Below are 230,686 nucleotides of genomic sequence, written 5' to 3' on the forward strand. Positions count from 1 at the left end.
TGCCAGCCCGGCGGAGATATCCTGTTCCAGTGCGGTGATGCGCGCCACGATATCCTCCACGGCTTCCGGTGCCTGATACTCGTAGAAATAGCGGGTCATGGGGATCTCGTAGCCCACCTTGGTCTTGCTGTGGTCGATCCAGGCATCGGGGGCGTAGGGCAGAACTTCCCGGGCAAAGTAGGCGTCAATGTCCTGCACCAGCGGCACGTTTTCAGTGTCACGCAGGCTGGTGTCCGGCACAGGCTTGCCACGCTTCAGGATAACGTTGCCCGCTTCGTCCCGCTGGGGGCGCTCCACCACGATCTTGTTGTAGCCGAACTCCACGCTCTCGAACACCTTGCTCTCGCAATAGATGCCGTTTTTGTTGCCGTACACCTTGCCGTTGGCAAACTCGCCGTAGGCGGTGACGATCAGCTCCCGGCAGGCATCGGTGATGTCGTTGCGCTTGGTGCCGATGCTCTTGCGGCGTGGCTCGAAGCAGTGGCTGGCGTCAATAAGCTGCACCTTGCCCGCACGGTGGGCGGGCTTATCCTTGCTGAGCACCCAGATGTAGGTGGAGATGCCGGTGTTCATGAACATATCGGTGGAAAGCTGGATGATGCAGTCCAGCCAGTCGTTTTCCAGAATATACTGCCGGATGTTGCTGGGGCCGCTGCCGGCATCGCCGCTGAACAGGGGAGAGCCGTTCTGGATAATGGCCATCTTGCCCTTGTTTGCCAGCTTGGCAAGGCCGTTCAGCACAAAAAGCTGCTGACCATCGCTGATCTTGGGCAGACCGGGCGCAAAACGCCCCATCTCGCCGCGGGCGGCCTCGGCTTCCACCGCTTTCTGCTCCCGCTTCCAGTCAATGCCGAAGGGCGGGTTGGAGATGATGTATTGGAAGGTGAACCCGGGAAATTGATCTTCCGACAGGGTGTCGCCGAACCGCATATTGTTAGGGTCGCCGCCCCGGATCATCATGTCCGCCTTGGCGATGGCAAAGGTGGAGGGATTGAACTCCTGCCCGAAGCAGGTCACCTCAATGTCGCTGTTCAGCTCGTGGATGCGCTCCTCCATGCAGCTCAGCATCTGGCTGGTTCCCATGGCCATATCGTAAACGGTCATGCTGCTGGTATCGAGGTCGGCTTCGGACAGCAGCAGGTCGGTCATCAGATAGATGATATCCCGGCTGGTGAAGTGGGCTCCGGCTTCCTCGCCAAAGCTCTCGGAGAACCGCCGCACCAGGTCCTCGAAGATGTAGCCGCAATCCACGGCGCTGATCTTGTCCGGGCCAAGATAGCCCTTCTCGGAGCCGAACTCCTTGATAACGAGGTAGAGGGTGTTGCTCTCCACCATCCGCTTGATGATGTTGTCAAAGTCGAACTTTGCCAGCACATCCTGTGCGTTGGCGGAAAAGCCGGACAGGTAATCCCGGAAGTTGGACTCAATGTTGTCCGGGTCTGCCAGCAGGGTCTCGAAGGTGAACCGGCTGGTGTTATAGAACTGGTAGCCGGAGGCCTTCTGCAAAAAGCCATCGATGACCTGCAGCTTTTTCACCTTTTCGTAGGTGTCCAGTACTGCCTGATGGGTGGGCAGCAGGCAGTCGTGAAACCGCTTCACCACGGTCATGGGCAGAATGACCAGACCGTACTCGTGGGGCTTGAACGGCCCCCGCAGCATATCGGCCACGTTCCAGATCATGGCGGCTTTTTCGGCAATGTTGGCACCTACGGCGGTGATCTTATCGTTTGGCATACGTTGCTCCTTATTTTTTGTGATATGTGGACATCCTAATCTTACAACAATTGGTGTCCTATAAATCGGATAGCAGAATGCTTTTCCTGAAAAATGATTCTTGCATCTATTGTACCACGGATTTTGAGGAATGACTATATTTTGCCAAAAAGAAATGCCCGCCTGAAAACCAGACGGGCATACTGTAAATCAAATCATTTGAAAATGCTTCAATGCTTCCACAATCGCATCCTCTTTTTCCTTCGGACACTGAGGCTGCTTTGCGTTTTCGGATTTAGCCTTGTGGTGGTTCTCCCGTACCTCCAGACCGCATTTCTGCTTGACCTGCGAGATATACAGGGAAGATACCTTCAGTCCAGTCTGTTCCAACACACGGGCCTTGATTTCGGGATAGGTCGCACCTTTCTGCAATCCGGAGGTGTCCATGCCCTCCAAAGAGAACTCTACACGTACTTTTTTGGCGTCGATCTCGCCCTTGGAAAGTGCGATTACACATTCCACATGCTTCGTCCTTGGAAACAGATCCACAGGCTGCACTTTCTCTGCGTGATACCCATTTTGTTCCAACCATGCGGCGTCCCGGGCGGCGGTGGCGGGGTTGCAGCTGACGTAGACCACCCGGCGGGGGGCCATGCGTACCACGGCAGAAAGGGTGGCCTCGTCGCAGCCTTTGCGGGGCGGGTCCAGCATCACGACGTCCGGGTGCAGGCCCTCGGCGGCCAGCTGCGCGGCCGCCTGCCCGGCATCAGCGCAGAAGAAGCGGCTCTTGGCGGAAACCGCTGCACCCATGCGGGCGGCATTGGCCTTGGCACTCTCGATGGCTTCGGGTACGATCTCTACGCCCACCAGCTCACGGCAGTGGTCTGCCATGGAAAGGCCGATGGTGCCCATGCCGCAGTAGAGATCCAGCAAAAGGTCATCCGGTGTCAGCTGGGCGTATTCGGCAGCGATGCCGTAGAGCTGCTCAGCGGCAAGCGTGTTTACCTGATAAAACGAAAGCGGGCCAAGCAGTACCGGGACGCCGCAGAGGGTGTCTTCAATATACTCCTGTCCATACAGAGTGTGAGTCTCAGAACCAAGGATGACATTGGTGTTTTTTGCGTTGACATTCAACAGGATGGTGACAATGTCCGGAAACGCCTCTTTCAGCCGGGTGCACAGCTCTTCGGCTGAAGGAAGCTTGGCACGAGTGCATACCAGACACACCATGATCTGTCCGCTGTGTGCACCGCGGCGCAGGAAGATATGCCGTACGAGGCCCTTGCCGGTCTCCTCATTGTAGGGGTGGATGCCTTTTTCTGCAAAGAATGCGCACAGGGTGTTGCCGATCTCATTCAGTACGCCGGGCTGCAGGCGGCAGTCCGGACAGGGAACGATACGGTGGGTACGCCCGGCATAAAAACCAATGCAGGGGCGGCCGGCTTTGTCTGTTCCGACCGGAAACTGGACTTTATTGCGGTATCGGTCGATCTCCGGGGAGCCTACGATGGGAAGGACCGGAACATCCAGCCCGCCGATGCGTGCAAAGGCGTCTGCAACATTCTCCTGCTTGGCGCGGAGCTCGGCGGCATAGTCCAGATGCCGCAGGCTGCAGCCGCCGCAGGGACCGGCCACAGCACAGTCCACCGGGATGCGATCCGGCGAGGGCTTGAGCACCTCGTCCAGAATGCCGAAAGCATAGCGCTTGCAGTCCTTGACGATGCGTATCCGGGCTTCATCGCCGGGCGCTGCACCGGGAATGAACACGGTCTCACCCTCCGGGCTGTGGGCGACACCGCTACCATCGCTGGACAGGCGCTCCACCTGCAGAGTGAGAACTTGATTTTTCTGTAAGGGCATGAAGGGTCTCCTTTACTGGTGGTCGGTGCCGTCGGCAGGGGCATCTGCCTGTGCCGCAAAATACTTGCTGGGCGGCACGCCCTTGGCACGCTTGAATACCCGCGAAAAATAGAACTGGTCGAAGAAGCCTACCGAAACAGCGACCTCTGCAATGGACAGATTGCCTGCACGCAGCAGCTTGCAGGCTTCGTTGATACGGTACTCGGTAAGGTAATCGATGGGACTCTTGCCTACATTCAACATGAACACACGATAAAGGTGGCTGCGGGATACGCCTACACTTTTTGCCACATCGTCGATGGAGATATCGTGAGAATAATTGAATTGGATATACTTGATTGCATTGAGCACATACTGGCTGGAAGAAGAAGCCGTGTGAGGCTTGCCGACGCTGGTCTCCTTCATCAGGGAAGCAATGAACAGGTACAGATATCCCACCATGGCGGCTTCGTCCTGCGGCTGCAGCCCACGGGAGGAATAGATGTTGGCCAGTGCGGTACGCATTCCCTCCGGATCCTGTGTGTGATGCACAGGCGAGTCATCCGTAAAAGGCAGCTGTGCAGTCAGCTTATGGGCACATGCGCCATTAAAACCGACCCAGCTGTACTCCCACGGCTGCTGCTCATCGGCTGTGTAACGGATGAGCTGGCTGGGCCGTGCAAAGAACAGATCCCCCGGGCTCACTTCCCAGGTGCGGCTGCCCACCTCGAATACACCCTTGCCGGAAAGCACCAGATGGATCAGGTAATGATCCCGGATGCCGGGGCCCCAGGTCTGCCCCGGAGCACAGCGTTCGATACCGCAGTTGAAAATGGACAGCTCAATATTGTTGGTATAATTTTGCTTGAAGGATTGCTTGTATACGTCCGCCATAGCCGCGTTTCCTCCACTTTGTCATATTGCAGGCAGCTTTCTGCCCGACACTGAGATAAGTATACCACACATCTGCCTGCAAGTTCAACAAAAGTACATCTTATTCTTTGAGCTGGACGCCAAAATTCGTGCTTTTTCTGCGATGGAAATTGAAAAAAGGTGCTGGATGCATTACAATAGGCATAACAAACCCGTCTATCTCAAGACAGCATTCTGAGGGAGGGATCGTCATGGCGACCAGCACACAGCTTCGGCAGCGGATCGCGACAGGGGAGTGGGACCCAAAGCTCCGGGCATTGTACGGAAATACGGAACAGGAGCTTTGCCGCCAGCGTGCAAGGTACTGCGCTGCACTGGAGCAGTTTGAGCTGTATTTCGGCCCGGGCAGGCAGGTGCAGGTCTATTCAGCACCGGGCCGTGCAGAACTGGGCGGCAACCATACCGACCACCAGCACGGTTACGGCCTTGCGGCTGCGGTGACACTGGACCTTGTGGCGGTCGCAGCCCGCAATACGGATGGCTATGTCCGGGTAAAGTCCCGTGGGTTCAACAAATTGGATGTCATTGATCTGACTGTAGCAGGCCCGCAGGAAGGGGAAGGGACCCACTCCGCCAGTCTGATCCGCGGCATTGCGGAGGGGTTCCGGGCCGTTGGAAAAAAGGTGGGCGGCTTTGATGCCTATACTGCCAGCGATGTGCTGCGCGGGTCCGGACTTTCCAGTTCTGCGGCCTTTGAAATGGGAATGGCGGTCATCTGGAACGGGGAGTACGATTGCGGCCTTGCCCCTACGGAGCTGGCGAAGATCTGTCAGTATGCAGAAAACACCTACTTTGGCAAGCCGAGCGGACTTCTGGATCAGCTGACCAGTGCGGTGGGCGGCATCATCTTTGCGGACTTTGCAGATCCGGCATCGCCGCAGATCGAAAAGATCCATACGGACGGTCTGCTGCCGCCGGGCATGAACTTGTGCGTTACGGATACGCGCGGCAGTCACAGTGAACTGACAAGCGAGTTTGCAGCCATCCGGAAAGAGATGGAGCAGGTGGCCGGGACGTTGGGCAAAAAGGTTCTGGGACAGGTGACGGAAAGCGAATTCTGGGCGGCGCTGCCTGAGCTGCGCTGCAAATGCGGCGACAGGGCTGTGCTGCGGGCCATTCACTATTTTGAAGAAAATACCCGCACGCTTGCACAGCGGGACGCGCTGCAGGCGGGAAGGTTTGCAGCTTTTGCTGCGCTGGTTCTGGAAAGCGGCCGGGCCTCTTTTGCATTGTGTCAGAACGTCTATTGCAGCACGGATGTGCGGCATCAGGGACTCTCCGTGGCGCTGGCGCTGAGCCAGTGCATCCTGCAGGGCAGAGGTGCCTGGCGGATGCAGGGCGGCGGCTTTGCAGGAACCATTCAGGCCTATGTGCCCAGGGAACTGCTGGGACGCTATCACAGCGAGATCGAGCGGGTGTTCGGTGCAGGCAGCTGCTATGTGCTGCGCCTGCGGGAACAAGGTGCTGTGCGGGTAGGTTGAAACAGCAAAAAGAAAAGCATCTGCGGTGTGATATGTACCGCAGATGCTTTTTATGTGTAAGAATGAGAACCGGATAAAATCAGCAGCCAGGAAGGAAGCCGTTGGTCTGATTCTGTGCCTGCTGTTTCCGCTGCTGCTGATCCGAGAGATACTCCACCATTTCCTTTTCCTCACGAGAAAAATGGAACAGGTTGGAGAGCGTGTCATAAGCGCCGACCACAAAATTGAAGCCGGTCTTTACCACATTGAACAACAGAAGAGGAACAAAGGTGAAGGAGAACGAGATCAACCCGCCGCCAAAGAAGATGTCATCCAGACGCAGATTGCTGAAGAAAAGGTCCAGCGCATCGCCCAACGGCCCACCGCCGGAAATGGAATACAGCTCCTCTTCCGGGACAGATGCGTAAGAATGAGGCATCTGAAGGTTTTTCATGGATGAAACTCCTTTCCGACAAATAGATCTGCTTCCTCAGGGTCAAACGCAGGGATCAGGCGGCTGCCGTATCAGAAGCCTGTCCGTTGTTGAAAGCAGGCATGGGGTTCACAAGGTCGTTGTAGAGGTTCTTGACCGTACGGATAATGCTTACGACCTGACCGTATGCATAATAACCTGCCAGAGTACCCATACCAAACAGAGCAAGCTTGCTCCAGCCGTTCATCTTATCCCAGGTGTGGTAGAAGGTGCCAGCCGGAGACAGACCATTGTTGGCTCCGCTGACAATAGTATTTTTGAAATAACTGAGGGAATAGCTGCCGCCCAGAAGGAGTGCATTGACAAGAGCGCTTTGGCAGAAGATGACAAACTGATCGGTATTAAAGGTAATGTTATAGCCAAACACATTGCCAAGAAGAATCTCCTTGCCGCCGTCCAGATAGGTCATTTCTTCTTCAGAAATAACGGCGTAGGAAGCCGGTAAAAGCATGGTGGTCTGATAGAGATGGTCCATGATGGGAAAACTCCTTTCCATAGTGGAATCTGCATAAAGGCAGATAATATACTACCTGAATTGTAGCATAACTGTGTCAAAATAACAAGAGCAGAGCTGCGTAAAATCATGATACATTTGTGAACAAATTGTTACAAGGAAGCAGCAAAATGACGAATGCCAGTGTAAAACCGTGCGGCGTGACCCAATTCCGGTTCCGAAAAAATGTTCCGGCGCAATAATAAAAAGCATCTGCACGGATCCGTGCAGATGCTTTGAAGAGAATGCAAAATTTTACGCAACCCGCTCATACAGCACGGTCAGACCGGCAATGTGAGCAGAAAGGCCTTCCGGCAGGGGAGTGGAGAGCCGCCACTGCCAGTTGGTACCCTGTGTGCTGGGGGTATTGATGCGGGCTTCGCTGCCCAGATGCAGCCAGTCTGCCAGCGGGATGATGGCCATATCCGAAACACTGGCAAGGCAGGCGCAGATCATGGCTTCGGTCAGTTCCTCAGGCTTGCAGCGCAGATAGCGGCAGGCATAGGCAACGTCCTCTGCACTGGCGTTGATGCGCCAGCCTTCCGTTGTCACATTATCGTGCGTGCCGGTGTACACCACGCTGTTGCGGTGGTAGGTGTGGGGCAGATAGTTGCCGGACTCGCGGCTGTCGAAGGCGAACTGCATGATCTTCATACCCGGATAGCCGCTGGCAGAAAGCATGGCCTTGACCTCCGGGGTCAGGTAGCCAAGATCCTCGGCAATGATGCTGCCCTCGCCCAGCGCTTCGTGCATGGCATGGATGAAGTCCCGGTCGGGGCCCTTTTCCCAGTGGCCGTTCGCTGCCGTTTTGTCCCCGGCGGGGATGCAGTAGTAGCTCTCAAAGCCCCGGAAATGGTCGATGCGCACCACGTCGTAAATGGAGGTGGCGTACTTCATGCGCTGCTTCCACCATGCAAAGCCGGTGGCCTTGTGAACGGACCAGTCGTACAACGGGTTGCCCCACAGCTGTCCGTCTGCCGCAAAGGCGTCCGGAGGGCATCCGGCCACCTGCGTCAGGTGCATGGTGCCGTCGGTCTGGAACAGCTCCGGGTGGGTCCACAGGTCGCTGGAATCCGGGCTGACGTAGATGGGAATATCGCCCACCAGCCGGATGCCCTTCGCGTTTGCGTAGGCCTTGAGGGCGCTCCACTGGGTGTAGAAGAAGAACTGCACAGCCTTGTAGTAGTCGATACTCCCGGCAAGCTCTGCCTTGGCTGCGGCAATGGCTTCCGGCTCGCGGCAGCGCAGCGCGTTCGGCCAGTCGGCAAGGCCCGCCTGCCCCTGCGCGGCCTTCACTGCCATGAACAGGGCATAATCCTCCAGCCAGAAGCTGTGTTCGCGGCAGAAAGCTTCATAAGCGGGGGAAGGGGAGGCCAGCAGACGATCCGCTGCTTTTTTCAGGACAACGGGCCGCTCGTTGTAGAGCGCACCGTAATCGATGGGTCCGACGGGCCTTTCCGCAGGGATCTCGTCAGCGGTCAGCCAGCCGTCAGAAGCCAACAGGCGGTAATCAATGAAATAAGGGTTGCCGGCAAAGGCAGAAAAGCTCTGGTAGGGGCTGTCGCCGTAGCCGGTGGGGCCGATGGGCAGGATCTGCCAGAAGGCCTGCTTCGCCTCGGCCAAAAAATCCACGAATGCAAAGGCCTCTTTTCCCAGCGTACCGATGCCAAAGGGGCCCGGCAGGCTGAAAACAGGCATCAAAATGCCGCTTGCACGCATTATGCGCACCTCCTTAGCCCTTCACGGCACCTGCCACAACGCCTTCGATGATGTACTTCTGGCAGGTCATGTACAGGATGATGATGGGGATGATGGCAATGATGATACAGGCCATCATGGGAGCCAGCTCCACACGGCCGTAACCGCCGCGGAAATACTGGATGGCCATGGGGATGGTACGATACTTCTTGATGTCTAGCACCAGCGTGGGCAGCAGGTAGTCGTTCCACACCCACATGGTCTCGAGGATGGCGGTGGAGATCATGGTGGGCTTGAGGATGGGGAATACGACCTTGAAGAAGATCTGAATGGGGTTGCAGCCGTCGATCATGGCCGCTTCCTCGATCTCCATGGGCACGCTCTTCATGAAGCCGGTGAACATGAACACGGCCAGACCGGCGCCGAAGCCCAGATAGATGATGCAGATGTTCCAGGGGGTGTTCAGATTGAGCTGGTCAGCGGTCTTGGACAGGGTGAACATGACCATCTGGAAGGGAACGACCATGGAGAACACGATCAGCAGGTTCATGAACTTGCTCAGCTTGTTGTTCACGCGGGTGAGGTACCAACCGGTCATGGAGCAGCACAGCAGGATCAGCGCCACACTGGTAACGGTGATGACAAGGCTGTAGCCAAGGCTGGAAAGGAAACCCATTTTGGTGACGCCGTAAACGTAGTTGCTCAGGCCCGCAAAGGTCTCGGCGGTGGGCAGCTTGAACACGGTGGAGGTGGTAAAGGTACCCTCGACCTTCAAGCTGTTCAGCAGGATCAGCACGATGGGGTAGATCCACAGCAGACTCAGCAGCGTCATGATGACGGTGAGGATGTTATCCCACATTTTTTTCTGTTTAGGCATTACTGCTGCACCTCCTTGGAACGGGTAAAGTGGAGCTGGATCAGAGAAATGACCACGACGATCAGGAAGAACACCACAGCCTTTGCCTGACCGATGCCCTTCCACTGGGCACCGGAACGGCCATAGAAGGTGTTGTAGATGTTCAGGGCCAGCATTTCACTGGCGTTGGCGGGTTCGCCTGCGGTCAGGGCAACGTTCTGGTCGAACAGTTTGAAGCTGTTGGTCAGGGTCAGGAAGGTGCAGATGGTCACGCTGGGCATAACCATGGGGATCTTGATCTTGAACAGGATCTCGCGGTCATTGGCACCGTCGATCTTGGCGGCTTCGATCAGGTCGCCGGGCACGCTCTGCAGGCCGGCAACGTAAATAATCATCATGTAGCCGATCTGCTGCCAGCACATCAGGATGACCAGACCGACGAAACCGGCCTTGGCATCCAGCGCCAGCAGAGGTTTCTGCAGGTTGGCCAGCACACCGTTGAGCAGGATCTGCCAGATGTAGCCCAGCAGGATGCCGCCGATCAGGTTGGGCATGAAGTAGACGGTACGGAAGATGTTGGTGCCGCGGATGCCGCGGGTGAGCACCAGCGCAATGGCAAAGGCGCAGACGTTGATGAGCACGGTGGATACTACAGTGAACGCCGCGGTAAAGCCGAAGGCGTGCAGGAAGGTGGAATCCTGAAATACGCTGAGGTAGTTCTGAATGCCCACAAAGGTGGTCTTGCTCACAGTGGTGAACCGCTGGAACGAAAGGTAAATACCCCAGATAAAGGGCCAGATAAAGCCGATGATGAACGCGATGAGGGTAGGCAGCACGAACACCGGCCAGTATTTACTGATGGCTTTTTGCATGATGTACCTCCTATATGCGGAGTGGTTAACAAAAAAGGGGAGGCGGGGCGAACTTCTTCGCCCGCCTCCCTGTTCAGTTCTTTTTTATAGACCGATCAGGAGCTTAGCCGTTTGCCAGCTTGTATTCCTTAGCCCAGCCATCGACGAAGGCGGTCACAACGCCGTCCCAGTCGCCGGTGCCTGCTGCGTAAGCGGTCAGAGCGCTGCCCACGCCGTTCTTCCACTCCTCGGAAGGCATGGTGGAGAAGCACCAGTCCACACTGGTCTTGCCCTCGGCAACGTAATCGTTTGCAATGGCGATCAGAGGGTTGGTGGAGTCCTTAGCCTTCTTGAAGGGGATCACGAAGCCCATCTTGTCAGCCATCGCGCTGGTGCCGGCCTCAGAGGTGACACACCAGTACAGGAAGTCCAGAGTAGCCTGAATGTCGGCATCAGAAGAGTTGTTGTTCACGCACCAGAAGTTCTCGGAACCGGTGCACAGGCCCTGATTCTCCTCGCCATCCACGCCGATGTAGATGGGCAGCATACCCAGGTTGTCGTCGCCCAGATCCTTCACGTCATTGTAAGCCCAAGTGCCGTTCTGGTAGAACACAGCCTTCTTGCCCACAAACTCAGCCACAGCGTCATCGCCGGTCTTGGAAGCCAGCAGGGTGGGATCACAGGTGGAATCGGTGATGTACAGATCCCAGATCTGCTTGTAGTTGTCCAGATAAGTGCCCTTGATGGCGTCGGTGGAGCCGATGCCGTCTGCCTTGTACTCGTAATAGATGGGCAGGTTTGCCAGATGGGTCTTGAAGCGCCAGTCAGAAGAACCGTCCATGCCAGCGGAGGTGAAAGCACCGTCCACGCCCAGCTCAGCCTTGCGTGCCTGAATATCGTCAGCGACCTTCTTCAGATCAGCAAAGCCCTTGATATCGTCCTGCGTGTAGCCGGCGGCGCTCAGCAGTTCCTTGTTGTAAATGATGCCATAGGTCTCGATGACATATGCGATGCTGGTAACAGCGTCGCCATCCTTCAGTGCGAAAGAGTCGCTGGTCAGCTCGCCGTACAGCTGGCTGCCGGACAGATCATAGCAGTAATCCTTCCAGTTTGCCAGACCAACAGGGCCGTTCACCTGGAACAGGGTGGGAGCCTCGCTCTTCTCCATCTCGCTCATCAGGGTGGTCTCGTACTGGCCGGAAGCGGCGGTGACAACGGTCACAGGCACGCCGGTCTCCTTGGTGTACTCAGCGGCCAGATCCTGCCAATCCTGATCCTGCTCGGGCTTGAAGTTCAGGTAGTAGACCTTGCCGTCAGCCTTTGCAGCGGTGCTGGAAGCAGCGGCAGAACCGGCAGCAGAGGAAGCAGTGCTGTTGGAAGAGCCGCCGCAGGCAGCCAGACCCAGAGCAGCGGCGGAAACGCCAGCGGCCTTCAGGAAGTTACGACGAGTGATCATTTTCTTCATAATAAGTTCTCCTTCTTATTAAAAATAAACTATTTTAAAATCTCCGTCCCCTGACGGAGGGAGTACAAGGTTTAGATGGCCCTCACGCTCTCACCCTGCTGCAGTTCCGGCTGCAAGGTGATGGTCTGGGCCGGTGCACCGTGCTCGATCTGCCGCACCAGCAGCTCAATGCTCTGCAGCGAGATCTGTTCGCTGGGCTGCACGATGGTGGTCAGCACGGGCACGCAGTAACGGGACATCGTGATGCCGTCAAAGCCGATCACCGAGACATCCTCCGGCACCCGCAGCCCGGCGCTTACCAGCGCACGGATGGCACCTAAAGCGATCACATCGCTCATGGCGAACAGGGCGGTAAAGTCGGCCCGGTGGGCCAGCAGGCTGTTCACAGCGTGATAGGCAGACTCAAAATCGTAGTTGGACAGGCCGTACAGCTTGTCGCTGAACAGGATGCCTGCGTCCCGCATCGCCTGCTGTGCACCCTCGCGGCGCATCACGCTGGGATAGCTGGTGACCGGACCGCCCAGCACTGCGATCTTGCGGTGTCCCTGCTGGATGAGGTAGTCCACAGCAGCATAGGCTGCGGCGCGGTCATCCACGCCCACCATGGAAAGATTGGGAAAGTCCAGCTCGTCGGAGACCAGTGTGGTCAGCACCGAGGGGACTGTGATGTTGGCAAAGCCTTTTTTGAAGTTGGCTACGCTGCCGCCCAGAAAGATCATGCCTTTGGGCTTGATCTCCCGCAGGATCTTTTCGGCGGCATCGATCTCGTTGGCGTTTTCATCCAGATAGGAAACGATGCCATTGTAGCCGTACAGGGTAGCGGCCCGCTGCAGCTGGACTAAGAAGTCCGAGAAGAAGAGATTGCGGGTACCCTTGACCACGAACACCAGACTGCGGGACTGCTGGATCTTCAGCTGTCGTGCATTGGTGTTGGGCACGAACCCGGCTTCCCGCATTACCTTAAGTACATGTTCCTTGGTCTCGGGCCGGACGTCGGGCCGGTCGTTGATGACACGAGAAATGGTGCTCACCGAGCAGCCGCTGATCCGGGCAATGTCCTTGATGGTCAGATTCGGCATTTTGTCGGAGTACCTCACTTTCGGTAATATATTCGGGAACGTTGTCGGGAACGTTTTCAGTGACTATATTATGGCATAATCTGTATAAAAAATCAATAACCCTAAAGTGTTTTCGTGAAAATTGCATAGCATATGGAGCGGCTTTTGTGCAGATTGAATTGCGTGCAAATCAAAACATGCCAATAGTTCCGCAAATTCCCGGTACAAATCAGAAACAACCGGTAAAACCGTACCAATTTGTAACTTTTCGACATAGAGCAGTGGTTTTATAAAAGGGGAAAGGAAAAAACAATGCCCGGCAGATAACACAGCCTGCCGGGCATTGCATGGTTTTGAAATGACTTATCCGCTTTTTCAAAAATACGGGTGCTGATAGGGTTCGGGTTCCGGGCCGCAGTACAGGCCGAACGCATCGCAGATCCAGTAGCTGCCGTCCTCCATGGGCACGCGGCACCACTGGTGAGTGTACTGGTTCTCGTTCACATGCTCATAGGGGATGCCCAGAATGTCCAGACACAGAGCGGTAGCCCGGGCACATCCGGCACAGGATGCTGTGCGCAGTACAAAATAACCGTAGGGGTCGTTGTAGTGGTTGGCTTCCATGGAGTAAGCCATGGAACCATCATCCACCACCGCACGCAGGGCAGAGGCAATGCCGTAAAGCTGGTCTTCCCGGCTCATGAGCGCCAGCGGTGTGACCACCTTCAGCGCTTCCTGATATGCCTGCGCAAACTCCTCATCGGTGCATTTGCGCTTGAGGGACTTGTAGTGGGCCAGCTTGTTGATGGCCACCGGCGACCAGACGGAAGAAAACTGCGCTTCGGTCAAAGACAGCTCGTCATCACCGGCAATGCCGTCCGCAGAAGGCTTGCGGCCTTCGTCAATGCCGTGATCCAGATAATGACGCAGCAGTGCGCCTTCGTCATTGCCGCATACGGCCGCAACATCCGGATATTGTGCAGCGTAGTATGCTGCATCAAAGGTAGAAAGCGCAGCAGCGGAAAGACCGGTCTGTGCGGTCAGCAGCACACCGGCAGTCAGCGCCGCAAGTCTAAGATACCGTTTATTCATGACAGAAAACCTCCTCAAAAAATAATAAAACAATCCCTGAACTCAGTATAGCACGTCCGGGCCGGAAGGAAAAGAGAAAAAAGCGCTCCCACCTTGTCATCGGTGAGAGCGCTTTGCTGATTGCTGATTATTTTGATTGGGTTGATTCTTTAAAGATTAGTCGCTGACGTAGGGCATCAGAGCAACGTGACGAGCACGCTTGATGGCGATGGTCAGTGCGCGCTGATGATAAGCGCAGGTGCCGGTCACACGGCGGGGAATGATCTTTGCACGCTCAGAGACGTACTTACGCAGACGGGGCACGTCCTTGTAATCGATGGTGTCGATGCGATCGACACAGAAGCTGCAAACCTTCTTGCGGCCGCGACGCATGGGGCGTGCGGGGCGAGAGCCTTCGGTTCTTTCAAAAGCCATTGCTTATTACCTCCTATTGAATTTTTAACGGATTGACCGTTTCGTGTCAGAACGGCAGGTCATCGCTGTCATCAATCACAGCGAAATCGTCTGCATTGCCGGCAGAGTAGCTGGGAGCTGCCTCCACAGCGGCCGGACGGGCAGGCGCTGCGTTCTGGTAGACGGGAGCAGAATTATTCTGATAACTTGCTCCGCCGCCTGCATTGCTGCTCTTGGGGCCTGCGAAGTTGATGTTGTTGGCTACCACTTCCACAGCGGTGCGGTTGTTGCCGTTCTTATCCTGATACTGGCGGGTCTGAAGACTGCCTTCAATGGCAATCAAACTGCCTTTCTGGAAATACTTGCAAACAAAATCGGCCTGCTGGCGCCATGCAACGATATCAATGAAATCGGCCTGACGCTGTTCGCCCTGACGCGCAAAATTGCGGTCACAGGCAATGCGGAAACTGCACACATTGGTACCCTGCTGGGTGGTGCGCAGTTCGGGATCCGCCACAAGACGGCCCATGATGGCAACAACATTCAACATACTACGGTCTCCCTTTCTGTCACGGAAGGATTACTCCTCGTGAGCAATGATCAGGCTGCGCATAACGCCTTCAGTGATCTTATACACACGGTCCAGCTCAGCGGGGAAGCTGGGCTCGCTGGTGAAGTCGATCACGGTGTAGACGCCTTCCTCCTCGTCGTTGATGGGATAGGCCAGACGGCGCTTGCCCCACTCGTCGATGGAATCGATCGTACCGTTAGCCTCGATCAGGGACTTGAACTTACCAACCAGAGCGGCGGTAGCCTCCTCGTCGAGAGCGGCGCTGGTAATCAGCATGGTTTCGTACTTTGCCATTTTGTAGCACCTCCTTTTGGACTTAAGGGTCCTGCAATCACAGGACCAAGGGTACACACAAAACGCGGCGTCGCGCCTTGTGTGCGGCGTGTCTGTTCAGACAGCAATTCATTATAGCAAGCTGTAAAGGATCTGTCAAGTGTTTTCTGAAAAAAGATACAACAAAAAATGTTTTGATTTTTTGTTGAAAGAGGACTATAATATAGTCGCTTTCAGAGGATGAACGGAAGGGCAGCCGGGGATCGGCCGTCTCTCTGCTCTCTGTTATCCGTCTTCGAAAGGAATGTATATATGGTTCTGGGAATTTTATAGTAAAGGAAGGATTCTTTGTGTATTTGGTTTTCCGTGATCTGGCAATTATCATCCTCAGCGCAAAGTTCTTTGGCCTCGTGGCCCGCAAGTGCAAGGCACCGCAGGTGGTGGGCGAGATCATTGCCGGCCTGCTCATCGGTCCGTGCATCCTGAACCTCGTGCAGACCAGTGATGCCATCTCCACCTTTGCGGAGATCGGCGTGGTCATGCTGATGTTCACCACGGGCCTTGGTACCAATCTGAAGGAACTTATCAAGGCTGGCCCCATCGCCACCCTGGTCGCCTGTGTGGGCGTTGCCGTTCCGCTGGTGGGCGGCACCCTGCTGTACAGTGCGTTCTACGGCTTCTCTGCCGTGGGCAGCCCTGAGTTCTACCGTGCCCTGTTCATCGGCACCATCATGACCGCCACCAGCGTGTCCATTACGGTGGCGACCCTGCAGGAGCTGGGCCACCTGAAGAGCTTTCTCGGCACTACCATCGTCAGTGCCGCCGTCATTGATGATGTCATCGGCATCGTAGTCCTCACCTGCGTACTGGGCGCAAGCTCCGGCACCGGCACAGGTCTGGGCAAGGTGCTCATCAATACGGTGCTGTTCTTTGCCACTGCCGTGGGCGTGGGCGTTGTGGCTCACTTTGCTATGACATGGCTGGACAAGCGCAATCCCCACACCCAGCGCATCACCATCGTGAGCATGGCGTTCTGCTTTGCCATGGCCTACATCGCCGAGGAATACTTCGGCATTGCAGATATCACCGGTGCCTATATCGCCGGTATCGTTCTGTGCACCATGGACGATGCCCCCTACGTGGAGCGCCGCGTGGATATCAGCAATTATATCATTTTTGCACCCATCTTCTTTGCATCCATCGGATTGAAGACCGACATCAGCGGCCTGACGCCGGAAATCTTCCTGTTCTGTGTCTGCTTCGTCATTGTGGCACTTATCACCAAGATCATCGGCTGCGGTTTGGCCGCAAAGCTCTGCCGCTTTAACTGGGGCGACTCCCTCAAGATCGGCGTTGGCATGATGACCCGCGGCGAGGTGGCACTGATCGTGGCCCAGAAGGGCCTGGATGTCGGCGTGGTGGACTCGGTCTACTTTACCGCTGTGATCCTGCTGATCGTGGTGTCCAGTGTGGCAACGCCGCTGGTGCTCAAGGCTCTCTTTACCAAAATGCCGCCGCAGCTGCACCCCAGTCAGGCGGAATAAAGAATGATGTTGCTGCGCAAATGATGTGGCTTACGCCATGATGTCTGCTGCGCAGATGAAAACACCCCGGAAGCTTTCGCGTTCCGGGGTGTTTTTTTGCTGTCGTATCGTCCTTCATGCGCCGCAGCGCACATCATTTTTGCGAAGCAAAATATCATTTGAAGAACATCATTTGCGCAGCAACCTCATTTATTTACAGTGTCTTGCAGAACTCCTTCAGGTACTCACGGAAGGCTTCGCCGATCTCCGGATGCTGCAGGGCCAGCTCCACCTGAGCCTCTACCACCTTGAGCTTGTTGCCCATGTCGTAGTGCTTTCCGGTGAACTCTACGGCCGTCATTCCGCCGCAGGTGCGGGCATACTCGGCCATGGCATCGGTCAGCTGGATCTCACCGCCGGCACCGGGCTTGGTGTGGGCGAGGATCTCGTAGATCTGCGGAGTCAGCAGCACACGGCCCAGAATGGAGTAGTTGCTGAACTCCTGCCCTTTCTTGGGCTTCTCGATCATGTCATCCACAAAGAAGTAGTTGTCGTGGATGGGGGTGGTCTTCAGGCTGCAGTACCGGCTCACATCCTCCCAGGGCACAGCGGAAACACCCGCGACCGGGCGGCCGAACTCCTCGTAGGCGCGGATCAGCTGAGCGCAGACCGGGTCCTCGCCCCAGATCACATCATCGCCGTAGATGACAACGAAGGGATCGTCACCGGTGAAGGCCTTGGCGGTGTTCACGGCATGGCCCAGACCCAGCGTCTGCTTCTGGCGCACAAAGAGGATGTTTGCCATGTTGGCGATGCCCAGACATTCCTCCAGAGCCTTTTCCTTGCCGGGTTTTGCCAGTTTTTCTTCCAGCTCAGGGCTGCGGTCAAAGTGATCCTCAATGATGCTCTGGTTGCGGCCCAGAATGATGAGGATATCGGTGATACCGGAACGCACCGCCTCTTCCACCAGATACTGGATGGCGGGCTTGTCCACAATGGGCAGCATACCCTTGGGCATGGCCTTGGTAGCGGGCAGCACGCGGGTGCCAAGACCGGCGGCAGGAATGACAGCTTTTGTGACTTTCTTCATCATGATCCATATTCTCCTATTACTATTTTGAAATCCGCAATGCCAGCCTTTGCAGGCGGCATTGCAGATCAGAGCATCCCGACCAAAGCGTCCAGATTCGGGCCCATGAGCATGGTGGCACAGGCACCCAGAACCATCAGTAGCACAAAGGCACCGATCACACCGGCGATGCTCACGCCGCCCTGTGCAGACAGGACCGCACGGCGCTGAGCAGCGTCCGGGAACTCGGCACGGATGCGCCGGATGCGTTCGGCTGCACTTTTGCGATACAGCCATTTGGCGTACAGGGTGCGCAGCATCACCAGCGCAAAACTGAGCACCGTCATAATGCGGGACAGTATAACGATGACCGTGCTGCTGATGCCGGCGGTCAGTGGACTGCCGGTGGCCTGCATCATGCTCAGCAGGGTGGGCAGAGCCAGCACCAGCTCTGCGGCCAGAAAACCGAAGGCGGGCTTCCACGCTTTGCGATAGAAGAAATAGAACGGACCGAACACCAGCGCCGAGAGGCACATGGAGATCTTGGTGTGCTGCAGCTGCATCCGGCTGTAGTCGTTCAGATAGACAGGCGCGGCCTTGCCGATGTAATCGTTCCAGTCGCTGTAGGGGATCCCGTCGATCAGCTCTTCCTTGCCAAAGGCCGCCTGTACATTGCGGCGGGTGGGTTCTTCCACGGTCTGCTGGTACTGGCGGTAAAGATCATCATAGTCAAATCGGTTCTGGTCTGCGCCGGAAGCAGTCTGGGCGGAAGGACCGGGCACTGATCCTCCGGCGGCATGGCGGCACCGCAGCAGCGGCATACCGTCTCGGAACGCAGGGTGCGCTCACCGCAGCTGGGGCAGGTGCGCAGTTCTTCATCCTTGTACGGAAACCTCCATTCATAGCCTGCGCCGTGGGCGGGGGTATGGATGCAGCGGCCCAGCTTCTCGTAGCACTCGCGGTGATAGGGTGCGCCGCAGTCCGGGCAGACCACGATATCATCGGTCAGCGCCAGAGGTCTGCCGCAGCCTTCGCAGGGACAGCCATAATATTTCGGCATGATTTCCTCCTGTTATATGATTCATACTGGTATTATACTCCCCTGAGAACGAAAAGAAAAGGCAAAAATCTTCAAAATTCCAGCAGGATAATCCATTTACCTCTTTACTTTAACACAGATTCTCGGTATACTAGTGAAGTATCTGTGTATAAACTGTGTCTTTTGAAAATAAAAGACTTTACCTTATTATCATTTCGAGAGGAACTGAAAGAATGATCACGATTGACGAACTGAAGGTGCAGCTTGCCGATTACGGCAAGGCGGTCAAGGACCTGGAAGAGGCTCTGGCCATCGATGCCTCCCGCAAGCGCGTGCAGGAGCTGGAGCACACCATGTCCCGCCCCGGCTTTTACGATGATGCTGACCTGAGCAAAAAGGTGTTTGACGAGGTGGGCGACCTGAAGGGCAAGCTGAGCCGCTTTGAAAAGCTGCAGGGCCTGTACGATGACGCCGAGACCATGCTGGAAATGCTGGATGAAGAATACGACCCTGCCATGATCCCCGAAGCAGAGGAATCTGTGAACGCTGTGGGCAAGGCAGTGGATGAGCTGCAGCTCATGACGATGCTGAACGGTGAGTACGACCACAGCAACGCCATCCTCACCTTCCACGCCGGCACCGGCGGCACCGAGGCACAGGACTGGGCCGAAATGCTGTACCGCATGTACAACAAGTGGGCTTCCAACCACGGCATGACCGTGGAGGTGCTGGATTATCAGGACGGTGATGAAGCCGGCATGAAGAGTGCCTCCATGATGGTGAAGGGTGCCAACGCCTACGGTCTGCTCAAGAGTGAGAACGGCGTGCATCGTCTGGTGCGTGTGTCGCCCTTTGACGCCAATGCCCGCCGTCAGACCAGCTTTGCTTCGCTGGAAGTGATGCCCGAGCTGGACAACACCATTCAGGTGGATATCCGCCCCGAGGATATCGAGATGCAGGTGTACCGTTCCTCCGGTGCCGGCGGCCAGCACATCAACAAGACCTCTTCCGCTGTCCGTCGAATCCACAAGCCCACCGGCGTCGTGGTCAGCTGCCAGACCCAGCGCAGCCAGTTCCAGAACCGTGACTACGCAATGGAAATGCTGAAGGCAAAGCTGTATCAGATCGCAAAGCAGCAGCATATGGATAAGATCGACGACATCAAGGGCGTGCAGAACGAGATCGCATGGGGTCACCAGATCCGCAGCTATGTGTTCATGCCCTACACCATGGTCAAGGATCACCGCACCAACTACGAGACCGGCAATGTGGACGCCGTGATGGACGGTGATCTGGACGGTTTCATCTTCGCATACCTCAAGGCTGCAAGCCGCGGGGAACTGCAGGATACCTGATCTTGAACGTATAAAATGCAAAGGCCGTGCTTCCTTTTGTGGAGGCACGGCCTTTTTTGTGTTCTTATGCCAGATCGGGCAGAATGGTGTCCCAGAGGTTTTCCTCCTGCCGCAGGGCGTTGAAGCAGCAGTCCAGATACATTTTGTTTGCCGCTGCAAGGATCGTGCTGCGCAGAAGCAGCTTTTCATCTGCGGCATCCACGGCAAGGTCGCGGATCTCTCTGGTGCAGCCGAATACGAACGGCAGGCAGTTCTCCATCTCGTCGCAGAAGTAGTCGTAAGCTGCCCCGGCGGAACAGTGCGCCCGCTGCATTTTAAACAGGGCATCGATGTTTTCCATCGAAAGAACGGTCTTGGAGACTGCAATGTACATCAGGGATGCGATCTGATCGCGGGCATACTTCTTGCGCACCGGGTGGGACAAAATGCCCTTTTTGACGTAGTTGCTGACCATGGAAGAGGTGAGCTCCATGCCGCAGAAGGTGCGGAAATAGCTGTTGACGTACTGCACGGTCTGGTCAAGGTAAAGCCCCATCTGCGGGAGATCGGCGTACCGGGGCAGGGCAAACCCGGCGGCGCAGGCCGCAACGCGGCATTTGGTTTCAGTTTTCATATCGTAAGCAGTTCTCTAAGGTTGGCGCAGCTGGGCTGCGCGGGATACAGAAAATGGTTTTATGGCGGTATTATAGCGCAAATCTGTACTTTGGTCAACGGATTTTTAAAACTTTTGAAAGAATGCATAAAATCCCTTGACAGGTTTTTGAAAAACTGCTATGATGTCTGCAGTGAACCGAAAAAACCATGCAGGCAGAAGTGCGTGTAAGGCACGGAAAATACAAAAATGACCTGCTATCACAAAATAGATTTGGAGCGTGCATTTTATGAAAACCAAGATCGTTGTGGATTCTTCGTCCAGCCTGTATGCCCTGCCGGGCGTGGATTTTGCCTGTGTGCCGTTGAAGATCGTCACGGATGAACAGGAATATCTGGATGATGGCACTCTGGATGCCGTGGGTATGGCCCGGTCTCTGCGTACTTACAAGGGCAAGACCAGCACCTCCTGCCCCAATGTGGCAGACTGGCTGGCTGCTTATGAGGGTGCAGAGCAGATCTTTGTTGCCACCATCACGGGCACACTGTCTGGCAGCTACAATGCTGCACTGCTGGCAGCGGAAGAATACAAGGAAACACATCCGGAGGCCCGTATTTTTGTGCTGGACAGCCTGTCTGCCGGGCCGGAGCTGCGTCTACTGGCGGAGCGTCTGCGGGACCTCGTCCGGATCGGGATGGAGTTTGACGAGATCTGTGAGGCGATCCTGGCTTACCACAAGCACACGCATCTGGTGTTTTCGCTGGAATCGCTGGCAAATCTGGCCCGCAACGGCCGTGTGAAGCCCGCCGTTGCCGCCGTGGCACGGATGCTGGGCATCCGGGTCATTGGTCAGGCCAGCGAGAGTGGTGAGCTGGAGGTGCTGTGCAAGACCCGTGGCGAGCACGGCGCACTGGAGCGCATCGTGCTGGAATTGAAGGATCACGGCTTTACCGATGGCAAAGTGCACATTGCCCACTGTGATAACCCGGAAGCTGCCAAGCGCCTGAAACTGATGATCCATGCGGTGTTTGCAGGCGCACAGGTGGATGTCACCGAGTGCGGCGGCCTGTGCAGCTACTACGCTGAGCAGGGCGGCCTGATGGTGGGCTTTGAGGACGGCGAAGCCGAAGCATAAAGCGGCTTTCAATGGCTCCGCATTTGCGCGGGAACTGCAATAGCTGTCTCTTTGACGAAAAAATCATTTCTTTGTTTGCCGACCGGAAAAATCTGCGGATTTTTCCGGTCGGCTTTTTGCGGGGCGCATCAGGAAACAACGCAAATCTTGAAAAAGCTGCAAAACCGCGCTATACTTACACATATTATAATAAAGGAGGAGGGCAGGCCGATGTTTTTTCGTTCGCCGATCGTGCGCTTTTTCAACCGCATCCTGAACCGCGTCACCATCACGGTGGTGCTGGTAGCGCTGCAGCTGCTGTGGCTGTGCTGGGTGTTCTATTCCATTACCACCGGTACAGGCCGTGTATGGGTGAACGGTCTGCTCAACGCCCTGAGCCTGCTCATTATCCTGTACCTTGTGCGCAAGGACGAGAACAGCGCCTATAAGGTGGGCTGGATCGCATTGATCGGCATTCTGCCGCTGCTGGGCGGTGCACTGTATCTGGCCTTTGGCAACAAACGCCCGAGCAAGCGCCTGAGCCTGAAAATGCATGCTGTGGACAGCGCACATAAAAAAGACCTGCAGCAGCAGCCGGGCGTACTGGACAGTCTGGATGCCGGCGGGCAGGGCCAGAGCCGTTATGTGGCAAAGTATGGCCCCTATCCGGCATGGCAGAACACCCGTGCGCAGTATTTTGCCAGCGGCGAAGCGATGTATCCGCGGCTGCTGGCCGATCTGGAAAAGGCCCAAAAGAGCATCTTTCTGGAATTTTTCATTGTGAGCCATGGCTGCATGTGGAATGGCGTCGAGAAGATCCTGCGCCGCAAGGCGGCACAGGGCGTGGATGTGCGTCTGATCTACGATGATTTTGGCAGTCTGCTGGGTCTGCCTGCCGATTTTATCGTGCGGATGGAGCGGGCGCATATCCGCTGCATCCCGTTCAACCCGGTGGTGCCCCTGATCTCGCTGGTGATGAACCACCGCGACCACCGCAAGATCGTAGTCATTGACGGTACGGTGGCCTACACCGGCGGCGTGAATCTGGCAGATGAGTATATCAACGCAGAGCAGCGCTTCGGCTACTGGAAGGATGCAGCCCTGCGTGTGGAAGGCGACGCCGCGTGGAACTTTACGGTGATGTTCCTCAACTTCTGGAATGCCTTTCGCCCCAGCGAGACGGATTATGATGCGTTTCGCCCCATGCCGCTGGTGCCGCTGGTGCCGGACGGCGTGGTGCAGCCCTATGCAGACAGTCCGCTGGACGAGGAGCCCATGGCAGAAACCGTTTATCTGAATATCCTTGCGCAGGCAAAACAGTATGTCTACATCTATACACCCTACCTTGCGATCGGCGAGGAAATGCTGGATGCGCTGAAAAACGCTGCCAAGCGCGGGGTGGATGTCCGTCTGGTGCTGCCGGGCATCCCGGACAAGAAGCTGGTATTCCGGTTGAGCCGGTCGTACTATCTGCCGCTTTTGCGGGCGGGTGTACGCATTTACGAGTTCACCCCCGGCTTCCTGCACGCCAAGTGCTGGGTGAGCGATGACAGCACCGCTGTGGTGGGCAGCATCAACATGGATTACCGCAGCCTGTTCCTGCACTTCGAGTGCGGCGTGCTACTGCAGAACAACAGTCAGGTGACCGTCCTGCGGGATGACGTGCGGGATACACTGCTCAAATGCCGGGAGGTACAGGTATCGGACTGCCATACCGGTCTGCTGGGCACTGTGCTGGACAGCGTGCTGCGGCTGCTGAGCCCTTTAATGTAAAAGAAACGACAGACCGCGGTAGACGCGAAATAAAACCGCTGCTTTCCGGGCAAACTAGCCCAAAAGCCCCTTTACGATGGGGCAGGAAAGGGAGCGTTTCGATGATAACGAAAAAGATATCCTGCACGGTTTTGGGCTGCACGCTGGCGGCGGCGCTGACACTCACCGCCTGCGGCGGGAGCGGCTCCGGTTCTTCCGGAAGCATGAGCACAGGCATGGGCGGCAGCTCGTCCCAGACCACGCAGAACGCCGCATGGCGCACCGGCCTTGGCATCTTGACGGAAGCGGACGGAGAGGAGCGTGCCGGGAAGATCAACGCGATCGCTGCCGCCGTTTTGCTGGATGCTGAGGGGAAAGTGGCCGATGTGATGCTGGATGAGGTGGAACTTTCTGTAACGGGGGACGGCACCGGCAAGGTGACGATGCCCGGCGAAACTCTTACCAAGCGCCAGAAAGGGGAGGACTACCCGCTGGCTGCGGTGTCCTCGCTGAAAAAAGGCTGGACAGAACAGGCAGATGCCTTTGGCGATTTTCTCACAGGTAAGACGCCGGACGAGGTGAAAAAGCTTGCCACCGACGATGACGGCAAGCCCAAGGATGCCGATCTGCTTTCCGGCTGTACCATTGCAGTGGACGGCTATCGGGATGCAGTGGTGCGCGCCTGTGAGAACGCAAAGGCGGTGGGTTCGGCCCGCGGCGACCGTGCTGTGCTGGGCGTGTCGGTGCGCAATGATACCAAAGATCTGACCGCCGCCGACGACCACGATGTGACTGCGCAGGTGGATATTACGGTGACAGCTCTGACGCTGGATGCCGACGACCGCGTGACTGGTGCCATCGCTGACGTGACGGAGCCTGCCCTGACAGTGAGCGCGGACGGCACCGTGTCGGCACCGGAGTTGGTGAAAACCAAGCTGGAGCAGGGCGATCAGTATGGGATGCGCGGTGCATCCGCTCTGGACAAAGAATGGTATGAGCACAGCGAGGGCTGGTGCGACTACCTCAAGGGCCGGACCCGCGCAGAGGTGGCGTCCATCCCGGATGACGGCTCGGATGCCGACCTTGCGGCTGTATGTACTATTTCAGTGACAGAGCTGCAAAAGGCGGCACTGGCAGCGTTCGCAGAAGAATAAGCGCTCGGGAAGGGGAAAGACACTGCGTCTTTCCTCTTTTATTTGTGCAATTCAACAAGAGACGAAACGAAAAGAAAAAAATAAAGGGCAATATGCACTAACTTTTATATTTCCTCTTGCCAAATGCCCTCAAACGCGCTATTCTATAGTCACGGTTTAACACTTTAGCATGATAAAATGCTAAACTGAGAGGGAACATCTTTTGGGAAATAACGAGGGAGGAAACCTGTTATGAAACGTTTAGTCTCCGCTTTTCTGGCTGGTGCCATGGCACTGAGCCTTGCCGCCTGCGGCGGTGCCGCATCCACTTCCACCGTGGCATCTTCTGCCGCATCCGGCAGCGCAGCTGCTTCTGCTGCCGAAACCGCTGCCAGTGATCTGGATTACATCAAGGAAAAGGGCAAGATGGTCATTGGCTACACCGTCTACGAACCCATGAACTACACCGATGCAGACGGCAACTTCACCGGCTTTGACACCGAGCTGGCAACGGCTGTGTGCGAAAAGCTGGGGGTCGAGCCGGAGTTCGTGGAGATCAACTGGGACACCAAGGTGGTTGAGCTGGATGCCAAGAGCATCGACTGCATCTGGAACGGCATGACCCTGACCGATGATATTATGGCCAACACCGCCACCACCAAGGCCTACGCCAAGAACGCACAGGTCGTGGTCGTGAAGGACGGTACCGACTACAGCTCCACTGCAGATCTGGTGGGCAAGACCGTAGTGGCTGAAGCCGGCTCTGCCGGTGAGGCTGCCATCGAAGGTGACGAGAATCTGGCACAGGCCGATTACGTTTCCAAGAGCGTGCAGACCGACTGCCTGATGGAAGTTGCCGCAGGCACTGCAGATGCGGCTGTTCTGGATCTGACTCTGGCCAAAGCCATGATCGGTGAGGGCACCGACTATGCAAGCCTGAAGATCGTGGACGAGCTGAACGCTGAGGAGTACGGCGTGGCCTTCCGCAAGGGCAGCGATGCCGCCGCCGCTGTGGATGCCGTCTTTGACGAGCTGAAGGCTGACGGCACCATGCAGGCTCTGGCCGACAAGTACGATCTGGCTCTGGCCGATTAAGTATTTACATTTAAAATGATCGGAGCGCCCCCTGAGCGGGGCGTTCCCTTTGTTAAAAACGGATTGATGGGTGTGTTCTTGTGTCTGTGATTCTGGGGCGCCTTTCCGGCGCGTTTCTGCTCAACTGTGAACTGTTTGCATTGACCCTGCTGTTTGCGCTGCCGCTGGGTCTGGTGGTCGCTTTCGGCTCCATGAGCCGGTGCAAGCCGCTTTCCGGCGCGGTGAAAACTTTCGTGTGGGTCATCCGCGGTACGCCGCTGATGCTGCAGATGATCGTGATCTACCTTGGCCCCGGCCTGCTGGGCATGAATAATCCGTGGCCCTCCGGCTCCGGCGGACGCATGGTGGCAGCGGTGGTGGCCTTTGCCATCAACTATGCCTGCTACTTCTCCGAGATCTACCGCGGCGGCATCGAGGCTGTCCCCAAGGGCCAGACCGAGGCCGGTCAGGTGCTGGGCATGACCAAAACGCAGATCTTCTTCAAGGTGACGCTGCTGCAGGTGGTCAAGCGCATTCTGGCCCCCATGGGCAACGAGGTCATCACCCTTGTCAAGGATACCTCGCTGGCCAACACCATCGCCAACAAGGAGATCATCATGATGGCCAAGGAGTACAGCGCAAAGGGCCTGATCTGGCCGCTGTTCTCCACCGCCATCTTCTTCCTGGTGTTCGTGGGCGCGCTGACTTTGCTGTTCGGCTGGGCTGAAAAGAAACTGGATTATTTCCGCTGATGAAAGGAAGGAAACTGAATCATGGCACTGCTTGAAGCCTCCGGCATCGGCAAAAACTTTGGCGAGACCAAGGTGCTCAAAGATATTTCGCTGAACCTTGAACAGGGTGAGGCGCTGGCCATCATCGGCTCGTCCGGTTCCGGCAAGACCACCCTGCTGCGCTGCCTGAATTTCCTCGAGAGGCCGGATACCGGCATCATCAAGGTGAACGGCGAGACCATGTGGGACGCCGCCGACCCCGCCACCCAACGGGAAAGCGAGGTGCGCAAAAAGCGGCTGCACTTTGGTCTGGTATTCCAGAACTTCAACCTCTTTCCGCAGTACACCGCCCTGCAGAACGTGATGCTGGCCGGTGAGCTGCTGGCAAAGGAGAGCCCGGATTACAAGGCAAACAAAAAAGCTATCCATGCCCAGCTGGAACAGCAGGCACAGGAGCTTCTGGCCCAGATGGGCCTGTCTGCCCGTGCAGGCCACTATCCGCACCAGCTCTCCGGCGGTCAGCAGCAGCGCGTAGCCATTGCCCGCGCACTGGCCCTGCACCCGGACATCCTCTGCTTCGACGAGCCCACCAGCGCCCTTGACCCGGAACTGACCGGTGAAGTGCTGAAAGTTCTGCGTGACCTTGCTGACCGCAAGACCACCATGATCATCGTCACCCACGAAATGCATTTTGCCCGTGATGTGGCCGACCGCATCATGTTCATGGATGGCGGCGTTGTGGTGGAGGAAGGCCCTGCCCGGCAGCTCATCGAGCACCCGCAGGAAGAGCGCACCAAGCAGTTCCTTGCGCATTACTCGGAATAAGCAAAATCACCAATTCTTTCTGCAAAAATTCGTAAATGTTGATGCAATGCAAATCTTGTAAATCCTGCGTCACTCCGCTATAATACCATTCATGAATGTACAAAACGTCCTGCCCCTTTCCGGCAGGGCGTTTTTCACGGCAAAAATCATGCTATTAAGCCGGTTTCCAGTGTGGCAGGAGGATTTTATACTATGACAAAGGATATGACTCAGGGCAGTCCGCTGAAGCTGATCCTTGCGTTTGCGGTGCCGCTGATGCTGGGCAGTCTGTTCCAGCAGTTCTACAATCTGGCCGATACCATCATCGTTGGCCGCTTTGTGGGCGTGGAGGCGCTGGCGGCTGTGGGCAGTGTGGGCGGCCTGAATTATCTGGTGCTGGGCTTTGTGAACGGCATCGCCTGCGGTTTTTCCATCCCCATCTCGTGGACTTTCGGCGCAAAGGACTACAAGGAGATGCGCCGCTACACCGCCAACACAGTGTGGCTGTCCATCTTTTTTGCGGTGGTGCTCACCATCGTTACGGTGGCACTGACCCGCTCGGTGCTGGTGTGGACGAATACGCCGGAAAACATCATCGACCTTGCGGATATCTACATCCGCACCATTTTCTGGGGCATCCCGTTCACCCTGCTTTATAATGTGACCAGTGCGTTGATGCGTGCTTTGGGCGACAGCAAGCGTCCGCTGTACTTCCTGCTGGTAGCAAGCTTTTTGAACATCGCTCTTGACCTTGTGTGCATCATCGTATTCGACATGGGCGCATTCGGTGCGGCCTTTGCTACCGTGTTCAGTCAGGCGGTGGCGGGCCTTGGCAGTCTGCTGTACATCATGCGCCACTACCCGGAGCTGCGCTGGAGCAGGGAAGAGGGCCGTTTCAGCCTGACCCACTGCGCAAAGCTGTGCAACATGGGCATCCCCATGGGCCTGCAGTGCAGCATCACGGCCATCGGCAGCGTGGTACTGCAGGGCGCTGTGAATGGTCTCGGCAGCGACATCGTGGCTGCGCAGACTGCAGGCGGCAAGGCGGCGCAGTTCCTCAGCGTGCCGCTGGAGAGCATCGGCACTGCCATGACCACCTACACCAGCCAGAATATGGGCGCCAAAGACCTTGGCCGTGTGAATCGCGGCGTGAACACCGCCCTGGGCATTGGCTGTGTGTACAGCATTGTGTCCTTCCTCATCCTGCGCGTGACCGACAAGCTGCTCATCGGCCTGTTCCTGGATGCCAGCGAGACCGCGATCATGGCCAATGCTCAGAGCTTTATCTTCTGGAACAGTGTTTTTTATATCCCGCTGGCGGTGCTCATCATCTACCGTTACACCATTCAGGGGCTGGGCTTCTCCGGCCTTGCCATGTTCGCCGGTGTGGCCGAAATGGTGGCCCGCGCAATGGTAGGCTTCTGGTTCGTGCCGCTGTGGGGCTACTTTGCAGCCTGCATCGCAAACCCGGTGGCGTGGTTCTTTGCCTGCTTCTTCCTCATTCCGGCCTACTTTGTGGTGCGCAGAAAGCTGCAGAAGGAAAAGGACATCGAGAAAGCGCACGACGCGCAGGCGGCAAAGGCCTGACGCGGCAGCGCAAATATTTATAATAGCACAAGCCAGCTGGGCCTTCGGGTCTGGCTGGCTTTTTTGTTTTTTTCTGTTGACTCTTCTGATTTACAAATCCCGCCAAAAGCGTTATACTACATATGATTGTGTATCTGGCAGGAGGTGAGCGTATGGCAGAACTGGAACAGATCGAAGGCACCGTGGAAGATATCATTTATGAAAACGAGGATAACGGTTACACGGTGTTTGAACTATCCGGCGGCGGGGTGGTCACGGTGGTGTGCGGCATCGTGGGGGAACTGCACGCAGGCGAAAGCGTGGTATGCCGCGGTCGGTATGAGAACCACGCCACCTATGGCCGCCAGTTCCACGCACAGGAGTGCGAGACCGACATGCCGAAGGATCTGGAAGCTGTCTACGCCTTTCTGGCCAGCAAGTCGCTGCCGTATATCGGAGCCAAAACAGCGGATAAGATCATCGATCTGTTCGGGGCTGAGGCGCTGGAAGTGATCGCCAACGACCCGGCCCGGCTCACGCAGGTGCCCGGCATCTCTGCCGACAAGGCCGACCGCATCCAGCAGGAGTTCAAGCGGATGTTCGGGATGCGGGAGCTGATTGCCTATCTGGCTCAGTTCGAGATCAGCCCCCGCAGGGCTATGGAAGTGTTCCGCACCTTTGGGCCCGGGGCCATGCAGGCCATTGCGGCAAATCCCTATCTGCTCTGCGGCGAACCGCTGCAGCTGGATTTCCGCCATGCGGACAGCATCGCCCAGTATTACCATATGGAGGGCGACTGCGCCCAGCGGCTGGAAGCAGCCCTGCTGCGCACCCTGCGCCACAACGCAGGCAACGGCCACACTTGCCTGCCGCGCACCCAGCTGCTGGAAACGGCGGCGGGCTTCATCCATCAGCCGCCGGAAAAGCTGGCCGCAGCACTGGATGAATGCATCCGAACCGAAGAGCTGCGGGTGAAGCTGTTCGATGGCACACCTTATATCTATCTGCCCGACCTGCTGGAAGCCGAGGAGGACATTGCTGCCCGGCTTGCCATGCTGACAAAACGGGGCAAAAACACTGCCCATGGGCTGGATAAAAACATTCAGATCCTGGAACTGACGCAGGGCTTTGCCTATGCACCTTTGCAGAAGGAAGCCATCCGCAAGGCCATGACCGAGAACTGCCTTGTGCTCACCGGCGGTCCCGGCACCGGCAAGACCACTACGGTCAACGCCATCCTGCAATTGCTGGAAGATCAGGCAGAGAGGGTGGCTCTGTGCGCCCCCACGGGCCGCGCAGCCAAGCGCCTGAGCGAACTGACCGGGCGCAAGGCCAGCACCATCCACCGTCTGCTGGAGGTGGACTACACCGGCGGCGTGGTCAGCTTTATCCATAACGATAAGAACCTGCTCAAGTGCGATGTGGTCATTCTGGACGAAATGAGCATGGTGGATGTGAAGCTGTTTCAGGCCCTTATTGCGGCGCTGCGCTACAGCTGCCGCATCATCATGGTGGGCGATGCCGACCAGCTGCCCAGTGTGGGGCCGGGCAACATTCTGGGCGAGGTGATCCGCTCCGGGCTGGTGCCCACGGTCTGCCTGAACGAGATCTTCCGGCAGGCGGCGCGCAGCCTGATCGTGGAAAACGCCCACCACATCATCAGCAGTGAGCCGCTGCAGAAGGGCGGCAGGACCGACGACTTCTTCTTTCTGGAATCGGACGGCGACGCGGCCCGGAAGCTGGTGTGCGATCTTGTTACCACCCGCCTGCCGCGCAGCTATGGCTTTGACCCGATCCGGGATATTCAGGTGCTCTGCCCCACAAAGCTGGGGCCCACCGGCACGCAGGCGCTGAATGTGGAGCTGCAGAATCTGCTCAACCCGGAGCAGAAGGGCAAGCCTCAGCTGCAAAGCGCGTCCCGGGTGTTCCGGGTCGGCGATAAAGTGATGCAGGTGCGCAACAATTACGAGATCGTCTGGAACCGTATCGGCGGGGAACAGGGAGTGGGTGCCTACAATGGCGATATCGGCATCGTGGAGAGCATCAACCCCCGTGATCGCTCCATGGTGGTGCGCATGGATGACCGGCGGCTGATCTATCCGGCAGAGAACCTGGGCGAGCTGGAGATCGCTTACGCCATCACGGTGCACAAGAGTCAGGGCAGCGAGTTCCCGGCGGTGATCCTGCCGGTGGCGCAGGTGCCGCCGCGGCTGTGCTACCGCAACCTGTTCTACACCGGCGTTACCCGCGCACGCAAACTGTGCATCGTGGCAGGCCGGCGGGACGTTGTGAACCGCATGATGGGAAACGTCCGCCAGAATCTGCGCTACAGCGGCCTGTGCTATCTGCTGCAGGCAGAGCTGCCGCCGGAGCAGATAAAAACAGAGGAATGACCGATGCCTGCAGAGCAGAATCTGCCCGGGAAGCCGTTCAAAACCGGTATACTTTTTACGGCAACTATGCTATACTGTAAGCTGGTATGATTTCCGGCCTGCATCAACAGGCCGTTGTTTCGATAGAGGAACCAGAAAGGAACAGAGAATTTATGGCACAGAACGATATCGGTATCGACCTTGGTACCACCACCATCATCATCGCACAGGCGGGGCAGGGCGTTGTACTCAACCAGCCCAGCGTTGTGGCAATGGACACGCGCAAAAACACCGTGCTGGAAGTCGGCGATAAGGCTCTGGCCATGGTGGGCCGCACCCCAAACTATATTTCCGCCATCTTTCCGCTGAAAGACGGCGTTATCAGCGACCACACCATGACCCGTGAGCTGATCTGCCGCTTTGTCAAGCAGGTATACAACTCCCATATGGTCAAGCCCCGGGTGGCAGTCTGCGTGCCTGCTGCGATCACCGGCATCGAAAGCGATGCTGTGGTGGAAGCTGTGGTGGCTGCCGGTGCCCGTCAGGTGTATCTGATCGATGAGCCCATTGCCGCCGCTCTCGGTTCCGGCATCGACATCACCCAGCCGGAAGGCCGCATGATCATCGACATCGGCGGCGGCACCACCGATATTGCAGTGCTGAGTCTGGGCGGTAAGGTCAAAGCCACCAGTGTGCGCGTAGCCGGCAACCACTACGACGAAGAGATCCTCAAGTTCGTGCGCAACAAGTACAGCGTGGCCATCGGCCAGCGTACCGCTGAGGAACTGAAAAAGAATGTGGCCTGCTGCCCCCAGAAGACCGATTTCCACGAGACCATGGAGATCAAGGGCCGCAGCCTGCTCACCGGCCTGCCGGTGCGCGTGAATGTTTCCACCGATGATCTCTACGATCCGGTCATGATGCTCAGCGAGCAGATCGGCACCGCAGCCCATCAGGTGCTGGAAAAGACCCCGCCGGAGCTGGCCGGTGATATCTACCGCAACGGTGTCATGCTCACCGGCGGCGGTGCACAGCTGCATGGCCTGACCGAGTATCTGAGCGAGGAGCTCAAGGTGGAAGTGACGGTTTCGCCCGACCCCGTGAACTGCGTGGCGCTGGGCACGGCCATGAGTCTCGGCCTGAACGACAAGCTGGAGACCGGCTTTATGGACGCAACGCCCCGCATCGGCCGCCGGTAAGCCCGACAGGCCGCAGCAGAGAAAAAGGCGGACACGATTTATCCATGCACCCGAATGAAAGCGGCAAAAAGAAAAATTGTCGGTTTTTATTGAAATGAATTGGAAAATAAGGTATAATATTTCCAAATTGATTTTCTGCTGACGACCTCGGGGCCGGATGCGGATTCTGAAAAACAGGAGGAAAACCATGGATTTAGGTTTTGACGTGGTCGTTACCATTACCGGCATCGTACTGGTGTTCTTGATCCTTATCCTGCTGATGGCCATCATCACGCTGGAAGGCAAGATCTTCGATTCGATGGGGACCAAGAAAAAGGCCGCAAAGGAAGCCGCCAAGGCTCCCGCCGCAAAGCCCGCTGCACCCGTGCAGCAGGCCGCAGCCGCTCCCGCTCCTCAGGTGGAAGAGGGCATCCCCGGCGATGTGGTCGCTGCCATTATGGCTGCGATCCACGCAATGGGCAACGGCAAGTACACCCTCAAGGCCGTGCGCCGCAGCAAGAACGGCTGGGGCAATGCGGGCGTGAATGACACCACCGCACCGTTTTAACAGAGGAGGAAGAGCATGACACAGTTTATTGATACTCTGGTCGGTATTTTCCAAAGTTCCGGCTTTGCACGCTTCGGCGAGCCGGGCGGCTACCTGTACGCGATCATGATCTGCGTGGGCTGCTTTTTGCTGTACCTGGCCATCGTCAAAGAGTTTGAGCCGCTGATCCTGCTGCCGATGGCATTCGGCATGATCCTGGCAAACCTGCCCGGCAGCGGCGTCATCCACATGCAGTATTTCGTTGGTGACGGTCTGGAACACCCCATGTGGGTGGAGATCCTGAATAACGGCGGTCTGGCCGATATGCTCTATATGGGCGTCAAGCTGGGCATCTACCCGCCGCTGATCTTCCTGGGCATTGGCACCATGACCGACTTCGCACCCCTGATCTCCAACCCCAAGAGCCTGCTGCTGGGCGCTGCCGCTCAGTTCGGTATCTTCGGTACTTATATGGGCGCTCGCCTGCTGACCGCTACCGGTCTGGTGGACTTCACCCAGAAGCAGTCTGCTGCAATCGCCATCATCGGCGGTGCAGACGGCCCTACTGCCATCTTCGTCACTTCTCGTCTGGCTCCTGAGCTGCTGGGCTCCATCGCTGTTGCGGCGTACAGCTACATGGCTCTGGTGCCCGTCATCCAGCCGCCCATCATGAAGGCTCTGACCACCAAGAAGGAACGTACCGTCGTGATGAAGCAGCTGCGCACGGTTTCCAAGACCGAAAGGATCATCTTCCCCATCATGGTCACCATCGTGGTGTCCCTGATCGTGCCGGATGCCGCTGTTCTGGTCGGTATGCTGATGCTGGGCAACCTGATGAAGGAGTGCGGCGTTGTGGATCGTATCCAGAAGACCGCCGGCAATGAGCTGATGAACATCATCACCATCTTCCTGGCACTGTCTGTTGGCTGCACCACCTCTGCGAACACCTTCCTGAACACCCGCACCCTGTTCATCATCGTGCTGGGCCTGATCGCATTCTCCTTCGGCACTGCCGCAGGTGTGCTGTTCGGCAAGCTGATGTATGTGCTGAGCGGCGGTCAGGTGAACCCGCTGATCGGTTCTGCAGGCGTTTCCGCTGTGCCTATGGCTGCCCGTGTTTCTCAGAAGGTTGGTCAGAGCGAGAATCCCTCCAACTTCCTGCTGATGCACGCAATGGGCCCCAACGTGGCAGGTGTTATCGGCTCCGCTGTTGCAGCCGGTATCCTGATCAACATTTTCAGCTAAGCGCTTTCTGAAAAGCATTTTTTCCGCCCGTCGGTTCGCAAGAGCTGCCGGGCGGTTTTTGTTTTACGATTTGAAATGCCCGCCGCGTTTGCTTTGGGCATAAAATAAGGAAATTATATTATTTATTTCGTGTTTGTCGCAGCCTGCGGGCTGCTCCAAACACATTTTCACAAAAAGGCCGTAACGAAAAACGGCTGCTGTTTTATCAGATGCAATTTTTCTCTACGACCTCTTTCGTGAAAAAGTAACTCCGAAAAGCCCGCAGGCTTTTCGGAGTTACAAATTATAAAAATATTTTTTCCGCTGAAAATAGCCAGAGCGAACGCGGCGGCTATTCTCAATCGTTTTAAAATGTGGTATACTGTACTTTGATAGTATAAACATAAAAGGAACAGGGGAAACCATGGCAACAGATCTCACACAGGAATTCTGCGCTCTGCGCGATACCTATATCGAAAAACAGTTTGGCCGCCTGAACGATATGCAGCGGCAGGCGGTGTTCACCACTGACGGCCCGCTGCTCATTCTGGCCGGTGCGGGCAGCGGCAAGACCACTGTGCTGGTCAACCGCATTGCCAATCTCATCCGGTTCGGCTCAGCCCACGGCTCCAGACAGACGCCGCGCCCAGCCACCGAGGATGATGTGAAGGCTCTGCGCAACGCCATTATGACAGACACTGCCGCGCCCGGCTGGCTGGATGGGATGCTGCGCCAGAACGCGGTGCGCAGTTGGAACGTAATGGCAATCACCTTTACCAACAAGGCGGCAGGGGAGCTGAAAGAGCGTCTGCGCCGGATGCTGGGCGGTGAAGAAGGCGATGAGGTGTTCGCATCCACCTTCCACTCGGCCTGTGTGCGCATCCTGCGCCGCTGGGCGGAGGAAATCGGCTACCCCCGCAGCTTTACCATCTATGATACGGACGACTCCCAGCGTGTGATGAAGGCGGTCTACAAAGACCTGAATGTGGACGATAAATTTCTGCCCATCAAAGCGGCCATCAACCAGATGAGCCGCTGGAAGGATCAGCTTGTCAGCCCGGAACAGGCCCTCGCCAGCCCTGCAAAGGACACCAAGGGTGCGCTGACCGCCCGTATCTATGCCGCTTATGAAAAGCGCCTGAAGGAAGCTGGTGCCTTTGATTTCGACGACCTCATCTACCAGACCGTGCAGCTGCTGGCCGAACATCCGGATGTGAGGGAGTTCTACCAGAACAAATACCGCTACCTGCTGGTGGACGAGTATCAGGATACCAGCGTGGCGCAGTTCCGTCTGGTGAGCCTGCTCACCGGCCCGGAGCGCAACATCTGCGTGGTGGGTGACGATGACCAGAGCATCTACCGCTTCCGTGGGGCTACCATTGAGAATATCCTCAACTTTGAAAAGCGCTATCCCGGCACAAAGACCATTCGCCTGGAACAGAACTATCGCTCCACCTCCAATATCCTGAATGCCGCCAACTGCGTCATCCAGCACAACACTGAGCGCAAAGGTAAGACCTTGTGGACGGACAACGGCGAGGGTGACAAGGTGCAGGTGTACACCGCCGAAAATGAGCAGGATGAGGCCAGCCACATCGCGGATGTGATCGGCCAGCACCTGAAAGCGGGTGGGCATCTGGCAGATCATGCGATTCTGTACCGTATGAATGCCCAGTCGGCCCCCATCGAAAGCTACTTTACCCGCGCGGGCATCCCTCACAAGATCGTGGGCGGCCAGCGCTTCAATGACCGCAAAGAGGTCAAGGACATTCACTCCTATATGTCTATTGTAGCGAACCCGCGCGATGATGTGCGCCTGCGCCGCATCATCAACGAGCCTGCCCGCAAGATCGGTGCCACCACGGTGGAGGTCATTGCCGATCTGGCCGGGCAGGAGGGCGTGAGTATGCTGGATATCATCAGCCACGCCGACCAGTACGCAAAGCTCAGCCGTGCCGTAATGCCGTTGCTCAAGTTCTGGCAGATCTATCAGCGCCTGCAGGACTCTCTGGAGACCCGCACACTGGACGAGTTTGCAGCCGATGTGATCGAGCTGACCGGCTATAAGGCAATGCTGGAAGCGGACGCTGCCAAGGGCCACGAGGACGCGGCAGACCGCCTGCAGAACCTTGGTCAGCTGGTGAACAACGTCAAGAACTACTGCGACCAGCACGGCGAGGAAGCCACGCTGGAAGGCTATCTGGAAGACATCGCCCTCATCAGCGATATCGACAGCTACAACGAGAGCGCAGATCAGGTGGTGCTGATGACCATTCACTCTGCAAAAGGCCTTGAATTCCCTTACGTGTTCCTCATTGGAATGGAAGAGGGCGTGTTCCCCAGCGAAATGAGCAAGTATTCCGAAGCGGACCTTGAGGAGGAACGCCGTCTGGCTTATGTGGGCATTACCCGCGCCAAAAAGGAGCTGTACATCTCCAACAGCGTTTCCCGGATGCTCTATGGCCGCACCCAACGCAATGAGCCCAGCCGCTTTTTGCGGGAGATCGAGCCGGAGTATATCGAGGAGACCCGCAGTCCGGTGCTGGAACAGCGCTCCCGCTTTGGCGGCTGGGGCGACAGCTATAGTGATACGGTGCCCGGCGGCGCATCCGGCTATTCCGGGCCGTCCGGCTGGGGCCGCAGCGCAAGCGGCTATGGAAATGGTTACAGCGCGGGCAGCCGCAGCGGTTATCTGAACCGGGAGTACAATGCAGGCGAGAGCCGCGGTTTTGGCTCTGCCTACGCAAACCGGGGCAGCAGCGGCGGCTATGGTTCCGGCTACGGCCGCAGTGGTGGAAGCACTGGTTATGGTGCAGGCTATGGCTCTCAATATGGCTCTGGAAATTACAGCGGTGCAGCGCAGAAAAAAGCTGAAAAGCATATTTCCTTTACAGGCGCTCCTGCCCAGAAACCGGCCTCTGCCGGCCCCAAACACTACGAACCCGGCGACATTGTGGAGCACAAGGTGTTCGGCCGGGGTCAGGTGGTGGCCGTGAAGCCCGCCGCCGGAGATCAGATCGTGGAGATCAACTTTGAAAAGGTAGGCATCAAAAAGACCATGGCCAATTTTGCACCCCTCACCAAAATCACTGCGGAGGAATAACAAACTTATGATGACTGTTCGTTTGATCGCCCATACCCCGGAACCCGAAAAGGTAGTGGCCGCAGCGGCAAAGCTGTGCTATTCCGATGCCCACATCACCGATCTGCTGGACGGGTTGGACGAAGAAAAAACTGCAAAATTCCTGACGATGCTCAGCGATCTGGGCCATGCCAGCCCCATTGAGCACGCCAGCTTCACCTTTGGCATCGAGGGGGTCAGCCGCACCCTGCTTGCCCAGATCACCCGCCACCGTATCGCGTCCTTCAGCGTGCAGAGCCAGCGCTATGTGCGGCTGGATGACTTCCGCTATGTGGTGCCGCCGGAGATCGAAGCCATTCCGGAAGCAAAGGCGGCTTTCCTTGCCAGTATGGAAGAGGACGCCAGACGTTATCTTGATCTGGCTCACAAGCTGGAAGAGGGCCACACTGCCCGCCTGATGGCCGAAGGAATGCCCGAAAAGCAGGCCCGCGCCAAGGCCAGCAAGCAGGCCAACGAGGACGCCCGCTTTGTGCTGCCCAACGCCTGCGAGACCAAGATGGTGGTCACGATGAACGCCCGCAGTTTGCAGAACTTTTTTCATCTGCGCTGCTGCAGCCGTGCCCAGTGGGAGATCCGGGAGCTGGCCGAAAAGATGTTTGGGCTGGTGTATCCGGTGGCACCGCATATCTTTGCAAAGTCCGGCCCGGCCTGCGTGAGCGGCCCCTGCCCGGAGGGAAAAATGTGCTGCGGAAAAACCGCTGAGGTGCGCGCAAAATATGCATCCATCAAGGAGGCTGCAGGCGTATGAGCAAGGGAAAACTGATTGCCATTGAAGGACTGGACGGCAGCGGAAAGGCCACGCAGGCAAAGCTGCTGGCCGGGTATCTGGCTGCACAGGGCCTTGCGGTGCGCGAGGTGAGCTTCCCGAACTATAGTAGTGACTCCAGCGCCCTTGTAAAAATGTATCTGGCCGGGCAGTTTGGTCAGCATCCGGACGATGTGAACGCCTATGCGGCCTCCAGCTTTTACGCGGTGGACCGCTACGCCAGCTACAAAAAAGACTGGGGCAGCTTTTACGAGAACGGCGGCATCGTCATTGCAGACCGGTACACCACCTCCAATGCGGTGCACCAGTGCTCCAAGCTGCCGCCGGAGCAGTGGGAAAGCTTTCTCGGCTGGTTGTTTGATTTTGAATTCCATCTGCTGGGCTTGCCTGCGCCGGATGAGGTGATCTACTTACAGGTAGACCCCGCCGTGAGCCAAAAGCTTATGACCCAGCGTTACCACGGCGACGAGAGCAAGAAGGATGTGCACGAAAAGGACACAGAGTATCTTGCCCGCAGCCGCCGCGCCGCCGAGTATTGTGCCGCGCACCTTGGCTGGGCCGTCGTGCATTGTACCAGCGGGGACAACATGCGCAGCATCGAAGACATTCAGGCCGAAGTGCAAAAAATCGTTCTAAAAAACTGAAAGACGAACCAGTTTGCAGAGTCTGTGTGTTGGCAGCTTTCTCCTCAGACACGAAATACGGGTTGCGGCACCCAGCAGCTGCTTCGCATCTGCTTGCATCTCGCTGGCCGCGGCCCCAACAACAGCTCCCTGTTTCCGCCACTGGCGGCGGTCACTGTTGTTGCAAACCATTCCATCGCCCGCCCGATTGCCTACGGCAACAGGGTCCCACCCCAGCGGACGGTCTTCGGAGAAACTACCGACCCGCAGATTGATGACAGCGTTTCTGACATAAATTTCGATAAGAGGGGGTATCCTGACAGATGTATCGTTTGATGCAGCCGGAAGATAAACCGGCAGTGCTGGCCTTGTGGCAGAGCCAGCGCAATGAATCAGAAGAATTTGCCAAAAAGGCCATTGAGCAGTTTGCAGGCGAGCAGAACGTCTATGTCGCAGAAGAAAACGACGAGATCGCTGCTGTAGCGCTGGCAGTTCCTGTCACGCTGCAGGGCCGCACCGGCACCTATTTATATGGCCTGTGCGGCGAGGGAAGCTTGATCCTGGCGGGCCTTGTGGACTATCTGTGCGCTCAGCAGAAGCTGCGCGGCGCAGGCTTTACAGTGGCCGTGCCCACTGGTCCGGAACAGGCTGCGTTTTTGCAGGATAAGGGCTTTGCATGGGCATTCCCACTGCGGTGTCTGCCCCGCGAGGTGGAGCGCAACTTGTGGAGTCAGGCGGAATTTGACTCGGTCACAGCCAAAAAGCTGTGCGAGCTGCGGGAGCGTTTCTGGCCCGATACGGTGCAGTTCAGCCCGGAGCGCATGGCGGTGGTGCTGGGCGACCTCTATTCTGCCGGTGCAACCATCGTTTCTACAGAACAGGCATACGGCATCTATTTCCGCAAGGAGGACACCCTCTATTTTGTGGAGCTGCAGGCTGACAATGACCGCGCTGCCGAAGTGCTGATGGAAGCCGCCCGCGAGAAGGAAGTGATCGTGGAAAAGGCAGTCATCACCGTGGGCGCAGCGCAGCCGCTGTTCCTCGGCGAGGGCAAGCGGCAGGAATACGGGATGATCCGCTTCGATGCGGAACCCTTCGATGTGAGCGAAAGCTACATGCGTCTGATGCTGGAAAACTGATATAAAAAGGAGTGCTTATGGCACAAAAAAGCTCTCATGCCGCCCGCAAAAAGGGTGGTGTATGGAAGATCCTGCTGGTGCTGGTGGTACTGCTGGCACTGGCCGTTGGCGGGGCGCTGCTGTTTGCGCGCAATGAGATCAGCGGCAATGGCAGACCCGGTGCGGAGGTAACGGTAAGCATCCCGCAGGGCAGCGGCGTTTCCGCCATTGCGCAAAAGCTCAAGGATGCGGGAGTAATCCGCTCGACCTATCTGTTCCGCTGGTATGTGGGGCAGAAAGGAGCGGCGTCAAAGCTGCAGTATGGCGATTTCACCCTGCAAAAGAGCGCCTGTTCTTACGATGCCATCATTGCGGCCCTGTCCACCTACGCCAAAGCCGAGACGGTGCGTGTGACCATTCCGGAGGGAACGACTGCCATTGCCATCGCCCAAAAGATGGAAGCTGCGGGTCTGTGCAGCGCGGAGGACTTTTTGAAGGAAGCCAACGAGGGTGATTTCAGCAAGTACACCTTCTGGCAGTATGTGCCGGACGATGCCGACGCCCCTGACCGCTTTATGAAGTGCGAGGGTTATCTCTTCCCGGACACCTACGAATTTTTGAAGGATGATACTGTGCACAACTATGTGGCAACCTTCTATGCGCAGTTCGATGCACAGATCACAGAGGAAATGTACGCAGAGCTCGAAAAGCAGGCTATGACCTTGCCGGAGCTGATCACACTGGCATCGTTTGTTCAGGAGGAAGCAGGAAACAGTCAGGACTCCAATGTGGCGCAGGTGTTCCGCAACCGTCTGGCCGATGGCTCACCCTATCCGCGCCTGCAGAGCAACACCTCCAGCCACATCCAGAGCGACGATGACAACAATTATCTCTGGAACTGGGTGGCACCCTACTATGGCGGCTGGGATAAGATCCCGGAAAATATCGTGGCTGCGTATGATACCTACAGCTGCGCCGGCCTGCCTGCCGGGCCGATTTCAAACCCCGGCCTTGCGGCTATCAAGGCTGCGCTTACCCCTGAGCCGGATGAGGCTGCAAAGAACGCGTATTTCTTTGTCACCGACCTCAAAGGCAGCTATTACTATGCGCATACCCTGAGCGAACACAACGCCAACTGCAAGACTGCAGCGGCGGTGAACAAATCTATGAATACGGAAAAATGAGAGGAATTTGAATTATGCTGCAAATCCCGGAACTGCTGGCTCCGGCAGGCGATCTGGAACGCCTGCGCTATGCCATCAACTACGGTGCCGACGCCGTCTACTGCGGCCTGCCTGAATTTGGCATGCGGTCGGCACCGGCCAATTTTACACCGGAACAGTTGGCAGAGGGCGTCATCTATGCCCATGCCCGGGGCCGCAAGGTCTACCTGACCATGAACACCCTGCCCACCAATGAGGAAGCAGACCGTCTGCCCGAGGCCATCAAGGAAGCGGCCAAGGCCGGTGTGGACGCCTTCATCGTCGCAGATCTGGGTGTGCTGGATGCCTGCAAGACCTTTGCACCGGAGATTGATGTGCATATGTCCACCCAGACGGGCATTACCAACTGGGCTGCGGCCCGCGCTGCCTACAATATGGGCGCAAAGCGCGTGGTTCTTGCCCGTGAAATGACCCTGCAGGATATCGCCATCCTGCGCGATAAAACGCCGCCGGAGCTGGAGATCGAAGCCTTTGTGCATGGCGCAATGTGCATGAGCGTCTCGGGTCGGTGCCTGCTTTCCAACTATATGGCGGGCCGCGATGCCAACCGCGGCCAGTGCGCCCAGCCCTGCCGCTGGAAGTACTACCTGAGCGAGGAGACCCGCCCGGGGCAGCTGTACGAGATCGGCGAGAACGAGAACGGGAGCTACATCCTCAACGCAAACGATATGTGCACCGCCCCCTTCCTTGACCTGATCTGCAAGGCAGGTGTGGACAGCCTGAAGATTGAAGGCCGCGCCAAGACCTTCTATTATGTGGCCAGCGTTACCGCTGCCTACCGCAAGGCGCTGGACGCCTATCTGGCAGACCCCGCCAACGACAACTTTGAGCTGCCTGCCGAGGTGTACGAGGAGCTCACCCGTACCAGCCACCGCCACTACTCGCCCGGCTTCTACTTTGGCCGCGAGCAGGCCAGACAGGCTACCGACAGTGCCACTTACATCCGCGAGTGGGAGTTTGTGGGCACTGTGGAAGGCTGGGAGAACGGCGTTGCTTCCTGCCAGCAGCGCGGCAAATGGAGCCTTGGGGATACGCTGGAAGCCCTTTGTCCGGATGGCCGCAGCATCCCGCTGAGCCCCGAGTGGATCGAGAACGAAGCCGGGGAGCGGGTGGAAAGCACTCCCCACGCCATGGAAAAATACACCATTCCCACGCCGGAGCTGCCGCCCATGAGCCTGCTGCGCCGCAAGACGGTGTAAAAAGCTGCGTCCATTCGGCGCACTCTGCCTGCAAAAATGGATCCTGAGCCATATTTTGGGCCGAACAGAGACGCAGCGAAAGATCATTGATTTAAGAGGGAAAAGAGACTATGGAAGCAACACGCCTGTGCCCCTACTGCCTGCAGCCGCTGCCCGATGGAGCACAAAGCTGCCCGCACTGCGGCAAAAGCTTTGCCGGACGCAACCCCGGCGGCACACTGCCGGTGGGAACGGTGCTGGCCGGGCGCTACACCGTAGGGGAAATGCTCAGCATCGATGGTGAGGGCATCCTGTACCGCGGCGCAGAAAATCTGGGCCGCTTCCGGGTGACCATCAAAGAGTACCTGCCAATCACCCTCACGGCAGAACGTACCGTCGGCAGTGTGCTCCGCCCCAAGACCGGCAGCGAGGTGCTGTTCAAGACCACCCGTATGGATTTTGCAGATCTGTACCACTCCATCCAGCGCATCACACCGGCAAACGGTCTGGAAGCGGTGCTGGATGTGGTGGAAACGAACAACACCGTCTATGCCGTGCTGGAAAATCCGGGCGGGACCCCGCTGGATCAGTGGCTGGAAAACCACCCCGGCCCCATCCGTCCGGACGACGCCTGTGCGATGCTGCAGCCGGTATTTGAGGGCGTGGCTGCAATGCACAAGATCGGTCTGGTGCACCGGGGCATCTGCCCGGAGAACATCCGGGTGATGGAAAACGGCCGCTGCCGTCTGGCGGGCTACGCCACAGTGGGTCTGCGCACAGCGGGGAGCGGCCTGCACGAGCAGCTCTATGAGGGGTATTCTGCCCCGGAACAATACTCCACTGCACAGTTCGAGGGCCGCTATACCGATGAATACAGCCTTGCAGCGGTGTTTTACCGCATGGTGTGCGGGCAGGCTCCGGTGCCTGCAGCACAGCGTGTGGTCGCAGACTCCAACCCGCGGGCAAAGTCTGTTAACGGCAGCCTGCCGCTGTATGTTTCGCAGGTGCTGCAGCTTGGCCTGCGTCTGCGGCCCATGGAGCGCATCCAGACCGTGCCGCAGCTGTATCAGGCACTTTCCTCCAAGGAATACACGGCAGAACTCACCCGCACCATGAAACCGGAGACTCCTGTGCGCACGGCCCCGCCGGAACCGGAACGCAAGGAGCATCTGCTCAGCCTGAAAGCACTGCTGGCGGGTATCCTGATCCTGCTTTCCATTCTGATCCTGCTCACGCTGTGGGGCATTCTGGGCCGTAAAAATGAGTCCGCCTCCTCGGCAGTGGAGCCGGAGCCTGCCAGCAGCGAAGTGATGGTGCCGCAGAACCTTGTGCCGAATTTTATCGGCATGGACTACACGCAGGTGCAGAACAACCGAGAGTACACCAGCATGTATCTGTTCTACGTCACCGAGGAATACAGCGACACTGCCCCGGCGGGCCAGATCATCCAGCAGCAGCCGGATGCAGACACTGTGCTCAAGGCAGGGGAGACGATCCGTCTGGTGGTGAGTAAAGGCCCGCAGATGGTGGAAATACCCAACATCATCGGCTTTACGCAGGATGGCGCAGTAAAGGAGCTGGAAGCCCGGGGCCTTGTGGCCAGCTGCTTTATGGTGGTGAACGACGGCTCCTATGCATCGGGCTGTGTCGTGCGCACCAGCGAGGAGCCCGGCACTCGTGTAGAGGTGGGCACGGTCATTACGGTATATATCGCGGCAGACCCCAGCGTGCAGATCACTGTCACGCCGGAGGAACCTGCAGCGACAGAACCCACCACGGAGCCGGAAACGCCGCCTGCGGCAGGTGCTGCCGACCCGGCGGTAGATACGGATTAAACAAAAGGAAAACGGGCTCGCCCTCTCAGGCGCTGACGAGCCGTAAGGCGTGACGGAGAGGGCGAGGACGCTGACGATAACAGAATAACAAAAGCAGAAGCGGGAGCCTTTTCAGGCTCCCGCTTCTGCTTGTTTAGGATAGGAAAGAGAATGGCTTGGTTAAAAATGCAGCTGCCGCCTTACGGAGCTTACAGGTTGGTGTAGCCCATCAAATAGCGGTCAACCTCGGCGGCGCAGTCGCGGCCTTCGCGCAGGCCCCAGACCACAAGGCTCTGGCCGCGGCGCATATCGCCGCAGACGAACACCTTTTCTACATTGGTCTTGAAGGTGTGGTCTGCCACGTTGCCGCGTGCGGTCAGCTCAACGCCGAATGCATCGGCCACGTAGTTTTCGCAGCCGGTAAAGCCTGCGGCGATGAACGCCAGCTGGCAGTTGTAGGTAAATTCTTCGCCGGTGGGCACCATGTTGGTGCGGCCGGTCTCGGGATCCGCTCCGGCTTCAGGTAACTGATCACGGCACCGGTCAGATTGCCGGCATCGTCCTTCAGGAATTCCTTCACGGTGGTCTGGTACACGCGGGGATCCTTGCCGAGCTTGGCAAGGCACTCGGTCTGGCCGTAGTCCACCTTCAGCACACGAGGCCATTCCGGCCACGGGTTGGAAGCTGCACGCTCCTTGGGCGGCTGAGGCATCATTTCCAGAGCCACCAGATCGGTGCAGCCCTGACGCAGGGCCGTACCCTGACAGTCGTTGCCGGTGTCGCCGCCGCCGATGACCAGAACATTCCTGCCCTTGGCATCGATGGCTTTGCCATCTGCAAACTGGCTGTCCAGCAGGCTTTTGGTCACACTGGTCAGGTAGTCCACCGCAAAGTGCACGCCGTTGGCGTCGCGGCCCGGTACGTTCAGGTCGCGGGCCTTCTTGGCACCGCAGCACAGAACCACGGCGTCAAAACTGTTCAGCAGTTCTTCGGCGGCGACCGCACCGCCCACGTCCATATTGGTGCGGAATTCCACGCCCTCGGCCTGCATGATCTTGACCCGGCGCTCGATGACGGATTTGTCCAGCTTCATGTTGGGAATGCCGTACATCAGCAGGCCGCCCACGCGGTCGGCACGCTCGAACACAGTCACCGCGTGGCCGCGCTTGTTCAGGTATTCGGCTACCGAAAGGCCGGAGGGGCCGCTGCCCACCACGGCTACGCTCTTGCCGGTGCGGGAGGGCGGCGGTGCGGCGTGCAGCCAGCCCTTGGCGTAAGCTGTCTCAATAATGGCGTGTTCGTTCTCGCGCACGGTCACGCTGCTGCCGGTCACATCGCCGCAGGTGCAGGCCGCTTCACACAGGGCAGGGCACACCCGGCTGGTGAACTCCGGAAAACGGTTGGTAGCCATCAGCCGATGCATGGCCAGCTCCCACTTGCCATGGTAAACAAGGTCGTTCCACTCCGGGATGAGATTGTTCAGCGGACAGCCAGAGGCCATGCCGCCGATCATCATGCCGGCCTGACAGAAGGGAACACCGCAGTCCATGCAGCGTGCCGCCTGCGTCTGCTGCTCCTCGCGGGAGAGCCAGACGTGAAATTCGTTGAAGTTTTCAATGCGCTCCAGCGGCGGTACATCCGTGCTGGTTTTGCGCGTATAATCCATAAATCCTGTTGTCTTACCCATGACGCTGCCCTCCTTACTTCTTCTTCTGCACCGTATAGAATGCTTCGATCTGCGCCTGCTCACCGTCCAGACCGCGCTCCTCAACGGATGCGATCACGCGCAGCATGCGGTCGTAATCGTAAGGCAGAACTTTCTTGAACTTGGGCAAAAATTCGCTGAAATTGTCCAGGATCTCCTTGCCGCGGGGGGAGCCGGTGGCTTCCACATGTTCGCGGATGAGCTCTTTCAGGGTAGCAACATCGTACTTGTGCTCGACGGGCTCCAGGCTTACCGTCTCCTTGTTGACGCGCTGGTAGAAATCCCAGTTCTCGTCCAGCACATAGGCAATGCCGCCGGTCATACCGGCTGCAAAGTTTTTGCCAGTCTGACCCAGCACCACCACGGTGCCGCCGGTCATGTATTCGCAACCATGGTCACCCACGCCCTCCACAACGGCGGTAGCACCGCTGTTGCGCACGGCAAAGCGCTCACCGGCCACGCCGGAGATATAGGCCTTGCCGCTGGTAGCACCGTACAGGGCCACGTTGCCGGTGATAATGTTCTCCTCGGGCTTGAAGGTGATGCCCTTGGGCGGGCGCACGACGATCTTGCCGCCAGACAGGCCCTTGCCCATGTAGTCGTTGCAGTCGCCCACAAGATCCAGCGTCAGGCCGTTGGGGATGAAGGCACCAAAGCTCTGGCCGCCTGCACCCACGCAGTGGGCGGTGTATACGTCATCCGGCAGAGTGTTGCCGTATTTGCGGGTGATCTCGCTGCCAAAGATGGCACCAAAAGCACGGTCGGTGTTGGAGACATTCAGCTCCACGCTCTGTGCAGCCTTGCTGTTCAGCTTGAACTTCTTCATCAGCACCTTCATGTCGAGGGTGTTTTCCAGATGGAAGTCGTAGGTGTCCTCCTTGACAAAGTGGACGTTGCTGTTCTCAATAGCGGGGTTGTGCAGGATGCAGTCGAGGTTCATCTTGGAAGCACGGCTGCCGGATGCAGTCTCCTTCACGCGCAGCAGGTCGGTGCGGCCCACCAGCTCATCGATGGTGCGCACGCCCAGCTTTGCCATGTACTCGCGCAGCTCTTCGGCCACAAAGGTCAGATAATTGATGATGTACTCCGGCTTGCCGTGGAAGTTTTTGCGCAGCTCCGGGTTCTGGGTGCAGATGCCCATGGGGCAGGTGTCCAGATTGCACACACGCATCATCACGCAGCCTTCGGCCATCAGCAGGGTAGTACCAAAGCCGAACTCTTCAGCACCCAGCATGCAGCTGATAGCAACATCACGGCCGGAGAGCAGCTTGGAGTCGCTCTCAATGCGCACGCGGGTGCGCAGACCGTTCAGGATCAGGGTCTGGTGAGTCTCCGCAATGCCCAGCTCCCACGGCAGGCCTGCGTGCTTGATGGAGGTGCGGGGTGCTGCACCGGTGCCGCCGTCGTAGCCGGACACCAGAATGACCTGTGCGCCGCCCTTGGCAACACCGGCCGCAATGGTGCCGACGCCTGCCTCGCTCACCAGCTTGACGTTGATGTTGGCGCTGCGGTTAGCGTTCTTCAGGTCGTAGATCAGCTCAGCCAGATCCTCAATGGAGTAGATATCGTGGTGCGGCGGGGGAGAGATGAGGCCTACACCGGTGGTGCTGTGGCGGGTCTTTGCGATCCACGGATACACCTTGGCACCGGGCAGATTGCCGCCCTCACCGGGCTTTGCGCCCTGTGCCAGCTTGATCTGAATCTCTTCGGCGCTCACCAGATATTTGCTGGTGACACCAAAACGGGCAGAAGCCACCTGCTTGATCTTGGAATTGCTCTCGCTGTGGTAGCGCTCCTCGGGCTCGCCGCCCTCACCGGTATTGCTGCGGCCGCCCAGACGGTTCAGGGCAATGGCAATGGTCTCATGGGCTTCGCTGCTCAGTGCACCGTAGCTCATGGCTGCGCCCTTGAACCGCTTGACGATGCTGGACACCGGCTCCACCTCTTCCAGCGGAATGCCGCCGTCAGGAGCATAGTTGAAGTCCAGCAGGCTGCGCAGATGCACGCCGTCAGTGCCCATGCTGTCCACCGTGCTGGTGAACTGCTTGAAAGCAGAGTAATCGTTGGTCCAGCAGGCTTTCTGGAACAGATGGATGGTCTGGGGGTTGAACAGATGTTCTTCCTTGCCGCTGCGGAACTTGTGGGCACCGCTGTCGGCCAGCTCCATGTTGATGTCCAGACCCAGCGGGTCAAAGGCTGCATTGTGCAGGGCCTCCACATCGGCCTGAATGTCCTCAACGGTAATGCCGCCCACACGGCTCACGGTACCGGTGAAGTACTTATCAATGACATCCTTGGAGATGCCCACTGCCTCAAAGATCTGGCTGCTCTGGTAGCTCTGGATGGTGGAAATGCCCATCTTGGAGGCGATCTTTACGATGCCGTTCAGGATGGCGTTGTCATAGTCCTCCACGGCTGCGTAGTAATCCTTGTCCAGCAGGCCCTCGTCGATGAGCTGACCAATGGTCTCATGTGCCAGATAGGGGTTGATGGCGCAGGCACCATAGCCCAGCAGGGTAGCAAAGTGGTGCACCTCGCGGGGTTCTGCGCTTTCCAGAATGAGGGCCAGCGCGGTGCTCTTCTTGGTACGGATCAGGTACTGCGAAACTGCCGACACTGCCAGCAGACTGGGAATGGTCACATGGTATTCATCCACATCGCGGTCGGACAGGATGATGATGTTGGCACCCTCCTTGTAAGCACGATCCACCTCAAGGAAAACGCGGTCGATGGCCTTTTCCAGACTGGTGTTCTTGTAGTAATTGATGGAGACCGTGGCGACCTTGAAGCCGGGCACATTCATGTACTTGATCTTCAGCAGGTCGGTGTTGGTCAGAATGGGGTTGTGCACCTTGAGGACCTTGCAGTTCTCGGGCTTGTCCTCCAGCAGGTTGCCGTGGGCACCGATGTATACACTGGTGGAAGTGACCACCTTTTCACGGATGGCATCGATGGGCGGGTTCGTCACCTGCGCAAAGCGCTGCTTGAAATAGTTGAACAGCGGCGGATGCTGGTTGCTCAGCACGGCCAGCGGGGTGTCGGTGCCCATAGCGCCGGAAGGCTCTGCGCCTGCCCGTGCCATGGAGAGGATCATGGTGTTCACATCCTCATACTTGTAGCCAAACACCTTTTGCAGGCGGGTGAGCTGGCTGCCGGTGTAGCTTTCCACCTTCACATTGGGGATCTTCAGCTTGCTGAGCTGCACCAGATTGCGATCGATCCACTCACCGTAGGGCTCACGGCTGGCGTAGAACTCCTTGAGCTTTTCGTCATCCACCACTTCACCCTTGACGGTATCCACCAGCAGCATTTTGCCGGGGCGCAGACGATCCTTGACCAGAATGTTATCCGGCTCGCATTCCAGCACACCCACCTCGGAGGACAGGATCATGCGGCCGTCCTTGGTGATGTAATAGCGGCTGGGACGCAGGCCGTTGCGGTCCAGCACAGCGCCCATCACGTCGCCGTCCGAGAAGAGGATGGCAGCGGGGCCATCCCAAGGCTCCAGCATGGTGGCATAATACTGGTAGAAATCGCGCTTTTTCTGGCTGATGTTCTTGTTGTTCTCCCACGGCTCGGGAATGGTGATCATCACGGCCAGCGGCAGATCCATGCCGTTCATCACCATGAATTCCAGCGCGTTGTCCAGCATGGCGGAGTCGGAACCGGAAGTGTTGATGATGGGCAGGATCTTGTTCATGTCGTCCTGCATGATTGAGCTGGAAATGCTCTCTTCACGGGCCAGCATGGCATCCGTGTTGCCCTTGATGGTGTTGATCTCACCGTTGTGCAGGATAAAGCGGTTGGGGTGGGCGCGCATCCAGCTGGGGTTGGTGTTGGTGGAGAAGCGGCTGTGCACCATGCCAATGGCAGACTCGTAATCGGGGTCCTGCAGGTCGGCATAGAACAGGCGCAGATCATGCACGAGGAACATGCCCTTGTAAACGATGGTGCGGCTGGACAGGCTGGGCACATAGGTGCCGTTGCTGGCCTGCTCGAACACGCGGCGCACGATATACAGCTTGCGGTCAAAATCAATGCCCTTGCTCACCTTGGCGGGCTTTTTGATGAAGCACTGCCAGATGGCGGGCATGCAGTCGCGGGCCTTCTGGCCAACGGCGTCCGGGTTCACGGGCACCTTGCGCCATGCCAGAAACTCGAGGCCCTCTTTGCGGGTAACCACCTCGAACAGCTTCATGGCCTGCGCACGCAGATGCTCGCTCTGCGGGAAGAAGAACATGCCCACGCCATATTCACGCTCGTTGCCAAGGCTGATGTTCAGCTCTTCGGCCACTTTGGAGAAGAACTTGTGGCTGATCTGCAGCATGATGCCCACGCCGTCACCGGTCTTGCCTTCCGCATCCTTGCCGGCACGATGCTCCAGCCGCTCCACAATGGACAGCGCATCGTCCACCGTCTGATGGCTCTTGCGGCCCTTGATATCCACCACAGCGCCAATGCCGCAGGCATCGTGCTCAAACTGTGGGTCATACAGACCAAGGGTGTTTTTCTGCTCTGTAAAGTTTTCCATAGACTTTCCCATCCTTATCTAAAATCCTCACCGGATGCGGCACCCTCCGCATTCTGACAAAAAAGAAAAGCGCCCCGCAAAGGGCAAAATAGCCCCTTGCAGAACGCCTTTGTTCCGGTAACTATTATTATACAGAACGCTGAAAAAGATTCAAGTGACAGCTGCACCAAATGTGGGTACACCGGCCCTCTTTTTTCTTGTTCAAAACAGACACACCCGGTGGGCAAAAGTATGGCTTTTTGCAGGCTGCTGCCGGGCCAAAACGCCGGACGGCCCCGGCAGGGGGTCTTTGATGGTTCCCGCAAAATCGGCAGTCTATGGTTCCCGCAAAATTGGCGGCCTGTGGAAACGATACCGGTTTTCCCGGGACTCCCGAAAAAGAGGATGATTTTTGATGCTTTTCGGCGTGATGTCCATAAATCTTGGCGAATTATCGCACAAGATGCACATAAAACTGCAGAAAATTTGGTAAAAAATGCTCTTGCGCACATGGAGTGGGGGGGGGGTAGAATGAGAAAAAGCGGGCAACCCGCAAAACGATTGGGGGAAAAAATTTATGCGGTTACGAAAAAACATGAAGCGGACGGCGGCGGCCGCCCTGGCCCTGAGTATGGCAGTCTCTACAGCAGCGGTACCTGCATCGGCTGGCTATAACATTGATATGTCCGATGCAACAAAGATCACCGGCGATGTGGAGATCAAGCAGGAGGCGGACGGCAGCGGCACAAAGATCACCATCAGCGTGGACGGTAAAGATAAAACAACCGATTTCTCAGACGGTAAAGAGGACGACAAGATCACCATTACCGGCGACAACACAAAGTCTGCCGCCACCACAACGGCCGCTGCAGATGCTGCGAAGGACGATACCAAGGCCCCGGAGACCACGGTAACGGAGAACAAGGACGGCACCGTGATCAGCTATACCGGGGAGCTGGACGCTCAGCCGGATCAGGAGGTCTCCCGCCCGGACAGCCAGAATGACCAGAACGACCCGGAAGCCGACCAGAAGAATCAGGGCGACCAGGCCGACCAGAACGACCCGGAAGCCGACCAGAAGAACCAGGGCGACCAGGGCGACCAGGGCGACCCGGAAGCCGACCAGAACGACCAGAAGAACCAGAGCGACCCGGAAGCCGACCAGAGCGGCCAGAAGAACCAGAACAAGGACTCTGAGGATGCAGATGCGGGCATCATGACCTATGAGGCCCCGGCCCCAACGACCCTTACCAGTGCGGTGGCAGCTGCCTTCCGCAATGTCATCAAGATCATCAATAATGTCGCCGGAGCGGAAAATGCCCTCAATATCACGCTGGACAATGCAACGATCAAATCCGACAGCAAAGCCGCCATGAAAATTTCGGGTGAAGGCGATGTCAACATTGAGCTGAACCACAGCAATGTCCTGACCAGCGGCGAGGCTCATGCCGGCTTGGAAAAGAATGACAAGGACTCTAAAGGCAGACTGACCATCCGGGATGACCTCAAGAACGATGGCACAGCGAAGACGGGTGAGGAGAAAAAGGCCGAGGAAGATGCAGTTGCTGCCGGAGAAACCGGCGATGCTGTCAAGGACGTTGGCAGCCTGACTGCTACGGGCGGTTATAGTGTCTCAGGCTATGGCGGCGCTGGTATAGGAGGAGGATGTGAAGACTGTTACTCGGGTGGTAGTACAAGTACCAGCAGTATCGTGATCAATGGCGGAAAGATCACGGCAACGGGCGGCGAGAAGGCTGCCGGCATCGGCGGAAGCGCTGGCGGCTACGGCGGCAGGGTCAATAGGAAAGACCCGGATGACCGCAGCCAAACGATCACCATCAACGGCGGCAATATTGAGGCTGCCGGCATTGGCGGCGCCTCCATGTATAACAATGGCGGCAACGGTTCAGTGACCATCACCGGCGGTCATATCAAGTCGGAGGGTAAGTATGGCGCTGGTATAGGCGGCGGCTGGGGCGGCTATATAGGCGGCGATGGAGATGTGCTGATCACCGGAGGCGTGATCGAGGCGGAGGGCCTTCGTGGTGCCGGTATTGGCGGCGGTGGCAGTGACTATGACCGTAATAACGACCCTAACAGGGGCAGTTTAGGTGGAGATGCTAAGGTCAAGATCCGCGGCAAAAACACCATCATCAAGGCCGAGGGCCACCTTGGTGCAGGCATTGGTGGTGGAAGCGTTTACAATCCTTCAATCTCTGGCCTCCATAACGGCGGCTCCGCAGAGATAGAAATTACCGACGGAGCCACGGTGAAAGAGGCTGTTGGCGGCACCGGCGGAGCCGGCATTGGTTCTGGTGCTGGTGACGGTTTCGACCACCTCTATGTATACAAAACGAATGCGCATGTGACGATCAAAAATGCTACGGTCGAGGTTGCCAAATCAGATTCTCCTTCGAAGAGTAATACCTACGGTGCTGGTATTGGCGGCGGCGGAACCAGAGGTCACTACTGGTTTGGCGAGAACGTGATAACGATCATCAACTCGGTCATTGGTCGGATCAAACTGGATCAGAACGGCAACCGCGAAAAAGATGCGAACGGAAACTATCTTCTGGATAGTGGGACAGGGGCTTTAGGCACCCACGGATCAGAGGGCATCGGAAGAGGCGCAAATGAACTCGGAGAAATGTCTGAAATTCTGGATGGCAAAAACGACGTAATTATTGATAACTCCTGGGTTCCCGACGGAGACAAGATGAAACAGGAGTTTAATCACATTTGGCACGACACGGAAACGCTGCCTACCTGTACGGAAGATGGAGAAAAGGGCAAGGTGTGCAGCCGCTGTGGCATGAAGGAAACGGAAAAGATCCCCGCCCTGGGCCATGCTTGGGGCGCCTGGACAGTGACCACCCCCGCTACCTGCACCAATGAGGGCGTGGAGACCCGTATCTGCAACCGTGACCCCAGCCATGTGGAGACCAGAACCATCCCCGCCACCGGCCACAACTGGGTGGACAACGGCAACGGCACCCACACCTGCACCAACTGCGGTGCCACCGAAGCCTTCGGCGCCCTTGAGCTGCGGGTGGTGGATGCCGAGGGCATGAATAAGTCCTTTACCGTGAGCCAGAACGGCACCCTGCGCACCTATACCGGTGCCTACGACACGGCCACTCTTACCGGCGACCTGAACACCCTGCGCTACCTGCAGGACCACGGCGCGCAGACCATCCAGTTCGTCACCAATGGCCAGACCAGCAGCTTTGACATCAACGACCTGCTGGCACAGGGCAGCGGCAGCGAGGTGTTCTACCTCACCCACCGTGGGACCGAAGAGCCCACCCTGCTGCTGGTGGAGGCAGACCACAGCGAACTGGTGAAAGACTAACCAACCCCGGAGGCGGAGTTTACCGCAAGGCTCCGCTTTCCTCCATATTGCAAAAGCAGGCCCCCCGGCACTTCCGCATGGTGCCGGGGGGCCTGCTTTGTCTTTGTTTGGGGCGGCGGGGCAAACCAAATAAAATCCTCACCGGATGCGGCACCCTCCGCATTCTGACAAAAAAGAAAAGCGCCCCGCAAGGGTAGACTCCACCCTTGCGGAACGCCTTTGTTCCGGTACTTATTATTATAGCGGCTCGTGAAGAATCTTCAAGTGACAGCTGCACCAAATATAACAACAGCTTTCCACTGCTTCTTGTGCGAAACGCCGCGTACGGCGGTCAGTTGTAGCTATAGTGAGAACAGTGCAGGCTCAATGTCTGCCCAGAATGGCCTGCAGGTCGGCTTCCGGGGTGGCAATGGGCTTGAGGCCGTACCGTTCCTGCAGGGTGCGCACCACCCCCGGCGAGAGGAACGGGGGCAGGGTAGGCCCCAGCCGGATGTTCCGGATGCCCAGCGCCAGCAGCGCGATGAGGATGCACACGGCCTTCTGCTCAAACCAGCACAGTACCAGCGAGAGGGGCAGGTCGTTGACGCCGCAGCCAAAGGCGTCGGCCAGCGCCAATGCGATGCGGATGGCGCTGTAGGCGTCGTTGCACTGGCCCACGTCCAGGATGCGGGGCAGCTCCGTGCCCGGCACGGTGCCAAGGGGCAGGTCGTTCAGGCGGAACTTGCCGCAGGCCAGGGTCAGCAGGATGGTGTCGGGCGGGGTAAGGCGGGCAAACTCGGTGTAGTAGCGGCGGCTGGGCCGGGTGCCGTCGCAGCCGCCCACCAGAAAGAAGTGCCGCAGCTTACCGTCCCGCACCGCCTGCACGATCTCGTCCGCGTGCTGCAGCACGGCGGTGCGGGCAAAACCGGTGGTCACCGTGGAGCCGCCGTTCAGGCCGGGCAGCAGGGTGTCCTGCGCGTAGCCGCCCAGCTCCAGCGCCTTTTCGATCACCGGGGAAAAGTCGCGCCCTTCGTCGATGTGGGGCACGCCGGGGTAAGCCACCACCGAGGTGGTGAACACCCGGTCGGCGTAGCTGGCGCGCAGGGGCATGATGCAGTTGGTGGTGAACAGGATGGGCGCGGGGATGTCCTCGAACTCCCGCTGCTGGTTCTGCCATGCGGTGCCAAAGTTGCCCTTGAGGTGGGGGTAGCGGCGCTTCAGCTCCGGGTAGCCGTGGGCGGGCAGCATCTCCGAGTGGGTGTAGACGTTGACGCCCCGGCCTGCGGTCTGTTCCAGCAGCTGCTGTGCGTCGTAGAGGTCGTGGCCGGAAATCACGATGAACGGCCCCTTTTCAATGGTCAGGGGCACCTGCACCGGTTCCGGATCGCCAAACGCGCCGGTGTTGGCCGCGTCCAGCAGCTCCATGCAGCGGTAGCTGGCTTCTCCTGTGGCCTGCACCAGCTGCCACAGGGCGTCGGTGGTCTGGCCGGGGTCGCCCACGGCCTGCAGGGCGGTACAGAAGAACCGGTCCAGCTCCGGGTCGATGCGGCCCAGCACCCGGGCGTGGTAGTTGTAGGCGGCCATGCCCCGCAGGCTGAACAGCACAAAGCATTTCAGGCTGCGCCGGTCGGCGTCCGGTTCCCGCCAGAGGGCCTGCATGTCGTAGTCCGGGCCGGTGCCGGGGCTGGCGTCGTGCACCCGGCGGGTCAGCGCGTCCACGGCGGCGGGGTCAAAGTTCACGTTGGTAATGGTGGTGAACAGCCCCTGCATCAGCAGCCGGGCCTGTTCCGGGGCCGGGCCGCGCCCCGCCGCGATGAGCTGCCCGGCAAACGCGATGAGCGCCCCGGTGAGCCGGTCCTGTGCGGCGGCTGTCTCGGCCGACTTGCCGCACACCCCCGCTGCGCCGGTGCAGGCGGTGCAGCCCGCCGCCTGCTCACACTGAAAACAAAACATCTGCTCGTCCATACAAAACTCCCTTTCTGCCATAAGATACTGCCAGTGTGGGCAGAGCGGGGCGGGGTTATACCAAAAAAGAGCCGCACCCCTGCGGGCGCGGCTCTTAGACGACGCGGTATGACTTAGTAGGTGATGCCCTGTGCCATCATGGCGGTTGCAACCTTCAGGAAGCCGGCGCAGTTTGCACCGACCATCAGGTTGCCCTCGGAACCGGCAGCCACAGATGCATCGTAGGAAGCATGGAAGATGCCCTCCATGATGCCCTTCAGCTTGGCATCGACCTCTTCAAAGGTCCAGCTCAGACGCTCGGAGTTCTGGCTCATCTCCAGACCGGAGGTAGCCACGCCGCCTGCGTTGGAAGCCTTTGCAGGTCCGTACAGGATGCCGTTGGACAGGTAGACCTCGATGGCCTCCGGGGTGCTGGGCATGTTGGCACCCTCGCAGACCACGGTGCAGCCGCCCTTCACCAGAGCCTCAGCGGACTCCTTGTTGATCTCGTTCTGGGTTGCGCAGGGCAGGGCGATGTCGCAGGGGACAGTCCAGACCTTGGTGCAATCTGCAACATAAGTTGCACCCTCGTGGGTCTCGGCGTACTCCTTGATACGGCCGCGGCGGACTTCCTTCAGATCCTTGACGTAGGCCAGATCAATGCCGTTGGGATCGTAGACATAGCCGTTGGAGTCGGACATGGTCACGACCTTGGCACCCAGCTGGGTAGCCTTCTCGCAGGCGTAGATCGCCACGTTGCCGGAACCGGAGATGACCACGGTCTTGCCCTGGAAGCTGTCGTTGCGCATGCACTTCAGAGCCTCAGCGGTGAAGTAGCACAGGCCGTAGCCGGTAGCCTCGGTGCGGGCCAGAGAGCCGCCGAAGGTCAGGCCCTTGCCGGTGAGCATGCCGCCCTGGAAGCTGTTGGTCAGGCGCTTGTACTGGCCGAACATATAGCCGACCTCACGGCCGCCGACACCGATATCACCGGCGGGGCAGTCCACGAACTGGCCGATGTGGCGGTACAGCTCGGTCATGAAGCTCTGGCAGAAGCGCATCACTTCCATGTCGCTCTTGCCATGGGGGTCGAAGTCAGAGCCGCCCTTGCCGCCGCCCATGGGCAGGGTGGTCAGGCTGTTCTTGAAGGTCTGCTCAAAGCCGAGGAACTTCAGGATGCCCTGATTGACAGAGGGATGGAAGCGCAGGCCGCCCTTGTAGGGGCCGATGGCGCTGTTGAACTGCACACGGTAGCCGCGGTTCACCTGAACCTTGCCCTGATCGTCCACCCAGGGCACACGGAAGGTGATGATGCGCTCCGGCTCGACCAGACGCTCGATCAGAGCGGCCTTCTCGTACTCGGGGTGCTTCTCCACAACGGGCTGGATGCTCTCCAGAACCTCACGCACAGCCTGCAGGAACTCAGGCTCGTTGGCATTGCGCTTTTCCAGACCTTCGTAAACGCGCTTCAGGTATTCATTTGTCAGCATAGTAGAATACTCCTTTTCCCAATTACTCTATAAAATTTGAAAAAGACGAGACCGCCCGGCCCGCCGCACAGCGGACGCGCTGCTAAAACGCTTTGGGTCGATCCCGGATTTCCGTTCTTACACACCGGCCTGCTTATGGCTGCAGACCGCTTTATTATTATAAAGCTTTCCTGTGGGTTTGACAATAGCGAAAAAGCAGAAAATGTTTCAAAAAAACAGATGAAAAGTTGAAACCGCTTCACAAAACGAAAAATAAAAGAAAAAAACCGCACGATGCCTTGTTTTTTAAAGCGGAAAAAGAATGCCTTTTGCACAGATGCCGCTTCCGGCAGCAAAAAGGCTGCCGCACAGCAGTTTGTGCAGCAGCCAGAGGGTCAGATCATTTCAGCAGCTTTTCGCAGGCGTCGGCGGCACCTTCCAGATACTCGCCGCCGTAGGTCTCGATCATGCCGGCATCGGACAGCTGAGCCAGCTGGGGATCGATGGGGCACTTTGCCAGCACGGGCAGGTGATGCTTTGCGGCCACCTCGTCCACATGGCTGTTGCCGAACACATTGATGTGCTTGCCGCAGTCGGGGCAGACGATATAGCTCATGTTCTCCACGATGCCCAGCATGGGCACCTTCATCATTTCAGCCATGTTCACGGCCTTGGCCACGATCATGCTTACCAGCTCCTGCGGGCTTGCCACCACCACGATGCCGTCCACCGGCAGGCTCTGGAACACGGTCAGGGGCACATCACCGGTTCCCGGGGGCATGTCCACGAACAGGAAGTCCACGTCCTTCCAGACCACATCGGTCCAGAACTGCTTGACGGCACCGGCAATGACCGGGCCGCGCCACACAACGGGGTCTTCCTCATTTTCCACCAGCAGGTTGATGCTCATGACATCGATGCCCATGCGGCTCTGGATGGGCCAGCAGCCCTTGTCGTCGGCCATGGCGCGGCCATGGATGCCGAACAGCTTGGGGATGGAAGGGCCGGTGATGTCGGCATCCAGAATGCCGCAGTGGTAGCCGCGGCGTGCCATGGCACAGGCCAGCAGGGCGCTGGTCATGCTCTTGCCAACGCCGCCTTTGCCGGACACAACGCCGATGACCTTTTTGACGCTGCTGTTGGGGTTGGGTGCGTCATGCTTGGGCGTTGCATCGCGGGAAGAACATGCTGCTCCGCAGCTGGAGCAGTCATGGGTGCATTCTTCGCTCATTCTCTTTTTGCGCACGGCGGGCGCGGGGCGTTTGCCGTGTGCTTCCTCCTTGATCAGAATACGGCTGCAATGGCCGCCCCTTTACTATACCATAAAAGTGCGCGGGAAACAACCCGCCGCGCCGCTCGTCTTTTTCAGAGTGCAGATGCATAGGCTGAAAAGAGAGACTGTGACCGTCAGGAGGGGGTGTGCCATGCGGCAGAGCTATTTAAAAAACGCGGCGCTGCTTACCGGCTCAGACGTGGTGCTGCGGCTGGCCGGTATGGGGCTGCGCATCTGGCTGGCAAACGAGCTGGGCGGCGAGGGGATGGGCCTGTATCAACTGGTGCTGGCGGTGTATTCGCTGTTCATCACGCTGGCAACGGCGGGCGTCTCGGTGGCAGCTACCCGGCTCATGGCCGAAGAACTCAGCGGTTCGGACACTGCCCGCGGTGCGGCCCGGGGAATGCTGCGGCGTCTGCTGGCGGCAGGGCTTCTGCTGGGGCTGTTTGCCGCTTTGCTGCAGCTGGCAACAGCGGATCTTGCAGCCCGGTGGTGGCTTGGTGATGTCCGTGCCGCCGGAGCTTTGCGCGTTTCAGCGCTGGGAATGCCATGGATGGCAGTGTCTGCGGTCCTGCGGGGCTTTTTCATCGCCCGGCGGCATGTGGCCCCCAATGTGTTCAGCCAGCTTACCGAGCAGACGGTGCGCATTGCACTGGTAGCTCTGGCACTCACCCGTACCGAAGGGGCTGCCGTGGGCGTGCGCTGTATGCTGGTGCTGGGGGCAACAGCCGTCAGCGAAGCGGTGTCGGCGCTGTGTATGCTGGCTTTTTACCGGCGGGATGCCCGCAGCGCTTTTGCGGGGCAGAAAGCCGTCCGCCCGGCAGACCCGGCCCGCCGTCTGTGGGAGATCCTGTGGCCGGTGGAGGGCGGGCGGGTGCTGGCAAGCGCCCTGCACACCGCAGAGAACATGCTGGTGCCCGCCTGCCTTGCGGTATATCTGGCGAACGCAGGCGGGCGCAGCGCAGCACTGGAGCAGTACGGGGTGCTCAAGGGCATGGCTCTGCCGCTGCTCACCTTTCCCTTTGGGCTGCTGGGAAGCCTTTCGGTGCTGCTGATGCCGGAGATCACGCAGGCCCATATTCTGGGCCAGACCAAACGTCTCAATGCGCTTTTGGACCGGATGCTGCGGCTCACCGGTTATTTTTCTGCATTGGCGGGGACGCTGTTCTGGGTGTGGGGACGCCCGCTGGCACAGCTTTTATACCGCAGCGCCGAAGCCGGGTTTTATCTGGAAACGCTGGCCCCCGCCATGCCGCTGATGTATCTGGAAAGCATGGTGGACGGAGCCATGAAAGGGGTGGGGGAGCAGAAGGCGGCGTTCCGCTACAGCGTGTGGGACTCCATCCTGCGCATTGGCGGGGTGGTAGTGCTGCTGCCGCGCTTTGGCATGAAGGGCTTTCTGGCGGTGATCCTGCTTTCCAGCCTGTACACCTGCATTGCCAACACCGGGCGGCTGTTGTTTTCCAGCGGTACGCGGCACGCTTTCCGCCGCTGGCTGGGTGCGCCTGCTCTGGCGGCGCTGCTGGCAGCAGGGGCGGGTGCTTTTTTGAAAGGGCTGCTTGCGGACGGCCTGAGGTCGGAACTGCCCATGCAGCTGGCGGCTCTGGGGGCGGGCGGCTGCATGACGGTGGCAGCATTCCTGCTGGCGGCATGGCCGCTGGGGCTGGGGGAGGAAGTGAAAGCCCTCCGGACAAAAAGCAGGCAGCCTGCTGCGGGGCGCACCCGCGCCGGATGAGGGGGGATTTAGGGTAAAATACTGCTGTCCTGCGCCCTCATCAGCCGCCTGAGGCGGCAGCTTCCCGCAAGGGGACGCCTTTCCTGCAAATTTTCTGGACATTCCCCGCGCTTCTGAGTATAATATAAAGATAGGGCTGTCCGGTGCGCCGGGCAGGATGGAACGCCGGAAGCTCCTTCCGGAAAAAACAGCGGCGTTTTACGCCGTGTGCAAAAAGAGGACTTTTTTGTGAAAGATAAAAAGAACACGCCGCAGGTGCTTGCGCGCCGGGCGCTGCTTGTGCTGCTGGATGCAGCCATTGTTGCATTCAGCTTTTATTTTGCGCTTCTGCTGCGGGCAGACGGAGCAGTGGAAGCTGCATGGTGGCCGCATAACCGTGAGCTTCTGTACGAAAATCTGCCATGGATCGTGGCGGTGTACATTGCCAGCTTTCTGTTCAGCGGGCTGTACTCCGTACTGTGGAAGTACGCCGGTGAACGCGACCTGATGCGTCTGGCGGGAACGGTGGCTGTGCCTACCGTTGTCGTCTACTGTGTCAACCGCCTGTGCATCCACGGTGTGCTGTTCAACTCTGCCAACTGCATGGCAGCGGTGCTCATCTTCCTGCTGGTGGGCGGCAGCCGTCTGGCATGGCGGCTGTTCCTGAACCACCCGCTGGGCGAAAAGCTGCGCGGCTCGGCCAGCAGAGACCCCAACCGGCCCGTGATGATCGTGGGTGCAGGAGAGGCCGGTGCATGGGCCATCAACGTGTGCAAGTCCAATAAGGAATACGGGCATGCTGTGGTGGCGGTTGATGACGACCCCGCAAAGCTGAACCAGACCATCCACGGGGTGCCGGTGAAGGGCACGCTGGAGGATATCCCGGAGCTGTGCAATCGCTACGGCATCCACAGCATCATCATTGCCATCCCCACCCTGAAGGGCAGCAAACTGAACCATGTCATCGACCTGTGTGTCAGCACCCATTGTGCGGTGCAGCTGCTCAGCGATCCGCAGCTGGTGGGCAGCGGCGCACCCCAGCAGGGAGCCTTCCGCGAGCTGAACCCGGCGGATTTCCTTTCCCGCGATGAGGTGACGCTGGATACGGATCAGATCTCCGGCTACCTTACCGGCAAGACCGTTCTGGTCACGGGCGGCGGCGGCTCCATCGGCAGCGAGCTGTGCCGTCAGGTGATGCGCTTCAAGCCCGGCAAGCTGCTTATTTTTGATATCTACGAGAACTGCGCCTATGAGCTTTTGATGGAACTGCAGCAGAAGTACGGCCGGGATATCCCGGTAACGGTGCTGGTGGGCTCCATCCGGGACAAAAAACGGCTGGACGAGGTGTTTGAGACCTATCACCCCACGGTGGTGTTCCACGCGGCGGCTCACAAGCATGTGCCGCTCATGGAGGTGAGCCCTGCCGAGGCCGTGAAGAATAATGTTCTGGGAACCAAGAACCTTCTGGTGAGCGCCAGCGAGCACGACGTGGAGCGATTCGTGCAGCTTTCCACCGATAAGGCTGTGAACCCCACCAGCGTGATGGGCTGTACCAAGCGCATCTGCGAAATGCTCATCCAGACCTTTGCGGGCAACACGGATATGAAGTGTGTGGCTGTGCGTTTTGGCAATGTGCTGGGCAGCCACGGCAGCGTCATTCCGCTGTTTGAGGCCCAGATCAAAAAAGGCGGGCCCGTCACCCTGACAGACCCCAACATTGAGCGCTACTTTATGACCATTCCGGAAGCGGCCCAGCTGGTGCTGCAGGCCGGTGCGCTGGCCGAAAGCGGCAATATCTATGTGCTGGACATGGGCGAGCCGGTCAAGATCATGGATCTGGCAAAGCAGCTCATCCGCTTTTACGGCTATGAGCCGGGCGTGAATATGGAGATCAAGATCGTGGGTCTGCGCCCGGGCGAAAAGCTCTATGAAGAGCTGATGATGGACGAGGAGCAGGACAAGATGCGCCGCACCCAGCATAACAAGATCTTTGTGGCCTCGCCCCGCAGCATTGACCTTGCCGAGTTCTACGAGCAGCTGCAGGAGCTTGCCAAAGCCGCCCAGCACAACGATGAGGGTGTGGTGCAGCAGCTGGCAAAGATGATCCCCACCTTCACCCCTACCCGCCAGAATCTGAAGCTGTAAACTCCCCCAGTCTGCTGCGCAGACAGCCCCCTCAAAGAGGGAGGTGGCATCGCGTCAGCGATGCCGGAAGGAGCTTCTACCAACGTCACTGCGGCAATCGGCCGCGTGTATATAAAATGAGAGGGATGTTACTATGGAAAAGAAACCGTTTCTGACCGAGGCGATGGCACAGGAGATCATTCAGGATGTGCCCACGCCGTTCCATGTCTACGACGAGAAGGGCATCCGTGAAAATGCCCGCCGCATCAACAAGGCATTCAGCTGGAACAAAGGCTTCAAGGAGTATTTTGCAGTCAAGGCTTTGCCGAACCCTGTCATTCTGCAGATCCTCAAGGAGGAGGGCTGCGGCGTGGACTGCTCGTCCCTGACCGAGCTGATGCTCAGCGAGGTGTGCGGCTTCTCCGGCAGCGATATCATGTTCTCCTCCAACCAGACTCCCGTGGAAGATATGAAGAAGGCCTACGAGCTGGGTGCCTATATCAATCTGGACGACGCCACCATGGTGGAATTTCTGGAACGTGTCGCCGGCGTGCCGGAGAACATCTTCTGCCGCTATAACCCGGGCGGCACCTTCAGTCTGGGCGAGAGCGAAGAGGGCTTTCAGGTCATGGACAAGCCCGGCGATGCCAAGTATGGTATGACCGAGGAGCAGATGGTCGAAAGCTACAAGAAGCTGGCTGCAAAGGGTGCCAAGAACTTCGGCATCCACGCTTTCCTGGCCTCCAACACCATTTCCGATGAATACTATCCGGAGCTGGCAGGCATCCTGTTCCAGCTGGCAGTCCGGGTGCAGAAGGCCACCGGCGTGCACATCGGCTACATCAACCTGTCCGGCGGTGTGGGTATCCCGTACCGTCCGGAGCAGACCGAAAATGACATCATGGCCATCGGTGAGGGCGTGCGCAGAAAGTTTGAGGAGATCCTGGTGCCTGCCGGCATGGGTGATGTGGCGATCTTTACCGAGATGGGCCGCTTTACCACCGGCCCCTACGGTGCTCTGGTGGCAACGGCCATCCACGAAAAGCATATCTATAAGGAGTACATCGGTCTGGACGCCTGCGCTGCCAACCTGATGCGTCCCGCCATGTATGGCGCATACCATCACATCACTGTGCTGGGCAAGGAAAACGAGCCCTGCGACCACATGTATGATGTGGTGGGCGGTCTGTGTGAGAACAACGACAAGTTTGCCATCGACCGTATGCTGCCCAAGATCGACATTGGCGATATCGTCTATATCCACGACACCGGTGCACACGGTTCTGCCATGGGCTACAACTACAACGGCAAGCTGCGCAGCGCAGAGGTGCTGCTGTGCGAGGACGGCACCCACCGTCTGATCCGCCGTGCCGAGACGCCGCGTGATTATTTTGCAACGCTGGACTTCCTGCCCCTGATGAAGCCGCTGTTTGAGGACTGACCCTCTCAGCTTCGCTGCGCTCAGCAGCTCCCCCGAAGGGGGAGCTTTTCCTCTGCTGACCGAAAGGTTATCCTCCCAACGATGGGAATACTTTCCCGTTAGTGCATAAGAACTCGTCCTTCGGGAGAGCAGGCAAAGCCGACAGGCTTTGCCTGAGAGGGTTATAGATTCAATACAACGAGGTACAACAGATGTTTTTTGGTTTTCAGCTCACCCTTGGCCTGATGATGGTATTCTACGGCTATTCGGTCATGAAAAATCCCCGTGTCTGGGGCGATCAGGGCCGCCGTGCCGTCAAGGCGGAGCACTTTGAGGAATACTGCCGCCAGAATGGCCTGTTCTTCCTGAAGGCAGGCTGTGTGGTGGCGGTGATCGGTGCACTGGATGCGCTCATCACGCTGGATGCCCTGCTGTACGCTCTGCTGTACCTCTTCGGTCTGGCCTTCGCGTTCTATCCGCTGGTCAAATGGTGCCGCGAAAATGAGGGCTTCAGCTGGCCATGGCCCCATGTCCAGAGCGAGAAAAAGCGCATCAAAGAGCTGCGCCGTGAACAGGAATCGCAGGAAAAGGCGGAGCAGGACTCCGACAAAAAGTAAAGAACAAAGAGAAAAACGGCTGCTGTACGGTAAAGTACAGCAGCCGTTTTTTACAATTCATCAATGCTTTTTTGAAGCGTTTGATAAAACTGCCCCAGGTGATACCCATCGATGAACCGGTGGCTCACCTCAAGGCTCATGCCCAGCGTTTCGCGGCCGTTTTCCGGGACATATTTGCCCCATGTGATGCGGGGGATGGCGTCGTCTTTGTCAAAATCCCGCTCGTTGGTGCAGCTGGTCAGATCAAACCACGGCGTGGTGGAAATGTAGATCAGCGCGTCCGTCTCGCAGTCCTGATCCAGAAAGCTCTTCTGTGCAGCGCTCTTAGCTTTTGCGGCGCAGCAGAACTCGTCCAGCGTGCCGGTCTTGGGCAGTGTGACGATGTGGAACTGCTCACTGCCGGGCTTCAGGTCGGTCAGGCTGGGGATGCGCTTATCCAGAAGCCAGACCTCGCCGTCCCGGATGGTATAGCGGAAATTCACCACGCTGTTCACGGCATCGGTCACGAGGTAGCCGAGGGCATAATAAAAGGAAATGCCGCGGGCTTTGGTGTAGGCGTGGAGATTCGTCACGTCCACCCGGAAGGTGACGCTGTAAAATGGCTGTGACACTCCGGAAAAGAACCGGAACAGCTCTGCCCGCGGCCACATGTTCATGTCGATTTTATGCATGGCTGTTTTCTCCATCCGCCTTGCTTTTATCCAGTGCATCAAACTGCTTCACGATCTGCGGGTCCTTCAGTTTGATGACCTTGCCGGAGAGGTAATGCAGGCTGTTCTCCTCAGGAATGTCCAGAAAGCTGACGCGCACGGCGCACAGGGCCTGCGTTTTGGTGCCGGTGCGCTCGTTCATTTTGCGGTTGCCGTACTTGATGTCGCCCAGTACCGGGCGGCCAAGGTAGGCAAGGTGGGCGCGGATCTGGTGGGTGCGGCCGGTGATAAGGCCGATCCGGCACAGCGCAAAAGGCCCGGCGGTACGCAGTACGTCTACATCCGTAATGATCTGCTTGCGGCGCTCGTCCTGCGACTGGTGTGCGTGGATGCTTACCTTATTGTTCTTTTCGTCGTGCTCCCACCATGCGGTGAACCGTCCCGACTGCGGGATGCCCACCGTGATGGTGTAGTATTCCTTCTTGAGCAGATCGGTGCGGATGATCTCATTCATGTCACGCAGGGCGGTATAGCTCTTGGCTGCGATCACAAGGCCCTCGGTGCCGCGGTCCAGCCGGTTGCAGATGCCGGGCTTGAAGCGGTTCTCGCCGTGGGGGTCGTATTCGCCTTTTTCGGCCAGATACTGGGTAAAAGCGTCCACAAGGTTTGCGTCGCCGGTGCGGTCACTATGGCACAGCAGGTGGGTGGGCTTGTACAGAACAGCAATGTTTTCGTCCTCGTAGATGACAGTCACCTTGGGCTGATTGGGCTGCTTTTTGGGGGCAGCCTTCTGCACCGGCTTTGCACCCTCCGTCGGGAAAAACTCGTCGTTGATGTACAATTCGATCAGATCCCCCGTCTGGATGCGGTACTCCGGCGCGGCCTTTTTTCCGTTCACCTTCACACGCTTGTTGCGGAAGCTCTTGTACAGCAGGCTGGTGGGAAAATCGCGGGTCACGCTCTGCACAAAGCGGGAAAGACGAACGCCGTCGTCGTTGGCGGTTGCGGTATACTGTTTCATAAATGGTTCCTCAAATCTCAAAAGATACCTTTATAGTAATACAGCCACGGCTGCAAGTCAACGCGGAAACGTCCCGGATCAAAACTATTTTTCCCCAAAGCCTTGAGTTCCCGATGCAAAATGGGTACTATTATAGGGAATGAACAAGAAGGAGAGTACCGGCAATGGCAGAACACAAACGGCATCAGGGGCATCGCCAGCGGATGCGCGAACGGGTGCAGAACTACGGGCTGGACAGTCTGGCCGAGCACGAAGCACTGGAATATGTGCTGTACCTCACCAATGCGCAGAAGGACACCAACGGCATCGCACATGACCTCATCGACCGTTTTGGTGATTTTGCGGCGGTACTGGAGGCCAGTGAGGAGGAGCTGTGCACCGTGGAGGGTGTGGGCCCTGCCACTGCCCGGATGCTGCATCTACTGCCGCAGATCTGCCGTTATTACAGCCGCAGCCGAACCAGCACCACCCGCTGCATCAAGACTACCGAGCAGATGGGCAGCTACCTCATGGCAAAGTTTGCATGGTCAGACTACGAGCGCGCCATGCTGGTGAGTCTGGACAGCCGCAAACGGGTGCGGGCGGCGGTCTGGCTGCGGGAAGGCACCTCTGACCGGGTAAGTCTGGAGATCAAGAGCGTGGTGGCTGCGGCTATCAAGGGCGGCACCGACACGGTAGTGCTCTGCCACAATCACCCCAACGGTGCGGCACTGCCCTCCATGGAGGACATAGAAGCCACCGGCAGCATCGCTCAGGCACTGGGTCTTGTAAACATCTATTTGCTGGATCACTTCATCCTGACCGATACGGAATATTTCTCCATGCGGGATGCCAACCGCCTGCCGATCTATGATTTCAGGACCGGTACGTTGTTCTGGCCGTGAGCTTTATCGGAAACGGGAAGCGGCTTTCATCATGTGCCGGCCGAATTAACAGCTGTCAGGATGGTTTTCACAAAGAACTGTTTACATTATAAAACTACTGTGCTATAATCAAAACATAAAATACAACTGATTGTGGTTCTTTGCGTGAGGGCCGGAGAGGAGAGGGAAGATGGCAGACGAAAAATTTGAACTGGTATCCTCTTACCAGCCCACCGGCGACCAGCCGCAGGCCATTGAAACACTGGTGGAGGGCGTGGAGCGCGGCGACCGCTGCCAGACCCTGTTGGGAGTTACTGGCAGCGGCAAGACCTTTACCATGGCAAATGTGATTGCAAAATGCAACCGCCCCACGCTGGTGCTGGCCCACAATAAAACACTGGCGGCACAGCTGTGCACCGAGTTCCGCTCCTTTTTCCCCAACAATGCGGTGGAGTATTTCGTCAGCTACTACGATTACTACCAGCCGGAAGCCTATATCCCCAGCACTGATACCTATATTGAAAAGGACAGCGCCATCAATGACGAGATCGACCGTCTGCGCCACTCGGCCACGGCGGCACTTTCGGAGCGGAGGGACGTGATGATCGTAGCTTCGGTGTCCTGCATCTACTCGCTGGGCGATCCTATCGACTACCGCAGCATGGTCATCAGCCTGCGCCCCGGCATGCAGATGGAGCGCGATGCGCTGTGCCAGAAGCTTGTGACACTGCAATATGAACGCAATGACGTGAATTTTGTGCGCAATAAGTTCCGCGTCCACGGCGACATCGTGGACATCTACCTTGCCTATATGAGCGAGCTTGCCATCCGGGTGGAGTTTTTCGGGGACGAGATCGACCGCATCACCGAGTTCAATCCGCTCACCGGTGCCAAGCAGAATGTGGTCAAGCATGTGGCCATCTTCCCAGCCAGTCACTACATCGTCAGCGCCGAGAAGAAGGCCGCCGCGCTGGAAAAGATTCGTGCCGAGTGTGACGCGCAGGTGAAGCAGTTCACCGCAGAGGGCAAGCTCATCGAAGCCCAGCGCATCGCTCAGCGCACCAATTACGACATTGAAATGCTCAACGAGGTGGGCATGTGCAAGGGCATTGAGAACTATTCGGCAGTGCTCTCCGGCCGAAAACCGGGCAGTATGCCCACCACCCTGCTGGATTATTTCCCGGACGATTTTCTGTTGTTTGTGGATGAGAGCCATGTGACCCTGCCGCAGGTGCGCGCCATGTACGGCGGAGACTACGCCCGCAAAAAAACACTGGTGGAGTATGGCTTCCGCCTGCCGTCGGCTTTTGATAACCGACCGCTCAAGTTTGAGGAAGTGGAATCCAAGCTTAACCAGATGATCTTTGTTTCGGCTACGCCCGGCGACTACGAGCGTCAGAACAGCACGCAGGTGGCGCAGCAGGTCATCCGGCCCACCGGCCTTCTGGACCCGCTGATCTCGGTGCGCCCGGTGGAAGGGCAGGTGGTGGATCTGCTGGGCGAGATCAACACCCGCATCCAGCGGCATGAGCGTGTTCTTGTGACCACCCTGACCAAGAAAATGGCCGAGGACCTGACCGATTACCTCACCGAGCAGGGGATCAAGGTCAAGTATATGCACCACGAGGTGGACACCTTCGAGCGGATGGAGATCATCAAGGATCTGCGGCTGGGCAGCATCGATGTTGTGGTGGGCATCAATCTGCTGCGCGAGGGTCTGGACCTGCCGGAGGTGAGCCTTGTGGCCATTCTGGACGCGGATAAAGAGGGCTTCCTGCGCAGTGAGACCAGCCTGATCCAGACCATTGGCCGCGCAGCCCGCAACGCCGAGGGCCTTGTGATCATGTATGCGGATGTCGTCACCGACAGCATGGACCGCGCTATCACCGAAACCGAACGCCGCCGCGCCATCCAGATGGCCTATAATCAGGAACACGGCATCGTGCCCAAAACCATCGTCAAGGCCATCGCAGACAGCATTGAGATCAGCGATAAAGCGGAGAACGCTAAGCTGAACACCCGCCGTATGGGCAGGATGGAGCGGGAAGCCGCCATCGAGCGCCTGACCCGTGAGATGAAGGAGGCGGCGAAGCTGCTGGAATTTGAGCATGCAGCCTTCCTGCGTGACCAGATCGACCGCCTGCGCCGCGGCGAGAACCCGACGGTAGACTCTGCCGCTGAGACGGAGCGCAAACAGAACCATTCACAGACACAACGAAAAGGGAGAAAATACCTTGGCAAACGATAAGATCGTCATCAGAGGTGCCCGCGAGCACAACCTGAAAAATGTAAATCTGACCCTCCCACGGGAAAAGCTGATCGTCATGACCGGACTTTCCGGTTCGGGCAAGTCGAGCCTTGCTTTTGACACCATCTACGCCGACGGTCAGCGCCGCTATGTGGAAAGCCTTTCCAGCTACGCACGCATGTTTCTGGGCCGCATGGATAAGCCCGATGTGGACGAGATCACCGGTCTCTCGCCGGCAATTTCCATCGACCAGAAAACCACCAGCCACAACCCCCGCTCTACCGTGGGCACTGTGACCGAAATCTACGATTATCTGCGTCTTTTGTACGCCCGCGTGGGCGTGCCCCACTGCCCGGTATGCGGGCGGGTGATCAGCCAGCAGACCGTGGACGAAATGGTGGATGCGGTGCTCAAACTGGAAGAAGGCACCAAATTTCAGGTGCTGGCACCGGTGGTGCGGCAGCGAAAGGGCACCCAGCAGAAAGAGCTGGATGCCGCCCGCCGCGGTGGTTATGCCCGCGTGAAAATTGACGGAAACATGTATGATCTGGACGAAGAGATCAAGCTGGAAAAAAACATCAAGCACACAGTGGAGATCGTGGTGGACCGTCTTGCCCTGCGCAAGGGCATCCGGGGCCGTCTGGCCGATTCTCTGGAGACTGCGCTGGCGCTTACCGGCGGCATCGCCGAGGTGGATGTGATCGGCGGCGAGTGCATGACCTTCAGTCAGAACTTTGCCTGCCCGGAGCATGGTATTTCCATCAGCGACCTGTCGCCGCGGCTCTTCTCCTTTAATAACCCGCTGGGAGCCTGCGAAAAATGCACCGGCCTTGGCACCTTTATGCGGGTGGACGAGGAGCGCATCCTGCCCAACCGGAATCTTTCCATCCGGGAGGGAGCCATCAAGGCCAGCGGCTGGTACTATGCTGAAGGGTCTGTGTCCGAAATGTATTATCTGGGCCTTGGAAAAAAGTACGGCTTCACGCTGGATACGCCCATCAAAGAGATGAGCACTGAGGCCGTCAATGCTTTGCTGTACGGCACCAATGGCGAAAAAATTGAGATGCACCGCACCAACGAGTTCGGCAGCGGAGTGTATTATAATACCTTCGAGGGCATCGTGGAGAATTTGGAGCGCCGCTTCCGCGAGACCAACAGCGAGTGGATGAAGGAGGAGATCGGCAGTTTCATGTCCGGCGTGGAGTGCCCGGACTGTCACGGCAAGCGCCTGAAGCCGGTAGTTCTGGCCGTGACCATTGGGGATAAGAATATCAGTGATTTCTGCGAAATGTCCATCCGGGATGAGCTGGCCTTCATCAAAGAAAATGAGCCGCACCTGACCGAAAAACAGAAGCAGATCGGCGGGCAGATCATGAAGGAGATCCGGAACCGCCTGCAGTTTTTGCAGAGCGTGGGTCTGGATTATCTCACGCTGGCCCGTTCCGCAGGCACCCTTTCCGGCGGCGAGAGCCAGCGCATCCGCCTGACCACCCAGATCGGCAGCGCACTTTCCGGTGTGCTCTATGTGCTGGACGAGCCCAGCATCGGTCTGCATCAGCGTGATAATGACAAGCTCATTGCTACGCTGAAAAATCTGCGGGACCTCGGCAATACGGTGATCGTGGTAGAGCACGATGAGGACACCATGCGCAGCGCGGATTATATCGTGGATGTAGGCCCGGGGGCCGGTGTTCATGGCGGCGAGATCGTGGCTGCGGGCTCTGTCAAAGATATCTGTAAGGCAAAGCGCAGCATCACTGGCGATTACCTCTCCGGCCGCAAGCGCATTGCCGTGCCGCAGACCCGCCGCACCGGCAACGGCAATTTTCTCACCGTGAAGGGCGCACGGGAAAACAACCTGCGCAACATCGACGTAAAATTCCCGCTGGGCGAGTTTATCTGCGTCACCGGTATTTCCGGCTCCGGTAAGTCCAGCCTGATCAACGAGATCCTGTACAAGACCCTTGCCTGCGAGCTGAACGGTGCCCGTTCCCGCGCGGGCAAGTGTGATGGGGTAGAAGGGCTGGAATTTGTGGATAAGGTCATCGGCATCGACCAGCAGCCGATCGGCCGTACGCCCCGCTCCAATCCTGCCACTTATACCGGTGTGTTCAATGATATCCGCACGGTGTTCTCCCAGACGCAGGATGCCAAAATGCGCGGCTACGGCCCGGGGCGTTTCAGCTTCAACGTCAAGGGCGGCCGTTGTGAAGCCTGCGAGGGCAACGGCATCCTACAGATCGAAATGCACTTTCTTCCGGATGTGTATGTGCCCTGCGAAGTGTGCAAGGGTGCACGCTACAACCGTGAAACGCTGGAAGTGAAGTATAAGGAAAAGACCATCTCCGATGTGCTGAACATGACGGTGGAGGAAGCGGTGGTCTTCTTTGCCAATCAGCCCAAGATCGCCCGCAAGCTGCAGACCCTGCTGGACGTGGGTCTTGGTTATGTAACACTGGGCCAGAGCGCCACCACCCTTTCCGGCGGCGAAGCCCAGCGCGTGAAGCTGGCAAACGAGCTGGCCCGCCGCAGCACCGGCAAGACCGTGTATATCCTCGACGAGCCTACTACCGGCCTGCACATCGCAGACGTGCACCGCCTGATCGAGGTGCTGCAAAAGCTGGTGGATGCGGGCAACACGGTCATTGTCATTGAGCACAATCTGGATCTGATCAAGTGCGCCGATCATATTATCGATCTTGGCCCTGAGGGCGGCAGTGCAGGCGGTGAAATCGTGGCCGAGGGCACGCCGGAACAGGTGGCAGAGGTGCCGGGCAGCTTTACCGGCCAGTATCTGAAGCCACTTTTGGAAAAAGACAAGATCCTGCAAGAAAAAGAACAAAATAAATAAAGCGCGTACTTTCGCAAAAATCAGACTTTTTGCAAAAAAAGCAAAGAAAATTGCAAAAATCGGTTGACAAAACTGTTGCATCTGAGTATAATATTTCATGTCGCCACGCTTCGGTAGGGAAGCGGCGGTCGATATCCGGGTGTAGCGCAGTTTTGGTAGCGCGCTTGAATGGGGTTCAAGAGGCCGTGAGTTCGATTCTCGCCACTCGGACCAAACAAAAATAATCCGAACTTGTTTCCGATAGGAGATGGGTTCGGATTATTTGTTTTCTTCGGAAAATTCAATATGGGTGTCCGTGGAAGATGAAATCCGAAATCATAGATTGGGCAATATAAGCTACGACATGATTTCAGGAGGACACGAACATGAAGTATGATGAAAGCGTTTGCAAATTCAACATGGACACCGGCTGCGTGGAGCTGCTGCTCCGGGATGGGAGTAAAATTTCAATTGACTGTACCGGGGTTGAGGATGCACTGGGCAGAGGTCGGAGTTGGATTATCTCATCTACAATGACCCGCTTGGCTATAGATTCCATCGGCTTGTAGGCCATCGGGCTTTCGTCCAACGTATTCCGGTTGACAGAAGTGGTATAGATGCCTTTCATCTCTTTCTTGTACTGTGGACAAGGTAAAACTGCTCCGGGCAGCGGCGCGGCTCATTAGGCGGCCTGCACCGTGGGGAGCAGATTCGTTCCAGTCCTGATTGCCCTTTCCGATGCAGAGCAGACAGCCATCCCGCATATTCATCGGGATAATAAGCTTCTCGCCTTCTTTTGCAGACACTGCCCCTTTGCGCAGAATCATCGAATCAAGGTCGATGTAGTTGTGAATCGTGGAGATGGTTTCTTCCACATCCAGCTTTATGCCCTTGATGATGTCGTTGGCAATAGCACGGCGGTTCAGTTCAGCAAATGCCTGCGTAATACGCATATCATGCAGATAATCGTCCATTAAGCTGCCCGTGGCATACGCCAATTCAAAAGGTGTTTCCTCTGGGCACTGGTGAAATGCTTCGTTCTGGTAAAACGAAGCCACCTTTACGCCAAGCCGCCGACTGCCAGAATGGATGATTAGCCAGAAATCGCCGTTTTGGGTTTTGTCTACTTCGATAAAATGGTTTCCGCCGCCCAGCGTTCCCACAGCACAGAGTGCCTTGTCTTTTTGGACATGGTGCAGACAGTGCAGGGAGTCCAGACTTGCCCGTTCTGCAAAATGGTGTGGTGCATTTCGCGCACTTTTACCGGAAGGGATGCTGTCCCAAATCAGCTTGTCCAGCTTTTGAAGCTCCAGACGCTTTGCCCGGAACCTGACAGCCAACATCCCACAACCAATATGGAGCCTTTGGGCAGATGGTATTCCCCGATGCGTCGCTCCAGAATAAGGGAGTAGAACGTTTTCTGAACTTCCTGCGAGCATGCGTTCAACTCATCCAGAAACAGACAATAAGGCTCTTCTCGTGCGATCATCCGGGGCGGGCAAAACACACTGCGCCCGTCCACGATCTGCGGCACACCAATGATATCTTCCGGTGCAAGTTGGCTGCCCAGCAGAGAAACACAGGGCAACCCCATATCTTCGGCAAACTGCTCCACGATGGCAGATTTGCCGATGCCGGGTGCGCCCCAGATAAAGACCGGGCGCACGAGGCCGACATTCAATAAAATATCCAGAAGCTGCTTCTGGTTGACCGAAACTGTGAGATTCAAGGCGATTTATCCTCCGTGATGCGACGAATGACGATTCCTGTATAATTCAAAGATTTTATCTTCCGCGCCCCTTTCCATTTGTTTGAACACAGTATAACAAAGCAGGATGACAGATTCTGTCATCCTGCTTCGGCTTTTTGTTGAGTTTTGCGGTTTAGTAGTCCTTCAAGGCTTCGCAGATCTGAGGGCGAACTTCCACCCCGAACCGGAGGCACAGAGTCTTGACCATCCGGACATAGATTTGCTTGGCCGGTTCCCACTGACGGTTTTCCAGTGCCGTACAGCTGGGGCGGATGTAGTCTTCCCACAAGGACTGATACAGTGCGTCGGGATCCGGAGTGCGATCGATGGCCTGCACCAGCAGCGGCCCCACGCGGTAATATTCCCGGACGATGGCTTCACCCTGTGGCGTGGATTGCAGCTTGTTGTCCCGGAACCAGCGCAGCAGGTTCAGCTCGCGGCAGTCATCCCCGGCGTGCAGTGCACGACAGGTGGCCGTTGTGATAAAGCAGCCACTGTCGTGAGTCTGGTAGTTGGACGTTGTGCGTTTGTAGCTGTTTTTCTCCTGATAGGCGGTAGTCTGTTCTTCTTTTTCTTTTGCATCTGCCTGATAGCACGCACGCAGGGAAGGCTGCAGGGATGGGTTCTTGAAGCCTTTGAGGGCGGCCAGCTGATAATAGCGTATGGCCTGCTCCGTATTCTGGGCGACACCATAGCCGTGATGGTACATACATCCCTTGCAGAAATTAGAAACGCCGGTGTCAATGCCGGAAAGCAGGCACATGGCCTCGGAATAGGATTCGCCCAAGCAGAACAGCACCACACCAAGAATCTCGCTGTTGTGCAGTGACTGATGGCTGCGTTCCTCGATGAGATAGTGGCACAGAGAACAGAGAACCTTTCCGTTCTCTGCATATTTTTTTCTGGCAGCATCGGTCAGGCTGGTCGAGCCGATCCGCTTGGCGGTGGAAAAACCAGAATCATACAGCTTGTCCACGATGAACTGGATGGCGGGTAGATATCCTTTGACTGCGGCCAGCTTATAATAAGTGAATCCCGGATCGGCCAGATCGGAGTATGTTACACAGCGCGGGGTGCTCCGTTGAGCCATTGCCACGCAGGCTTCCGGCAGCAGACCGTTGACCAGCACGGAAAGATCAATGGAAGAGGAAGCGCAGTTGTAGAGCTGCAACAGCTTTTCTCCGGCGGGCAGGTATCCCCGCTGGAAGCTTTCGGTCAGGGCCGAGGTGACGTCTTCTGGGAACGTGGCAATCAGGCTTTTTGCGTAATATTCCCGGCCAGAGGAAAGCCGATTCGGCTTCAACAGGTCCACATACTGGCGCAACGTTGCGCGGGACAGACTGTCCGGGTTCTGAAGTTCCAGCAGCATCCGGGCCTTTTCCCACTCGCCGGGGCCTACCGTGACGACTGGAGCACTGACGGGTTTTCCGGCCTTCTTTTTCAGGTAGGCCTGTACCAGCGGAAGCTCCGGATATTCCAGTGTACGCAGGCTGGCTTCGATCTTCTGCCCGAAACGGGTCTTTTCTCGCTCTTCGGTAAAGAAAATCTCGAACACAGCATCCCACACACGGCGGGGCACCTCTTTCCCGCTGGAAGAGAGATCCCGCAGATCCTTTTCGTTTTCCGTCAGGCAGGTGTGAATCGTTTCCAGAACAGGCTGCAGGGCGTTCCACTCGTTGTTCAGCTGGTCTCCGGCCTCTTTGGCCGACTGTCGGAGCTGCGGCAGGGCATCGTTCTGTTTCTCGCCCAGCCGCACGATGTCATCGGTGATCTGTCGGACGACTTCCTGCATTTCATTGCTGCTGCGCAGATAATAGCATTCCATCTGCGTAAAGAGTGCCTGAAAACGGTATTGGAAGCCGTACAGAATCGGGTGGATGGTGCCCAGACAGGGAACCAGCATCGCCCAGTCCATGCGGGGATAATGGCAGAGTGCCGGGTGGGCTTTCAGTGCGGGAACCAGCTCCGGTTTACAGGTGACCGCGTCAAAATGATCCAGTCCGCGCTTGGAAGCGGTCTGGAAGCCGCGGGAATTAAGACAGGCGATCTTTCGGCTCACCGCGCCCCCGAACAGCTGCTCTGCCCGGTGGTAGACGTTATCGAAAATAAGCGAAACGTTTTTGACCGCCAGCGGGGTGCGCAGCAGAAAGACTTGGACGATCTTGTTGAGAGCTACGCGGTTCTTGCCGCTTTCGGTCAGGAGCAGTTCATATTCGGCGGGGGACAGGGCAACATGCCGGTTGGCATAGTTCAGAACTTCCAGCTGATCCTCTTCGCTGTCCACGATCAGAAATGGAATCTGCGTCTGGAGCCGGAGCAGCGGGGCAATGTCTGCCCAGTGCAGGAATGCGCGCCGGAAAGGCTCAAAGAGAGTGTTGGTGTGGTAGTCCGAGATCAGCAGGCAGCCGGTGCCGGCCAGCTCGGGGCAGAGGTACAGGGGTTCCATCTCGTCCAGCAGACCCTCAGCCTTTTTTTGCAGGGCGGGCGCATCGGGATAGCGGGAGGCTTTGAGCTGTGTGGTCAGGTCGGTATGGACCAGAGCGTACAGCTTTTCGTAGTGCTCCCACGACCCGGTAGTGGTCTCTGCGCGCTCCTCCTGCATGATCCGAGCCAGAACGGCTAGATAGGCTGTGGTATTATCCATGTTGATCCTCCGACTGAATGTAGCTTGCGATCTCATGATTTATCTGTGTCACGAGATTATCATAGCGCTTGAGCAGCTTCCTTAACTGCGTGTACTTTTGCTGTGTTCTGCCCCACAGCTCCACCAGCGAGCGGATCTGCATCACCTGCCGGGAGCGGGTGATACCCCCAAACAAGTCCCGCGCTGTGTGCCCGGTCGTGTCGATGGCACGGACAAGGTTCTGGCGCAGCTGGTCTTCCAGTTTCTGGAACGCAGTGAACAAATCATTGCTGCGCACGGAATCCTGCAGGACATACTGGAAGAACACCGGGATCAGATTACCGCAGTACTCTTGGTTCTGATTAGAGGAATAGGCCGTGACCCCGAAGCATGGGATGGCAGTCCGGACCATTGTCTGCCGGGCAAGATTCAAGATTTCATGGATTTCATGCTCCGGTTTCAGATCGGCTTTGGTGAAAACAACCAGAATTTTGGTCTGAAAATGCAGCGAGGCCAGAAAATCGAGGTCATCCTGGTTCAACCCGCCGTTGTCGATATCCACCAGCCAGATCAGATAATCGGAAGCGCGGAGCTGTTCAAAGGCGCGCTGTCGGTCAGAGAGAGTCATCTTGGAAAGGCTCTTCTCATCGTATTTCGTATAGCCCGGCGTGTCCAGCAAGGCGATTCCTTCCGGCAGGATGAACGAACTGGATTCTGCAATAATGCAGTCCAGAAAAGCCGAAAACCCGATGCCATAGGTATCGTAGAATTCGTGGGTCAACGCGCCCATGGACTGCGTGGTCAGCGGGGTGCTATAGCCGTAGATGCTGTTGGCGGAAAGCGTATCATGGTCGGCTTTGATGATGTAGGTGGGAACAGAGGTGGTGGGTTTCTGGTCAACCGGGAGCAAGTCTTGAATGCCGGAAATGGCGTTGATGAAGCGGGACTTTCCGGCACTGAATTTGCCGCCGAAGCTGACCACAGCCTTATTCTGGAGTTTCCGGATCTTCTGAATCTCGGTCAGCCGGGCACACAGGTTCAGGAATTGCTCGTACAGTTCCAGCTCGTTGTCCAGCGAAATCTCTGAAAACAAGGCAAACAGTTGCGCCACCATGGACTTGATTCGGTGGACGGGCGGCTGCTTTTCGTTGCGGATCAGCTCCGACAGCAACCGGACGGCCTGACTGCTGTCGGAAATGTACATGTTGGATTCGGGCACTTTTACACCCTGAAAAAGCGTGCTCAGGTCGGGCTCGTCTTCGTCAATAATAAATGGCACGGTGTCACACCTTTCTTATGGTTTCCGCAGGCGGGGAACAGAACCCGTCAGTGGGAGCTGTCGGTCTGTGCCAGCTGTTTTTTCATCTGCTGGATCGTTTTGTCAAACTGCTGATAGGCAGCAAGGTAGGTCTCGCGCTCCTGAATCTGCCCCTGAAGCTTTTCCAGCTCGCCGCAGAGCAGCTCCTGAATCCGGTCGGCAAAGGTTACGGCCTGCTTGTTCAGCATATTGGCGGCCATCTGCAGCGCGGCGGTCAACTGCTGGCCCATGTCTTGGTCAATTTCGTTCAGCAGTCGGGTCTGAAGAGATTTCAGCTTGTGGATGTCGTCGTTTTCCGCATAGCCGGAAGGAAACTGACTTTCGACCTTGTCGATGTAGGTTGTGTAGTCGAACCGGATCTCCGGACTGGAAAGCTCGTTCAGCACATTCTGGAGCGGCAGCCGGATGTCGTCCTCGTCAAACTCCATGTCGCTCTTTCGGAAAGCATCCAGAACCACCTCGACAATGCGGTGGGAGAGCTGCTCCCGGTTGAAGACATACTGGAATTCCTGATTGATCGTGTTCTGGCAGGTGGAGGCGTGGTGCTCAAGGTTGGTCACGACCTCCGAAACATCAACCCGGTTGTTCGTGACCGTATAGGAGTAGTGCTCTTTTATTAAACCGAAAAGGCCTGTGCCTTCGACACCGTGATGTTCCTCGGAACTGGTCTGCACGTCCAGCCGCTGGTGGTTCTGCTGTTCCAGTGTGAGCTGCGGTAGCAGCTGGTTGACTTTGTTTTTGCAGCCGATGGCAGCACCGTCAAAAATATACATCAGCTTGCCGCGGGAGGACTCCATGACCTGTTGAATCGCTTCGGTACGCTGCAGGAGCTGCTCAGAGGTAGAATTTTTCAGGGTGGTGCGGCTGGAGGACAGCTCCTGCTGGATCTTATCCAGTGCGCGCAGATGGTTTATCTGTGCGGTTTCCAGCAGGGTATTGTTTCTGCCATGGATGATTTCTGCCTTCTGCTGTCGCACGGCTTCCAGCGTCTTCAGGACCTTGTTGATGCCGCCGATGGATGACAGCAGAGTCTCGTCAAAGTCCGGGAAGTTGCTGTGCAGATTCTGCAAAACAAGGTTCTCTGCCGGACTCAGCGGCTGATGCTGCTTCTGCTTGCGGGCCATGGAAGAGCAGGTGGAGGAGACGAACAGCAAATCGCTTTCGCTGATCTTTTCCATGATGCCGGCCCGGCGGGGATTGTTACGCATAGCCTGCTGCATGGTGTTACGGAACTGACCCTTGTAACTGTTCAGTGCGTGTTGAGAGGCAACAGCAAAACTGCCTTTCGGCTCGTTCAGCAGGCCGGAATCCAGTTTGCTGCCCACCACGATCACCTTCCGCACGCCGTTGTCCGGCAGACCGTTGGCCATCAGGCCGACCGTGTTGGCGTCCATGAACTGGCTGCACGGGGACAGCAGGATCACGACGTCGCAGGCGCGCAGAAACTGCCGTGTGGCATAGCTGCGGGAGACGATAGGGTCATTCAGGCCCGGGGTATCCACGATCTCCAGATCCTCCAGCTCAGGGAGATTCACTTCCAGCTCGACATAGTTCACGATGGGTGTGAACCGGCCGCGTGCGCCAACGTAATCCTGCAGCTTGGCCATGATGTCACCGTCCAGCACGTCCGCATCCCCCAGATGTTCCAGGATGGCAGAGTTCGAGCCGACCATCTGGGTCAGCTCTTTGGCGCTTTTCAGCACCTCGGAGACATCCTGCTGGAAGAGTGTGCGCTCAAACACTTGCTTGGAGCACACGCCCTCTGTGCTGTCCGCGTGGGACCTGTCATAGATTTTGCAATAGTTGCTGTATTTAGTGTTCAGTTGCTCCTCGTATTTCTGCGCGTTGTCCTCGATTTTTTCCCAGTCCTTCCGCTCATAGAAATGCACTGTTGCCTGCGGCGTCTCGGAATAGCGGATGCGGGTCAGGGCGGCGGTCATGGGGGTGGCCGCCTTGGGCAGAACGTCCTTGCCGCCAAAGATACAGGCGTTCAGAAAGGAGGATTTTCCGGCCTTCATGGCACCCACGATACCGATGCTCAACTTGCGGGCTTCCTGCTGGGCGCGCTGGATCTCAGTTTCCAGCGTTGTGGTGACGGACTGAAAATCAAGGAACTTGCCCTCGTCGAACAACTCCTGATGTTCGCTCAGGGTCTGTTCTATCTGCCGGGCCTGCTGAAGATACGCATTTGCTTTTGCTGGATCAAATCCCATAATTCGTTACCTCAACTGCTGCAGCATCTTCTGGATTGCTGCAATGTCTTCTGTGATGTACCCCTGATAGGCGGCAAAAGTTTCGACTTTCTGCGCCTTCTGCTCCTTGATGGATGCAATGCTGTTCTGCAGCTGCTCCAGCTTCTCGTCCAGCATCGACTTGTAGGCGGCCTGCACTTCCCGGGTGCTGGTCTCGATGTTGGTGCGGATCTGCGGGTAGAGCTTGTTGCAGATCTGCGGAATCACATTGTTGATAAAATTTCGTTTGACGATGTCCTCGTCCTTCTCTGCAAACAGCCCCTCCAGCAGGTGGATGATGTCCGGCAGCAGGATGATTATGACTTCCAGCCAGGGTGCGATGGCGTCGGTGGCAGCGGCCACAACGCCGGTGATGGCGTGGTAAAGGGTATTGTTGCGGTCATCCTTTTTGTGCTTGCCCAGCCCGGATTGGGGAGCGGGGGTAAAGGTGCCGCTGTCGATCAGGCTCTTCAGGTTGGAGGCGAGGTTGGTGGTCATCGTTACAAGATCCTCCGCGTCCATATCGTTGTGGACGAGCTGGTCAAACTGCAGCTCCGCAGTGATAGCATCGATCTGGCCGGATACGATGTTTTTCATGGATGCCACGAGCACCGGCCGAATGGTTTCCAGAATGATGGCCTTCACAGCGGTCTGGTTGCCGTTCAGCAAGGCGGTGGAAATGGTGTCGGCATGGGCGGTCAGCGCTTGCCGAACCGAGGCCAGGGTGGTCTCGGTCTGGGGATCGAGCTTGTCCTGTGCCTGCTGTGTTTTCTGGTCAAACGCGTCCGCGAGCTGTTTCTTGCTGCGCTCAAAACTGCGGAGGCTTTCGTCCAAATCGTGGGTGTCCAGACTGAGTTTGCGCTGCTCGATCTGCAACAGTTTTTCTGTGTTTTCCAGATCGATGCGCAGCTGCCGGGTCATGATACGGTCGAAGGCTTTCTGTGCATGGAACTGTCCGAGAATGGATTCCAGCTGGGTACAGCAATCCTCTGCCCGGGCAGAGATGGGATAGACTTTGTACGGGAAGCCCCACATTTCCAGAGTTCCCTGTGCGGCGGATACGATCTGCTCCACGGTATCCGGGGTGATTTTGTCGCACTTGTTAAGGACAACAGCAATCTGATCGCTATAATGCGAGATCTCCCGGATGAACTGCAGGGTGGTTTCGTCCAGACCGCCCTTCTCCTGATCAACGACTACTAGATAGGCTGAGCCGACCCCGATGTAGTTCGACAGGGCCTGCGCATGGGCCTCGATGCCGGAATCGAACCCCGGGGTATCCACGATGGTATAGTCCGCAATGCGTGCCAGCGCAGGGGCATTCACATGGTATTCCAGATGGCTGTACTCCTCCGGAAGATATTCCTTGCCAGCCTGCAACTCCTCGCAGGAGCCGTCCTTCCGGTAGGCAAAGGCCTGCTCGGTGGTGTCATAGACCAGCTCGGTGGCAAGCGCAGTCTGCGGCTGCTGGGCCTCCTTGAGGAAAGCGGGCCGCTGCAGCAGTGCGTTCAGCAGGGCACTTTTGCCGGCACTGAAATGCCCCACCACAAGCAGCTTGATTTCAAAATGATCTCGCAGCTCTTCGGACAGCTGAAATGCGTCCTGAAAATTCCGGTCCGGATAATGTGCCTCCAACTGCTGGCGCATCGCAAGTGCATGGTCAAACTTTTTACGATCTACCATTGTTTTTCTCCTTCTTCTTGGATACTGTCGCTTCTGAACGGCCCGGCATCCGGCATGGCGTTGCCGAAATTCGCAAAAATCAGACGAGATTTGTGAAATTCATAGTGCAATTATAACATAAATTGCATAAAAATACCATAGGGCGAGCCGCAAATCTGTACGTAAGCGGTTTCTGCTGGATGCAGGTCCAGTATACAGAATAAAAACGACAGAATCTGTCATTCTTCAATAATATAATCGAATTGCATTTTAAACGGATTTTTCGTATACTGAACACAGGAAGTGGGGGCTGAGCAATGGGCTATTCCAAAAACGAACGAATTTTAGACCTTTATGAGCAGTTATGTGCAGGCAGGACGCTGACCAAAGTCAAAGAAGCACTCCGGTTTGGCATTGACGAGCGTTCTGTCCAGCGGGACATTGATGACATCCGGGCATTTCTTGCCGAACGTAACATAGCAAAAGGAGAGAACCGGCAGATCATTTATGACCGGCAGCAAAAGGGCTTCCGGCTGGTGGGCAGTCCCTCGCCGCTGATGACCAACAGTGAAATCCTGGCAGTCAGCAAAATTTTACTGGAAAGCAGAGCCTTTACCAAAGAAGAAATGTCGGGCATTCTAAACAAGCTGGTGGCAGGCTGCGTTCCGCTGGAAAATATCAAGCTGGTTTCTGCGCTGGTGTCCAATGAGCTGTTTCATTATGTGGAGCTGACCCATCCGGTAGGCATTCAGGATAAGCTGTGGGAGATTGGGTGCGATATCCAGCAGCATCATCTGATGCGTATCCGCTATCAGCGGCAGGGTGCAGACGCGGCATCTGCGGTGGAGCGCATTGTGGAGCCGGTGTCTATCCTGTTTTCGGAGTATTATTTCTATCTGAATGCCTACATCACGAAAGAAAACGATGGAAAGTATACCCGCAAGTACGATTACCCGGCCATTTTTCGCATCGACCGCATTGCGGACTATAAAATTATGGAGCAGACGTTTTCGCTGCCGTATGCCAGCCGGTTTCAGGAGGGCGAGTTCCGCAAACGGGTGCAGTTCATGTATCCGGGGCGGCTGCAAAGCATCCGGCTGCGCTACACGGGCAGCAGCGTGGAAGCTATCCTTGACCGCCTGCCCACGGCAAAAATCGTCTCACAGGATGCAAATGGGTATCTTGTCGAGGCCGAGATTTACGGCAACGGCATCGTGATGTGGCTGCTCAGTCAAGGAAATCGAGTCGAGGTGCTTGCACCGCAGACTCTACGGGAAGAGATGTTCCGTGTGCTGACGGCCATGCTGGAACGATACCAGCCCTGAAACAGGGCAATCCGCTTTTCACGCAACAGCAACAACACTGGTTTGCAGGTCGTAGACAAAAAGCAAAGATGACAAAATTGTCATTTCAGGTGAACAGAATAATACAAGCAAAATAGAAAGGAGAAAAAGATCATGAGAAAGACACACGCACCGGACACCGTCCGACAACCTTTGCCACCGGAGAAACCGCACCGCAGAAAGTTGGGACGCAAACTGGCAGATTCACTGGAAGTAGTGCCGCAGAAACCAGCACTGGAATCCTTTCCTGTGGAAGAACTGGACGGCAGTGGAATGATCCATGCAGAAAAGCCGATTCGTCCTACCCCACTCCCGCCACCACAGGAGCTGATTTACTGATGGTCATTTTTATGGGGAAATATAGAAAAAACGACATTTCCGTAGGACAAAAAGTATGATAGAAGGAGACATATGAGAGAGCCAAATAAATCGGAAGTTGGAGAATCGTGCTATATAAAACGAACCCGTAATAAGCATAAAATTGTGAAGCGTCTAATTTTCTCTTGACAACATACGGTCTTGCCTTTGAAATAATCTTGGAGAATACTATTATTGAAAATACGAAAGGCTGCTTTATGGGAAAGGTGATCTTAGATGACCTCCGCAAGCGTCTGGAACGTCTGGACGAAGACGCCGATCTGATGATCGACAATAACGACCGCTATCAGATGGTGATTGTAGGCGGCAGTGCGTTCATTTTGTTGGGAAAGCTGACCCGCGCTACTCATGACATTGATGCCTTGAGTGTTCCGAAAGAACTGTACAGTTTGCTTGGCAAGTACGACATCAACACCGATGTGGAAGCCTACATCGACAATTTCCCGTATAACTTCCAAGACCGGCTTCAGCCGCTACCCTTTGGTGGTACAAAGGTGCAGTTCTATACATCCAGTCTGGAAGATTTAGTGATTGCAAAGCTGTGCTCTTTCCGGGACACCGACAAGGCAGACGTAGAGAGCGAGGCTGTGCGGGATTCGTTGAATTGAGATTTGCTGGAACACCTTGCAACGGATGAGGATGAGTTGAGAGCCAGCATCTTGAACGACTGGCGATATCGGGATTTCTATATCCGCTATCAGGCGTATGTGGAGAGGTGGAGACCATGCGAAAGCTGACATTTGAGGGCTTCTTGAAGCAGTATGTGGCAGAGCTTTCCGGGGTGCAGACGGCAAGTGTCCATAAGCTGGCGGATTGTCTGAACGAAAATCCCCGCCTGAAAGAACCGCTGTTTCTCTATGCACTGGCCTTTGATAAAGTAGATTTGTTGCTCCGCTATACCGTAAACAGCGCTGTTGTTGCGGAATATGAGCGGCTTTCCGATCGCTATTCGCTGGCGCAAATGCTGCTGCTTTTGGAAAATCAGTCACCTGAACTGCCGGAAGGCTACCGGAAAGTCTGGCGCAGCTATTGTTCGGTACGGGATGCCGCCCTTGCGGACAATGACACAAAAGAGTTGATCCATCGTCGGGTATTGGAACTTCAGCAGAAAAAGAAACTGACGAATTATCGCCTTTACACGGACTTGAAGCTGAATCCGGGCAATGTGAACGCATGGCTCAGACATAACGACTCCAGTAAAATGAGCCTTGATTGTGCACGGCAGATTTACAAGTATGCAAAAAGCTACTCGTCTGTTCGATAAGGAAAAGAAAGTGAGTCTATGACCGCCGTAATTTACGCCCGCTATTCCAGCGATAACCAGCGCGAAGAATCCATCGAAGGCCAGATTCGGGAATGCACAGCCTATGCGGAAAAAAACGGTATCACGGTCATCAAACACTACATTGATCGTGCATTCTCCGCCAAAACAGACAATCGCCCGGAGTTCCAGCAGATGATTAAAGACAGCGGCAAGAAAGCTGTTTGATGTTGTTCTCGTCTGGAAATTTGACCGTTTTGCCCGGAATCGTTTTGATAGCGCAAACTATAAGATGATCCTGAAAAAGAACGGTGTCCATCTGATCTGTTATGGAGCCCATTGCCGAGGGTTCACAGGGCATTCTGGTGGAAACGTTGCTGGAAGGCATGGCAGAATACTATTCGGCAGAGCTGTCCGAAAAAGTGATTCGTGGTCAGACCGAGAACGCCCTGAAGGGTAAGTGCACTGGCGGTACGGGAACCATCGGCTATAAAATCGACGATGACAAGTTCTATCATCTTGACCCGCTGACCGCTCCGTTGGTACTGGAAGCCTTTCAGCGGTATGACAACGGCGATAAGATGGTGGAAATCGTAAACTTTCTCAACGACAAGGGTGTCCGCAATATGCTGGGTGGAAAAATGACCCACAGCAGTGTGAATACCATGCTGAAGAACCGCCGGTACATTGGAGAATTGTCTTTCCGGGATATCGTTGTGCCGGATGCAATTCCGGTTATTGTTCCGAAAGACCTGTTTGATCGGGTGCAGAAGCGTCTGGATAAGAACAAGTGTGCCCCTGCCTGTGGCAAGGCAGACGAGGAATATCGGCTGACTACCAAGCTGTTCTGCGGCAAGTGTGGTGAGCTGATGTTCGGCGAAAGCGGAACCAGTGCCACCGGACGCACCTACTATTATTATAAATGCGCCAACGTCAAGCGGCGTAAGGGCTGCAACAAAAAGACCGTGCAGAAAGAATGGCTGGAAGAGCTGGTCGTCCGGGAAACCATGAAGCTGATTCAGGACGATGCGGTGATCGACAAGAACGTTCAATTGGTCATGGATGTCCAGAATCAGGAGAACACCACGATCCCGCTGCTGGAAAAGCAACTGCGAGAGGTCAACAAAAAGCTGGACAACCTGATGAAGGCAATCGAGGACGGCCTGTACACCCGGACAACGAAAGAGCGTCTGGAAGCGCTGGAAAGCCAGAAAGATGAGCTGACTGTAAAATTGCAGATGAAAAATTGAAGAAGCCCAGCTTCAATGAGAATTTCATCCGATTCTGGTTGATGAAGTTTAGAAAGTTCGATATTTCGCAGAAAAAGCAGCGGAAGGCGCTGATTGAAATTTTTGTAAATGCCATTTTTCTGTACGATGACCGGATGCTGCTCACGTTCAACTACAAGGATGGTACCCAAACCGTCCGATTTGAGGACACTTTGACCGCCGATTGCGGAGAAAAAAGTTTGCGTTTGCGAAGCAACGAAAGCCCCAGTGGGGCTTTTGAGCAACAGAACGGTCTTGCGCAAGCAAGATGGAGGGGCCGTGCCCCGACAAGTTCGGATTTGTCCGGCTCTGCTGGATCATAAATCCAACGATTTCACGTTATAAATCGTTGGATTTTTTGTTTACAGGCTGGCCTCATTTGGTTTTGACCACAATACCAAAGATTTTATCTGGTCTAATTAGTGCCGTTCCGTCCAATTTTCAGGCCGAAAACGCCTCACTGAACAACTGGATCGCACTCTGCCGAATGGATTCCTGAACATGGAGATAATGCTCAGTCATCTCGGTGTCGGCATTCTCATTCCAGTGCCGAGCAAAAGCCGGATGCTCAAGCCCATGCGGTCATCGGGGAGAACCTTCATTAAGTGGGCGACTTCCTCTGTGGTGAAGGCTTCCTTGCGTTTTGCGGTGCCGGATGCCCGCATCTTTTCAGCAAGCCGGACTGGGTTACGGCGCACAAGGTCATTGGCTTCTGCCTTTTGAAAGATCTGGTAGAGCATCCCTCGTGCCTTGCTGATGTAAGAATCTGAGCGGCCATCGCGCCCGAATCCTTTTCAGGAAATTTTCAATGTCGATGGGGCGTATGACGGTCAAGGGGCGATGATAAAATCCCTCTTTGAGCATTTTCAGGCAGTATTTGTAGCTTTCCTGTGTCGTGGGAGCGATATTATCCTTGTGACCCTCGAACCATGTATCGGCCCAATCTTCAAAGTACAGGATCGTATCCAACTGGACACCGCTGATAAGCGCATCCTGATACTCTTTCAGTTTGAGCTTGACCTCCTCTTCTGGGTCTTGCCATAGAAGGTCTTGAAGCGCGGCGAACCATCTTTCCGGTACCTTCATGTCCTCACTCCTTTCCCTGCAAAGAATATAGCACAGAACGCCCGATTGTTCCATGATGGGTGCGGTAAGTTGTAAAAATCAGGGGGGTAAGTTGCAAAAAGGCCGCTGTGTCGCAGAGCGCTTCTCCGACACAGCGGCCTTTTCGTTTTTGGCTGCGGCTTATCGCATCCGTCCATCGCCGCCCATCAAGGCGGTCATTTCTTCAATATAGTCCAGCGGGAACGGCGGAGCGCACAACGGCTTCATGGCAATGCTCATGAGCTTCATGGGGTTGTCATCTGCCGCCACCCGGTTGGAGCTGAGTTTTCCGCAGCGTTTGCAGCGGTGGATGATGGCCCACTCGCCGCCTTTGCGTACCCAGACGGCCACCGGCTCCCTGATGCCGCCGCAGTCGGAGGCACGGTCGCCGGGTTCTTCGTCCACATGAAGGCTGGACAGGCAGTTGGGGCAATGGTTGCGGTGGTCGCTCCCGGCATTTTGCGGGGTGCAGACCCGCCCGCAGACTTTGCAGGTAAAGGTATCGTTGCAGGCGTGGGTCTTATAGTAACCTTTTTCAAAGGTCTTGCGTTTGTTTTCACGATTCATGGTATCGTCCTCCTGAAGAATTGTGTCTGTTCGTCTTCGGGAGGAGTGGCTTGTGGTATTTGCCAGACCTCCCGGTCAGCCCACAAGCTCCAGTGCAAATGTTGTATGTTTCAAAAAGTTCTCCTTATATTTTTGTACCGTAAAATTCAGATTTTTGGGTCCTATAAACGTGTGCTGAAATTATCAAGCCTCCTTCCTTCGCCTTGGTTTTGGTGACGGCAATTCATCGTACATCGCTTCAAACAGTTTTGTGAGAAATTCTTTGTTGTCAACTTCCTCCACCAACAGCATTTCTTTCGCTCCTTCATGCGGAAAATCACAAACCGCCGCAGGCATACATTCCAAAGCAGATCTTGTTTTCTTTACAAGCAATCTGTCATCATAGATCCCGCCGACGATTTTGCCATGATAATAGAGGATGTATTCTCCCATCATAGACCGATACGAGATATCCTCTAAATCAGATAACTGTTCCAAAATGAAATGAAGATACTCTTTGCTGGAAGCCATGATTCTTACACCACTTTTCGCATTGCTCTGTTGGATGGTTTCATTTTTTTCCTCGTTCGATGTTAAAGGTACGGAAGAACAGCTTTACATGGGCGTCCAGCTTTGCAAGGCTTTCGGATTCTCGTTCCGGCTGACGGTCGCAGACGCTCAGCAGGACGATGATAGGGGAAACATACATCCATGCCAGTGTATCCGGGTCCTCGTCCCGAATTTCGCCGCCTGCGATCAGGGAACGGAAGATACCTGCATAGTAAGAGATCATACGGTCTACATAGCGTTCCGAGAACAGTGCCGCAAGCTCCGGGGAGCGGAACTGCTCCAGCGTCATCATCCGGCGGAACTGACTGATCTGCTTATCGTGCAAAGAATACAGGAAGATCTGCCGAACTTTGTCCGCAAGAGCCTGCTCCGAAATATGAGAAAACGTAGGGCAGTCCTGCTTAACATTCTGCACATGAATGTCGATCCTGCCCGTATCTTTTTCGTAGTGGGCAGCCGTTGATTCTACGATGGCATCAAAAATCGCCTGCTTGCTGGGGAAATGGTTGTAAAGCGAGGGTGCCTTGATGCCCACTGCCTTTGCAATCTCGCCCACACTGACGGCATCGTATCCTTTGGTCGAAAACAGTTCCAGAGACTTTTCCAGAATGCGTTGCTTGGTATCTTCCATTTCCCTTTGCCTTTCGCTAACTAATGTTTGTTAGTTCTACTATAATCAAAAAAGTTCCCATTGTCAAGATTTTTTTAAGACAATGGAAACAAAATCGTTAGCGCAGACCAACAGCGTCCATAATTACTTCAGTGCTTTCCACAGGTTGATTTCCCCAGTCGTGCTCAGCTTAACCGTGATAGTCTCCCGTAGCAGAATCTACGCAAACCTGCTAACGAGTGTCAATGGTCTGAACAAAAAAATCAGCCTTTCCTGCGACGGTGTACTACCTGTTTTTCACTGTATCCTGCGTGAATCGCTCTGTTTTGTGCGCGAATCACTGGCCACAGAATGCGGAAGCTGTGCTATAATATAAGTATCAGGACGTGGAAGGAACAGGGGGTGCAGCAATGAAGCTGCGGACAGCGATCGTGGAAGATCAGAAACCGGATGCCGAGCGGCTGGAACAGCTGCTGAAAAAGGCATTTGGCGAGGAAGAGATCCTTTGCAGGCGGTTTGTGTGCGGAGACGATTTTTTGAAGGAATTTCCGGGCGAGGGATATCAGGTGGTGTTTCTGGATATCTGCATGGAAGGCACAAACGGCATCGAGACGGCGCGGCAGCTGCGCGCCGCAGATCCGGAGCTGCTTATCGTGTTTGTGACATCCTCGCCGGAGTATGTGTGGGATGCCTTTCCGGTGCATCCGTTCGACTACCTGCTCAAACCGTATAAAAAAGAAAAGTTTGACCATCTGGCAGGGGAGCTGCGGCGGGTGCTGGGGCGGCAGCAGCCGGAGCTGGAGGTGCGCATTGCCCGCCAGACCGTGCATCTGCCGCTGAAAAAGATCTACTATGCCATGGCCCAGAACCATTTTGTAAAGGTCGTTACCGATGACGGCGAGTGCCGCGCTGCGGCAAACTTTGCACAGGTGCAGGAACAGCTGATGACCCAGCCGGATTTTCTGGTGTGCAACCGAGGGGTCATCATCAACATGTCCAAGGTGCTGCGGTTCGACGGTGAATGCATTGAAATGCTGGATGGAGCCCGCCTGCCAGTGCGGCAGAAGGATAAAAAAAGCCTGCTGGCACAGTTTACGCAGTATCAGTTCCGCAATATGCAGCGGCAGATGTGAGTCCGGAGAGGAGGAATGCTTGTGAATTTTGCATTGTTTGGACGTTTTTTTCTGGAATTTGCAATGATGTATCCGGCAGAATACCTCTGCCTTGCCTCGCTGCAGGAGCACCTGCGTGCGCCGCGTAAAACCTATGCCATCGGTGCGTCGGCAATCACACTGATGGGTCTGGCTGGCGCAGCGGTGTGCTGCATGCTGGACATAGAAACAAATTTCCTGCTCATCCCGCTGCTCATCATCAGCTTCTGGCTGCTGCGCTGGCGCACCGACCGGGAAGTATCGATCAGCCAGACCATGTTTCTGTTCTCGGTGTCGGCAGTGATGATGTCTGTGTGCACCCTGCTTGCCGTTGTTCTGAACGCGGAAGCTGAGCTGGACAATGCACAGCCGGTGTTTCTGCCCAGCACCTCGGTCATCTGCCTGACCCTCTCGGTGATACTCAGCGCCATCTTCCGCTTTACGGCAGTGCGCTGGAGCCGGTGGCTGCTGCAGGAGTACCACGGCGAAGCCTTCTGGGAGTCGGCATGGCCGCTGCCGGCGCTGTACGCGGCGTTTCTGGTGTTCTGTATGCCGAAGGAGATCGGCATCATCCTGATGAACCGCATCCGCATCATCGCGGTGCTGGCAGTGAGCATCTCGCTGCTGGGCATCTTTCTGCTGCTGTACGAGATGTACCGCGTGGCAAAGGAGTATGCCCGCAGCTCCCAGCTGGACCGCGAAAACCAGCTGCTGGCCGTGGAGTCCCGCCGCTATATGGAGCTGCGCAGCTATCTGGAACAGACCCGCCACCTGCGGCACGATTTCCGCCAGCACCTGCATGTGATCTCCGGCCTGACCGAGGCCGGGCGGCTGGATGAACTGAAAAGCTACCTGAGCCAGTACGAGAGCGAACTCAGCGATGCCAGACCCACCCTGTGCGTCAACGCTGCGGTGGATGCGCTTGCCGGCCACTACGACTACGAGGCCCGGAAACAGGGCATCCAGATCGAATGGAAGCTGGAACTGCCCAGATTCCTGCCCCTGCCGGAAGCCGACCTGTGCACCATTCTTGGCAATCTGCTGGAAAATGCGCTCCATGCCAGCCAGAAGCTGCCGCCGGAAGAACGGCAGGTCAAGGTGCTGGCCCGGATGCTCAGTCCGGCCATGATGGGCCTGATGGTGGAAAACCGCTACGATGGCGTGCTGAAAAAGCAGGGCCGCGTTCTGCACTCCACCAAACATGACGGACAGGGCATCGGCCTTGTTTCCGTCGAAACTGCCGTGCACAGATATAACGGCAATCTGACGGTGGAAACGGGCGGCAACGTTTTCCGGGCCAATGTGCTGCTGAACCTGTAGAATATTCCTGCCCTCAGGCACCGGCTTTTTTGCACAAGCCGGTGCTTTTTGGTTGCACTTTCCCCGGGAAATCGGTATACTTAAACGAAAGACTGGGTACAGCAGGGCAGGAGGGGAGCGTATGGCACCGAACAAAACTACGCGGGGCGGGATCTCCCTGCGCCGCAGGGTCATGGCATGGCTTGCCGCGATTTTGCTGGTAACGATGCTTTCCAACGGCATCGCCACGGTGGTGGGTCAGTGGGCCGTGCGCGCCTTTGACGCGCTGCTGGCCGACAACGCCGCCTGTTACACGGTGCAGGATGCCATCAAGGACGAAACACAGGCTTTTGCACGCTATGTGCGGCAGCCCACCTCGGAAAGTGAGCAGGCCTACACCGCCGCCTGCGCTGCGGCCGAACAGAGCCTTGCGGCTCTGCCCTTCGATTATGCCCGCATCGGTGCGGAACGCTATGCCCGCACATGGAACCTTTTGCAGGGCTACGAGGGCTACCGGCAGGAACGGGACGCCTTTTTACGGCTTTCGCCCGCAGCGGATACCTACATCGAACGGATGTACCATGTGATGGCCCTGCAGGATTATCTTGCCGAGTATGCACTGCGGCTGACGCAGGCCACACTGGAACAGGAAAATACCCTTTACAGCAGCACGGCGGCCCACATCCGGCATCTGCCGTGGCTGTATCTGGGGCTGTTCCTGACGGCGGCAGCACTGATGGTGCTGCTGGTGCGGGGACTGAGCCGCGCGGTGGTGCGCCCGCTGCTGGAGCTGGCGCAGGCTTCCCGCAGCATTGCCGAGGGGGACTCTTCCGGTTGGACTCTGCCGATAAAAAGCAGTGACGAGGTGGGGCGGCTGACAGGCACCTTCAACCAGATGAAGCACGCCATGGCCCAGCAGCTGAGCACCCAGCAGGCCCTGCACCGGGAAGAGGTGCGGAACCTTGCACTGGAAAAAGATCTGGAACACACCCGGCTGGAAGTGCTCAAGAGTCAGGTGAACCCGCATTTCCTGTTCAATACCCTGAACATGATCTCCTGCATGGCCCGGCTGGAGGACGCTTCCACCACCGACCAGATGATCGTGCATCTGGGCAGCCTGTTCCGGCACAATCTGCGCACCAAGCGTCAGCAGATCACACTGGAAGAGGAACTGGACGGGCTGGAAGATTATATCTATCTGCAGCAGATGCGGTTCGATGGACGCATTACGGTGGAAAAGAGCATCCGGGTGCAGCCTGCGGCGGTGCTGGTGCCGTCCTTTATACTGCAGCCGGTGGTGGAAAATGCATATTCTCACGGGCTCAAGTCCTGCGAGGAAGGCGGGCGCATCCTGCTGCGGGCATGGATGCAGGGCAGCGTGCTGGTGCTCACGGTCGCGGACAACGGCAGGGGAATGACGGCAGAGGAACTGGATACCCTGCAGGCCAGAATCGCCCAGAGTGAGCAGACCGGCCGCAGCATTGGCCTTGGCAATATTTCCCGCCGCATCGGGATGCTGTATCCGGGCGGCAAAATGCAGGTATACAGCCGCGCAGGCCGCGGCACAGTGGTACGGTTTGAGATCCCACAGACGCAGTGGACGGAAGAAAGGGAGGGAGAACCTTCGTGAAGTGCAAATTGCTGGTGGCAGAGGATGAATTGATCGAGCGCAAGGTGCTGTGCAAGACGCTGCAGAAATATCTGGGGGATCTGATCAGCCTGTACGAGGCGAAAAACGGCAGGGAAGCCATGGAGCTCTTTGCCCGCGAAGCACCGCAGGTGGCGGTTCTGGACATTGAAATGCCCGGCTTCACCGGGCTGGAAGTGGCCCGCAAGATCCGCGAGACAGACAAAAATTGTGCGATCCTGTTCCTGACCGGATTTGACAAGTTCGACTACGCGCGGCAGGCGATCTCCGTGCGGGCCATGGAGTATCTGCTCAAGCCCTACAACGAGCAGGAACTGGTGTTTGCGGTGGAGGAAGCCATCCGGCAGGTGTCGGTGCAGCTGCCTGTCCGCCCGCTGCAAGCCCCTGTGCCGGAGGAGCCTGTCCGCCCAGAGGAGGACGGGGACATGCGCACCGCCATCATCCGGGCCGAGATCGGCAGCTTTATCGATGCCCACTATCGGGAAGACATCTCCATGCAGGATGCCGCAGCTGCCCTGCGTTACTCGGATGCTTACTTCTGCAAGCTGTTCAAACAGTGTTTCAAGGTGAACTTTTCGGCCTATCTAAATGAATACCGGGTGAACAGGGCCCGCCAGCTGATGCTGGACCCGCGCCTGAACATGAAGGACATCGGTGCGGCTGTGGGCTACAGCGATGCCAACTATTTTACAAGGGTGTTCAAGCGCCTGACGGGCCAGACCCCTTCGGAGTACCGCATGGCCGCAGCGGAAAAAGCAGTACAAGGATAAAACGGATAGAAAAGAAGCACTCGTTCTTTCCTGCCTGTCAGCAGGAAAAGGACGGGTGCTTCTTTGTTTTTGCCAGTTTCTTTCGTCTGAGGGATGCAAAAATTGTACTTGGATACAACAAAGATAAAATCGTGCTGCGTTTCGCAAAATAATCTGGTTTCGCAAAAATTCACGGTTTGTTAAAATCGAATCATAGAAAAAGAGAGAAAAGAGAGGATGCAATTCATGAAGAGAAGAACGTTTCTGTCGCTGATGGGCGCAGCGGCACTGACCAGCGGCATGATGCTCACCGGCTGCGGAGCGGGCTCCGACGGCGATGACCGCAAGATCGTGCGCATCGGCCATGTGCAGTCCCAGACCCACCCGGATCATCTGGGTCTGGAAGCCTTTGCCAACTACATCAACGAGAAACTGGGCGACAAGTACCGCGTGGAAGTGTACCCCAGCGAGCTGCTTGGCTCTCAGACCGAAATGGTGCAGCTGACCCAGACCGGTGCTATCGACTTTGTGGTGGCATCCACTGCCATCATGGAGACCTTCAGTGCCAAGTACCAGATCTTCAATCTGCCGTATCTGTTCTCCAGCGTGGAAGCCTACCACGAGGCCATGGACGACCCCGAGGTGACCGACCCCATTTTCAAGACCACCTCCAAGGCCGGTCTGGAAACGGTGGCATGGCTGGACGCAGGCACCCGCAACTTCTACACCATCAAGACCCCCATCAACCAGCCTTCCGATCTGAAGGGCCTGAAGATCCGCGTGCAGCAGTCGCCCACCAACGTGGAAATGATGCGTCTGCTGGGCGGCACCGCCACCCCCATGGGCTTCGGTGATGTGTATACCGCGCTGCAGGCCGGTATTCTGGATGGTGCCGAGAACAACGAGCTGGCCCTGACCGATAACGGCCACGGTGATATCTGCAAGTATTACTCCTACGATATGCACCAGATGGTGCCGGATCTTCTGGTGGCAAACTACGCCTTCCTGAACGGGCTCAGCGCCGAGGAGCGCGCCATCTTTGAAGAGGGCTTTCAGATCGTAAAGAGCACCGAGCAGGATGCATGGGAGGATGCTGTGGCCGAGGCCAAGGACAAGGCTGAGAATGAGCAGCATGTCAACTTCATCTATCCGGACACTGCACCGTTCCAGGAGGCCATGGCCCCCCTGCACGATTCCGTGCTGGCAGCAAATCCGGAGCTGCAGCCCATTTATGATCGGATCCAGCAGCACAACGCTGCCCATACTGCGGACTGAGGAGGAGCATCATGGAAAAACTGAGAAATACTCTGAACAAGCTGCTCAACCTGCTGGCAGGCCTGAGCATGACGGTCATGGTGGTGCTGACTGCCTATCAGGTCATCGTCCGTTACATCTTCAATTCGCCCTCCACATGGTCGGAAGAGCTGGTGGGCTATCTGTTCGGCTGGAGCACCATGCTGGGCGCTACCATCGTTTCCGGTGAGCGCGGCCACATGAACATCCCCGTGCTGGTAGACCGGTTCAACCCCACCATGCGCAAGGCATTCCACATCTTTGCCGAGGTCATCGCCTTCATCTTCTCTGCTGCCATTCTGGTCTTCGGCGGTTTTCAGGTGTCCAAGCTGGCAATGGGCCAGCAGACCTCCTCGCTGGGCGTGGCCGTGGGTGTGTTCTACTGGGTCATGCCGGTCTGCGGCGTGATCATTCTGGTGTATTCCGTGCTGAACATTATCGGCATCGCCAACGGCTCCATCTGTCTGGATGTCCCGGAGGATGCAGACTATGCAAAGGTGGAAGCCGAGATGGCTGCCGATGCTGACAAGGAAAACAAGGAGGACTAAGCTGTGGCAATTCAAGCATTACTCGTGATCCTGGCAGTGCTGCTGGTGCTGCTGTTTCTCGGCGTGCCTATCTCGTACGCCATTGCAGTCTCTTCGCTGACTGCCATCCTTTCTTCCATCGATCTGAACGTGGCAGTGCTGACGGCTGCTCAGCGCACCTTTGTGGGTATGAGCAAGTTCAGCCTTACCGCCATCCCGTTCTTCATTCTGGCGGGCAACATCATGAATCAGGGCGGCATCGCCAAGCGTCTGGTGGATTTCGTCATGGCCATTCTGGGCAAGCTGCCCGGCGCACTGCTGGTGACCAACATCGGCACCAACGCCCTGTTCGGCGCCATTTCCGGCTCCGCCTCCGCCGCGGCTGCCGCCGTCGGCTCCATCATCCGCGACGGTGCCGAGGAGCAGGGCTACGACCCCGCCGTTACTGCTGCCACCAACGCCGCCTCTTCCTGCTCCGGCCTGCTGATCCCGCCGTCCAACGCTCTGATCACCTACTCTTTGGCGTCCGGCGGTACCTCTGTGGCGGCGCTGTTCATGGCCGGTTACATCCCCGGCATCATCTGGGCACTGTGCTGCTGTGTGGTGGGCGTGCTGCTGGCTGTCAAGCTGGGCTATAAAGGCACTCCCGGCAAGTTCGACTGGAAAAATCTCGGCGTATGCACCCTGCGCGCCCTGCCTTCTCTGTCCCTGATCATCGTGGTCATCGGCGGCATCATCGGCGGTGTGTTCTCCGCCACCGAGGGCTCTGCCATCGCGGTCGTCTACGCGCTGGTGCTGGCTTTCTGCTACCGCTCCATCAACCTGAAAAGCCTGTGGAAGATCATTGTGGACTCTGCCAAGATGTCCGGCATGGTGGTGTTCCTGGTGGGCGTTTCCAACATTCTGGGCTGGGTCATGGCCTTCCTGCAGATCCCGGATGCTGTGGCGGCTGCCCTGCTCAGCCTGACCAGCAACAAGTATGTGATCCTGCTCATCATGAACGTGATCCTGCTGGTGTCCGGCACCTTCATGGACGTGACCCCGGCCATCCTTATCTTCACCCCGCTGTTCCTGCCCATCTGCCAGAGCTTTGGCATGAGCACGGTACAGTTCGGTCTGATCCTCGTGTATAACCTGTGCATCGGCAACATCACCCCACCTGTGGGCAATGCACTGTTCGTGGGCATCAAGGTGGGCCGCACCTCGCTTGCCAAGGTCATGCCGTACATGCTCATGTACTATGTGGCCATCATCGGCGGTCTGCTGCTGGTCACCTTTATCCCGGCAGTGTCTACCGCACTGCCTCAGGCAATGGGCCTGATGTAACTGAGACATCTCCTTTTTCTTCTCCTAAAAGGCGGTACCTGCTTTGCGGCGGGCACCGCCTTTTCCTGTTGCACAACCCTGTGCCGCTGCGGTATACTATCAGCAAAAGGGGAGTGAGACAAGATGCGCAGACGGACTTTTCTGGCCGGACTGGGCCTTGCTGCGCTGCAGCTGGCAGGCTGTGCCGCGCAGCCGCAGACCGTGCCGGACTTTGTGCTGACCTATGCCGACAACCAGCCTGCCGGGTATCCCACCACGCAGGGTGCGCAGTATTTTGCAGACCTTGTGCAGCAGCAGACCGGGGGCAGGGTGGTCGTTCAGGTCAAGGTGAACGGCGAGTACGGCTCAGAGCAGCAGGTGTGGGAGCAGCTTGCCATTGGCGGCGTGGATTTTGCGCGTGTGTCACTGTCGGTGGCCGCCGATGATCTGCCCCGGCTCAATGTGCTGCTGTTGCCGTACCTCTATCGGGATGCCGACCATATGTGGCGTGTGCTGGATGGCAGCATCGGGGAGGCGTTTTTGCAGGATTTTACCGCGCAGGGCATGGTGGGCCTGAGCTGGTATGACGCAGGTGCCCGCTCCTTCTATGCCCGTCAGCCGGTGCGCAGCCTGAGCGACCTGCAGGGCAAGACCATCCGCGTACAGGACTCCCAGATCGTGATCGATATGATCCGCCTGCTGGGTGCAGTGCCGGAAACTTCGGCCTACAGTGACGTATACTCGGCCTTTGAGACCGGACAGATCGATGCTGCTGAGAACAACTGGCCGGCCTACTATTCCATGGAGCACTACAAGGTGGCGCGGTACTACATGGCCGATGAACACAGCCGCGTGCCGGAGGTGCAGCTGGCTTCCGGCCGCACATGGAATGCACTGCCGGAGGAATACCGGAAGATCCTGCAGGAATGCGCCCGGGCATCGGCACAGTATGAGCGCCAGCTCTGGGCACAGGAGGAAACAACGGCCCGCGAAGCGGCGTTGGCGGGTGGGTGCCGGGAACTGCCGCTGCCCGAAGAAGAAATGCAGAACTTCCGCCAGCTGGTTCAGCCGCTGTACCAGAAATACTGTGCCGACTATCTGCCGCTGGTGGAAGAGATACAGCGGAATTGAGGCCGCTAAAGAATGATTCAAAAAGACACTCTTAATATTTCCTAAGAAATCTTTCGTGGAAAACGCGGCAGCGGGCTGGTATACTGAAAGAAATGAATGAAAACTGGGAGGAAAAGAGAATGGCAGGACAGACGATTCTGATCGTGGAGGACGACCCGGACATCCGGGACGGTGTGCGCATCCTGCTGTCAGGGGAAGGCTATCATATTCTGGAGGCGGAAAACGGCCTGCGGGCATTGGAACTGTTCAACCCGGAGGTGGATCTTGTCATTCTGGACATCATGATGCCGGGCATGAGCGGCCTGCGCGTGTGTGAGGAGCTGCGCAAGAGCTCAACGGTGCCCATCCTGTTCCTCACCGCAAAATCGCAGGAATCCGATAAGCTGTTGGGCCTGACTGCGGGCGGCGACGACTATCTGGCAAAACCCTTCTCCTTTACGGAGCTCAGTGCCCGGGTCAAGGCACTGCTGCGCCGGTACTGCGTCTATCTGGGCAAGGAGCAGGCACCGCAGAAGCCGCGCAACACCACGCTGGAAGCGCACGGCGTGCGGCTTGCGCTGGACTGCAACCGGGTGTGGGTGGATGAGCGGGAGGTGGACCTGACCGAGACCGAATACAAGATCCTGCGGCTGCTGATGCAGAACCCGCAGCGCATCTATTCCATCCAGGTTATCTACGAAACGGTGTGGAACGAGCCTTATTATTATGTCTCCAACGGCACGGTGATGGTGCACATCCGCAATCTGCGCATGAAGGTGGAGGATGATCCGCAAAAACCCGCCCGTATCTGTACCGTGTGGGGCAAAGGCTACCGCTTTGCTGCCGGAGAGGAAGGCCGCTTATGAAAGAGCATCACGGCCTTGCAAAGCAGTTCATACGCATCATTGCGCTGGCGGCGCTGGAAAGCGTGCTGCTGCTGACAGTATCGCAGGTGGTGCTTGCCAAGGGGCTGCGCTTCTGGTTCAGCCGCACGGAGGTACAGCAGCACGCCACCCAGAAACAGGTGCAGGAGCTGCAGAGCTATGTGACCGAACATCACCTTGCCAGCACCGATGTAAAGGAATTGACAGACTGGAGCCATAAGCGGCGCTATACCCTGCTGGAACTCTACCGGGGCCAGACGATGATCTACTCTTCGTTTGCACCCAAAGACGGGATGATCTCGTTTCTGCCGCAGAACGGCACATCGGATCATAACACGGGTGTTCTGGTGGATAAGACCGACTTTTACGATTGGCTGCCCTGCTACACGCTCACCTTTGCAGACGGCGAGGTGAGCGCGATGCTCTATTACAACGGCTTCAATACCTATTACGGCATCGGGTGCGAGATCTTGCTTTCCCTGTGCATCTTATGGTGGTTCCCGAGCCTCTTCCTGCTGCACTGCCGCAGGATCGTGCGCTACGTCGTGCAGCTCAGCGAGGAGATCCAGGCCATGGAGGGCGGCGATCTGGATCACCCCATTACCATCCGCGGCAGCGATGAGATCACCACGCTGGCGTCCTGTCTGGACTCCATGCGGGTGACCTTGCGCCAGCAGCAGGAAGAGGAGGCACAGGCATCGGCCAAGGTGAAAAACCTCATCACCGAAATGTCTCACGACCTGCGCACGCCGCTGACCACCCTGCTGCTGTATACCGAGATCCTGCGCTGCCGCAAGTACGAAACGCCGGAACAGGCCGACAATTACCTGAACAAGATCGACGCGAAGGCCCGGCAGATCAAGCAGCTTTCGGATAATCTGTTCGAGTATGCGCTGGTCACCCGGGATACCGTGGCCGTGCTGGACCCGCCCGCACATTTTTCAGCGGTGTTTGAAGAGCCGCTCACGGAAATGGTGGAAACGCTGCAGCAGCGCGGCTTTGCCTGCGCGCTGGAACTGGGCGATGAGGACGTGCTGCTCTCGGTCAGCGGGCAGTATGTGCGCCGCATTCTGGATAACATCACCTCCAATCTGCTCAAGTATGCAGATCCGGACAGGGATGTTGTCGTGCGCTTTGTGCAGGAGGGAAGCAGAGCGGGGCTTTGTTTTGAGAACTGCGTGCTGCCGGTGCCTGCTTCCTCAGAGAGCACCAAGGTGGGCCTGCCCAGCATCGAAACCATGATGGAAAAAATGCAGGGTGTCTGCCGCATTGAGCAGCCGGAGGGCGTTTTCCGCATGACACTGCTGTTCAAAACAGCAAAAGAGTAAATTTAGAACTGCTGCATGAGAGTGCGGCAGTTTTTTTGTTGTCAGCTGCTGTACCCTCTCAGCTTTGGCGGTGCGGAAAAGGATGTGGCTTTGCAGGGGCTTTCCCCATGGAAAAGCTGACGCTGTCTTTTTTCATCTTAACCACTCTTAAGAAATTCCTGCCCCTTTTCCTAAGAATCATCCTGTATACTTCCAGATATTGGCGGGGGAGTACCACCGCTGTACACAATACAGGAGGGGCGATACAATGCTGCGAAAGAAAAACAGCGAGCCGGCGCAGCTGCCGGAGGCCCGGCAGGAGCTGCTGGGATTTGAAAGCCCGGCGGCGCAGCCGGGCAAAAAAGACCCGAAACAGTTTTTGAAGCACAACTGGAAAAAGATCACGGCGGTGGTGTGCGTGGCGGCGGTGGCCGCTGCGGTGCTGCTGCCCAAAACCAGCAAAAAAGACGTGCAGGCCAGCACCCAGTATGTGGAAGCAGCGCTGGAACGGCGGGATATCACCAACACCTTCAGCGGTTCCGGAACCATTTCCGCAGCCAATACCTATACGGTCAAGTCGCTGGTGAAGGGTACCGTGCTCACCGCCGATTTCGAGGTGGGTGATACCATCGAAAAGGGAACGGTGCTGTATACCATCGACAGCTCAGACGTTGCCACCAGCGTGGAAAAGGCCCAGCTCGCTCTGGAGCAGGCGCAGCGCAGCTACGACGATGCCGCCGATGCCCAGTACATCCGCAGTGTCATTGGCGGCACAGTGGCTTCCATCAAGGTCAAGGCCGGTGACTACGTAACCGCCGGGCAGGAGATCGCCACCGTGCGGGATGATTCCAGCCTGCTGCTCACGTTGGAATTCCCGGCGGCAGATGCTTCCAATTTTGCCGTGGGTCAGGCTGCACAGGTCATGCTCAACGGTACCTTTGAGACCCTTTCCGGCACGGTGCAGGCTGTGGCCGGCACCGACACCATCAGCAGCGGCAATCTGCTGGTGCGCACCGTGACCATTGCGGTGCCGAACAACGGCAGCCTGACCACCGCACAGGCAGCGTCGGCCTCCATCAATGGCGTCAGTGCGCTGGCCTCGGCCCGGTTCGATTACCAGCACCAGCAGACCGTCACAGCCACCACCAGCGGCACCGTGTCCGCTGTCTGTGTCAAAGAGGGCACTGCCGTTGCGGCGAACACGGCCATTGTGCAGCTTTCCGGCACCGAGCTGAGCAGGCAGGTGCAGTCCGCTGCCGACAGCCTGCTGAACGCACAGCTTTCCATGAGCGACACCGAAAAGCAGATGGAAAATTATACCATCACCTCGCCCATCAGCGGCACCGTGATCCAGAAGAATGTCAAGGCCGGTGACACTGTGGGCACCGACACGGCTTCCAGCGAGACGCTGTGCACCATCTACGACCTGAGCTATCTGGAAATGACCCTGAATGTGGACGAGCTGGAGATCCTCTCCATCAAGGAGGGGCAGACCGTCACCATCACCGCAGACGCCATCTCGGACCGCACCTTTACCGGCGTGGTCACCAGCGTTTCCGCTGCAGGCACCACCACCGGCGGCACCACGACCTACCCGGTGACCATCCGCATCGATGACACCGGCGACCTGCTGCCCGGCATGAATGCCACGGCGGAGATCGAGGTGAGCAGTGCCGAGAATGCCCTCACCATTCCCAATGGCGCGGTGGTGCGCGGCAATTACGTGCTTGTCACCAAGGACTCGCCCAGTGCCGTCAACGCCGTGCAGGATATGACTGCGCCGGACGGCTATGTGTACGTGAAGATCACCACCGGCACCAGCGACAACGATTCGATCGAGGTGACCGGCGGCCTGCAGGAGGGCGACACCATCGCCTACGATGCCGACGCTGCTGAAAAGCAGAACGCCAGCGACAGCATGGAGTTCATGGTGGGCCCGGGCGGCAGCGGCGGGCACGGCAGAGGGAACGGAGGCCCCGGCGGCGGAGGCCCGGGAGGTGGCTTCTGATGAGTGCCCTCATTGAATTTGATCATGTGTGCAAGTATTACCAGATGGGCGATACCCTTGTAAAGGCTGCAGATCACATTTCGATGCAGATCAACAAGGGCGAGTTCGTGGCCATCGTGGGCCAGTCCGGCTCCGGCAAATCCACCTGCATGAACATCATTGGCTGTCTGGATGTGCCCACGGCTGGCACCTACAAACTCAATGGCCGGGATGTGGGCAGAATGAGCCGCGATGAACTGGCCGAGATCCGCAACGAGCTGCTGGGCTTCATCTTTCAGCAGTATAATCTGCTGCCCAAGCTCAGCCTGATGGAAAACGTGGAGGTTCCGCTGGTGTATGCTGGGGTGCCGCGCGGGGAGCGTCATCGCCGTGCCGCCGCAGCGCTGGAACGGGTGGGCCTTGGAGATAAGCTCCGGAACAAGCCCAACCAGCTTTCCGGCGGTCAGCAGCAGCGTGTTTCCATCGCGCGGGCACTGGCAGGCTGTCCGGCTGTCATTCTGGCCGACGAGCCCACCGGTGCACTGGACAGCCACACCGGCCGTGAGGTACTGAAAATGCTGCAGGAGCTGCACCGGCAGGGCAATACCGTGGTGCTCATCACCCACGATAACTCCATTGCCGTGCAGGCCCAGCGCATCATCCGGCTGGAGGACGGCCGTGTGGTGTATGACGGCGATGCCCACGCACCTGAGGCCGTGGTGCAGCCCGGCTGTGGGATCAGGACGGAACAGGAGGGGAGCGCATCATGATCTATGAGACCTTCCGCGAGGCCGTCCAGAACATCTGGAGCAACAAGTTCCGCACCTTCCTCACCATGTTGGGCATTATCATCGGCGTGACGGCGGTCATCGTCATCGTGGGTCTGGGCAACGGCATGACCCAGAGCATCGCGTCCAGCTTTGCAGACCTTGGCACCAATATCATCAGCGTGCAGGTCATGGGCTACGGCTCCCGGTCAGTGAAGGTGGAGGATGTTTACAGCCTCGTGGATGCCCACCCGGATCTGTTCGAGGCGGTGTCGCCGACAGCCAGCATCAACGGCACCGTGAAGGTGGGCACCACCAGCTACAGCAACACCTCCGTCAAGGGCGTGAGCGAGAGCTATCTTGGGATGAGCGGCTACACCGTCCGCGTCGGGCGCGGCATCAACTATGTGGATCTGACCGACAACAAGAAGATCTGCGTTGTGGGCGACTATATCAGCCGTGTGGCCTATGGCGGCAATGCCGTGGGCCAGACCATCAAGATCGGCTCAGAAAAATATACCATTGTGGGCGTACTGGAAGCCAAGGTGACAGACACCTCGGATCAGGAGGGCAGCAGCGATGATATCGTTCTGCTGCCCTACACCACGGCGCTCCGCGTTTCCAAAACCAGCACCGCCAGCTCCTACGCTGTCACCGTGACCAGCGAGGACAACATTTCCGAAGCAAAGACCGTACTGGAAAACGGCCTGCAGGAGCTGCTCAATTCCGATGAGGGCTACATGGTCACCAGCATGAGCGAAATGCTGGATATGATGACCTCCATGGTGAACATGGTCGTCACCATCCTCACAGCCATTGCGGCGATCTCGCTGCTGGTGGGCGGCATCGGCATCATGAACATCATGATGGTGTCCGTCACCGAGCGCACCCGTGAGATCGGCATCCGCAAGGCGCTGGGTGCGAAGGAACGGGTCATTCTGGGCCTGTTCGTCACCGAAGCTGCCACCACTTCCGCCCTCGGCGGCGTGCTGGGCATCGGTCTCGGCTATCTGCTTTCCGCGCTTGCCAACAGGATCCTGCCACTGGTCATGAGCGATATGGAAATGACCGTGTCGCCGTCCCTTGGCTCGGTGGCTGTGGCCTTTGGCATTTCGGTGGGCATCGGTGTGCTGTTCGGCTACCTGCCCGCAAAGCGTGCGGCCCGGCTGAACCCCATCGAAGCGCTGCGCTATGACTGATAACCCTCTCACTGGCACGGTCCGCTTGAAGCGGCGCAATGCCGGAGCTCTCCCGAAGGGCGAGCCCAAAATTAAGGAGGTAACTATGAAAAAACGATTTCTCGCACTGCTGCTGGCGGTGTGCATCGGCGTGTCCGTGCTGGTGCTGCCGGCTTCGGCAGCGGGCTCCAACACGGCGGTGCAGACGGCGGTGACGCTGGGCGCTTTCTCCACCGAGGAAGCGGCCGGGCTGAGCACGCCGCTCACCCGCGGGCAGCTGGCAAAGCTGCTGGTGGCCTTTTCTGCCTACCACGATAACGCCAATACGCAGGGCAGCATCGGCACCCTGTATACCGATGTGAGCGGCAGCAGCGCTTATGCGCCCTATATCCGCATTGCAGTGCAGCAGGGCTGGATGAGCGGCTACATCGACGGTTCCTTCCGTCCGGATAACACCGTCACACTGGAAGAAGCCTGCACTGCCGCCCTGACCCTGCTGGGCTACGATATCACCACCTTGACCGGTGGTTTTCCGGCAGCACAGCTGAACAAGGCCAATGCCATCGGCCTGCGGAGCAATCTGGGCTGCACGCAGGGCCAGACCATGACTCTGGAAGAGGGCGCAGTGCTGCTGTACAATGCCCTTACCGCAAATACGGCAGACGGCAGTGTGTACGGCACCACGCTGGGCTACACCGTGACGAACGGTCAGGTGGATGTTTCCTCCATCCTGCTCAGCAGTCTGGAGGGCCCCTTTGTGGCATCCGAGGGTGAGAGCCTGCCCTTTGTGCCAGAGGCCATCTACCGCAATGGCAGTGTGAGCACCTCGGCACAGCTTTCCGCCTATGACGTATACTATTACAATGCCAGCGCAAAGACGGTGTGGATCTACACCCGCAAGGCAGCAGGCCGTATCACGGCGGTGTCGCCCAGCGCCAGCGCACCCACCTCTGTTACCGTGGCAGGCACCAGCTACACCATTGCAAGCTCCTCGGCGGCGGCACAGCTGTCCAGCCTGAACGGCGGCGGTGTGGGGCAGGTGGTCACCCTGCTGCTGGGCATGAACAACGAGGCCGTTGCGGTGCTGACCGGCGATGAAGCGGACGAAGTATTCTACGGTGTGGTGCAGACCGCCGCCCGCAGCCTTGTGGAGGAAAATGGTGCGGACGTCCGGCAGGCGGTGGCAGTCAAGTGCACCGACGGCGTTACCCGTACCGTGAATGTGGACAAAAGCCTGAATTACCCGGCAGGCTGGATGGTGAAGATCATAGTGAACGCCGAGGGTGAACAGGTGGAGACCATCACCAAAACCAGCACCTCCGGCACCATCAATGCAGACAGCACTGCTCTGGGCGGCACTGCCCTTGCAGACGACGTAGAAATTCTGGATACGACATCGGAGGGTGTGGCTGGGACGGTAAGTCCCAGCCGCCTATCGGGGGTAACACTTTCTGACGCCGATGTGCGCTACTACACCACCAACGAAAACGGCCAGATCGACCGCCTGATCCTGAACGATGTGACCGGTGATCTGTGGACCTATGGCGTGCTGGATGATGTGAAGAACCTCATCAACAACACCACGACCACCACCAGCGGAACGACCTCCTCCGGCATGACGGTCAGCACGGCGATCAAAAAGCTCACAGGGAACGACAGCACCACTGGCACGACCGGCAGCACAACCACCACCACGACCACGACAGATGATTCCCAGATCATCAGCGATGTGGCGGATATCGTGCTGCCCAGCACCGGCGATCTTTTGTGGGGCCTTGTGGACGGCAGCATTGGCAGCAGCCTGTGGGAAAGCGTGACCGGCAGCACCGATAAACTGGCAAGCTACCTGCTCAAACTGGGCGCCAACAATACCAGCGGCAGCCTGAGCACCGTGCTCAACTATCTGGGAAGCGGTGCAGATTATGTGTGCTACGTGAACGGCAAACAGACGACCTACAAGACCAGTACCAAATATCCGGTGCTGGCAGGCGGCATCGCCATTGGCACCAGCACCTCCGGTACGGTCAAGTCCATGACGCAGCTGCTGCCCGTAGTCATTGACAAGGTGGGTGCGGCCTCGGTCATGAGCGGAAACAAAAAGTACGAAACTGCCGATGAGATGCAGGTGTATCTGTGGTATAAAGGCACCTACTATCCCACCACTCTTTCTCAGGTGAACGGTGAGGAGTACACCCTCATCGGCTGGTACGATGGCGGCCTGCGCGCGGCAGGCGGCAAGATCCGCGTGCTGATCGCGGTCAGGAAAAACTGAATCCGGCCCGGCCCTCCCCGATGGGAGGGCTTTTGCTGTCCGCACAGCGCATACGGTCAGGCTGAAAAATGAATAAAATTTATGCATGTGATGATATCATTTTAGGCTGATTGAGCAAAGAATCGAAAGAAGTCCCATAATCATATTGACATAATGGGTAATGGGGTGTAAACTACATGCATCGGGTCGAGCAAATCCGAAAATTGAGATCATTCAGGGAGGAAACGGCTATGATGTGTTGTTGCGCAATGTGTTGTTGTACCGCAAACGCTTCCCGGACCGGCCGCCCTGCAGTATGGTATGCCGTGTGAGCATATCTGCAAATTCTGTGTGGGAACACGCAGAGAGATCTGATGCTGACCGCCTGGGAGCTTACTCGAAGAGGGAGCTTCCGGGCGTTTTGTTTTGACCCGCAAATCAGGATACAAGGGAGGAATCCGGCAATGGACTGGAATGCGATCCAGCAATATTTGCCGCTCTACCAGAAAGCAGCCGTGCTGACGGTACGGCTGGGCGTTGCAGGCATCATTTTTGCCATCATCATCGGGCTTGCGTGTGCGGTGATCCAATACGACAAGGTGCCGGTGCTGCGGCAGATCGTGGGTGTTTACATCCAGCTGTCCCGCAACACGCCGCTGCTGGTGCAGCTGTTCTTTATCTACTATGGCCTGCCTAAGGTGGGCATCCGGACCAATGCCGAGATCTGCGGCATCGCAGGTCTGGCGTTTCTGGGCGGCAGCTATATGGCCGAAGCATTCCGCAGCGGTCTGGAAGCCATCGAGCCCATCCAGACCGAGAGCGCCTACAGTCTGGGCATGGATCGTCTGCAGACCATGCGGTATGTGATCCTGCCGCAGGCAATGTCCACCAGTATGCCGGCCTTCATGGCAAACGTGATCTTCCTGCTCAAGGAGACCAGCGTATTCAGCGCCATCAGTCTGATGGACCTGATGTTCACGGCCAAGGATCTCATCGGCATGTATTCCAAGACCATCGAATGCCTGTTCCTGCTGGTGGCGTTCTACCTCATCATCCTGCTGCCGGTGTCCATCGTGGGCAGCCTGATCGAAAGGAGGCTGCGCTATGCTGGATTTGGGTCTTGACGTCCTGTTCAAGGGCAAAAACATGGCCCGCCTGATGGGGGGCCTCGGCGTAGCCCTCAAGATCGAGCGCGGCATCCGTGCTGATCGAGCCTGCCGCTCGGCATTCTGCTGGGCGTGCTGATGACCTTCCGCAATCCCATCATCAAGGCGATCCTGCGGCTGTATCTGGAATTTATCCGTATCATGCCGCAGATGGTGCTGCTGTTCCTCGTCTACTTTGGCACCACCCGCGCGTTCGGGTGGAACCTTTCCGGCGAGACGGCATCGATCATCGTGTTCGTGCTGTGGGGCACTGCCGAAATGAGCGACCTTGTGCGCGGTGCACTGATCGCCATTCCGAAGCACCAGTACGAGAGCGCTGAAGCGCTGGGTATGAGCCGCATCCAGACCTACTGGTACATCGTCATCCCGCAGACGGTGCGCCGCCTGATCCCGCTGTCCATCAACCTGATCACCCGTATGATCAAAACCACCAGTCTGGTGCTGATGATCGGTGTGGTAGAGGTGATCAAGGTGGCCCAGCAGATCATTGAGGCCAACCGTACCGCAAGCCCCAATGCAGCCTTCGGCATCTATCTCACAGTTTTTGTGCTATATTTCCTTGCATGCTGGCCCATCAGCCTGCTGGCAAGCTATCTGGAAAAGAAATGGAAGTGACCGTGTATGGCAGAACCTATTTTGACCGTTGAACATTTGATCAAAGCCTACGGCGAGACCCCGGTGCTGGACGATATCAGCTTTGCCGTCAAGCCCGGTGAGGTCATCGTGGTGGTCGGCCCCTCGGGCTGCGGCAAAAGCACGCTGCTGCGCTGCCTGAACGGTTTGGAGCCCACCCAGAGCGGCCGTGTGCGTCTGGGCAGTGGAACCGTTGCCTACGGCGGCAAAAACCTCACCCAGCTGCGCCAGCGGATCGGCATGGTGTTCCAGAGCTACGAGCTGTTCCCGCACATGACGGTGCTGGACAATGTCCTGCTGGCTCCCACCAAGGTGCAGAAGCGCCCCAAAGCAGAGGTGCAGCAGGAGGCCGAGGCCCTGCTGGACCGCGTGGGTCTGCTTGCCAAGAAAAACAGCTACCCGCGTGAGCTTTCCGGCGGACAGAAGCAGCGTGTTGCCATCGTGCGCGCACTGTGTATGCACCCGGAGATCCTTCTGTTTGATGAAGTGACCGCTGCCCTTGACCCGGAAATGGTGCGCGAGGTGCTGGACGTTATGCTGGACCTTGCCAAGCAGGGCAAGACCATGATCATCGTCACCCACGAAATGCAGTTTGCCCGCGCCATTGCCAACCGTGTCATCTTCCTGGATGGCGGCAAGATCGTGGAAGAGGCTGCACCGGCCGAGTTCTTTGACCGGCCCAAGACCGAGCGCGCGCAGCGCTTCCTGCGCACATTCACGTTTGATGCTGTGAAATGAGTCACAGATCAAGATAAAGACTGCGGGTGTTTCGCAGCCAATGGGAAAGATTTTGTAAAGGAGAATCCACTATGAAACAGTCTAAAATTTCTCGTCGTTCCTTCCTGCTGGGTCTGGGCGCAGTGTCCGCTGCTGCTGCTCTGACCGCATGCGGCGGCTCTTCTTCTGCTTCTACCGCAACTGCAGCATCTGGCAGCGCAGCATCCGGCAGCAGCGTGGTCTACCGCACGCTGGATCAGATCAAGGAGTCCGGCACCATCAATATCGGTGTTTTCTCCGATAAGAACCCGTTCGGCTACGTGGATGAGAACGGCGAGTATCAGGGCTATGATGTCTACTTTGCCCGCCGTCTGGGCGAGGATCTGGGCGTAGAGATCAACTATGTTTCTACCGAGGCTGCCAACCGCATCGAGTATCTGCAGACCGGCAAGGTGGATGTGATCCTGGCAAACTTCACCGTGACCCCCGAGCGCGCAGAGGAAGTGGACTTCGCTCTGCCTTACATGAACGTTGCACTGGGCGTCATTTCCCCGGACAGCAATGTTATCACCACTCTGGACAACTGGAACGCTGACGATCAGATGATCGTCATTTCCGGCACCACTGCCGAGACCTACCTGACCAAGGAGTACCCCGACATTCCGCTGCAGAAGTACGATTCCTATGCAACGGCCAAGAATGCACTGGAGAACGGCAACGGCGTGGCATGGGCCAACGACAACACCGAGGTCATTGCATTTGCAAAGCAGAACCCCGGTTACACGGTCGGCATTCCCTCTCTGGGCAGTCAGGACACCATTGCTCCTGCTGTGAGCCAGGGCAACACCACCGTTCTGGATTGGCTGAACGAGGAGATCAAGGCTCTGGGCGAAGAGAACTTCTTCCACAAGGACTATGAGGAGACTCTGGTGGATACCTACGGTCTTGACTATGAGGACGAGCTGGTCGTTGAGGGCGGTGTGACCGGCGGCGCAGATGCCGCATCCAGCGAAGCTGCTTCTTCGGAAGCCGCATCTTCTGAGGCTGCTGCTTCCGAAGTAGCTTCCAGCGCAGCCGCACAGTAAATAAAAACACCGAGCGGGCAGGAGAGGGCTGAACCTTTCCTGCCCGTTTTTGCATTGCACCATCTGCCGGAACGTGCTATACTGGAACAAAACAACTCCTGTCCGAAAAACCTGAAAAAGAGAGGATGTTCCCAATGAAACGTGCCTATACGAACGGGATCCTGCTGGATGGCACCGAGCAGATGCAGCCGGTAGCGCACAAAATCCTGCTGACCGAGGATGATAAGATCACTGCCATTGCCGATGAGGGTGTGGATCTGGATGGCTATGAGGTCATCGATCTGCACGGCAGCTATATCATGCCGGGTCTGGTCAATCTGCATGTGCATCTGGCGGGCAACGGCAAGCCCAGCGCAAAGCCGCGGGACAATGCTGCGCTGGTGCGCAAAATTCTGAGCAATGGCCTGACCCGTGCGGTGGCCTACAGGCTGGTGTGCAGCTACGCGAAGCTGGAACTGCTGGGCGGCGTGACCACCATCCGTACCGTGGGCGGCATTGCGGATTTTGACACTCGCTGCCGGGACGATGCCGCTGCAGGCAGACTGCTGGCACCGCGCATTCTTGCCGCCAACGAGGGCATTTCGGTGCCCGGGGGACACATGGCGGGTTCGGTGGCAGTTGCGGCCCATAACAATGCCGAAGCGCTGGCTCAGCTCAGAAAGGCCAGCAGCCAGAAGGTGGATCTTGTCAAGCTGATGATCACCGGCGGTGTGCTGGATGCCACGGAAAAGGGAACGCCCGGAGAGCTGAAAATGAAGCCGGAGATGGTCAAAGCCGTTTGCGACGAAGCCCACAGGCTGGGCTACACCGTAGCAGCACACACCGAATCGCCGGAGGGCGTAAAGGTGGCGCTGGAAAATGGGGTGGATTCCATCGAGCACGGTGCAAAGATGGATGGTGAGACGGTCCGCCTGTATAAGGAGCGGGGAGCCTTCCTGTGCACGACCATCTCCCCGGCGCTGCCCTATGCGCTGTTCGATACAGCGGTTTCCGGTGCCTCGGAAAAGGATCAGTACAACGGCAAGATCGTGTTTGACGGTGTGGTGGAAAGCGCAAAGACCGCGCTTGCCAACGGCATCCCGGTGGGCTTGGGCAATGACGTGGGCTGCCCCTACATCACCCAGTATGATTTCTGGCGGGAACTGTGCTATTTCCATAAGTATTGCGGGGTGAGCAATCGGTTCGCCCTCTACACGGCGACCCTGCGCAATGCACAGCTGGCCGGAGTAGGAGATGTGACCGGTTCCATTGAGCCGGGCAAGAGCGCAGACTTTATTGTGACGAAGCACGATCCGCTGGAAGACCTGCGTGCGCTGCAGCATCTGGAACTGGTAGTGTGCCGGGGCCATGTGATCAAAAAGCCGAATCCTAAGCGCAATAAAACGGTCGATGCCCTGCTGGACCCGTATCTGGCATAAAACTGCGGAAAGAGATCAAAAGAAAAGCAAGGGGCTGCTGCACCAGATGACGTGCGGCAGCCCCTTGCTTTGCAGCGGAAGATTCACATGCTTGCCATCACAGCCAGAATGCTCTGCCAGCTCTTGCTCCGGGCAGGGGAAGTGTGAGCCGAACGGCTGCGGCTGACAGCTGTGGCTGTGCCGGAAGCGGCAGGGCCCATGGCAGTCAGCGGCACAGACGGATGGAAGAATACGGCGGTATCGCTGGCCAGCCACTGGGCCGCAAGGTGCGCGGCCTGCGGGTCTGCCTGCAAGGCGCGGCGCTCGCTTCCGGCCAGAAAATCTGCCAGCCAGTAGAGGATGGCGCTCAGCGGCTGACTTGGTGCAGGGCCCTGACTCCAGTAGGTCCAGCGGGCACCGGCTCCTACAAAACTCTCCACGGTAATAACGGCACCGGTGCGGGCGTTCTGCGGGATGCTGCCCTGATGATCGGCTCCTGCAAGGGTGCGCAGCTCAGACAGGATGCGCTGGGTGCGTGCCAGATTCCAGCCGGTCCTCCCGGCAGTAGGCACGGAAATCGGTCTCGTCGATCAGGCCGTCGGCACTGGAAGGAAAGCGGCCTACCAGCTGCCCATCAGCATTGTGGCACAGCTGCCAGCCCTTGCGGAACAGCTGAAAGTTCAGGCAGCGGCGCCCCATGGTGGAGTAGCACAGGATGGAGGTGTTCTCACCGGGCAGCTGCTTGAGCTCCAGACAGGCATCGTTGCCGCAGGTATCCTGCAGCTTTACCGTTAAAAGAAGCTGCGCACGGGGGTGCTGGGCAGACATGGCGTTGTGCATTGCGGTAAAATAACGGCTGGCGTCCATCGTGAGTTCCTCCCTGAAAAGCTGATACAGCGGTTCGTTGTATAACAGGCGGGTTCTGCAGCAGACAGCCCTGTGCACGGGGCGGCTTACGCAGGATTGTTTTATCTTGTGAACCTAGTATAGCATATTTCGCAACGAAAAACAACTATAAGTTTATCGAAAAATGAAGGAATTTGCGAGATGCGGCAGGGTAAGCAAAACCTGGACGAAACACGGTTGTGACGCGGTTGTATAAAAATGCCTGCAGACGGAGAAAACTCTCTCGTCTGCAAGCCGTTGCTCTTATAAAACTCTTATTTCAGTCGCCCAGTTCCCGGATCTCGTTCTGGATCAGCCGCCCGGCAGCACGAGCCAGCTGGTCCATGCCGCGGATGCGTGCCATATTTTTGCCGTAGATCTGTGCAGCGGCACCGGCAGAGCTATCCTCGCCCATGAACACGGCAGACACCCGGATGCCCATGCGCTGCAGCGCACGCACCTGCGCGGCAGTGTCGGCCACACCTGCGGCGTCCTCGTAACCGCAGCCCAGCGGTTTTTCCGGGCTGGGCGGGATACGGCGGCTGTCGTTGGGCGAAGCATCCGTCAGCACGATGAGCAGGTGCCGCGGCGCAGGGCCGGGCGCATACTGCAAAAGGTCGCCTGCAGCCCGCAGGGCAAGGCCGTCACGGTTCCAGCCGGAAGCAAAATAACGGTTGATGTTCTGCAGGTTTTTGTCCGCAAAGCCCTTGAGCACACGCAGCACAGTGTAGCCCCGCAGGCTGCTGAAGCTGGACACCCGCACCGGGATCCCGCAGGCTGCAAGGCTCTGGGCCAGAATAGAGCCCTGCGCCGCAATGACCTCCTGACAGTGCAGGCGGGACGCAGATGCATCCAGCAGAAGATCCACCGTGAAGGAAGGCTGGTTTTCCTCCTCGGCGCATAAAAATACCCGGTCATCGTTCAAAAGTGGTGCCCGCCAGATGCGTCCGGCATTCAGGTTTCCGCTGCGGGCCACACGGGCGTTGGGCTGCTGATGCACCAGAATGCAGTTGCGGATCTGTTCGGTGAGCCGTAGCACGACGCTGCGGTGCAGTTCCCGGTTCTTAGCGTAGTAGGCGCGATTGCGGTCAGCCTGAAGTTCAGCCTGCTCAGCCAGATGTTTTGCCTCCGGGGTGGGGGCCTGCTCCGGGCTTGGCACACCGGCGCTGAACCACAAATGGCATCCCAGGTGGTCGCCCACGCAAAGCTCCTGCTCGGCCTTGCGCAGCCGTTCCGGCGGGTAGAGGGAGCGGCCGAAGCAGCTTTCGATGTAGGCTCTGTCCTGCGCGGCATCCTGCTTCAGGGTGATGTGGGCCCTGCGCTTGTCCACCGCCAGTCCACCGCCCACAGCATCCACGGAGCTTGAGTGCTCCACGGTCACGCGGTCCGTTTTGATCATCTGGGTGGGCATGGCTTTGGTGGCAAGCTTTGCCAGCAGGCCGTCCAGATGCAGATGCAAAGCTGCTTTTTGGTGCACAGTACCGTCGAACAGGTTGAATTTTGCGTAGATCGATAAAATTTCGGCTTTCAGTTGTTCCGGCTCCGGCACATGCTCCGGGGCCAGCGCGGCGGCAAGGCCGGACTCGTAAGGGGTCATTACCGGGTCGGTACGGCCCAGTACACGCCGCCAGCGTGCGGCCTGCATGGTGTAGACCAGCTGATTTTTTGCCATCCACTCCTGCCGCGAAAGCTTGTATTGGATAGCAAAGAAATAATCTGCATGGGCGTGGCGCAGTGCTTCCAGCACCGGGCGGCGGGGCAGCTCCAGCCGATAGGCTGCATTTTCCAGATACAGCCATGTCATGTCGTCCAGCATCGTCTGCCGCAAGTCACCGTCCCATGCGTCAAAGATGCTGCGGATCGGCGCGTCACCGTAATATTTGTGGATGAGGCCCACGACCGTGTTCATGTAAAAATCGGTGGTGCCGTCGGTATAGCGGGCCAGAAACAACGGCTCAAAGCCATAGACTCCTGCAGCAGCCCAGACCTGATTGGCCGCACGCCGCTCCTGAGCGGTGTAGCTCTGGGCGTCCATCAGCCAAAGAGCTTGGCGGCATCCAGCTTGGCCGGAATGCGCGCCGCGATCACATCACGGATCAGGCTCTGCTCGTAGGAGTCAAAGGCTTTGTTGGTGATGCCCATATCCAGTGCCGCGCCTGCCGTGATGCCGCGCCGGATCAGCCGCAGGGCATCCAGCATGCCGCGCAGGTCCAGCGCCTTGGTGGAAATTTCTGCACTGTCGCACTTTTTCTGCAGGTCAAGGAACAGCAGTGCAAACTGGCGCACATACTTGGAAGCAAGATCGGGGAACTGCGTCCGCAGCAGCTTTTCCAGATCGTCCTGCGTAATGGTGGGCATCTGGATGACCACGAAACGGGAGGTGAGGGCCTCGTTCAGCTCACGGGTGCCGGCATAACCGTAGTTCATGGTGGCAATAAAGCGGGTCTCCTCCGCCAGCGGGATGCGGTCGTAGCCAGGCACATCGATGGCGCGGCGAAAGTCCAGCACCGCGTGCAGCACGGCCAGCGCTTCGTTTTTGGCCATGTTGATCTCGTCCAGCACACCAAAGCCGCCGCACTGGGCGCAGCGGTATACCGGGCCGGGCCGGAACACCACCTGACCGTCCGCAAAAGTGTCCATGCCGATGAGGGACGCCGCATCCATGTTCACATGGAAGGAGATGTCCCACGCAGGACGGCCAAAGGCGGCGGCAAGGTTCTCGGCCAGCACGTTTTTGCCGGTGGCTTTTCCGCCTGCCAGCAGCAGGTTTTCGCCGCAGAGCAGCGCCGCCAGCGCCTGCTCCCACACCTGTTTGCCGTAGTAGGTAAAGGCAGGGGAGGGAATGCGCGGGCGCAGTGCGTCCGGCAGGGCGTGGGCAGCGCGGTACTGCTGGACTGCTTCCAGCAGGGCGGGGTCTACCCCTTCCTGCCGCAGAGTTTCAAGGAGATCAGACATTTGTACAAACACCTCGATTTTGCCGGTTGTCTGGCACAAACCGGCTGTTCAGCCTTATCATAGCACAATCATGGGGATTTGTGTAGGGGGCACGTGGCGAAAAAATGGCAAAGAGAGGCGGCCCCAAACAGGGACCGCCTCTCTTCATGAAGAAAGAAGAAATGGAAAAACGCTTAAGTTGTACCGGAAAATCGCGCTGGATCAGGCGTTATCCAGACCCGCCATCTGCTTGACAGCCTTCATGGCGAAGGTCAGGGTGCGGCCCATGGCCACACCAGCCATCAGGCAGGGATAATTGTTGGCAAAGAAGCTGCCGGACATATCACCGGTGATGTACAGGCCCTCCATGGGCTGGTTGTTGTTGTCCAGCGCCTGACCCTTTTCGTTGATGGCAATGCCCTGCTCGGTGGTCAGCAGAGAGGCACCCAGCCAGCAGCCGTAGAAGGGCGCAGTGCGGATGGCACTCAGGCGGTAAGCGGGCTTGCCGAAATCCTCGTCGTTCTGCTTGTCGTACAGCTCATTGTAACGCTCCACGGTAGCAAGGAAGGTGTCCTTGGCAGCGCCGGTAAAGCCCATCTTGTCGGCCAGCTCGTCCAGCGTATCGCACTTGAACAATGCACCGGCCTCGATAGCTTCGTCCATCTTACCCTGAATGTACTTCTCACCGCCGTTGCGGGTCTGGGCAGAGCAGCCGATGGTGTGGAAACGTTTTGCGTCCTCCAGAATGTTGGCATCGCAGATCTGTGCGTAGACGCGGCCCGGCTGGTGGGCAGCAGCGTAGACGATATCGTTGTAGGGGCAGCTCTCGTTGGCAAAGCGCTCGCCGTTGCGGTTCACCTTCAGGAAGGGCTGGGTACCGGGGTTGTACTGGCGATCTTGCCGGGGAAGGCCTTGCCGCCAAAGGCGGAGTCGCTATCCACATAGCCGCCATCCACGCCGGGGGCAACAACGCCGCGGTCAAACAGCATGGGAGCGGCTTCCTTGTCCAGATTGGCACCGGCCCACACAGCAGCGCGGATGCCGTAGCCCTTGTCGGCGGGGGAGTAGGAGCAGGCGGTGGTCACGCTGGTGCCCAGCGGGTCCAGCTGCTCCATCATGTAGGGGTTGCCGGGGAAACCGCCGCAGGCCAGCAGCACGCCCTTGTTGGCGTTGTAGCGGATAAAGTGGTCATCCTCGGTGCTCTGGGCGATGATGCCGGTAATGCGGCCATCGCTGTTCTTTTCCAGCTTGGCCAGACTGGTCTTGAAGTCCACATCGTAGCCCAGCTCCTGAATGTACTGCAGCAGCAGCTCGTTGCGTGCCAGACCGGACTCGCGCTCGCTGGCCATGTAGTTGTGCTCCTGCACAGGATAGAGGTAGTCGGTGTTGTGCTCGGCATTTTCTGCAGGCCATGCAGCCTCGCTGCCGGAGGTGAAATCGCATACCCAGCCGTACTTATCTTCCAGAATGCTGCGCATGAAGTCGTGCATGGCGGCAGACTCGTTGATCCAGGTCTTGACAACGCGCTGGTCGCACTTGCCGGAGGCATAGCGGGAGATCTCGCTCAGCAGCTTTGCCTTATCGGTGGCGGGTTCGCCAGCCTCCTTAGCGGCAGCAGAATCAACAGCGCCGTACCAGTGACGGGTGTCCTGCACGTTGGCGTTCTGCTCGATAACACGGAAGTTCAGGCCGTTGGCAGCAGCATAGGCGGCGGCAAACATACCGCCGTTGCCTGCACCCACAATGAGGATGTCGGTGTCCACAGTCTCGGTGATGGCAGTTTCGTCGATATCAGGCTCTTTGCCCAGCCAGTCGTTCTCATCGCCGGTGGGCAGCTGCACGCTGGACACCACGGCCTCGCCCTTTGCCTGTGCGTAGCAGCTCTTGGCAGCCTTCATCACGGCATCGGAGGTGATGGTAGAGCCGGAAACGCCGTCGATCTCGGCAGAACCGGCAGCCATCAGCTGCTCACGCAGCTCATCGGCAGCGGCAGCGCCGAAAGAGGCGGTCTCGCCGGAGGTGTCCACCACCACGTCGGTGACAGCGCTGTCAGAGAAGGTCATGGTGACCTTGACGGTGGAGGAGATGCCCTCGGCGGTGCCCTCGTAGGTGCCGGGAATGTACTGACCGGCAGCACCGGAGGCAGTGGAGCCGGAGGCGGAATTGCATGCAGCCAGTGCGCCGGCAGTGACACCGCTCATGGCGGCGGCAGCGGCGATCTTCAGAAAGCCCTTGCGGGAGATCTTGTTCATAGGTACGCTCTCTTTCTCTTTTCTCTTCTTGCTTTTCTTCTCATCGCGCAGCAAGTTAAAAACCACTTTGCTGAATCTTTAACAATTGTAGCGTAGAGCGGCGCACTTTACAATTCAATTATGTTATATTATAATTTAGGAAATCCTAATGTAAGAAGGCGAGGTTGCGCAGATGAACCAGAGTGCACTGGAAGGATTTGTGAAGATCGTAGAGATGGACAGCTTTTCGGCAGCAGCAGAGGCACTGTATCTTTCGCAGTCGGCGCTTTCGCAGCAGATCCGCACGCTGGAGGGACAGCTGCAGTTTGAACTGTTTCAGCATGTACCGCGCCGGGTCAATCCTGACCCCGGCAGGCCGGGACTTTTACCCCAAGGCAAAGCAGCTGACAGCTCTGTATCAGGAGGCGGTGCGCCATGCCCGCGCGGTGCAGCAGCAGGAAAAACCGCCGGAAAGACATCTGATCATCGCAGGGTGTCATGAGGCAATGCGGATGTTCGTGTACGACCTGTTTTCCCTGACAAGTGACCTGTGCCTGCAATATACCCCTATTCTGGGGTGGTGTGCCAACCGCAGCGAGGTCTGGCGCAGCCTGAAAAAAGGGGAGATGGATCTTTCCTTCCAGCTGGAAAGTGCAGAGTTCTACGCGCAGGGGCTTACCTTTGTGCCGCTGTTCTATATGCCGGAACTTTGCATCCCCATCCACCCGCCCGCTGATATGCCGGTGGGCAGACTGACCTTGGAACAGGCATTGCAATACCGCTGGCTGCCCATCAAGGAGATGTACCAGACTGTCTACGAAACAAGACTGCTGCAGGAGGGAATGGACCGAGGGGTGGAGTTTACGCCGGTGGGCGGTATCCGCAGTGCAGCCTACGGCGACCCGGCACTCAAGATGATCCCGCCTTTCTACTACCGCAGACCGGACCTCAGTTTTGTGCGGGTGCTGGACTGGAACAAAGGCCACCGGTTCGGCGTCGTGCTGGGACAAAAGCGCGAGGACCCGGTGGTAATGGCTTATGTCCGCGCTTTGCAGCAGCTGCTGCCGTCTCTTTCGGAAAAGCTGTTCGGTCTGAAGCTGGAACCGGTGGAGGAATCATAAAGAAAAGACGAAAACCCCGAAGGGAGAACTTGACCGACAGATGTAGAAAAGCTCCCCCTCTCGGGGGAGCTGGCATCGCGCAGCGATGACTGAGAGGGTAAAACAAATAGCACCTGCTGCCCTCGGAAAGGAAGGCGGCAGGTGCTATTTTTGTGCTTATACTGCGATGACGGGCAGCTTACTCCACCACGTCCTCGAACTGGCTGTTGTACAGGTCGGCGTAGAAGCCGCCAGCTTCGATCAGCTGGTCGTGGGTGCCCTGCTCCACAATGTCGCCATCTCGCATCACAAGGATGAGGTCGGCGTCCCGGATGGTGGAAAGACGGTGGGCGATGACAAAGCTGGTGCGGCCCTCCATCAGGCGGTCCATGGCGGTCTGGATGCGCTGCTCGGTGCGGGTATCCACGCTGCTGGTGGCCTCGTCCAAAATCAGGATGCGGTTGTCGGCCAGAATGGTGCGGGCGATGGTGAGCAGCTGCTTCTGGCCCTGACTCACGTTGGAAGCGTCCTCGTTCAGCTCCATCTGGTAGCCGCCGGGCAGGGTGCGGATAAAGTGGTCGGCGTTGGCAGCCTTGGCGGCGGCAATCACTTCTTCATCGGTGGCATCCAGTCGGCCATAGCGGATGTTCTCCATGATGGTGCCCTTGAACAGCCATGTGTCCTGCAGCACCATGCCGAAGCCCTCACGCAGGGCGCTGCGGTCAAAGTCCCGCACATCGTGGCCATTCAGGGTGATGGAACCGGAATCTACATCATAGAAGCGCATGAGCAGCTTGACCATGGTAGTTTTGCCCGCGCCGGTAGGGCCGACGATAGCCACCTTCTGGCCGGGCTTGACCTCACAGCTGAAATCGTGGATGACGGTCTTGTCCGGGGTGTAGCCGAAGCGGACATGGCTGAATGTCACCTGTCCGTCGATGCAGGCAGGGTCCGCGCGGCGGGCCGGGTCTGCCTGCTGGTCCTCTTCCGGCTCGTTCAGAAACTCGAACACCCGCTCAGCGGCAGCGGCCATGCTCTGCAGCATGTTGGACACCTGAGAAAGCTGCTGGATGGGCTGGGTGAAGTTCTTGACGTACTGGATGAAGGCCTGAATGTCACCGATGGTAATGACGCCGTTTGCGGCAAAAATGCTGCCCACGATGGCCACCGCCACGTAGCCCAGATTACCCACAAAGTTCATAATGGGCATCATCAGGCCGGAGAGAAACTGGCTTTTCCACGCAGATTCATACAGCTTGTCGTTGGCGGCGTTGAAGTCATTCAGCACCACGGCCTCGCGGTTGAAGGCTTTGACCACGTTGTGGCCGGAGTAGACTTCTTCCACCTGACCGTTCACGACGCCCAGAATGGCCTGCTGGGACTTGAAGTATTTCTGGCTGAACCGAACTACGATGAGCACAAGCACCAGCGAGACGGGCAGGATCAGCAGGGCGATCAGGGTCATCTTCGGGCTGATGGACAGCATCATGACCAACACGCCGATCATGGTGGTGACACTGGTGATGAGCTGGGTGATGCTCTGGTTCAGGCTCTGGCCCAGCGTGTCCACATCGTTGGTGATGCGGGACAGCACCTCGCCCACGGTGCGCTTTTCAAAATAGGCAAGGGGCAGGCGGTTGATCTTTTCGCTGATCTGACGGCGGAAGTCGTAGCACACCTTCTGCGAAAGACCGGTCATCAGCCAGCCCTGAATAAAGCTGAATGCGCTGCTCAGCAGGTACATGCCCAGCAAGAACAGCAGGATGCGACCGATATACACAAAGTCGATGCTGCCGGTGCCGCGCAGCTTGGCGATCCAGCCGGTGGCAAGGGCCGTGGTGGCTTTTGCCAGCACCTTGGGGCCTGCAATGTTGAAGATGGTAGAAAGAATGGCAAATACAATGGCGGTAACGAGCGAAAGGCGGTAGCGGCCAAGGGTGCGCACAAGCTGCAGCAGGGTGCCCTTGAAGTCCTTGGCGCGTTCGGTCGTCATGCGTCCGGGTCTTGGCATATCAATCACCCTCCTTTTCGGTATTCAGAGATTTGAGGTCCAGCTCCTTCTGGCTCAGCTGGCTGCGGGCGATCTCCTGATACTCCGGGCAGGTGACCATCAACTGGGCATGGGTGCCCTTGCCAACCAGACGGCCTTCGTCCAGCACCAGGATCTGGTTTGCATGCAGCACAGTGGAGATGCGCTGTGCCACAATGATAACGGTAGCGTTATCGGTCTGGGCTTTCAGTGCACGGCGCAGGGCTACATCGGTCTTGAAGTCGAGGGCAGAGAAACTGTCATCGAACAGGTAGATCTTTGGCTTTTTCGCAATGGCACGGGCGATGGAAAGGCGCTGCTTCTGGCCGCCGGACACATTGGAGCCGCCCTGTGCAATAGGGCTTTCGTAGCCCTGCGGTTTTGCATCGATGAACTCGGTGGCCTGCGCAATGGCAGCGGCCTTTTTCACGTCGGCATCGGTGATGTGCTCCCCGCCGAACTTCAGGTTCGAGCCGATGGTGCCGCTGAACAGCACACCTTTCTGGGGCACATAGCCCAGCAGGTCGTGCAGCTGTGCCTGCGGCATATTGCGCACATCGATGCCATCCACGGTCACACTGCCGCCTGTCACATCATAGAAGCGGGGGATGAGGTTGAGCAGGGTGGATTTGCCGCAGCCTGTGGAGCCGATGATGGCGGTGGTCTCGCCGGGCTTTGCAGTAAAGCTGATGTGCTCCAGCGCATCGCTGTCCGCACCCGGGAAGCGGAAGCTCACATCGTGGAACTCCACCTCACCCTGCCAGTTTTTGTGCTCCTGCGCGGGCTCTGCAGCAGCTTCGTCCGGGTCGTTGATGGTGGCTTTGGTGCAGATCACCTCATCGATACGCTCCGCAGCCACACCGGCGCGGGGCAGCATGACGGCCACCATGGCCAGCATCAGGAAGGACATGACGATCTGCATGGTGTAGGTGATGAAGGCGATCATCTCGCCCACCTGCATGGTGCCGGTGTCCATGGCCTTGCCGCCAAACCAGACGATGAGCAGGCTGGTGCCGTTCATGATGAGGGTCATAAAGGGCATCATGGCCACCATGGCACGGTTGGTGAACAGCTGGGTGCTCATCAGGTCTTTGTTGGCCTTGTCGAAGCGCTCCTCCTCAAACCGTTCGCGGCTGAACGCGCGCACCGGCATGATGCCGGTCAAGATCTCGCGGCTGACAAGGTTCAGCCGGTCCACCAGCTTCTGCATGATCTTGAATTTCGGCATGGCAATGTTCATCAGGAAGAGGATGAGCAGCAGAAGAACGGCCACGTCCAGCACAATGATCCAGGAAAGGCCGGTGCTGCTGTTCAGCACATGCAGCACGCCGCCAATGCCCAGAATGGGCGCATAGGCCACCATGCGCAGCAGCATGACGCAGACGAACTGCACCTGCTGGATGTCGTTGGTGGTGCGGGTGATGAGGGATGCGGTGGAAAAATTCTCGATCTCTGCATTGGAGAATCCGATGACACTGGCAAAGGTCTCTCGGCGCAGGTCACGGCCAATGGCGGCGGACACGCGGGAGGCGAGGAAGCCCACAGCAATGGACACGGCCGCCATCAGCAGGGTGAGGCCCAGCATCTGGCCGCCTACGCGGTAAAGGTAGCGCATCTGCACATCGTGGGCAACGCCCTGTGCCTCGTATTCCAGCTGCACCAGCAGCACGGACTGACTTTTGAGGTTCTCCATCAGGGTATCATCCAAGCTGGCAAACGCACCGGCCAGCTGCTGCTGGACGGCTTCGCGGGTGAAACCGGGCATCTGGCTCATGGCGGCAAATTGGGCGCACACGGTGTCCAGTATCCTCGGCAGTGGGGGTGACAGTCTCGGTATCCGTGGTGGTGCTCTCAGAGGATGCCGCCTGCATGTCGGCAAGGCCGGTCATACCCATGCTGTTCTGCCCGGCGGGGGCGTTCGCTGCCTGCGCAGCTGCCATATACAGCACGATGTCCGGCGTGGTGACGGCATCCTCCAGCGCGGCGCGCTCGTCATCGGTCAGATCGGTGCGCAGCTTCAGCACACCGTCGTCCTGAAGATAATACCCGTAGGCGTTCTGGAGCGCATCGGCGTCCTCTTCGCTCATCAATAGCGTGAGGGCGTCCAGCGTGCTCTGGCGTATCGTTTCCGGCAGGGGGCTTTCAATGCCGCCCTGCTGGATGCCGGTGTCCACGATCCTGCTGGTGTAGTCCGGCAGCGAAAGATCGCAGTACGCCTGCACGAACAGCAGCGCGAACACCACAAGACAGACGGCCCAGTGCCGGGCCAGCTGCTTGAAAATTTTCGTCATGGTTCGGTTCTCCCTTCGTTGTTTTTTGCTTCACGGGAAGCGTTTTCCGCAAGAATGGCGTCCATCAGTGCACCGCGCAAAACGTTCATCTGCTGCACCTGCTCCGGTGTCAGCCGGGCCATCACGCAGGCAAAATAATCGCTGAGTGCATCTTCACACCGGGCGCAGGCGGCGTAGCCCTCCGGCGTGATGCGCACCAGCGTTTTGCGCCGGTCAGCCGGGTCCGCTTCGCGCAGAACAAGGCCGTCCTGTTCCAACTGGCGCAGGCTGCGGCTGATGGCCGGCAGCGGCTGGTGTGCCTCCCGGGCAAAATCGGAAATATACACCGCTCCGTCCTGCCCGCGGGTGCTGATCGTGTGAGCCAGACCCTCCAGCATGGGAAAGTGGCACTTGGGACAGCCCCGCAGAGCCGCCTTCATGCCGGCCCGGGACGCCTTGCTCAGCCGTCCGAAAAAATGGCACAGGCCGTGAAAGCTCGCTGCGGCTTCGGTCTCGTTCAACATTCTATCCCTCCTCATTGCAAAATACTTAACAGCTGTTAACTATTAACGCCTGACAATAATATTCCTCCTGCACCCAGAATGCAAGGGCGGTTTGGGATAATTTTAAAAAAGTTCACAAAAAAGGAAGGAAGGCAGAAAGCCTGAACCGCCCGGCAGCTACATAAATAGAATAAGAAACGTTTCTGCGGGAGGGACGGCATTGGAACAGGGGCTGAAAGGGATCTTTGCGCTTTTTGGCGGGCTGGCATTGTTTTTGTATGGCATGGATGCGCTCAGCCGCAGTCTGGAAACAGCGGCGGGACAGCGGATGAAGCGGCTGCTGATGGTGTTGGCCGGCAGCCCGGTGCGGGGCGTGCTGGCGGGGGCAGCGGTCACGGCGGTGCTGCAAAGCAGCTCGGCAGTCACGGTGATGGTGCTGGGCTTTGTAAGTGCGGGCCTGTTGACCCTGCAGCAGGCGGTCCCGGTGATCTTTGGCTGCAACATCGGAACCACCATTACCGCACAGCTGCTGGCCTTCCGGCTGGAAGATGTGCGCGGCCTTGTGCTGCTGGCCGGGCTGCTGCTCTGCTTTGCCTGTGCGGGGCAGAAGGCCCGGGCCGTTGGCCGGGCGGTGTTCGCCTTTGGTCTGCTGTTCGAGGGCATTGCCGGTATGAGCACGGCGCTGGCCCCGCTGGCACAGAGCCCGGTGTTTGCGCTCTGGCTGGCACGGGTACGGCATCATCCGTGGCTGGGCCTGCTGACAGGCCTCTGCATGACCCTGACGGTGCAGAGCAGCTCTGCCACCATTGCGGTGCTTCAGAGCGTTGCGGCCCGGCCAGCAGCACAAGGCGGCAGTCTGCTGGGCCTTGCAGGGGCACTGCCGGTGCTGCTGGGGGATAACATCGGCACTACGGTCACGGCGGTACTGGCATCCATCGGGCAGAGCCGGGACACAAAACGGGCGGCGGCGGCCCACGCTGTGTTCAACCTGACCGGTGCAGCGGCGTTCTGCGCCCTGCTGCCGTGGTATGCGGGTCTGGTGGCAATGATCTCGCCCAAAGGGCCGGAGCTGGAAGTCATTGCCCGGCAGCTCGCCAACGCGCATACGCTGTTCAACCTCATCTGCACAGCGGTGTGGCTGCCGCTGACCCCGCTGATGGTGCGTCTGGTCTGTGGCCTTGTGCCGGATCGTCCACCCAAAGCCCGGAATAGCTGAGAAATCCGGCACATCCCGCCTGCGGGGTCTGGCACGGCAAATCTGCCAAAAATCCAGCGCTCAAGCCAAATAACGAGAATTTTAAAGTTGATTTCCGGCCAAGGATGTGGTACACTAAATAAGTTATGGAAGTATAAAAATAGGGCGTGGATTTGGCGGTTTTGCAAACGACAAAAATACGCTGCTTTTAGTATAGTGAGGATGAAAAGCATGAAGGATATCACAAAGGCACTGATGCAGCAGTTCCGCAGGGAACACAAGGCAGCGCGGCGGTATATGGCACTGCTGCTGGCATTGGCGCTGCTCACCAGCCTGTTCGTTAACTGGCAGCTGCACAGTGTGGGCATTGCCCAAACGGCAGACTACCAGTGCGGCGAGATCGAGCACCAGCACACCGCTGAGTGTTACGAGAAGGTGCTGGTGTGCGGCTATGAGGAGGGCGAACCGGAGGACTGGAACGCCACAAAGCCGGACGACAGCGCATTCCCTGATGCAGATTACGGTGTGGAGCAGAGCGATGCCGACATTGCCGCCTATTCAGCAGAGCCGGAGCCGGAGTACATTTTTGTGCCCCACCAGCACACCGACGACTGCTATCAGGAAGTGAAAACGCTGACCTGCTACGAGGAAGAGCATGTGCACACCGATGACTGCTTTGACCCCGAGGATGGCAGCCTGATCTGTGACCTGTTCGAGCACACCCACGACGACAGCTGCTATACCATTGAATATGAGCTGGTGTGCGGTCTGGAAGAGGGCGAGCTTGTGGAGGAGCCCAACCCGGACTATGTGCCGGTGGATGAGGAAGCTTCTGCGGTGTTTGACGATGCCGTGGCCCTTCAGCCCGTTGTGGACGACAGCAGTCTGGACACCCCGGTGCACCACCACACCGACGCCTGCTATGAGGAAGTGCTGGTCTGCGGCCTGCCGGAGCACCACCACACCGTGAACTGCCTGTCCGACCCGCTGGCGGATGTGGAGGACGAGGAGACATGGAGCGCAAAGACGAATGTTGTGCTCACCGGTGCGTGGGCCGACGACCTGACCGCTGTGGCAAAAAGCCAGCTGGGCTACCAGCAGAGCGAGCGCAACTTCCAGCTGGACGATGAGGACCAGACCACCGTGCGCCACTACACCCGTTACGGTGCATGGTATGGCAACGCCTACGGTGCGTGGGATGTGATGTTCCTGTCCTACTGCCTGAACTACGCGAATGTGCCGCAGACCACGGTGCCGCAGCGCGCCGGTGTGCAGGCCCTGCGCAGCGACCTGCGCGGGTCCGAGTGGCTGAAGGCGGCGGCAGAGGTCGAGCTTGTGCCCGGCGATATCGTGTTCTATAACAGCATCACCACCGAGACGGTGGCGGTGGAAGAGGACGCGCCGCAGATCATGGATGATTCTGCCGATGCAGACATTGCCCTGCTTTCGCTGGAGCCTGCCGCCGCTGAGCCCCAGACCGAGGAGCGCACCGTCAGCACCGAGACCGTGGGCATCGTGTCGGATGTGGACGCGGATACCGGCACCCTGACCGTGATCTCCGGCGACGTGGACGGCAAGGTGGCCGAGGTGCCCCTGCGTGCGGACGAGATGACGGATGTGATCGATTTGGCCGCAGCCGATAAGGCGCAGGGCAGCACTGAAAAGGACGATGAGCCTGATGCTGACACCGATGCAGTCTATGCTCCGTCCACGGACAACGATGGCTTTGGGGCCACTGTGGAATGGGTGGGTGAAGCCGCAGAGGCAGACCCTTACGGCATTGCACTTCTGGCAGACAGCGGAAATAACTATGACCTGAACAACTGGATCACGAATGTCAGCTATAAGCAGTACGATAAGAAAAAAGATAAATGGTTTGATATCGGCTCTAATGGCAGTGCAACGGTGGACAGTGGTGACACGGTTCAGGTCAACCTGAAGTATACGGTGAATGCCGGTGTACTGACGCCGACGAAGAACCAGTTGACTTACCAGCTGCCCGGCGGCTTGACCCTGCCGGAGAAACAGACGGGCAACATTGTGGACGAAGAACACAAGGATGCTAATAATGAGTATGTTGTCGTGGGCCAATACACCATTGACACGACTGGCAAAGCAACCCTGACCTTTACGGACCAAAAGTTCATCGGCACGAATGAAAACGGTGGTGCGCCCTTTACCGGCACTTTCCATTTCTCCCGTGAGATGAAAACTGATGATCTTGAAAACAATAAGGAAATCCAGTTTAAAGATAATTGCACTTTGACCATCAAACCCAAACCGGACGTGACCATCCTCAAACTTGGTGCGCAGGACAGCCGATACCAAAATGATCCGGACATTAAAAAGAACCTGGTGGAAAATCTGTCTGATGGAACCTTCCGTGTTAACTATGTGGTGGAAGTGTCAACCAATCAGGGCACAAAAAATCCGGTGACCATCACAGACACGCTGAACGCAGGAAACGATAGTGATCTGTATAAGCTGCTGGGTGCCTATGAAACAGACACTTTTGTTCTTTACAAGGTGGATGCCCAAGGCAATAAAGTAAAACAGTCGTTCCCGCAATACACACTGACGGAGGGGACGGATACCAAGGAGATAAAAATCCCAAACCTCCCGGCGCTGAATGCTGGAGAAAAATACATCTGGTGCTATTCGGTGATATTTGACAGCAAGTCATTCAACAACTCGAAAGACGGCACAGGACTGATCCGCAACCGTGCAGAGGTTTCGTGCAAGGGTGGTCTTTATGACGCCTACAACCAGAAGCTCACAATGCAGGATAAGCGCATCACGAAGGAGGGTACCTACAAGGCGGAAGATGGCCAGATCGAATGGAAGATCGTGGTAAGCGTCCCCAACAAGCTTATTACGGGCAATTTCCTTGTGGGGTACGTCATTCAGGATGCTCTGCCGGAAGGTACACAGATCATTGGTGATGTGAAGGTCGGCAATAAAACGATCAAAGCAGAAGAATTCCTGAACGGCGGCAAGGGCTACACCATCACGGCTGATGATATGAATGGCAAAAATAAGCTGGAAATCACCTTCCGCACCAACACCCCCGTTGGCGGCGACAAAGTGACCAACACCGCAAAGGCTACCAAAGATGGTGTAAGCTTTGAAGCTTCTGACACGGTGGACTTGCAGCGGGGCGAGTGGGATCTCAGCAAAAAGCTGGCACCCAGCGGCAAAAATCCCACTTGGAACATTTCTGCCTCCAACAAGGCAGGTGAGGAAAGCTTTACCCTGTGGGATGTGCTGAGTGACGCCGTAAACAACGCGGGTGAAGTGCAGAATGACACCCACTACGCCTACGCGGCAGAGCTGGACAGCGCCATCAAAGCGGGCCTGACCCTGACGATGCATAACGGCACCAAGTTGAGCTACCAGAATGCTGAGAGCAAAGGAAACACGATCGAAATTACCTATTACAGCGATGCCAAAGGCACGAACGAGGTAAAATTGACCGACACCGAAACAAAGGTGCGCAGCTTCAAAATCAAGGTGACTGCTGGAGATAAGAACAACCCTGTGCGCAGCATAGAGGTGAAAGGCATCCCCACCCACGAGGAACGCGGAAATGTGCCCAACGGGGAAATCTGGACCTACAAAAACAGCATTCACATCGAGGGCGTAAACAACACTGCATCCGCTGAGGACAGTTACCGCAGCTACAAGCAGTTTGAAAAGCTGGTGGCGGCAGAGAGCAACAAGAATGAGAGCGGATATGTGAGCGGCAGCAACAGCTTTAAACTAAGTGAGGTGAGCGGTGGAAACCTCCACTACCAGTTAGTGCTGCAGCCTGCGGCTGGTGACACGGCTGAGATTACGGTTACGGATACGCTGCCGAAGAACAGCAAGCTCAACACAAACACAATCAAAATTGCGCTGGATAATGGCGCGTTTGATAAGATTGACAAAAATCTTGGCTGGGCAAACTATGATTATGAAGATGCATCGAAACTTCTGACCATTAAAATTAGGAACTATAACAACGATAATACCGAGCACAAGATCCGCATTGTGTACGATGTGGGTGTGGGTGAGGGGTACGATCCCACATGGAAAAACCCCGCAGTAGGCGAAGTGACCTATACCAATACTGCTGCCTGGGGCAGCCTGAACTCTTCCACCAACACTACCTTGACCCGGGATGTGGACGAAGTGAAAAAGACTGGTGAGAAGCGGAGCAACAACCGGGCTCGCTATCAGGTGGTCATCAACCCGGCCGGGCATGATCTGTCGGTAAACAAAGATCACGCCCCGAATATTGAACTGTGGGATAATGTCAGCGCCACCAATGATGCCATCGTTAACGGTGACCTGGATTCGGTCAAGCTATACTATTATAAATACGATAAAGCGAACGGCGTGACCCGTGGAGACGAAGTGTCGCGCGACTTATACCGCATTCTGGATGCCAGCGACAAGGGCTGGCTGCACATGATAATTCCCAACGAAATGGCGATGATCCTTGTGTATGAGTGCGAAGTGAAGAGCGGCAACGCAGCGAGTTCCTACGATGTGAATAACACCGTGACGCTGAGTAATGGTAGCAAAGATAAGTCGGATAAACTTAATTTCGTGGTTAAGTCGGATGCCACGGCCTCCACGGGCCTGTTCCGACTGCACAAGGTGGACAGCTACTCTGGCAAATCACTGGAGGGCGCTGAGTTTACTATTTATCAGTATGACCCACAAAGCAGGGGCTGGACGCTGTGGAACGGAGCCACGAATGGTATCGTGACCACGGACAAAAAAGGTCAGGTGGAACTGACGGTGCTGGCAGACAAGGCAGGTTGCCTGAACCCTGATGTGCTGTATAAGATCGTGGAAACCAAGGCTCCCGAATATTACCGTTTGGATGACACCCCGCATTATGTGCTGTTCCGCACCAGTACACAGACCAATCAGGAGGCTTTTGAAGTGGCCACCGGAGTGACAACGGGCACGAATGTTTTGGTGGTGGGCAGTGAGAACATCGACCTGAGCAGCAATGTGCAGATGGGCGCAGAGGGCAAGACTACGGAGGCCAAGTACAGCAACATTTACAGCAGGCTGACCGTCAAAAAGCTCTGGCTGGATCAGGCCACCAAGCAGCCCGTTGACCCGGCTGTGGATGAAATCCGAATCAAAGTTTGGCAGTACACGGGTGATGTAACAAAGAAAACGGAGTTTGCCAATGTACTGCTGAACAAAGGCAACGAGTGGTCGTTTACATGGTCTGGCAATGCCCTCCCGCTGGAGGACGACAACCACGAGAAATACCATTATTTGGTGGAAGAAGTGACCACTGGCAACTGGAATGTGGTCATTGACAACAATGGCGTGCAGACCGGCAATATCACCATCCAGAACCGCGTTTTCAAGGGCTACGAGCTGCCCTCCACCGGCGGCATGGGCACGGTGCCCTTTGCGGCGGTGGGCGGTATGCTGACCGTGGGTGCAGCCCTGCTGCTGGCCAAACGCAAAAAACACGAAGAGAAAGGGGAGTGAACAGCCGATGGAACAAAAAAGCTTGCGCAGGCGGCTTACAGCCCTGCTTTTGATGCTGTGCCTTCTGGCGGCAGGCGCACTGCCTGCCCTTGCCACCAGTGCGAACATCCGGCTGGTGGATGCCAGCGGAAACCCCGCCACCGGCACCATCCGCGTTGCGCTGTACGACAGCGCGAAGGATAAGGCCCTGAGCGGCGGTCAGCTGACGCTGTACCGCGTGGCTGAGGTGAAGCGCAAAAACGGCGACCTGAGCTTTGAATACTGCGGCGATTTTTACGGCTGCGGCATCGCGCTGGGGGACCTGACCGACAGCACGCTGGCGGACCAGCTGCTGGAATATATGCCGCAGGGCGCACGGGGCACCACAAAAACCGTTGATGCAGACGGCAATGCCGCCTTTGAGGATCTGGAACTTGGCCTGTACCTGATCGTGCAGAGCAAGGCCTCCAATGGCTATGCGCCCATCAAACCGTTCCTTGTTTCCCTGCCCATGGCAGAGAACGGGAAATGGAATTATGAGGTAGACGCCTCCCCCAAGGTGGGCGGCTACACCCCCGTCAAACCGGATACGCCGCCTGTGCCGCCCACTCCCGTGCCGGACAAGCCCGGCACCCCGGAACAGCCCACGGAGCCCACAAACCCGGATACGCCCAAGAACCCGGACAGCCCGGATAGCCCGGTCTCGCCCGGCAATCCGGACAACCCGGTGGCTCCCGGCAGCCCGGATAGTCCGGTGGCCCCGGGAAAACCGGATAATCCCGCACTGGCGGGCCATCCGGACGGCGCAGTCCTGAGCGGTCTGCCCCAGACTGGCCAGCTGAACTGGCCCGTGCCGGTGCTGGCGGTCAGCGGTGTGCTGCTGTTTGCTGCTGGCTGGGTGCTAAACAAAAAGGAAGCGCTGCCATGAGACAGAAAATTGGAAAGATATGTATGGTGCTGGGTGCGCTGCTCATTTTGGCGGCGGCGGCGCTGCTTGCCTACAACAAGTGGGATGCGGCCCGCGCAGACAAGGCGGCACAGCAGGCGCTGGGAGAGCTGGAACAGACCCTGACCACAACGGTTGAGGAAAAGGCAAAGTCGGAGACTGTTGTGCTGCAGCCGGAGCTGGACCCTGCCCAGCCCATGACCGAGACGGAACTGGACGGCTGGAGCTACATCGGCTACCTGTCCATCCCCTCCATTGGGCTCGACCTGCCCGTGATGAGCGAGTGGAGCTATGCGGGTCTGAAGATCGCGCCCGGCCGGTACTCCGGCTCCACCTACGCGGACAACATGGTGGTCTGCGCCCATAACTATGCAAAGCACTTCAGCCCCATCAAATGGCTGGCCGAAGGGGCACAGGTCTATTTTACCGATATGGACGGCATGCGGTGGAGCTATGAGGTCTCCTATGTGGAGAATCTGCAGCCTACCCAGATCGAAAAAATGACCGAAAAGACGGAAGATTCCGATAACTGGGATCTGACCCTCTTCACCTGCACCACAGGCGGCCGTGCCCGCTGTGCCGTGCGGTGCGTGCGGACGGGCTACCCGGTGCTCACAACGGAGACTGCAGAATAAGATGCAAAAATCCCCTGTGCGCTGGCACAGGGGATTTTTTATATCCGGTATTCAGTGGGCGCTGCCTACCTTCACACATGGAAATCGGCTTTCCGAAGGAAGGCTTCCCCCGGTCGGGGGAAGCTGTCACCGCAGGTGACTGATGAGGGCGCGGGACAGCAGCATTTTACCTTAAATTACCCCTCATCCGTCTGCTCACTGCGTTCGCAGCCACCTTGGAAATTTATTTGCTCTGGATGTACTCGTCAATGGCCTTTGCAGCAGCCTTGCCTGCGCCCATGGCCTTGATGACGGTGGCAGCGCCGGTCACGGCGTCACCACCCGCGTACACACCGTCACGGCTGGTCTTGCCGTCGTCGCCGTCGGTGACGATGCAGCCGTGCTTGTTGGTCTCCAGACCCGGGGTGGTGGAGCGGATCGAGCGGGTTGGGGCTGGTGCCCAGACTCATGATGACCGTGTCCACGTCCAGCTCAAACTCGCTGCCCTTCTTCTCAATGGGGCGGCGGCGGCCGGAAGCATCGGGCTCGCCCAGCTCCATCTCGATGCAGGTGATGGACTTGACAAAGCCCTCGTCATTGGCGTGGATCTCCACAGGGTTGCACAGGGTCTTGAAGATGATGCCCTCTTCCTCGGCGTGCTCCACCTCTTCCTTACGGGCGGGCAGCTCAGCCATGCCGCGGCGGTAGACAATGTACACGGTCTCGGCACCCAGACGCAGGGCGCTGCGGGCAGCGTCCATGGCCACGTTGCCGCCGCCCACAACGGCGACCTTCTTGCCGGTGCGGATGGGGGTCTTGCTGGTGGGCAGATAAGCCTTCATCAGGTTGGAGCGGGTCAGGAACTCGTTGGCAGAGTAGACACCCTTCAGGCTCTCGCCGGGGATGCCCATGAAGCGGGGCAGGCCGGCACCGGAGCCTACGAACACGGCCTCATAACCGTACTCGCCCATCAGCTCGTCGATGGTCAGCACCTTGCCAATGACCATGTTGCACTCGAAATCAACGCCCATCTTCTTCAGGCCGTCGATCTCCTGCTGCACGATGGCCTTGGGCAGACGGAACTCGGGGATGCCGTACATCAGCACGCCGCCGGCCACATGCAGGGCCTCGTAAACGGTGACCTTATAGCCCAGCTTTGCCAGATCGCCTGCGGCGGTCAGGCCGGCAGGGCCTGCACCGATGATGGCCACCTTGTGGCCGTTCCATTCGGGCACGATGGGGGCGGTGTGCACATTCTCGCGGTGCCAGTCGGCAACAAAGCGCTCCAGACGGCCGATGCCCACCGGCTCATTCTTGATGCCGCGGGTGCACTTGCCCTCGCACTGGCTCTCCTGCGGGCAGACACGGCCGCAGACGGCGGGCAGGGAAGAGGAGCGGTTGATCACCTGATAAGCGGCTTCAAAGTCGCCCTCGGCCACATGACCGATGAACTCAGGGATATCAATGCCCACGGGGCAGCCGGTCTGGCAGGGCTTGTTCTTGCAGTGCACGCAGCGCTTTGCTTCGTTCACGGCCATTTCTTCGGTGTAGCCCAGAGCAACTTCCTTGAAGTTCTTGTTGCGCACATTGGGGTCCTGGGTGGGCATGGGGCACTTCTTCGGGTCCATATTGAAAGCCATCTTATTTTACCTCCTGATTGAGCAGATTGCATGCCGCTTCACGGGCGTGTGCCTCAAACGGGCGGTACATGGTGCCGCGGGCCATTGCTTCGTCAAAATCCACCAGATCGCCGTCAAAATCGGGGCCGTCCACGCAGGCGAACTTGGTCTCGCCGCCCACGGTCAGGCGGCAGCCGCCGCACATGCCGGTGCCGTCGATCATGATGGGATTCATGGAAACGATGCTCTTCAGGCCATGCTTCTGGCAGGTCTTGACCACGAACTTCATCATGATCAGCGGGCCGATGGTGATGACCAGATCGTACTGATTGCCTGCAGCCACCAGCTCGTCCAGAGCGGCGGTAACAACGCCCTTGGTGCCGTAGCTGCCATCGTCGGTCATAATGCGCAGCTCATCGCTGCAGGCCCGGAACTCGTCCTCCAGGATCAGCAGATCCTTATTGCGGAAGCCGACCACGCTGTGCACCACACAGCCCTGCTCGTGCAGCTCACGGGCAATGGGCAGGGCAATGGCGCAGCCTACGCCGCCGCCCACGACACAGACCTTCTTCAGACCCTCCACCTCGGTGGCACGGCCCAGCGGGCCCACGAAATCGTGGACGCTCTCGCCGACCTTCAGGCTGTTCAGCTCCATCGTGGTACCGCCCACGATCTGGAAAATGATGTCCACAGTGCCCTTCTCACGGTCGTAACCGGCCACGGTCAGGGGGATGCGCTCGCTGTCCTCAAACGGGCGCACAATGATAAACTGGCCCGGCTTTGCCTTTTTGGCGATCAGTGGGGCTTCAATGACCATCTTTGTCACGGTGGGGTTCAGCGCGACTTTTTCAGTGATCTTATACATCGTGTTTGCTCCTTTATGCTGGCATTTCCTATTTCTGTGCACGAAAACGCGCCTGCATGCCCTCGGCGGCATAACAGACGCAGCTTTTGCAGGCGACAAAATGACATTCTTATTATAATGGTTCCTACAGGAGAAAGCAACTAAATTTTCCTCGTGTCTGTTGCGGCAAACATGAATGAACGGCGGTGTCAGCCAGTGCAGAGAAGGCTTTTTGTGCGCAGACAGGCCTGTTTTGAAATTTTTTGCAAAAAATGCAAATTTGTGGTTGACAATTGCCGGGCGGTACGGTATAATAATCAGCGTCGCCGGTAAACAACCGGCACGAACACATGGAATGTGCGGCCGTAGCTCATCTGGTAGAGCGCCACCTTGCCAAGGTGGAGGTAGCGAGTTCGAGCCTCGTCGGCCGCTCCATTTGTGGAAGTTTAGCTCAGCTGGGAGAGCATCTGCCTTACAAGCAGAGGGTCAGCGGTTCGAGCCCGTTAACTTCCACCATGTGGCCCGGTAGCTCAGTTGGTTAGAGCACCAGCCTGTCACGCTGGGGGTCGTCGGTTCGAGCCCGATCCGGGTCGCTTCGTCGGAATGTCAGTCGTTTGTCTGGCAGTCTTACAAGTAAGACCGCCGTAACAAACTCTGAAATTCCTCCTCTTCCCCACAAAATTTTGCTTCGCAAATTTTTGCGGGGGCCCCGCTTGAAATACGAGTGGGAGGGTGCAGGGATAATTGCACCGCTTATGCCTCTGTAGCTCAGTCGGTAGAGCAGGGGACTGAAAATCCCCGTGTCATTGGTTCGATTCCGATCGGAGGCACCATATGCGGCCGTAGCTCATCTGGTAGAGCGCCACCTTGCCAAGGTGGAGGTAGCGAGTTCGAGCCTCGTCGGCCGCTCCAACACGAAGCCATCATCAATGCAACAATGCAAAGATGATGGCTTTTCTGTTGCTTCCCATTGCATTTCCTTCCTGTGAAAAAGCAAAGCCGGAAAATCCGCAGATTTTCCGGCTTTGCAAATATAGAAATAATTATTCCGCTGATATTGTCGGAGCACACCCTGTGTGCGGAGACAATTTTAAATCGTTTCTTACAGGATCACATTTTTGATGAGCAGCGAAATGCTGCCGTCGTCGCTGTGCAGAAACTCTACTTCATTTTCCGAGTTCAGCAGCTCGGTGGGGATCTTCACCTCAATGCCGTTGGCGGTGTGGATGCTGCGGCTCTCCATGCGACGGATGCGCGCAGGGGTCACGGTCACGGGTTGCTCAGGCGCTTCCAGCACATCGCTCTTTTCTACGTAGTCGTCAAAGGGTACGGCGGCAAGGGGATATTCCTCCTCCAGCTGCTGGCGCACCTGCTGGATGGACACCTGATTGTCGTTGTCAGCGGCCTGATTTGCGATCAGCATCGCGACCTGAGCCTCTACGTGGGGCTGATCCGCGTAGTTTTCCTGCACGGCCTGAACAGCGGCTTCCTGAATGGCCTGCAGCTTCTTTTTCTCCGGCTGAGCGGTGGTGTATTGGAACACCACGGTGGAAAGATAAAAATCCTTGTGCCCGTCGATGTCGAATTTCTTTTCCAGCAGCTTCATGGAGTAATCGGTGAGGTTCACGAGTGCGCCTTCCTCTACTTTGCCGCTCTGGCTGGGCAGACAGGCCCGCTGCTGTATGATGGAGTTCACCGGGGCACCTTCTACGGTCTCGGTGTAGTGGGTGTAGCCGTTTTTGTAGTTCAGCTTCAGGATGCCCAGCCACGGCTCGCCATCGCGGGTAAAATCCACCACCGCAAGGTCTGCCCCCGGGATAGTGGTGTGGGCATGCATATAGTCGAACAGCACCCCGGCAATGCGGCAGGAGAGGTCCACAAAATCGTGATTGTGTTCCAGTTCATTTTTAAAGGCGGAATCCGGCAGCGGGCGGCACTGGCGGATATCGTCGCTGGCAAGTAGCTTCTCGATGTGATACTGGAAGTAAGCAGTCTTTTCAGCGGTCATTTCCATGCCGCCGCCGCTCAGCACAGGGGCGTCCATGGTGGTGTCCAGCACATGCAGGATAGCCTGATGAATAATGATCTCCACGGGTACAAAACCTCATTTCGTACAAAATCTTTTTTTGCATACAGTATAGCACAGCATGACGCAAAAGGCGAGACCGCATCTTGTAAACTGCAGGCGGGAATGCTACAATAAGAGTAGAAAACTACCCAGGAAAGGAGACAAAAACCATGGAATTCCGTGATAAACCAATGGAAAACCTCATCCGCCTTCAGGAAAAGGATATCTGCAAAAATGCCCGTGCACTGCTTCTGGACGGCGAGAGCATCGTGGGCGCCTATAAGACGGTGCGCGATCAGGTGATCTTTACCACCCACCGCATCATCATGGTGGATATGCAGGGCGTCACCGGTACCCGGCAGCAGATCTTTGTGCTGCCGTACCGCAAAGTGCTGCACTTTGGGATCCAGACGGCAGGCTTTGGCGACCCGGTGCAGGCATCGCAGCTGACGGTCTGCTTTGCGGACGCACACGAGGCAAAGTTCGGCTTTATCGGCCAGCAGGAACTGTTTGCGGTCGCCAATGCCATCAGCCGGTGCATCCTGTAAATAACTTCTCTTAAAACAGCAGGCTCCCCGCCCGAGACCGGACAGGGAGCCTTTTGCTGTATATAAAATGGGAGAATGGCAGAATTAGCAGCGGCTTGTTTTGCGCACCAGCTGTTCGTGCATGAACACCATGAACACCAGCAGTGCCAGCAGATAAAATGGGAACAGTGCAGGAGTGATATTGTTTGCCATCAGCCCGAACAGCGGCGGCATGGCCAGATTGCCCACATAGGCGCTTGCCATCTGGATGCCAATGACCGCCTGCGATCTGTCTGCACCGAAGTGCTCCGGCGTGGAGTGGATGATGCTGGGATAGATGGGCGCACAGCCCAGCCCCACCAGAACAAGACCGCACAGGGCAAGCACCTGCGGCCCGGGCAGCAGCAGGGCCAGCACGCCTGCGGCCAGAATGCACTGACCCATGCGGATCATCTGCGTATCGTTGAATTTAAGGGTCAAAAAGCCGCAGGCGGCGCGCCCGGCGGTGATGCCGATGTAGAACAGGCTGGCAAAGCTGGCGGCAGTGTCGGGGGCGACGCCTTTCGTCAGCGTGAGGTAGCTGCTGGCCCACAGACCTGCTGTGGTCTCCAATGCACAGTAGCAGAAGAAGCACAGCATCACCTCTCTGGCACCCGGCAGACGGAATACCTGCCCAAGGCTCAACACCTGCGGCGAGGCAGCTTCGGCGTCGGTGCCTGCAGTACGGCCCTGCCATAGCGGCAAGCTGAAAAAGAGCACTGCACTCAGCAGGATCTGGAACAGGGCGATGCACCGGTATCCGGATGTCCACGGTCCGCCGCCTGCCAGCACCCGGCCCATGACCATGGGGCTGATCATGGTGCCGATGCCCCACATGCAGTGCAGCCAGCTCATATGGCGGCTTTTATAATGTAAGGCAACATAGTTGTTCAGGGCCGCGTCCACGCTGCCTGCGCCCAGCCCGTAGGGCACGGCCCACAGGCAGAGCATCCAGAACTGTGTGGAGACCGAAAAGCCGAACAGCGCGGCAGCTGTCATGCCCACACTGAGGGCGGTCACTTTTCCAGTGCCCAGCGCACGGGTGAGCCGGTCGCTGTTCAGGCTGGAAACGATGGTGCCGAAGGAGATGATCATGGAGATCAGCCCCGCATAGGACACCGGCACACCGAGCGCCGGATACATGGAAGGCCACGCCGACCCCAATAGGGAATCCGGCAGGCCCAGACTGATGAACGAGATGTAAATGATCGGAAGCAGAAGCTGTACCATAAACCTTGAGTTCCTCCGGGAAGCATGTTATACTTGCAATGCATCTTGTGCTTTACTGATGTAATAATATCACACATCAGAGCGAGATGTTAGGATAAAAACGCCCGATTGATACAACAAAACCGGCGCGGATGCAGATGTGTGACCTTGACGGAAAGGAGATGGCGGATCGTGGCATTTCAGACCAGCTGTGCAGCAGCGGGCGGTTTCAACTGCCTGCCGGATGTTGTGGCGGATGGCGAGGGCCGGGAGCTGGTGCAGCACGGCAGCGCACTGTTTCCCATTGCCTGCTATGAAGAGAACATCAAAAGCTACTCGGTAGCATGGCATTGGCATGAAGAGTTTGAATACATCCTTGCCGTAAAAGGCCCGCTGGCGGTGGACGTGAGCAAAGTCCGGCTGAATCTGCAGACCGGGCAGGGCGTGTTTGTCAATTCCGGAGTGTTCCATGCGGTGGAGCAGGCGGAGACCGGGGATGCTTTGCTGCATTCCGGGGTATTCCATCCGCGCCTGATCGGCGGCATGGACACCATCTTCTGGCAAAAGCTTGTGCACCCGCTGCTTCAGCCGGGAGCACCGGCCTTCTTTCTGCTGGACGAGGCAGACGACGGGCAGAAGGCCGTGCTCTGCCATTTGCGGGAAGTCTGGGACGCAGTGGCCCAAGAGGTCTTTGACTATGAGAATCAGGCACGGTACCATCTTTCGGCGGCGGTGCATCTGCTGGGAATGCAGTGCGAGGGTGGAAAAACAAAGGTCTCTCAGCAGGAGCAGATCGCGGCCCGGCGTATGAAGCAGATGCTGCGCTTTGTGGAGGAGCACTACGCAGAGGAGCTGGACGTGGAGCGCATTTCCGACTGCGTGGCCCTGAGCGAGAGCGCCTGCCTGCGCAGCTTCCGGCAGCTGCTGGGGATCACACCCATCCAGTATGTCAAGCAGTACCGCATTGAAAAGGCAGCCGAGCTGCTGCTTTCCACCAGTATGAAGATCGGCGAGATCGGTGCCGAATGCGGCTTTTCGGATACCAGCTACTTTACAAAGACCTTCCGGGAGATCAAGCACTGCACGCCCAGAGAGTACCGCCAGAAGTTTGCAGGAAGAGAGCAGTCTCTTTCAAGGCGGGACGGCGGCAGAGCCGGTGCACCGGCTGAGACAGCGTTATAAAAAAGAGAGTCGGGAACAATGCAGCGTAGTCTGACAAAAGGTCTCATCACCAGCAGCATTTTGCTGTTTGCCCTGCCGCTGATGCTGGGTAATCTGCTGCAGCAGATGTATAACATTGCGGATATATGGGTGGTAGGCCGCTTTCTCGGCGCAGACGCGCTGGCGGCAGTGGGTATTACCTGAAAAAGAAGCGCTAAAAAAGCAAATAGCACAAAAACAGAAACCCGGAACCTTCTTGAGCCGCTTGGCTCGGAACAGGTTCCGGGTTTTGTGCAGTATCTTCACCGAAAGCTGCTTTGCAGCAAAGGGGCAGGGAACAGCAAAATACAGATTACCGCTTGATATCGTAATTCATGTTCATCAGGTTGCGGATGGTGCTCACATCGTCGGTAATGTTGGCATCGCCGTGGATGGTGTGCTTGATGGCGCTGCTTGCCACCGCAAAGTTGATCATGTCCATAGCCTTGTAATCGTGCAGCATGGCGTAGATCAGGCCGCTGGCGAAAGCATCGCCGCCGCCCACGCGGTCCAGAATATTAAAGGTGAACAGCTTGCTCTCAAAGGTGTGGCCATCGTACCACATAAAGGCCTTCAGGCTGTTCTCGCTGCCGCTGTGGGCGTAGCGCACATGGCGGCCGATACACTTCAGGTTGGGATAACGCTCGATGAAATGCTGGAAGATCTCGTCCTGCTGCTCATAGCTGGGCTGCAGGGGTACGCCGTCCTTCCAGTCGCCCTTGCTGTGGTCGTTCTCGTCCTTCCACAGGTGATAGGGCTCAATGCCCAGCAGAACATCCACATAGGGCAGGCATTCGGTGCAGAAGTCGCGGGCTTCTTCCCAGCTCCACAGGGTGGAACGGAAATTGCCGTCGAAGCTGACGGTCAGGCCCTTTTTCTTGGCGACCTTGAGCATGTCCAGGATCAGGGTGCGGCAGTTGGGAGCCAGAGCCGGGGTGATGCCGCTCAGGTGCAGCCAGTCAAAGCCCTCCAGCAGAGCGTCCAGATCGACCTGCGAGAAATCGTACTCGGTGATGGCACTGTGCTTGCGGTCGTAGATGACCTTGGACGGGCGGATGCCGTAGCCGGTCTCCAGATAATAGGTACCCAGACGGTTGGACTGTGTCTCGTTCGGCTCGGTAAGGATCATGGGGGTGCAGTGCACATCATTGGAACGCAGCCAGCGCACGGCGCTCTTGCCAAGGCTGTTGTTGGGCACCACGCTGAAGAAGGTGCTGTCCACACCAAGGTTAGCCAGTGCCAGTGCAATGTTGGCCTCGCTGCCACCGTAGCTGGCCTCAAAGCTGGATGCCATACGGATCTTCTCGTAGTTCGGCGGGGTCAGGCGCAGCATGATCTCGCCGCAGGTGATGAATTTCTGGCCGGGGGTATCGTTGCCAAGGATTGGGTTGAAATGTTCCATAACGCTCCTCCTGATATTTACAGCTCATCAGAGCCCTGTTAACACATCGTTGTATCCATTATAATCCGACACAAGAGGGATTGCAAGCGCTTCCACGGAAATGCAAGAAAAAATAATTGCTGATTTTTGGAAGATTTGACGAAAAGTGTGCTGACGGCCAGCCTGCGGGAACTTTCTCCTCAGACACGAAGCGAGCCATCCCATCGCCTGCCCTACCGGCCCATGTAAATGCCGCTTATCGTTACGTCCCCATGCCGTGAAAATGTGTATGGAGCACTCCAAACGCGAAAAATATATTTTCCACTGATGAAAGCCAGAGTGAAGCGGGGGCGATTCTGAATCGTTTTTACACGCCGGTCAGATCGAACGAAGGCGTATACTCTTCCTTTGCGCTGCTCTTCTGCTGCATGTATCCCTGCGCAAGCCCCTTGTCCATGGCGTAGTTCACCGCCCGGCGGTACTCGTAGGTAGTGATGCGCCGTCCGATGCCGTGCTCTGCGGCCTTATAGAAAGGGGTATACTGGCTCATGACACTGGGAATGAAGCACCCCGGGTCGGCATCGTTCCACGCGGCCATCTGATCCAGAACAGCAAAGCTGTCATCGATGTGGCCGGGCAGGGCGAGATGCCGCAGAATGACCCCCTTTTGCAGGATGCCCTCTGCATCGAACGCCGGGTGTCCGGCCTGTGCCATCATGGCTTCAATGGCGGGCTTTGCCTGTGCAAAGTAGTCCGGCGCAGAGGAAAGCTCTGCCGACAGGGCAGAGGATACATATTTCAGATCGGCCAGCCAGATGTCGATGTACCCGCGCCAGGCTTCTACGCTCTCCACCGTCTCGTAACCGCCGGTATTGCACAGGATAGGCAGGTGCAGACCCTTTGCGCGCGCAAGGTCCAGCGCGGCAATGATCCAGGGCTGCCACTGCCCCGGCGTGACCAGATTGATGTTGTGGGCACCCTGAGACTGCAGGTCCAGAAAGATCTCTGCCAGATGTTCAACGGTGATCTCCCGGCCGAGGCCTTCGGCGCTGATGGGATAGTTCTGGCAGAAGCAGCATTTGAGGGTGCAGCCGGAGAAAAACACCGTGCCGCTGCCCCTTGTACCGCTGATGCAGGGCTCTTCCCAGTAGTGCAGGGCCGCACGGGCGGCTTTCAGGGTGCTGCCTGCACCGCAGAAGCCGGTGCGTCCGGCAGCACGGTCGGCTCCGCAGCGGCGCGGACAGAGCGTGCAGGAAGAGGGAATGGAAACAAGATCGGTTTTCGGCATAATATCCAAAGTCCTTTGCAGAAAGTTTGTCAGCTTCAGTATACCACTTTTCAACCGGACGTGCTATACTATAAGATATGGAAAGAATAATATATATCAGAAGCAACATTTTTGCATAATGCGGCCGAAATGACGGGCTGCGGCAGAGAAATGACCATGATGGAGGAAATCATGCGCACCGAAACCGATGAAATCCGTGATAACCTGAAGTATCTGACCCTGCTTTCCCGGGACTACCCCTCGCAGGCGGCAGCGGCCAGTGAGATCATCAGCACGCAGGCGCTGCTCAAGCTGCCCAAGGGCACCGAGCATTTCATGAGTGATCTGCACGGCGAAAATGAGGCCTTTGTGCATATCCTGAACTCGGCCTCCGGTGTGATCCGTGAAAAGGTGGATCAGGTGCTGGGCGATACCGTGCCGGAAAATGCCCGCGCCGAGCTGGCAACATTGATCTACTACCCCAACGAAAAGCTGCCCCAGCTCAAGGCCCGCTGTGCCAGCGAGGAGGCGCTGGATCAGTGGTATACCGAAACACTGCTCCGGCTCATCGATATCTGTCGGCTGGTGTCCTCCAAACATACGCGGGAGCATGTGCGCAGCTGCCTGCCCGCCAGCTGCGGTTACATTCTGGACGAGCTGCTCCACGCCCACTTTGAAGACCACGATAAAGACCTTTACTATGGTCAGATCGTGGGCAGCATTATTGAAAATGGCCGTGCAGACCACTTCATCGTGCGGCTGTGCGAGCTGATCAAGCATCTGGCCGTGGACAAGCTGCATATCGTAGGCGACCTGTTCGACCGCGGCCCGCGCCCGGACATCATTCTGGATCTGCTCATGCGCCACCACAATGTGGATATCCAGTGGGGCAACCATGATGTGGTGTGGATGGGAGCCGCCGCAGGCAGCCCCATCTGCATCTGCACAGTGCTCAAGACCACGCTGGCCTATCATAATCACGGAATGCTGGAAGACTGCTATGGCATCAATCTGCGTCATTTGCAGCGTATGGCCGAGCAGTTTTACGGCGAGGACGACCTGAGCATCTGGATGCCCCATACCGATGCGGCCCGCGGCCCCTACACCGAAGGAATGCTGCACCGCTGTGCTGTGATGCACAAGGCGATCAGCATCCTGATGTTCAAGCTGGAATGTCAGGTGATCGACCGCAACCCGGACTTCCAGATGCAGGGCCGGGATTATCTGCGCCGCATCGACTGGTCGAAGCATACGGTCAGGATCGGGGAAAAGGAGTATCCGCTGCGGGATACCTCGTTCCCCACCGTAGACCCTGCCGCCCCGGCAGCACTGAACCCGGATGAGCAGCTGGTGCTGACCAAGCTGGTGCAATCCTTCCGCCAGAGCGAAAAAATGCAGCAGCATGTGGAGTTTCTCTATGCCAAGGGCAGCGTGTATCACATCGAAAACGGCAACCTGCTCTACCACGGTGCAGTGCCCATGACCAGCCGGGGCACCTTTGCCACGGAACGCTTTGAAGGCCGCCTCTACTCCGGACGTGCCCTGATGGACTACTGCGACGCCCGGGCGCGCCGTGGCTATTACGCGCCCGAGGGCAGTGCCGCACGTCAGAGCGGACAGGACTTTTTGTGGTATCTGTGGTGCGGCAAGCTCTCACCGCTGTTCGGCCGCAGCGCCATGACCACCTTTGAACGGCTTTATGTCGCGGACAGCTCTACCCACACCGAGGTGAAAGACCCTTATTATACATGGTATAATGACGAAGCCGTATGCCGCCGCATTCTGGCAGAGTTCGGCCTGCCGGGCAGCAGCCATATCGTCAACGGCCATGTGCCGGTGCGGGAAAAGAACGGCGAAAGTCCCATCAAGGGCGGCGGCAGGCTGGTGGTCATCGATGGCGGTTTCTGCCGTGCGTACCACGAAAAGACCGGCATTGCGGGCTACACGCTGGTGTATTCCAGCCGCACCATGTCCCTGCGCACGCACCAGCCCTTTGAAAGTGCGGAAAAGGCTGTGAAGGAAAATCTGGACATCATCTCTCAAAAAAATATCCTGGAAACCGAAAATCATCGCATCCTTGTAGAGGACACCGACGAGGGTGAGGTGCTGCGGGAGCGGGTGCACGACCTCAAACAGCTGGTGACAGCCTACCAGCTGGGCTGGATCACTGAGGCCCGCTGCGAGGATCATATCTGGTAAAGCGCAACAATTGTACACCATTTTTCTGTAAAATACCTAAAAAAGAAATCAAAATTTTGGAATATTCTGCATGAAAATGGGCAAAACAGAAAATAATAGAACATCACCAAGCGGGGCTTTGCTTTTTTGTGAAAGTTGTGTATAATAAGATAGCTGTAGTAGTACGGCATTGTTTATTGCACGGTTGCAGCAGCTTTTATGGAGAATGCTTTCAGGAACCTTAACAGGCCTGAAATAACGGGCCTTTGACAAGGAGATCATAAAATTGGAGAAATTTGTTATTACGGGCGGTAAGCCCCTGCGTGGCGAAGTTACCATTTCGGGTGCGAAGAATGCGGCGGTAGGCATCCTGCCTGCAACCATTCTGGCAGCGGATGTCTGCGTGGTCGAGAACCTGCCGGATATCAGTGATGTGGCGGTGAGCCTGAAGATCCTCAGCGTTCTGGGCGCACAGATCAGAATGCTGGACCGTAACACCTATGAGATCGACACCACCCACCTTACCGGGACCAACGTCCCGGACGATCTGTCCCGTCAGATGCGCGCCAGCTATTATTTTCTGGGCGCACTGCTGTCCCGCTTTGGCAAGGCACAGGTGGCCATGCCCGGCGGCTGCAATCTGGGCCCCCGCCCCATCGATCAGCATCTGAAGGTGTTCAGTGCGCTGGGCGCTGAGGACAGCGTGGATTATGGCATGATCACGGTGCGTGCCAAGGAGCTGAACGGCGCACACATCTTCTTTGATAAAGTCAGTGTGGGCGCTACCATGAACGGTATGCTCTCCGCTGTCATGACCAAGGGCCAGACCATTCTGGAAAACTGTGCCAAGGAGCCCCATGTGGTGGATCTGGCAAACTTCCTGAATATGTGCGGCGCAGATGTGCGCGGTGCAGGCACCGATGTCATCAAGGTGCGCGGTGTGGAAAAGATGCACGGCTGCACCTACAGCATCATTCCGGATCAGATCGAAGCCGGCAGCTACATGGTGGCTGCTGCGGCTACGGGCGGGGATGTGCTGGTGAAGAATGTTACCCCCAAGCATTTGGAGCCGATCACCGAAAAGCTGCGCCGTGCAGGCGTGGAGGTGGAAGAGTTTGACGATGCAGTGCGCGTGCGCCGCACCGGCGATATTCTGCCGCTGAAGATCAACACCATGCCGCACCCCGGCTTCCCCACCGATATGCAGCCTTTGATGGGTGTGCTGCTGAGTGTGGCCAAGGGCACCAGCACCGTTACCGAGAGCGTGTGGGACAACCGCTTCCGCTATGTGGACGAGCTGCGCAAGATGGGCGCAAACGTACAGGTGGACGGTCAGGTGGCCGTATTTGAGGGTGTGGACAAGCTCAGCCCTGCGCCGCTGCGTGCGCTGGATCTGCGCGCAGGCGCTGCCATGGTGGTGGCTGCTCTGATGGCAGACGGCACCAGCGAGATCGAGGAGATCGGTCACATTGAGCGCGGCTACGAGAATATCGTGGAGAAGCTGCGCGGTCTGGGTGCCGATATCAAAAAGGTAGAACGGATGCCTGCCGCACTGGATCAGGCATTGTAACGTATCAGAAAACAAACAGCCTGCTGCATATGCGGCGGGCTGTTTTTGAGTGTATCAGAGGTTTTTCATGGCAGAATTTATCTCATTGTATTCCGGCTCTTCCGGCAACAGCAGCGTGGTGCGCTGCGGTGAGCACTACCTCATCGTGGATATGGGCAAGGGCGTGCGCACCACCACAGCGGCGCTCAAGGCGCTGGGCCTTGCCGTCAGCGACTGCGACGGCATCCTTATCACGCACGAGCACAGCGATCATGTGAAGGGGCTTTCCACCTTTCTCAAAAAGAATCTGCTGCCGGTGTATGGCGCGGCGGCTACACTGGATTTTCTGGATGCCAATGGAATCGTCCCGGCAGCCTGTGAGCTGCACGAGCTGGAGGGCAGGGAAGAGGACGTGGGCGCATTCGGCGTGCGGGCATTCCCCACCAGTCACGACGTGCCCTGTGTAGGCTACCGCATCCACACGCCGGACGGTAAGACAATGAGCATCGCCACGGACCTTGGCACGCTCACCCCGCCGGTGCATGAAGCGCTGACCGGCTGCGACCTTGTGGCACTGGAAAGCAATTACGACCTGCACATGCTGCGCAGCGGGCCGTACCCCTATTACTTACGGGCCCGGATCGAGAGCACCCGGGGCCATCTTTCCAACGATGAGTGCGCTGCAAAGCTGCTGGAGCTCATTCAGGAGGGGTGCAAAAAGTTTGCACTGTGCCATCTCTCGCAGGAGAACAATACACCCTCCCTTGCGCTGCAGACCGTATTCAATACGCTGGGTGCAGCGGGCGTTGTGCCGGACAGGGACTGCATCGTGCAGGCACAGCGCCGCAGCGAAGTCAGCCCTGCATTGGAATTTTGAGTAAAAGAAAAAGCAACGCTTTTTGCGTTGCTTTTTCTTTTACTCGTTCGCTTTCTGAACGCGGATATCGTTGCCGAAGAACTTGATCTGGACGAAACCGGCAAGGCGGCTGGAGATCTTTTCGGTGTAAAGCTTTTCCAGCAAAGCACCATCTGTGACATTGGTGGTGACGATGGTGGGCAGCTTTGCGCCCAGCCGGTTGTTCAGCAGGCTGTACAGATTGGTGAGAAAGAAGCTGGAATTGAACTCCGTACCAAGATCATCGAGGATCAGCAGGTCGGCATTGGATGCAGTCTGGAACAGCGCTTCTTCCTCGCCGTTCGGGTCGGAGCCGAAATGCAGCGCTTCCAGCTTGCCAAAGAAATCCGGGCAGGAGACATAGATCACATCATAGTTCTGCCGGAGAACCTCTCCGGCAATGGCCAGCGCCGCATGGGTCTTGCCAAGACCGGCATTTCCCAGCAGCAGCAGGCTCTCGCGGGTGGCGGGTGAAAAATCGGCCGCATAATCGCGCAGATCAGCCAGAACCTCTGCCATATAGGTGCGGATGCTCTCACCGATCTCGGGATCTGCAACAGAGGGGTAATATTCCAGCTTCATAGTGTCAAAGCTGGAAATGGACAGGCTGGACAGCGCTTCGATCTCCTGACGGCGCAGCTGCTGCATCACCTTGTGGACGCAGGCGCAGGTGCGGCCGTTCACACTGCCGGTATCCTGACATTTCGGACAGGTGAAGTGCGGTTCCAGCGCGTTGGCAGGGCGTCCGCTTTCGGCCAGCAGGGCCGTCAGCTTCTGCCGGGCATCGGCCAGCGCGGCGGCGGCTTCGGTGCGGTCTTTGCCCGCAGCACCGGCCAGCGCACAGCGGATGCCCCGCACCCGCACCTCTTCTTCTGCATGACGCAGGGCGGGAATGGCAGCTTCGGCCTGTGCCTGTGCATCCTGCGCCAGAGCCCGGGCGGTCTGCCGCCGTAGGGCAACGGTGCGGAGAGCTTCCTGATACAGTTCATTTTTGGTACGCATAGCGGCTCCTTATTCAGGCTTCTTGATGAGGGAACGGCGGCGGGTGGCGTTTTTCAGGATATCGTTTCCGCTGGGGGCTGCGCGATCTACCCGGATGTTCCGGCTTGCGCCCGCAGCAGCTACCGGGCTGCGCACATCGTGCACGGTGCGCAGTCCCTTGGCGTTCCATGTCTTGAGGATGCTGTTCCAGTACCACAGATCGCGCTTGGGCCCGGCCTGCACGGCAGCTTCCTGCACCATGGCGTCGTCATAGCCATAGACTTCGTACCATCGTGCAATGGCCTTGCGCCCGCCCAGGGTCAGTTCGTCCGGAGCAATGTCCAGCAGGCTGCTGACATACTGCTCACGGCTCTGGCGCAGAGCCAGCAGCTTGAGGTGGGCGTCTGCCTGTTCACCGGTCTCCACGCCCTCGGTGCGCCACACCTTCAGCTCATGCACCACAGCGGCTATGGTGCGCCGGCCGGTGCTGGCAACGTAAGCGGTGCACAGCATCACGGTCTCGGGCGCAAAGCCCTCCTGCACATAAAGGTTGACCAGCTTTTCCATTTCCTTGTGGGTCAGCGGGCGGGCAAAGCCGGTCTGCGCGCAGTCGATGAGGCTGGAGATCATGGGGTCGGTGCGGCTTGCGGCAGCAATTTCGGCCCATGTCATAGGCGTCGGGGCGCTGGGCTCCTCGCCCGGTGCGGCGTTTTCTTCATAGCGCTCCAGCAGACCCGCACCTGCCCAGAAGGCCAGTGCGCTCTCGGCGCTGATACGGCTGCGCAGTTTGAGGTCGGCGCAGATCTTGTCCGGGTCGGTGATGCCGGTAGCCAGCACATACAGCGCCACGCGTACGTTGTATTCCTCTGCGATGCCGAGCTTTGAAAAGATCAGCTGCGGCACGGCGATGGTATCGCCTTTGAGCTCTTTTAAACGGTAGATCATCTTTTATTCCTTCGGTTCGTCCGGTTCATCTTCGGCAGCTGGCTCCCAGGGATCACAGTCCATCATGCTGGGACAGTTTTTCCAGCGCTCCGGCTCTGCATTGAAAGCGTCCTGCAAAAAGGCGGCGGCAGCCTCGCGGCCCTCGTCGGACAGCGGAAACACCTTCTGCACCCGCAGGGCAGGGTCAGTCTTTTCAATGGTCCAGGGGTCGGGCCAGTAATCCACAGTGAGGATGCTTTCTTCCTTTGCAGCACCTTCGCCGCCATCCGGGTCCGGTACGGTGCGCTTGCCGGGGATCATCCGGTACCGCAGGCCGTATTCGTTGCCGCTGTAGGAATTTTTGCATTTGAAATAATGCAGCAGGGGAACAAAGATCATGATGGAGTCCTTTCCTGCGGCAGGCTGAGCACCGCATGCTTGATCCTATTATAAGAAACACCCGGAAAAAATGCAACGGTTTGCTTGCTCAATTGCTGGATCAAGGGCAGAAAAACGTGATAGTGAAAACAAAAAGAAAAACGGCAAACCGATATTTCACGGTTCACCGTTTGTTTTGGAGCAGGGTACGGGACCCGAACCCGCCGCCTGCTGCTTGGGAAGCAGCCGCTCTACCGGATGAGCTAACCCTGCATTGCTCACTTATTGTAGCAAAGCAGAGCAGGATTGTCAAGAGTGGAAGCGTGTCAGTTTTTTGTAGTATAGGTCAGATCCAGCACCGGAGTAAACGGGTCAAACACCAGTCCTTTGATGCCGTCTGCCACCAGCAGACGCTTTTGCTGGCCCAGCAGCGGCACCACGGTGCAGCCTTCCAGCAGCTGACGTTCGCATTCGGCCAGCAGGGCACAGCGGGCGCGGCCGGTCTGCTGTGCGCTTTCTGCCAGACGTTCGGTGTACAGCGGGTCAGAGTAACCGGTCAAACCACCGCCCTCGGCAGTGAACTGCTGAAGCATCTGGTATACGCTGCCGCCCTCGGCACAGATGGGAGCCAGTGCGATGGTGTAATCGCCCGCCGCAAGGCGTTTGTCAAACTCTTCCTGCGGCACCTCCTCCACTGAGAAGAAGAGGGAACAGTCCTTCTGCCATGCACCGTTGATCTGCTCGGCCAGTTCGGTGAGCCCGGCTTCCTTGGGCAGCAGGATGGTCACACCGGAAAAATCAGAGCTGGCCATGCCCTGCCGGGCTTCCAGATACAATGCACGCGGGTCCGGGATCACAGGCATGGAATCCCCGGCAGTGTCGCGGTAGGCGATGCCGTCTACAGTCAGCCCTGCAGGCACAAGGCCCTCGGCGGCGGTGTACAGGCCGGAAGAAGGCACCGCTGCATTTTCCCGGGCAATGCCGGCCAGTGCCTGCCGCAGTGCCTGATTCTCAAAGACAGAGCCCTCGGCGCTGTTGAACAGCAGGGCCCAGGTGGTATCGGAGTAGGAAACAGCCCGCAGCGCGGTCGCTTCGCCGGTGTCGTCCAGCGCGGCAGAGCATTTCTCGTCCGCGATGAGCTGAGCGGCACTCTTGCCGGTGCTGCCGGTGTTCTGCACCAGACGCAGGCTGCCGATCAGGGGCGCAGAGACATCGCGCCGCAGGAACAGGCCGCTGGCGGTCCAGTTGTACAGATAGAAACTGCCGCTGGAAAGGGTGGTCTTTGCCGTCAGGCCGTAGGTGCCGCGGGTGCTGTTGAAGAACTCCTCGTCGCAGGGCATGGCACCGGGCAGGGTGAGCTTTGCGAGGAAGTTGTCGTCCTTTTCACTCAGGCGGAACACCAGTGTCAGCGGGCCGGAAGCCGAAACCCCCAGCGTACTGGGAGCCGCCGTGCCGTCCAGAACAGCGGCGCTGTTTTCAATGGCAGAAAACTCTACCGCATAGGGAGAGCCCGTCTGTGCCTGAAAGATGCGCCGGAACGCAAACACAAAGTCCTCGGCGGTGATGGAATAATCTGTGGCGGTTCCCTTAGCGGCGGTGTAGGTCAGGCCGTCTTTTATGGCAAAGGTGTAGGTGCGGCCATCCGGGGAGACGGTCCAGCTTTCGCACAGGTCAGGTACGATCTCGCCGTCGGCGTTTTTGCGCACAAGGCCGCCGTAAAGATTCTCGCAGGCAATGACGTCTGGCGCGGCAGACACGACCTGTGGGTCAAGATTTGCGGGGATGGTATCCACAAACCATGTAAAGCTGGCTGCACCGGAGCCGCCGCTGCAGCCGGTAAGGGCAAACAGGAACGCAGCGGCAAGCACCGCTGCGGTGATACGCAGGAACTGTTTCAAGGAAATGACCTCATTCTATGGTATTTGCTGGGAGTGTGTATAGATACAAAAAGCACTCTGCTTCGACAAGTGTAGCAGAAATGAAGGCAAAATACAATTGAGGAATTGTGAATTTCCCTTGCTTTTTGGGGCAAAAAGGGCGTTTTTCCGTTGCCAATTGCGGCCAAATGGACTATAATGGTACAGCGAATGTTTCAGCGCCCCTTTGCGGCGCGTTCGATACGATATTACTTATTGAGGAGGAACTGTTTTTATGCAGAAGGATCAGCAGAAACTGGCCGAGCTCATCAAGGGCAAAAAAGTTGCCTTCATCGGCGCAGGCGTCAGCCATAAGACGCTCATCAGGGAGTTCGTGGAGCTGGGGGCGCACGTCACCCTGTGTGACCAGAAGAAGAGCGTAGAGGACTTTGGCGATTATGCCGCCACCATCCGGGAGCTGGGCATTGACCTGAGCCTGGGCGAGAACTATCTGGACGGCTTCAAGGGTCAGGACATCATCATGCGCACGCCGGGCTTTGTGGGCTACTTTGAAAAGCCCTTGCAGGATGCCATGGCCGCAGGCACCATGGTGACCAGCGAGGTGGAACTGTTCTTTGATTTCTGCCCCTGCGAGATCGTGGCTGTGACCGGCTCCGACGGAAAGACCACCACCACGACCCTGATCTCCAAGTTCTACGAAGCGGCTGGCCGCAAAGTGCATCTGGGCGGCAACATCGGCGCAGCTCTGCTGCCCATGCTGCCCGAGGTGGCCCCCGAGGATGTGGCTGTGGTGGAGCTTTCCAGCTTCCAGCTCATCAGCATGCATTCCAGCCCCAACATTGCCGTTGTGACCAACGTCACCCCCAACCATCTGGATCATCACAAGGATATGCAGGAGTACATCGACGCCAAGCGCAACATCCTGCTGTATCAGAAGCAGCCCTGCCGTGCCGTTCTGGGCTACGAGAACGAGATCAGCCGCAGCATGCAGTCCGACTGCAAGGGCAAGCAGGTGTGGTTCACCCGCCTGCACGACACCGACAACGGTGCCTTCCTGCGCAAGGAAGATCACATGCTCTGCATGGCGGAGGACGGCGTTGTGACCCCGTTCCTGGCACAGAAGGACGTGAAGCTGCGCGGTCTGCACAACATCGAGAACCTGCTGGCCGCTGCCGCTGCCGTGTGGGGTGAGGTGCCTGTGGAGGCGATCCGGCAGGTGGGCAGCACCTTTACCGGCGTGGAGCACCGCATCGAGCCGGTGCGTACGCTGGACGGTGTGCTGTACTACAACGACTCCATCGGCACCAGCCCTACCCGCACCATTGCCGGTCTGCGCAGCTTCGATCAGAAGGTCATCCTGATCGCGGGCGGCTATGACAAGCACATCCCGTATGAGCCGCTGGCACCGGAAGTAGTGGCGCATGTGAAGGAGCTTGTGCTCATGGGTGCTACCGGCCCCCGCATTGAAAAGGCTGTGCGTGAGGACCCGAATTTCAACGAAGCAGAGCTGCCCATCCAGCATGCGGACAACATGCAGCACGCTGTGGAGCTGGCCCGCGCCTGCGCAAAGCCCGGCGATATCATCATCCTGTCTCCGGCCAGCGCATCCTTTGACCTGTACCCCAACTTTGAGGTGCGCGGCCGTGAGTTCAAGAAGATCGTCAACGAGCTGAAGTGATCGCACAGGTCGATACAAAGCGGCGGCGTGCCCGCTTTGCCAATGCCTGCCGGGGCCGGTGGGTGCTGGGGGCAGTGCTTCCGCTGGACCTTGCTCTCTTCGGCAAAAGCCAGCCGTGGCGGTTCTACGCCGGGCCCACGCTGGCGCTGGAGAATGAGCGGCAGCACTGCATGGGTTGCCGGGCACGCAAATCCCGAGGAACTGGCCGGCTTTCTGGCCTTCTGCGGGTGTGAGAGCGTCATTCTGGACGAAGCCGGATGTCTGCCGCCCACCGGCTGGCACCGGGCTGAGACACTGACCGTGTTCGGTCTTGCCCCCGGCAGGGTGCTGCCGCTGCCTGCCGCAGACGAAGCCCTCTGGGCACAGCTGGCCCTTGACCGGGAACCTGCGGCTATGGACGTGGCCCGGGCATTGTACCCGGAAAATACGGCCAGACAGGAGGATCTTTATTCTGAACTGTGCACCAAGCGTATCCGGGGCAAGGCGCTTGTCTGGACGCTGAGACAGGGCAGGAAAGCGGTCTGCACGGTGGGAGCCTATGCCCTTGCAAATGGGCAGGCATATATGGCCTGCGGACAGACAGAAAGCTCCCTGCGCGGCAAAGGCATCGGCGGGCGGCTCATTGTGCAGATGGCAAACGAGCTTTCCGCAGAGGGGCAGCGCCCGGTGTTCCTCTGTAGCCCGGAGCGGGTGCATTTTTATACCCGGCTCGGCTTTGAAAAGCTTGCGGAGTATGCGCGTTATGAACACCCGGCGCGTCGGTAGCTTTCTCCTTGGACACGAAATACGGGTTGCGGCACCCAGCATCCGCTACGCTTATGCTTGCGTCTTGCTGGCCACGGCCCCAACAACAGCTCCCTGCTTCCGCCAATGGCGGCAGTCACTGTTGTTGCAGGCCATTCCATCGCCCGCCCTATTGCCTTCGGCAACAGGGCCCCACCCCAGCGGACGGTCCTCGGAGAAACTACCAATGTGCCTTTTGCGGGCTGCTTTTGCGGGCTGTATTTTATAATTCAAATCATAAATTAAGGAACCATTATAATGTCAATCTTAAATCACTTTTTTGATTATAGACCCGAAGTTCTGGCGCTGGACGAAAAGGCCATGGAACTGTGCCAGCCCTATTTCCGTCATATGGAAGAGATCCGGGACTTCAACCAGCTCAAGATGCTGAAAGCTTTTGCGGATACGCAGATGTCCTCTACTGATATGCTGGGCACCACCGGCTACGGTCTGTGGGATACCGGCCGCGCAAAGCTGGAACAGATCTTTGCCGAGGTGATGGGAGCGGAGGATGCGCTTGTGCGCAGCCAGTTCCAGAGCGGCACCCACACGCTGGCAGTGGCACTGTTCGGTCTGCTGCGGGCAGGGGATACGCTGCTGGCTGCCACCGGCCGTCCCTACGATACGCTGGAAGGCGTCATTGGTCTGGACGGGAAGGGAAAGGGCACCGGCACCCTGATGGATTACGGTGTTCAGTATGATGAAGCACCCCTCAAGGCCGATTTCACCCCGGACTACGACCTCATTGCAAAAAAGGCTCCGGAGGCCAAAGTGTGCCATATTCAGCGCAGCCGCGGCTATCTGCAGCGCAATGCCTTTGATCTGGAAACGATCCGGAAAATTGCGGATACCGCCCGTGCGGCAAACCCCGATATCATCATTTTTGTGGATAACTGCTACGGCGAGTTCACTCAGACGCAGGAGCCCTGTCAGGTGGGTGCGGATATCGCTGTGGGCAGCCTCATCAAGAACCCCGGCGGCGGCATTGCCCCCACCGGCGGCTACATTGTGGGCCGCAGGATCTGGTGGAGCTGTGTGCATACCGCCTGAATGCCCCCGGCCTCGGCAAGGAGCTGGGCTGCACGCTGGAAACGCCCCGTGATATGTATCTGGGCTTTTATTACGCTCCCGGCGTGGTGTGCGAGGCCATCAAGACGGCCATCTATGCACAGTGTATGCTGGAACTGCTGGGCAAGAACCCGGTGCCCCGCTACTGCGATGACCACAACGACATTGTTACCTGCTTTGATGCAGGCACTGCAGACGCCCTGATCGGCTTCTGTCAGGGCATTCAGGCTGCAAGTCCGGTGGACAGCTATGCTGCCCCGGAACCTTCTCCGGAGCCGGGCTATACCGACGAGGTGGTCATGGCAAGTGGCAGCTTTACGCAGGGCAGCACCATCGAGCTTTCCTGCGATGGCCCGCTGCGTGAGCCCTATACCTGCTACCTGCAGGGCGGCCTGAACTTTGCCGCAAGCCGCGCAGGCGTGCTGCTGGCCATCCAGAAGGCGTATTTTAAGGATTGAACAGGAGAGGAAAGCACATGCCTGTTTTAAGTGACCGTGTGGGCACCTTTACGGATTCTGTCATCCGCCGCATGACCCGCATCAATAATCAGTATAACTCCATCAATCTGTCTCAGGGTTTTCCGGATTTTGACCCGCCGAAGCAGCTGCTGGACGCGCTGGCAAGGACAGCCTATGCCGGCCCGCACCAGTACGCTGTGACCTTTGGTGCACAGAACTTCCGCGAGGCGCTGGCCAAAAAGACCAGTCCCGCCCTGCACCACACTGTGGACCCCAACACTGAGATCTGCGTGACCTGCGGCGGCACTGAGGCCATGATGGCGGCCATGATGACCATTTGCAACCCCGGCGACAAGGTGATGATCTTTTCGCCGTTCTACGAGAACTATGGTGCAGACGCCATCCTTTCCGGTGCGGAGCCGATCTATATCCCGCTGGTGCCGCCCACCTATGAGTTTGATATCTCCCTGATCGAAAAGGGCTTTGCCGAGGGAGCCAAGGCACTGATCCTGTGCAACCCCTCCAACCCTTGCGGCAAGGTGTTCCGCCGGGACGAGCTGGAGGCCATTGCCGCCCTTGCAATCAAGTACGATGCCTTTGTGGTAACAGATGAGGTGTACGAGCATATCGTCTACGCTCCGGCAGAGCATATCTGCATGGCAAGCCTGCCCGGCATGTTTGAGCATACCATCACCTGCAACTCGCTCTCCAAGACCTACTCCATTACAGGCTGGCGTCTGGGCTATCTCATCGGCCCGGCAGAGGTGATCGAGGGTGCCCGCAAGGTGCACGATTTCCTTACTGTGGGCGCGGCTGCACCGCTGCAGGAAGCCGCTGTGGCCGGTCTGGAACTGCCGGCAAGCTACTACAAAGACCTGCAGGCCCTATACACAGAAAAGCGCGACCACTTTCTTGCCGGGCTGGACCGTGTGGGCCTGAAGCACAATGTGCCGCAGGGAACCTATTTTGTGATGATCGATATTTCGGAATTTCTCGCTCTGCCGCAGTTTGAGGGATGGACAGATCTGGAATTCTGCGAGTGGATGATCCGGGAGATCGGCGTGGCAGCTGTGCCGGGTTCCAGCTTCTTCCGGGAACCGGTGAACCATCTGATTCGGATGCACTTTGCCCGTGGTACCGATGTTCTGGACGAAGCCATCCACCGTCTGGAAAAGCTGTCTGAGCTGGTGAAATAAGTTCTGATCAAAATACAAGGGTCTCTTAAAACCAAATCTCCAAAATGAGTACAAAAAAGCTGAGCATCTGCAAAAAATCAGGTGCTCAGCTTTTGTATTTTGAGTTCCGAAAAATCTGTCTTTTTGAAAGATTTCGCACCTTACGATGGGATCGATGCGGATAAAACAGACCGATCTGCCGCTGTTTCAGGGAGCAAAAGCGTCCATGACATCGGTGCACCACTTCAGCTGCCGGGTGAACTTTTCCCGCAGCACATCGTCACTGCCGCTGCCCTTGAAAAGTCCTTTGTTGTTTTCCACGGCAAAATACAGGGTGCCGTCCCGGTGCAGGCTCCCGCTGAAGCTTCCCTCCGCTGCCCCGGCAAGAGCCAGCAGCTTCCGGCATTTCTCCTCCGTCAGGCAGGCTTTCAGGGCGGTGTCATCGTCTGCTGTCAGCTTGAACTGCTGTTCAAAGCCGTCCACAGAGTTCTGTACCGATGCACCCCGGACGAGCTGTCCCAGCCTGCCCCGTGGGGTAAAGGTCAGGCTCACGGGCATCGGCTCACCAAAACGGCAGATGCCCCACAGCCCGGCGTATACCGTGTCGTAGGACGGCGCGTTGACCGCAGTGGGGTCGTTCGGGTCGGTATAGCTGACATCCCGGTCCAGCTCGATGCTGCACAGTTCCACCTCATAGCCCCGGTATTTTGCACGGACGTGCTCTCCGCCGGTCATGCGGTCATACTGGGGCAGAGGAAGCCCGGAGTCCCCAAAACAGGTGATCCTGCCATTGGGTGCAAACTGCACCTGCTGCAGTGCAGCATCCAGCACCGCCGGGACGATGCGGCGGTCTACATCCTGTCGGGCGGCTTCTTTCCGGCTGCTGTGCAGCCATCCCAGAAGAAGCACCACGGCAATCGCAAAAATCATTCCATAGCTCATAGCGTCCTCCCTTTCTCTTTCCGGCTCAGCCGCAGATGCTGAAGTACAGGCTGGCGTAGGGGTCCAGCGGCGAAAGATCCATGATATTACCTTCGGGGCTTACATTTTCCAGATTATCCAGCGCCATGGCATCAGCATAGTTGTCCGGCTGCGCCTGTGCGGCAAAAACCAGCCCGTCGTAATCCTCCGGCAGGTAGACAACATAGCTCTTGGTAAAGATCTTGTCATCGCTGGTGCTGCTCATGTTCCAGTCGGTAGAGAAGAAGAACTCGATGTCGTAAGCGTTGTCGTTCCAGTACACCGTGTGATAATAGTGGTGATTGGCCCGGCTCGTATCCCCCCTGGCGGTGGATGCCGTGAGCCATGTGCCGGTATAGGCATCGTAGAGTTCGCTGGAGATGTAGGTATCATAGGTCTGCCCAAAGTAGGGAATAGAGAAATCCGGGATATAGCACACGGCATCAAACTGGATCTCCCGGATGCCGTCGTGGGTCACGTCGTTGTACTTTGTCACCTGCCAGTAACACTCGTCGGTGTTGTAGCCGCTGCCCTTTCCGGTAAAGCTGCAAACGCCGCTGTCCAGCCGGATGGGGTCGGGAGAATCCACGATGCCATTGATCTCCAGCCCGTTTTTCTCAAAGCAGGTCGCCCGGGAGACGATGGCATCCACCGGGTGCAAAGCATCCGAAGAGCCTTCCTCCAACAGGTCGCCGCTGACCGAAAGATCCAGCCGCATCTGCGGAGTATCGTCGTCGAAGTAGAGGTCCATGCCGTATTTGTCCGCATCTGCGGTGCCAGTGTAAATGGTCTCGTCCTCAGAGTTGACGAATTCAAAGGTGCTGTCCTCGTGGACACGGAGCCAGAGCTCGATGTCGTAATATCCCCACAGACCGACATAATCATTGATGTAGTCGTAGCCGTCCATGGCATCGACCTCTTCCACAGAGGAAGCCGTACTGACGTCAGCCGGAACGCTGCTGGCGGGGGCATCGCCGCCGCAGCCGGTACAGAGGATGCCGCCTGCCAGCAGAAGGCTGGCAAGGGACAGCAGATGAGTTTTGTTTTTCATGGTCGTTTTCTCCCGATCTTCAAAGTTTCTGTTCTGCTGCCCAGACGAACAGCAGCGTCAGCAGGGCATACGCCGCGCTGAGCACTGCCATCACGATGCACAGGGCCTGTAGTCCCCGGCGCAGCCGGGGCTTCTGCGGCAAAAGCCGGGGCAGCGCATAGGCCCCGGCCAGAGCCAGTGCAAGCAGCAGAACCGATTGTTCCAGCGTCATATCTTTAAACCTCAATCCACCAGTTCAAGATGAACGCAGATGTTGTAGAACACATCCTGCATGTCGTCCGCTTCATCGGCAATGGTGCCGAAGGCATAAAGGTAGGTGTAGTCGTCAGTGTCCACCGTGTAGACCATCCACTCCCGCTGGTCCTCCCCCGAGCCGGTGGTGTACCAGACGATGTAAACCGGGTAGGAAAGGTTCTGGGTGTAGTCCTCATCCTGAAAGCAGGTGACATCGCGGGGTTCCCCTTCGCCGGTATCCAGAGCGGCAAATCGGGCGGCATATTCTGCGTATTCCTCTGCCGTCTCGTTGGTGCGCAGCGACTGGAACGCCATATCCACCACCAGCACAGAGCCGTCCTGCGTCATGTCCTCGTAGGTGTAGGTGCCATCCTCGTAGTTTTCGTTCATCAGATTTTCCATGCTGGTGAAGGGGAGACCGCCGCCCACCAGCACCGGGATGCTCACCACGTCCGAAGAGGCGGGGATCAGGTCGCCCCGGCCATCCTCCGGCGGGATGACCTCGTAAGCTCCGGCCTTGTCGGAGTCCGAAGCCTCGCCCGCGGCCTCGGAACTGCCGCATCCGGTCAGGGAAAACATCAGCAAGGCGGCAAGTAAAAGTGCGATACGTTTCATTTTGGTTCCTCCTGTTTCAGAAAAGCTCCGTATTCTGCGCCACGGCTTCCATCAGATCCTTCATCATGTCAACCGAGTCCTGAAAACTGCGGCGGTATTCATCAATGATCTTCGGGTCGATGTCCTTGGAAACCGCCATGATCTTCCGGTCGGTGTCAAAGGCGGCAAACATCAGATCTCCCCGGAAGCTTATCCGCAGCGCCCGGGCGTCCACAGCCCTCTGCAGCTGCTGCTTCCAGCTTTCCGGTGCCAGATCAAACTCGCCGGGCAGGGCAAAGGGCTCCGGAGCCATCGGCCTGCGCATCCGGCACACCAAAAACAACCCCTTGAAGATCGTTTCGGAGCAGGTGCGGGTGTTGTGCGGGTCGTCGGGCATGGGGCCGCGCACCTCCCAGACGTGGATGAGGGAAGCATTGTGCATGGCAAAGGGAATGCCCTGATAGCTGCCCTCGTAGCTGCCGTGGGCACTGGCCGATTCCCATTCCTCCGGGAAAAGCCCGGAACGCCGCGCCAGTTCATCGCTCATGGGCCACTGCCTATGCTCCGGCTGCGGGCCAAAGGCCTTGTGCAGTGCGGCCATAAAACCATCCCCCAGCTGTCCGAGGATCAGGGAACTTTGCATGGCGTGGATCAGCTGGATCAAAAATACTGCTGCTACGATCACAAGCATCACGATGGTGCAGCCCGCCGTAAAGCTTTGAAGCAGGATGCCGGCCAGAACGCCCAGCACGGCACCTGCAATGCAGCCGTAGGCGCAGAGGTTTGCCAGATGCCCGTAAAACAGGATGCGGCGGGAAAGCTCTTCATCCGGCATCTTTTCCTGCGGGGCACGGTTCCGTGTCCTCATACTGCATCACTCCCATCAGCACCCGACGGTGCTGCTCACCTTCTTGCCCATCTTGTCGGCCTTATCGTAGCCGTTGTACTCCGGGACAAAGAAGGTCTTTGCCATGGCGTTATTGTAACTGGTGTCCCAGTAGATCACGGTCCACATGTAGGCATCCATCTCATCGTTCCAGATGTAGCCCCGCATGGTGGCGATGCGGTTGGAAGCGTTGCTCTCGTCCACTACCTCCCACGACGTATCGGGCCACTGACCACCGTACAGCTGCTGGAAATCATACTCCAGATATTCCTCTGCATAGTCCAGAACAAAGTCGTCATCAGAGCCGGTATAGTCCAGATATTCATTGGTGATCCTGCGGCAGACCGCAAAACCGCAGTCGTCCCATTCGGGGTTTGCCACCACAAGGGCATCCTCCAGAACATCCAGCACATAATACTCATAGGGGTAGTAGGTCTGCACATGAACGGTCTTGTCCTTGACATGCATCCGGTTGCCTTTGTCGGTAAAGGTCAGGTCGTGACCGGATGCATAGACGCTGAGTGCCAGCGACATGGTCAGCAGTGCAGCTGCAAACAGCCCCAGCGTGCGTTTCATCGTGTTTTTCATAGAATTGCCTCCTTTTTTGATAAGTGTTTTTTGCTCCGGTCATGCCGGAGCGGATCGAAAGGTCCCGGTCTCCGGGTCCCAGCAGAACAACAGTTCCAGCGTTCCATCTTCCTGCGAAAAGCGGAGCAGGACATCGCTGCTGCCGTCGCCGTTCCGGTCTGCGGTCTCCATGCCGAGGTAGCGCTGTTCTGCATTCTCCACAGGGACAGGGTAGTCTAGCTCTGCCAGCAGCACCTGACTTTCGGTGTCATGGTAGAGGGTCGTGTCCCCGGTGTGGACGCAGGCGCAGAAGGGGATGGTCTCCCCGTCCTGCACCAACGTGCCAGAATCGTTGATGATGCCCCATGTGCGCCAGTCGCTTCCGGCAATGTTTTCCTCCGGTGGATCATCCGACGGCATTGCCGGAGCCGGAAGGATGGCCCACCCCAGCAGCAGGATCAGAAATGCCGCCAGCAGAACGCCGATTTGTTTTTTCATCGTTCACCACCTGTTGTTGAAGATCAGGTCGGTGCCGTTCAGGCTCAGGGTGCTTACGTCTTCTCCCACATCGCCCGGATGCTCATTCGGGATCAGCACAGCAGTGTCCTCAGTTCCATCGTCCCAGAAAAGGCTTACGGTATCGCCGTCCACCATCCACTGACCGGTATACACGCTGTCCGAATCAAAGCCGTAAACGCCGTCCCCCAGATCCTTCTGGCCATGCAGGATGAAGCCATGGTTGGGGTAGAAGTTGAGGTACAGGTGCTCTTCGTCCATCCGCCACTGCCGGTACATCAGCAAGCAGGCGTTGTGCAGGTCCTCGTCATCGGTGTAGTCGGAGCGGATGTAGTAGCTTTCAAAGGAGCTTGCATTTCCGGTAAGGAACGCTCTTCCGTCCTCGATGATCTCCACGCTGTTGAAGACATTCTCATCCATATGAAGGCTCAGGAAAGGCACATCGTCCGGGCCGACGTCAAAGCCCTCAAAGTTGTAGGAGCATCCCAGCATGGGGTAGGCGGTGTAGGTGTCCTCGGTGGAGCCGTACTCGGTGTGCATCTCCACCGTGCCGTCAGACGCAATGTGGTACCAGTTTTCCGAGGTGTAGTCCCCCCGCTCGTACCAGATCCAGTCGTCCAGCGCTTCCCGCTGCTCATCGCTCAGCTCGGCCGCAGAGGTCGTACCCGAGGTCTCCTCAGAATACGGGGCTTCCTCCGATTCTGAGCTGGGGGAGGGCTCTGCCGCGCCTCCTCCACAGGCAGAAAGGCTGATGCTCAGCGCCAGCAGAAGGCTCAGAACAGCCGCTATTTTTCTCCATTTCATCTTATTTTTCTCCTTTCCTGTTTTGAGCTGCAAAGTGTTTTCCCGGCAGTGAAGCAGCTGAGAAAAAAGGCCCATGTCCGCATCGCAGGGGTGCCGGACATGGGCCTCGCTGTTAAAAAACGGAAAAGCATTTGACCCAAGCCGTTTCCGCTGCGGCAAAAAGAACCTTCCTTCTGCTCTGCGGGGAGCAGGTTCCGCTTTTGCCGGGATCTATCAGCAGGTTCTCTTCACATCCGTCCTGAGTTTTCCGGTGCAGATCTGCAGCTGCCCCATCACTGCTGCGGTGCCGCAGCCTGTTTCCAGATCCGGATCACGCGGTACTTCGAGACCTTCTGTTCCGGGTGGAACGCGCCGTCCTCAGCCGTCAGCAGGCCCTGTTCGGTGCACCACTGGGCGGCCTTTGCAGTCTCAGTATCTGCCGTGTCCGCAAAGGCGGGCAGTGCAGCGGGTTCCGGCCTTCCGGCGTTCTGCCACAGCAGCAGGGCCAGCTCGCCGCGGGTCGCGGGATCGCCGTGCCCTCAGGCAGCAGGTCTTTCAGGATGGCGCGGGTGGCTAGTTCGTAGATGCCGAAGCCCGCAGCTCCCACCATAGCAGCGCCGCCTGCCACGGCCAGCACTGCGCCGAACCCGGAGCCGTCTCCGCCGTCGATTACCGGTTCGTCCGGGACAGGGGCGGGGTCAGGACCCTCACCGTTCCACTGCCAGTGGGCATAGAGGGTGATGTTGTCGGTGATCGGCTCCAGATGCTGATTACTTGCATAATAGGACTGTTCTTCCACCGGCTCACCGCCGACAGCTTCAGTGTACCAGCCGACAAACTTGTAATCTTTCCGCTCAGGGGCCATACCCTCCATCAGCGGGACGTTCAGACATTCGCCCTTGTCTCCAGTCTGTGTGGTAAAACTCACCTGATCGTGGTCATTATTCCACTTGCCGCCGGTAAACTTGATCCACTCGTCATCGTTGCCCCAGTTTGTGCCGCCGTTGAGGTCGAAGGTAACGGTGTAGTGCGTGACAGCGGGGTCGCTTGTGGTGATCTCAAAATAAACCGCATCGTCAGGCCGTGTCCAGCTGCCGTCCGTCACTTGCGTCCATGCGCCGTCTTTCGCCGTGCAGTACCAGAAGTTGGGCGCGTTCACAGTCAGGTTACTTCCGCCCAGCTTGATGAAATTGCCGCTGGTGGAATCCAGCTTCAGGGTGCCGCGGGTGAAGGTCACGGCACCGTTGTCGATGCAGGTTTCGGCGCTCACCGAAAGGCTGCCGCCGTCCACAGTGGACCCACCGTTCAGGCCGCTGGTTGCTCCGGTGATGGTCACCACGCCGCCCTTATAGACCGTGACACCGCTACCGTCAACAGCTGTTCCGGCCTCGTCAATTTCCAGCGTGCCATGAACTTTTGCACCGCCGCCGGAAACTGCATTGTCAGCATTCTGAATGATCAGCTTGCCGCCGCTCTCGACCGTGGCACCCATTCCGTTGACGCCGTATTCTGCGTTGCAGATCTTCATATTTCCGGAAATATCTGCGCCCATGGCGTTTATGCCAAAGCCAAACGTATCCAGCGTAATGTCGGCATCAGCAGCCACTTTGATTGGTTCTCCACCACTGTAAAATCCGGCATAACGGTCTCTTTGTGCTCCGGTCACCGTGCTTTTTCCGGTGACTGTCAGCTGCTTTCCGGATGGGTTGACCGCATTGTCCGTGACGGAGATGTCTCCACTCAGGGTCAGCGTCCGGGTGGCATCCTCATAACTTGCCTTGCCATCGTCCAGAATATCCGTTGCGTTGGCCGAGGTCACCCTCGTTCCATTCACAGTCAGTCCGTAGTCTGTCGCATCCTCTGCGAACGCAGCTGCAGGCAGCATGGTCAGGGCCATGGCCGCTGCCAGAAAAGCGCTGAGCAGCCGCAGCTTTGGGGTGTGCCGGAGTTCATTTGTCATAAAAACATCCTCCTTCCGCCGTTCCGCTGCCCGGTGCGCTGCTTTTTTCAGTCTGCATCCGGGCGCAGAAAAACCGGCCTGTTATTCCTCTAATAAAAGAGTACAACGGGCCGGTGAAAAAAGCTATTAACCTGAGGTTAGTATTTTTTGGCGAACAACTCTGCCAGCTGGGCACGCTTCGTGCGCACCCCGCCGCCAATGCCCAGCTTGGAATAAAGCTGGTTGGTGTACTGCTTCACCGTTCCTTCCGAAAGGAACATCTTGGCGGCGATCTCTTTGTTGGTGCAGCGGTCTGCAATAAGCCTTGCCAGCGTAAGCTCCCGCTCTGTCAGCCGGGCGGCAGCTTCGGGCAGGGCCTCGCTGTGGTTCAATGCCCGGCAGCGTTCCTCCTGCGCTGCACCCAGAGCAAGGATGCGCCGGACAGCATCGGAATGGGACCCTTCCTGTGCTGCTTCCAGCAGAGGTTTCAGATCCCGGAAATTTTCTGCAAAGGGCATGATAAAGCCGTCCGGGGCGGCCTGCGCCAGAGCCTGCTGGAGCAGGCTGAGGCCTTCGTCCTGTCGGCCCAGCCGGGCATAGGCTGCCGCCATTTGGATCCGCAGATGCAGGGCCACAAGGTCATAGTGAAGGGCTTCGCACAGGGTCAGCAGCCCCGGGCTGCGGCCCAGCACCCGGGCCCATTCTCCCTGTGCCAGATACACCTGATTTTCGATCAGCCCGATCATGGGTTTGCCGGGAGCGAGGGTGTTTACGGTATTCATGCGGTGGGCGGAGTACACCTCCGGGATGCTGCCTGTCTGCCCCCGCAGGGCGTAGTAATAGGCACAGATGGCGTTGAACAGATTGCGCCATGACATATTGTGCTGCCGGAGCATCTCTTCCCGCCGTACTTCCAGCGGGACCCGGGGCGTGTAGGGCCCGCAGAGGGACAGCCGCCACGCCAGAAAATCACAGCAGAGGGTCATGTTGGTTTGACCGTTGCCCTCGATCTGTGCATAGGCACGCTCCAACAGGATCTGCGCGTCGTCGAACCGCCCCTGCTGCAGATCTGCTTCTGCCCGCATGATGGTCTCCGCCCCCATGCCGTGCCCATTGGTGATCTTATAATAGTGGGGCATACATTCATCCATCTCTGCCAGTTCCCGGTCCAGCTGACCGGGCTGACGGTGGAACATCATCAGCACCGAGGGAGAACCGAAGGTCCACCCACCGCTGTTCTGGATGCTGATGGCTGGGTGGGACATCTGCGCACTGGCGCTGCGGTGCAGGCGGCTCATGGCAGAGATGTCGTTGTACATGAGAAAGCTCAGGATCAGGTCGCACTCTCCCAGAAAGCTGCCTTTTTCTTCCGGAGACCACTCCGGATGCTCTGCCACCGTGGTCAGCAGAAGCTGCTTCAGCTCCATCATTTTGGGAATCTGCCGCCAGTTGAACATACAGCGCATCAGCACCAGAATGGCAAAGGGGTGCCGCTTGAGCGTTTCCACCGGACAGCGCCCCAGCCGTTCCAGCAGCTCTGCCGGGTCAAGGGAGGACAGCAGGGACCCCGGCATCCCGTTCGATGACCTGCAGCGCTGCATCGTAGTCCTTGCACGCCTCGTAGGCGGTCAGGGCATGGAGATACTGCTGCTTTGCCTCATACCACGCCCCGTACCGTTCCCGGCAGGCATCCTGCTTTTCCGGAGCCAGCCGGGCAAACAGCCGCACGGCACACTCCTTGAGCATGTGATGGAACCGGAAGGTCTTTCCGTCCGGCAGTCGGGTCACAAAGGCGTTCTGCTCGGTCAGGGTCAGCAGAATCTCCTCTGCGTCCGGCATTTCGGTCACGACCCGTGCCATTTCCACCGTGAACTCATCCGCAAGCCCCATTATGGCAAGGAACTCCCGCTTTTGGGACGGCAGGTTTTCCAGCATCGCCGCCGTGAACATGGAGTAGATATCGGCATCCTCGCTCAACAGGATGCCCCGCTCGGCTAAGGAGTGCAGATTCAGGTATATGGCAGAAAACCACCCCTCACAGGAGCGCAGAAGGCTTTCCTCCTGTGCCTCGGTCAGGTCCATGCCACAGCGGTGGGCGTAGTGGGCAAGCTCGGTATGGTTGAGCCGCAGCTGCTCCCTGCCAATGCGGTGCAGACGGTGCCCCAGCCGGAGGATCTCTTCCTTGGGCAGGAAGTTGTTCCGGCTTGCCACGATCAGGTGGATGTTCGCCGGCAGGCGGTTTGCCAGCCCGCACAGGAACTTTGCCGCTTTTTCGTCTTTTAACAGGTGGAAATCATCCAGAAACAGGTAGCAGGGCGTGTCTCCTGCCAGCACAGCGCACAGATCATCCATCAACTGGGCGGCGCTGCTGGCATCTTCGGGGTATTCGCAGCCCGCCAGTGCTGCCAGCCCTGCTGCCGCAAAGGCGTTCTGAACACTTTTCCAGAAGATGAAGCGATTGTCGGAATAGATATTCACCCGCAGGATGACGGCCGCTTCCGTCTGCCTGCGCTGGTTCAAAAACCAGTTGACCGCCGTGGTCTTGCCGTAGCCCATAGGAGCCACCACCGCCGTCAGTGCGCTGACCGAAACAGGACGCAGGGTCTCCTGTACCCGCTCCGAAATATAGATCGCGTTCAAGTCCGTTTTCCGCATCGTTTTTGCTCCTTCTCACCATCCGGAGGAACTGTGATTCACTGCATCAAGTATAACATAACTGCAGAAAAGCTGCATTCTGTTTTTCTTTGACGGATCATGCCGCATCCAGCAGCTCTTCGGGGTCTTCGATCGCTTCCTCGATCACCTCTTCCTCCGGCGTGGGCTCGTCCCCAGCGTCGAACCATCCGATCAGGCTGCGGATCGTGTCACGGATAAAGAGCAGATCGTTGTCCAGATCGGCATCGGCATTCATCAGTTGCTGGACCATTTCGGGTTTGTCCGTGATAATGTCGTCTACGCCAAGGCTCACCAGATCGCTGGCGTCTTCCTGACGGTTGACCGTCCATGCAGAGATGGTTTTGCCGCGCAGGTGGATCTGCTGGACCATGCCGGGGGTGATGAAGGTGGATTCCACGCTAAAAAAGTCTGCGGCGGGCAGGTCATAATAGCTGCCCACGCCCAAAGCAAGGATATAGCCGGTCTGGATCTCCGGGGCAAGCTCCTTGACCTTGCAAAGGGTATCGTAGCTTTGCGAGGTGATCACGCAGTCATGCTCAAAGCCTTTTTCATAGATGATCCGGACGGTCTCTGCCTCCAGCTCAGGTGTGGCCGCATTGGGCTTTATCTCGATGTTCAGCTGGATCCTGCCTTTGCACTGGTCCAGAACTTCTTCCAGCGTGGGGACCCGGGTGCCGGTGTATTTCTTGCCGAACCAGCGCCCGGCGTCCAGTCTCCGCACTTCATCATAAGTCAGGTCATAAATGTTTTCGTTTCGGCCGGCACAGCGGCGCAGGTTGGCGTCGTGCGTCACCATCACAATACCGTCCTTTGTCATCTGAACGTCCAGCTCAGCGCGCTCACAGCCGTGGTCAATGGCAAGCTGGAAGGCGGGCAGGGTGTTTTCCGGTGCGGCGGCGGAATAGCCGCGGTGTGCCGTAACGATCGGCACAGTGCCGCCCAGCATGGAGCGCAGCGCATCGTCCTCCGGCAGAACAAAGTAGCAGGCAGCAAGCACGAAGGTGAGCAAAGTGGCACCGGCAATGGCGGCGGTCAGAAGCAACCTGCCATTGGAGCGGCAGGGTCTGCGGTCCGGGTTTGCCTCCGCTTCAAACGATAAGCTGCCCCGCAGGCGGTCATAGAGCGCGGTAATAACCGTGCACTGTGCAAGGGTGATGGTGCAGTCGATGAGAAACTGGAAGAAGGGAAGTTCAATGTTCAGCGCGGCACGGGACAGTGCAAACATGGCCTGCGTGCTCTGCATCCCGATGCCGATGATAATGCCGTACAGCGGCAGCGCGATGGCGGCAGTCAGCAGCAGAGAACGCAGCAGGGCCGAAACATTCCACCGCAGCAGCAGAAGAAATGTGCGGAGAATGCGCGTGCGGACATAGCCGACGCTTTCACGAACCGATTGCCACAGGCTTTTGTGCTCCAGAAGGAACAGCGGCAGCACCAGGACCCAGCTGATCAGGAGAACCAGAAGTGCGGCGCAGAGGGCCAGATAAAGCAGGTGATACCGGCTGTTGGCACGAATGACGCCCATGATATATTCCGGTACTGCAAGCTGAGTGATATAATTCACGGCAAGGAAAAAATTGGTGAAAGGGATCAGCGTGGCGCTGTAGATCAGAATGAGCCAGTTCTGCGGTAGAAAGGCATGACAGGCGTCCAGCAGGGAGGTGCACAGCAGTGCAGGCAGGCGAATGCTCTCGCCCTTGCGGGCAAGGTCCAGTCCATGCAGCAGGACGGAACATTCAAACAGCGACCAGAAGGCCGTCAGAACGGCGATGAGAACGATGCAGCCGATAATGGCAGGAGAGGTAAAAATATCCGAAGCATTGCTGTTGCTCAAATAGTGCATGGGAGCGAACCGCAGCGTCAGGGACCAGACCTGCTGCATCAGGGAAACGAACAACAGGTTCGTGGCAAGCTTGCAGAGGATGAGAATGGAGAAAAGTGCAGCTTCGGCGCGGTGCATCAGGGAAAAGACAGAGCGCCGCAGGACAGAATAGGTCTGATTTGCAGTACGGAACGAAATGAACAGATCTTTCAATTTAGCAGAACCTTCTTCTTATAATTTGCAGGACAGCCGGTCGCAGAGCGTTGGAACGGGCTGTCCTGTGAAAATTTTTTACATGATCGGCAGAAGCAGACCGGAAAACAGCAGACATCCTGCGCCGTGCAGCCTGGTGCTGCTGCCGGAAAAAACAAAGCATCCGGCTGAGCCGGCCGGAAAAACCCTGCAAATATAATATAAATATAGTGTAACATATCTTTCTTTAAAATAAAATGCGGCAGAGACAAACGAAATCAACAAAAATGCAGGAAAAAATTTGGCAGGCACCGTACATGGCCCGGAACTGTAGAAGAAGGAGACTCTGGCAGAGGAACGCAGAATCGTTAAAAAATTATAGAACGGGGTGTGACGGATGTTGATTTGCATGGACTTTTATAGAAGCTCTTGCATTTTTATGGAAAATTCAGTATAATAAAACCAATTTTGAAAGCTCACACAGACAACCAGGAGGTCTTACCATGGCTTCAAAGATCAATAAGGGAGAAATCCTCGCCAAGTTTTTCGATGACGGGGAATACACTGCGCTGTTTGCTGATGGTGCAGTGAGCGCTGCCTGCGGCTATGCTGCAGGTCAGCAGGCTTACGCTGTTTATCAGAATGGCGAAGCTGTTACCGTAAAGGATGTTGAAAAGAACATCAAGGTTCTGGAAATGGCAGCACAGACTGGCTGCCCGGTCGTCACCTTCTATAACTCTGTTGGCGCAAAGCTGGCTGAGGGTCTGGACGTGCTGACCGCCAGTGCAAAGCTGAATGCGCAGATCGCAAAGGTTTCCGGCGTGATCGCGCAGGTGGCTGTTGTTCTGGGTGTCTGCGGCGGCACCAGCGCACTGAGCGCAGCCAATGCAGATGTCTGCATCATGGTTGAGGGCGCAGAGCTGTTCTTCACCGCTCCGTTCACCTCTGCCGCCAAGGGCGACAAGGTGGCCGATGCCGGTACCGCAGCCGCCGCTGCAAAGGCTGGCGTGGCTGCTATCGTGGAGTCCACTGCTGCGGAAGCTGCCGAGAAGGCTGCTCACATCGTGGGTCTGCTGCCGGCCAACAACCTGACCGGCCCTGCGATCTTTGAGTTCGAGCAGCCCACTGCTGCTCTGGCTGCTGGTGCAGAGCCTGCAAAGGCTGCTGCCGCTGTGGTCGATAAGGACAGCGCCGTGGAGCTGTATGCAGGCTTTGGTAAGTCTGTCTATACCGCATTTGCAACCGTGGGCGGCAACGCTGTGGGCGTTGTGGCCACCGGCAAGAACCTGTGCCACAACTGCGTAGCCAAGGCTTCCCGTTTTGTGCGCCTGTGCGATGCTTTCAGCGTGCCGGTGATCACCATTGTGGATACCGAGGGCTTCGTGCCCAGCGCTACCGACGACATTGCAGGCGGCATCCGTGAGGCTGCCCGTCTGGCTGCCACCTATGCCGACGCTACCACTGCAAAGGTGGCTGTGCTGGCAGGCAAGGCTGTGGGCCCTGTCTACACTGCACTGGCCGCTGCTGATCTGCGCATTGCTGTGACCGGCTGCACTGTCAGCGCGCTGGAGCCCAGTGCTGCTGTCAGCGTACTGTACAAGGAAGAAATCGATGCTTCCGACAACATCATTGCAGCCACCAACGCAAAGGCTGCTGCCTACACCGCTGAGGTGTGCAGCGCAGCAAATGCGATTGCCTGCGGTGCTGCTGACCTGACCTGCGACGCAGCGAATGTCCGTGCAAGCGTGGTTGCTGCACTGGAGCTGCTGAGCACCAAGCGTGCTGCCCGCCTGCCCAAGAAGCACGGCAACATGGCTCTGTAATCGTCTGTATAAATCTTTAGATACGATTTTGATTTGGAGGATCCTTCCATGAAGTACTACAATATTACCGTCAATGGCGTTGCTTACAGCGTCTCCGTGGAGGAGACTGCCGCTGGTGCTGCTCCGGTTGCTGCTGCAGCTCCTGCCGCACCCGCTGCTCCTAAGGCTGCTCCGGCTCCCGCCGCTGCACCCAAGGCTGCCGCAGGCGCTGCCGGTGCTGTTGCCGTCAAGGCTCCCATGCCCGGCAACATTCTGGATGTCAAGGTCAAGGCCGGTGCATCCGTCAAGGCCGGCGATGTGCTGGTGATCCTGGAGGCTATGAAGATGGAGAACGAGATCGTTGCTCCGCAGGATGGCACTGTGGCTTCCATCAACGTCAACAAGGGCGACACCGTCAACTCCGGTGACGTTCTGGTTTCCATGAACTAAGGGAGAGGTGACAATCATGGCCAAAAAGCCGATCAAGGTTACCGAGGTCGTCCTGCGCGATGCCCACCAGTCTCTGCTGGCAACCCGCATGACCATGGATGAGATGCGTCCCATCCTGCCGGAAATGGATAAGATCAACTACTTCTCTGTGGAGTGCTGGGGTGGCGCTACGTTCGACAGCTGCATCCGCTTCCTGGACGAAGATCCCTGGGACCGCCTGCGCATCCTGCGCAAGGAACTGCCTCACCAGAAGCTGCAGATGCTGTTCCGCGGCCAGAACATGCTGGGCTATCGTCCCTACGCAGATGATGCCGTTGAGTACTTTGTGCAGAAGTCTGTTGCAAACGGCATCGATGTCATCCGCATCTTTGATGCACTGAACGATCCGCGCAACCTGCAGACTGCTATCAAGGCAGCCAACAAGGAAGGCGCTCATGTGCAGGGCTGCATCAGCTACACCCTGAGCCCCGTGCACAACAACGAGTACTTTGCAGCCTACGCCAAGACTCTGGAGGAGATGGGTGCAAACTCCATCTGCATCAAGGATATGGCCGGTCTGCTGACTCCCTATACCTGCTACGATCTGGTCAAGAAGCTGAAGGAGACCGTCAGCATCCCTGTTGACATCCACAGCCACTACACCGCAGGTCTGGCTTCCATGTCCATCCTGAAGGGCATCGAGGCAGGTGCCGACATCATCGATACCGCCATGAGCCCCCTGAGTCTGGGCACCAGCCACATGCCCACCGAGAGTCTGGTCGCTGCCCTGCAGGGTACCGATTATGACACCGGTCTGGATCTGAAGCAGCTGAACGTTGTCCGCGCATACTTTGCAAAGCTGCGCGAAAAGTACATCGCCAACGGCCAGATCAGCCCCAAGAGTCTGGGCGTTGATGCCAACACCCTGCTGTATCAGGTGCCGGGCGGCATGTTCTCCAACATGCTCAAGCAGCTGAAGGATGCCGGCAAGGAAGACAAGCTGGATGAAGTGCTGGCTGAGATCCCCCGTGTCCGCGAGGATGCAGGCTATCCGCCGCTGGTCACTCCCACCAGCCAGATCGTTGGTACGCAGGCTGTGTTCAATGTTATCCTTGGTGAGCGCTACAAGATGGTCACCAAGGAGTTCAAGGGTCTGGTCCATGGCGACTACGGCAAGACTCCCGCTCCCATCAAGCCGGAGTTCACCAAGAAGATTCTGGGCGACGAGCAGCCCATTACCTGCCGCTTTGCCGATACGCTTGCTCCCGAAATGGACAAGCTGAAGGCGGAAGCTGCCAAGTGGGCAACGCAGGAAGAGGACGTGCTGACCTACGCAATGTTCCCGCAGGTGGCACCCAAGTTCTTCGACAAGCGCAATGCCAAGAAGCAGGGCGTTGATGGCGATCATGTGGACTACGCAAATCAGTCTCACCCCGTCTAAGTAACGGTATTTTAAGGGCTTCCCGCTGTGAGCGGGAGGCCCTTTTTGCATAGCAGGGCGGTGGGCAGGAGATGACATGGGTCGTATAAACCGGAAGAAAATGTTTTTGCAAAAATCTGCCCCAAAAGGCAATGAACGCATTGACTTGAAAACATCCCCAATCTATAATGGATAAAAATGGATGTGCGCGGCATTCGGGTATTGCCACAAAAGAAGGAGGGAACCCCTATGAGAAAAGTTACTGCCCAGCGCCTTGCGGAATTTACGGAGCGGGACTATGTGCTGACCTTTGGCGTTGGAAAAAGGGAGTTTGACCGGATGTTGGCAGCACTGGAAGACGCTTATCGTAGGGAGCATAAGCGTAAGCCGCGCTTTACCAAGATCACCATGCTGGATAAGCTGGTGCTGACCCTGATCTACCGTCATGAATACCGCAGCATGGACAGCATTGCTGCAGAATACGAGGTCTCCCGCGATACCATTGAAGTGAATGTTCATTGGGTGGAGCAGACCCTGCTGAACGCAGATCTGATCCAGAAAAGCGTTACCTGTGTGTACAAAACCAACTGAAACAGCCTCCGGCACAGAATCCAAAGATTTTGTGCCGGAGCTTTTTTACTTATTGGCGTTCATTGCGGGCATTTTGGCCGGAATGCACAACAGTGCACCTTGAATTTTGGGCCGAAGAATAGTAAAATGAAGCTATATGTATCGTAACATGGGCTTGTGCACCCAAAGGCGGATACATATACCGGAATCTGTATGCAAAAACATTGAAAAACAGAAAATAGGAGAACGTTATGATCTTAAGCATGACCGGCTTTGGCCGTGGGACTGCTGTGCGCAATGGTCGTGAGATCACGGTGGAACTGCGCAGCGTCAATTCTCGCTACTTTGAGTATTCTTCGCGCATCCCGCGCACCTGCAGCTATCTGGACAGCCGACTGAAAAAGCAGCTCAACGAACGCATCACCCGCGGCAAGGTGGAGCTGAGCATGACGGTACAGAATGTAGATGCCGCAGATACCGTGGTTGCGGTCAACATGGAACTGGCCCGCAGCTATCAGCAGGCCATGCGGGATATCTCCGAGCAGCTGGGCATCAAAAATGATATCTCTGCCGGGGTGATCACCCGTTTCCCAGATGTGCTCACCACCCGCCATGCGGATGTGGACGAGGAACAGCTGTGGGAGGATGTGTCTGCCGTTACGGCACAGGCGCTGGACCGCTTTGTGGAAATGCGCGCCGCCGAGGGTGCCAAGATGAAGGCCGATGTGGAGAACCGCCTGAATTTTCTGGAGGAATGCGTCGGCAAAGTGGAGACCCTGAGCGCGGGCCGTGTGGAGGCTTACACCACCCGCCTGTATGAAAAGCTCAAGGTCATTCTGGAAGACCGCGATATCGATGATGCCCGCGTGCTGACCGAAGCCGCCATCTTTGGCGACAAGACTGCTGTGGACGAGGAGACCGTCCGCCTGCGCAGTCATATCGCACAGTACCGGGACATTCTGGCCCTGAACGAGCCGGTGGGCCGCAAGCTGGACTTCCTGACGCAGGAACTGAACCGGGAGACCAATACCATTGGTTCCAAGTGTCAGGATCTGGACATCACCCGCATCGTGGTGGACATGAAGGCCGAGATCGAAAAGATCCGTGAACAGATCCAGAATCTGGAATGATGCAGTAAGATCCGGAGGAATTTATGAAGCTGATCAACATCGGGTTTGGCAATATGGTCAGTGCGGGCCGCGTGGTGGCTGTCGTCAGCCCGGACTCGGCCCCGGTCAAGCGTCTGATCAAGGAAGCGCGGGAGCGCGGGATGCTGATCGATGCATCCTATGGCCGCAGCACCCGTGCGGTGCTGATCATGGATTCCGATCACGTGGTGCTCTCGGCGCTCCAGCCGGAAACGGTGGCCAACCGCGCGGCAGGGCAGGAGAGCAGAATGACAGCAGAGGAGGAACCGTCCCATGGCGAATGATAAATATCTGTTTGTAGTTTCTGGTGCAGCAGGCACCGGCAAGGACAGCGTGGTGAAGGCACTGCGCGAAGCACACCCGGAGATCGAAAAGACCGTCTCCGCCACCACCCGCGCACCGCGTCCCGGTGAGCAGGAGGGCGTGGACTATTATTACCGCACCCGGGAGCAGTTCCAGCAGCTGATCGAGAACGATCAGGTGGTGGAGCACAACTTCTACAACGGCAACTACTATGGTACCCTGCGCGAAGAGGTGGACAAGCGTCTGGCAGCCCGGAAGGTGGTCGTTCTGGTCATTGATGTGCACGGCGCAGCGAATATCCGCCGCATGTTCCCCGGCGCGACCACCGTGTTCCTGCTGCCGCCCTCGGTGGAGGAGCTGGAACGCCGTCTGCGCGGCCGCGGCACCGAGACCGAGGACAGTATTCAGGAACGTCTTGCTACGGCCCGGCAGGAGCTGGCCCAGCAGGATAAATTTACCCTGAAGCTGGTCAACGACCGGGTCGATACCTGCGCCGATGCACTGTATGAGGCGATCTGCCGCCGCATCGGAAGCGCAGAATAATATTTGAAGGAGCTGGACGAATGCCCAAAACGGTAGGCGTTGCCGTCAGCAATGCGACCTTCCACTTTGATAAGCTGTATACCTACGCGGTCATGCCGGACCAGCAGGACACCGTAAAGCTGGGCAGCATGGTGCTGGTGCCCTTTGGCCGGGGCAGCCGCGCCCGCATGGGTGTGGTGCTGGCCTGTGATGCCGAACCGGAAAGTGCAAAGCTGAAATATCTTTTCGACGTGGCCCCGGCTTCGGCCTGCCTGACGCCGGAGCTGCTGCGTCTGGTGCACTTTCTGAAGGAACGCACCTTCTGCACCTATTATGAAGCGGTCAAGGCGGTCATTCCCTATGGTGCACAGTACAAGCCCGCTGTGGCGGCAGACGGTGTGACGCCGGTGCTGCAAAAGCAGCTCACCCGCCACACAGAGAACAGCTATAAGCTGGTGGGGGCTTTGCAGCAAAAGCCCAAGCCCACGGCCAAGCAGCTGGCGGCAGTGGCATTGCTGGGCGGCGGGCCCCGCACCCTGAACGAGCTGGAGGACAAGGGCATCAGCCGTGCTGTGCTGGATAATCTGTGCGCCAAAGGCGTGTTGGAATGCAGCAAGGTGAACAAGTCCATCGACCTGTATTCGTCCATTCCGCTCAAAAACGAGCCCATCTGCCTGACGGCAGAACAGCAGGCGGCTTACGATGCCCTGCTGCCAAAGCTGGAGGATGATGCGCCCCACTCGGCATTGCTGTACGGTGTGACCGGCAGCGGCAAAACGCTTGTATTTTTAAAGCTGATCGCACACTGTCTGGAACAGGGCCGGAAAGCGCTGGTGCTGGTGCCGGAGATCAGCCTGACGCCGCAGATGATCCTGCGGCTCAAGAGCCAGTTTGGCCGCCGGGTGGCGGTGCAGCACTCTGCCCTCAACCACACGGAACGTCTGCTGCAGTGGCAGATGATCCAGGACGGCGGTGCCGATATTGTGGTGGGCACCCGCAGTGCCATCTTTTCGCCGCTGGAAAACATCGGGCTCATCATCATCGATGAAGAGCAGGAGCACACCTACCGCTCGGAATCCGCGCCCCGCTATTCTGCCCACGAGGTGGCCCGGCAGCGCGCGGCGGAGAACGGTGCATTGCTGCTGCTGGCCAGCGCCACCCCCAGCACCGAGAGCTTTTATGCGGCCCAGCACGGCCGCACCCAGCTGGTGCGGCTCACTCAGCGCTACGGCGGTAACCCGCTGCCGAAGGTGCAGATCGTGGACATGCGCGCCGAGCTGGCATCGGGCAACCCCCGGGAATCAGCCTTGCCATGGAGGACGCTATCCGCCGCAATCTGGACGCAGGCAAGCAGACTATTTTGCTGCTGAACCGCCGGGGCTACCAGACCATGGCCCAGTGCGAGGACTGCCGCGAGGTGCTCAAGTGCCAAAAGTGCAGCGTGCCCATGGTGTACCATAAATCGGCGCATAAGGTATTGTGCCACTACTGCGGCAGCCAGATGGAACCGCCCACCGTCTGCCCCACCTGCGGCGGCAAGCTGCAGTATCGGGGGTTCGGCACCCAGAAAGCGGAGGAAGAGCTTGCAAAGCTCTTCCCGGATGCACGGGTGCTGCGGATGGATCAGGATTCCACCGCTGCCAAGGACGCCCACGAAAAGCTGCTGGCAAAATTTGCAGATCACGAATACGACATCATGGTGGGCACCCAGATGGTGGCCAAGGGACTGGATTTTGAGGACGTGACCCTTGTGGGCGTGCTGGGTATCGATTCACTGCTGTTTGCGCAGGGCTTCCGTGCCTACGAAAACGTGTTCAGCCTCATCACACAGGTGGTAGGCCGCAGCGGCCGAGCGAAAGACCCGGGCTTTGCCATCATCCAGACCACCGACCCCGACAACCCCGTCCTCAACCTCGCCGCCGCGCAGGACTACGACGCCTTCTTCGAGCAGGAAATTGCATATCGCAAGCTGGGCCTCTACCCGCCCTTCTGCGGGCTGTGCGTCATCGGCTTTGCAGGTGCAAAGGAGATCGAGACGGCAAGGGCCGCAGCGCGCTTTGCGGCTCTTTTGGGCCAGCAGGCAGCAAAACAGCCGGATCTGCCCCTGCGGGTGCTGGGGCCGACCCCCGGCAGCATTGAGAAGATCAACGACACTTATCGCTATAAGCTTACCATCAAGTGCCGCAACGACCGCCGCTTCCGCGACCTCGTGCGCAGCGCACTGGAATTGTATGAACAGGAAAAACTTCCGTCCAAGGCCACCGTTGCGGTGGATCTGCATTCGGACGGAGATATCTGATTAGGAGGTACCATAAATGGCAATCCGTAACATTGTAAAAGAGGGCGACCCCATCCTGAATAAGGTCTGCCGCCCGGTGACTACCTTTGACGACCGTCTGGCTACCCTGCTGGATGACATGCACGAGACCATGATCGCCGCCGACGGCGTGGGTCTGGCCGGCCCGCAGGTGGGCATGCTGCGCCGCCTGTTCGTGGTGTGGGACACCACCGATGCCCCGGAGGAGATCCCGGAGGATTACGAGTACAAGTTTATCGACTTTGTGAACCCGGAGATCCTGGCCGTATCCGAGGAAGAGGAGACCGCCTATGAGGGCTGTCTGTCCTTCCCGGGCCATAACGGCGCCGTGACCCGCCCTGTTGCTGTCAAAGTGCGCGCACAGGACCGCCACGGTGAGTGGTTTGAGCTGGAAGCCGGGGATCTGCTGGGCCGCTGCATCCAGCATGAGAACGACCATCTGGACGGCATCACCATCATGCAGTCCAGCGAGTATTTCTATGAGGATACCGAAGAGGGCAAAAAAGCTGCCCGCGAAGCGAAAGGAAACAACTGATGCGCATTCTGTTCATGGGCACGCCGGATATTGCCGCTGAGTGCCTGAAAGCCCTGTATGCTGCCGGGCATGATATCTGTGCAGTGTATACCCGTCGGGATAAGCCGGTTGGCCGCAAGCAGGTGCTGACCGCACCGCCGGTGAAGGAAGTGGCGCTTGCCCACGGCACGCCGGTGTTCCAGCCCCGTACCCTGCGGGACGGCAGCGAAGATGAAAATATCCGCGCACTGGCCCCGGAGCTGATCGTGGTGGTGGCTTATGGCTGCATCCTGCCGAAGTCGGTGCTGGAAACGCCGAAATATGGCTGCATCAACCTGCACGTCTCCCTGTTGCCCAAGTATCGCGGCAGCGCTCCGGTGCAGTGGGCCGTGCTGAACGGCGACGCCGAGACCGGCGTTTCCATCATGCAGATGGACGAGGGGCTGGATACCGGCGATGTGCTCTGCTGTGAGAAGACCGCCATTGATCCGGAGGAGACCAGCGGCGAGCTGTTTGACCGCGTGACCGCCGTGGGTGCCCGGGTACTGTGCGAGGTGGTGCCCGCCATCGCTGCCGGCACGCTGATTGCACAGCCGCAGGACCATGCAAACGCCTGCCTTGCTCCCATGCTCAATAAAGAGATGGCGGAGTTCCGCCTTACCGAATCTGCCGCCCACATCCACAACTGGGTGCGCGGCATGAACCCGTGGCCCGGTGCATGGTTCATCACCTCCGGCGGCAAGAAGCTCAAGGTGATGGAGTGCCGTGCGGTGGAAGCTTCCGGCAAAGCGCCCGGCACGGTGCTGGCGACAAAGCCGCTGACCGTGGCCTGCGGTGAGGGGGCCGTCCAGTTGCTGCAGGTGGTGCCGGAGGGCAAAAAGCCCATGGACGGCACCGCGTTTGCTGCCGGTCAGCGCCTCAAGGCGGGGGATATCCTCTGATGGCGGCAAATCCGCGCGCGGCAGCTGTGGCGGCGCTGGTGCGGCAGGAACAGGCCGGTTTTTCCAACCTTGTTCTGGATGCCGAGCTTAAACGCCAGCAACTGGAAGACCGCGATAAAGCTTTTGCCAGTGCCATTTTCTATACCGTGCTGGAACATCAGGGCACGCTGGATCACATCCTGTGCCAGTTCCTGCCCAAGGGCCTTGCAAAGCTGGATGCACCGGTGCGCGAGATCCTGCGTGCCGCGCTGGCACAGGCCCGCTATATGCAGGTGCCGGTATCCGCAGCGGTGAACGAAGCGGTCAAGCTGACCCGCACCTTCAAAAAATCCAGCGCATCCGGTCTGGTCAACGCGGTGCTGCGCAAGGCATGCAGCTACGACCTGAGCACCGCAAACTTCAAAAACGAAGTGGAGCGGCTCATGGTGCTGGGCTCTGCCGGGCGGGATGTGGCGGAATTTCTGCACAAGAACTACCCGGATGAAGCACTGGATATCCTCACCTACAAAGCCGATGGCGGCATGACCAGCCTGCGTGCAAACCCGCTGAAGACAAGCGCAGAAGAACTCTGCACAAAGCTGCTGACTTCCCGAGCAAAGGAAGCAAAGCCCGGCGTTGTGCCCGGCAGTGTGCTGGCCCGCTTCGAGGGCAGCCCGGCGGAAAATGAGCTGTTCCGGCAGGGGTACTTCCATGTGGAAGGGCAGGCCAGCCAGCTGGCGGCGCTCTGCGTGGACGCACAGCCCGGAGAAACAGTCATCGACCTGTGCGCCGCGCCCGGCGGCAAGACCGTCCTGCTGGCCGAACAGATGCAGAATACCGGCAGGCTTTACAGCTGCGATGCCGCCGAGAACCGCGTGGGCCTGATCCGCACGGCAGTGCAGCGCATGGGACTGACCAATGTGGAAGCCCTGTGCAACGATGCCACAAAGGTGAACCCGGCCCTGCCGCAGGCCGACCGCATTTTAGCGGATGTGCCCTGCAGCGGCCTTGGCATTCTGGCAAAAAAGCCGGATCTGCGCTATAAAAAGCTGGATCCGGCCCGCGAAGCTGAATTATTGGCCACGCAGTCGGCCATCCTCGATACGGCGGCACAGCTGCTCAAACCGGGCGGCAGGCTGGTGTACTCCACCTGCACCATCGACCCGGCAGAGAACCAGCAGCAGATCGCGGCATTTCTGGTCCGTCACCCGGAGTTTACGGTGGTAAAGCCCGCCGTGGCGCTGCCCGCCGGGATGACGGCAGGGGAACACGGCGCGCTTTCGGTGCCCACCCGTACCGGCATGGATGGATTTTTCCTGTGTGCCATGCAGAAAAACGGGTGAGAGCTGCAATGAAACAGGCAGCTTATTCGTAAAAACCAATAGGAGAACACAATGGAACAAAAATGCTGTATCTCTTCCCTGACGCTGGCAGAGCTGACCGCTGAACTGAAAGCGATGGGCCAGCCGGGCTTCCGGGCAAAGCAGATCTTCCACTGGGTGCACCAGAAGCTGGTCACCGAGTTTTCTGCTATGACCGACCAGCCCAAGACCCTGCTGGCAAAGCTGGAAGAAAGCTTCTATATCGCAGCACCCCAGATCGAGCGCCGGCAGGAAGCAAAGGACGGCACCGTAAAATATCTGCTGCGCATGGCAGACGGCAACTGCATCGAGACCGTTGTCATGCGCTACCACTACGGCAATACCGTGTGTGTGTCCACTCAGGTGGGCTGCCGCATGGGCTGCCGCTTCTGTGCCTCTACGCAGGCAGGCCGGGTGCGCAATCTGGAAGCCGGCGAGATCTGCTCCGAAATTTATACCGCACAGAAGGATATTGGCGAGCGCATTTCCCACATCGTGCTCATGGGCATCGGGGAACCGCTGGACAACTTTGACGAAGTGATGAAATTTCTGGAAAATATCACTTCGCCCGAGGGCGTCAACATCGGGATGCGAAACATCAGTCTTTCCACCTGCGGCCTTGTGCCAAAGATCGATCTGCTGGCCGAGAAAAAATTGCAGCTCACCCTTTCGGTGTCCCTGCACGCGCCCAACAACGAGATCCGCAGCGGCATGATGCCGGTGAACGACGCCTACCCCGTGGAAGTGCTGATGCAGGCCGTGCGCCGCTATCAGGATACCACCGGACGCCGGGTGAGCTTTGAGTATTCCATGGTGCGCGGCGTCAACGATTCGGATGCCTGTGCAAAGCAGCTGGCAAACCTCATCCGGGGCATGGGGGCTCATGTGAACCTGATCCCCATCAACCCTGTGGACGGCAGTCCGTATTCGGCTACCGATGCCGCCAATGTGCGCCGCTTTCAGCAGAAGCTGGAGAGCCTTGGCGTCAATGCTACGGTGCGCCGGCGTCTTGGCAGCGAGATCAGCGCCGCCTGCGGCCAGCTGCGCCGGGACGAAATGAACGGGAAAGCGTAAAATAGAGGGAGTATCCTATGAAACTTGCAGGAAAAACGGATGTCGGCCGGGTCCGGCAGGATAATCAGGACGATTATCGCGCAGGAGAGCTGCCCGGCGATGCCGCATGGCTGCTGGTGTGTGACGGCATGGGCGGTGCACGCGGCGGCAGGGAAGCCAGTCAGAGCGCATGTGATGTCATTGAGCGCTGCTTTCAGGAGCAGTATGCTTCCAAGTGCCTGCCCGGCGAGGAAGAGACCTTCCTGAAAAAAACACTGCTCAGCGCCAACCGCTTTGTGTTCCAGAAGGCTCTGCGGGAGGAAGCACTGGCAGGCATGGGCACTACGGCGGTATGCGCACTGGTGCGCTCCGGCAGGGTGTATCTGTGCCATGCAGGTGACTCGCGGGCGTACCTGTACCGGGATGGGCAGCTTGCCCAGCTCACCCACGACCACTCCTACGTGCAGGAGCTGGTGGACTGCGGCACCATTACCGTGGAGGAGGCCGAGCATCACCCCCAGAAGAACATCATCACCCGTGCTCTGGGTGTGGACTACCGGCTGGAACCGGAGTTTGCCACCGCACAGCTGCACAGCGGAGATATCCTGCTGCTGTGCTCGGACGGCCTGACCAATGCGGTGCCCAAAGAACAGCTGGAACAGCTGCTGCGCACGGGAAAGTTCTATGATCTGCCGGATCTGCTGATCCGCACTGCCAACGAAAACGGCGGCCCGGATAACATCACCGCGCTGCTTCTGTGTGTGGAGGAGGTGCGCTGATGGACAACCTGATCGGCAAAAAGCTGGATGGTCTGTATGAGGTGAAGGAGCTGATCGGCTCCGGCGGCATGGCGAACGTCTACAAGGCGGTCATGCTTGGCCAGAACGGCCCTGTTCCCGCCGGGACAGTGGTGGCGGTCAAGGTGCTGCGGCAGGAGTATATGCATGACCCGGATCTTGTGCGCCGCTTTAAAAATGAATCCAAGGCCATCTCGCTGCTGAATCACCCGAACATCGTCAAGGTATATGATGTTTCGGTGAACGATGATCTGCAGTATATCGTGATGGAATATGTGGACGGCATGACCCTGCGCGAGTACCTCAACCAGCGCGGCGGCAGGCTGACCAACCGGGAGACTGTGCATTTCATCTCTCAGATCTTAAAAGCGCTGGAACACGCCCATGCCAACGGTGTGGTGCACCGGGACATCAAACCCCAGAACATCATGCTTCTGGACAATGGTCAGCTGCGCATGATGGATTTTGGCATCGCACGCATTTCCCGAGCCGAGAATCAGCTGCTCAGCGGCAAGGCCATGGGCAGCGTGCATTATATCAGCCCAGAGCAGGCCAAGGGCGATGAGACTGACTGCACCAGCGATATCTACTCGGTGGGCGTGATGATGTACGAGATGCTCAGCGGTCATCTGCCCTTTGACGCAGACGACATGGTGGAAGTCGCCATCAAGCAGATCTCGGATAAGCCGAAGTCTCTGCACGAGATCGCGCCGGAGGTACCGAACGCGCTGGTGGAGATCACCGAAAAAGCCATGGCAAAGCTGCCGCAGAACCGCTATGCTTCTGCCCGCGAGATGCTGGATGCACTGGACGCCTACGTGCAGAATCCCTCCGTGATGTTCGAGTACAAATATATTACAGAAGATGCACCCGAAAAGGTGGTGAAACGTACCATGAGCCAGAACCGCACAAATCGACCTGCCGAAAAACCTGCGCCCCGCAGCAAAAAGACGGCATCCCGCAAAAAGAAACGCCGTACCATTTATCTTCCGGCGCTGCTGGGCATCACCATTGCATTTGCCCTTGCCTGCCTTGCACTGTGCTGGATGATCCTGAACGATTCCTCCAACCTGATGAACAACAAAGCAGATATCACGCTGGGCGATTATATCGGCATGACGCAGGACGAGGCTGCCGCCACCGAGCAGGTGGTCTCCGGCCAGATCAGTGTTACCTGGGAGCAGGAGTACAACAGCGACTATGCGGCGGGCTATATCTATAAGCAGTCGCCGGTCTCTGGCCGCACGGTGCGTGAGGGCCAGAATGTGACCCTTACCGTCAGTCTGGGCACCCAGTATGTCACGGTGCCCGATCTGACCAACTATGTGCAGGCAGATGCAGAGCAGCAGCTTAAAGATCTGGGAGTCTCGGTGCTGGTGACGCAGGCTGTGGATACCACAGTGGCATCCGGTGCGGTCATCCGCACCGACCCGGCAGCAGGCAGTCAGGTGGCAGCGGGCAGCACGGTAGTGGTCTATATCAGCCGCCCGCAGGTGGCCACCACCACTAAGGTGCCCTCGCTCATTGGCATGAGCGCCGGGGATGCCCGCACCCTGCTGGTGCAGAATCATCTGGGTCTGGGCAGCCAGTCTGAGCAGTACAGCGACCAGCCGGTGGGCACCGTCATCAGTCAGGACCCGGCGGCAGGCGCTACCGCAAAGCTGAATGGCCGGGTGAACATCGTGGTCAGTGCCGGGCCGGAGCCTGCACCGGAACCGGAAGCACCCAGCGACAGCACGACAGGCGGCGACTGGTGGAGCGGCCTGTTCGGCGGTGGTTCGTCCTCCTCTTCCTCCAGCACAACAGCGAGTGGTGAGCAGGGCACAGCGGGCAGCGGGGAGCCTTCCCAGACTCCGCTGACCGACTGGTGGTCCTCGCTGCTGAGCTGACGGAGGCGCACATGAAAGGATATATCACAAAGGGCATCGGCGGCTTTTACTACGTAAAAACGCCGGAAGGCATTGTGGAGTGCAAGCCCCGCGGCATCTTCCGCAAACAGAAGATCACGCCGGTTGCAGGCGACGAAGTGACGCTGGAAACCGAGAACGGTGTTTCGGTCATTGCGGAGATCGCACCGCGAAAGAACGTTTTTGTGCGCCCCCCGATGGCAAACCTCGATCTGCTGTTTCTGGTGGCAAGCACCACCCAGCCCACCCCCAGCACGCTGGTGCTGGATAAGCTTTCTGCCATTGCGGTGGACAAGGGCGTGCAGCCGGTGATCGTGTGCACCAAGGGCGATCTGGCAGAGGCAGAGTTCCTGCGCTCTGCCTACGAAAGATCCACCCTGCCGTTCATCCGCATCGACTATGAGACCGGTGCAGGACTGGACGAGGTGAAGCAGTGGATCAATGGCCGGCTGTGCGCCTTCTGCGGCAACTCCGGCGTGGGAAAGTCCACCCTGCTGAACCATCTGCTGCCGGAAGCCGAGCGGGAGACCAGCGCCATCAGCCAGAAGCTGGGCCGCGGCCGCCACACCACCCGTGAGGTGACCATCTTTGAAGCCTTTGGCGGGCGCATTGCGGATACGCCGGGTTTTGCCAGTCTGGAAGCGAACCGCGCCGGGTTCATCCCCAAGGAAAATCTGGAGCATGCGTTCCCGGAGTTCGGGCCTTATCTGGGACAGTGTCAGTTCACCGGCTGCTCCCACCGCAGCGAAAAAGGCTGCGCCGTGCGCGCGGCACTGGCAGAGGGCAGTCTCTCTCAGACCCGGTACGACAGCTACTGCGCCATGTACGAGGAAGTCAAGGACGTAAAGGATTGGCAGCGCCCGAAAGTATAAAGGATAAGGAAGAGATTCATGTCACGCTGTGTGATCATTTCGGCCTGCCCGGTCACGCCGGAGCTGGCAAAGGCCCTGCGGCCGGACGATTTTATCATTGCCTGCGATGCAGGCTATCGCAACTGTGTCCCGCTGGGCTGTAAGCCCGATATCATCCTGGGCGATTTTGACACCGCCCCCTGCCCGGAAAAGCAGGATGACGACATCATCGTTCTGCCCCACGTCAAGGATGATACCGACACTGAGTATGCCGCAAAGCTGGCCTCAGAAAAAGGTTTTGATGAGGTGCTGCTGCTGGGCGGCCTTGGTGGCAGACGGGTAGAGCATACGCTTGCAAACCTGTGCACAGGCCTTGGGCTGGAGCGGCGCGGCGTGCGCACCACGCTGCTGGACGAGCGCAGCCGCATCACCTACGTGATGCCCGGCGAGACCCGCCGCTACCCGAAGGAGAATTATTTCTTTTTCTCGGCCTTTCCGATGGAGGGCAGGGCAGAGGGCGTGTGCGAACACGGCTCTTATTATGAGTTGGATAACGCAGAGCTGACCGCCGCGTATCCGCTGGGTGTCAGCAACGAGTACGCCGAAGGTTCGGACTGCATCACCATCAGCACCCGTAGCGGTGCGCTGGTGGCGGTGGAGACCATCCCGGACTGATGCCTGCTGCTTCTGCCGGAACATTTTGTCTGCCGCCCGCATAGGATGGAGCAGAAAACGGAAAGGCAGGGGAGAGCATATGCAGGTAATTGTGATCCAGAGCCCCAAGGCCTTGCGCGGGATCCTGCGCAGGCTGTTCGGCATCAAAAAGGAAAACTGAAAGATCCCCTCTCTGTTCTGGACGTACCGTCAGAGAGGGGATCTTGTTGTTGGTGCTTTTTCTGCTCCCGCAAAATCAGGCAGTATTGGGCAGTATCTGGCAGTATTTGACCAGTGCCAAACGAAAAACCCGCGAAGTTACGAATTTTCAACGCAACTTCGCGGGTATTCTTTGGTGCGAGTAGTGATACAGGACTTTTCAAAAACCATCGTAGTACAATTTGTTTTTGAGGTCGTCGGATAGCAATTTGCTTGTATCGCACCCCGATGGGCAGCTGTGTTTGAAATACAGTTGCCTTTTATATACCATACAACCTAAAAATTATCAAGTACGCGCAGCGTTCACTTCTCCCATCACCGGGAGCAAATGAACGCTGCTTTTTTTATTTACAACGAAAGGAGGCATCCGTGAAATGGCAGTTTTTCGGGTAGAAAAGAACAGCGGCTACACGGTCATGTCAAACCACCACCTGCGGAACCGGGCCCTGTCCCTGAAAGCCAAAGGCTTACTCTCCCAAATGCTCTCCCTGCCGGAAGATTGGGACTACACCCTGCAAGGACTGGCCCGTATCAACCGGGAAAGCATAGACGCGATACGGCAGGCCATCCGGGAACTGGAACAGGCGGGCTACATCCAGCGTTCCAGAGAACGGGATGAGAAAGGGCGGCTGCGCGGCGCAGACTATGTAATCTTTGAGCTGCCGCAGCCCATTCCTGCATCGGTTTCACCTACATTGGAAAATCCAACGTTGGAGAATCCCACGCAGGAAAACCCTACGTTGGAAAATCCAATGCAATTAAATAAAGATAAACTAATTACAGAAAAACAAAAGAAAGAGGGATTAAATACCGATTCCATTCCTATCCATTCCCCAAACCCCTTGCCTTTGGACGAGGACGAGGCAGCGGCACCGCCGCCGGAACGGACTGGAAGCCGAAAGGAAACGGCCTATCAAATCTACCGGGACCTGATTTTGGAGAACATCGAGTATGACACCCTCATCCAGAATCCCCGGATAGACCGGGAACAACTGGACGAGATCGTGGACATCCTGCTGGAAACTGTCTGTACCAGCCGCAAGTCCATCCGGGTTGCCGGGGACGATTATCCGGCAGAGCTGGTCAAGGCGAAATTCTTGAAGCTGGACAGCCATCACATCGAGTTCGTCATGGACTGCCTGCGGGATAACACCACCAAAGTCCGTAACATCAAGCAATACCTGCGGGCCATGCTGTTCAACGCCCCCAGCACCATCAACAGCTACTATGCGTCCCTTGTGGCGCACGACATGGCACAGCCCGATTGGGGCCGCCCGCCCAACAACTGACCGAAAGGAGTGTCCACCCATGAGAACCCTTTACCTGCGGCGGCTGGTGGTTCCACCCTAGCTGCCGCTCTGAATTTTCTGCAACAAGGAGGGATTCATATTGCAGGAAGAAGTCACCCAGAAAACTATTGCCCTGTCCATGAAAACGGGCAAGCTCACCGCCCAAGCGCTGCAAGCCGCCCTGAAAAAATATTTGCAGCACCGGGCCAAGGGGCCAAAGCTGCACCACGGCAAGCAAAGCCTGAAACAGCTGAAAGCCCACGGCGCGGCCCTGACCAACATTGAAGTCACGGAAGCGAACATCAGGGCGTTTAAGCCCTGCGCCAAGAAGTACGGCGTGGACTTCACCTTACGCAAGGACAAGACCACCCAGCCGCCCCACTACATCGTGATCTTCAAGGCCAAGGATGCGGACAATTTGGAACAGGCGTTCCGGGAGTTCACGGCCAAAACGCTCACCAAGGAGCAGCGGCCCTCTATCCGCAAGGTGCTGGCAGCAGCCAAGCAGAAAGCCGCCCAGCAGCCGAAACGTGCGAAGGAAAAAATCAAGCAAAGGGGGCTGGAACGATGAAGCCTGAACTGAAAAAGCTGCTGTTGCTGAATCTGCCGTATCTGCTGTTCGTGTACCTGTTTGCCAAATGCGGGCAGGCGTACCGTCTTGCGGCGGGCGCAGATACTTCGGCAAAGCTGCTCCACCTGACGGGCGGCATCTCTGTCGCCTTTGCAAGCCCGCTGCCCAGCCTGCATCTGTTTGACCTCTGTGTTGGCGTTGTTGGTGCGGTGGCTGTCCGGCTCATCGTGTACAGCAAGGGCAAGAACGCCAAGAAGTACCGCAAGGGCGAGGAATACGGTTCTGCCCGGTGGGGCACCGCCAAAGACATTGCCCCGTACATCGACCCCAAGTTTGAAAACAACATCCTACTGACCCAGACCGAACGCCTGACCATGACCGGGCGGCCCAAGGACCCCAAGACGGCCCGGAACAAGAATGTGCTGGTGATCGGCGGCTCCGGCAGCGGCAAGACCCGGTTTTACGTCAAGCCCAACCTCATGCAATGCTTTCCCACGTCTGATTATCCCACCTCATTCGTGGTCACAGACCCGAAAGGCACACTGGTTCTGGAAACAGGCCAAATGTTCCAGCGGGCAGGCTACCGGGTGAAAATCCTGAACACGATAAACTTTTCCAAGTCCATGAAGTACAACCCGTTTGTTTACATCCACTCGGAAAAGGATGTGCTGAAGCTGGTGAATACCCTTATCGCCAACACCAAGGGCGAGGGTGAAAAATCGGCGGAAGATTTTTGGGTGAAGTCGGAACGGCTGCTCTACACCGCACTCATTGGCTACATCTGGTACGAGGCCCCGGCAGAAGAAATGAACTTCACCACCCTGCTGGAAATGATAAACGCCAGTGAAGCCCGTGAAGATGACCCGGACTTTCAAAGCCCGGTGGACCTCATGTTTGAGCGGCTGGAACAGAAAGACCCGGACCACTTCGCCGTCCGACAGTACAAAAAGTTTTTGCTGTCGGCGGGCAAGACCCGTTCTTCCATCCTGATAAGCTGTGGTGCCCGTTTAGCCCCATTTGACATCCGGGAGGTGCGGGAGCTGATGGAGAACGATGAAATGGAGCTGGACACCATCGGGGATGAAAAGACCGTGCTGTTTTTGATTATGAGCGACACGGACACCACCTTCAACTTCATTCTTGCCATGCTTCAAAGCCAGCTTATCAACCTGCTGTGTGACCGTGCAGATGATAAATACGGCGGTCGGCTGCCTGTCCATGTGCGGCTGATTCTGGACGAGTTCGCCAACATCGGGCAGATTCCCAACTTCGACAAGCTGATTGCCACCATCCGCAGCCGGGAAATCTCGGCATCCATCATTTTGCAGAGCCAGTCGCAGCTGAAAGCCATCTACAAAGATGCGGCCGAAATCATTTCAGACAACTGCGATTCTGTTCTCTTTTTGAGTGGGCGGGGCAAGAATGCCAAAGAGATCTCCGATGCGCTGGGGAAAGAAACCATCGACAGTTTCAACACCAGCGAGAACCGGGGTTCTCAAACCTCCCACGGACTGAACTATCAAAAATTAGGAAAGGCGTTGATGTCAGAGGACGAAATTGCAATCATGGACGGCGGCAAATGTATTTTGCAGCTGCGGGGTGTGAGGCCGTTCTTCTCGGAAAAGTTCGACATTACCAAACACCCGCACTACAAGTACCTTGCAGACGCGGACAAGAAAAACACCTTTGATGTGGACAGGTTCTTATCCACCCTGCGCCGGAAGCGGCAGCAGGTGGTCGCACAGGACGAAAGTTTTGACCTGTACGAAATTGACCTGTCGGATGAAAATGCAGCCGCCGAATAAGGCGGTATTTTTTGAAAAAACAATTTTGAGTGCCGCAGAACAAGCGGCAGAAAGTGAGGACCTTATGGAATTTTTCAACAGCGCAGTCGATACTTTGCAGACGATTGTTGTCGGTCTGGGCGGTGCCCTGTGTGTCTGGGGTGGCATCAACCTGTTGGAGGGCTATGGACAGGATAACCCCGGCAGCAAGAGCCAGGGCGTGAAGCAGCTGGTCGCGGGCGGCGGCGTTGCCCTGATCGGCGTGACCCTTGTCCCGCTGCTGTCCGGGCTGCTGGGCTAAGCCCTGCATCGCTGCCCACAATTTTCCGAACAACTAACACTTAAAATCCTACTCCGCGCTCTCCCTCTCACATGGGAGGGCGCGGGAAAGGAGGTATCTTTGCTTGATTAGTGAGATCATCGAGAAATGGATAAAAGGCATTTTGATAGATGGCATCACGGGCAACCTCTCCGGCCTGTTCGATAACGTGAACGCCAAGGTGGGCGAAATCGCTTCGGATGTCGGCTCTACCCCGCAGGCGTGGAACAGCGGCATCTTCAATATGCTGCGCAGTCTTTCCGAAACGGTGGTGCTGCCCATTGCAGCGGCTATCCTTGCCCTTGTGATGTGCCATGAGCTTATCCAGATGATTACCGAAAAGAACAATATGCACGACTTCGACACCTCCATGTTCTTCCGCTGGATTTTCAAGTCTGCATTTGCCATCCTCATTGTCAGCAATACATGGAATATCGTCATGGGCGTGTTCGATGCCACCCAGAGCGTTGTCAACCAAAGTTCCGGCGTTATCATCGGTGAAACATCCATCCACTTTGACCGCCTGATACCCGGACTGGAATTTCAGCTGGAAAGCATGACCATTGGCAGTCTGCTCAGCCTGTGGTTCCAGACCCTTGTGGTGGGCCTGACCATGAACATCCTGTCTATCTGTATTTTCCTTGTGACCTACGGCCGCATGATCGAGATTTATGTTGTGACCGCACTGGGGCCTATCCCGCTGGCGACCATGGGCAGCAGCGAGTGGCGCAGCACCGGGCAGAACTACTTGAAGTCTTTGCTGGCACTGGGTTTCCAAGCGTTCCTGATTATGATTGTCGTGGGCATTTACGCGGTGCTGATACGCAACATTTCGGGCGCTGCGGACATTGCCGGGGCTATCTGGGGCTGCATGGGCTACACCGTGCTACTCTGTTTCTGTCTGTTCAAGACCGGCAGCATCAGCAAATCCGTGTTTGGTGCCCATTGAGAAAGGAGCGTTTGAATGGCGTATGTGACCGTTCCCAAAGATTTGACCCATGTAAAATCCAAAGTCTTATTCGGGCTGACCAAGCGGCAGCTGGTCTGCTTCGGCGGTGCGCTTTTAACGGGCGGACCGCTTTATTTTTTGGCCCGAAACTATCTTTCCAACAGTGCAGCGGCCCTGCTGATGATTTTTGCCATGCTGCCGGGGCTGCTGTTCGCTCTGTTCGAGCGGCACGGCCAGCCCCTTGAAGTGGTGATTCAGCAAATGATTCAGTGCTGCTTTATCCGCCCCAAGGAAAGGCCGTATCAGACCAACAACGCTTACGCCGCCCTTGCGCGGCAATACAAAATGGAACAGGAGGTAAAGGCCATTGTCCAGAAAAGCGACACCCCGCGAAACCGAAAAGCCCAAAAAGCTCACCCGCACCCAGAAAAAAGAAATTGATGCCGTTCTCCGCAAGTACAAGGGTGACGGCAAGCCCCGCACGGCACAGGCCACCATCCCATATGAGGCCATCTACCCGGACGGTGTGTGCCGCATTGACCGACGCACATTCTCCAAGTGCATTGCCTTTGAGGACATCAGTTATCAGCTGGCCCAGCCGGAAACAAGAACCGCCATCTTTGAACACCTGTGCGACCTCTACAACTATGTGGATGCCTCCATCCATGTGCAGCTTTCGTTTTTGAATCGCAAGGTTGACCCAGTGCAGTACGCAAAAAGTTTTGAGATCACACCGCGGGGAGACGATTTTGACGACATCCGCGCCGAGTACACCGCCATCCTGCAAAAGCAGCTTGCCAGCGGAAATAACGGCATTGTCAAAACCAAGTACCTGACGTTCACCATCGAGGCCGACAACCTGAAAACTGCGCGGGCTCGGCTGACCCGCATTGGCCTTGATCTGCTGGGCTACTTTAAGACCATGGGCTGCGTGGCACACGTCATGGACGGGCAGGAGCGTTTGGAGGTTCTGCATGGCATCTTCCACCCGGACGGCGAACCGTTCCGCTTTGAATGGGACTGGCTGGCACCCTCCGGCCTGTCCACCAAAGATTTTGTGGCTCCGTCCTCCCTCTGTTTCGGTACGGCTAAAACCTTTGGTTTGGGCGGCAAGTATGGAGCTGTGAGCTTTTTACAAATCCTTGCGCCGGAACTTTCGGACGAAATGCTGGCCGACTTCCTCAAAACGGAAAGCGGCATTCTCGTCAATCTCCATGTGCAGGCCATCGACCAGACCGAGGCCATCAAAACCATCAAGCGAAAAATCACAGACCTTGACGCCATGAAGATTCAGGAACAGAAAAAGGCTGTCCGTTCCGGGTACGACATGGATATCCTCCCCAGCGACCTTGCCACCTACGGCGAGGATGCCAAAAAGCTGCTGAACAAACTGCAAACAAGAAATGAGCGATTGTTCATGCTGACTTTTTTAGTGCTGAACGTGGCCGACACCAAGCAAAAGCTGGGCAACGATGTGTTCCAAGCGGCGGGTGTGGCGCAGAAGTACAACTGCTCCCTTGTCCGGCTGGACTACCAGCAGGAGCAGGGCCTTGTGTCCAGCCTTCCGCTGGGCATCAACCAGATAAAGATTCAGCGCAGCCTTACCACCTCCAACGTGGCGGTGTTCGTGCCCTTTGTAACGCAGGAGCTTTTCCAGAGCGGCGCGGCCATGTACTACGGCATCAACGCAAAATCCCATAACATGATCATGCTGGACCGCAAGCAGGCCCGGTGTCCCAACGGCCTAAAGCTGGGCACGCCCGGCAGCGGAAAATCCATGAGCTGCAAGTCTGAAATCGTCAGTGTGTTTTTAACGACCGCTGACGATATTTTTATTTCAGACCCAGAGGCCGAGTATTACCCGCTGGTCAAGCGGCTGCATGGACAGGTCATTAAACTTTCGCCCACCAGCAAGGACTATGTCAATCCGCTGGACATCAACCTGAACTACTCCGAAGATGACAGCCCTTTGGCCCTAAAATCGGATTTTGTGCTGTCGTTCTGTGAACTGGTCATGGGCGGCAAAACAGGTCTGGAAGCGATTGAGCGCACCGTGATAGACCGTGCCGTGAAAGCTATCTACCGCCCCTATCTGGCAAACCCCTGCCCGGAGAATATGCCGATTTTGTCTGACCTCCACCAAGCCCTGCTCGACCAGCACTTGCCGGAAGCGGACCGAGTAGCGCAGGCATTGGACTTGTATGTGTCCGGCTCGCTGAATGTGTTCAACCACAAAACGAATGTGGACATCCACAACCGGCTTGTGGCCTTTGACATCAAAGAACTGGGCAAACAGTTAAAGAAATTGGGGATGCTCATTATCCAAGACCAGATATGGGGCCGCGTTACCCAGAACCGCAGCCAAGGCCGGGCCACATGGTATTTTGCAGACGAGTTCCACTTGCTCTTGAAAGAGGAACAGACCGCTGCGTACAGTGCCGAGATTTGGAAACGCTTCCGCAAATGGGGCGGCGTGCCCACGGGCGCCACCCAGAATGTGAAGGACCTTCTTTCTTCCCCGGAGATTGAGAACATTCTGGAAAACAGCGACTTCATCACGCTGCTGAATCAGGCATCCGGCGACCGCAAAATCCTTTCGGAACGGCTGAACCTCTCCGCAGACCAGCAGAAGTACATCGACAATTCGGAACCGGGCGAAGGACTGCTGATTTTTGAAAACGTGGTGCTTCCGTTTTCCAACCCCATCCCGAAAAACACACAGCTCTATAAGATCATGACCACCCGGCTCAGCGAGGTGGTGGAGCTATGAGCTTAACACATTTCAGCTTGTTTTCCGGCATCGGCGGCATCGACCTTGCCGCGGAAGCAGCGGGGTTTACCTCTGTCTGTCAATGCGAGTGGGCGGCATTTCCCGCCGCTGTGCTGGCAAGCCACTGGCCGGAAGTGCCCCGTTTTCAGGACATCACCACTGTAACAAAGGAGGCTTTCTTTGAAAAAACAGGACTTCGCACCGTCACCCTCATTTCAGGTGGCTTCCCGTGCCAGCCGTTCTCCACCGCAGGGCGGCAGCGCGGCTTCCACGATGAACGCTACCTGTGGCCCGAAATGCTGCGGGTCATCCGGGAATTGCAGCCCCGTTGGGTGCTTGGAGAAAATGTTGCTGGCTTCCTCCGTATGGGGCTCGACAAAACGCTCATTGACTTGGAGCAGGCAGGTTACGATGTTCGGGTTTTCGTATTACCTGCTGCTGCCGTTGGCGCGTGGCACGAACGGAAACGGGTATTCATCATCGGCTCCGCTGCTTCCCACACCCCTTGCCAGCGACACCGGGGATGTGGGCAAGGGGTTGGACATCCAAATCTCTGCGAACGGCAGCTATCGCAAGATGAACAAGGATGGCAAAGCATGGACGGCGCGGCTCTCTCATGTGGTCTACCGGATGACCCCCACCACGCTGGAAAGGCCCTACCTCAACCCGGACTGGGTAGAGTGGCTGATGGGTTTCCCGCGCAAATGGACGGACATTCCCTTTGGGCCGAAGAACCCGCCGACATCCCGCGCCTGACCGAAGAGGTGCCGAACCGCAGCAAGCGGATGAAAACACTGGGCAATGCAGTTTCGCCGCCGCAGGTGTTCCCGATTCTCAAATACATTGCGGACATTGAAACGGGCCGCTGTCCGATGGGAGGTGAAGAACCTTGAAAGAATTGCAGGCAAAAGCCAAAGTCACCCAGACCATGACCCGTGACGGTCTGGTGGTAGAAAATCAGGCTGACGGCACTGTGGAGAATGTTTCCTGCCGGGAAGCGGAACAGGATTATTCCACGGATGCCGAGGGCAAGGCCGAAAAAATTCTGGAACGGGCCGAGGACATCAAGGACGGGCATAAAAATAAAAAGAAAGCGAAAAAGGCAGCAGAAACAGCGGCCACCGCCAAAAGTGAAGATGGTCTGCACCGTTCCGCTGCCCGTCTGGAACTGACCGAGGACGAACGGGCAGACCCGGCGTTGCAGCCGTACATCCAAAAGGCGGAAGCGAAAGCCGACAAGCTGGATGCGGCCCGCGCTGCTTTGCCGAAAAAACGTGTCCCGGTCAAGGAAAAAATCTACGATGCCGCCAGCGGCAAGGCGAAATCCACCCTGCGTTTTGAGCAGCAGGACAAAGGCCCGCCCAGCCTGAAACCAAACCCGGCCAGCCGCCCGCTATCAGAAGCGTTGCTGTTCGCTCACGGAAAAATCCATGAGGTCGAACACGAAAATGTGGGTGTGGAGGGTGGCCACAAGGGTGAAGAACTGGTGGAGCATCAGACCGCCAAAGCCATCCGCAGCGGCATCCGGCACCACAAGATGAAGCCCTACAAGGCCGTGGAAAAGGCAGAGCGTCAGCTCATGTCTGCCAATGCAGAATACTTTTACCAGAAATCTTTGCGGGACAATCCGCAGATCGCGCAGTCCGCCAGCAATCCCATTTCCCGGATGTGGCAGAAACAGCGTATCAAGCAACAGTACGCCAAAGCTGCACGGCAGGCCGGACAAGCCGCCGCACAGGGTGCAGCCGCCACCGCAGAAAATGGTTTCCGGGTAACAAAGCTGGCAGCCGAAGGCGGCGAACGGGTGGCCGAATTTGCGGCCCGGAACTGGAAAACCATCCTGATCGTGGCGGTGTTCGGTCTGCTGGCTCTGCTCCTGATAACGGGGTTGCAGTCCTGCACCGTGATGGCGGGCACCGCTGGAACCGGCGTGACGGCATCCTCTTACTTTTCCAAGGACAAGGATATGCTGGGTGCAGAGAAAGCCTACGCCAAGCTGGAACAAAAACTACAACGGTATCTCGACACCTACGAGGCCACCCACAACTACGATGAATACCATTTTTATCTGGACGAAATCGAGCATGACCCCTATGTGCTGATCTCGATTTTGTCCGCGCTCCATGATGGCGTTTTTACATTGGCCGAGGTGCAGGGCGAACTTGAAATGCTCTTTGAAAAGCAGTACATCCTGACCGAGACCGTGACCATGCAGATACGTTACCGTACAAAAATGATGGTCATTATTGGCCCGTATGGTGTGCCGCAGGTTATCACCTACCAAGAGCCGTATGAATACTACATCTGTACGGTCAAGCTGAAGAACAAAGATTTGTCCCATCTGCCCGTGGAAGTGCTGACCGAAGAACAGCTCAGTGCCTATTCGCTCTATATGCGCACGCTGGGCAACCGGCCGGATTTGTTCGGGCAGGCACAGTACCCCAATGCGTCCACCATCAAGCAGCCCACCTACTACGATATTCCCCCGGAAGCACTAAAGGATGATAGGTTTGCCGCCATGATGGAGGAAGCCACGAAGTACATCGGCTACCCGTATGTGTGGGGCGGCAGTTCACCCAGCACCAGCTTTGATTGCAGCGGCTACATTTCGTGGGTGCTGAATCACTCCGGCTGGAACGTGGGCCGTCAGACCGCACAGGGCCTTTGCAACTTCTGTACTCCTGTTTCGGCCGCACAGGTCAAACCGGGCGACCTTGTGTTTTTCAAGGGAACCTACGATACCCCCGGCGTGAGCCATTGCGGTATCTATGTAGGCAATTCCATCATGCTGCACTGCGGCGACCCTATCTCTTACACAAACCTCAACTCAAAATATTGGCAAGAACATTTTTACAGCTATGGGCGTTTACCGTGACGCCAGAAAGGATTTTGTATGGCAAAAAGACTTTCCCGCATTGAGCGCGACATCGAACGGCTCAAAGAAAAAATCTCTGAATACCAGCAGCAGTTGAAAGAACTGGAAGCTGCAAAGACTGAACAGGAAAATTTGCAGATCATTCAGCTGGTGCGCAGCATGAACATGAAGCCGGACGAGTTCGCGGCCTTCCTGCGCAGCGGTGCGCTGAATGCTGCACCCACCGCCACACCGTACCACAAACAGGAGGATGCCGCCGATGAAACCTGATAACTGGAACCGTTTCGCTGCCGGACTGCTGGCTATCCTGCTCTGCCTCTGTTCGTTCTCCATGCCCGCCTTTGCAAGCGGCTCTGACCCTGCCCCGGAACCTCTGCCGGAGATTATCGAAGAAGAACCCACCACGGGCGGCATGGAGCCGGAGGGCGTGTCCATCACGCCCAAAGGCAACGCAACACTGGTGGATGATTTCTATGGGGACAAACAGCTTATCACAGTGACCACCAAGGCCGGGAATTATTTTTACATTCTCATTGACCGTGCCAACGAGGACAAGGAAACGTCCGTTCACTTCCTGAACCAAGTGGACGATGCCGACTTGCTGGCCCTGCTGGATGAAGAACCGCAGGACACCGAGTTCTGCACCTGCACGGTGAAATGTGAGGCCGGGAACGTCAACGAAAACTGCCCCTTGTGTGAAAAGAGTCTGCGCAACTGCACGGCCCCGGAAGCTGTGAAAACTGACACCGAAACGCCGGAGGAAAAGCCGAAATCCAGCATAGGCAGTCTGGTTATCTTGCTGGTACTGGCTCTGGCTGGCGGCGGCGCAGCACTCTACTATTTCAAGTTCCACAAGCCCAAGGCCGATACCACCGGGCACGATGATCTGGACGAATACGATTTTGGCGAGGACGAGGATGCAGACGAGGAACCGGCTGAAATCGAAATTCATTCAGAGGACGGACAGGAGGACGAAACATGAGCTTTCAGCTGGTGATCGCCGAAAAGCCCAGTGTGGCCCGTAGCATCGCCGCCGTGATCGGGGCAAGCGAAAAACAAACCGGCTACTGGCAGGGTGGCGGGTATCTGGTCAGCTGGTGCATCGGGCATCTGGTGTCCTTTGCCGAGGCGGGCCAGTACGATGAAAAATACTGCAAGTGGAAGTATGAAGATTTGCCCATCCTGCCCCAGCCGTGGCAGTTCATTGTCCCGGACGAAAAGAAACAGCAGTTTGAAATTGTGCGCTCTCTGCTCAACCGCCCGGATGTGGACAGTGTGACTGCCGCAACCGACGCAGGCCGGGAGGGAGAACTGATCTTCCGCTTTGTCTACCAAATGGCCGGCTGCACGAAACCCGTAAAGCGGCTCTGGATTTCCAGCATGGAGGATGCCGCCATCCGGGAGGGCTTTGCAAACCTGTGCCCGGATTCGGATTATGATGCTCTGTACCAGTCGGCCCTCTGCCGCGCAAAGGCGGATTGGCTGGTGGGCATCAATGCAACGCGACTGTTTTCGGTGTTGTATCACAAAACCCTAACGGTAGGCCGGGTGCAGACCCCGACACTGAAAATGCTGGTGGACCGGGATGCAAAAATTCTGCGCTTCCAGAAAGAAAAGTATTACACGGTCGGCATCCATTCCGGCAGCCTGAAAGCAGACAGTGGGCGCATTGCCAGCATGGACGAGGCCAACACTTTGAAATCTACTTGTGCCGGAACATCTGCCATCTGTACTTCTATCAAGCGTGAGAGAAAGGCAGAACAGCCGCCCAAGCTCTATGACCTGACCACCTTGCAGCGGGAAGCAAACCGCTTGTTCGGATTTACGGCAAAACAGACCCTTGATTATGCCCAGCAGCTTTACGAAAAGAAACTGCTGACCTATCCCCGCACGGACAGCCAATATCTGACCGAGGATATGGGCCAGACGGTACAACATCTTGTGTCCGACCTGCTGGGGCTGCTGCCCTTTGCCCAAGGGCTTGACTTGACCCCGAAAGTGGGCCGGATTCTGAACAGCAAAAAGGTATCGGACCACCACGCCATCTTTCCCACAGCCGAATTTGCAAAGCAGGGCTTCACTGGCCTTGCGGAAAGTGAGTGCAAGCTGATGAACCTTGTCTGCTCCAAGCTGCTCTGCGCGGTGGCTGCACCCCATGAGTACGAAACTGTGACTGCTGTGTTCTCCTGTGCAGGGAACGAGTTCGCCGCCAAAGGAAAGACGGTGCTTGTTCCCGGTTGGAAAGAGATCGACCAACGGTTCCGCGCCACCCTGAAAGCCGATACCGAGGAAGAAGTTTTGAACGCACTGCCGGAACTGGCCGAGGGACAGAACTTTTCCGTGACAACTGACATTTCGGAACATTTCACGTCCCCGCCAAAAACCTACACCGAAGATACGCTCCTGTCGGCAATGGAGCGGGCCGGAGCCGAGGATATGCCGGAAAACGCAGAACGCAAGGGGCTGGGTACGCCCGCCACCCGCGCCGCGATTCTGGAAAAATTGGTGCAAATGGGCTTTGTGCAGCGCAAGGGCAAACAGCTTGTCCCCACTAAGGACGGCATCAATCTGGCGGTGGTTCTGCCGGAAAGCCTGACCTCTCCCGCTCTGACTGCTGAATGGGAAAACCGTCTGACCGAGATTGCCAAGGGCAATGCAGACCCGGACGAGTTCATGGCCGAAATTGAAGCGCAGGTACGTCAGCTGGTCAAGACCTACTCCTGCATCAGCGCGGACAAACAAAACCTGTTCCAGTCGGAACGGGTCATCATCGGCAAGTGTCCCCGGTGTGGTGAAAACGTCTACGAGGGCAAGAAAAACTTCTACTGCGGAAATCGTGGCTGTCAGTTCGTAATGTGGAAGAATGACCGCTTCTTTGAGCAGAGAAAAAAGGCGTTCACCCCGAAGATCGCCGCCGCTCTGCTCAAAAACGGTAAGGCAAAGGTCAAGGGCCTCTACTCCGAGAAAACAGGCAAAACCTATGATGCAACGGTGCTTCTGGCAGATACGGGAGGCAAGTACGTCAATTACCGGGTAGAGCGCAAAGAGTAAGGCAAAAATACGAGGGCCAGTTATGGTAAGGTGAAGCATTCATTTTGCCATAACCGGCTCTCTCTATCCGTAGGATAGCAAAAAAGGAGTGTGACCAAATGAGCGAATTATTTTCCATCCAGCTGCAAAATCGGCAGCAGCAAGGCAGGGATGGCATCTGGCTGGACCTGCCCACTACAACCGAACAGGTACAAGCGGCCCTGCGGCAAATCGGCATTTCGTCCGATAATCCGCAGGGCCTTTTCATTTCCGGCTATTTTGCCGAGGAAGAAAAGCGTTTTGCCATCCCCTACAACATGGTGCTGGCATCCAATGTGGACGAACTGAACTTTCTGGCATCACGACTGGAAACACTCTCTACCGGGGAACGCGCAGAACTGAACGCCGCCTTGCAAGCCCCGCAGAGTGAGCTTTTCAGCATCGGGAGAATCACCGACTTTCCCGAAAACGTGGACTACTATGTGCATCTGCCGGATGTGCACGGGCCTGCCCAGCTAGGAGATTACTACCTGAATCGCTCCGGCATGGTGGATATGCCGGAAGAATGGAAAGGCGGCATCGACACGGCACAGTTTGGCCGGTATGTGGCTCAGCAGGAACAGGGTGCGTTCACCCAGTACGGCTACCTTGTCAAAAGCGGGGACGAGTGGCAGAAAGTCCACGAGGGCCAGCCCGTGCCGGAGGAATACCGGGTGCTGTCCTTTCCCGCGCCGGAAGTTCTGCGGGATGCGGCCAACATCCCGCCGCCTGTTCAGCCTGAAACGGAACCGCAGAAAGTTATCCCCATCATCCTGAACGGCAAAGACAGCGCGGAACGGATGAAAGAAATTACGGACCGGCTGGAAACAGGGATTCAAGAGCTGTTCGACAGTGACCACTACAAAGCCTACCTCACCACGATGGCAAAATTCCACAATTACAGTTTCAACAACACCTTGCTGATCGCCATGCAGGGCGGACAGTTGGTGGCGGGCTTCAACAAGTGGAAAGACACGTTCCACCGCACCGTAAAGAAAGGCGAAAAAGGCATCAAAATTCTGGCCCCTGCGCCGTACAAGGTCAAGCAGAAGATGGAAAAGCGGGACGAACAGGGTAAGCCGATTCTGGATAAGGATGGAAAGCCGCTGACGGAAGAAAAAACGGTGCAGATTCCGGCTTTCAAGGTGGTGTCCGTGTTCGATGTCAGCCAGACTGAGGGCGAGCCTCTGCCGTCCATTGCCGTGGATGAACTGTCCGGCAGCGTGCAGGACTATCAAGACTTTTTCAAGGCGTTGGAGCAGGCTTCTCCGGTGCCCATCGGGTTTGAGGACATCGAGGGCGGCGCGCATGGGTACTTTCATCTGCTCGACAACCGCATTGCCATCCAAGAGGGCATGAGCCAGTTACAGACCATCAAGACAGCCATCCATGAGATCGCCCATGCTAAGCTGCACACCATCGACCCGAACACCCCGGAACAGAGCAACCGCCCGGACAGCCGCACCCGCGAGGTGCAGGCCGAAAGCGTGGCCTATGCCGTCTGCCAGCACTACGGGCTGGACACGTCCGAGTATTCGTTTGGCTATGTGGCCGGATGGAGTTCGGGCCGGGAACTGGCGGAACTGAAAGCCTCTCTGGAATTTATCCGCAGCACAGCCCATGAGCTGATCTCTGCACTGGACGAACATCTGGCAGAGCTGCGCCAGCAGCGGGAAGCAGACCTTTCTGCTGCACAGGAGACTGCATTTGTGCTGGACAGTGGCAACACCCTGTTCATCCAGACCTGCGATTCCGGCTATGACTACACTCTGTACGGCCCAGACAACAAGGCTCTGGACGGCGGCCAGCTGGACGCGCCCGGTCTGACCCTGCCAGATGCCGGGCAGGAAGCACTTAATCTGCTGGGGCAGACAGCCGCAGTGTCGGAAGTCCTGTTGGGCGACAAGCTGGCGGCGTTCCAAGAGGCGGCGGAAAAGGCCAACGAAATTCCCGCACCCGTTAAAATTCCAGACCCCGCCGCAGAACCTACGGTCACAATTCTTTGGAGCGAAAGTGACAAGCTGCAGGACGGCGAAATCATGCCGCTGTCCATGGCGAATCGTGTTTTTGAAGAACTGGACACAGCCCAGCATACGGACCGGGAAAAGGATGGCTACACGGGCGGCTGGTACGACAAAACAGCCTTCCGCATTGACTTTACTATGAACGGCCAGCCCGATAACTACGAGGGACGGCAGGATTTTGGTGACGGAGAGGGCTCTTTGGTTCAACATATCCAGAACTACCACGAATACTACACTAAAGATGAAAATTGGAAGAATTTTGTTCTGCATAACAAAGGCCCGGAAGCATGGGAGCAGGACAAGGCAGAGCGTGAAATGGTGCTGACCGAGTTTATCCCGTACCTCAAACAGCATTGCAATCTTTCAGCCATGGAGCGGGCAGCCACCACCGCTTTGCGGGAGGAACAGAACATTTCGCCGGAACAGGCTGCCTATTACAACACTGTTGTTGCCTATGTGCAGGACTGCCGCCCGCTGCTTAACCAAGGCCAGTATAACTTGCCGGAACCGCCCAAGCTGGCTGACTTTGACCAGAGCTTGCAGGACTATAAGGCACAGGTGCAGGCCGAAATCGCGCAGGAAGCGGCCACTGCTGGAATGACGGTTGAGGAATATGCGGCGGCAGGCTTTGAGGCACCGCAGCAGGACAGTTTTTCCATCTATCAGCTGCGTAATAAGGATTCCACCCGTGATTACCGTTTTGAACCTTACGACCGCCTGCAAGCCGCTGGCCGGACCGTGGACAAGTCCAACTATACGGAAGTGTACACCGCGCCGCTGGCTGCTGGCACCACATTGGAGGACATCTACCGTACATTCAATGTAGACCATCCGGCAGACTTTAAGGGGCATTCGCTGTCCGTTTCGGATGTGGTGGTGTTGCATCAGAACGGCCACGACACCGCCCATTACTGCGACAGTGTTGGCTTCCAGCAGGTGCCGGAGTTCTTGCAGGAAAATCCTCTGCGCACCGCAGAGCTTTCCACCGAACAGAACGAAAACATGATTGACGGTGTGCTGAACAATGCGCCCTCTCTGGGCGAATTGGAGGCCAAAGCAAAGGCCGGAGAACAAATCTCTCTGGCAGACCTTGCCGCCGCAGTCAAGGCCGAGGAAAAGGCACCAAAAGCCAAGAAGTCCCGCACAGCCAAGCCGAAAAAGCCGTCCATCCGGGTACAGCTGGATGCCGCAAAAAAGGAGCAGAGCAAGCAAACGCCGCCACGGGAAAAGACAAAAGAATTGGAGGTGTAAACTGTGCAGAAGTTTGAAAATATGGACGTGATTGCTGCACTAGAAGCCATTATGCACCAGAACACCGCATACTATCAGAGCGATTTTGCCTTTGACATCAAGATGCTGCGGGAGGCCGCCCGCAGCGACCAGCCGGAAGATAAGCTGCTGTTGTGGCTGTCCCGGCCTTCTGGAACATTCTGCTTCCGGGAACGGGACGTGCTGCTCAAAGACACGCAAGCCTACAACACATGGAAATTCTGCGGCGAACAGACCCATGACAGGATTCTTGCCTATGCGGTGGAGTTGACCGGTGCGGCCAACGGAACCGTGCAAGGCAATCTGTATGAACTGGACTACCAGCAGCATTTCCAGCATATCCGGGATGCCGCTCTGCCCGTGGGCGCCAATCGCCTGATCTACGAAAGCGGGATGCGGGAGATTGGCCCGAAAGAGCATTTCGACAGCCGCCCGGATAAATATTTCGGGGAGTTCGTGCGGCATGAAATGCAGACCCGTGACCCGGAACTTCTGCAAACGGCCATCCGGCAGGAGCAGCGCAGTCGGGAATCTGCACAGCCCGGTGATTTCAAAGAACACCTTGCGGCATTGCACACCGGGCTGATCGAGGCCGAGGCACAGCGTATCGTAGCCGATATGAAGCGTCTGGCTGCTCCCAACAGCCCGGACAAGAATCATTTCATGGTGGAGGTATCGCCCTACTTCACCAAACTGGCATCCAGCCGGGACACGGATCGGCTGATTGCCATGCTGCCGTACAAATCCCTGCACCTTTCCAGCGTAAAAGACCATTTCGGCATCTACGCGCTGGTTAACAAAAACGAAAATCGGGACAGGGGTATCCGCAAGCCCCGTGCTTCCGTCCGCAAGCAGCTTTCCGAAACGAAACAGACCGCCAGCCCGACAAAGGCAGCGGCCCGCAGCAAACAACACGAAATGGAGGTCTGACCATGAATTTCAGCGTGGAAGAAGAAAATTTGATCTGTATGTACCATACTTCCGACCGCCGCCGGACGATGGCACGGCTGATGGCCGCCCTGCCGGACATGGACACGGAAATGCGGCGGCTGGCGAATGGGACCATTGCAAAGTTGGAGCGCATGACCGATGCCGACTTTGACGGACAGGGGTTTGATTTTACGGGTGAATAATACCGCCAGCTTGACAACGACACATTATTTTCAATCAAAGTAATGTGTCGTTGTCAACACAGAAATAGCCGGACACGGTGGCCTTGGGGTTGCTGTGTCCGGCTATTTTTCATGTATCAGTCTTTATCTTTTTTCTCGGTGGGATTTTCCGGCAGTTCGGTGGCATCTTCTACAATGTCAGTCACAAGCTGCTGGAAGTCAAACGCATTCTTTTCCGTGATAACGGGTTTGCTGGTTTCCGCTTCAAGAGCCTGCCGCGCAATGCCGGCCACCTTGCCGCCGCGTTTGGCAACCTGCTTGTTTTCTTCAAAGGTCTGCGGTTTTGCAGTCTTGGAAATATCCGTGGTGGAGGCTTCGGCCAACATGGTCAGAACAAGCTCCAAGTCGGTCATGTTATCCCGGAGATTTTCTTTCGTCAGACCTTTCAGCCGCTTATACTGTCCTGTGGTCATGCCAGACCATGCGCGGGAGATTTCATCGGTCAGGATAGCGTACTCCTTGCCCTTTTGCACTCCGCGCTTCTTCCATTCATCCGTCAGTTCGTTGCGGATGCGTATTGCCAAAAGTCGCTGGTGAATCCATTCTTCGGAGTAGCCTTTTTTCAAATAGGTATCAAGCGCGCGGTCGATGGCCTGCTCCGGGTCGATGGTTTCCTCGATGCGTTCCTTGCCTACCATTGCCAGCCATGCCTTGAACGGTTCAGCTTTTGGAGACGGAATAGACTGGATAATGCGTAGGAGCTGTTCAGTGTTAGCAACATCCGTCTTATACCGTTTTCCATCAGAGGATAACATTTTCAGTTGTACGATTTTTTCGTACAACTCATTTGCTCCCTCAGTTTTCAGCTTACGTTTCAGGTCGCTCCAATATCGCCGTGGATTTGCTGTTCCAGTTAAAACAGAAATAACATCAATAATTGAAAAATACCATTCTTCCTTTTCTGCATCCCATGCAGTACGGATTTTCTGATCTTCAAAAAGCTGGATAGAGCTATTGTCTTTCACTTCTGCCATAGAGGGTTCCTCGCTTTCGTTGTCTGGTTCTATTTTACATGATTTCGGGTGGAAACGCCACCCAGTCTAAGCGTTTGTAGTTCAAAAATCCAACCAATATTTTGTGCAAATTTACCGTTCTTGCATCTGCTCCTTTCCCGGTGTTGTCCGTAGGATGCCGTCCACATTCTGCTTGATAATGCCATACTCCTGCATCTGGCGTTTGGCTTCGGTGTACTGCTGTTGCAGCTGGTCTTTCTGCTCGGCCAATAGCTTATACTCGGCTTTCAGGGCGTAGAGGTCGGGTAGCTTTTGAAAGCCCTGCTCTTTTAGGGTCTTGGCTGCGGCCTCATAGAGAATCAAGGTGCCTTCATGTTTGCGCCGGAACTGCTTTTTGTCAGCGGCCCGCTGGTACTCCTGCACCAGTGGACGTAGCTCTTTACAGGTGGTGACATCCTTTATCAGTACGGCCATTTCTGCAAGCCGACGCTCTGCTGCTTTCAGTGCAGCGGCAGCTTCGGTGCTGGCGGCGGTGGTCTCGGCCACCCGGCTTTCCAAATCCGGGTAGCTTTCGATTTCATGCTCAGTCAGGAAGTTCAGCGTCCGGGCAGCCTGTTTCAGATTGTGGAGTTTTGCCCACTTCTCATACCCTGCGGACTGCTGGGCCTTGATGCTATTCTCCAAATCAATCCGCAGCGAAATTTTGCGGTTTTCTTTGGGCTTCCGCTCCACGAACCGCCCTTTGATGCGCTCGGTGATAGCTTCTTCGGTGTAGGCTTCGCCCAGCGTTTTGCAGCGGGTGAACCGCCCCTGTCCGGGCGCACGGAACGAAACATACTTGCCCCGCTTGACTTCATAGCCCTGCTCCTGCAGGAGCCGCAGAAAATCGTCAAAATCCTTGGCCTGCGGGATGGCTGCATCTATGGCGGTTTTCAGTTTCGCCTTCCAGCTCGTGCCCTTGCGGTGTGCGTCCCACTCGGCATAGCTCTTGCCCCGGTCTTGACCGGGCATCACCACGGACAGGCCGTGTTCCTTGCAAAGTCGGTCACTGGTGCGCCGGATGTAGGCATAACTTTGTCGGTTGGAAACATACTTCCGCTGGTTCACCATGTCCACTGCACAAAAGATAATGTGGTTGTGGACGTGTCCCTTGTCAATGTGCGTGGTCAGCACATACGGGTATTTGCCTTGCAGGACTTCATCTGCAAGCTGCCGACCAATCTTGTGGGCCTGCTCCGGCGTGGTTTCTCCCGGCGCAAAAGACTGTATCAGGTGGTGGGCCAGATTGTTGCCTTTCTGCATGGCTTGTAACAACAGCAGTTCAAATTCGATGTCGGCGGTTTCGTAGGAGCAGGCAAAGGAGGACACCAACATTTTTTCATCCGTCTTAACCGGATTCTCGATGTAGTCCAGTGCCTTTTTCAGCGTTGACTTGATAGGATGTATCTTTGTAACTGCCATATCTGCGCCAGCGCTCCTTTGATGTCCGCAACATCTTGTGTGTACAGCGGCCCCATGCTGTTCAGCCGCCGTGCGATCTGATTGACGTTGACACCAATCTTCTGCAATTCGGCGGTCTGCGCCCGGATGTCGGTGGTGTCGATGTGGACAACATATCCGTCTATCAGCATCTTCCGGGCGTAGGCAGAAAAATTCCGTGTGTGCAGCAGAGCCATCTTCTGCCGGATAAGTTCCTGTTCCTCCGGCGTCACGGGAACACGCAGAACAATTTTTCGGGTTCGGTTCGTCATAGTTTCACCTCGTTTCTTGGGGGTCTGGGGTACTCCCCAGCAAGCATTTTTGCCGGGAGTGGCTACACTCCCTATGCTTGCTACGTTACCTTTCCCAACTACTATGACACCACAACACCCCCGTTTTGCCCGCAAAATGCAAAAAAAAATAAGAGGACGCTTTTGCATCCTCTCAATGACCGTGCATGACAATCAGACACACACGGGCTCTTTTTCCTGTTCATGGATTCGTAAGGCACCGTCAATGGCACCTTCTACGATGGGTAAGTATTCCTCCGGGCAAAGCTGCAGCTTGTGGCTGACCCGCTGACGTTCCGCACTTTCTTCCCGCATGAGTTCCGGGTTGAAGTATCGCTCCACGGGCAGACCACATATTTTTATCAGCTGAATCACCACCGGCAGGCTGGGCAGCGTGCCTTCGTTTTCGATGTTCGCAAGATACCGGCTGTCACAATGTATCATGTCAGCCAGCGCACTGCGGGAAAGCTGTTTTGCCTTTCGAGCTGCCTTGACATCCGCTCCGAACGTTTCAAAGCCGGGACAGTCCTCAATTTTCGCCATTCTGCATCACCCATATACATTTTATAGTTCATGGGCGATTGGCGAAATGATGCAAAATCCATTCAGCTTACACTTTATAGTTCCACTTGAAAATCAGACGCACGCGCCAGAGTTTATTCTGGCTCTCATTCTACTTTCGTTGTGCGGTTTTTCTATACTCCAATGGCAACAATCCAGTGCTTTTGCGGAACAATTCTGCAAATCGGCTTGAAGTGGAATACCCCACTGTTTGGGCAACTTGTCCGACTGTCAGTTCTGTGTATGCCAGCAGATACTCGGCTTGGCTCATGCGCCGCTGCTGAATATACTCTGTAATGGTGCAGTCGTAGTATTTCTTAAAACAACTTTTCAGTTTCGTTGTCCCCATACAGGCAATCTGCGTCAGCCTTTCCAGCGGAATGTCAAAAGCATAGTGGTCGCTAAGATATGAGGCAACCGTCTGGATACTTTCTATATCCTGCTGCGAGAGCTTATGAACTGGTTTATCAGGATGCTTCTTCTGATATTCCACTACCATTGAAACTGCTTCTGCGACTTTTCCCTCATAAAAAAGTTTTGCGGCAATCCCTTCTCCGCGATAGTCCTTAATCTCCGTAAGCAACCGTGACATCGCAGGAAAATCTGATGTTTGGTCGATTTTGCGGAAGGCGTCAATCGGATTGATCTGTGCCTCAGGGTAAAGTTTCTTCAGATAATCTTCATAATATGCGGGTGCAATCTCGATTCCAACCGAACGGATTGGAATGTTCTTATGTATCAAAGCCTTGTATGGCGCATAGCCTCCGATAAACGTTTTGATGCAGCCGGCAGACAGTCTGCGGTATGGCGATAACTCTTCCCCGGAGATAGAATCATACTGCGTAATACTCAAACATTCTGGCAAAGAACATTCCAGCATGAAATCCTTGTGGAAAGAAAAATTGTGAATTTTAATATCGTATAGGTCTTTCTGTCCATAAGTCCAGTAGGTACCTTCTCCGACTTCGGGAGAAAGTTTCCAGCAGATACCCAATGCCCCGTATTGCTGGTTATCCGAGTCACGGATAAAACCGTGTTCCGCAAGCAGGGGCGCATAAAGCTGATCGATGATTTCAGACATGAAAGTAGACCGCCTCCTTTTTTGCAACGATTAGACGAACCTTTGAAAGGAACGGACGAACATCGCCGAAACCTATTGAATGCTGTTCGTCACAAGTGTACCGTATTAGATAACGGTTAGCAACATCTAATCGAAGAATATCACAAACCGCTTGTCGCGTCAAGACAACGAAAGGTAGGAGGCTCAAAATGAGTAATCAAGTAAATTCTATGAACAAAGGTCTGACTGTGAAAGACCTTGTAACAACTGGCATTTTTACCGCACTGTTATTTGTTTTTGTATTGGTGGGCGGTGTCTTTTTTGCAACGAATCCCGTGCTTACTTTTTTCATGCCGGCAGGAGGTGGGCTGCTTGCTGGCCCCATTTATCTTTTGCTGATTGCAAAAGTACATAAGCGTTGGAGCCTTTCTATAATGGGCGTTATCATGGGTATTATTTGGTTCGTGACTGGTATGCACTGGGCTTTTGCATTGGGCTACCTGATCATGGCGATTGTCGCGGACTTTGTTGCTGGCGCAGGACAGTACAAAAGCAAAAAACTCAACAGCCTGTCTTATATCCTGTTCTCCCTCGGTGGCACTGGTTCGTATATCGTGTTCTTTGTTGACCCCAACGGCTGGGCACAGACCATGCTGGGAAATGGAACGGAACAGAGCTATATCGACACCATGCAGGCTACCGCGAATACTGGCATCCTGATTGCCATGTTTGCTACCGCTATCGTTGCATCTGCAATCAGTGCTTTTGTGGGCTGCAAAATGCTGAAAAAGCAGTTTGAAAAAGCAGGTATTACAGCATGAGCGGTAAACGCCACAAGAAATGGCTTTGGCTCGACCCACGGGCCAAGCTCTTTCTTATTCTTATGTGTGTTTTATCGTCCATGTTTGCTCCTTCACTTGCATATCAATTTGTCCTTGTTATGCTGATTGCGGTATTGGGGGCTTTCTTTGGAAAGTGGAAATATGTCATTAAGGCTGTATGCTTTTATGCGGTCATCTGTGCCCTGACAGTTTGGATCATGGCAGAAATGACAGGCACGCTGCGGACAATGTTTATTGCCTTTTTAGGATTGTTTCATAAGGTCTATGCGTGCGGAACCTTGGCCGGGATTGTTCTGACTACTACAAAAGTCAATGAGTTCCTGTCTGCTATGAACCGTGTCCACGCACCCAAAACGTTAGTAATTCCTATGGCAGTTATGCTACGGTACATTCCAACTATTCAAGAGGACTGGCGCTATATCAAGGACGCTATGCGGATGAGAGATGTTTCACCTTCTCTGGCGAGCTTTTTAGCACATCCGGGCATGACAGTTGAGTGTATTTATGTGCCTTTGTTGATGGCAGCTTCAAAAGCAGCGGATGATCTTTCTGTTGCTTCTGTCACCCGTGGAATTGAAAATCCCAATCCACGCACCTGCCTTGTCCAGATAAAATGCGGAGCTGCCGATTGGGGCGTCATGGCCGTTGCCGTAGCTTATCTGATTTTTGAATTATGTGTGCGGGGAGGTGTGATCGCTTGATTGAGTTTGAAAATGTATCGTTTTCCTATACAGGACAGGAACATGGCGGGCTGCATGACATCAATTTGAAAATTTCGGACGGAGAATGTGTCCTGTTCTGTGGCCGCAGTGGGTGCGGAAAAACAACGATCACAAGGCTGGTGAATGGACTAATTCCTCAGTTTTATCAGGGAGAGCTTCAAGGCCGTGTGCTGGTAGATGGTCAGGAAATCAGCAGCCGCCCCATGTATCAGATTGCTGCTAAGGTCGGCTCCGTTTTCCAAAATCCACGGACACAGTTTTTCAATGTGGACACAGACAGCGAGATTGCCTTTGGCATTGAGAACGAGGCTCGTCCTCCACAAGAGCTGATAGAGCGAGTGGAACAGACAGCCGACGATCTGCGTATTCAAAAGCTGCGGAACAGGAATATTTTTGAACTGTCCGGCGGTGAAAAGCAGAAAATCGCCTTCGCTTCTGTTTATGCCATGAACCCACAGATTTATTTGCTGGATGAACCGTCCTCCAATTTGGATATGACTTCCATTCAGGAGTTGAGAGAGCATTTGCGGCTGATAAAAAAGCAGGGCAAAACGGTTTTGATAGCAGAACACCGGCTGTACTACCTGATGGAACTGGCCGACCGAATCGTTTATCTGGAAAAAGGAGAAATCAAAGGGATTTATACCCCGGAAGAATTTCGACAGCTGTCGGAACAGGAGCGTGAACGCATGGGCCTGCGGGCAGTTGATCTTCGGGCGGTGTTCCCACCTAAACCCCACTCGATTGCCCCTATCCCGGTATTAGAGCTGCGGAATGTGACGCTCCGTTACAAGAAGCGAACCATTTTGCATGATATTGGCTTATCCGCAGGAAAGGGTGAAGTGATTGGCGTGGTCGGCCATAACGGAGCCGGAAAGACTACATTTTCCCGCGCCCTCTGTGGACTTCACAAAGACTGCGAGGGACAATTCCTGTGGGAAGGTAAGCCGATGGAGCATAAGGCGAGGCTGAAACGCTCCTATATGGTTATGCAGGATGTAAATTATGAACTTTTTGCTGACAGTGTGGAAGCAGAGTGCTCCTTTGGCATCCGCAATCCAAATCAAACGCTGGTAAATGTGACTTTGGAGGAACTGGGGCTTGCTCCATACCGGGAACGCCATCCAAACACACTTTCCGGCGGTCAAAAACAACGGGTGGCGGTAGCCGTCAGTATGATTTGTGGGAAAGATCTGCTGGTATTCGATGAACCGACCAGCGGCCTTGACTTTGACAGTATGACGCAGGTTGCAGGATTGATCCGGCGATTATCCAATATGGGAAAAGTCATTTTCATTGTCACCCATGATTTTGAGTTTGTCTGCCGTACCTGTTCCCGTGTCTTACATTTTGACGAAGGCGAAATACCCGATGACGTATTAGTTACAATGGATGCCCTCCCGAAATTGAGAGAGCTTTTCTCTGTCAAGGTGAATGTCCCCGCAGGGGACAGAGAGGGCGGCCTAGGTCGTTCAGATGGAAAGGAGCGGTAGTCTATGAAGCAGAAAAAAGAAAACAGTGTAGCATTGCTGCTGCATTGGGCAGGAGAACAAAAATTTTGGTTGTTTCTGGCAATCCTGCTGTCCATGTGCAGTGGGCTGTGTATTATTATCCCATATATTGGAATTTACAGGTTGATGGATGCTACATTTAACAGTGCCTGCACAAAAGAACTTGTAGTGCAGACTGTGGCAATGATTGCCGCTGCTGTCACCCTGCGTTTTGTCCTGTTCGGATGTTCCGGCGTGGCGGCCCATAAAGGCGCCTACGGCGCACTGTTCAAAGTGCGCTGTATGGTGGCGGAACACATGGCCAGAGCGCCTTTGGGCGCCCTGAATGAACGGCGCACAGGAGATATTAAAACGGTTCTGAATGAAGATATTGAAAAGCTGGAGCTATTTCTGGCGCATAATCTTCCCGACCTTGTGTGCTATCTGGTTGGACCGGTAGTCATCTTTATTTATTTGATGACCGTTAATGTTCCATTGGCGTTGATTTCCCTTGTCCCTCTGGTTCTGGCCGTGGTAGTAATGGGGATAATGTTCCGCAATACAGATGACCTGATGGAACGAGCCAACCAATCCATTACTGCACTGAACTCCGTTATGATTGAATACATCAGCGGAATGAAACTGATTAAAGCCTATAACATGGGGAGTAAGTCGTTCCGAAAATTGTCTGACGCAATCCAGGAGGAAAACGCCATGTGGAATGAGACTTCCCGGCGTATGGGGCCTCCATATGCCGCATTTGTCGTTATCATTGAATGTGGAATGCTGCTGATGGTTCCGATAGGCGGGATGTTTTTCCTGAAAGGTTCGCTGACAGCCAGTGCGCTTCTGTTGTTTGTGTATGTCGGCTCTATGTATTTAACGGAAATTCGACCTTTGCAGGAATTGGGAACAAACTTTGCAAATGTACTGAACGCGATTACCAAAACCAAAGAAATACTGGATATTCCGATTTATGAGGGTGGAACAGACTTCCCCAAAAAACATGATATTGAACTTCGGAATGTCCGATTTTCTTATGACGGTAAAACCGATGTGCTGCATGGTGTCAACCTCAAAATCCATGATGGCGAGCGCATGGCTCTTGTGGGCCGATCTGGTGCCGGTAAAAGCACTGTGATTGAACTTATTTCCCGGTTCTACGATGTGCAGGAAGGCGAAGTGCTGATTGGCGGCAAAAATGTCAAGGAACTTGACTACGATACCATTCTGAAAAATATAGCCATCGTGTTTCAAAAGACTTTCCTCACCCGTGACAGTGTGCTGGAAAATATCCGCATGGGTAGTAACGCTACTCTGGAAGAAGTGCGGGCTGCTGCAAAAGAGGCACAGATTGATGACTTTATCATGTCCCTGCCGGATGGATATGACACAAAAGTGGGCAGTTTCGGCTCCCGCTTTTCCGGCGGAGAAAAGCAGCGGATTGCGATTGCCCGCGCAATTCTGAAAAATGCACCCATCTTGATTTTGGACGAGGCCACAAGTGCCTCTGACCCGGAAAATCAGATGGAGATTGATAAAGCCATTCAAAATCTATGCAAAGGCAAAACAGTTATTGTAGTAGCACATCGTTTGAGTGCTTTGAAAATGTGCAACCGGGTGGCTGTGGTGGAAAACCATACAATTACCAGCGTTGGAACCCATGAGGAAGTTCGGAAGAACAACGCCTACTATCGAAAAGCGTGGGATGACTACGAAACAGCCCGGAATATCACTTATCAGTTGGAGGGCGGTGAGCAGCATGAATGAGCATGATGTATTGAAAAAGAACCGCAATTTCTATATTGGTGTCGGCGGAACCGTTCTGGAAGGACTTCTCTCCGGCAGCCTGTTTATGCTGCTTTACTCTGTTATGCAGTTTTTGTGGTCGAGTCAATTTGATATGAACCGAGTTCTGGCTCTGACTGGTATCATTGCAGTGATTTTTCTTCTCCGTATCCTGATTTACAGCTATGGTTATACCAAAGCGCAGATTGGCGGTGCAGAGGTCAGCAAGAATATTCGGCTTTTTATGGGTGACCATTTGAAGCGCATCCCACTGTCCCGGTTTACGCAGGGACAGACCGGCGATTATATCAACACCATCACAAGCGATGTAAACAACTATGAAAAAATTCTGACCCATAAGGTCGGAGATTTGGCAAAGAATTTTGCCTTGTCGTTCATGTTGATCGTTTTTGTTATGACGATTTATGTCCCGGCTGGAATTATTCTGTTGATTGCTGACCTTCTTTTAATCCCCGGCTTGTGGCTTTCTTTCCGCATGGTGCAGAAATACGGAAAAGAAAAGAACGATATTTGTGCGGAGAATGTCAGCAGCATTGTTGAATATGTTTCTGGCATTCAGACTTTCCGTGCTTATGGTGTAGGCGGTATGAAGAACAAAACCGTTATTAACGCCATGCGGGAGTTTAGCCGTATTAGTTTTGTATACGAGGCAAAAGTGCTGCCGATCGGTACAGGATTTGGCATTTTGAGCTGGCTATCCTGTCCGCTGGTTATCTGGCTGGCTTATACACCTTGGGCTGCGGGGACGCTGAACACGGTAGACTACCTTTTGATTTGTATGCTGCCCTTGTTCTGTGCAAAGCTGGCCAACTCGATTTTTGTAGACCTCACCAGTTATAAAAACCTGATGATTTCGAAGAACAAAATCTTGGGTGTAATGAATGAGCCGGAGGAAACAGGCAGTATGGAGCCGCTTCACACAACCACCCATGAAATCATCTTTGACAATGTAGATTTTTCGTATGTACCCGATGAGCCGGTACTAAAACATGCTACCTTTACGGTGCCGGATCAAAAACTCACAGCCATTGTCGGAGACTCTGGTTCTGGCAAATCCACCATTTTGAACCTGATTGCAAAATATTACGAAGCAACGGGCGGGACGATTTCTATTGGAGGTAAGCCCATTAACCATGTAGCCGCCGAGCGGGTTCTGGAACAAGTTTCTATGGTAGACCAAGACGTATTTCTCTTTGATGATACCATCCGGGATAATATCCGACACGCCCGTCCTAATGCTACGGACGCAGAAATCGAGGCTGCCTGCCGGGAAGCCAACTGTGACAGCTTCATCCGTAAGATGGAAATGGGATACGATACGCTGACTGGCGAGAATGGAAATCTTCTCTCTGGCGGTGAGCGTCAGCGAATTTCAATAGCCCGCGCTATCCTGAAAAACAGCCCTATCCTGCTTTTGGATGAAGCAACCGCATCTCTTGACATTGAAAATGAGCTTGCCGTAAAGCAGGCCATCGCCAATCTGCTAAAAGAGAAAAAGACAGTGGTAATGATTGCTCATACCCTTTCCATTGTCAAAAATGCAGACCAAATCCTTGTAATGGGTGATGGCAGGATTGCTGAATCGGGAACCCACGAGGAATTGCTTGCGAAAGGCGGAAAATATGCTGCTATGTGGAACGCAGAGCAAAAAATATCGGCTTGATAGAAAATAAAGCGGCAGGGGTGATACCTGCTGAATCGAATGCGATATTAGCGCAGAAATCTATGAACGGCTGAAAGACGCCTTTAAGAAAGAACAATCATATAGCACATGAGCCTGCCCCGACTAAGGGGAAATAAAAAGCCGTTGGTTTGAGCAGGTGATTTTGTGTACCTATTTTGAACCGACGGCTTTTGAGAAAATCAGGGCCGCCGGTTCTTTTTGCTTATCAGCGCGTTTCATCGTCCGTATGGCGGCCGCTAGGAGGATGCCACTATGCGCCTGATATTCTATCGGTCACTCAACTTTGAATCATCAAAAAAAGCCTTGCTCCCGCACAGGGTCAGCAGGGCTTTTACTATGCACTATACGATGTAGCCACTGCGCGTTTCGTGCTGTCATTATGCCCAGTTGGCCGTTTTCGGTCTGCTGGGCTTTTCTATTGCCGCCTGAAAAGCTGCCTGTTTCAAAAATATTTTTGGAAATTTTCAAAAAAGCGGGCAGAATCGGGTGTTTCAGGTGTCATATTAGCGGAAAGGGAAAAATCCACCCGACATCCCCACGGAAAGGGGGTGAGAAGATGGAAGCTATCCCTCGCAACGATGGCGAACAGTACCGATTCGATGCGTTCTGCAAAGCGGTGCTGCGAAATGAGGCCCGGAACTATCACCGAAATAAGAAACGTCTGCTTGACCGTGAAAAGTCATTCAGCGTTCTTTCGTTGGAAGAACTGGGGCAGCTCACGAGTGTAGACCATTATCCAAGTGAAGAATTTGTATTTTCATCCTACGGCTGTGATCTGCACATCGACAATGAACTTGTTGCCAATGCGTTTGCCACTCTGCCAAAGCAGGAACAAAGCATTTTGATTCTGTTTTGCGTTCTAGAACTGGGCGATGGCGAGATTGGCGACCTCATGGGAATGTCCCGGAGTGCTGTACAGCGCCACCGGACAAAAACGCTGAACGAGCTGCAAAAAAAGCTAAAGGCGCACTTGCCGGAGGGAGGTTAGGCGTAAATGAACTCCTATGAACACACGAGCAGAGAGTTTTTACCGCTCTCGGTGATTCGCTCTGCCTGCGCTGGGGACACCGATGCAGTTGAACAGGTTTTGCGACATTACAGAGGTTATATCAACAAGCTCTGTACAGGCATTCTCTATGACAAGCACGGTCAGCCTCATGTGTGCATAGACGAGTACATGAAACGCCATCTGGAAATCAAACTGATTTCTTCTATTATAACCAAAACCGAAACGGTCTGACCCTTTCCACGTTTCGGGACTGCACCTTGAAAAATATGCCCGCAGGACAATGGCGGTGCATCATAGGGCAAACGGATACGTTGCTGTCTATATCGAGCCGGACGGTGGGTGCGCCACGATGCTTTTCTCTGAAAAGTGGAGCGATCACCACCACGCCGCAATGCAAGCGCGGCTGCTTGCGGGCCATGACATACAGGCAGGCTGATACTCCCTTACCGTCAAAGTCCGAGCGTTCAGAGCGTCGCAGGCAATGAGTAGGGCTGCATGAGGAATGCAGGGGTGAGATTCCCGTGGGTTGCTGCCAGCAGCCATCCGTTGGCTCATTTTTTGATTTTTAAGAAAGGGGATTTTACGATGCAAGCGAAAAAGACAAACCCTGAAAAAACAAAAAATCCAGAGATGCTTACTCTGGATTCGACTTATCGTATTGGCAATCGCTCCTTTATCGTTGAGCCGGTGTTCAAAGAAGAAAGCGCCCAGACCTTAGGAGAAGTTCTTCTCCGGCTGATGAAATCCGAAAGCGAAAAATTATAATGACCTTTCGGGAGGCAGCGGACAGAGAAAGCGGATTGTGTTATAATATAGGTGTACAAGTGAATTTGCTATTCGACTGTCCCAAGAAAGGAGCGAGTATGAAACAGTCGAGTAACAAGAAATCCCGTGAAGCAACCGCTTTTCTCTATGAGCGTCTTTCCCGTGATGATAATTTGGAGGGCGAGAGTTACAGCATCGGCAACCAAAAGAAACTGCTCACCAAAGTTGCAAAGGAAAAAGGCTATACCAATCTGGTTCACTTTCTGGATGATGGCATTTCCGGCGTGACCATGAACCGTCCCGGTTTCGTTGAAATGATGCAGCAGCTTGAACAAGGAAAAGCCTCTGCTGTGTTCGTCAAAGACCTTTCCCGTCTGGGCCGAAACTATATCGAGGTCGGGCGGCTGACAGAAGAATTTTTCCCAGACCATGACATCCGACTTGTTGCCGTTTCGGACAACATCGACACGGCCGAGGGAGAAAACGAACTGGCACCCATCCGAAACCTGTTCAATGAGTGGTATGCCCGTGACATCAGCAAGAAACGCCGTATCAGTAATAAAATCAAAGGCAACTCCGGCGAACCGATGGGACTTCCTCCCTATGGATATATCAAAGACCCGAACAATCCCAAGCATTGGGTCATTGATGAAGAAGCTGCACAAGTTGTCCGGCGCATTTTTGATATGACGTTGGAGGGCTTTGGCACGGAACAGATTGCCACCCAGTTTGAAAAGGAAGGCATCCTGACGCCGCAGGCCTACTGGATTCAGAAAGGCATCGGCCGTCCCGGAAAGACCAAGACGCGCCCCGCCACCAAGTGGAATGGCTCCACGATTACCCATCTTCTGTACCAGCAGGAGTATTGTGGTGATGTTCTGAACTTCAAAACCTACTCCAAGTCCTACAAGAATAAGAAGCGGATTCATAACGACCCGGAAAATTGGGTTGTGTTCCAAAATATTCACGAGCCAATTATTGAACGTGCCGTGTTTGAGCAGGTACAGCAGAAGCGCGGAAAAATGCGCAAACGCCGTACCAACAACGGAGAACACAATATGTTCTCTGGCTTGCTTGTCTGCGCAGACTGCGGCTGCAATCTGCATTTCCACTTCAATCAGGGCAACCCGGAAATCAAGTATTTCAACTGCTCCAACTACAAGGGCAACCGTGGCACCTGCCAATCCACCCACTACATCAGGGTAGACTTTCTGGAAGAAGTGGTGCTGGGCGAGATTCGGCGGCTGACCAAGTTTGCCAGCCTCTACGAGAACGACTTTCTAAAAGCTGTTATCGGGCACTCCCAGCAGGCGGATGAAGCCGACCGCAAGCTGAAAGAGAAAGAGTTGAAAGCTCTCCTTGCCCGTGATGAAGAACTGGACGGCCTCTTTGAGCGCATCTATGAGGACAATGTTTCCGGCAAAATCTCTGATGAACGCTTTTCCAGAATGTCCCGGAGATATGAGGACGAGCAAAAGGAGCTGACCGAGAAAATCAAACAGCTCCGCTCCGAAATTGAAAAGCAGAGCAGCCGCACCATGACAACGGATATGTTCATCAGTCTGGTTCGCAAGTACACCAGAGCAAAAAAGCTGACACCCCGGATGCTGAATGAACTGGTGGAAAAAATCGAAGTGTTCAATGCAGAAAAGGTCAATGGTGTATGGGAGCAGCGGCTCCGCATTCACTACAACTGCGTGGGCACCATCGAGATTCCAAGCGCACTTCCTTTGCCGACACCCGATGTGTCGGTGAATACAAGAAAAGGCGTAGTTGTGAACTACGCCCCCTGTGATGTCGCTATTTAGCAAATAAAAAATGACGAATGTTCTTTGACAGCTAAATGCTGTAAGAACATTCGTCATGGTGCGAGGGAGGGGACTCGAACCCCCAAGGATAAACCACACGCACCTCAAACGTGCGCGTCTGCCAGTTCCGCCACCCTCGCATATTATGTTCGTGCCGTCCATCCAACTTCTGAGGTTTGAAGCTGTGCTTGCGGACTGCTTGAATATATTACCACGTTCCTGTCGGATAGTCAAGCTCTTTTTTCCCTTTTTGAAAAAAATCCGGCGTAAGCATAGATACAGCGGTTGTATGAGGGGGAGATCGCCGGAAAACTCATGCCCAGAAAAAACGCACAAGTTGAAATGCATCGGGACATGTGATATTATAAGTACAACTATGGAAAAGCAACGGTGCGGTTGAAGCATCGGGGGAGATAAAAATGAACGATGATGTAGTGGTGTCCGTTCTTTGTACCGCATATAACCATGAAAAATACATCCGCAGTGCGCTGGATGGATTCGTGAATCAAAAGACAAACTTTCGGTACGAAGTTCTTATAAACGACGATGCGTCCACAGATCACACGGCTGCGATCATTGCAGAATATGAGGCAAAGTATCCGGACATCATTAAACCGGTCTACCAGACTGAAAATCAGTATTCTAAGGGAGTATCCATCACGAAAAGCATTCTTTTTCCTCAGTCGAAGGGAAAGTATACGGCGATCTGTGAAGGCGACGACTATTGGTGCGATGAAAACAAACTGCAAAAGCAGGTGGATTTCCTGGAATCGCATGAGGGGTATGCGGCCTGTGTGCACAATACCCGGCTGATGGATTGCCGCACAGGCGGTTCGTGGCCGATGTATAAAGGAGATCAGGATCGTGACCTTACATTCAAGGAGGTCGTCAATTACAGTGCAGCCTGTTTCCATACGTCCTCGATTTTATGCAGGAGAGAGTGGTTCTGCATACCGGATGAACTCAGAGCAAATGGATTCGGTGATTATCCGCGTGCAGTTTATATGCGGCTGAACGGGAAGATCCACTATTTAAAGGATATCATGTCTGTCTACCGGATGTTTACCGCCGGTTCGTGGACTGCCCGGAACCAGAACAACGCATCTAAGCAACAGCGCATTTGCAGCCAGAAAGCGAGAACGGACTTTACAGAAAAGCTCCGCCGGTACTGCCGTGAACAGGGGGTTACGCCCGAATACCAGAAGGCGGTAAATGATGTGGCGAACCGTGACCAGCTGCAGCTGGCAGTTCTCCAGAAAGGTGGCAGGTGCCTTTTGCACGGTCCGCAGCTGGGCATTTTTATGGGACTGTCGCTGGAAAAGAAAATACATGTGCTGGATACGGTACGGACGGAGTTTAAGACAGAACGAAATGAAAAAAGATAAGAACATTATTCTTGACAACTTTATCTGGCGCTTTGCAGAGCGCTGCGGTGCCCAGCTTGTGACAGCTGTTGTAACGCTGCTGCTGGCCCGTATTCTGATGCCGGAAGATTACGGCAGGACGGCGCTGGTGGCGGTGTTCATCAACATTTTGCAGGTGTTCATCGACAGCGGTCTTGGTACAGCACTGATCCAGAAAAAAGATGCAGACGATCTGGATTTTTCATCGGTATTCTATTTCAATTTTGCGGTGTGTCTGGTGCTGTATGCCGGAATGTTCATTGCGGCACCTTATATTGCGGCATTCTATAAAGATCCTTCGCTGACGCCCGTGGTTCGCGTTGCCAGCCTGACGCTGGTGTTTTCCGGTGTCAAAGGCATCCAGCAGGCCTATGTGTCCCGCAATATGCTGTTCAAACGCTTTTTCTTTGCAACGCTGGGCGGTACGCTGTTCTCCGCATTTCTGGGGCTTGGCATGGCTTATGCCGGGTTTGGCGTCTGGGCGCTGGTGGCACAGCAGCTTTCCAACACGGCCATTGATACGCTGATCCTTTGGCTCACGGTGCATTGGAGACCGAAAGCGGTCTTTTCATGGCAGCGGCTGAAAGGGCTGCTATCCTATGGCTGGAGACTGCTGGCTTCCTCCCTGTTGGATACCGTATACAATAATCTGCGCAGCCTTGTGATCGGCCGCGTTTACACATCGGCTGATCTTGCCTTTTATAATGAGGGTATGCTTGCACCGGATACGATCGCGGTCAACGTGGATTCTTCCATTGACAGCGTTCTGCTCCCGGCAATGTCTGCCGTGCAGGACGAGCCTGCGCGGGTGAAAAACATGACCCGCCGTGCCATCAAGACCTGCGTTTACGTCATTGCGCCGCTGATGATGGCGATGTTCTTCTGCGCAAAGCCGCTCGTCCGGCTGGTGCTGACTGAGAAGTGGCTGCCCTGTGTACCGTATCTGCGGATTTTCTGCATCACCTACATGTTCTATCCGATCCACACGGCAAACCTGAATGCGATCAAGGCAATGGGCCGCAGCGGAGTGTATCTGAAGTTGGAGATCATCAAGAAGATCATGGGCCTGACCCTGCTCCTGCTGACCTACCACATCAGCGTGATGGCAATGGCCTACAGCCTGATCCTGAGCAGCCTGCTGAGCCAGCTCATCAATACATGGCCGAACAGAAAACTGCTGGATTACCGTTATCTGGAACAGCTGAAAGACATCCTGCCCAGCATTCTGCTGGCTGTTTTCATGGGCTGCTGCATGTGGCTGGTCAATCTTGCACATCTGCCGGACATCGTAACGCTGGTCATTCAGATCCTGATCGGTGCAGTGGTGTATCTGGGCGGCTCTGCACTGCTGAAGCTTGACACATTTGAGTATCTCTGGAATGTAGTAAAGCCCAAGATTCAGAGAAAACCGTGGGCTGATAATGAAGAGTGAACGAGCGGAAAATGACGGAAAGGAAAACAGAAGTCATGACGAAAAAACTTCTTCTTCTGGGTGGTTCGGCACAGCAGGTTGTTGCGATCAAAACAGCAAAACGGCTGGGCTGTGAAACGATACTGTGCGATTTTTTGCCGGATAATCCGGGTCAATATGCTGCAGATAAGTTTTATCTTGTCAGCACCACAGATAAGGAAGCTGTTCTGGATGTGGCCAGGAAGGAACAGGTGGACGGTGTTCTGGCATACGCATCTGACCCGGCGGCCCCCACGGCAGCCTACGTGGCAGAAAAGCTTGGTTTGCCGGGTAACCCGTATAAGTCGGTGGAGATACTTTGCAATAAAGACAAGTTCCGCAGATTCCTTGCTCAAAACGACTTTGCTGCGCCCACAGCACATAGTTATGTGACCAGAGAAGAAGCATTGACAGACAGGGCAAGGCTGAATTATCCGCTTATTATTAAGCCTGTAGATTCGTCCGGAAGCAAGGGCGCAACTGTACTGAGAACAGAGGAAGGACTTGCAGAAGCAATCGAATTTGCATTTTCTTTTTCCCGGTGCCACAGGATCGTGATAGAAGATTTTATTGAAAAGAAGCACCCTTATCTGATTGGAGGGGATGTATTCATTTCAAACGGAAAAGTGGTTCTTTGGGGATTGATGAACTGTCACCGTGACAGCAGAGTGAATCCGCTGGTTCCGGTAGGCAAGAGCTATCCGCTCCAATTGGAAGCGCCGGATACGGCGAATGTAAAAGCAACCGTCGAGAGACTGGTCAATTTGCTGAAAATCGCAAATGGTTCTATGAATGTGGAACTGGTCGTAGATAAAAGCGGCCGGGTGTGGCCCATTGACATCGGCCCACGGGCAGGCGGCAATATGATACCGGACCTTCTGGGGGATATCTTTGGTGTGGATGTTGCACAGATGTCGGTGGAAGCGGCGATGGGCAGAGAAGTTCGTGAATGCCCCCATGAGCCAAAGGGCTGCTATGCTACCTGCAATCTCCATAGTGCAAAGAATGGAATTTATAAAGGTGTCTCGTTTGCGCCGGAACTGGAACAGTATATTTACCGGAAGTGTATTTATAAAAAAGAAGGCGACAAGATAGAGTTTTTTGACAATGCAGCCAAATGTCTGGGGATCATCTTTATGAAGTTCCCGGATGAAAAGCAGATGTTTGATATGATGAACAGGATGGAGGAACTGGTTTATATCGATCTCTTGGAAAAAGATTGAACTCTGCAGAAACGACTCCACGAAAGGAAAAACCAATGAGAGAAATCGGTGGATATATTGAACTGGAAACTTTTCGCGGCAGGATGCTTCATGAAGAAGCAACTAAGCTGAATTGCGGCAGAAATGCACTGGCATATCTGTGTGAAGCAAAGAAAATCGAAAAACTTTATCTGCCGTATTTTCTCTGCTCTTCAGTTCCGGATGTGTGCGAAAAGCTCGGTGTTCCATTCGAGTTTTACCATGTAGACGAAACGTTTATGCCGCAGTTCCCACAAAAGCTCGGCGAGAACGAGTGGCTGTACATCGTCAATTATTATGGGCAATTGAGCAACGAAACGTTGAAGCGCTGGAAAGACCAGTATGGCCGCATCATCGTAGACAACGCGCAGAGCTATTTCCAGCTTCCCGTGGAAGGTGTGGATACGCTTTATACCTGCCGCAAGTTTTTTGGCGTGGCAGATGGTGCATTCCTTTATACAGACGTCCGACTGGAACGGGAACTGCAGCAGGATGAATCTTTTGAACGGATGCACTTTCTGCTGGGCCGCTATGAACGCAGTGCGAACGAGTTCTACGCCGAGTATGCAGCAAACAACAAACTGTTTGCCGGGGAACCGGTCAAAATGATGTCGAAGCTGACCCAAAATCTGCTGCATGGTGTGGATTATGAGTTTGTCCGCGCACGAAGGAGTCAGAATTTTGCCGTTCTGCAAGAGCAGTTTGGCAGCGCCAACCAGCTGACTCTGGCTATTCCAGAGGGCGCTTTCATGTATCCACTCTGGATCAAAAATGGTGCCGCGGTGCGCAAAAAGCTGCAGGCAGAAAAAATTTATATCCCGACGCTCTGGCCCAATGTTTTGCGGCAACTGCCGGAAAATGCAATTGAATATCAGCTTGCAGCAAATATTTTGCCGCTGCCCATAGATCAACGGTACGGTGTCAAAACAATGCAGTATATTGTGGAGAAAATAAAAAATGAAATGTAAAAAGTTGTTGATACTCGGCGCTACGGCAGGGGAAATTGCTTTGATAAAGCGTGCACAAGCGCAGGGAATCTATGTCATAGCAACAGATAACCACATGGATTATAGTTTGGCTCCGGCAAAACGGATTGCAAACGAAGCGTGGGATATCAGCTGGTCCGATTTGGATGAACTGGAAAAACGCTGCCGCGCAGAGAGGATCAATGGCGTCCTTGCGGGCTACAGCGAATTCAGAGTGGACAACATGATGCAGCTGTGCAAACGGCTCGGATTGCCCTGCTATATCAATCAGGAACAGCTTGATATCACAAGAGATAAGATCAAATTTAAGGAGTGCTGCCGCAAATATGGCGTGCCTGTCGTAAAAGAATATGAGTCTGTGGACGATGTGGATGAATATCCTGTCATCGTCAAGCCAACGGATCGGGCTGGTTCGATCGGAATCAGTATTGCAAAGAACAAAGAGGAACTGCTAAAAGCCTACCAGTATGCGTACGACCTTTCGGTTGGAAAGCATGTGATTATTGAAAAGTATATTTCAGACACGGACGCCGATAAGGTGGACTTCTACTATCTGGCAGAAGCAGGAAAATTGACCTTGCTTTCCTCGTGTGATACGATCAATGCCAAGAATAACGGAATGTCAAAAGTTGTCCAGAGCGCATGGCTATATCCGGAACGACACATAGAAGCATATAATCGAAAGGTTCGCAGCAGGATCGAAGCAATGATCCAGGGAATGGGCATCCAGTATGGATGTATCTTTATCTCGGGATTTATTGATAAGGATCAGGAGTTCGTCTTTTTTGAGTGCGGTTTCCGGCTGGAAGGTGCACATCAGGCCTACTATGTGCAGAAAAAAGGACCGGTAAACTTTTTGGATACCTTTATTCAGCACGCGCTATATGGCAGTACGGATGGCGTGGAGCGAACTCCGGTCAACGAAAAGATGAAATGTGTGACAGTTAATGTTTTTGCAAAGACCGGAACGATTGCAAAAATAGAAGGACCGAGTGAGATCGCGCAGATGCAAGACTGCACGTTGTCATTGCTGCATGGGCGTATTGGTCAAAAATGTACAGATGACAGCGCGATCCTCAGCAAAATCTATGTGTTTGCATTCAGCAGCGAATCGGTGGAAGAGCTGAAGCTAGATGTTGAAAAAGCCTATGCGAAGCTGAAAATCACGGATGAGCACGGAAAGGATATGATCTATGACCGGATGGATCCGGAAGAGATTCTGACATGGTGGAATGCATAAAACGTTGAGTGCAGATGATGCAGAGGAAATTGTATGACAGATAGCAAAATCCTTGTTACCCGTTCTTCCATGCCCAGCATGGAAGAATACATTGAAGAGATCCGCTCCATCTGGGACAGCCACTGGCTGACCAACATGGGCGAAAAACACAAAGCCCTGCAGGCTGAACTGCAAAAGTACATGGGCGTGCCTGCTGTGGAGCTGCTCACCAACGGCCACATGGCGCTGGAGCTTTCTCTGCAGGCCATGAATCTGCAGGGCGAGGTCATCACCACACCGTTCACTTTTGCGTCCACCACCCACGCCATCGTGCGCAATGGACTGGAACCGGTGTTCTGTGATATCGACCCCGAGACCTACACCATGGATGTGACCCAGATCGAGCGGCTCATCACCGACCGCACCTGTGCCATCCTGCCGGTACATGTGTACGGCAATATATGCAACATCGAAGAGATCGAGCGCATCGCCCACAAGTATGGTCTGAAGGTGCTGTACGATGCCGCCCATACCTTTGGCGAGACCTATAAGGGGCAGGGCATCGGTAATTTTGGCGATGCCTCCTGCTTCAGCTTCCATGCCACCAAGGTGTTCAACACCATTGAGGGCGGTGCGGTCTGCTATCGGGACCCGGATATGGGCCGCAGGCTGTACGAGCTGAAAAACTTTGGTATCCACGGCCCGGAAGCGGTGGATGCCGTGGGCGCCAACGCCAAGATGAACGAGTTCTGTGCCGCTATGGGTCTGTGCAATCTGCGTCATGTGGATGAGGAGATCGCCAAGCGCAGGGCTGTGGTGGAGCGCTACCGTGAGCATCTGGAAGGCGTGGACGGTCTGCGCCTGAATGTGCAGCAGCCGGAGGTCAGGTCCAACTACGCCTACTTCCCGGTGGTGTTCGACGAAAATCTCTTTGGTGCCAGCCGCAATGAGGTAATGGATGCACTGGCCCAAAACGGAATAGGCGCGCGCAAGTATTTTTATCCGCTCACCAACACCTTCGAGTGCTTCCACGGTAAATACGATGTGGACGCAACGCCGGTGGCTCTGCATGTGGCAAAACGGGTGCTGACCCTGCCGCTGTATGCCGACCTTTCCATGGAGGATGTGGACCGCATCTGCAAGATCGTCTTAGAGCAGAAACTGTAATATCAATATAGGAAAAACTGTCCGCCGGGTGTCTGTGCCCGGCGGATTTTTTGTGGGGCAGGGGAGAAATACCTTGCAGAAGGGGAGCTGTTTGTCCCGCCGCGAGGGCGTAAAGATCGTGAATTTCTAAACGAACTTTCGGATTTTTGCCTGCATGAGAGGAGATTTTTGTTCTTTTTGTCTAAAGTATACAAGAATAAACACTAAAATCCGGCAATGCGTCCATTGAAAAAAATGAACTGATATACTAGAATATAAGTACAAGAGCGCGGCACACGGCTGCGCGGAAAATGCAAAGCAAAAAATATAAAACAGGAGGATTTTCCTATGCCTATGAAAATGGGTTGGCGCTGGTATGGCGAGGGCAACGATCCCGTCAGCCTGAGCGACATCAAGCAGATCCCCGGTGTGACCAGCATCGTCTGGGCGCTGCACGACAAAATGCCCGGTGAGATCTGGGAAGTGGACGAGATCCAGAAGGTAGCCGATCAGATCCACGCCTACGGCTTTGATATGGATGTGGTTGAGTCGGTCAATGTTCACGATGACATCAAGATCGGCCTGCCCACCCGCGACAAGTACATCGAGAACTATAAGCAGTGCATCCGCAATCTGTCCAAGTTCGGCGTCAAGGTCATCTGCTACAATTTCATGCCTGTTTTCGACTGGACCCGTACGGACCTGTTCCACCCCGTGGGCGACGGCTCCACTGCACTGTTCTACGAGAAGGATAAGATCAAGGATGATTACAAGGCTATGGCCGAGTACATCATGTCCTTCACTGAGAAGTATAACATGACCTTCCCCGGCTGGGAGCCGGAGCGCATGGCAAAGCTGGACGAGCTGTTCAAGGCCTATGCTCCTGTCACCAAGGAAAAGCTCTGGGAAAACCTGAAGTACTTCCTGGAAGCACTGATGCCCACCTGCCATGAGTGCGACATCAAAATGGCCATCCATCAGGACGATCCCCCTTGGGATATCTTCGGCCTGCCCCGTCTGCTGGTGGATGCTGAGAGCATCGACCGCTTCCTGAGCATGGTGGATGATCCGTACAACTGCCTGACCCTGTGCACCGGCAGCCTGAACGCAAACCCCAACAACAACTGTGCCGAGATCGTGCGCAAGCACTGCGACCGCATTGCCTTTGGTCACATCCGCAACATCCACCACTTCCCCAACGGCGACTTCTCCGAGGCTGCTCACCGCGACTGCTGCGGCGAGACCGGCATCATCGAGGTGCTGCGTGCTTACCATGACTGCGGCTTTGAGGGTTACATCCGTCCCGACCACGGTCGTCAGCTGTGGGAGGAAGGCCCCGGCAACTGCCGTCCCGGTTACGGCAAGTATGACCGTGCTCTGGGCGTCCAGTATATGCTGGGTGTCTGGGATCTGCTGGATCGTCTGGATGAAGAGAAAAAGAAGGGCTGATGAATATGAAGCTGTCTGAGATCAAAAATGGCAATCTGTCTGCCGAATGGGCAGAAAAGGGCTATGAGCTGCCCAAATTCGATATTGAGGCTGTCAAGGCCAAGACCCACGCCGAGCCCACCTGGGTGCACTTTGGTGCAGGCAACATCTTCCGCGCTTTCCCGGCTGCCATCCTGAACGATGCGCTGAACACCGGCAAGTATGACCGCGGTGTCATCGTGGCCGAGAGCTTCGACTACGAGATCATCGACAAGGCTTATCGTCCCTACGACAATATGAGCCTGCTGGTCTGCCTGAAGTCCACCGGCGAGATCGAGAAGAAGGTCGTGGCTTCCGTCACCGAGAGCCTGAAGGCTGACTACTCCTTCGGCGAGGACTGGGCACGTCTGGTGGAGATCTTCCAGAACCCCAGCCTGCAGATGATCTCCTTCACCATCACCGAGAAGGGCTACGGCGTTGCTCCTGCTGATCTGGAGCGCGGCCTGACCCCCGTGCTGGCTATGGGCAAGGTCACTGCTCTGCTGTACGAGCGCTTCAAGGCCGGCAAGCTGCCCCTGACCGTTCAGAGCATGGATAACTGCTCTCACAACGGCGATAAGGTCAAGAATGCTGTCCACACCTACGCCGCAAAGTGGGTGGAGCAGGGTCTGGTACCCGCCGAGTTCCTGGCCTATGTGCAGGACGAGACCAAGATCACCTTCCCCTGGAGCATGATCGACAAGATCACCCCGCGCCCGGACGCCAAGGTGCAGAAGATGCTGGCTGACGACGGCTTTGAGGACAACTACACCATCGTCACCGAGAAGCACACCTTCACTGCACCCTTCGTCAATGCCGAGGAGACCCAGTACCTGTGCATCGAGGATCACTACACCAATGGCCGTCCTCCGCTGGAGCTGGGCGGTGTGCTGTACTGCGACCGCGAGACCGTGGACAAGATCGAGAAGATGAAGGTCTGCACCTGCCTGAACCCCCTGCACACTGCCATGTCCATCTATGGCTGCATGCTGGGCTACACCCTCATCTCTGCCGAGATGGCAGACGAGGATCTGCGTGCTTTCATCCAGAAGATTGGCTATATCGAGGCCATGCCTGTGGTCGTTGATCCCGGCGTGCTGAACCCCTATGAGTTCATCGGCGCTGTCATCAACCGCCGCCTGCCCAACCCCTTCATGCCCGATGCTCCCCAGCGTATTGCAACCGATACCTCTCAGAAGCTGGCCATCCGCTTTGGTGAGACGATCAAGGCATACGAGGCACGTGGTCTGGACAAGAGCAACCTGATCCTGATCCCGCTGGTGCTGGCAGGCTATGCCCGTTACCTGAAGGGCATCGACGACAATGGTCAGGCCTTTGAGCCTTCCACCGATCCGCTGCTGGCTGAACTGCAGGCCATCGTTGCTCCGCTGGAGGTCAAGGAAGGCGAGCAGGACTTCAGCTGCCTGAAGAAGCTGTACAGCCGTGTTGACGTGTTCGGTGTGGATCTGTATGCCGTTGGTCTGGGCGAGAAGATCGAGTCCATGGCCAAGGAGCTGTTTGCAGGCCCCGGCGCTGTGCGCAAGACCCTGCACAAGTATACGCTGGCCCGTTGATCTGCTGACGCAATAATTTAAGATATCTTCGTACCCGCGCTGCGCTTTGCTTTGCCGCAGCGTGGGTTTTTTGTATACAAATTTATATATACAAAAAAGAACTGCTGACATTTCATCAGCAGTTCTTTTTGCTTGTATGTATGCAAGATCTTATGCTTTTCGGCAGTCATGCAGCTTTTCCTTTGGCAGGATGCCGGTCAAAAACTGCCATACCGCTTCCATGCGGTCATTCAGTAAGTAGGCTTTTTCTTTTTCCACGTAGAGGTACACAGCGTTGTCTGTGCGGTAGGCACAGTAAAAATTGTCCCATGCGTGGCGGTTGGTGGGTTCGGGCTTGTCCTGCTGGCCGTACATCCACACGGCGATGCCGGTGTCGGCCAGTTCCACGCGGTAGAAGGCCCGCGGCAGGTGCATCTGCCGGATCTGTTTGGAAACGCTGTGGAAAAAGGAGTAAAAGTAGCTTGCCGGCAGGCCGATGCCCACAATGGCCAGCACAGCGGCCAGCAGCCCGGCGCCCGGGCGCTTGCCCAGCTGCGAAAGGCAGACGACGGCAAAAGCCAGCATGATGGCGGCAAAAATGGCGGGACGCAGCCATGCTTTGCGGTGATGGAATGCGTCAAACACGGCAAAATCATGGAAGCCGGGTCCATCCATGGTGGTGGAAACGGAAATGGTATGGGACATAGAGTCGCCTCCTATTTGTATTTATAGGCATCGTACCACAATTGTGCGGTTTAGGCAAGAGAAACCCGTACAAACCTTGCCAATCCGGCCCAATGCGTGGTAGAATAAACTATTATAAAACAAAGGGAGGCGGCAGGCATTGCAGCACCGCAAATGGCGTTTTACCCTCAAGCAGCGCATGGGCCTGTGTCTGGCAGCATTTTTTGCGGCCTTTGCCATGCAGCTCGCGCTCAATGGCTACCAGTCCAGAGCAGTACAGGCAGTGCAGGACGCGCAGATGGGCAGCTTCAATGCCATCAGCCGCTTTCAGGGCGGTGTGGAAAGCTCTATTTCCGTGCTGGAGAACTACCGCTGGGAGAACAGCGAAACGGACGAGCTCATGGAACGGCTTCAGTCTGCGTCCTCGACCTGCAATGCGTGGTTGTGGCGCATCGGCACCAGTCTGGAAGAGCTGGAGAACGTCAGCGATGAGCAGCGGGTGCTGTACGGCGCGGTGGATACCGTCTACCAGACCTATACCGGCCTGCTGGAAGAGCTGCAGAGCGACCTGCGCAGCGGGGATGACGCTGCAGCCTCACAGCTTTACTATGCAAAGATCCTGCCCTGCGGGGATTATCTGAGCCAGTACACCCTGCAATTGCTGGAAACGGCCATTCTGGATGCACAGGGTTCCTACACCGTCATCTCGGCGCTGAACGAGCGCATTGTTTTGCTGCAGACGGTCGTGGTGGCCCTGTGCGTGGCCCTGGGTTGCGTCAGTGGCCTGATGGTCATGCGGCTGCTCACGCCGGTGCAGCAGATGATCGCAGCATCCCGCGCCATTGGCCGGAGCAAATTCGATATCCCGGATATCCCTCTGCCCAAGCAGCCGGAGATCGCCCAGCTGGCGGAGTCCTTCAACATTATGAAGCACTCCATGGCTCAGCAGGTGACGACCCTGCAGGAGAAAAACGAGATCGAGCGGGAGCTGCACCGCCAGAAGACTGAAGCACTGGAACTGCAGAACCGCATGGAGCGCAGCAGGCTGCAGCAGCTGCGCAGCCAGATCGACCCGCACTTTCTGTTCAACACCCTGAACGTGATCCAGCAGACTGCCGGCACCGAGACGGCCTACCGTACCCAGGCGCTCATCATGGCGCTTTCGCATCTGCTGCGCTACAGTCTGATGAGCAACGATGAACAGGTGCCGCTTTCCCGCGAGGTGCGCATTGTGGATGAATACTATTCCATCTACCACGTCCGCTTTGGCGAGCGTGTGCGCATGGAGTGGCGTTTTTCCGATTTGCTGGATCTAACCGAGACCATGGTGCCGTCCTTTATTTTGCAGCCTGTCGTGGAAAATGCCTTCAAGCACGGCATCTGTCCCAAAGAGGAGGGCGGTGTGGTGCGCATCCGGGTCAACCCGCTGCGGGAAAAACACCTGTTGTGCATCCGTGTAGTGGATAACGGCGTGGGCATCCAGCCGGAACAATTACAGCAGCTGCGCGGGGCGCTCAGTCAGCCCGGTGAGCGCTGGGAACATATTGGAATCTATAATGTGGCGGCCCGTCTGCGTCTGCTGGACCGGAACAGCCGCCTTGTGATACGGTCCCATCCGGGACGTGGTACGGCGGTGGTGCTGTACCTGCCATTGGTGGAAAATGAGGAGGAGTTTGAGGAATGATTCGTCTGTTGATCGCGGATGACGAAGTACTGGAAAGAGAAGCTCTGGAGGATATCGTTGCCCGCCGCTTTGAGCACGAGATCACCATTGAGACAGCCGAAAATGGCCGCAAGGCGGCAGATACGGCGGTGCTGTGGGGCGCAGACCTGATCCTGATGGATATTGAAATGCCCGGCATGAACGGTCTGGATGCGGCCCGTGCGGTGCTGGAACAGCGCCCGGAGTGCAAGGTAATCTTCGTCACGGCCTACAGCCTGTTCCAGTATGCCCACGAGGCCATGCATCTGGGCGCCTGTGATTACCTGCTCAAACCGGTGAACCCGGACGAGGTGGAGGCATCGATCCGCAAGGCCATGCGCCAGATCGAAGCGGGCCGCCGCCTTGCCGAGCTGGCTCCGGTGGAGCAGGAAGCTGATCCGGAGGGTGATGCCGCCGAAGCAGGGGAGAATGACCGCAACGCACTGGTCATGGCCCATGTGCGCAAGTACATGGAGGATAACTACATGTTCGACCTCTCGTTGGACAGCGTGAGCGAGATCCTGCATATCAGCCCGGCGTATCTTTCCGCACAGTTCAAAAAATACCAGAAGACCAACTTTCTGGACTGCCTGACCGAACTGCGCATCAACGCCGCCAAGGAGCTGCTCACCGACCCGTTCCGCTCGGCAGCGGAGGTGGCTTCCATGGTGGGCTACGAGGATTCCAGCTATTTTGCCCGTACTTTTAAGAAGCGCACCGGCATGACGCCTACCCAGTACCGCAAAGAGGCGGCAAAGACGATTCGGGAGGCCCGCCTGTGACCCGCCGTCAGATGCTCACCGCCCTGTTCGGCGCGGCGGTGCTGACCCTGCCGATGGCCGGCTGCGGTCACCAGCCGGTACAGGACGAGCCGGGGGCAGAGCTGATCCTGCGCTATGCGGAGAACCAGCCGGAGGATTATCCCACTACGCAGGCAGCGCTTGCCTTTGCAGACCTTGTAGCCCAGCGCACCAATGGGCGGGTCAAAGTGCTGGTGTACAGCGGGGGAGAGCTGGGCGC

Annotated in this window: 187 protein-coding genes, 8 tRNA genes and 9 pseudogenes (2 of these 204 running past the window's edge); 129 read left to right on the plus strand and 75 right to left on the minus strand. The window is 56.5% G+C overall.

All coding sequences use genetic code 11. The annotated features are described in order from the left end of the window. The 3 genes from ACKXF7_RS10840 to ACKXF7_RS10850 form a co-directional block, all read right to left on the minus strand. Nucleotides 1-1,734: the 5' portion of a type I restriction-modification system subunit M gene (locus ACKXF7_RS10840; protein ID WP_423741268.1), read on the minus strand. The gene continues 27 nt to the left of window position 1, outside the view; the window shows 1,734 of its 1,761 coding nt (coding positions 1-1,734); the start codon lies at nt 1,732-1,734; the stop codon falls past the left edge of the window. A gap of 189 nt (nt 1,735-1,923) precedes the next feature. Further along, on the minus strand, nt 1,924-3,573 hold the full coding sequence (gene rlmD / locus ACKXF7_RS10845) for a 23S rRNA (uracil(1939)-C(5))-methyltransferase RlmD (RefSeq protein WP_423741269.1): 1,650 nt from the start codon (nt 3,571-3,573) through the stop codon (nt 1,924-1,926). Nucleotides 3,574-3,585: 12 nt separating this feature from the next. Continuing rightward, complete coding sequence (locus tag ACKXF7_RS10850; RefSeq protein ID WP_423741270.1) at nt 3,586-4,446, minus strand: AraC family transcriptional regulator; 861 nt, start codon at nt 4,444-4,446, stop codon at nt 3,586-3,588. A gap of 230 nt (nt 4,447-4,676) precedes the next feature. Here ACKXF7_RS10850 and ACKXF7_RS10855 point away from each other — a divergent pair, with 230 nt between their 5' ends. Then, nucleotides 4,677-5,966 carry a galactokinase gene (locus ACKXF7_RS10855; RefSeq protein WP_423741271.1) on the plus strand — a complete coding sequence of 430 codons (1,290 nt, stop codon included), beginning with the start codon at nt 4,677-4,679 and terminating at the stop codon, nt 5,964-5,966. 79 nt (nt 5,967-6,045) lie between these two features. Here the strand turns inward: ACKXF7_RS10855 and ACKXF7_RS10860 are convergent, their stop codons facing one another. From ACKXF7_RS10860 to rpsF, 11 genes are all read right to left on the minus strand, one after another. Continuing rightward, entirely contained in the window at nt 6,046-6,399 is a 354-nt protein-coding gene (locus ACKXF7_RS10860; protein ID WP_423741272.1) for a hypothetical protein, read from the minus strand. 55 nt (nt 6,400-6,454) lie between these two features. Beyond that, a complete protein-coding gene (locus ACKXF7_RS10865) occupies nt 6,455-6,913 on the minus strand; it encodes a hypothetical protein (RefSeq protein ID WP_423741273.1) in 459 nt (152 codons plus the stop codon). A gap of 273 nt (nt 6,914-7,186) precedes the next feature. Further along, nucleotides 7,187-8,650 carry a 4-alpha-glucanotransferase gene (gene malQ, locus ACKXF7_RS10870; RefSeq protein WP_423741274.1) on the minus strand — a complete coding sequence of 488 codons (1,464 nt, stop codon included), beginning with the start codon at nt 8,648-8,650 and terminating at the stop codon, nt 7,187-7,189. A gap of 13 nt (nt 8,651-8,663) precedes the next feature. After that, complete coding sequence (locus ACKXF7_RS10875; protein ID WP_423741275.1) at nt 8,664-9,506, minus strand: carbohydrate ABC transporter permease; 843 nt, start codon at nt 9,504-9,506, stop codon at nt 8,664-8,666. Further along, on the minus strand, nt 9,506-10,357 hold the full coding sequence (locus tag ACKXF7_RS10880; RefSeq protein WP_423741276.1) for a carbohydrate ABC transporter permease: 852 nt from the start codon (nt 10,355-10,357) through the stop codon (nt 9,506-9,508). Before ACKXF7_RS10880 ends, ACKXF7_RS10875 begins: the two co-directional genes overlap by 1 nt. A gap of 103 nt (nt 10,358-10,460) precedes the next feature. Next, the gene (locus tag ACKXF7_RS10885) at nt 10,461-11,801 is read right to left on the minus strand and encodes an ABC transporter substrate-binding protein (RefSeq protein WP_418268280.1); all 1,341 of its coding nucleotides are present in this window, start codon (nt 11,799-11,801) and stop codon (nt 10,461-10,463) included. Nucleotides 11,802-11,872: 71 nt separating this feature from the next. Further along, nucleotides 11,873-12,880: a LacI family DNA-binding transcriptional regulator gene (locus ACKXF7_RS10890; RefSeq protein ID WP_423741277.1), complete on the minus strand. Its 1,008-nt coding sequence runs from the start codon at nt 12,878-12,880 to the stop codon at nt 11,873-11,875. Between the two features lie 354 nt (nt 12,881-13,234). Next, nucleotides 13,235-13,951, minus strand: a complete 717-nt coding sequence (locus ACKXF7_RS10895; protein ID WP_423741278.1) for a hypothetical protein — start codon at nt 13,949-13,951, stop codon at nt 13,235-13,237. Between the two features lie 156 nt (nt 13,952-14,107). Further along, nucleotides 14,108-14,365, minus strand: a complete 258-nt coding sequence (rpsR, locus tag ACKXF7_RS10900) for a 30S ribosomal protein S18 (protein WP_015538096.1) — start codon at nt 14,363-14,365, stop codon at nt 14,108-14,110. A 46-nt stretch (nt 14,366-14,411) separates the two neighbouring features. Then, the gene (locus ACKXF7_RS10905) at nt 14,412-14,894 is read right to left on the minus strand and encodes a single-stranded DNA-binding protein (protein ID WP_423741279.1); all 483 of its coding nucleotides are present in this window, start codon (nt 14,892-14,894) and stop codon (nt 14,412-14,414) included. A 30-nt stretch (nt 14,895-14,924) separates the two neighbouring features. Continuing rightward, the gene (rpsF, locus tag ACKXF7_RS10910) at nt 14,925-15,209 is read right to left on the minus strand and encodes a 30S ribosomal protein S6 (protein ID WP_005938979.1); all 285 of its coding nucleotides are present in this window, start codon (nt 15,207-15,209) and stop codon (nt 14,925-14,927) included. Nucleotides 15,210-15,538: 329 nt separating this feature from the next. Between rpsF and ACKXF7_RS10915 the strand changes: the two genes are divergently transcribed. Further along, entirely contained in the window at nt 15,539-16,732 is a 1,194-nt protein-coding gene (locus ACKXF7_RS10915; RefSeq protein ID WP_249236820.1) for a cation:proton antiporter, read from the plus strand. 193 nt (nt 16,733-16,925) lie between these two features. On the opposite strand, the gene ACKXF7_RS10920 is transcribed toward ACKXF7_RS10915, so the two are convergent. The 3 genes from ACKXF7_RS10920 to ACKXF7_RS10930 form a co-directional block, all read right to left on the minus strand. Then, nucleotides 16,926-17,801 (minus strand): UTP--glucose-1-phosphate uridylyltransferase, encoded by an 876-nt coding sequence (locus ACKXF7_RS10920; RefSeq protein WP_423742628.1) that lies wholly within the window; start codon nt 17,799-17,801, stop codon nt 16,926-16,928. A 68-nt stretch (nt 17,802-17,869) separates the two neighbouring features. Further along, nucleotides 17,870-18,343: a DUF2628 domain-containing protein gene (locus ACKXF7_RS10925; protein WP_423742629.1), complete on the minus strand. Its 474-nt coding sequence runs from the start codon at nt 18,341-18,343 to the stop codon at nt 17,870-17,872. Between the two features lie 77 nt (nt 18,344-18,420). Next, nucleotides 18,421-18,840: an RING finger protein gene (locus tag ACKXF7_RS10930; protein ID WP_423741280.1), complete on the minus strand. Its 420-nt coding sequence runs from the start codon at nt 18,838-18,840 to the stop codon at nt 18,421-18,423. A gap of 212 nt (nt 18,841-19,052) precedes the next feature. Here ACKXF7_RS10930 and prfB point away from each other — a divergent pair, with 212 nt between their 5' ends. Next, nucleotides 19,053-20,174 (plus strand): peptide chain release factor 2, encoded by a 1,122-nt coding sequence (prfB, locus tag ACKXF7_RS10935; RefSeq protein WP_423741281.1) that lies wholly within the window; start codon nt 19,053-19,055, stop codon nt 20,172-20,174. 64 nt (nt 20,175-20,238) lie between these two features. Here prfB and ACKXF7_RS10940 read toward each other — a convergent pair whose 3' ends face one another. Beyond that, nucleotides 20,239-20,787 (minus strand): DUF1836 domain-containing protein, encoded by a 549-nt coding sequence (locus tag ACKXF7_RS10940; protein ID WP_423741282.1) that lies wholly within the window; start codon nt 20,785-20,787, stop codon nt 20,239-20,241. A gap of 268 nt (nt 20,788-21,055) precedes the next feature. On the opposite strand from ACKXF7_RS10940, the gene ACKXF7_RS10945 reads away from it, so the two are divergent. The 18 genes from ACKXF7_RS10945 (at nt 21,056) to ACKXF7_RS11030 (ending at nt 44,146) form a co-directional block, all read left to right on the plus strand. Next, nucleotides 21,056-21,901, plus strand: coding sequence for a DegV family protein (locus tag ACKXF7_RS10945; protein ID WP_249236816.1), 846 nt, complete (start codon nt 21,056-21,058; stop codon nt 21,899-21,901). Nucleotides 21,902-22,111: 210 nt separating this feature from the next. Further along, on the plus strand, nt 22,112-23,653 hold the full coding sequence (gene cls, locus ACKXF7_RS10950) for a cardiolipin synthase (protein WP_423741283.1): 1,542 nt from the start codon (nt 22,112-22,114) through the stop codon (nt 23,651-23,653). A gap of 101 nt (nt 23,654-23,754) precedes the next feature. After that, complete coding sequence (locus ACKXF7_RS10955; protein ID WP_423741284.1) at nt 23,755-24,786, plus strand: hypothetical protein; 1,032 nt, start codon at nt 23,755-23,757, stop codon at nt 24,784-24,786. A gap of 231 nt (nt 24,787-25,017) precedes the next feature. Further along, complete coding sequence (locus ACKXF7_RS10960; RefSeq protein WP_423741285.1) at nt 25,018-25,860, plus strand: transporter substrate-binding domain-containing protein; 843 nt, start codon at nt 25,018-25,020, stop codon at nt 25,858-25,860. Between the two features lie 86 nt (nt 25,861-25,946). Further along, the gene (locus tag ACKXF7_RS10965) at nt 25,947-26,591 is read left to right on the plus strand and encodes an amino acid ABC transporter permease (protein WP_423742630.1); all 645 of its coding nucleotides are present in this window, start codon (nt 25,947-25,949) and stop codon (nt 26,589-26,591) included. A 21-nt stretch (nt 26,592-26,612) separates the two neighbouring features. Then, the gene (locus tag ACKXF7_RS10970) at nt 26,613-27,395 is read left to right on the plus strand and encodes an amino acid ABC transporter ATP-binding protein (RefSeq protein WP_339395831.1); all 783 of its coding nucleotides are present in this window, start codon (nt 26,613-26,615) and stop codon (nt 27,393-27,395) included. A 192-nt stretch (nt 27,396-27,587) separates the two neighbouring features. Continuing rightward, entirely contained in the window at nt 27,588-28,961 is a 1,374-nt protein-coding gene (locus ACKXF7_RS10975; protein ID WP_423741286.1) for an MATE family efflux transporter, read from the plus strand. Nucleotides 28,962-29,113: 152 nt separating this feature from the next. Beyond that, on the plus strand, nt 29,114-31,333 hold the full coding sequence (locus tag ACKXF7_RS10980; protein WP_339395833.1) for an ATP-dependent RecD-like DNA helicase: 2,220 nt from the start codon (nt 29,114-29,116) through the stop codon (nt 31,331-31,333). A 152-nt stretch (nt 31,334-31,485) separates the two neighbouring features. Further along, a complete protein-coding gene (locus ACKXF7_RS10985) occupies nt 31,486-32,511 on the plus strand; it encodes a rod shape-determining protein (protein ID WP_249236805.1) in 1,026 nt (341 codons plus the stop codon). Between the two features lie 187 nt (nt 32,512-32,698). Continuing rightward, complete coding sequence (locus ACKXF7_RS10990; RefSeq protein WP_249236803.1) at nt 32,699-33,058, plus strand: OadG family transporter subunit; 360 nt, start codon at nt 32,699-32,701, stop codon at nt 33,056-33,058. A 15-nt stretch (nt 33,059-33,073) separates the two neighbouring features. Then, nucleotides 33,074-34,282, plus strand: a complete 1,209-nt coding sequence (locus tag ACKXF7_RS10995) for a sodium ion-translocating decarboxylase subunit beta (RefSeq protein ID WP_339395834.1) — start codon at nt 33,074-33,076, stop codon at nt 34,280-34,282. Between the two features lie 403 nt (nt 34,283-34,685). Continuing rightward, entirely contained in the window at nt 34,686-37,364 is a 2,679-nt protein-coding gene (locus ACKXF7_RS11000) for an ATP-dependent helicase (RefSeq protein ID WP_423741287.1), read from the plus strand. A 7-nt stretch (nt 37,365-37,371) separates the two neighbouring features. Continuing rightward, the gene (gene thyX / locus ACKXF7_RS11005; RefSeq protein ID WP_249236800.1) at nt 37,372-38,151 is read left to right on the plus strand and encodes an FAD-dependent thymidylate synthase; all 780 of its coding nucleotides are present in this window, start codon (nt 37,372-37,374) and stop codon (nt 38,149-38,151) included. Further along, the gene (locus tag ACKXF7_RS11010; RefSeq protein WP_423741288.1) at nt 38,148-38,813 is read left to right on the plus strand and encodes a dTMP kinase; all 666 of its coding nucleotides are present in this window, start codon (nt 38,148-38,150) and stop codon (nt 38,811-38,813) included. Before thyX ends, ACKXF7_RS11010 begins: the two co-directional genes overlap by 4 nt. A 302-nt stretch (nt 38,814-39,115) precedes the next feature. Then, nucleotides 39,116-39,931, plus strand: coding sequence for a hypothetical protein (locus ACKXF7_RS11015; RefSeq protein WP_339395837.1), 816 nt, complete (start codon nt 39,116-39,118; stop codon nt 39,929-39,931). A 17-nt stretch (nt 39,932-39,948) separates the two neighbouring features. Further along, a complete protein-coding gene (mltG, locus tag ACKXF7_RS11020; protein ID WP_423741289.1) occupies nt 39,949-41,094 on the plus strand; it encodes an endolytic transglycosylase MltG in 1,146 nt (381 codons plus the stop codon). 14 nt (nt 41,095-41,108) lie between these two features. Continuing rightward, nucleotides 41,109-42,332, plus strand: a complete 1,224-nt coding sequence (locus tag ACKXF7_RS11025; protein ID WP_348583348.1) for a U32 family peptidase — start codon at nt 41,109-41,111, stop codon at nt 42,330-42,332. Nucleotides 42,333-42,442: 110 nt separating this feature from the next. Then, complete coding sequence (locus ACKXF7_RS11030; RefSeq protein ID WP_423741290.1) at nt 42,443-44,146, plus strand: PASTA domain-containing protein; 1,704 nt, start codon at nt 42,443-42,445, stop codon at nt 44,144-44,146. A 188-nt stretch (nt 44,147-44,334) separates the two neighbouring features. Here the strand turns inward: ACKXF7_RS11030 and ACKXF7_RS11035 are convergent. Further along, nucleotides 44,335-45,812: pseudogene (locus tag ACKXF7_RS11035) on the minus strand (glutamate synthase subunit beta). A 13-nt stretch (nt 45,813-45,825) separates the two neighbouring features. Continuing rightward, nucleotides 45,826-50,361 carry a glutamate synthase large subunit gene (gltB, locus tag ACKXF7_RS11040; protein WP_423741291.1) on the minus strand — a complete coding sequence of 1,512 codons (4,536 nt, stop codon included), beginning with the start codon at nt 50,359-50,361 and terminating at the stop codon, nt 45,826-45,828. 556 nt (nt 50,362-50,917) lie between these two features. Between gltB and ACKXF7_RS11045 the strand changes: the two genes are divergently transcribed. Further along, complete coding sequence (locus ACKXF7_RS11045) at nt 50,918-53,692, plus strand: hypothetical protein (RefSeq protein ID WP_423741292.1); 2,775 nt, start codon at nt 50,918-50,920, stop codon at nt 53,690-53,692. A 363-nt stretch (nt 53,693-54,055) separates the two neighbouring features. Here the strand turns inward: ACKXF7_RS11045 and hcp are convergent, their stop codons facing one another. The 3 genes from hcp to ACKXF7_RS11060 all read right to left on the minus strand — a co-directional run bounded on the left by hcp (nt 54,056) and on the right by ACKXF7_RS11060 (nt 58,312). Further along, entirely contained in the window at nt 54,056-55,636 is a 1,581-nt protein-coding gene (gene hcp, locus ACKXF7_RS11050) for a hydroxylamine reductase (protein WP_423741293.1), read from the minus strand. Nucleotides 55,637-55,749: 113 nt separating this feature from the next. Continuing rightward, entirely contained in the window at nt 55,750-57,102 is a 1,353-nt protein-coding gene (gene gdhA, locus ACKXF7_RS11055; RefSeq protein WP_418265985.1) for an NADP-specific glutamate dehydrogenase, read from the minus strand. Nucleotides 57,103-57,481: 379 nt separating this feature from the next. Beyond that, complete coding sequence (locus tag ACKXF7_RS11060; RefSeq protein ID WP_423741294.1) at nt 57,482-58,312, minus strand: P-loop NTPase; 831 nt, start codon at nt 58,310-58,312, stop codon at nt 57,482-57,484. A 193-nt stretch (nt 58,313-58,505) separates the two neighbouring features. Between ACKXF7_RS11060 and ACKXF7_RS11065 the strand changes: the two genes are divergently transcribed. From ACKXF7_RS11065 to ACKXF7_RS11080, 4 genes are all read left to right on the plus strand, one after another. Next, the gene (locus ACKXF7_RS11065; protein WP_423741295.1) at nt 58,506-60,089 is read left to right on the plus strand and encodes an oligosaccharide flippase family protein; all 1,584 of its coding nucleotides are present in this window, start codon (nt 58,506-58,508) and stop codon (nt 60,087-60,089) included. A 228-nt stretch (nt 60,090-60,317) separates the two neighbouring features. Next, nucleotides 60,318-62,213 carry a polysaccharide biosynthesis protein gene (locus ACKXF7_RS11070; RefSeq protein ID WP_423741296.1) on the plus strand — a complete coding sequence of 632 codons (1,896 nt, stop codon included), beginning with the start codon at nt 60,318-60,320 and terminating at the stop codon, nt 62,211-62,213. A gap of 133 nt (nt 62,214-62,346) precedes the next feature. After that, on the plus strand, nt 62,347-63,633 hold the full coding sequence (locus ACKXF7_RS11075; protein ID WP_249236787.1) for a diaminopimelate decarboxylase family protein: 1,287 nt from the start codon (nt 62,347-62,349) through the stop codon (nt 63,631-63,633). Between the two features lie 191 nt (nt 63,634-63,824). Next, nucleotides 63,825-64,229: a hypothetical protein gene (locus ACKXF7_RS11080; protein ID WP_097775441.1), complete on the plus strand. Its 405-nt coding sequence runs from the start codon at nt 63,825-63,827 to the stop codon at nt 64,227-64,229. Between the two features lie 50 nt (nt 64,230-64,279). Here the strand turns inward: ACKXF7_RS11080 and ACKXF7_RS11085 are convergent, their stop codons facing one another. Continuing rightward, on the minus strand, nt 64,280-64,900 hold the full coding sequence (locus tag ACKXF7_RS11085) for a CatA-like O-acetyltransferase (protein WP_423741298.1): 621 nt from the start codon (nt 64,898-64,900) through the stop codon (nt 64,280-64,282). Next, nucleotides 64,893-65,900: an RluA family pseudouridine synthase gene (locus ACKXF7_RS11090; protein ID WP_423741299.1), complete on the minus strand. Its 1,008-nt coding sequence runs from the start codon at nt 65,898-65,900 to the stop codon at nt 64,893-64,895. Before ACKXF7_RS11090 ends, ACKXF7_RS11085 begins: the two co-directional genes overlap by 8 nt. Nucleotides 65,901-66,064: 164 nt before the next feature. Here ACKXF7_RS11090 and ACKXF7_RS11095 point away from each other — a divergent pair, with 164 nt between their 5' ends. From ACKXF7_RS11095 to ACKXF7_RS11115, 5 genes and pseudogenes are all read left to right on the plus strand, one after another. Next, on the plus strand, nt 66,065-66,784 hold the full coding sequence (locus ACKXF7_RS11095) for a JAB domain-containing protein (RefSeq protein ID WP_339395854.1): 720 nt from the start codon (nt 66,065-66,067) through the stop codon (nt 66,782-66,784). 169 nt (nt 66,785-66,953) lie between these two features. After that, a complete protein-coding gene (gene uvrB / locus ACKXF7_RS11100; protein WP_423741301.1) occupies nt 66,954-69,011 on the plus strand; it encodes an excinuclease ABC subunit UvrB in 2,058 nt (685 codons plus the stop codon). Next, on the plus strand, nt 68,998-71,862 hold the full coding sequence (gene uvrA, locus ACKXF7_RS11105; protein ID WP_348583367.1) for an excinuclease ABC subunit UvrA: 2,865 nt from the start codon (nt 68,998-69,000) through the stop codon (nt 71,860-71,862). Before uvrB ends, uvrA begins: the two co-directional genes overlap by 14 nt. Nucleotides 71,863-71,997: 135 nt before the next feature. After that, nucleotides 71,998-72,075, plus strand: a tRNA-Pro gene (locus ACKXF7_RS11110). Nucleotides 72,076-72,227: 152 nt separating this feature from the next. Then, nucleotides 72,228-72,391, plus strand: a pseudogene (locus ACKXF7_RS11115) (DUF6061 family protein); the annotation flags it as partial. Here ACKXF7_RS11115 and ACKXF7_RS11120 read toward each other — a convergent pair. From ACKXF7_RS11120 to ACKXF7_RS11145, 6 genes are all read right to left on the minus strand, one after another. Beyond that, a complete protein-coding gene (locus ACKXF7_RS11120) occupies nt 72,366-73,184 on the minus strand; it encodes an RtcB family protein (RefSeq protein WP_339395639.1) in 819 nt (272 codons plus the stop codon). The pseudogene ACKXF7_RS11115 and the gene ACKXF7_RS11120 sit on opposite strands and share 26 nt — an antisense overlap. Beyond that, nucleotides 73,127-73,570 carry an AAA family ATPase gene (locus tag ACKXF7_RS11125; RefSeq protein ID WP_423741303.1) on the minus strand — a complete coding sequence of 148 codons (444 nt, stop codon included), beginning with the start codon at nt 73,568-73,570 and terminating at the stop codon, nt 73,127-73,129. Before ACKXF7_RS11125 ends, ACKXF7_RS11120 begins: the two co-directional genes overlap by 58 nt. A gap of 154 nt (nt 73,571-73,724) precedes the next feature. After that, nucleotides 73,725-76,235: a CFI-box-CTERM domain-containing protein gene (locus ACKXF7_RS11130; RefSeq protein ID WP_423741304.1), complete on the minus strand. Its 2,511-nt coding sequence runs from the start codon at nt 76,233-76,235 to the stop codon at nt 73,725-73,727. Further along, entirely contained in the window at nt 76,228-77,493 is a 1,266-nt protein-coding gene (locus ACKXF7_RS11135) for a dynamin family protein (protein WP_423741305.1), read from the minus strand. The genes ACKXF7_RS11130 and ACKXF7_RS11135 overlap by 8 nt, the downstream gene beginning before the upstream one ends. A gap of 47 nt (nt 77,494-77,540) precedes the next feature. Beyond that, nucleotides 77,541-79,745, minus strand: a complete 2,205-nt coding sequence (locus ACKXF7_RS11140; protein ID WP_423741306.1) for a dynamin family protein — start codon at nt 79,743-79,745, stop codon at nt 77,541-77,543. Between the two features lie 6 nt (nt 79,746-79,751). Further along, on the minus strand, nt 79,752-81,446 hold the full coding sequence (locus tag ACKXF7_RS11145; protein WP_423741307.1) for a dynamin family protein: 1,695 nt from the start codon (nt 81,444-81,446) through the stop codon (nt 79,752-79,754). A 296-nt stretch (nt 81,447-81,742) separates the two neighbouring features. Here ACKXF7_RS11145 and ACKXF7_RS11150 point away from each other — a divergent pair, with 296 nt between their 5' ends. The 5 genes and pseudogenes from ACKXF7_RS11150 to ACKXF7_RS11170 all read left to right on the plus strand — a co-directional run bounded on the left by ACKXF7_RS11150 (nt 81,743) and on the right by ACKXF7_RS11170 (nt 85,998). Next, nucleotides 81,743-82,750: a helix-turn-helix transcriptional regulator gene (locus ACKXF7_RS11150; RefSeq protein ID WP_339395645.1), complete on the plus strand. Its 1,008-nt coding sequence runs from the start codon at nt 81,743-81,745 to the stop codon at nt 82,748-82,750. Between the two features lie 132 nt (nt 82,751-82,882). Then, nucleotides 82,883-83,107 carry a hypothetical protein gene (locus tag ACKXF7_RS11155; RefSeq protein ID WP_348583393.1) on the plus strand — a complete coding sequence of 75 codons (225 nt, stop codon included), beginning with the start codon at nt 82,883-82,885 and terminating at the stop codon, nt 83,105-83,107. A 236-nt stretch (nt 83,108-83,343) separates the two neighbouring features. Next, nucleotides 83,344-83,883: pseudogene (locus ACKXF7_RS11160) on the plus strand (DUF6036 family nucleotidyltransferase). A gap of 14 nt (nt 83,884-83,897) precedes the next feature. Next, nucleotides 83,898-84,410 (plus strand): transcriptional regulator, encoded by a 513-nt coding sequence (locus ACKXF7_RS11165; RefSeq protein ID WP_423741308.1) that lies wholly within the window; start codon nt 83,898-83,900, stop codon nt 84,408-84,410. Nucleotides 84,411-84,428: 18 nt separating this feature from the next. Then, nucleotides 84,429-85,998: pseudogene (locus ACKXF7_RS11170) on the plus strand (recombinase family protein). Nucleotides 85,999-86,193: 195 nt separating this feature from the next. Here the strand turns inward: ACKXF7_RS11170 and ACKXF7_RS11175 are convergent. The 5 genes from ACKXF7_RS11175 to ACKXF7_RS11195 all read right to left on the minus strand — a co-directional run bounded on the left by ACKXF7_RS11175 (nt 86,194) and on the right by ACKXF7_RS11195 (nt 88,526). Beyond that, a complete protein-coding gene (locus ACKXF7_RS11175; RefSeq protein ID WP_423741309.1) occupies nt 86,194-86,415 on the minus strand; it encodes a hypothetical protein in 222 nt (73 codons plus the stop codon). Then, complete coding sequence (locus ACKXF7_RS11180) at nt 86,378-86,761, minus strand: hypothetical protein (protein ID WP_423741311.1); 384 nt, start codon at nt 86,759-86,761, stop codon at nt 86,378-86,380. Before ACKXF7_RS11180 ends, ACKXF7_RS11175 begins: the two co-directional genes overlap by 38 nt. 159 nt (nt 86,762-86,920) lie before the next feature. Further along, a complete protein-coding gene (locus ACKXF7_RS11185; protein WP_423741312.1) occupies nt 86,921-87,346 on the minus strand; it encodes an RNHCP domain-containing protein in 426 nt (141 codons plus the stop codon). Between the two features lie 183 nt (nt 87,347-87,529). Continuing rightward, the gene (locus ACKXF7_RS11190) at nt 87,530-87,856 is read right to left on the minus strand and encodes a TfoX/Sxy family protein (RefSeq protein WP_339395649.1); all 327 of its coding nucleotides are present in this window, start codon (nt 87,854-87,856) and stop codon (nt 87,530-87,532) included. A gap of 40 nt (nt 87,857-87,896) precedes the next feature. Further along, nucleotides 87,897-88,526 carry a TetR/AcrR family transcriptional regulator gene (locus tag ACKXF7_RS11195; RefSeq protein WP_423741313.1) on the minus strand — a complete coding sequence of 210 codons (630 nt, stop codon included), beginning with the start codon at nt 88,524-88,526 and terminating at the stop codon, nt 87,897-87,899. Between the two features lie 389 nt (nt 88,527-88,915). Here ACKXF7_RS11195 and ACKXF7_RS11200 point away from each other — a divergent pair, with 389 nt between their 5' ends. From ACKXF7_RS11200 to ACKXF7_RS11295, 20 genes are all read left to right on the plus strand, one after another. Beyond that, nucleotides 88,916-89,638 carry a LytR/AlgR family response regulator transcription factor gene (locus ACKXF7_RS11200; RefSeq protein WP_423741314.1) on the plus strand — a complete coding sequence of 241 codons (723 nt, stop codon included), beginning with the start codon at nt 88,916-88,918 and terminating at the stop codon, nt 89,636-89,638. Between the two features lie 15 nt (nt 89,639-89,653). Beyond that, nucleotides 89,654-90,976, plus strand: coding sequence for a sensor histidine kinase (locus ACKXF7_RS11205; protein WP_423741315.1), 1,323 nt, complete (start codon nt 89,654-89,656; stop codon nt 90,974-90,976). A gap of 121 nt (nt 90,977-91,097) precedes the next feature. Further along, complete coding sequence (locus ACKXF7_RS11210; protein ID WP_423741316.1) at nt 91,098-92,585, plus strand: histidine kinase; 1,488 nt, start codon at nt 91,098-91,100, stop codon at nt 92,583-92,585. After that, nucleotides 92,582-93,373: a response regulator transcription factor gene (locus tag ACKXF7_RS11215; protein WP_423741317.1), complete on the plus strand. Its 792-nt coding sequence runs from the start codon at nt 92,582-92,584 to the stop codon at nt 93,371-93,373. The genes ACKXF7_RS11210 and ACKXF7_RS11215 overlap by 4 nt, the downstream gene beginning before the upstream one ends. 225 nt (nt 93,374-93,598) lie before the next feature. Next, nucleotides 93,599-94,627 (plus strand): TRAP transporter substrate-binding protein, encoded by a 1,029-nt coding sequence (locus ACKXF7_RS11220; RefSeq protein ID WP_423741318.1) that lies wholly within the window; start codon nt 93,599-93,601, stop codon nt 94,625-94,627. A gap of 11 nt (nt 94,628-94,638) precedes the next feature. Further along, a complete protein-coding gene (locus ACKXF7_RS11225; RefSeq protein ID WP_423741319.1) occupies nt 94,639-95,193 on the plus strand; it encodes a TRAP transporter small permease in 555 nt (184 codons plus the stop codon). A 3-nt stretch (nt 95,194-95,196) separates the two neighbouring features. Next, nucleotides 95,197-96,498, plus strand: a complete 1,302-nt coding sequence (locus ACKXF7_RS11230; RefSeq protein WP_423741320.1) for a TRAP transporter large permease — start codon at nt 95,197-95,199, stop codon at nt 96,496-96,498. 123 nt (nt 96,499-96,621) lie between these two features. Further along, complete coding sequence (gene dctP / locus ACKXF7_RS11235; protein ID WP_339395658.1) at nt 96,622-97,608, plus strand: TRAP transporter substrate-binding protein; 987 nt, start codon at nt 96,622-96,624, stop codon at nt 97,606-97,608. A 119-nt stretch (nt 97,609-97,727) separates the two neighbouring features. After that, nucleotides 97,728-98,453 carry a response regulator transcription factor gene (locus ACKXF7_RS11240; RefSeq protein WP_249236751.1) on the plus strand — a complete coding sequence of 242 codons (726 nt, stop codon included), beginning with the start codon at nt 97,728-97,730 and terminating at the stop codon, nt 98,451-98,453. Beyond that, nucleotides 98,450-99,799 (plus strand): HAMP domain-containing protein, encoded by a 1,350-nt coding sequence (locus ACKXF7_RS11245; protein ID WP_423741321.1) that lies wholly within the window; start codon nt 98,450-98,452, stop codon nt 99,797-99,799. Before ACKXF7_RS11240 ends, ACKXF7_RS11245 begins: the two co-directional genes overlap by 4 nt. A 247-nt stretch (nt 99,800-100,046) precedes the next feature. Next, complete coding sequence (locus ACKXF7_RS11250; protein WP_423741322.1) at nt 100,047-101,786, plus strand: efflux RND transporter periplasmic adaptor subunit; 1,740 nt, start codon at nt 100,047-100,049, stop codon at nt 101,784-101,786. Beyond that, nucleotides 101,786-102,535, plus strand: a complete 750-nt coding sequence (locus tag ACKXF7_RS11255; protein ID WP_423741323.1) for an ABC transporter ATP-binding protein — start codon at nt 101,786-101,788, stop codon at nt 102,533-102,535. Before ACKXF7_RS11250 ends, ACKXF7_RS11255 begins: the two co-directional genes overlap by 1 nt. Further along, nucleotides 102,532-103,731, plus strand: a complete 1,200-nt coding sequence (locus ACKXF7_RS11260; protein ID WP_423741324.1) for an ABC transporter permease — start codon at nt 102,532-102,534, stop codon at nt 103,729-103,731. Before ACKXF7_RS11255 ends, ACKXF7_RS11260 begins: the two co-directional genes overlap by 4 nt. Nucleotides 103,732-103,816: 85 nt before the next feature. Continuing rightward, nucleotides 103,817-105,982: an S-layer homology domain-containing protein gene (locus tag ACKXF7_RS11265; protein WP_423741325.1), complete on the plus strand. Its 2,166-nt coding sequence runs from the start codon at nt 103,817-103,819 to the stop codon at nt 105,980-105,982. A gap of 443 nt (nt 105,983-106,425) precedes the next feature. Beyond that, nucleotides 106,426-107,085, plus strand: a complete 660-nt coding sequence (locus ACKXF7_RS11270) for an amino acid ABC transporter permease (protein WP_249236746.1) — start codon at nt 106,426-106,428, stop codon at nt 107,083-107,085. Continuing rightward, nucleotides 107,066-107,206 (plus strand): hypothetical protein, encoded by a 141-nt coding sequence (locus ACKXF7_RS11275; protein ID WP_423741327.1) that lies wholly within the window; start codon nt 107,066-107,068, stop codon nt 107,204-107,206. The genes ACKXF7_RS11270 and ACKXF7_RS11275 overlap by 20 nt, the downstream gene beginning before the upstream one ends. Further along, nucleotides 107,206-107,742, plus strand: a complete 537-nt coding sequence (locus ACKXF7_RS11280; RefSeq protein ID WP_423741328.1) for an amino acid ABC transporter permease — start codon at nt 107,206-107,208, stop codon at nt 107,740-107,742. Before ACKXF7_RS11275 ends, ACKXF7_RS11280 begins: the two co-directional genes overlap by 1 nt. A gap of 6 nt (nt 107,743-107,748) precedes the next feature. After that, entirely contained in the window at nt 107,749-108,498 is a 750-nt protein-coding gene (locus ACKXF7_RS11285; protein WP_423741329.1) for an amino acid ABC transporter ATP-binding protein, read from the plus strand. A 71-nt stretch (nt 108,499-108,569) separates the two neighbouring features. Further along, nucleotides 108,570-109,562 (plus strand): transporter substrate-binding domain-containing protein, encoded by a 993-nt coding sequence (locus ACKXF7_RS11290; protein WP_423741330.1) that lies wholly within the window; start codon nt 108,570-108,572, stop codon nt 109,560-109,562. Nucleotides 109,563-109,696: 134 nt separating this feature from the next. Then, nucleotides 109,697-110,980 carry an amidohydrolase family protein gene (locus tag ACKXF7_RS11295; RefSeq protein WP_423741331.1) on the plus strand — a complete coding sequence of 428 codons (1,284 nt, stop codon included), beginning with the start codon at nt 109,697-109,699 and terminating at the stop codon, nt 110,978-110,980. 83 nt (nt 110,981-111,063) lie between these two features. Here ACKXF7_RS11295 and ACKXF7_RS11300 read toward each other — a convergent pair whose 3' ends face one another. From ACKXF7_RS11300 to ACKXF7_RS11325, 6 genes are all read right to left on the minus strand, one after another. Beyond that, entirely contained in the window at nt 111,064-111,531 is a 468-nt protein-coding gene (locus ACKXF7_RS11300) for a hypothetical protein (protein WP_423741332.1), read from the minus strand. Beyond that, the gene (locus tag ACKXF7_RS11305) at nt 111,473-111,826 is read right to left on the minus strand and encodes a hypothetical protein (RefSeq protein WP_423741333.1); all 354 of its coding nucleotides are present in this window, start codon (nt 111,824-111,826) and stop codon (nt 111,473-111,475) included. The genes ACKXF7_RS11300 and ACKXF7_RS11305 overlap by 59 nt, the downstream gene beginning before the upstream one ends. Before the next feature lie 298 nt (nt 111,827-112,124). Next, a complete protein-coding gene (locus ACKXF7_RS11310) occupies nt 112,125-113,879 on the minus strand; it encodes a hypothetical protein (RefSeq protein ID WP_423741334.1) in 1,755 nt (584 codons plus the stop codon). Further along, the gene (locus tag ACKXF7_RS11315; protein WP_348583419.1) at nt 113,879-114,799 is read right to left on the minus strand and encodes a MoxR family ATPase; all 921 of its coding nucleotides are present in this window, start codon (nt 114,797-114,799) and stop codon (nt 113,879-113,881) included. The genes ACKXF7_RS11310 and ACKXF7_RS11315 overlap by 1 nt, the downstream gene beginning before the upstream one ends. Before the next feature lie 201 nt (nt 114,800-115,000). Continuing rightward, nucleotides 115,001-115,636 (minus strand): FAD-binding protein, encoded by a 636-nt coding sequence (locus ACKXF7_RS11320; protein ID WP_423741335.1) that lies wholly within the window; start codon nt 115,634-115,636, stop codon nt 115,001-115,003. Between the two features lie 2 nt (nt 115,637-115,638). Continuing rightward, on the minus strand, nt 115,639-117,030 hold the full coding sequence (locus ACKXF7_RS11325; protein ID WP_423741336.1) for an FAD-binding protein: 1,392 nt from the start codon (nt 117,028-117,030) through the stop codon (nt 115,639-115,641). A 214-nt stretch (nt 117,031-117,244) separates the two neighbouring features. On the opposite strand from ACKXF7_RS11325, the pseudogene ACKXF7_RS11330 reads away from it, so the two are divergent. Together ACKXF7_RS11330 and ACKXF7_RS11335 are read left to right on the plus strand one after the other, a co-directional pair. Beyond that, nucleotides 117,245-117,313, plus strand: a pseudogene (locus ACKXF7_RS11330) (LysR family transcriptional regulator); the annotation flags it as partial. A gap of 22 nt (nt 117,314-117,335) precedes the next feature. Beyond that, a complete protein-coding gene (locus ACKXF7_RS11335; RefSeq protein WP_423742648.1) occupies nt 117,336-118,130 on the plus strand; it encodes a LysR family transcriptional regulator in 795 nt (264 codons plus the stop codon). Nucleotides 118,131-118,308: 178 nt separating this feature from the next. Here the strand turns inward: ACKXF7_RS11335 and ACKXF7_RS11340 are convergent, their stop codons facing one another. From ACKXF7_RS11340 to ACKXF7_RS11350, 3 genes and pseudogenes are all read right to left on the minus strand, one after another. After that, on the minus strand, nt 118,309-120,120 hold the full coding sequence (locus tag ACKXF7_RS11340) for an ABC transporter ATP-binding protein (RefSeq protein ID WP_423741337.1): 1,812 nt from the start codon (nt 120,118-120,120) through the stop codon (nt 118,309-118,311). A gap of 1 nt (nt 120,121) precedes the next feature. Next, nucleotides 120,122-122,429, minus strand: a pseudogene (locus ACKXF7_RS11345) (ABC transporter ATP-binding protein). After that, a complete protein-coding gene (locus ACKXF7_RS11350) occupies nt 122,426-122,932 on the minus strand; it encodes a MarR family winged helix-turn-helix transcriptional regulator (RefSeq protein ID WP_423741338.1) in 507 nt (168 codons plus the stop codon). The pseudogene ACKXF7_RS11345 and the gene ACKXF7_RS11350 overlap by 4 nt, the downstream one beginning before the upstream one ends. Nucleotides 122,933-123,131: 199 nt before the next feature. Between ACKXF7_RS11350 and ACKXF7_RS11355 the strand changes: the two genes are divergently transcribed. From ACKXF7_RS11355 to ACKXF7_RS11370, 4 genes are all read left to right on the plus strand, one after another. Continuing rightward, the gene (locus ACKXF7_RS11355; protein ID WP_423741339.1) at nt 123,132-124,127 is read left to right on the plus strand and encodes a Na/Pi cotransporter family protein; all 996 of its coding nucleotides are present in this window, start codon (nt 123,132-123,134) and stop codon (nt 124,125-124,127) included. A gap of 210 nt (nt 124,128-124,337) precedes the next feature. Continuing rightward, the gene (locus tag ACKXF7_RS11360; RefSeq protein ID WP_423741340.1) at nt 124,338-129,608 is read left to right on the plus strand and encodes a SpaA isopeptide-forming pilin-related protein; all 5,271 of its coding nucleotides are present in this window, start codon (nt 124,338-124,340) and stop codon (nt 129,606-129,608) included. A gap of 7 nt (nt 129,609-129,615) precedes the next feature. Then, a complete protein-coding gene (locus tag ACKXF7_RS11365; protein WP_423741341.1) occupies nt 129,616-130,515 on the plus strand; it encodes a pilin N-terminal domain-containing protein in 900 nt (299 codons plus the stop codon). After that, the gene (locus tag ACKXF7_RS11370) at nt 130,512-131,168 is read left to right on the plus strand and encodes a sortase (protein WP_249236731.1); all 657 of its coding nucleotides are present in this window, start codon (nt 130,512-130,514) and stop codon (nt 131,166-131,168) included. The genes ACKXF7_RS11365 and ACKXF7_RS11370 overlap by 4 nt, the downstream gene beginning before the upstream one ends. A gap of 223 nt (nt 131,169-131,391) precedes the next feature. On the opposite strand, the pseudogene gltA reads toward ACKXF7_RS11370, so the two are convergent. Together gltA and ACKXF7_RS11380 are read right to left on the minus strand one after the other, a co-directional pair. Then, nucleotides 131,392-132,787: pseudogene (gene gltA, locus ACKXF7_RS11375) on the minus strand (NADPH-dependent glutamate synthase). A 1-nt stretch (nt 132,788) separates the two neighbouring features. Further along, entirely contained in the window at nt 132,789-133,631 is an 843-nt protein-coding gene (locus tag ACKXF7_RS11380) for a sulfide/dihydroorotate dehydrogenase-like FAD/NAD-binding protein (protein ID WP_249236729.1), read from the minus strand. A 338-nt stretch (nt 133,632-133,969) separates the two neighbouring features. On the opposite strand from ACKXF7_RS11380, the gene ACKXF7_RS11385 reads away from it, so the two are divergent. From ACKXF7_RS11385 to ACKXF7_RS11405, 5 genes are all read left to right on the plus strand, one after another. Continuing rightward, nucleotides 133,970-134,045: transfer RNA gene (locus ACKXF7_RS11385), tRNA-Gly, on the plus strand. Nucleotides 134,046-134,050: 5 nt separating this feature from the next. Further along, nucleotides 134,051-134,126: transfer RNA gene (locus tag ACKXF7_RS11390), tRNA-Val, on the plus strand. Nucleotides 134,127-134,129: 3 nt separating this feature from the next. Next, nucleotides 134,130-134,203: transfer RNA gene (locus tag ACKXF7_RS11395), tRNA-Asp, on the plus strand. A gap of 164 nt (nt 134,204-134,367) precedes the next feature. Continuing rightward, a tRNA-Phe gene (locus ACKXF7_RS11400) sits at nt 134,368-134,443 on the plus strand. Nucleotides 134,444-134,446: 3 nt separating this feature from the next. Then, nucleotides 134,447-134,522, plus strand: a tRNA-Gly gene (locus ACKXF7_RS11405). A gap of 190 nt (nt 134,523-134,712) precedes the next feature. Here ACKXF7_RS11405 and ACKXF7_RS11410 read toward each other — a convergent pair. Continuing rightward, nucleotides 134,713-135,702, minus strand: a complete 990-nt coding sequence (locus tag ACKXF7_RS11410) for a nucleoid-associated protein (RefSeq protein ID WP_348583430.1) — start codon at nt 135,700-135,702, stop codon at nt 134,713-134,715. A 146-nt stretch (nt 135,703-135,848) separates the two neighbouring features. Between ACKXF7_RS11410 and ACKXF7_RS11415 the strand changes: the two genes are divergently transcribed. Then, nucleotides 135,849-136,226 carry a PH domain-containing protein gene (locus tag ACKXF7_RS11415; RefSeq protein WP_097775338.1) on the plus strand — a complete coding sequence of 126 codons (378 nt, stop codon included), beginning with the start codon at nt 135,849-135,851 and terminating at the stop codon, nt 136,224-136,226. Nucleotides 136,227-136,310: 84 nt separating this feature from the next. Here the strand turns inward: ACKXF7_RS11415 and ACKXF7_RS11420 are convergent, their stop codons facing one another. Next, a complete protein-coding gene (locus ACKXF7_RS11420) occupies nt 136,311-137,474 on the minus strand; it encodes an MFS transporter (protein ID WP_423741342.1) in 1,164 nt (387 codons plus the stop codon). A gap of 171 nt (nt 137,475-137,645) precedes the next feature. On the opposite strand from ACKXF7_RS11420, the gene ACKXF7_RS11425 reads away from it, so the two are divergent. Continuing rightward, entirely contained in the window at nt 137,646-138,635 is a 990-nt protein-coding gene (locus ACKXF7_RS11425) for an AraC family transcriptional regulator (RefSeq protein WP_423741343.1), read from the plus strand. An 18-nt stretch (nt 138,636-138,653) separates the two neighbouring features. Beyond that, nucleotides 138,654-138,809 (plus strand): annotated as a pseudogene (locus ACKXF7_RS11430) (MATE family efflux transporter); the annotation flags it as partial. Nucleotides 138,810-138,966: 157 nt separating this feature from the next. On the opposite strand, the gene ACKXF7_RS11435 reads toward ACKXF7_RS11430, so the two are convergent. Together ACKXF7_RS11435 and ACKXF7_RS11440 are read right to left on the minus strand one after the other, a co-directional pair. Then, nucleotides 138,967-140,055 (minus strand): sugar kinase, encoded by a 1,089-nt coding sequence (locus tag ACKXF7_RS11435; protein ID WP_249236724.1) that lies wholly within the window; start codon nt 140,053-140,055, stop codon nt 138,967-138,969. Nucleotides 140,056-140,401: 346 nt separating this feature from the next. Then, nucleotides 140,402-141,322 (minus strand): 4Fe-4S cluster-binding domain-containing protein, encoded by a 921-nt coding sequence (locus tag ACKXF7_RS11440; RefSeq protein WP_423741344.1) that lies wholly within the window; start codon nt 141,320-141,322, stop codon nt 140,402-140,404. A 159-nt stretch (nt 141,323-141,481) separates the two neighbouring features. On the opposite strand from ACKXF7_RS11440, the gene ACKXF7_RS11445 reads away from it, so the two are divergent. The 3 genes from ACKXF7_RS11445 (at nt 141,482) to ACKXF7_RS11455 (ending at nt 145,905) form a co-directional block, all read left to right on the plus strand. Next, on the plus strand, nt 141,482-143,500 hold the full coding sequence (locus ACKXF7_RS11445) for a fructose-1,6-bisphosphatase (RefSeq protein ID WP_348585190.1): 2,019 nt from the start codon (nt 141,482-141,484) through the stop codon (nt 143,498-143,500). A gap of 265 nt (nt 143,501-143,765) precedes the next feature. After that, entirely contained in the window at nt 143,766-145,049 is a 1,284-nt protein-coding gene (locus ACKXF7_RS11450; RefSeq protein ID WP_339395685.1) for a UDP-N-acetylglucosamine 1-carboxyvinyltransferase, read from the plus strand. A gap of 67 nt (nt 145,050-145,116) precedes the next feature. Next, the gene (locus ACKXF7_RS11455) at nt 145,117-145,905 is read left to right on the plus strand and encodes an MBL fold metallo-hydrolase (RefSeq protein ID WP_423741345.1); all 789 of its coding nucleotides are present in this window, start codon (nt 145,117-145,119) and stop codon (nt 145,903-145,905) included. 39 nt (nt 145,906-145,944) lie between these two features. Here ACKXF7_RS11455 and ACKXF7_RS11460 read toward each other — a convergent pair whose 3' ends face one another. The 5 genes from ACKXF7_RS11460 to ACKXF7_RS11480 all read right to left on the minus strand — a co-directional run bounded on the left by ACKXF7_RS11460 (nt 145,945) and on the right by ACKXF7_RS11480 (nt 150,104). Continuing rightward, a complete protein-coding gene (locus tag ACKXF7_RS11460) occupies nt 145,945-146,925 on the minus strand; it encodes an ATP-binding protein (protein ID WP_249236720.1) in 981 nt (326 codons plus the stop codon). A gap of 9 nt (nt 146,926-146,934) precedes the next feature. Next, the gene (locus tag ACKXF7_RS11465; protein WP_249236719.1) at nt 146,935-147,849 is read right to left on the minus strand and encodes a DnaD domain protein; all 915 of its coding nucleotides are present in this window, start codon (nt 147,847-147,849) and stop codon (nt 146,935-146,937) included. A 3-nt stretch (nt 147,850-147,852) separates the two neighbouring features. Beyond that, nucleotides 147,853-148,227: a hypothetical protein gene (locus ACKXF7_RS11470; protein ID WP_423741346.1), complete on the minus strand. Its 375-nt coding sequence runs from the start codon at nt 148,225-148,227 to the stop codon at nt 147,853-147,855. A gap of 176 nt (nt 148,228-148,403) precedes the next feature. After that, a tRNA-Gly gene (locus ACKXF7_RS11475) sits at nt 148,404-148,479 on the minus strand. A gap of 53 nt (nt 148,480-148,532) precedes the next feature. Continuing rightward, a complete protein-coding gene (locus ACKXF7_RS11480; protein ID WP_423741347.1) occupies nt 148,533-150,104 on the minus strand; it encodes a peptide ABC transporter substrate-binding protein in 1,572 nt (523 codons plus the stop codon). A gap of 253 nt (nt 150,105-150,357) precedes the next feature. Between ACKXF7_RS11480 and murD the strand changes: the two genes are divergently transcribed. The 4 genes and pseudogenes from murD to ACKXF7_RS11500 all read left to right on the plus strand — a co-directional run bounded on the left by murD (nt 150,358) and on the right by ACKXF7_RS11500 (nt 155,266). After that, complete coding sequence (gene murD / locus ACKXF7_RS11485) at nt 150,358-151,761, plus strand: UDP-N-acetylmuramoyl-L-alanine--D-glutamate ligase (protein WP_348583439.1); 1,404 nt, start codon at nt 150,358-150,360, stop codon at nt 151,759-151,761. Nucleotides 151,762-151,914: 153 nt separating this feature from the next. After that, nucleotides 151,915-152,526 carry a GNAT family N-acetyltransferase gene (locus ACKXF7_RS11490; RefSeq protein ID WP_423741348.1) on the plus strand — a complete coding sequence of 204 codons (612 nt, stop codon included), beginning with the start codon at nt 151,915-151,917 and terminating at the stop codon, nt 152,524-152,526. A gap of 276 nt (nt 152,527-152,802) precedes the next feature. Further along, nucleotides 152,803-154,070 (plus strand): annotated as a pseudogene (locus tag ACKXF7_RS11495) (aminotransferase class I/II-fold pyridoxal phosphate-dependent enzyme). Nucleotides 154,071-154,087: 17 nt separating this feature from the next. Next, complete coding sequence (locus tag ACKXF7_RS11500; protein WP_423741349.1) at nt 154,088-155,266, plus strand: pyridoxal phosphate-dependent aminotransferase; 1,179 nt, start codon at nt 154,088-154,090, stop codon at nt 155,264-155,266. Nucleotides 155,267-155,452: 186 nt separating this feature from the next. On the opposite strand, the gene ACKXF7_RS11505 is transcribed toward ACKXF7_RS11500, so the two are convergent. From ACKXF7_RS11505 to ACKXF7_RS11560, 12 genes are all read right to left on the minus strand, one after another. Further along, complete coding sequence (locus tag ACKXF7_RS11505) at nt 155,453-156,187, minus strand: DUF3137 domain-containing protein (RefSeq protein WP_423741350.1); 735 nt, start codon at nt 156,185-156,187, stop codon at nt 155,453-155,455. A gap of 25 nt (nt 156,188-156,212) precedes the next feature. Then, complete coding sequence (locus tag ACKXF7_RS11510; RefSeq protein ID WP_423741351.1) at nt 156,213-157,256, minus strand: hypothetical protein; 1,044 nt, start codon at nt 157,254-157,256, stop codon at nt 156,213-156,215. A gap of 19 nt (nt 157,257-157,275) precedes the next feature. Continuing rightward, nucleotides 157,276-157,467 (minus strand): hypothetical protein, encoded by a 192-nt coding sequence (locus ACKXF7_RS11515; protein ID WP_423741352.1) that lies wholly within the window; start codon nt 157,465-157,467, stop codon nt 157,276-157,278. Between the two features lie 11 nt (nt 157,468-157,478). After that, a complete protein-coding gene (locus ACKXF7_RS11520) occupies nt 157,479-158,105 on the minus strand; it encodes a hypothetical protein (RefSeq protein ID WP_423741353.1) in 627 nt (208 codons plus the stop codon). A gap of 16 nt (nt 158,106-158,121) precedes the next feature. Continuing rightward, nucleotides 158,122-158,952, minus strand: a complete 831-nt coding sequence (locus ACKXF7_RS11525) for a hypothetical protein (protein WP_423741354.1) — start codon at nt 158,950-158,952, stop codon at nt 158,122-158,124. 15 nt (nt 158,953-158,967) lie between these two features. Further along, nucleotides 158,968-159,558, minus strand: a complete 591-nt coding sequence (locus tag ACKXF7_RS11530; RefSeq protein ID WP_249236707.1) for a hypothetical protein — start codon at nt 159,556-159,558, stop codon at nt 158,968-158,970. A 39-nt stretch (nt 159,559-159,597) separates the two neighbouring features. Beyond that, the gene (locus ACKXF7_RS11535) at nt 159,598-160,035 is read right to left on the minus strand and encodes a hypothetical protein (protein WP_423741355.1); all 438 of its coding nucleotides are present in this window, start codon (nt 160,033-160,035) and stop codon (nt 159,598-159,600) included. Between the two features lie 3 nt (nt 160,036-160,038). Then, nucleotides 160,039-160,857: a hypothetical protein gene (locus ACKXF7_RS11540; protein WP_423741356.1), complete on the minus strand. Its 819-nt coding sequence runs from the start codon at nt 160,855-160,857 to the stop codon at nt 160,039-160,041. Between the two features lie 364 nt (nt 160,858-161,221). Further along, nucleotides 161,222-162,796: an InlB B-repeat-containing protein gene (locus tag ACKXF7_RS11545; protein WP_423741357.1), complete on the minus strand. Its 1,575-nt coding sequence runs from the start codon at nt 162,794-162,796 to the stop codon at nt 161,222-161,224. A 137-nt stretch (nt 162,797-162,933) separates the two neighbouring features. Further along, the gene (locus ACKXF7_RS11550; RefSeq protein ID WP_423741358.1) at nt 162,934-164,349 is read right to left on the minus strand and encodes a helix-turn-helix transcriptional regulator; all 1,416 of its coding nucleotides are present in this window, start codon (nt 164,347-164,349) and stop codon (nt 162,934-162,936) included. Further along, on the minus strand, nt 164,321-165,430 hold the full coding sequence (locus ACKXF7_RS11555) for a hypothetical protein (protein ID WP_423741359.1): 1,110 nt from the start codon (nt 165,428-165,430) through the stop codon (nt 164,321-164,323). Before ACKXF7_RS11555 ends, ACKXF7_RS11550 begins: the two co-directional genes overlap by 29 nt. Nucleotides 165,431-165,527: 97 nt before the next feature. Beyond that, nucleotides 165,528-167,486 carry a glycerophosphodiester phosphodiesterase family protein gene (locus ACKXF7_RS11560; protein ID WP_423741360.1) on the minus strand — a complete coding sequence of 653 codons (1,959 nt, stop codon included), beginning with the start codon at nt 167,484-167,486 and terminating at the stop codon, nt 165,528-165,530. Between the two features lie 482 nt (nt 167,487-167,968). On the opposite strand from ACKXF7_RS11560, the gene ACKXF7_RS11565 reads away from it, so the two are divergent. From ACKXF7_RS11565 to ACKXF7_RS11720, 32 genes are all read left to right on the plus strand, one after another. Then, entirely contained in the window at nt 167,969-169,288 is a 1,320-nt protein-coding gene (locus ACKXF7_RS11565; RefSeq protein ID WP_423741361.1) for a carboxyl transferase domain-containing protein, read from the plus strand. Between the two features lie 48 nt (nt 169,289-169,336). Beyond that, nucleotides 169,337-169,717 carry a biotin/lipoyl-containing protein gene (locus ACKXF7_RS11570; RefSeq protein WP_005940233.1) on the plus strand — a complete coding sequence of 127 codons (381 nt, stop codon included), beginning with the start codon at nt 169,337-169,339 and terminating at the stop codon, nt 169,715-169,717. Between the two features lie 16 nt (nt 169,718-169,733). Further along, entirely contained in the window at nt 169,734-171,137 is a 1,404-nt protein-coding gene (locus ACKXF7_RS11575) for an oxaloacetate decarboxylase subunit alpha (RefSeq protein ID WP_249236700.1), read from the plus strand. Between the two features lie 228 nt (nt 171,138-171,365). Then, complete coding sequence (locus ACKXF7_RS11580) at nt 171,366-171,707, plus strand: transposase family protein (RefSeq protein WP_249236699.1); 342 nt, start codon at nt 171,366-171,368, stop codon at nt 171,705-171,707. Between the two features lie 230 nt (nt 171,708-171,937). Further along, nucleotides 171,938-172,816: a YicC/YloC family endoribonuclease gene (locus ACKXF7_RS11585; protein WP_423741362.1), complete on the plus strand. Its 879-nt coding sequence runs from the start codon at nt 171,938-171,940 to the stop codon at nt 172,814-172,816. A 23-nt stretch (nt 172,817-172,839) separates the two neighbouring features. Next, nucleotides 172,840-173,118 (plus strand): extracellular matrix/biofilm regulator RemA, encoded by a 279-nt coding sequence (gene remA / locus ACKXF7_RS11590; protein WP_423741363.1) that lies wholly within the window; start codon nt 172,840-172,842, stop codon nt 173,116-173,118. Continuing rightward, complete coding sequence (gmk, locus tag ACKXF7_RS11595; protein ID WP_418266053.1) at nt 173,108-173,680, plus strand: guanylate kinase; 573 nt, start codon at nt 173,108-173,110, stop codon at nt 173,678-173,680. Before remA ends, gmk begins: the two co-directional genes overlap by 11 nt. Before the next feature lie 20 nt (nt 173,681-173,700). Beyond that, nucleotides 173,701-175,029, plus strand: coding sequence for a DEAD/DEAH box helicase (locus ACKXF7_RS11600; protein ID WP_423741364.1), 1,329 nt, complete (start codon nt 173,701-173,703; stop codon nt 175,027-175,029). Continuing rightward, nucleotides 174,972-175,958: a replication restart helicase PriA gene (priA, locus tag ACKXF7_RS11605; RefSeq protein ID WP_423741365.1), complete on the plus strand. Its 987-nt coding sequence runs from the start codon at nt 174,972-174,974 to the stop codon at nt 175,956-175,958. Before ACKXF7_RS11600 ends, priA begins: the two co-directional genes overlap by 58 nt. Before the next feature lie 16 nt (nt 175,959-175,974). After that, entirely contained in the window at nt 175,975-176,511 is a 537-nt protein-coding gene (gene def, locus ACKXF7_RS11610; RefSeq protein ID WP_423741366.1) for a peptide deformylase, read from the plus strand. After that, nucleotides 176,511-177,431: a methionyl-tRNA formyltransferase gene (fmt, locus tag ACKXF7_RS11615; protein ID WP_423741367.1), complete on the plus strand. Its 921-nt coding sequence runs from the start codon at nt 176,511-176,513 to the stop codon at nt 177,429-177,431. The genes def and fmt overlap by 1 nt, the downstream gene beginning before the upstream one ends. After that, a complete protein-coding gene (gene rsmB / locus ACKXF7_RS11620; protein ID WP_423741368.1) occupies nt 177,431-178,753 on the plus strand; it encodes a 16S rRNA (cytosine(967)-C(5))-methyltransferase RsmB in 1,323 nt (440 codons plus the stop codon). Before fmt ends, rsmB begins: the two co-directional genes overlap by 1 nt. Before the next feature lie 51 nt (nt 178,754-178,804). Beyond that, on the plus strand, nt 178,805-179,845 hold the full coding sequence (gene rlmN / locus ACKXF7_RS11625) for a 23S rRNA (adenine(2503)-C(2))-methyltransferase RlmN (protein ID WP_423741369.1): 1,041 nt from the start codon (nt 178,805-178,807) through the stop codon (nt 179,843-179,845). Nucleotides 179,846-179,862: 17 nt separating this feature from the next. Further along, a complete protein-coding gene (locus ACKXF7_RS11630; protein ID WP_339395714.1) occupies nt 179,863-180,603 on the plus strand; it encodes a Stp1/IreP family PP2C-type Ser/Thr phosphatase in 741 nt (246 codons plus the stop codon). After that, on the plus strand, nt 180,603-182,510 hold the full coding sequence (gene pknB, locus ACKXF7_RS11635; RefSeq protein WP_423741370.1) for a Stk1 family PASTA domain-containing Ser/Thr kinase: 1,908 nt from the start codon (nt 180,603-180,605) through the stop codon (nt 182,508-182,510). The genes ACKXF7_RS11630 and pknB overlap by 1 nt, the downstream gene beginning before the upstream one ends. 11 nt (nt 182,511-182,521) lie before the next feature. Further along, nucleotides 182,522-183,400: a ribosome small subunit-dependent GTPase A gene (rsgA, locus tag ACKXF7_RS11640; protein WP_418266060.1), complete on the plus strand. Its 879-nt coding sequence runs from the start codon at nt 182,522-182,524 to the stop codon at nt 183,398-183,400. An 18-nt stretch (nt 183,401-183,418) separates the two neighbouring features. Next, the gene (locus ACKXF7_RS11645) at nt 183,419-184,054 is read left to right on the plus strand and encodes a thiamine diphosphokinase (protein WP_249236687.1); all 636 of its coding nucleotides are present in this window, start codon (nt 183,419-183,421) and stop codon (nt 184,052-184,054) included. Nucleotides 184,055-184,626: 572 nt separating this feature from the next. Next, the gene (locus ACKXF7_RS11650) at nt 184,627-185,541 is read left to right on the plus strand and encodes a DUF6017 domain-containing protein (RefSeq protein WP_423741371.1); all 915 of its coding nucleotides are present in this window, start codon (nt 184,627-184,629) and stop codon (nt 185,539-185,541) included. A 100-nt stretch (nt 185,542-185,641) separates the two neighbouring features. Then, nucleotides 185,642-186,112 (plus strand): PcfB family protein, encoded by a 471-nt coding sequence (locus ACKXF7_RS11655; protein ID WP_423741372.1) that lies wholly within the window; start codon nt 185,642-185,644, stop codon nt 186,110-186,112. Continuing rightward, a complete protein-coding gene (locus ACKXF7_RS11660; protein ID WP_423741373.1) occupies nt 186,109-187,917 on the plus strand; it encodes a VirD4-like conjugal transfer protein, CD1115 family in 1,809 nt (602 codons plus the stop codon). Before ACKXF7_RS11655 ends, ACKXF7_RS11660 begins: the two co-directional genes overlap by 4 nt. A gap of 64 nt (nt 187,918-187,981) precedes the next feature. Then, the gene (locus ACKXF7_RS11665; protein WP_005922889.1) at nt 187,982-188,197 is read left to right on the plus strand and encodes a Maff2 family mobile element protein; all 216 of its coding nucleotides are present in this window, start codon (nt 187,982-187,984) and stop codon (nt 188,195-188,197) included. A 103-nt stretch (nt 188,198-188,300) separates the two neighbouring features. Next, entirely contained in the window at nt 188,301-189,164 is an 864-nt protein-coding gene (locus ACKXF7_RS11670; protein ID WP_005927770.1) for a VirB6/TrbL-like conjugal transfer protein, CD1112 family, read from the plus strand. A gap of 15 nt (nt 189,165-189,179) precedes the next feature. Continuing rightward, the gene (locus ACKXF7_RS11675; protein ID WP_423741374.1) at nt 189,180-189,605 is read left to right on the plus strand and encodes a PrgI family protein; all 426 of its coding nucleotides are present in this window, start codon (nt 189,180-189,182) and stop codon (nt 189,603-189,605) included. Next, nucleotides 189,532-191,934, plus strand: a complete 2,403-nt coding sequence (locus ACKXF7_RS11680; protein ID WP_423741375.1) for a VirB4-like conjugal transfer ATPase, CD1110 family — start codon at nt 189,532-189,534, stop codon at nt 191,932-191,934. Before ACKXF7_RS11675 ends, ACKXF7_RS11680 begins: the two co-directional genes overlap by 74 nt. Then, on the plus strand, nt 191,931-192,827 hold the full coding sequence (locus ACKXF7_RS11685) for a DNA cytosine methyltransferase (RefSeq protein WP_008982750.1): 897 nt from the start codon (nt 191,931-191,933) through the stop codon (nt 192,825-192,827). The genes ACKXF7_RS11680 and ACKXF7_RS11685 overlap by 4 nt, the downstream gene beginning before the upstream one ends. Beyond that, on the plus strand, nt 192,824-194,809 hold the full coding sequence (locus tag ACKXF7_RS11690) for a C40 family peptidase (protein ID WP_423741376.1): 1,986 nt from the start codon (nt 192,824-192,826) through the stop codon (nt 194,807-194,809). The genes ACKXF7_RS11685 and ACKXF7_RS11690 overlap by 4 nt, the downstream gene beginning before the upstream one ends. 18 nt (nt 194,810-194,827) lie before the next feature. After that, a complete protein-coding gene (locus tag ACKXF7_RS11695; RefSeq protein ID WP_005942334.1) occupies nt 194,828-195,079 on the plus strand; it encodes a DUF4315 family protein in 252 nt (83 codons plus the stop codon). After that, nucleotides 195,069-195,791 carry a DUF4366 domain-containing protein gene (locus ACKXF7_RS11700; protein WP_423741377.1) on the plus strand — a complete coding sequence of 241 codons (723 nt, stop codon included), beginning with the start codon at nt 195,069-195,071 and terminating at the stop codon, nt 195,789-195,791. Before ACKXF7_RS11695 ends, ACKXF7_RS11700 begins: the two co-directional genes overlap by 11 nt. Next, nucleotides 195,788-197,860 carry a DNA topoisomerase 3 gene (locus tag ACKXF7_RS11705; RefSeq protein WP_423741378.1) on the plus strand — a complete coding sequence of 691 codons (2,073 nt, stop codon included), beginning with the start codon at nt 195,788-195,790 and terminating at the stop codon, nt 197,858-197,860. The genes ACKXF7_RS11700 and ACKXF7_RS11705 overlap by 4 nt, the downstream gene beginning before the upstream one ends. A 98-nt stretch (nt 197,861-197,958) precedes the next feature. Beyond that, nucleotides 197,959-201,153: a YodL domain-containing protein gene (locus tag ACKXF7_RS11710; protein ID WP_423741379.1), complete on the plus strand. Its 3,195-nt coding sequence runs from the start codon at nt 197,959-197,961 to the stop codon at nt 201,151-201,153. 21 nt (nt 201,154-201,174) lie between these two features. Beyond that, complete coding sequence (locus ACKXF7_RS11715) at nt 201,175-202,101, plus strand: hypothetical protein (protein ID WP_423742631.1); 927 nt, start codon at nt 201,175-201,177, stop codon at nt 202,099-202,101. 2 nt (nt 202,102-202,103) lie between these two features. After that, a complete protein-coding gene (locus tag ACKXF7_RS11720; RefSeq protein WP_423741380.1) occupies nt 202,104-202,304 on the plus strand; it encodes a transposon-transfer assisting family protein in 201 nt (66 codons plus the stop codon). Nucleotides 202,305-202,420: 116 nt separating this feature from the next. Here the strand turns inward: ACKXF7_RS11720 and ACKXF7_RS11725 are convergent, their stop codons facing one another. From ACKXF7_RS11725 to ACKXF7_RS11745, 5 genes are all read right to left on the minus strand, one after another. Continuing rightward, entirely contained in the window at nt 202,421-203,317 is an 897-nt protein-coding gene (locus ACKXF7_RS11725; protein ID WP_423741381.1) for a BRO-N domain-containing protein, read from the minus strand. A gap of 111 nt (nt 203,318-203,428) precedes the next feature. Next, nucleotides 203,429-204,757: a relaxase/mobilization nuclease domain-containing protein gene (locus ACKXF7_RS11730; RefSeq protein WP_423741382.1), complete on the minus strand. Its 1,329-nt coding sequence runs from the start codon at nt 204,755-204,757 to the stop codon at nt 203,429-203,431. Beyond that, on the minus strand, nt 204,718-205,047 hold the full coding sequence (locus ACKXF7_RS11735; RefSeq protein WP_015536573.1) for a plasmid mobilization protein: 330 nt from the start codon (nt 205,045-205,047) through the stop codon (nt 204,718-204,720). The genes ACKXF7_RS11730 and ACKXF7_RS11735 overlap by 40 nt, the downstream gene beginning before the upstream one ends. A 192-nt stretch (nt 205,048-205,239) precedes the next feature. Then, complete coding sequence (locus ACKXF7_RS11740) at nt 205,240-205,608, minus strand: helix-turn-helix transcriptional regulator (RefSeq protein WP_005927725.1); 369 nt, start codon at nt 205,606-205,608, stop codon at nt 205,240-205,242. Between the two features lie 130 nt (nt 205,609-205,738). Next, nucleotides 205,739-206,707: a helix-turn-helix transcriptional regulator gene (locus ACKXF7_RS11745; RefSeq protein WP_112122075.1), complete on the minus strand. Its 969-nt coding sequence runs from the start codon at nt 206,705-206,707 to the stop codon at nt 205,739-205,741. A 188-nt stretch (nt 206,708-206,895) separates the two neighbouring features. Between ACKXF7_RS11745 and ACKXF7_RS11750 the strand changes: the two genes are divergently transcribed. The 9 genes from ACKXF7_RS11750 to ACKXF7_RS11790 all read left to right on the plus strand — a co-directional run bounded on the left by ACKXF7_RS11750 (nt 206,896) and on the right by ACKXF7_RS11790 (nt 216,815). Beyond that, nucleotides 206,896-207,507, plus strand: a complete 612-nt coding sequence (locus tag ACKXF7_RS11750; RefSeq protein ID WP_423741383.1) for an MptD family putative ECF transporter S component — start codon at nt 206,896-206,898, stop codon at nt 207,505-207,507. After that, nucleotides 207,504-208,229 carry an energy-coupling factor transporter transmembrane component T gene (locus ACKXF7_RS11755; RefSeq protein ID WP_423741384.1) on the plus strand — a complete coding sequence of 242 codons (726 nt, stop codon included), beginning with the start codon at nt 207,504-207,506 and terminating at the stop codon, nt 208,227-208,229. Before ACKXF7_RS11750 ends, ACKXF7_RS11755 begins: the two co-directional genes overlap by 4 nt. After that, a complete protein-coding gene (locus ACKXF7_RS11760; protein WP_423741385.1) occupies nt 208,226-209,743 on the plus strand; it encodes an ABC transporter ATP-binding protein in 1,518 nt (505 codons plus the stop codon). The genes ACKXF7_RS11755 and ACKXF7_RS11760 overlap by 4 nt, the downstream gene beginning before the upstream one ends. Before the next feature lie 3 nt (nt 209,744-209,746). Further along, nucleotides 209,747-211,510 (plus strand): ABC transporter ATP-binding protein, encoded by a 1,764-nt coding sequence (locus tag ACKXF7_RS11765; protein WP_423741386.1) that lies wholly within the window; start codon nt 209,747-209,749, stop codon nt 211,508-211,510. After that, nucleotides 211,503-213,212: an ABC transporter ATP-binding protein gene (locus tag ACKXF7_RS11770; protein ID WP_423741387.1), complete on the plus strand. Its 1,710-nt coding sequence runs from the start codon at nt 211,503-211,505 to the stop codon at nt 213,210-213,212. The genes ACKXF7_RS11765 and ACKXF7_RS11770 overlap by 8 nt, the downstream gene beginning before the upstream one ends. Nucleotides 213,213-213,789: 577 nt before the next feature. Continuing rightward, nucleotides 213,790-214,221 carry a sigma-70 family RNA polymerase sigma factor gene (locus tag ACKXF7_RS11775; protein WP_118623520.1) on the plus strand — a complete coding sequence of 144 codons (432 nt, stop codon included), beginning with the start codon at nt 213,790-213,792 and terminating at the stop codon, nt 214,219-214,221. Between the two features lie 6 nt (nt 214,222-214,227). Further along, entirely contained in the window at nt 214,228-214,473 is a 246-nt protein-coding gene (locus ACKXF7_RS11780; protein WP_149793665.1) for a helix-turn-helix domain-containing protein, read from the plus strand. Nucleotides 214,474-214,752: 279 nt separating this feature from the next. Further along, nucleotides 214,753-215,007 (plus strand): hypothetical protein, encoded by a 255-nt coding sequence (locus ACKXF7_RS11785; protein WP_423741388.1) that lies wholly within the window; start codon nt 214,753-214,755, stop codon nt 215,005-215,007. Nucleotides 215,008-215,105: 98 nt separating this feature from the next. Further along, nucleotides 215,106-216,815, plus strand: coding sequence for a DUF4368 domain-containing protein (locus ACKXF7_RS11790; protein ID WP_423741389.1), 1,710 nt, complete (start codon nt 215,106-215,108; stop codon nt 216,813-216,815). Between the two features lie 56 nt (nt 216,816-216,871). Here ACKXF7_RS11790 and ACKXF7_RS11795 read toward each other — a convergent pair. Beyond that, nucleotides 216,872-216,955, minus strand: a tRNA-Leu gene (locus ACKXF7_RS11795). Nucleotides 216,956-217,234: 279 nt separating this feature from the next. Between ACKXF7_RS11795 and ACKXF7_RS11800 the strand changes: the two genes are divergently transcribed. The 8 genes from ACKXF7_RS11800 to ACKXF7_RS11835 all read left to right on the plus strand — a co-directional run bounded on the left by ACKXF7_RS11800 (nt 217,235) and on the right by ACKXF7_RS11835 (nt 227,301). Further along, nucleotides 217,235-218,200, plus strand: coding sequence for a glycosyltransferase family 2 protein (locus ACKXF7_RS11800; protein ID WP_423741390.1), 966 nt, complete (start codon nt 217,235-217,237; stop codon nt 218,198-218,200). Next, nucleotides 218,187-219,650, plus strand: coding sequence for a lipopolysaccharide biosynthesis protein (locus tag ACKXF7_RS11805; RefSeq protein WP_423741391.1), 1,464 nt, complete (start codon nt 218,187-218,189; stop codon nt 219,648-219,650). Before ACKXF7_RS11800 ends, ACKXF7_RS11805 begins: the two co-directional genes overlap by 14 nt. A 35-nt stretch (nt 219,651-219,685) precedes the next feature. After that, a complete protein-coding gene (locus ACKXF7_RS11810; RefSeq protein WP_423741392.1) occupies nt 219,686-220,891 on the plus strand; it encodes an ATP-grasp domain-containing protein in 1,206 nt (401 codons plus the stop codon). 35 nt (nt 220,892-220,926) lie between these two features. After that, nucleotides 220,927-221,877 (plus strand): hypothetical protein, encoded by a 951-nt coding sequence (locus ACKXF7_RS11815; protein ID WP_423741393.1) that lies wholly within the window; start codon nt 220,927-220,929, stop codon nt 221,875-221,877. Beyond that, nucleotides 221,867-223,135, plus strand: a complete 1,269-nt coding sequence (locus tag ACKXF7_RS11820; RefSeq protein ID WP_423741394.1) for an ATP-grasp domain-containing protein — start codon at nt 221,867-221,869, stop codon at nt 223,133-223,135. The genes ACKXF7_RS11815 and ACKXF7_RS11820 overlap by 11 nt, the downstream gene beginning before the upstream one ends. Nucleotides 223,136-223,168: 33 nt before the next feature. Next, nucleotides 223,169-224,281 (plus strand): DegT/DnrJ/EryC1/StrS family aminotransferase, encoded by a 1,113-nt coding sequence (locus tag ACKXF7_RS11825; protein ID WP_423741395.1) that lies wholly within the window; start codon nt 223,169-223,171, stop codon nt 224,279-224,281. Between the two features lie 327 nt (nt 224,282-224,608). Next, the gene (gene uxuA, locus ACKXF7_RS11830) at nt 224,609-225,709 is read left to right on the plus strand and encodes a mannonate dehydratase (RefSeq protein WP_249236680.1); all 1,101 of its coding nucleotides are present in this window, start codon (nt 224,609-224,611) and stop codon (nt 225,707-225,709) included. 5 nt (nt 225,710-225,714) lie between these two features. After that, the gene (locus tag ACKXF7_RS11835; RefSeq protein WP_423741396.1) at nt 225,715-227,301 is read left to right on the plus strand and encodes a mannitol dehydrogenase family protein; all 1,587 of its coding nucleotides are present in this window, start codon (nt 225,715-225,717) and stop codon (nt 227,299-227,301) included. Between the two features lie 150 nt (nt 227,302-227,451). On the opposite strand, the gene ACKXF7_RS11840 is transcribed toward ACKXF7_RS11835, so the two are convergent. Then, nucleotides 227,452-227,985, minus strand: coding sequence for a YcxB family protein (locus ACKXF7_RS11840; protein WP_423741397.1), 534 nt, complete (start codon nt 227,983-227,985; stop codon nt 227,452-227,454). Between the two features lie 139 nt (nt 227,986-228,124). Between ACKXF7_RS11840 and ACKXF7_RS11845 the strand changes: the two genes are divergently transcribed. The 3 genes in view from ACKXF7_RS11845 to ACKXF7_RS11855 are tightly spaced (each overlapping or abutting the next) and all read left to right on the plus strand, a layout consistent with a single transcriptional unit that may run on beyond the window. Then, nucleotides 228,125-229,648 carry a sensor histidine kinase gene (locus ACKXF7_RS11845; protein ID WP_423741398.1) on the plus strand — a complete coding sequence of 508 codons (1,524 nt, stop codon included), beginning with the start codon at nt 228,125-228,127 and terminating at the stop codon, nt 229,646-229,648. Further along, on the plus strand, nt 229,645-230,448 hold the full coding sequence (locus tag ACKXF7_RS11850) for a response regulator transcription factor (protein WP_423741399.1): 804 nt from the start codon (nt 229,645-229,647) through the stop codon (nt 230,446-230,448). The genes ACKXF7_RS11845 and ACKXF7_RS11850 overlap by 4 nt, the downstream gene beginning before the upstream one ends. Then, on the plus strand, nt 230,445-230,686 hold the 5' end (the start) of the coding sequence (locus ACKXF7_RS11855; RefSeq protein WP_423741400.1) for a TRAP transporter substrate-binding protein. The gene runs 769 nt beyond the window's last position; only the first 242 of its 1,011 coding nucleotides appear in the window; the start codon lies at nt 230,445-230,447; the stop codon falls past the right edge of the window. The genes ACKXF7_RS11850 and ACKXF7_RS11855 overlap by 4 nt, the downstream gene beginning before the upstream one ends.

The sequence above is a fragment of the Faecalibacterium sp. 7 genome (genome assembly GCF_049562865.1).
Classification (GTDB): Bacteria; Bacillota; Clostridia; order Oscillospirales; family Ruminococcaceae; genus Faecalibacterium; species Faecalibacterium wellingii.

Excerpts from the sequence above, each read along its gene's own strand:
- rlmD (WP_423741269.1), bottom strand. The coding sequence starts at position 3,573 with ATGCCCTTACAGAAAAATCAAGTTCTCACTCTGCAGGTGGAGCGCCTG.
- ACKXF7_RS10850 (WP_423741270.1), bottom strand. The coding sequence starts at position 4,446 with ATGGCGGACGTATACAAGCAATCCTTCAAGCAAAATTATACCAACAAT.
- ACKXF7_RS10855 (WP_423741271.1), top strand. The coding sequence starts at position 4,677 with ATGGCGACCAGCACACAGCTTCGGCAGCGGATCGCGACAGGGGAGTGG.
- ACKXF7_RS10860 (WP_423741272.1), bottom strand. The coding sequence starts at position 6,399 with ATGAAAAACCTTCAGATGCCTCATTCTTACGCATCTGTCCCGGAAGAG.
- ACKXF7_RS10865 (WP_423741273.1), bottom strand. The coding sequence starts at position 6,913 with ATGGACCATCTCTATCAGACCACCATGCTTTTACCGGCTTCCTACGCC.
- malQ (WP_423741274.1), bottom strand. The coding sequence starts at position 8,650 with ATGCGTGCAAGCGGCATTTTGATGCCTGTTTTCAGCCTGCCGGGCCCC.
- ACKXF7_RS10875 (WP_423741275.1), bottom strand. The coding sequence starts at position 9,506 with ATGCCTAAACAGAAAAAAATGTGGGATAACATCCTCACCGTCATCATG.
- ACKXF7_RS10880 (WP_423741276.1), bottom strand. The coding sequence starts at position 10,357 with ATGCAAAAAGCCATCAGTAAATACTGGCCGGTGTTCGTGCTGCCTACC.
- ACKXF7_RS10885 (WP_418268280.1), bottom strand. The coding sequence starts at position 11,801 with ATGAAGAAAATGATCACTCGTCGTAACTTCCTGAAGGCCGCTGGCGTT.
- ACKXF7_RS10890 (WP_423741277.1), bottom strand. The coding sequence starts at position 12,880 with ATGCCGAATCTGACCATCAAGGACATTGCCCGGATCAGCGGCTGCTCG.
- ACKXF7_RS10895 (WP_423741278.1), bottom strand. The coding sequence starts at position 13,951 with ATGAATAAACGGTATCTTAGACTTGCGGCGCTGACTGCCGGTGTGCTG.
- rpsR (WP_015538096.1), bottom strand. The coding sequence starts at position 14,365 with ATGGCTTTTGAAAGAACCGAAGGCTCTCGCCCCGCACGCCCCATGCGT.
- ACKXF7_RS10905 (WP_423741279.1), bottom strand. The coding sequence starts at position 14,894 with ATGTTGAATGTTGTTGCCATCATGGGCCGTCTTGTGGCGGATCCCGAA.
- rpsF (WP_005938979.1), bottom strand. The coding sequence starts at position 15,209 with ATGGCAAAGTACGAAACCATGCTGATTACCAGCGCCGCTCTCGACGAG.
- ACKXF7_RS10920 (WP_423742628.1), bottom strand. The coding sequence starts at position 17,801 with ATGAAGAAAGTCACAAAAGCTGTCATTCCTGCCGCCGGTCTTGGCACC.
- ACKXF7_RS10925 (WP_423742629.1), bottom strand. The coding sequence starts at position 18,343 with ATGCAGCTGCAGCACACCAAGATCTCCATGTGCCTCTCGGCGCTGGTG.
- ACKXF7_RS10930 (WP_423741280.1), bottom strand. The coding sequence starts at position 18,840 with ATGCCGAAATATTATGGCTGTCCCTGCGAAGGCTGCGGCAGACCTCTG.
- prfB (WP_423741281.1), top strand. The coding sequence starts at position 19,053 with ATGATCACGATTGACGAACTGAAGGTGCAGCTTGCCGATTACGGCAAG.
- ACKXF7_RS10940 (WP_423741282.1), bottom strand. The coding sequence starts at position 20,787 with ATGAAAACTGAAACCAAATGCCGCGTTGCGGCCTGCGCCGCCGGGTTT.
- ACKXF7_RS10945 (WP_249236816.1), top strand. The coding sequence starts at position 21,056 with ATGAAAACCAAGATCGTTGTGGATTCTTCGTCCAGCCTGTATGCCCTG.
- cls (WP_423741283.1), top strand. The coding sequence starts at position 22,112 with ATGTTTTTTCGTTCGCCGATCGTGCGCTTTTTCAACCGCATCCTGAAC.
- ACKXF7_RS10955 (WP_423741284.1), top strand. The coding sequence starts at position 23,755 with ATGATAACGAAAAAGATATCCTGCACGGTTTTGGGCTGCACGCTGGCG.
- ACKXF7_RS10960 (WP_423741285.1), top strand. The coding sequence starts at position 25,018 with ATGAAACGTTTAGTCTCCGCTTTTCTGGCTGGTGCCATGGCACTGAGC.
- ACKXF7_RS10970 (WP_339395831.1), top strand. The coding sequence starts at position 26,613 with ATGGCACTGCTTGAAGCCTCCGGCATCGGCAAAAACTTTGGCGAGACC.
- ACKXF7_RS10975 (WP_423741286.1), top strand. The coding sequence starts at position 27,588 with ATGACAAAGGATATGACTCAGGGCAGTCCGCTGAAGCTGATCCTTGCG.
- ACKXF7_RS10980 (WP_339395833.1), top strand. The coding sequence starts at position 29,114 with ATGGCAGAACTGGAACAGATCGAAGGCACCGTGGAAGATATCATTTAT.
- ACKXF7_RS10985 (WP_249236805.1), top strand. The coding sequence starts at position 31,486 with ATGGCACAGAACGATATCGGTATCGACCTTGGTACCACCACCATCATC.
- ACKXF7_RS10990 (WP_249236803.1), top strand. The coding sequence starts at position 32,699 with ATGGATTTAGGTTTTGACGTGGTCGTTACCATTACCGGCATCGTACTG.
- ACKXF7_RS10995 (WP_339395834.1), top strand. The coding sequence starts at position 33,074 with ATGACACAGTTTATTGATACTCTGGTCGGTATTTTCCAAAGTTCCGGC.
- ACKXF7_RS11000 (WP_423741287.1), top strand. The coding sequence starts at position 34,686 with ATGGCAACAGATCTCACACAGGAATTCTGCGCTCTGCGCGATACCTAT.
- thyX (WP_249236800.1), top strand. The coding sequence starts at position 37,372 with ATGATGACTGTTCGTTTGATCGCCCATACCCCGGAACCCGAAAAGGTA.
- ACKXF7_RS11010 (WP_423741288.1), top strand. The coding sequence starts at position 38,148 with ATGAGCAAGGGAAAACTGATTGCCATTGAAGGACTGGACGGCAGCGGA.
- ACKXF7_RS11015 (WP_339395837.1), top strand. The coding sequence starts at position 39,116 with ATGTATCGTTTGATGCAGCCGGAAGATAAACCGGCAGTGCTGGCCTTG.
- mltG (WP_423741289.1), top strand. The coding sequence starts at position 39,949 with ATGGCACAAAAAAGCTCTCATGCCGCCCGCAAAAAGGGTGGTGTATGG.
- ACKXF7_RS11025 (WP_348583348.1), top strand. The coding sequence starts at position 41,109 with ATGCTGCAAATCCCGGAACTGCTGGCTCCGGCAGGCGATCTGGAACGC.
- ACKXF7_RS11030 (WP_423741290.1), top strand. The coding sequence starts at position 42,443 with ATGGAAGCAACACGCCTGTGCCCCTACTGCCTGCAGCCGCTGCCCGAT.
- gltB (WP_423741291.1), bottom strand. The coding sequence starts at position 50,361 with ATGGAAAACTTTACAGAGCAGAAAAACACCCTTGGTCTGTATGACCCA.
- ACKXF7_RS11045 (WP_423741292.1), top strand. The coding sequence starts at position 50,918 with ATGCGGTTACGAAAAAACATGAAGCGGACGGCGGCGGCCGCCCTGGCC.
- hcp (WP_423741293.1), bottom strand. The coding sequence starts at position 55,636 with ATGGACGAGCAGATGTTTTGTTTTCAGTGTGAGCAGGCGGCGGGCTGC.
- gdhA (WP_418265985.1), bottom strand. The coding sequence starts at position 57,102 with ATGCTGACAAATGAATACCTGAAGCGCGTTTACGAAGGTCTGGAAAAG.
- ACKXF7_RS11060 (WP_423741294.1), bottom strand. The coding sequence starts at position 58,312 with ATGAGCGAAGAATGCACCCATGACTGCTCCAGCTGCGGAGCAGCATGT.
- ACKXF7_RS11065 (WP_423741295.1), top strand. The coding sequence starts at position 58,506 with ATGCGGCAGAGCTATTTAAAAAACGCGGCGCTGCTTACCGGCTCAGAC.
- ACKXF7_RS11075 (WP_249236787.1), top strand. The coding sequence starts at position 62,347 with ATGGAAAAGAAACCGTTTCTGACCGAGGCGATGGCACAGGAGATCATT.
- ACKXF7_RS11080 (WP_097775441.1), top strand. The coding sequence starts at position 63,825 with ATGTTTTTTGGTTTTCAGCTCACCCTTGGCCTGATGATGGTATTCTAC.
- ACKXF7_RS11085 (WP_423741298.1), bottom strand. The coding sequence starts at position 64,900 with ATGCATAAAATCGACATGAACATGTGGCCGCGGGCAGAGCTGTTCCGG.
- ACKXF7_RS11090 (WP_423741299.1), bottom strand. The coding sequence starts at position 65,900 with ATGAAACAGTATACCGCAACCGCCAACGACGACGGCGTTCGTCTTTCC.
- ACKXF7_RS11095 (WP_339395854.1), top strand. The coding sequence starts at position 66,065 with ATGGCAGAACACAAACGGCATCAGGGGCATCGCCAGCGGATGCGCGAA.
- uvrB (WP_423741301.1), top strand. The coding sequence starts at position 66,954 with ATGGCAGACGAAAAATTTGAACTGGTATCCTCTTACCAGCCCACCGGC.
- ACKXF7_RS11120 (WP_339395639.1), bottom strand. The coding sequence starts at position 73,184 with ATGTTGGCTGTCAGGTTCCGGGCAAAGCGTCTGGAGCTTCAAAAGCTG.
- ACKXF7_RS11130 (WP_423741304.1), bottom strand. The coding sequence starts at position 76,235 with ATGGATAATACCACAGCCTATCTAGCCGTTCTGGCTCGGATCATGCAG.
- ACKXF7_RS11140 (WP_423741306.1), bottom strand. The coding sequence starts at position 79,745 with ATGGGATTTGATCCAGCAAAAGCAAATGCGTATCTTCAGCAGGCCCGG.
- ACKXF7_RS11145 (WP_423741307.1), bottom strand. The coding sequence starts at position 81,446 with ATGGTAGATCGTAAAAAGTTTGACCATGCACTTGCGATGCGCCAGCAG.
- ACKXF7_RS11150 (WP_339395645.1), top strand. The coding sequence starts at position 81,743 with ATGGGCTATTCCAAAAACGAACGAATTTTAGACCTTTATGAGCAGTTA.
- ACKXF7_RS11155 (WP_348583393.1), top strand. The coding sequence starts at position 82,883 with ATGAGAAAGACACACGCACCGGACACCGTCCGACAACCTTTGCCACCG.
- ACKXF7_RS11175 (WP_423741309.1), bottom strand. The coding sequence starts at position 86,415 with ATGCTCTACCAGATCTTTCAAAAGGCAGAAGCCAATGACCTTGTGCGC.
- ACKXF7_RS11180 (WP_423741311.1), bottom strand. The coding sequence starts at position 86,761 with ATGAAGGTACCGGAAAGATGGTTCGCCGCGCTTCAAGACCTTCTATGG.
- ACKXF7_RS11185 (WP_423741312.1), bottom strand. The coding sequence starts at position 87,346 with ATGAATCGTGAAAACAAACGCAAGACCTTTGAAAAAGGTTACTATAAG.
- ACKXF7_RS11190 (WP_339395649.1), bottom strand. The coding sequence starts at position 87,856 with ATGGCTTCCAGCAAAGAGTATCTTCATTTCATTTTGGAACAGTTATCT.
- ACKXF7_RS11195 (WP_423741313.1), bottom strand. The coding sequence starts at position 88,526 with ATGGAAGATACCAAGCAACGCATTCTGGAAAAGTCTCTGGAACTGTTT.
- ACKXF7_RS11200 (WP_423741314.1), top strand. The coding sequence starts at position 88,916 with ATGAAGCTGCGGACAGCGATCGTGGAAGATCAGAAACCGGATGCCGAG.
- ACKXF7_RS11205 (WP_423741315.1), top strand. The coding sequence starts at position 89,654 with ATGCTTGTGAATTTTGCATTGTTTGGACGTTTTTTTCTGGAATTTGCA.
- ACKXF7_RS11210 (WP_423741316.1), top strand. The coding sequence starts at position 91,098 with ATGGCACCGAACAAAACTACGCGGGGCGGGATCTCCCTGCGCCGCAGG.
- ACKXF7_RS11220 (WP_423741318.1), top strand. The coding sequence starts at position 93,599 with ATGAAGAGAAGAACGTTTCTGTCGCTGATGGGCGCAGCGGCACTGACC.
- ACKXF7_RS11225 (WP_423741319.1), top strand. The coding sequence starts at position 94,639 with ATGGAAAAACTGAGAAATACTCTGAACAAGCTGCTCAACCTGCTGGCA.
- dctP (WP_339395658.1), top strand. The coding sequence starts at position 96,622 with ATGCGCAGACGGACTTTTCTGGCCGGACTGGGCCTTGCTGCGCTGCAG.
- ACKXF7_RS11240 (WP_249236751.1), top strand. The coding sequence starts at position 97,728 with ATGGCAGGACAGACGATTCTGATCGTGGAGGACGACCCGGACATCCGG.
- ACKXF7_RS11245 (WP_423741321.1), top strand. The coding sequence starts at position 98,450 with ATGAAAGAGCATCACGGCCTTGCAAAGCAGTTCATACGCATCATTGCG.
- ACKXF7_RS11250 (WP_423741322.1), top strand. The coding sequence starts at position 100,047 with ATGCTGCGAAAGAAAAACAGCGAGCCGGCGCAGCTGCCGGAGGCCCGG.
- ACKXF7_RS11255 (WP_423741323.1), top strand. The coding sequence starts at position 101,786 with ATGAGTGCCCTCATTGAATTTGATCATGTGTGCAAGTATTACCAGATG.
- ACKXF7_RS11260 (WP_423741324.1), top strand. The coding sequence starts at position 102,532 with ATGATCTATGAGACCTTCCGCGAGGCCGTCCAGAACATCTGGAGCAAC.
- ACKXF7_RS11265 (WP_423741325.1), top strand. The coding sequence starts at position 103,817 with ATGAAAAAACGATTTCTCGCACTGCTGCTGGCGGTGTGCATCGGCGTG.
- ACKXF7_RS11270 (WP_249236746.1), top strand. The coding sequence starts at position 106,426 with ATGGACTGGAATGCGATCCAGCAATATTTGCCGCTCTACCAGAAAGCA.
- ACKXF7_RS11275 (WP_423741327.1), top strand. The coding sequence starts at position 107,066 with ATGCTGGATTTGGGTCTTGACGTCCTGTTCAAGGGCAAAAACATGGCC.
- ACKXF7_RS11280 (WP_423741328.1), top strand. The coding sequence starts at position 107,206 with ATGACCTTCCGCAATCCCATCATCAAGGCGATCCTGCGGCTGTATCTG.
- ACKXF7_RS11285 (WP_423741329.1), top strand. The coding sequence starts at position 107,749 with ATGGCAGAACCTATTTTGACCGTTGAACATTTGATCAAAGCCTACGGC.
- ACKXF7_RS11290 (WP_423741330.1), top strand. The coding sequence starts at position 108,570 with ATGAAACAGTCTAAAATTTCTCGTCGTTCCTTCCTGCTGGGTCTGGGC.
- ACKXF7_RS11295 (WP_423741331.1), top strand. The coding sequence starts at position 109,697 with ATGAAACGTGCCTATACGAACGGGATCCTGCTGGATGGCACCGAGCAG.
- ACKXF7_RS11305 (WP_423741333.1), bottom strand. The coding sequence starts at position 111,826 with ATGGACGCCAGCCGTTATTTTACCGCAATGCACAACGCCATGTCTGCC.
- ACKXF7_RS11310 (WP_423741334.1), bottom strand. The coding sequence starts at position 113,879 with ATGGACGCCCAGAGCTACACCGCTCAGGAGCGGCGTGCGGCCAATCAG.
- ACKXF7_RS11315 (WP_348583419.1), bottom strand. The coding sequence starts at position 114,799 with ATGTCTGATCTCCTTGAAACTCTGCGGCAGGAAGGGGTAGACCCCGCC.
- ACKXF7_RS11325 (WP_423741336.1), bottom strand. The coding sequence starts at position 117,030 with ATGAACAAGATCTCCCGCAAGGGCTTTCTGAAGATCGCCGCTGCCGCC.
- ACKXF7_RS11340 (WP_423741337.1), bottom strand. The coding sequence starts at position 120,120 with ATGCCAAGACCCGGACGCATGACGACCGAACGCGCCAAGGACTTCAAG.
- ACKXF7_RS11350 (WP_423741338.1), bottom strand. The coding sequence starts at position 122,932 with ATGTTGAACGAGACCGAAGCCGCAGCGAGCTTTCACGGCCTGTGCCAT.
- ACKXF7_RS11360 (WP_423741340.1), top strand. The coding sequence starts at position 124,338 with ATGAAGGATATCACAAAGGCACTGATGCAGCAGTTCCGCAGGGAACAC.
- ACKXF7_RS11365 (WP_423741341.1), top strand. The coding sequence starts at position 129,616 with ATGGAACAAAAAAGCTTGCGCAGGCGGCTTACAGCCCTGCTTTTGATG.
- ACKXF7_RS11370 (WP_249236731.1), top strand. The coding sequence starts at position 130,512 with ATGAGACAGAAAATTGGAAAGATATGTATGGTGCTGGGTGCGCTGCTC.
- ACKXF7_RS11380 (WP_249236729.1), bottom strand. The coding sequence starts at position 133,631 with ATGTATAAGATCACTGAAAAAGTCGCGCTGAACCCCACCGTGACAAAG.
- ACKXF7_RS11415 (WP_097775338.1), top strand. The coding sequence starts at position 135,849 with ATGGAATTCCGTGATAAACCAATGGAAAACCTCATCCGCCTTCAGGAA.
- ACKXF7_RS11420 (WP_423741342.1), bottom strand. The coding sequence starts at position 137,474 with ATGGTACAGCTTCTGCTTCCGATCATTTACATCTCGTTCATCAGTCTG.
- ACKXF7_RS11435 (WP_249236724.1), bottom strand. The coding sequence starts at position 140,055 with ATGGAACATTTCAACCCAATCCTTGGCAACGATACCCCCGGCCAGAAA.
- ACKXF7_RS11440 (WP_423741344.1), bottom strand. The coding sequence starts at position 141,322 with ATGCCGAAAACCGATCTTGTTTCCATTCCCTCTTCCTGCACGCTCTGT.
- ACKXF7_RS11445 (WP_348585190.1), top strand. The coding sequence starts at position 141,482 with ATGGAGGAAATCATGCGCACCGAAACCGATGAAATCCGTGATAACCTG.
- ACKXF7_RS11455 (WP_423741345.1), top strand. The coding sequence starts at position 145,117 with ATGGCAGAATTTATCTCATTGTATTCCGGCTCTTCCGGCAACAGCAGC.
- ACKXF7_RS11460 (WP_249236720.1), bottom strand. The coding sequence starts at position 146,925 with ATGCGTACCAAAAATGAACTGTATCAGGAAGCTCTCCGCACCGTTGCC.
- ACKXF7_RS11465 (WP_249236719.1), bottom strand. The coding sequence starts at position 147,849 with ATGATCTACCGTTTAAAAGAGCTCAAAGGCGATACCATCGCCGTGCCG.
- ACKXF7_RS11470 (WP_423741346.1), bottom strand. The coding sequence starts at position 148,227 with ATGATCTTTGTTCCCCTGCTGCATTATTTCAAATGCAAAAATTCCTAC.
- murD (WP_348583439.1), top strand. The coding sequence starts at position 150,358 with ATGCAGAAGGATCAGCAGAAACTGGCCGAGCTCATCAAGGGCAAAAAA.
- ACKXF7_RS11490 (WP_423741348.1), top strand. The coding sequence starts at position 151,915 with ATGAGCGGCAGCACTGCATGGGTTGCCGGGCACGCAAATCCCGAGGAA.
- ACKXF7_RS11500 (WP_423741349.1), top strand. The coding sequence starts at position 154,088 with ATGCCTGTTTTAAGTGACCGTGTGGGCACCTTTACGGATTCTGTCATC.
- ACKXF7_RS11505 (WP_423741350.1), bottom strand. The coding sequence starts at position 156,187 with ATGAGCTATGGAATGATTTTTGCGATTGCCGTGGTGCTTCTTCTGGGA.
- ACKXF7_RS11510 (WP_423741351.1), bottom strand. The coding sequence starts at position 157,256 with ATGAAAAACAAAACTCATCTGCTGTCCCTTGCCAGCCTTCTGCTGGCA.
- ACKXF7_RS11515 (WP_423741352.1), bottom strand. The coding sequence starts at position 157,467 with ATGACGCTGGAACAATCGGTTCTGCTGCTTGCACTGGCTCTGGCCGGG.
- ACKXF7_RS11520 (WP_423741353.1), bottom strand. The coding sequence starts at position 158,105 with ATGAAACGTATCGCACTTTTACTTGCCGCCTTGCTGATGTTTTCCCTG.
- ACKXF7_RS11525 (WP_423741354.1), bottom strand. The coding sequence starts at position 158,952 with ATGAGGACACGGAACCGTGCCCCGCAGGAAAAGATGCCGGATGAAGAG.
- ACKXF7_RS11530 (WP_249236707.1), bottom strand. The coding sequence starts at position 159,558 with ATGAAAAACACGATGAAACGCACGCTGGGGCTGTTTGCAGCTGCACTG.
- ACKXF7_RS11535 (WP_423741355.1), bottom strand. The coding sequence starts at position 160,035 with ATGAAAAAACAAATCGGCGTTCTGCTGGCGGCATTTCTGATCCTGCTG.
- ACKXF7_RS11540 (WP_423741356.1), bottom strand. The coding sequence starts at position 160,857 with ATGAAATGGAGAAAAATAGCGGCTGTTCTGAGCCTTCTGCTGGCGCTG.
- ACKXF7_RS11545 (WP_423741357.1), bottom strand. The coding sequence starts at position 162,796 with ATGACAAATGAACTCCGGCACACCCCAAAGCTGCGGCTGCTCAGCGCT.
- ACKXF7_RS11550 (WP_423741358.1), bottom strand. The coding sequence starts at position 164,349 with ATGCCGGGGTCCCTGCTGTCCTCCCTTGACCCGGCAGAGCTGCTGGAA.
- ACKXF7_RS11555 (WP_423741359.1), bottom strand. The coding sequence starts at position 165,430 with ATGCGGAAAACGGACTTGAACGCGATCTATATTTCGGAGCGGGTACAG.
- ACKXF7_RS11565 (WP_423741361.1), top strand. The coding sequence starts at position 167,969 with ATGGCTTCAAAGATCAATAAGGGAGAAATCCTCGCCAAGTTTTTCGAT.
- ACKXF7_RS11570 (WP_005940233.1), top strand. The coding sequence starts at position 169,337 with ATGAAGTACTACAATATTACCGTCAATGGCGTTGCTTACAGCGTCTCC.
- ACKXF7_RS11575 (WP_249236700.1), top strand. The coding sequence starts at position 169,734 with ATGGCCAAAAAGCCGATCAAGGTTACCGAGGTCGTCCTGCGCGATGCC.
- ACKXF7_RS11580 (WP_249236699.1), top strand. The coding sequence starts at position 171,366 with ATGAGAAAAGTTACTGCCCAGCGCCTTGCGGAATTTACGGAGCGGGAC.
- ACKXF7_RS11585 (WP_423741362.1), top strand. The coding sequence starts at position 171,938 with ATGATCTTAAGCATGACCGGCTTTGGCCGTGGGACTGCTGTGCGCAAT.
- remA (WP_423741363.1), top strand. The coding sequence starts at position 172,840 with ATGAAGCTGATCAACATCGGGTTTGGCAATATGGTCAGTGCGGGCCGC.
- gmk (WP_418266053.1), top strand. The coding sequence starts at position 173,108 with ATGGCGAATGATAAATATCTGTTTGTAGTTTCTGGTGCAGCAGGCACC.
- ACKXF7_RS11600 (WP_423741364.1), top strand. The coding sequence starts at position 173,701 with ATGCCCAAAACGGTAGGCGTTGCCGTCAGCAATGCGACCTTCCACTTT.
- priA (WP_423741365.1), top strand. The coding sequence starts at position 174,972 with ATGGAGGACGCTATCCGCCGCAATCTGGACGCAGGCAAGCAGACTATT.
- def (WP_423741366.1), top strand. The coding sequence starts at position 175,975 with ATGGCAATCCGTAACATTGTAAAAGAGGGCGACCCCATCCTGAATAAG.
- fmt (WP_423741367.1), top strand. The coding sequence starts at position 176,511 with ATGCGCATTCTGTTCATGGGCACGCCGGATATTGCCGCTGAGTGCCTG.
- rsmB (WP_423741368.1), top strand. The coding sequence starts at position 177,431 with ATGGCGGCAAATCCGCGCGCGGCAGCTGTGGCGGCGCTGGTGCGGCAG.
- rlmN (WP_423741369.1), top strand. The coding sequence starts at position 178,805 with ATGGAACAAAAATGCTGTATCTCTTCCCTGACGCTGGCAGAGCTGACC.
- ACKXF7_RS11630 (WP_339395714.1), top strand. The coding sequence starts at position 179,863 with ATGAAACTTGCAGGAAAAACGGATGTCGGCCGGGTCCGGCAGGATAAT.
- pknB (WP_423741370.1), top strand. The coding sequence starts at position 180,603 with ATGGACAACCTGATCGGCAAAAAGCTGGATGGTCTGTATGAGGTGAAG.
- rsgA (WP_418266060.1), top strand. The coding sequence starts at position 182,522 with ATGAAAGGATATATCACAAAGGGCATCGGCGGCTTTTACTACGTAAAA.
- ACKXF7_RS11645 (WP_249236687.1), top strand. The coding sequence starts at position 183,419 with ATGTCACGCTGTGTGATCATTTCGGCCTGCCCGGTCACGCCGGAGCTG.
- ACKXF7_RS11650 (WP_423741371.1), top strand. The coding sequence starts at position 184,627 with ATGGCAGTTTTTCGGGTAGAAAAGAACAGCGGCTACACGGTCATGTCA.
- ACKXF7_RS11660 (WP_423741373.1), top strand. The coding sequence starts at position 186,109 with ATGAAGCCTGAACTGAAAAAGCTGCTGTTGCTGAATCTGCCGTATCTG.
- ACKXF7_RS11665 (WP_005922889.1), top strand. The coding sequence starts at position 187,982 with ATGGAATTTTTCAACAGCGCAGTCGATACTTTGCAGACGATTGTTGTC.
- ACKXF7_RS11675 (WP_423741374.1), top strand. The coding sequence starts at position 189,180 with ATGGCGTATGTGACCGTTCCCAAAGATTTGACCCATGTAAAATCCAAA.
- ACKXF7_RS11685 (WP_008982750.1), top strand. The coding sequence starts at position 191,931 with ATGAGCTTAACACATTTCAGCTTGTTTTCCGGCATCGGCGGCATCGAC.
- ACKXF7_RS11695 (WP_005942334.1), top strand. The coding sequence starts at position 194,828 with ATGGCAAAAAGACTTTCCCGCATTGAGCGCGACATCGAACGGCTCAAA.
- ACKXF7_RS11700 (WP_423741377.1), top strand. The coding sequence starts at position 195,069 with ATGAAACCTGATAACTGGAACCGTTTCGCTGCCGGACTGCTGGCTATC.
- ACKXF7_RS11705 (WP_423741378.1), top strand. The coding sequence starts at position 195,788 with ATGAGCTTTCAGCTGGTGATCGCCGAAAAGCCCAGTGTGGCCCGTAGC.
- ACKXF7_RS11710 (WP_423741379.1), top strand. The coding sequence starts at position 197,959 with ATGAGCGAATTATTTTCCATCCAGCTGCAAAATCGGCAGCAGCAAGGC.
- ACKXF7_RS11715 (WP_423742631.1), top strand. The coding sequence starts at position 201,175 with ATGGACGTGATTGCTGCACTAGAAGCCATTATGCACCAGAACACCGCA.
- ACKXF7_RS11720 (WP_423741380.1), top strand. The coding sequence starts at position 202,104 with ATGAATTTCAGCGTGGAAGAAGAAAATTTGATCTGTATGTACCATACT.
- ACKXF7_RS11725 (WP_423741381.1), bottom strand. The coding sequence starts at position 203,317 with ATGGCAGAAGTGAAAGACAATAGCTCTATCCAGCTTTTTGAAGATCAG.
- ACKXF7_RS11730 (WP_423741382.1), bottom strand. The coding sequence starts at position 204,757 with ATGGCAGTTACAAAGATACATCCTATCAAGTCAACGCTGAAAAAGGCA.
- ACKXF7_RS11735 (WP_015536573.1), bottom strand. The coding sequence starts at position 205,047 with ATGACGAACCGAACCCGAAAAATTGTTCTGCGTGTTCCCGTGACGCCG.
- ACKXF7_RS11740 (WP_005927725.1), bottom strand. The coding sequence starts at position 205,608 with ATGGCGAAAATTGAGGACTGTCCCGGCTTTGAAACGTTCGGAGCGGAT.
- ACKXF7_RS11745 (WP_112122075.1), bottom strand. The coding sequence starts at position 206,707 with ATGTCTGAAATCATCGATCAGCTTTATGCGCCCCTGCTTGCGGAACAC.
- ACKXF7_RS11750 (WP_423741383.1), top strand. The coding sequence starts at position 206,896 with ATGAGTAATCAAGTAAATTCTATGAACAAAGGTCTGACTGTGAAAGAC.
- ACKXF7_RS11755 (WP_423741384.1), top strand. The coding sequence starts at position 207,504 with ATGAGCGGTAAACGCCACAAGAAATGGCTTTGGCTCGACCCACGGGCC.
- ACKXF7_RS11765 (WP_423741386.1), top strand. The coding sequence starts at position 209,747 with ATGAAGCAGAAAAAAGAAAACAGTGTAGCATTGCTGCTGCATTGGGCA.
- ACKXF7_RS11770 (WP_423741387.1), top strand. The coding sequence starts at position 211,503 with ATGAATGAGCATGATGTATTGAAAAAGAACCGCAATTTCTATATTGGT.
- ACKXF7_RS11775 (WP_118623520.1), top strand. The coding sequence starts at position 213,790 with ATGGAAGCTATCCCTCGCAACGATGGCGAACAGTACCGATTCGATGCG.
- ACKXF7_RS11780 (WP_149793665.1), top strand. The coding sequence starts at position 214,228 with ATGAACTCCTATGAACACACGAGCAGAGAGTTTTTACCGCTCTCGGTG.
- ACKXF7_RS11790 (WP_423741389.1), top strand. The coding sequence starts at position 215,106 with ATGAAACAGTCGAGTAACAAGAAATCCCGTGAAGCAACCGCTTTTCTC.
- ACKXF7_RS11800 (WP_423741390.1), top strand. The coding sequence starts at position 217,235 with ATGAACGATGATGTAGTGGTGTCCGTTCTTTGTACCGCATATAACCAT.
- ACKXF7_RS11805 (WP_423741391.1), top strand. The coding sequence starts at position 218,187 with ATGAAAAAAGATAAGAACATTATTCTTGACAACTTTATCTGGCGCTTT.
- ACKXF7_RS11810 (WP_423741392.1), top strand. The coding sequence starts at position 219,686 with ATGACGAAAAAACTTCTTCTTCTGGGTGGTTCGGCACAGCAGGTTGTT.
- ACKXF7_RS11815 (WP_423741393.1), top strand. The coding sequence starts at position 220,927 with ATGAGAGAAATCGGTGGATATATTGAACTGGAAACTTTTCGCGGCAGG.
- ACKXF7_RS11820 (WP_423741394.1), top strand. The coding sequence starts at position 221,867 with ATGAAATGTAAAAAGTTGTTGATACTCGGCGCTACGGCAGGGGAAATT.
- ACKXF7_RS11825 (WP_423741395.1), top strand. The coding sequence starts at position 223,169 with ATGACAGATAGCAAAATCCTTGTTACCCGTTCTTCCATGCCCAGCATG.
- uxuA (WP_249236680.1), top strand. The coding sequence starts at position 224,609 with ATGCCTATGAAAATGGGTTGGCGCTGGTATGGCGAGGGCAACGATCCC.
- ACKXF7_RS11835 (WP_423741396.1), top strand. The coding sequence starts at position 225,715 with ATGAAGCTGTCTGAGATCAAAAATGGCAATCTGTCTGCCGAATGGGCA.
- ACKXF7_RS11840 (WP_423741397.1), bottom strand. The coding sequence starts at position 227,985 with ATGTCCCATACCATTTCCGTTTCCACCACCATGGATGGACCCGGCTTC.
- ACKXF7_RS11850 (WP_423741399.1), top strand. The coding sequence starts at position 229,645 with ATGATTCGTCTGTTGATCGCGGATGACGAAGTACTGGAAAGAGAAGCT.